Origin of the sequence: Rahnella sp. R3(2024), from assembly GCF_042920125.1 — a bacterium.
GTDB classification, from domain to species: Bacteria; Pseudomonadota; Gammaproteobacteria; order Enterobacterales; family Enterobacteriaceae; genus Rahnella; species Rahnella rivi.
In genome coordinates, this window is the sequence record NZ_JBHGBU010000001.1 from 2,593,703 (window position 1) to 2,824,388 (window position 230,686).

Below are 230,686 nucleotides of genomic sequence, written 5' to 3' on the forward strand. Positions count from 1 at the left end.
TGTCCGTATACAGCTCACCGATGTTCATTTTTATGCGTGTCGACATCCCTTTTTCCTTAATCAATGGGTGATTCATCACGCAGTTTACTGACCGGCTATGACGTTGTGAACGTGTGACATTCGACTTTGCGACCTGTGTCTCTCAGTGCTGTCTGAGAGACGCTTCCTCTTAAGCCGCTATACTTATTGCTATTCACTGCTTTAAACGGCGCACGTCAGGAGGATTTACCATGTCTGCCCAATACCAAAAACTGTCCAAACATCCTTTATTTAAGACCGGCTATTTCACCGGCGGGAAATGGCACGAGGCGAAAACGACGTTTGATGTGCGGGATCCGGCCACGGGAGAGATCGTCGCCAAAGTGGCGAAAGCCGGAAAAGCGGAAACCGAAGCAGCGATCAAGGCCGCCAGCGAGGCTTTCCCTGCGTGGAGAAAAACCACGGCCAAAGCGCGTTCTGAAATTTTGTACCGCTGGTATCAGCTGATGCTGGAGAACAAACAGTTTCTCGGCGAGCTGATGGTGGCGGAGCAGGGTAAGCCGCTGAAAGAGGCGCTGGGCGAAGTCGATTACGCCGCCAGTTATCTGCAATGGTTCAGTGAGGAAGCCAAGCGCGCCAACGGCGAAATCATCCCTCCGGCGAAATCCGGTTCACGTATTCTGGCGACCCGCGAACCGGTTGGCGTGGTGGCGGCGATCACCCCGTGGAATTTCCCGCTGGCGATGCTGACCCGCAAACTCGGCCCTGCGCTGGCAGCAGGGTGTACCGGTCTTATCAAGCCGGCCAATAACACGCCGCTCTCGGCCTTCGCCCTGCTGCAACTGGCGAAAGACGCCGGTGTACCGGACGGCGTGATCAACGGCGTGGCCGGTGATACCCATGCCATCAGCGATGCGATCATGGCCAGCGACAAAGTGCGCAAAGTCTCCTTTACCGGTTCGACGGAAGTGGGCAAAACGCTGGTGCGCAACAGCGCCGATACGATGAAAAAAGTGTCGATGGAGCTGGGCGGTAACGCGCCTTATATCGTGTTTGACGACGCCGATCTCGAGGCTGCCGTGAAAGGGGCCGTCACCTGTAAATTCCGAAACACCGGGCAGGTATGCGTTTGTATCAACCGCATCTACGTACAGGACGGCGTTTACGATGCTTTCGTGACGCGTCTGGTGGAAGAAGTCCGCAAACTGAAGGTCGGCAACGGCATGGACGACGGCGTTATCGTCGGGCCGCTTATAGACATCAAAGGGCTGGAGAAAGTGGAAGACCACGTCAAAGATACGCTGGAGAAGGGCGGGCGTCTGATGGAAGGCGGTGAGCGTCATAAACTCGGCGGTAACTTCTTCCAGCCGACGGTGATTGCTGATGCCACCGACGACATGAAAGTGGCGCAGGAAGAAACCTTCGGCCCGCTTGCCGCCTGTTTCCGTTTCAAAACGGAAGAAGAAGTGATTAAGCGCGCCAACGACACGCCTTTCGGGCTGGCGGCGTATTTCTACAGCCAGAATCTGCAACGTATTTTCCGCGTCGCGGACGCCATTGAAAGCGGCATGATTGGCGTGAATGAATGCGCGATTTCCAACGAAGCGGCACCGTTTGGCGGCGTGAAAGAATCCGGGCTGGGACGTGAAGGATCGGTGCTGGGGCTGGAAGAGTATTTGCAGGTGAAAACGTTACATTTAGGAAATCTATAAGTCGTCTTTTCAGAAAGCCGCTTTTAGTTAACAATAATCAGTAGCAAACAAAGGGCCGGAAACGGTGCTTTCCGGCAAAGCACAAAGGACGTCAATGAAGGTATTTAACGGGCTGCGTTCGCGCACGCTGATGATGACGGCGGCGGTGATCCTTGGGCTGTCGGGCATGGCCGGGCAGGCTGTCGCAAAATCGACATACAATCAGGGCACAATCGTGTCAGGCACCGACGAGAAAACGGTGGTCAGCTATGTGCGTCAACACCAGCGTCTGCCGGACAATTACATCACCAAGAAAAAAGCCCGCGAAGCCGGCTGGGATGCGCGTGCCGGGAATTTATGCGATGTGCTGCCGGGCAAAGCCATTGGCGGCGACCGTTTCTCTAACCGGGAAGGGCGTTTACCGGCAGCCAGCAAACGGGTGTGGCGTGAGGCGGATATCAACTATCGCTGCGGACGTCGTGGCGCTGACCGGTTGCTGTTTGCCAGCGACGGTCTGATTTACGTCAGCCGCGACCATTATCAACATTTTGTTCGGGTGGAGTAATGTCGATGAAAAAAGTGAGCTTCGATTTTAATCACATCCCGGATTTACCCGCATTCTATCGCGAGTTTGTCCGTCAGTTTTCCCTGACTGACAGCTTCGGCGCGAATCTGGATGCACTATGGGATGAAGTAACGGGCGGGATCGCACTGCCGGTTGAAGTGGATTTCATCAACCTGAATGCCAGCCGTAAACGGCGGTTCGGTGCACTGATTTTGCTGTTTGAAGAGGCGGAAGAAGAGCTGGAAGGTGAGCTGCGGCTGAATCAGGTCGATAAACCGGTTGCGAAAGCCAAAGTCTGAAAAGAAAAACCCGCCATCAAAGCGGGTTTTTGTTTTTTATTCCTGGCCTTCAGCCAGCTCGCGCAGATACTGGAAAATCTGGCGGTAAGATTTCGGCGGCTTGTTGGTCGCTTTCTCTTTTTGCGCATTGCGGATGAGGGCGCGCAGTTGCTGACGGTCAGCTGTCGGGTATAAATCCAGCACCGTTGGCACCGCATCATCACCTTCTTCGACCAGACGGTCACGCAGCATTTCCAGTTTATGGAACAGCGAAACCTGCTGGTTGTGGCGGTTTTTCAGTTTATCCAGCGCAGTTTCAATCGGTTCAACGTCGCGCGAACGCAGCATTTTACCGATCAGCTGAAGCTGGCGGCGACGGCCTTCTTTCTTGATTTTCTGCGCTAAATCGATAGCGGCGCGCAGATCTTCGTCCAGGGGCAGTTTATCGAGGGAGTTTTTACCCAGATCCACCATTTCTGCACCGAGATCTTTCAGCGCCTCGGCGTCACGTTTGATTTCACTTTTACTGACCCAGATGATCTCATCATCTTCGTCGTTCTCATTATTCTCGGGAACGTCATCGAGCCAGTCGTCAATTTTCTTTGTCATGGGCGCTTCCTCTTAACGAGGTAATCCTGTCAGTTTGATTGTGCTTTATTGCTTCGGCGGCATTATGCCACAGAGATGGCTATTCTGTTGCAACTTCGGTCTGATCAACGCCGCACGCAATGCGAAATTATGGCGAGTCTCTGTTAGACTCAAAAGTATAAGTTTCTCTGTCTCAGTGTAGAACAATCCCTTTTATCTCATAAGCGATGGCATGCCGATGAACGTAGTGAATCAAGTTGCGCAGCAGCGTAAAACTCTCGAACAAGCCGTATCTCAGGCTCTGGAACTGGCAAAAGCGGGTTCAGATGCTGCAGAAGTGGCGGTCAGTAAAACCACCGGTATCGGCGTCAGTACACGTTTTGGTGAAGTCGAGAACGTTGAGTTCAACAGCGACGGCGCATTGGGCATCACCGTTTATTATCAGAACCGTAAAGGCAGCGCGTCTTCTACCGATCTCAGCCCGGACGCCATTTCCCGCACCGTGCAGGCCGCGCTGGATATCGCCCGTTACACGTCGCCGGATCCGTTCGCAGGCGTGGCCGACAAAGAGATGCTGGCGTTTGATGCGCCGGATCTGGATTTATTCCACCCGGAAGAGCTGGATCCCGATCGCAGTATCGAACTGGCAGCCCGTGCAGAACAGGCTGCGCTGAAAGCCGACAAACGCATCACCAACACCGAAGGCGGCAGTTTCAACAGCCATTACGGCATCCGCGTATTCGGCAACAGCCACGGCATGTTGCAAAGTTACTGCTCGACGCGTCATTCGATTTCCGCGTCAGTAATTGCTGAACACGAAGGCGACATGGAACGCGATTACGCCTATTCCATTGCCCGCAAAATGAGTGACCTGAAAGACCCGGAATGGGTCGGTGCAGAGTGCGCTCGCCGCACGCTTTCGCGTCTGGCACCGCGTAAATTACCCACCATGCATGCGCCGGTGCTGTTCGCCTCCGAAGTGGCGACCGGTCTGTTCGGCCATCTGGTGGGCGCCATCAGCGGTGGCAGCATTTACCGTAAATCGTCCTTCCTGCTCGACAGCCTAGGTGAGCAGATCCTGCCTGAGTGGCTGACGATTGAAGAACATCCGCATCTGTTGCAGGGCCTGGCATCCACGCCGTTCGACAGTGAAGGTGTGCGCACGCAGCGTCGCGATATCGTCAAAGACGGCGTACTGCAAACCTGGCTGATGACCTGTTATTCCGCCCGCAAGCTTGGCCTGCAAACCACCGGCCACGCAGGCGGCATCCACAACTGGCGCATTGCCGGTCAGGGTGATGACTTCGCCGGTATGTTGCGTAAGCTCGACAAAGGTCTGGTCGTCACAGAGTTGATGGGCCAGGGCGTCAGCGGCGTCACCGGTGACTATTCGCGCGGTGCAGCCGGTTTCTGGGTCGAGAACGGTGAGATTCAATATCCGGTGAGCGAAATCACCATTGCCGGCAATCTGAAAGACATGTGGCGCAATATGGTCGCCATCGGCAGCGATATCGAAACCCGCAGCAATATCCAGTGTGGTTCCGTGCTGTTACCGGCAATGAAAATCGCCGGCGAATAACCCTCCCCAAAGCAGCGGTCGCCCGACCGCTGCCTCAATTCTTTACAAAAAATTCATCCCGTTTTCCTCTCTCTCAGCCTATTTTTATAAAGCCTTACAAGCAATGTCGTTTTATTAAACAAATAAATAACAATAGAGAGAAAGATCATGCGTAAACAACTGATGGCGTTAGCGGTGTTAGCCATGCTGGGAAGCAGCACGGCAGTTCTGGCAGCAGATTTAGAAACGGACATGGACACGATTGCCGATAACTACGGCAAAGTGCTGAAAACCAACGATCAGGCCGAACTGACCACGGGGCTGGCAAACATGAAAGCGGCTGCCGAAGACGCGAAAAAAGCCACGCCGCCGAAACTGAAAGGCAAAGCGCCGGACAGCCCGGAAATGCAGGATTACCACAAAGGCATGGATACGCTGATCGGCCAGATTGATAAGGCATCTGAACTGGCGAAAGCCGGTAAAGTGGATGAAGCGAAGAAAGAAGCGGAAGGGTTTAAAGCGACCCGGAACGAGAATCACAAGAAGTTTAAATAGGCAGATGGCCGCTTCTCAACGGCTTAAAGCGGTGAAAATTTCGGTTTCTCAATCGCGGTGATCACACGGCCACTTGCGCCGAAACCGACCAAAGAGGGCTAAGACGAGCCCTCTTTGGGATCTCCACGTCGTAAACTGCGCGCTCCGCTCGCTGGCTATGTTTCAGGTATCACTACGACAGGCTGGAAATCTTGCCGCTACGCGGTGCCTTCTCCCGGGTTTCGAGCCTCTGGTCTCGAACCTCCCGCTCAGCAAGATCCCTGAATCGCCCGCACGATATTAAATTCAACGGCAGATTGTTTTCATCTTTTAAATAAGCTTAATGGCGTGCTCAAAAATGGCACCGAATGAATGGTTCGAGACCTGAGGCTCGAAACCTGAAATGAGGGAATCGCGCAGCGATGACATTTTGCGCCACTCACTGTTGCTATGGAACATGTCCATCTTGCCAGCGATAGCGCGCAGTAAAAAAGCGGGGAGAGATCCAAGAGAGGGAAAGCACTTCCCTCTCTTGGTCGGTTTCGGCGCTGCGAGTTAAGCGATCACCACACGTGAGAAACCGAAACTTTCTCAGTACTCTCTGTACTCTCAGTACTCAACGAGGCCGCCATTGCAGCGCCCCCTGCCAAAAAAACCTTAACTTCTCAGTTCCCCTGCCGCTTCCGGCTGAAACAACAACTCCAGCACTTCGATGCGGCTGTTCTCGCCATTGGGCATTTCCCACGTGATGCTTCCGCCGACGCGCAGGCCGAGCAGCGCAGCGCCCAGCGGAGCCATCACCGACAACTGTTCGTTGCTGTCTTTCAGCGCCGCCGGATACACCAGCGTGCGGATGTGTTCTTCGCCGTCTTTACCTTCTGTGAAGCGCACCTTACTGTTCATCGTGACCACGTCGGCAGGGATTTGCTCGGGCGGCAAAATCTCAGCGCGATCCAACTCTTCATTCAGGGCGTCGGCGACCGGGCTGCTGGCAAACGCAGGTTGTGCCAGCAGTGTGTCCAGGCGTTCTGCGTCAAGTTCATTGATGATCAGTGTCGGTTTACTCATAACATTCTCCATGGTTCCTTTTGCATCACCCGCTTCATGCGAGTGGGGTGCCGGTCGGCAAAAAATAACACCCCCGCGGGTGAGCGCAGGGGTGTCGGTGATTTGCATGTGTTCTTTGATACTAGGCACTCTTCAGCAGAAATGAAAGCGCTGTGAGGGAATTAATCCGCATTGCGAAAATTCCGATTACCAGTGAAATACGCTGCTACACCCTGCAATATTCAGTGATATGACGACTTAACTTTTCGTTTTGCGAATTGGATCCGCTCAGGGCACCGTATTTCCACTTCGAACTGGAAAAAGACCCTCTACACAGGAAATCTGTGCGGGGTTAGGGTAAAGACAGAAGAAATAAACGGCTGAAATAGTGAGTCAGGCAAGGAGAGAGGTAAACGCGAGTGAATAACGCAAGCGCATCTGTGAAGGGAACCGGGCGGATTGAATTGAAAGATGCTGCGGCGAAAACAGAGCAAGTTTTAAAAGATATTCAGACGATGCAAAGTGCGAAGAATATCTACACTACAGATGTTCAGTTGCAGATGTTAACGTCACACGTGAAAGCCATGGTATTACGCTCAATTACCGGCGAACCGTTACCTGACGTAGAAAAAGAGTTATTTGATGAAATCTCTGCCGAGTCCATGCAAATGGCAGAAGAGGTCGTCAGCGAGTTCGGAAATTTACCGATTGAGGAAGCCTATTTGCTCTCGGTGCATTTTGAAGTCGCAAGAGACAACGAGCCGAAATAATATTTTTACTGAACATTAAGCGAATTAATTAATCCGGAGAAGTGAATTATGGGACAAGTATTAATTGTGATCGGCGACCGTTTAGGTAAAGGCCAGAAAGTGGCGGCAGGCGTGGAAGCGGCTGGCGGAAGAGCCATTGTTGTCCCAGGCATGGCAGCAGATATGAAACTCGGCGACGTGATGAAAGCAGAAGGGGCCAGCTTAGGTATTTCTTTCTGTGGCAGTGGCGGCGCAGGTGCGATTACCGCACAAAACAAATACGGATATAAAGCCAAATACGGGATGCGCTCAGTGGATGAAGGCGTCACGGCAATTAACGAAGGCTGTTTAGTATTAGGGTTCGGATTTATGGATAAAGAAGAGCTGGGTCAGCGTCTGGTTGAAGCTTATAACAAGAAGTATGGTCAGGCGTAATGAAGCAACAATTAACCACGACAGTTCGGGTTGAAGGAAAGGGCGAAAATAAGGCTGCCGCCTTTTCTTCCGCGCTGAGTCAGGTTCAGAGAACGGTTCTCAAATCTTCGGCGAATAATGTCTTGCTGCGCATTGAACCGCAGGACGTCAAGGTAATAAAAGCAGAAGAGTCCGTTAAAAGAGAAAAGTTTCTGTTCTTTTTTCTGGCCAGGGAAAGAAAGAGTTATTACGTGGCGTTAGACATTACCGTCAACCTGACTGTTATTAATACGGAACAGGTAGTTTTTGTCACGAAATAAAAACGTTAGCTATAAATGACAAGGATATACTGATGTTTTTAATTATTTTATTTAAGTCGCTTATTATCGGCGGACTGGTTGGCGTGGGCGTAGGTGCGGGTGCTGCACGTATGTTCCATGCGCCTACCGTGCAAGGGATGGGGGCTTTTCGTACGCTTGGGGAATTAAACTCCTGCGAAGGCGATCCGGCTTCGCATTTCTCATTTGGTCTGGGCTTCTTCTTTAACGCCTGGGCATCTTCCGTTGCGGCAGGTTCTTTCACACAGGACGTTGACCACCGCATCATTCCTCACTGGGCGACCGCGGCGCTGATGTTCAAAAACCGCAATGTCGCTGAAACCATGCATGACCCACGCAAGATGGCGATTGCCGGCGGCATCATCGGCATGATTGTGGTGGCCTTCCTCAACACCACCGCGTCCGCCGTTCCTCCGGCGTTGCAGGTCACGGCAATTAAAGTGCTGGTGCCTGCGGCAAACCTGCTGGTGAACACTGTCATGCCGGTGATTTTCTGGCTGGCGGCGATTGATGCAGGGCGTCGTTCCGGTTTCTGGGCCACCATTTTTGGCGGTCTGGCGCAGATGATCATGGGTAACGCCGTACCGGGTCTGGTGCTGGGTATCCTCATCGGTAAAGGTGTTGAAGAAAGCGGCTGGAACCACGTCACCAAAGTGATGATGGCGGCGATTATCGCGCTGTTCGTCCTCAGCGGTTTCTTCCGTGGTTTCGACGTCAAACTGTTGCAGTCATTCATGCTGGACGTCCCGACATGGCTGAACGGCATTCACAACTCACTCAGCGGTAAGTAAGGGAGCATGACAATGGAAGAACAAGCCAAACGTGGTTTCTGGTACGCCGAGTGGTCGTTCCCGATTTTTGTCGGACTGCTGTCCTCGGGCGTTTTCGCCGGGACACACATGTATTACCTGTACGGCATCGGCGCGTTTAACGAAGTGGCGTTTGTATCGATGTTGCGTTCCGGTATGGACACCGGCGTGTACGGCGCAGTGGCGGCCTTCGGTGCCAGCTTCCTGTTTGCCCGCATCATCGAAGGGTCACTGGTCGGTATTCTTGATATCGGCGGTGCCATCCAGACCGGTATCGGCCTGGGCGTTCCGGCGATGCTGCTGGGTGCCGGGTTTGTCTTCCCGGTGGCGAACTTCGCGGCTTCGCTGGTGACCGGTCTGATCCTCGGTTTAGCCGTCGGTTACATCATCATTCTGGCGCGTAAATTCACCATCAATCAGAGCAATTCGACCTACGGCGCTGACGTGATGATGGGCGCGGGTAATGCTTCCGGCCGCTTCCTCGGGCCGTTGATTATCCTGTCAGCCATGGCGGCCTCGATTCCAATCGGTCTGGGATCATTGCTCGGCGCACTGGGTTTCTATCTGTGGCAGAAGCCAATCACCGGTGGCGCGATCCTCGGTGCCATGATCCTGGGCGCTATCTTCCCGGTTTCATTGTAAGAACAGCAGCATAGAAGCAAATCAGCAGTAAAGCGGGCGTCGGGAACACTCCTGACGCCCGGCATTATGGAGAACGTCGTATGTATGACTTAATCATCCGCCAGGCATTACGCGCAGACGGCAGCCTGACAGATATTGCAATTCAGGACGGCAAATTCGCCGCCATTGGCACGCTGGCAGCCGATGCCACTGCCCGCCAGACGCTCGATCTTCAGGGCAAGATTTACGCCAGCGCTGGCTGGATCGATTCCCACGTTCACTGTTACCCAAAATCGCCGATTTATCATGACGACGCCGACCTGATTGGCGTCGCCTGTGGTGTCACCACCGTCGCAGATGCCGGCAGCACCGGCGCCAATGATGTCGACGATTTCTATCAGATTACCCGTGCGGCGAAAACCAACGTCTACGCATTTCTGAATATCGCCCGCACCGGCATTGTGACGCAGAACGAGCTGGCGGATATGACGCAGATCGACAAAGTCGGCGTGCGTGACGCCATCGCGCGAAATCCCGGTTTTATCATCGGGATCAAAGCGCGTATGAGCAGCAGCGTGGTCGGCCAGAACGGCATCAAACCGCTGGTGCGCGCCAAAGAAATTCAGCAGGAAAACGATGACCTGCCGCTGATGGTGCATATCGGTAATAACCCGCCGAACCTCGATGAAATCGCAGATTTACTGACGTCCGGCGACATCATCACCCACTGCTATAACGGCAAGCCGAACCGCATTCTCTCGCCGGAAGGCGTGCTGCGCGATTCGATTAAACGTGCGCTGAGCCGCGGTGTACTGCTGGATGTCGGTCACGGCACCGCGAGTTTCAGTTTTGAGGTGGCGGAGCTGGCGATTAAGCAGGGCATTTTGCCGCACACCATCAGCTCCGATATTTATTGCCGTAACCGTATTAACGGGCCGGTGCATAGCCTGGCGACGGTGATGTCGAAATTCTTTAGCGTCGGCATGACGTTGCCGCAGGTGATTGATTGCGTGACCTCTCACGCCGCTGACGCGCTGCGCCTGCCGGCCAAAGGCCGTCTGGAAATCGGTGCTGACGCCGACCTGACCCTGTTCGAGCAGCGTTTTGCGCCGCAGGTGTTTGTCGATTCCGAAGGACAGTCCGTGAAGGGCGAAAGTTTGCTGGTGCCTCTGGCCGCTGTGGTCGCGGGCGTCACCCTGTTAACCGAAGAAGGGAAATCTGCTCATGTCTTCTGAACAATCTCTGTATGAAAAGTATCAGTTAAAACAAGTCATTAACGCCTCAGGCCGCATGACGGCGCTGGGGGTTTCCACGCCGCGCGAGGAAGTTGCCGCGGTCGTGAATACCGGTCTGAATCATTATTTTGAGATGAAAGACCTGGTGAACAAAACCGGCGCATACATCGCGAAACTGCTGAACGTCGAAAACGCCGTAGTGGTTTCCTGTGCTTCTGCCGGGATCGCGCAGTCGGTGGCGGCGGTGATCGTCAAAGATAACGCCTGGTTGCTGGAAAACCTGCACGCCGCGCCGCTGGAAATCCCGCACGACATCGTGCTGCCAAAGGGCCATAACGTGAATTTCGGCGCGCCGGTGGGCACGATGATCACCCTGGGCGGCGGTAAAATTGTTGAAGCCGGTTATGCCAACGAATGTTCCGCTGCGCAGCTTGCTGCCTGCATCACCCCGCGCACGGCGGCCATCATGTACATCAAATCGCACCACTCGGTGCAGAAAAGCATTCTGTCGGTTGCGGAAGCCGCCGAAGTGGCGCGTGCGCATAATGTGCCGCTGATCGTCGATGCTGCCGCAGAAGAAGACCTGACCTGCTATTACGAGATGGGCGCGGATCTGGTGATCTACAGCGGCGCAAAAGCCATTGAAGGGCCGACCAGCGGTCTGGTGCTCGGCAAAAAACAGTATGTCGAATGGGTAAAACTGCAATCGGGCGGCATTGGCCGTGCGATGAAAGTCGGCAAAGAGGGCATTCTCGGCCTGACGCAGGCGATTGAAAGCTATATCACGCTGCCGAAAACCACCGGGCAGGAAATGGTCGACAAAATGACGCCATTTATCGCCAGCCTGAATGACATCAACGGCGTCTCGGGGCGTGTGGTCTGGGATAGCGCCGGGCGTGATATCGCCCGTACGGAAATCACCTTTGATGAAGCGGTGCTCGGCTGGAAAACCAAAGCCATTGTGGACGCCATGAAGAACGGCGATATCGCCATTTATTTCCGTGGCTATCGCGCCAACGAAGGCAAGATCGAAGTCGATGTGCGCAGCGTGACGCCGCCGCAGCTCGCCATCGTTGCAGAGCGTTTTAAACAACTTTTCAGCGGAGAAAAAGCATGAAGCTGACCCCGAATTTCTACCGTGACCGCGTATGTCTGAACGTGCTTGCCGGTTCAAAAGACAATGCCCGCGAGATTTATGAAGCGGCAGAAGGTCATGTGCTGGTCGGCGTGCTGTCCAAAAATTATGCGGATGTCGCGAGCGCGGTGGCGGACATGAAAGAGTACGCCGCACTGATTGAAAACGCCTTGTCCGTTGGCTTGGGCGCGGGCGATCCGCGTCAGTCGCTGATGGTCAGCCAGATTTCTGCGCAGGTTCAGCCGCAGCATGTGAATCAGGTTTTCACCGGCGTCGGGACCAGCCGCGGAATGCTCGGGCAAAACGACAGCGTGGTCAACGGTCTGATTTCTCCGACCGGTAAAGTCGGCTTCGTGAAGATCAATACCGGGCCGCTGAGTTCAGCCTCCGCTGACGCCATCGTGCCGGTGGAAACCGCCATTGCGCTGCTCAAAGACATGGGCGGCAGCTCGGTGAAATATTTCCCGATGGGCGGCCTGAAAACCTGTGATGAATTCGCGGCGGTGGCCCGTGCCTGTGCGGAACAGGATTTCTGGCTGGAGCCGACCGGCGGCATCGATTTAGAAAACTTCGAGCCGATTATGGACATCGCGCTGGCGGCGGGCGTGACCAAAATCATCCCGCATATCTACAGTTCCATCATCGACAGCGCGTCGGGTCATACCCGCCCTGAGGATGTGAAAACCCTGCTGGCCAGCGTCAAAAAATTGCTGGGCTGAAGGTTCTGACCTTTCCTGCGCGGTAAGCCGTCTGCGCGGTTAAACACCCTGCATCCCCCGTTCACTGCGCGGGTGCAGGGTTCTCTTGTCTGACAGTCCCAAATTCTGAGGAAATGTATGAGAAACTGGTTTCTGATTTCAGGTTTAACCTCCGCGATGCTGGCAGTGTCTGCCATGCCGCTCTATGCAGCAGAAAAAACAATGACTTCGACGACTTCGCATTTTGCTTATGTCGGCACCTACAACCCGAACGGGGAAGGTGTCTACCGCTTTACATTCGATCCGAAAACCGGTGCGCTGAGTGATAAAACCCTCGCCAGCCAGTTGCCCAATCAGGCGCAGATGGTACTCAGCCACGACGGCAAAACGTTGTTTATCGGCAGTGAAACTGACAATTACAACGGCGGTAAACACGGATCCGTGGCGGCTTACCGCATTTCACCAGAAGACGGCAGCCTGACGCTGATTAATCAGGTGGATTCACAGGGCGCGGGGCCGGTGTACTTGTCACTGACGCCTAAAGGCGAACATCTGCTGGTGGCGAACTACATCAGCGGCGTGGTGGCGGTATTCCCGGTGGAGGCCAGCGGAAAACTGAGCGAAGCCAGTAACAGCCAGCAGGATGCCGGCCCGGCGGGCGCGGGCAAACCGGCCACCGCCGCGGAAGGCAGTTTTGCCATCAGCGACCACAACGGGCCGCACGCGCATATGATCGCCACCGATCCTTCCGGTAAGTTCGCCTTCTCCACGGATCTTGGGCTGGATCGGATTTATCAGTGGAAACTCAACGGCGAGAGCGGCGCGCTGGAAGCTAACGATCCGCCGTTCATCAAAGCCTCTTCGGAAGGCGCCGGGCCGCGTCATTTTGTTTTCCATCCCAACGGCCACGTGGTTTTCCTGATCAACGAAGAAGCCTCGACGCTGACCAGTTATCGCTTTGATGCAAGCAAAGGCACGCTGACGGAACTGCACAGCCTGTCCTCGCTGCCCGCCGGTTTTAAAGGCACCAACTTTGCGGCAGGCATCGTGCTGAGCAAAGACGGCAAACATCTGTACGTGGCCAACCGCCTGCACAACAGCATTGCGCAGATCACCGTGACCGGCGAAGGCGCGATGACCTGGAGCGGGGAAACCTGGACGCGGGGCGATTACCCGAGAACGCTGACCCTGTCGCCGGATGGCAAATATATTTACGCAATGAATCAACGAAGCGATAACATCACTACATTCAAGGTATCGCCGGACAGCGGCAAACTGACGTTTGTCGACAGCTACGTGGCGGTCGGCAGTCCGTCGCTAATGGTGATTGCGCCTTAACCGGCGCAGCAGAAACAAACCCCGTCCACAGCCAGTCATTGCCGTGGACGGGGCCTCGCTGAAACGAACTGGAAAAACCATGGTGAGATTTCCCAATCAACGGCTGGCGCAATTGTTCGACGCGTTACAGACCGAAACCCTGCCTCAGGACGAGCTGGCGAAGCGTCTGGCGGTGTCAACGCGTACCGTGCGTGCCGACATCACCTCGCTCAACGAAATCATCGCCGACTACGGTGCAAGCTTTGTTCACAGCCGTGGCAGCGGGTATCAGCTGAAAATCGACGATCAGGCGCTGTTCTCGTCGTTACAGCACACGACACAACGTAAACCGAACCCGACGCCGCGCACCGCCGCCGAACGGGTGAAAACGTTGCTGATCCGCTTTTTGACCTCAGCTTTTTCACTCAAGCTGGAAGATCTGGCCGATGAATGGTTTGTCAGCCGGGGAACCCTGCAAAATGATATGGCTGAGGTGAGGGAGCATCTGGCGCGCTACCACCTGAATATTGAAACCAAGCCGCGTTATGGCATGAAGCTGTTTGGTGCAGAACTGGCGATCCGCGCCTGTCTGACCGATCTGCTGTTCCAGCTGGATGCTGAAGAACAGGCGAATCCGCTGCTGAAAGCGGAAAGTCTGGAGCCGGAAGCGCTGGTGCCGCTGACGCGCTTTATGCATCAGCTGCTGACGCAGTCCTCCATTCAGCTGACCGATGAAGGCGAGCAGTATCTGATCCTCTATTGCGCGGTTGCCATCAAGCGCATTACCGGCGGCTATCCGCTGACGGATTTTGATGCCGAAGACGGCGATCCTGCGGTGAAACAGGTTTCTGTACGGCTGGCAGCCGAGCTGAAAAATCTCGTCGGCAAGGAGATCCCGGCTTCTGAAGAAGCCTATCTGCGGGTGAATATCGCCGCCCGTCGCGTGCAGCAAATTCTGCCGACCGACATTAATGCCGACGATGACGAATCGCTGGTCGATTACATTCTTTCGTATATCAACTCGCACTATAACTATGATCTTCAGGGTGATAAGCAGCTGCGCGCCGACCTGCTGACGCACATCAAGACCATGATTACGCGGGTGAAATACCAGATTAATATCCCCAACCCGCTGCTGAACAACATCAAACAGCATTATCCGATGGCCTATGACGTCACGCTGGCGGCGGTGTCCAGCTGGGGGAAATACACGCCGTATACGCTCAGCGAAAACGAGATCGGTTTTCTGGTGCTGCACATCGGCGTCGGGCTGGAGCGGCATTACAATATCGGTTATCAGCGCCATCCGCAGGTGATGCTGGTGTGCGACACCGGCAATTCGACCATCCGCATGATCCAGGCGCAGATCAGCCGTAAGTATCCGCAGCTGGTGATGAAACAGATTGTGACGCTGCGCGATTACGAGAAACTGGAACACATCGACGAAGATTTTATTATCTCCAACGCCCGTATCAGCGAGAAGAATAAGCCGGTGGTGGTGCTGTCGCCGTTCCCGACCGAATACCAGATGGAACAGCTCGGCAAGCTGGTGCTGGTCGATCGCACACGGCCTTATATGCTGGAAAAATTCTTCGACGAAAAACACTTTATGATCGTCAACGAGCCGATGACTCAGGCGGAATTATTCCGCCATGTGTGTTCGCAGCTGGAGGCCGAGGGATATGTCGATCAGGCGTTTTATCCGTCGGTGGTGGAGCGTGAGGAAATCGTTTCGACCATGCTGGGCGAAGGCATTGCGCTGCCGCACTCGCTGGGGCTGCTGGCGAAGAAAACGGTGGTGATTACGCTGCTCTCGCCGCAGGGCATTGCCTGGGGAGAAGGGGAGACGGCGCACGTGATTTTCCTGCTGGCCATCAGCAAGGCCGATTACGAAGAAGCGATGGCGATTTACGATTTGTTCGTGACGTTTGTGCGGGAGCGTTCGATGAGCCGTTTACTGAGCAGTGAAAATTTTGAAAGCTTCAAGGCCATTGCAATAGATTGCCTTTCCCGCATTTAGCCTGCGGCCCTGACGCCGCAGCGGCGTTCGTTCACCCGAATCACTGACTGATGTCAGCTCATCGGGGCTCTCTCCCTGGCTGCCTTGCTGCAACGCCAATGACTAAGAGTGAGGAGTCTTAGTCTTCGTCAAATCCTGAATTGATCAGATTAACAACTGCCGTCAGCGCCTGCTCTTCATCGGGGCCGGTGGCTTCGATTTCGATCTGCTGACCTTTCGGGGAATCGAGCATCAGCAGTGCTATCACGCTGCTGGCTTCTGCTTCTATGCCTGTGCCATTGCGCAGCATCACTTCCGATTCAAAACTCTGCACCAGTTCAAACAACTTCATGGCCGGACGGGCGTGCATGCCTAACCGGTTTTTGATTTCTACCGTTTGTTTCACCGTCATGATTTGCGTTTTTCCAGCGTGCGATGGCGGGATTGCACATTCTTCCCGCGGGAACGGAAATAGTCGGCCAGTTGTTCTGCGATATACACCGAACGGTGTTTACCCCCGGTACAACCAATGGCGACGGTCAGATAGCTGCGGTTGTTGGTTTCCAGCATCGGCAGCCATTGTTCGAGGTAGCTGCGGGTCTGGTAGATAAAGTTGTGCACTTCGGTGTGACGATCGAGGAACGCCGCCACCGGTTTATCAAGGCCGGTCATCGGACGCAGTTTCGGATCCCAGTGCGGGTTTGGCAGGAAACGCACGTCAAACACGTAATCGGCATCAATCGGCAGGCCGTGTTTGAAGCCAAAGGATTCAAAGACCATCGTCAGTTCACGCTCACGTTTGCCCAGAAGACGGGTACGCAGCATTTCTGCCAGTTCATGAACCGACATTTCTGAGGTGTCGATGATCAGATCGGCTGCGGAGCGCAATGGCTCGAGCAGATCGGCTTCTTCATCGATGGCACTTTCAAGGGACAGGTTTTTGCTGGAAAGCGGGTGCAGACGACGGGTATCGCTGTAACGACGGATCAGGGTATTGCGGTCTGCGTCGAGAAACAGCAACTGCGGCGAAAAACTCTCAGGCAGTTGTGACATCGCATGCTCATACACTTCCGGTGTTTCTGGCATGTTGCGCACGTCAATGCTGACGGCGGCAGACGTATTGCGTTCGACAAGTGTCTGGGCGAGCTGCGGCAGTAAAACCACCGGCAGATTGTCCACACAGTAAAATCCCATGTCTTCTAATGCCCTTAGGGCAACCGACTTCCCGGAACCGGAACGGCCGCTGACAATCATCAGCACCATGGTGTCACTCCCCTGGCATTCAGTGTTCAGAATTCACTTTCCCGGCGCGTTGCCGGGAATCATCAATTTATTCGTTTTCTGTCATTATCTGGAACAGTTCTTCGTCGCTTTGCGCTCCGCGCAGACGGCGACACACTGTTTTATCAGCCAATTTTTTGGCCACTAAAGACAAGGTGTGTAAGTGGGTTTTACATTGATCTGCCGGAACCAGCAAGGCAAAAAGGAGATCCACCGGCTGATTGTCGATAGCGTCAAACGCGATCGGTTGATCGAGCTGAATAAACACGCCGACGGCGCGTAATGTGTCTTCTTCCAGCTTGCCGTGCGGGATGGCGATCCCGGCACCGATCCCGGTGCTGCCCATACGCTCACGGGTCAAAATGGCGTCGAAAATCACTTGTGGCGACAAATTCAATTGTTTGGCAGCCAGTTCGCTGATGATTTCCAGCGCGCGTTTTTTGCTGGCGCAATGAACGCCGCTTTTGGTGCATTCGGCATTCAGCACCGACGTTAATTGCATTGCAGTATCGTTGATCATGTCATCTTCACTTTTGCACTGATTCACCCTTAAAGCTATATCGGCTCGTTCCCCGAAGGTCACAAGCCGATGCCCGAAGGTGTGTAGCACAGGGTTGGCTACATGAATGTCAGTGCTGTTTCAGTTTGTCTTTATGTTTGTTCAGCTGGCGCGCCAGTTTATCAACCAGGCCGTCAATCGCTGCGTACATATCCTGATGCTCCGAGGTGGCATGCAACTCGCCTCCGTTCACATGCAGCGTCGCTTCCGCGATTTTCTGCACTTTTTCAACGCTTAACACCACATACACCTGATTTATCCTGTCGAAATACTGTTCGAGCTTCGCCAGTTTCATCGTGATGAATTCTCTCAGGGGATCGGTGATCTCAATGTGATGTCCGGTAATGTTGAGCTGCATAATGTCTTCCTTCTCTGTTGAGGTCAAACTAACTGTTTACGCTGGTTTGAGGGCGGGATGGACAAAGACTCTCGGTATTTTGCGACGGTACGGCGCGCCACCATAATTCCCTGATTGGAAAGCAGGGTAGCTAACTTACTGTCACTCAGCGGTTTTACAGGATTCTCCGCTGCAATTAATTTCTTCACCAGCGCCCGGATCGCGGTGGACGATGCCTCGCCGCCGCTGTCAGTACTGACGTGGCTGGAGAAGAAATACTTCAGTTCGAAAATGCCACGCGGGCTGTGCAGGAATTTCTGCGTTGTAACGCGTGAAATCGTCGATTCGTGCATTTCCACGGCGCTGGCGATATCGGCCAGCACCATCGGTTTCATGTATTCATCACCCATCTCAAAGAACGCCTGCTGCTGCTCAACGATGCAGCGCGTGACTTTCAGCAGCGTGTCGTTGCGGCTCTCCAGACTTTTGATCAACCACTTGGCTTCCTGCAAATTGCTGCGGATAAATTGCCCGTCGCTGTCGCTGCGGGTCGAATTGCCCATCGCAGCATAATGCTGGTTGATTTTCAGTCGCGGAATGCTGTCTGAGTTCAGTTCGACAGTCCAGACACCGGACACTTTGCGTACCAGCACATCCGGGATGACGTATTCGGATTCGCCGGTGTTGATCGACTGGCCTGGTCGCGGATCAAGAGACTGGATCAGGAGCATCGCTCCTTTCAGTGTATCTTCTTTTAGACGGGTTGATCGCATAAGTGCGCGGAAATCATGGTTCGCCAGCAAATCCAGATGTTCGCTGATGATAAGTCTGGCTTCTGTAATGAAAGGCGTTTCCGGGACGTACTGGGAAAGCTGAATCAGCAGACAGTCGCGCAGGTCGCGCGCGGCGACACCCACGGGATCAAAACGCTGAACGCGTTTGAGCACGGCTTCCACTTCGTCCATCGTGACGTCGTCATCGCCGATACTTTCGAGAATATCGTCCAGAGAAATCGTCAGATATCCGGTGTCATCCACCGCATCGACAATCGAGGTCGCGATAGCCGCATCGGTGTCGGAAAACGGCGTCAGTTCGACCTGCCACATCAGGTAATCCTGAAGCGTCTGGGTGGTTTCACCTTGATAAACGGGCAGCTCGTCGTCGCTGTAATCGTTACCGGTACCGGACGGTGTTCCGGCGGTGTAAATTTCATCCCAGGTCGCATCCAGCGGTAACTCTTCGGGCATGTCTTTTTGCTCGAGAGCCTCGCGGGTATCCAGACCTTCACTGTCAGCGGTTTCGACCGCATCGATCTCATCGTGAAGATCGGTTTGTTCCAGCAGAGGGTTGCTCTCCAGCGCGAGTTGGATCTCCTGTTGGAGCTCAAGCGTGGACAATTGCAACAGGCGGATTGCCTGCTGTAATTGAGGAGTCATTGCCAGTTGTTGGCTGAATCTGAGTTGCAAACCTTGCTTCATATCTTGGCTTTATATCCGTAGATGAGTTCGAACGGCAACACTTCGGTCAGAAACGGCCTGTTTCAGTGTAAAGCGAAACAGGCGCGCTTCAGGCGGCGCAGATCACAGACGGAATTCTTCACCAAGATAAACACGTTTCACTTGTTCATCAGCAAGAATGTCGGCTGGGGTGCCGTGGGCGATAAGCTTGCCCTGACTGACGATATAGGCGCGTTCACACACGTCGAGCGTTTCACGGACGTTGTGGTCAGTGATCAGAACGCCCAGACCGCTGTCGCGAAGATGCTCAATGATTTTTTTGATGTCGATAACGGAAATCGGGTCAACACCGGCAAAGGGTTCATCCAGCAGGATAAACTTAGGGTTGGCTGCCAGTGCGCGGGCAATTTCCACACGACGGCGTTCACCCCCGGACAGTGACTGGCCGAGGTTATCGCGCAAGTGAGAGATATGGAATTCTTCCATCAGCTCATTGGCGCGATCATTGCGCTGTTCTTTGTTCAGGTCGTCACGGATTTGCAGCACGGCCATCAGGTTGTCGAACACGCTGAGGCGGCGGAAAATAGAGGCTTCCTGAGGCAGGTAACCAATGCCGCGACGTGCGCGGGTATGCAATGGCAAAAGGCTGATGTCTTCGTCGTCAACGATGATTCGGCCAGCGTCACGCTGTACGATACCGACCACCATGTAGAAGGTGGTGGTTTTACCGGCACCGTTAGGGCCAAGTAATCCGACGATTTCGCCTGAATTGACTGCCAGGCTGACATCTTCAACGACCTTACGGCCTTTGTATGCCTTCGCCAGATTTTCTGCGATTAATTTTGCCATAAATTATCAGTTACTCTTTTTGGTCTGGCCACCGGCTGCTGCCGGGGTCTTTTCCTGCAACTGTGTCGGAACCAGCACGGTCGTGACACGGTTGCCTTTATCACTGAAGGCTTCCATCTGCTGTTTCTGCACCAGATAGGTAATACGATCGCCTTTCACATTGCTGTCCAGCTGTTCAAGGTAAGCGTTTCCGGTCAGGGTCACCAGATCGGTTTCCACTTCATAACGGACTTTCTGCGCGTGGCCTTTAATCGGTTTACCGTTGTCCTGCAACTGGTAGAAGGTCACCGGATTGCCGTAGCCTTCCACCACTTCTTTGCCGGAGACACCTTGCGGGCGGATCACCACAACTTTGTCGGCTTTAACCTGAATCGAGCCCTGATTCACCACCACATTGCCGGTAAAGGTTGCCGTGTTGGTGTTCACATCCAGCGCCTGATTGGCGGAATCAATGGTGATCGGTTTCGTTGTGTCGTCTTTCAGCGCGAATGCCGGAATGCTGATGGCCAACAACGAGCCGGTGATCAGAAGATTACGGATTTTATTTTTTGCTTTGAATTTCATAAGAGGTCGTTACCTTTTCGATCAGCTCTGCTGTTTTATCGCGCAGATTACCACGCATTTTCATGCCGTTAGATGTAAAACCTGTGCCATAAAGCGTTACTTCATCGTCTGAGGCAACGTCCTGTGTCGTCAGGTTAACCTGTGCATTATCCGTTTTGATTCTTTGCAGCTGTGATGTTTCTGGCGTCAGGCTGTCTGCCTGCACATGCCCATAAAGATAGAGCATTTTATCCTGAGTCATCTTGGCTTTATCAGAACGCAGCACCCAGGTTGGCACTTTATTCTTGTCATACATGGTCGCCACCGGGTTGGTAAACCATGTTACCTGATCGGTGGTGTAGTATTTGACCTGGTCCGACACCAGTTTGTAGGTCAGGCTTCCCAGCGGGTCATACACCATGGTTACCGTGTGGGAGCTTTGGTAGGTCGGTTCCTGATCGTTGACCGCCTGCGGCGCATCATCCGTATTGTCTGACAGTGACCAGCCAATCAGTATCAGCACGATGGCGGTCAGTACCAGAATGATCCAAAGTCTTGTTTTATTCATATCGACAGCCCTTTGGCGTCCTCCAGCTTGCCCTGCGCCAGCAGAATCAAGTCACATAATTCGCGTACTGCGCCACGGCCACCGGCAATGCGGGTCACGTAATGCGCCTTTGGCAGCAGGATAGGGTGTGCATCCTGAACCGCGACGGAAAGACCCACTTCAGCCATCACCGGCCAGTCAATCAGGTCGTCACCGATGTAAGCGACTTCCTCTGCCCGAAGCGACAGTGTATCTAACAGTTCGCGGAAGGCCAAAAGCTTATCTGATTGCCCCTGATACAAGTGGCGAATTCCAAGGGTTTTGGCGCGATCTTCCAGTAATTTCGCATTACGGCCTGTAATAATCGCGACCTCAATGTCGGACGTCAGCAGGCAACGAATTCCATAACCGTCGCGAACGTTGAAACTTTTCAGCTCTTCTCCCTGATTTCCCATGTAGATCAGGCCATCAGACATGACGCCGTCCACATCGCAAATCAGCAGGCGAACCGCTTTCGCACGTTCAAGCACATCGGTGCTGACCGGACCGTAGCAGGTATCCACCAGGGCTGCGCTATTACTCATTCAGGGCATTCCTCAATTAAACTACGCCAGCGCGCAGCATGTCGTGCATATGTAACACACCTAACAATTGGTCACCATCGGCAACCATCACACAGGTAATGTGTTTTTCCTGCATTAAATTCAGTGCGTCGACCGCCAGCAGGGAAGGGCGCACGCGCACGCCGCCGGTAGTCATCACTTCGGCAATGGACGCGTTATTGATATTGACGCCCATGTCGAAAATGCGGCGTAAGTCACCGTCGGTAAAGATCCCTTCGATTTTCATTAAATCGTCGCAGATGACGGTCATCCCCAAATTCTTGCGGGTAATTTCCAGCAGGGCATCACGCAGAGACGCATCGCGGCTGACGTGCGGGATTTCGTCACCGGAGTGCATGATATCGCTCACGCGCAGCAAGAGCTTGCGACCGAGTGCTCCGCCAGGGTGCGACAGGGCGAAATCTTCCGGTGTGAAGCCGCGCGCTTCCAGCAACGCGACGGCCAGCGCATCGCCCATCACCAGCACGGCGGTAGTGCTGCTGGTCGGTGCCAGCCCGAGCGGGCAGGCTTCTTTCGGAACACGCACGCAAAGGTGTACATCGGCGGCTTTTCCCATGGTACTTTCGGGATTGGCGGTCATGCAGATAAGCGTGATATCCAGGCGTTTTAATACCGGGATCAGCGACAGAATCTCGTGCGCTTCGCCGGAGTTGGAGATCAGGATCACGACGTCTTGTTTGGACACCATGCCCAAATCGCCGTGGCTGGCTTCGCCCGGATGTACAAAGAACGCCGGTGTGCCGGTGCTGGCGAAGGTCGCGGCCATCTTGCGGCCTATATGACCCGATTTACCCATCCCCATCACCACGACTTTGCCGGTACAGGCGAAAATCATTTTACAGGCGCGAGTGAAATCGCCATTAATGTATTGATCTAACTGCTCAAGTCCTTCACGTTCTGTTTTCAGCACTTCACGTCCGACAGCCTGGAAATCAAAGTCGGAGGCGAGGGTATCGTTAGCCATAGTCAATTCCTGACAGAGTTCAAAGGCCGATGCTGTCCGGTTGAAGGAACAGCACTGCCATATAGGCGATAAATCCACAGAGTAATAGTGCGCCCGCAACGTGACCGATACGATGTTTGCGCATCAGGCACAGCCCGGAGAGCACGATACTGACCGCCAGCATTACCCAGTAATCGCGATGAAACGCATCCGGGTTGAACGAGCCTGGCGCCACCAGCGCGGGTAATCCCAGCACCAGACAGGTATTAAAGATATTCGCGCCGATGATATTACCCAGCGCGATATCATCTTCACCTTTGATGGCACCGGCAATAAACGTTGCCAGTTCCGGCAGACTTGTCCCGATGGCGATGACCGTCAGGCCAATCACCAGCTCGCTGACACCAAAATAACGTGCAATAACCGTACTGTTGTCGACAATCATCCCGGACGCCAGCGGCATGATGATAAAGCCCAATGCCAGCCATAAAAACGCCACGGTATTACTGCTGTCGGAAGGAAGCTCAGACATCTGCTCGTAAGTCAGCGTATCCAGCCCTTCTTTTTCGGCCGCGCGGGCAATTTTTATCGCCAGCATCATAAACGCGGCGGCACTGGCCAGCAGCAAAACACCGTCAAAGCGACTAAGCTCTCCGTCACTTAACAGAAAACCACACAGTCCTGTGACCAGTAACAATAGAGGGAGTTCGCGGCGTAATATATCAGAACGAACGGAAAGTGGATGAATCAGGGCTGCACCGCCCAAAATCAGAAGAATATTAATGATATTTGAACCAATTGCGTTTCCAACCGCCAAATCCATTTGATCATTGATGGCGGCGGTAGTGGAAACGACCAGTTCCGGAAGGGATATGCCGACACCGACTACGGTAATGCCGATGATAAGCGGCGGCATGCCCATCGAGCGTGCTAATACTGCGGCTCCGTACACCAGACGATCGGCGGCATAAACAAGAAGTAAGAGGCCGACAATCATCAGTACGATAGCGAGAAGCATGCAACATCCTTTATTGGGTATAATGCGAGGTTCGTTGCCCGTTCAGGCAGGCGATTCCTTCGTCAACATAAGTTAAGGCAATATTTTGTACGAAAACGGCGCCAGCAGGTTCCTGTATGTTAGACGATGAAGGCTTTTATCATAAAATGGTAATTCGTTGATTTTGACCGTCTGTGGCGGAAAAGTAAATCGATGGCAACTTTGGTAACGAAACTGGGGTAAGTTTTTGTAAAAATACCAAAGTTATACAACACGGCTTGCGGGCCAGACGTATTCTTAGCGAAAGTAATTTAAGCGGAAGTCGTCTTTAGCGAAGGCATTCCGAAGGGATAAACGAATGAGTCAAAGCGAGTCGAATCTGGTTGAGATCAAAGGCATGAGTTTTGTGCGCGGCGATCGTCCCATTTTCGAAGAGATAAACATGACGGTCCCACGGGGTAAAATTACCGCCATTATGGGGCCTTCAGGGATCGGTAAAACGACGTTGCTGCGCCTTATCGGCGGTCAGCTGACGCCTGACAGCGGTGAAATCTGGTTCGACGGAGACAATATTCCCACTCTTTCGCGCCGTAAGCTTTATGAATCCCGCAAGAAAATGAGCATGTTGTTTCAGTCCGGTGCATTGTTTACTGACCTCAATGTGTTCGAGAATGTGGCGTTTCCGCTGCGCGAACACAGTAAATTGCCCGAAGCGTTATTGCGCAGCACCGTGACCATGAAACTGGAAGCGGTGGGTTTGCGCGGTGCCGGCGAACTGATGCCTGCTGAACTTTCCGGTGGGATGGCGAGGCGTGTTGCCCTGGCGCGTGCGATAGCACTCGACCCGGAACTGATCATGTTTGATGAACCCTTTGTGGGACAGGATCCGATCACCATGGGTGTCCTGGTCAAGCTGATTGACGAGCTGAACCATGCGCTGGGTGTCACCTGTATCGTGGTTTCCCATGATGTGCCTGAAGTTCTGAGCATCGCGGATTATGCGTATATCGTGGCTGCGCAACATGTCATTGCTGAAGGAACGCCTGAGGAGCTGCAAAACAATCCTGATCCGCGCGTTCGCCAGTTCCTTGACGGTATCGCCGATGGACCGGTGCCTTTCCGTTTCCCGGCCGGTGATTACAAAGCAGAGTTGCTCGGATAATGGAGTTTCCTATTTATGTTAACTAAGGCGCTCGCCTCAGTCGGACGTCGCGGGATACAAACCTGCGTGTCTTTTGGCCGTGCGGGCCTGATGCTCTTTCGGGCATTGGTCGGTAAGCCACAATTCGCCAAGCAGTGGCCTTTGCTGATTAAGCAACTCTACAGCGTGGGCGTGCTTTCCCTGTTGATTATCCTGGTGTCCGGTCTGTTTATCGGCATGGTGCTGGGATTACAGGGCTATTTGATTTTAACCACCTACAGCGCTGAAGCCAGCCTGGGCATGATGGTCGCGCTCTCTTTGCTGCGCGAACTGGGCCCGGTGGTCACCGCGTTACTGTTTGCCGGGCGCGCCGGGTCTGCATTAACCGCAGAGCTGGGTCTGATGAAAGCGACAGAACAAATCTCCAGTCTCGAAATGATGGCGATCGATCCGTTGCGCCGCGTTGTGGCACCGCGTTTCTGGGCCGGTCTGATTTCCATGCCTCTGCTGACAGCGATTTTTGTCGCGGTGGGGATTTGGGGCGGATCGCTGGTCGGTGTTGACTGGAAAGGGATCGACAGCGGTTTCTTCTGGTCAGCGATGCAAACCGCTGTAGACTGGCGGACTGACTTGCTTAACTGTCTGATTAAAAGCCTTGTTTTCGCTATCACCGTGACCTGGATTGCGCTGTTCAACGGCTATGATGCGATACCGACATCCGAAGGGATCAGCCGGGCAACGACACGTACTGTAGTGCATTCGTCACTGGCGGTGCTGGGATTAGATTTTGTGCTGACAGCACTGATGTTTGGAAATTAAAATCATGCAAACGAAAAAGAGTGAAATCTGGGTAGGCGCATTTTTGATTATCGCATTGATTGCGGTGGTTTTCCTGTGCCTTAAAGTGGCGGATATCCGCTCTATCGGTTCGGATCCGACCTACCGAATCTCAGCGGACTTCGACAACATCGGTGGCCTGAAAAGCGGCTCGCCGGTGAAAGTGGGTGGCGTCGTTATCGGCCGCGTCAGCAGTATTACGCTGGATAAAAACTACTCTCCGCGTGTCGAAATGGACATCGACCAGAAATACAACCAGATCCCGAGCACCAGTACGCTGGCTATCCGTACCTCCGGTTTATTAGGCGAACAATTCCTGGCACTGAACATTGGTTTTGAAGACCCGGAAATGGGAACGACTATCCTTAAAAATGGTGGCGTGATTCAGGACACCAAATCCGCGCTGGTTCTCGAAGATTTGATTGGACAGTTCCTGTACAAGAGCGGTGATGGCAAGGCGGATCCTGATGCGGGTGATACCACCGCTGCGCCAGCGTCAGAAGAGAAGACCGCGCCAGCACCTGACGCGAACACGGCTCCGCAACCGGCTGCCCATTAAGAATTGGCTCACGGATTCTCCACAAAAGAGGAAATAAGTATGTTTAAACGTTTAGTTATCGCTGCGCTGCTGGTGGTTATGGCCCCGATGGCCAATGCTGCTGTGGATAAAACCAATCCGTACAGCGTGATGAATGAAGCGGCGAGCAAGACTTTCACCCGCCTCAAAAATGAACAGCCAAAAATCAAGCAGGATCCTAACTATCTGCGTCAGGTCGTGCGAGACGAACTGCTGCCTTATGTGCAAATCAAATATGCCGGTGCACTGGTGTTAGGCCGTTATTATCAGCAGGCGACGCCTGCACAGCGTGATGCTTACTTCGCTGCGTTCAGCGACTACCTGCAACAGGCTTACGGCCAGGCGCTGGCGCTGTACAACGGCCAGAGCTATCAGGTTCAGCCAGAACAGTCCTACGCCGACAAAGACATCATCGCTATCCGCGTGACCATTACCGATCCAAACGGTCGTCCTCCGATTCGCCTGGACTTCCAGTGGCGTAAAAACAGCCGTACCGGTGAGTGGCAGGCTTATGACATGATCGCCGAAGGCGTCAGCATGATTTCCACCAAGCAAAACGAATGGGCGGATATCCTGCGTCAGAAAGGGATTGATGGTCTGACTGCGCGTCTGAAACAGGCTGCAGCACAACCGATTACTCTGGACCAAAAATGAGTGACACACTGCGCTGGGAATGCCAGCCGCCTTTGCTGACATTGCATGGCGACCTGGATCGCGAAACGCTGTTACCGGTCTGGGATGCGCGTAAAACGCTGCTCGCTGGCGTGACGCGTCTGGATGTTTCCGGTCTGGCGCGTGTGGATTCTTCCGGCCTGGCGTTGCTGGTACATCTGCGTCAGGAGGCCAGCCAGCAAGGTGCGTCCCTGACCGTGGAAGGCATCACCGATCGGCTGAGTACGCTTATCGCGCTGTACAACCTTCAGGACATTATTCCGGCCAACACCGACGCAGTGTCGGTGAGTCAATAATAGTGAATGGTTACGGCAAGTTAGCGATGCTGCCGTGAACCCCTGACGTCATGACCTCAAAGCCCCTGTGCGAAACTCTTCCTCAGGGGCTTTTTCGTGGTTTAAGATTTGCCCCGATCCCTATAAGATACCGGGCTGTTATGATCCTTCAGAAGAATTGATCCCTATGGAAACGAATGAAATTAAAGACGTGCTGATGAACGCATTGGCACTGGAAGAAGCACACATTACTGGCGATGGCAGTCATTTTCAGGCCATTGTCGTTGGTGCGATGTTTGATGGCATGAGCCGCGTGAAAAAACAGCAGACCGTTTACGCCCCGCTGATGGAATACATCGCCGACAATCGAATTCATGCACTGTCTATCAAGGCGTATACCCCTGAAGAATGGGCGCGTGACCGTAAACTGAGTGGGTTATAAGACTGTCGGGCAGCCGGCAGCTTCCTCGTCTTTGACTTGTATTTGAACCTCATAAAAGAGAGCAGTCACAATGGATAAATTCCGTGTACAGGGTGGGACTCGCTTAAGTGGCGAAGTCACCATCTCTGGTGCAAAAAATGCAGCACTTCCTATTTTGTTTGCCGCACTGCTTGCTGAAGAGCCGGTTGAACTTCAGAACGTTCCTTATCTGAAAGACATCGATACCACGATCAAACTGCTCGGTCAGTTGGGTACCAAAATTGAACGCAACGGTTCTGTGTTCGTTGATGCCAGCGGTGTGAATGAGTTTTGTGCGCCGTACGACTTAGTGAAAACCATGCGTGCCTCCATCTGGGCGCTGGGTCCGCTGGTCGCGCGTTTTGGTCGCGGTCAGGTTTCCCTGCCGGGTGGCTGTGCGATTGGCGCACGTCCGGTTGACCTGCACATCAGCGGTCTGGAACAGCTTGGCGCAACGATCGTGCTGGAAGAAGGCTATGTGAAAGCTTCTGTTGATGGTCGCCTGAAAGGCGCGCACATCGTGATGGATAAAGTCAGCGTGGGCGCGACGGTAACCATCATGAGTGCGGCGACACTGGCCGAAGGCACCACCATTATTGAAAACGCCGCGCGTGAGCCGGAAATTGTCGATACTGCCAACTTCCTCAATACGCTGGGCGCGAACATCACAGGCGCAGGCACCGATAAGATCACCATCGAAGGCGTTGCACGTCTGGGTGGCGGTGTGTACCGCGTGGTACCTGATCGCATCGAAACCGGGACTTTCCTGGTGGCGGCGGCGATTTCCGGTGGCAAAGTCACCTGCCGCGAAGCCCGCCCTGATACGCTGGATGCCGTTCTGGCAAAACTGCGTGAAGCGGGTGGCGATGTCGAAGTGGGCGAAGACTGGGTCAGCCTGGACATGCATGGTAAACGCGCCAAAGCCGTCACTTTCCGTACCGCGCCTCACCCTGGCTTCCCGACTGACATGCAGGCGCAGTTCAGCCTGCTGAACCTGGTGGCTGAAGGGACCGGTGTGATCACCGAGACAATCTTCGAAAACCGCTTCATGCACGTGCCTGAGCTTATCCGTATGGGTGCTCACGCTGAAATTGAAGGCAGCACCCTGATTTGTCATGGTGTTGAGAAACTGTCGGGTGCTCAGGTGATGGCGACCGATCTGCGTGCATCAGCCAGCCTGGTTCTGGCGGGTTGTATCGCTGAAGGCGTAACCGTGGTTGACCGTATTTATCACATCGACCGTGGTTACGAGCGTATCGAAGATAAATTGCGTCAGCTGGGCGCTAAAATCGAGCGCTTTAAAGGCGAGTAATGACTCAGGCCTGAAGCAATAAAAAAGCCGGAAGGGGAAACCTTTCCGGCTTTTTTGTTTGTGTAATATCTGCGGTCAGTGGTCGGGATATTCCTGCACCGTGACGTGCAGCGTCAACTTGTCGCCGTTACGCATAATTTCTACCGGGATCACCGTGCCAGGGCGTATTTCTGCCACCTGGTCCATCGTTTCAATGGCGGAGACGGCAGGCTTATTATTGACGTTTACAATCACGTCACTGACCTTCATACCGGCATTCGCCGCCGGACCGTTTGCCGTCACTTCGTTCACGACGATGCCCTGAATACGATCCAGCCCGCTGTTCGGCCCGTGCAGAGGAGAAACTTCCCGTCCGCTGATGCCGATATAACCGCGGATCACACGCCCGTCGCGGATCAATTTGCCCATCACTTTGGTTGCAAGAGCCGTCGGGATTGCAAAGCCAATGCCTTCCGGCGTCGCGCCGTCATTGCTCTGGTCAAAGGATAATGTATTGATGCCCACCAGTTCACCCAGTGAGTTCACCAGCGCCCCGCCGGAGTTACCCTGGTTGATTGATGCATCGGTTTGCAGGAAGTTCTGACGGCCGGATGGACTGAGGCCGATACGCCCCGTGGCGCTGATGATGCCCTGCGTCACTGTCTGGCCGAGGTTGTACGGGTTACCGATCGCCATAACAATATCGCCGACGTGCGGATTACGGTTCGGGTTGATCGGGATTACCGGCAGATTACCGGCGTTGATTTTCAGCACCGCGAGGTCAGTCAGGCTGTCGGAACCAACCAGCAATGCTTCGAAAACCCGGCCATCCTGCAATGCGACGATGATCTGATCGGCATTGTTGATCACATGTTTGTTGGTGAGGATATAACCGCTGTCATTCATGATCACGCCGGAGCCCAGCGTGCGGATCTGTAATTCGTTTTGCGAGCTGTTGCCCATGTTGCGGTTGTACACATTGACTACCGCGGGCGCAGCGTGGCGTACACCGGCGTTATAGCTGACCGGTTCTTCGCTGGTTTGATTGAAGTTACGCTCAAAAAGCGGTTCTGTGATCTTTTTACGCAGCATAGGGACCGCCGCCAGCAAAAGGCCGGCAACAATCAGTCCGATAATGGCGGATCTCAATAGCTTAACAAACATGAGTGTATGGGGTGCGAGATGAAAAGTGACTGAAGAATAGCACGACTTAATCGGACGCAGCAGCATCTGCGTCCGATTTTCAACGCTTTACGGCATCAGCAGGTACATATTTTGCCCTTTGCGCAGAATGCTCAGGGCGATCAGGTCCGGTTTGGTTTCAAGGATCTTGCGTAAGGCGGCCAGATTGTCGATGGGTTCACGGTTAACACCGATGATCACATCGTCTTTCTCCAGGCCCACCTGCTCTGCCGGTGTGCCTTTCTTCACGTCATCGACCTGAACACCTTTGCCTGTCTTAGCGTCCACATCACTGAGCGTAACGCCCTGTAAGGCCGGGTTGATTTTCTCGATGCTGACTTCCACTGCCGGGCTCTGGGCCAGTGTGACACTCACCGTCATCGGTTTGCCTTCGCGCAGTAAACCAATCTGCATCACGACGCCCGGACCGGCAGTACCGACTTTGGCGCGCAGTTCTGCGAAGCTGCTGAGCGTTTTACCCTGCAACGTAATCAGTACGTCACCGGATTTAATGCCCGCTTTGGCTGCCGCAGAATCTGGCAGCACTTCATTGACGAAGGCCCCACGCTGACTGTCCAGCTTGAAGGCCTGCGCCAGTTCGGGGGTCATTTCACTGCCACGGATGCCCAGCAGGCCGCGTTTGACCTCGCCAAACTCAATCAGCTGATGGCTCAGATTTTTCGCCATGTTCACCGGGATAGCAAACCCAATACCGACGCTGCCACCCTGAGAAGAGATGATTGCGGTATTGATCCCGATGAGCTCACCTTTCAGGTTAAGCAATGCACCACCGGAATTTCCCCGGTTAATGGAGGCATCGGTCTGGATAAAGTTCTCCAGCCCTTCGAGATTCAGCCCGCTGCGCCCGAGTGCCGAGACGATACCGGAGGTGACGGTTTGCCCAAGCCCGAACGGGTTGCCTACTGCGACGGCGAAATCGCCGACCTGCAAGGCATCAGAATCGGCCATTGCGATTTGCGTCAGGTTTTTCGCATCAATCAGTTGGATCACGGCGATATCTGACTGGTCATCTTTACCAATCAGTTTTGCCTTGTACTCGCGGCCATCGTTGAGCTGGACGGTAATTTTATCCGCATTGTTCACAACGTGATTGTTGGTCAGAACGTAACCTTTTGCGGCATCAATGATCACGCCGGAGCCCAGCCCTTCGAACGGCTGTGCACCCTGATTAGGCTCAGGATCTTGCTGACCAAAGAAGAATTTGAATTCCGGAGGAACGTCAGTGCTTGGCGGTTGCGTTCCGGAAACCTGAACGCCGACGACCGCGGGCAAGACTTTTTCAAGCATCGGCGCCAGACTTGGCAGCGGTTGCCCTTGTACAGCCATTGGCAAAGCGGCACTTGCCATCGGCGCAGAAGCGAAGGTTAATCCAAGGCTAACAGCTAACACACTGAGCAAAAATGACTTTTTCTTCATCAGGATAACTCTCTCGCTTTCTGTAATGGGCGTCTTTTACGGACAATCGAACGATGATTCACAGCACGGGAAGGGTCAGGTCTGGAGAACGGTGCATGCGCAGGGCATGCACCGTATTTGTCCCGGCGCCGGAGAACTGCGGGGCCGGGCAATCGCGTCTGTTATTTGCGAACAGGACGCTCGCCACGCAGCAGACCCGATGCACCATCGGAGTAATCGCGTGGCATCTGCACAGGTGCCTGATCGTTATCTGCTTCAGAACCGGTCAGACGGTAGTTGAACGGATTATCTTGCTGTGGCAAGTCCGGCAACAGGTTGTTGGAGCTCTTCGCCATGTGCTGATAAAGCTGACGGTAATCCGTCGCCATGTTATCGAGCAGTTCTGCGCTGCGCGCAAAGTGGCCTGTCAGTTCCTGACGGTATTCGTCGAGTTCTGCTTTGCTTTTCTCCAGCTCATTTTTCATCACTTGCTGATCGCGTAATTGACGATTGCCAAAGCGCATCGCCACCGCACCAATCGCGATACCGACCACTAATCCAATGAGTGCATACTCCCAGGTCATAATGACTCCTATTTTGACTTCGTTGTCCCGCAGGGCTTTTTCACGTAACTTTTATGACTTAACTTTTTTACACAATGGTTTTAACGTAATTGTCACACGCATTCGTCATGCAATAGCTCCACTATAACCGTTAACCTTGTCCGAGTGGAATCCTGCCGTCACAATCACCGCGGTCCGACGCTTTTTTCACGCGCAGACTGAGGGTAAAAGCGGCGAACAGACGGCAAAAAAGCGGCGAAACGACGTGAAAAACGTAAAATTTTTTTCTCAGGGACGTTAACTAACATGCAACCCAAATCACCCCTTATCCTTTATCAGAACGCCGTAGATGCCGGAGAGTTCCAGCCGGACGCCGTTCAGAAGCAGGCCGTCGCCCAGCTCGATGCCATTTATCAGGCGCTGAGTACCAACACTGCGCCCACAGCTCAACCCGCCAGCCGCGGGGGCCTGCTCGGTCGCCTGTTCGGCAAAGCCCCGGTAAAAACCGCGCAACGCCCGGTTCAGGGCTTATATATGTGGGGCGGAGTAGGGCGAGGCAAGACCTGGCTGATGGATCTGTTTTTCCACAGTTTGCCGGGCGATCGCAAACTGCGACTGCACTTCCACCGCTTTATGTTGCGCGTGCATCAGGAACTGACCCAGCTTCAGGGGCAGGAAGATCCGCTGGAAGTGATCGCCGACCGCTTTAAAGCAGAAACCGATGTGTTGTGTTTCGATGAATTCTTTGTTTCCGATATCACCGATGCCATGCTGCTGGCGACGCTACTGCAGGCGCTTTTTGCCCGTGGTATCACGCTGATCGCCACCTCCAACATTCCGCCGGATTTGCTGTACCGTAACGGCCTGCAACGTGCACGCTTCCTGCCAGCCATTGATCTGATTAAAGAATACTGCGACGTGCTTAACGTTGATGCAGGAATCGATTACCGTCTGCGCACACTGACGCAGGCGAATCTGTGGCTGTCACCGGCGGGAGCGCAAACCGCCGATACGATGCACTCCATGCTTGGAAAACTGACCGGAAACCACAGTGGTTCCGCCAATGAGCGGCCTGTGCTGGAAGTGAATCATCGCCCGATGCAGGCCATTGCGGCCGTCGATGGCGTCCTGGCGGTGGAGTTCCATACGCTGTGTGAAGAAGCCCGTAGCCAGCTCGATTACATCGCGCTGTCGAAAATCTATCACAGCGTGTTATTGCATAACGTCCCGGTGATGGGAGCCGACAGCGAGAATGCCGCCCGCCGTTTTCTGGCGCTGGTCGATGAATTCTATGAACGCCACGTGAAACTGGTGATCTCCGCTGCGGTGCCGATGTTTGAAATTTATCAGGGCGAGCGGTTGAAGTTCGAATACCAGCGCTGCCTGTCGCGCCTGCAGGAGATGCAAAGTGAGGAATATCTGAAGCGACCTCATCTGCCCTGATTGTTAGCTGATTATTTTTTGTTCTATTTGTGATATAAAAGACCCGGTACAGCCTGCATAGCGAACCTTCAGACGGCCCTGAGGGAAATCTTCCTTTTTGTCGAAAAAGGGTTCGATTTTTGCAGGAGACTTCTCTATAATCTTGCGACCCCACGTTACTACAAAGTTTTTTTCCCGAAACTTTATAAGTGCCAGCATTGGCTATTCGAAGGGGTAGGTTTGCTGGACGATGGTCGTGTGAACCTCAAATACTTATTTTATAAACAAGTAAGCGTTCGGGTGTTCGCCAACGTGTAACTTTAATTGGGTAAGCTTTTAATGAAAACTTTTACAGCTAAACCGGAAACCGTACAACGTGACTGGTTCGTAGTTGACGCTACCGGCAAGACCTTAGGTCGCCTGGCCACTGAACTGGCCCGCCGTCTGCGTGGCAAACATAAAGCGGAATACACTCCGCACGTTGATACTGGTGATTACATCATCGTTCTGAACGCAGAAAAAGTTGCTGTAACCGGCAACAAGCGTAACGACAAGATTTATTACCATCACACCGGCCACATCGGTGGTATCAAGCAAGCGACCTTTGAAGAGATGATCGCTCGCCGTCCTGAACGCGTGATCGAGCTCGCGGTTAAAGGCATGTTGCCAAAGGGCCCGTTGGGTCGTGCAATGTACCGTAAAATGAAAGTTTACGCGGGTAACGAGCACACTCATGCGGCGCAACAACCGCAAGTTCTTGACATTTAATTCGGGATTATAGGCAATGGCTGAAAATCAATACTACGGCACTGGTCGCCGCAAAAGCTCCGCCGCTCGTGTTTTCATCAAACCGGGTAGTGGTAACATCGTAATCAACCAGCGTAGCCTGGAACAGTACTTTGGTCGTGAAACTGCCCGCATGGTAGTTCGTCAACCACTGGAACTGGTCGATATGGTTACTAAATTTGACCTGTACATCACTGTTAAAGGTGGTGGTATCTCCGGTCAGGCTGGCGCTATCCGTCACGGTATCACCCGTGCACTGATGGAATATGACGAAAATCTGCGTGGCGAACTGCGTAAAGCAGGCTTCGTTACTCGCGATGCTCGTCAGGTTGAACGTAAGAAAGTCGGCCTGCGTAAAGCACGTCGTCGTCCTCAGTTCTCCAAGCGTTAATTTTCTGCTGCTCATGCAGCACAGTGCTACGGCACGAAAATCAACGTCAAAAACCCGGTGCTACACCGGGTTTTTTTATGCCCGTCATTCCGCCAGGGCGTGTGTAAAACAGGCATTAATGATTTTCAGACACACAATTCACCACGAAATCATCTCGCCGTCCCCACAGCACGCGTAAAATCTGGTAAACTATCACACACTTTTGTGCCTATTCGCCGAGCAGTTGACGTTGCCGCGCTTCCTGGTTGGGTTCGCCCTGCCAACGGTTGTCTATGAAACTACGGAACAAAAACTGCAGGCTGGCGATAAAATGATTGTTCAGGATAGCAGCCTGACAGTTGGCTATTCGCTGTATAATTCTAGATAACTTGGAGGTTTTCATGGCTGTCGCTGCCAACAAACGTTCGGTAATGACGCTGTTTTCCGGCCCGACCGACATTTTTAGCCATCAAGTACGTATCGTACTGGCCGAAAAAGGTGTCAGTGTCGAGATTGAGCAGGTTGAGATGGATCACCTGCCGCAGGATCTTATTGACCTCAACCCCTATCGCACCGTGCCAACGCTGGTCGATCGTGAGCTGACCCTGTTCGAATCCCGCATCATCATGGAATACCTTGATGAGCGCTTCCCGCATCCACCACTGATGCCGGTTTATCCGGTTGCACGTGGTGAGAGCCGTCTGATGATGCACCGCATCGAAAACGACTGGTACTCTCTGATGCGTCAGGTTGAACAAGGTACGGCTGCTGAAGCTGATGCAGCACGTAAGCAGTTGCGCGAAGAGCTGCTGGCGATTGCGCCAATCTTCTCTTACATGCCTTATTTCAAAAGCGAAGAGTTTAGCCTGGTCGATTGCTACCTGGCACCGCTGTTATGGCGTTTGCCAGAGCTGGGTATTGAGCTGTCCGGTACCGGTTCTAAAGAGCTGAAAGGCTACATGACCCGCGTATTCGAACGTGATGCATTCCTGGCTTCTCTGACCGAACCCGAGCGCGAAATGCGTTTGCATACACGAGGTTAAGGTATGGAGATGAACGACATGTCTCCGCGCCGGCCTTACCTGTTGCGGGCCTTTTATGAGTGGTTACTCGATAACCAGCTCACTCCGCACCTGGTGGTTGATGTCACGATGCCCGGCGTCATGGTTCCGATGGAGTTTGCTCGTGACGGACAAATTGTTCTGAACGTTGCACCTCGCGCCGTCGGTAATCTTGAACTGGGTAATGACGATGTACGTTTCAACGCCCGCTTCGGCGGTGTGCCGCGTAATGTGTTCGTGCCGATTGCCGCTGTACTGGCGATTTATGCCCGTGAAAACGGGGCTGGAACCATGTTCGAGCCTGAACCGGCTTACGAAGCTGAAGGTGCCTTCGCGGGTAACCTGAGCAACGATGAGACATCAGAACCGACTATGTCTGTGATTGACGGTGATTTACCGGATGTCACGGAAGAAGGCCCTGATGACGAGCCACCTGCGCCACCACGCGGTGGACGCCCGGCATTACGCGTCGTTAAGTAACACGTCGTCGAATGAACCCAGGTTTTCTGTAAAGCCTGACAAAAACCCTGCGTTAATACGCGGGGTTTTTTATTGCCTGTCTCTGCCTGTGTCTCCTTTCGCCAGTGCGTAATGGCTGTGTTATGATTCAAAATTATTCGCGCATACCTTTCATTCTTAAAGGTCTTATTCTGACGCTATGAGCACATTTGACGATCAGCCCCCGGAGACGACAGACACCATCGGCCATGCGATGCGTCGCCGACCGCTTGCGCGCAAGAAGCTGTCCGACATGGTGGAAGAAGAGCTGGAGCAAATGATCCGCAGGCGCGAATTTGCTGAAGGTGAGCAACTTCCTTCAGAACGCGAACTGATGACATTTTTCAACGTTGGCCGCCCCTCCGTGCGTGAAGCGCTGGCGGCGCTTAAACGTAAAGGGCTGGTGCAGATCAGCAACGGCGAGCGGGCGCGGGTGTCACGTCCTTCGGCTGACACCATCATCAGTGAATTATCCGGTGTGGCGACAGACTTCCTCGCGCGCCCTGAAGGGATTGCGCATTTCGAGCAGTTGCGGATGTTTTTCGAATCCAGCCTGGTGCGTTACGCCGCAGAATTTGCCACCGACGAGCAGATTGCCCGCCTGGGCAAAGCGCTGGAAATGAACAGCCAGTCGCTTGATGACAACGATCTTTTCATCCGCTCTGATATTGAATTCCACCGTGAACTGGCTGAAATCCCGGCCAACCCGATCTTCATGGTTGTGCACGTGGCTTTGCTGGACTGGCTGATTGCGGCGCGTCCTTCCGTCCCTCAGGAAGAGTTGCACGCGCATAACAACGTCAGTTATCAGCAGCATATCGACATCTTCAGGGCTATTGAGGCTCGTGATCCTGATGCCGCCGATGCCGCGCTGAAAACGCATCTCAAAAGCGTATTCGCGGCGTATTACGCGTCATCGGCGAAGCGCGGATCGAAGAAGTAATCATTTCTGAACTGGGATCTCCCCCGCACTCTCTTTGATCACCTCTGATCAGCCATCACTATTTCCTATGGTCGGGATCACATTCTGAACCTTCCGTTGTATTGTGTTTGTTTTTTGGTCTGGTATAACAGGTATAAAGGTATATCGATTTGCCTGATAACCCAATAACCAAGAGGCGTTTATGAAACAGAATCTGCGGGGCGTGATGCCGGCATTGCTCACTCCTTTTAATCAGCAACAACAAGTGGACACCGACAGCCTGCGCCGTCTGGTACGTTTCAATATTGAGCAGGGGATCGATGGCCTGTACGTTGGTGGTTCTACCGGCGAAGCTTTTCTGCAAAGCTCTCAGGAACGTGAGCAGGTGCTGGAAATCGTGGCGGAAGAAGCGAAGGGCAAGGTGACGTTAATCGCCCACGTCGGTGCCATCAGTACACGTGAAAGCCAGACGCTGGCCGCCGCCGCACACCGTTACGGCTTTGATGCCGTCTCCGCCGTGACGCCGTTCTACTATCCTTTCAGCTTCAATGAACATTGCGACCACTACCGTGCGGTCACGGATTCCGCCGAAGGCCTGCCGATGGTGGTCTATAACATTCCGGCACTCAGCGGCGTGAAACTGACGCTGGATCAGATCGACACGCTGATCAAACTGCCTGGCGTGGGCGCGCTGAAACAAACCTCCGGCGATTTGTATGAAATGGAAAAAATTCGCCGCGCGCATCCGGATTTGGTGCTCTACAACGGTTACGACGAAATCTTCGCATCCGGCCTGCTGGCGGGTGCCGATGGCGGAATAGGCAGTACCTATAACGTGATGGGCTGGCGCTATATGGCGATCAAAAAAGCCGTGCTGGAAGGGGATGTGCCGCGAGCAATGCATTTGCAAAGTGAATGCAACAAGGTCATCGACCTGCTGATAAAAACGGGCGTTTTCCGCGGCCTGAAAACGATTCTGCATTACATGGATATCGTGGCCGTGCCGCTGTGCCGCAAACCTTTTGCGCCGGTCGATGAGCAATATTTGCCGGCGCTTAAAGCGCTGGCGGCGCAACTTCAGGCAGAACGTAGCGCGTTCTGACGCCTGATGCCGGGCTTTCCGGCATCAACAATTCTTTATCAGTCCTTACCAAAGGGCGGGTTGATGCAAACCCGCCCCGGGGGTGATTTATGCGTAACAATGCCCGACAGATCTCATGGTTTCGCCATTTGACTAAACCGCAATGGAAAGCATTTTCGGCCGCCTGGATTGGCTACCTTTTGGATGGTTTTGATTTTGTTCTGATCGCCTTAGTGCTGACAGAAATTAAAAGCGAGTTCGACCTGACCGGCGTTCAGGCGGCGAGTCTGATTTCTGCGGCGTTTATCTCCCGCTGGTTTGGCGGATTACTGCTTGGCGCCATGGGCGACCGTTATGGTCGCAAACTGGCGATGATCACCAGTATCGTGTTGTTTTCTGTCGGGACGCTCGCCTGCGGTTTTGCGCCGGGCTTCACGGTGATGTTTTTCGCACGCCTGATTATCGGCATGGGCATGGCGGGAGAATACGGCTCAAGTGCCACCTATGTTATTGAAAGCTGGCCAAAGCATTTACGCAACAAAGCCAGCGGGTTTCTGATTTCCGGCTTCTCGGTGGGTGCAGTGATTGCCGCGCAGGTTTACAGCCTGGTGGTGCCGGTCTGGGGCTGGCGCGCCCTGTTTTTCATCGGCATCTTGCCGATTATTTTCGCCCTCTGGCTGCGTAAAAATATTCCGGAAGCGGAAGACTGGCAGGCGAAATTCGCCCATAAGCAACCGACCAAAACCATGGTGGATATTCTCTATCGCGGCAAACATCGGGTCGTCAACGTCGGTATGACAATTGTCGCGGCCACCGCGTTGTATTTCTGTTTCGCCGGCGATGTGGGCAGCGCCGCAGTGATTGCCATACTGGGGCTGATGTGTGCGGCTGTCTTCATCAGCTTTATGGTGCAGAGTAGCGGCAAACGCTGGCCGACCGGCGTTACGCTGATGGTCGTGGTCTTCTTTGCCTTCCTCTATTCGTGGCCGATTCAGGCGCTGTTACCGACGTATTTGAAAACCGAACTGGCCTATTCACCGACGCTGGTGGCTCACGTGCTGTTCTTCAGCGGTTTTGGCGCAGCGGTAGGGTGCTGCGTGGGCGGTTTCCTCGGCGACTGGCTGGGAACGCGTAAAGCGTACGTGTACAGCCTGCTGGCCTCGCAGCTGCTTATTATTCCGGTCTTTGCGATCGGCGGCGGAAATATCTGGGTGTTGGGATTACTGTTATTCCTGCAACAAATGTTGGGTCAGGGTATTTCCGGCATTCTGCCTAAACTGATTGGCGGTTATTTCGATACCGAACAGCGTGCGGCCGGGCTGGGCTTTACCTACAACGTCGGCGCGCTGGGTGGCGCACTGGCACCGGTTATCGGGGTGGCGATTGCCCAGCGTCTGGATCTCGGCACTGCGCTGGCGTCCTTGTCTTTCGGGCTGACGTTCGTGGTGATCCTGCTGATCGGGCTGGATATGCCGTCACGCGTTCAGCGCTGGATCCACCCTGAAGCCGTGCGGACGCACGACACCATTGATGGCAAACCTTTCAGCGGTGCGGTGAAAGTGAAGCCGGAAAACACCAAGAGCGGATTGATCAGAAACTGAATTTTGCAGGGAGTTTATATGTCATTGCTTGAAACACTGGATACACAGATTTCACAGGCTGGCGGATTGATTGTCTCCTGCCAGCCGGTTCCCGGCAGCCCGCTGGATAAGCCTGATATTGTGGCCGCCATGGCGCTGGCAGCAGAACAGGCCGGTGCGGTGGCGCTGCGCATTGAAGGTATTGAGAATCTCAGAGCCACTCATGCACGGGTGTCAGTGCCAATCATCGGCATTATCAAACGCGACCTGCCAGATTCGCCGGTGCGTATCACGCCTTTTCTGGCCGATGTGGATGCGCTGGCAGGCGCAGGAGCCAGCATCATTGCGTTTGACGGTACACAGCGTGAAAGGCCGGTGGCGGTCGCGGAACTGCTGGCACGCATTCATCAGCATCACCTGCTGGCAATGGCGGATTGTTCCAGCGTGCAGGACGGACTGGATTGTCACCGGCTGGGGGCTGACATCATCGGTACGACGCTGTCAGGTTATATCACGGCGCAAACACCGGAAGAGCCGGATCTGGCCTTAGTGAAAGCGCTGAGTCATGAAGGATGCCGCGTGATTGCCGAAGGGCGCTATAACGCGCCTGCGCTGGCGGCTCAGGCGATGCAAAATGGCGCGTGGGCGGTCACCGTCGGTTCGGCAATCACCCGCCTTGAGCATGTCTGCCAGTGGTTCCGGGATGAAATCGTGAAGGTCGCGAAATGACCACGCTGGTGATCGATATCGGGGGCACCAAACTGGCGGCGGCGCTGGCGGGCAACGATCTCACTCTCACCGGACGGCGGGAAATCCCGACGCCTGCCAGTAAAACGCCCGATGCCTTGCAGGCTGCGCTGGCGGAACTGGTCGCGCCGCTGGTTTCACAGGCGCAGCGGGTCGCGGTCGCTTCTACCGGTATTATCAGGCAGGGCATTCTCACGGCGCTGAACCCGGATAATCTCGGCGGCCTCAGCCATTTTCCGCTGGTGGAGGTGATCTCCCGGCTGACGCAACTGCCGTGCATGGCCGTCAATGACGCGCAGGCGGCTGCGTGGGCGGAATATCACGCCCTTTCGGCGGAGATCACTGACATGGTCTTTCTCACTGTCTCGACCGGTGTGGGCGGCGCAATGATCAGTGGCGGAAAATTGCTGACAGGAACGCAGGGGCTGGCGGGGCATTTCGGCCACACGCTGGCAGATCCGCAGGGGCCACGCTGTGGCTGTGGCCGGACGGGTTGCGTGGAGGCGATGGCATCAGGGCGAGGCATCGCCAGCGCAGCGCGTGATGATTTAGCCGGTTGCACTGCCAAACAGATTTTCGCTCATGCGGCGGCAGGGCATCTGCAAGCGGGCGCATTGATCCAGCGTTCAGCCAGGGTGCTGGCAAGATTAATCGCGGATATCAAAGTAGCGACGGATTGTCAGTGCGTGGTTTTGGGTGGAAGTATTGGTCTGGCAGAAGGCTATTTGGCGCAGGTGAAAACGTTTCTTAATGAAGAGCCGGAGGTTTACCGTGTCACGCTTTTGATGGCAAAACATCAGCACGATGCCGGTTTACGGGGGGCCGCCTTGCTGGCGCAGGAGATGGCGTTTTAGTTTCAGCCCGCTCAAAAACAACGGGGCTGCCATCGCTGGCAGCCCCGTTTTCATGACAGAGTGGATCAGACTTCGAGGAAGTTCATGATGCCTTCTGCCGCTTTACGGCCTTCGGCAATCGCCGTGACCACCAGATCCGATCCGCGAACCGCATCGCCACCGGCGAAGATTTTCGGGTTGCTGGTCTGGAAGGCGTTGTCGCTGCCTTCAGGTGCCAGAATGCGGCCCTGAGTATCCAGCTCAACATCGTGCGCTGCCAGCCATTCCATTTTGTGAGGGCGGAAACCAAACGCCATCACCACGGCATCGGCTTCCATCACATGTTCGGAACCCGCGACGATTTCTGCACGACGGCGGCCATGAGCATCCGGCGCGCCAAGTTCGGTACGCGCCATACGCACGCCACAGACGCGGCCTGAATCGTTCAGTTCGATGCTCAGCGGTTGCAGGTTGAATTTGAAATCCACCCCTTCTTCGCGCGCATTCTTCACTTCACGACGTGAACCCGGCATGTTCTCTTCATCACGACGGTACGCACAGGTCACATGCGTTGCGCCCTGACGAATTGACGTACGCACGCAGTCCATCGCGGTGTCACCACCGCCGAGAACCACCACGCGCTTCTTATCCATCGTCACGTAAGGCTCTTCCTGACTGTCATCGTAACCCATCAGTTGCTTGGTGTTGGCGATGAGGAACGGCAGGGCATCGTACACGCCCGGCGCATCTTCGTTCGCCAGACCACCGCGCATGGACTGATAAGTCCCGACGCCGAGGAACACAGAATCGTATTCTGCCAGCAGAGCGTCGATGGTGATGTCTTTACCGACTTCAGTATTGAGCTGGAATTCGATCCCCATCTCCGTGAAGATTTCACGACGCTTGGTCATCACCGATTTTTCCAGCTTGAAGGCAGGAATGCCGAAAGTCAGCAGGCCGCCGATTTCCGGATGGCGATCGTAAACCACTGCTTTCACACCGTTACGGGTCAGGACGTCAGCGCAAGCCAGACCTGCCGGACCTGCGCCGATAATCGCCACGCGTTTGCCGGTAGGATGCACATGAGACATATCCGGACGCCAGCCCATTTCGATGGCTTTATCGCTGATGTAGCGCTCGATGTTACCGATGGTCACCGCACCAAACTCGTCGTTCAGGGTACAGGAACCTTCGCACAGTCTGTCCTGAGGACAAACGCGTCCGCAGACTTCCGGCAGGCTGTTGGTCTGGTGCGCGAGGTCGGCGGCTTCCATGATGCGACCTTCGTTTGCCAGTTTCAGCCAGTTCGGAATGTAGTTGTGAACCGGGCATTTCCATTCGCAATAAGGGTTACCGCAGGACAGACAGCGGTCTGCCTGTGATGCAGCCTGAGTTGCTGAGAACGGCTCGTAAATTTCCACAAACTCAATTTTACGGATCTTCAGCGCTTTTTTAGGCGGATCAACACGCTGTAAGTCGACAAATTGATAAACGTTTTGACTCATCTTAACCTCTTACTGCGCTTGTACCCGCAGCTCAGCTGCGGAACGACTACGGTGACCCAACAATGCTTTGACATCACTGGACTTCGGTTTTACCAGAGCAAATTTCGCTGCCCATTCAGGCCAGTTCGCCAAAATTTCTTCACCACGGGCCGAGGCGGTCAACTGTACGTGTTCGATGATCAAACCGCGCAGATGCTCTTCATGGATAGCCAGATCGGCCACTTCCAGGACTTCAACCAGTTCCGGGTTAACGCGTTTGCGGAATTCGCCGTCTTCATCAAGAACGTAAGCGAAGCCACCGGTCATGCCTGCGCCGAAGTTGACGCCGGTACGACCGAGCACACACACAATGCCGCCGGTCATGTATTCACAACCGTTATCGCCAATGCCTTCAACCACGGTGATGGCACCGGAGTTACGCACGGCGAAACGTTCACCCGCACGGCCCGCAGCAAACATTTTGCCGCCGGTAGCGCCGTACAGACAGGTGTTACCGATGATGCTGGCTTCGTGGCTGCGGAACGCTGAACCTATTGGTGGACGGATGGCAATGCGGCCACCGGCCATGCCCTTGCCCACGTAGTCGTTCGCGTCGCCGGTCAGCATCAAATCGACGCCGCCTGCGTTCCAGACGCCGAAGCTCTGGCCCGCGGTGCCGTTGAAGTTAATGCGTACCGGATCTGCCGCCATACCCTGATCGCCATGTTTCTCAGCAATCGCACCGGACAACATAGCGCCGACGGAGCGGTCAGTGTTGCGGATATCGAAGTAGAACGCTTTGCTCTGCCTGGAATCGATGTGCGGCGCAGCCTGCTCCAGAATGTCTTTGTTCAGCTGACCCTTATCGAACGCCGGGTTGCTTTCGGTGCAGTACACCGCTTTGCCTTCATGCGGCGTGGCGGTTGCCAGCATCGCAGAAAGATCCAGACTGTTTTGTTTGGCGGTGAAGCCATCCAGCTCGGTCAGCAGATCGGTACGACCAATCAGATCGACCAGCTGGCTCACGCCCAGTTCAGCCATGATTTCACGGGTTTCCTGCGTGATGAACTTGAAGTAGTTCACTACGCGTTCTGGCAGGCCGTGATAATGGTTGCGACGCAGTTTATCGTCCTGAGTTGCCACGCCGGTTGCGCAGTTATTCAGGTGGCAAATACGCAGGTATTTACAGCCCAGTGCGACCATAGGGCCGGTACCGAAACCGAAGCTTTCTGCGCCCAGAATCGCCGCTTTGATGATGTCGAGGCCAGTTTTCAGGCCGCCATCCACCTGCAGACGGATTTTATGACGCAGGCCGTTGGCGACCAGTGCCTGCTGTGTTTCCACCAGACCCAGTTCCCACGGACAACCGGCGTATTTCACCGAAGACAGCGGGCTTGCGCCGGTGCCGCCATCGTAGCCGGCGATGGTGATGAGATCCGCATAGGCTTTCGCCACGCCGACGGCGATAGTGCCGACGCCCGGTTCAGAAACCAGCTTCACCGAAATCATCGCCTTCGGATTGACCTGTTTCAGGTCGAAAATCAGCTGTGCCAGATCCTCGATAGAATAGATATCGTGGTGCGGCGGTGGAGAAATCAGGGTCACGCCCGGCACGGAATAACGCAGTTTCGCGATGTACGGCGTCACTTTGTCACCCGGCAACTGGCCACCTTCGCCTGGTTTTGCACCTTGTGCGACTTTGATCTGAATAACGTCAGCATTCACCAGGTACGCCGGTGTTACACCGAAACGACCGGAAGCGACCTGCTTAATACGGGACACTTTATTGGTACCGTAACGTGCCGGATCTTCGCCGCCTTCGCCGGAGTTAGAACGTCCGCCGATGCTGTTCATCGCTTCGGCCAGAGATTCATGCGCTTCCGGGCTTAACGCACCGATAGACATCGCCGCGGTATCGAAGCGGGTAAACAAGCCTTCCGCCGGTTCCACCTGATCCACCGGGATTGGCTGGCCTTTTGGTGTCACTTTCAACAGGTCACGCAGTGTCGCAACCGGACGCTCGTTAACCAGTTTGGCGTATTTTTTATAATCGTCGTAATCACCGCTGTTCACTGCGGTTTGCAGGGTGGTGACCACGTCCGGGTTATAAGAGTGATATTCGCCACCGTGGACAAATTTCAGCAGGCCGCCCTGATCCAGCGTTTTGCGTTTCAGCCACGCGCGTTTGGACAGGTTCAGCAGATCTTGTTCAAAATCCGTATAACCGGCACCGCCGATACGGCTGACCACGCCGTTGAAGCAGGTGTTGCACAGATCTTTTGCCAGACCGACCGCTTCAAACAGTTTGGAGCAACGGTAAGAGGCCACGGTTGAGATGCCCATTTTGGACATGATCTTGTACAAGCCTTTGTTGATGCCGTTGCGGTAATTCAACATCACTTCACGGTATTTCTTCTCGATGACCTGAGAGTCGACCAGTTTTGCCAGGGTTTCGTAGGCCAGATACGGATAAACCGCCGTGGCACCAAAACCAATCAGCACGGCGAAATGATGCGGGTCGCGGGCGCTGGCGGTTTCAACAATGATGTTGGCATCGCAGCGCAGGCTTTTCTCAACCAGACGCAGTTGCAGCGCGCCGACGGCCATTGGCGCAGGCAGCGGCAGGCGGTTGGCCGAAATATTTCGGTCAGACAGCACCAGTAATACGGCGCCGTTGCGCACTTTCTGCTCGCCTTCGTCACAGAGTTTCTGGACGAACTGCTCCATGTTCTGTTCGCTCGGATCGTAAGTCAGGTCCAGCGTTTCCGCGCGATAGTGTTTGCTGTCCAGCGTGGTGAGCTGTTTAAAGTCAGACCACAGCAGAATAGGTGATTTGAAGCTCAGACGGTGGGCCTGACCTTCGGCTTCGCAGAACACGTTCATCTCGCGGCCAATGCTGGTCGCCAGAGACATCACGTGGGCTTCGCGCAGCGGATCGATTGGCGGGTTGGTCACCTGCGCAAACTGCTGGCGGAAGTAGTCATAAATAATGCGTGGACGACTGGAGAGCACGGCAAATGGCGTGTCATCACCCATCGAGCCGACGGCTTCCTGACCGTTTTCACCCAGTACGCGGATGATCTGATCAAGTTCTTCGCTGCTGTAGCCGAACTGTTTCTGGAAGGTTTCCAGCGTAGTGTCATCCAGCTCGCGGCTGCCAACCTGATCTTCCGGCAGATCTTCGAACGGCACCAGACGCTGAACGTTTTTCTCCATCCACTCTTTGTAAGGATGACGGCCTTTCAGGTCGTTGTCGGTTTCAGCGGAGTGATGGATCTTGCCGCTGCGGGTATCGATTACCATCAGTTCGCCAGGTCCGACGCGGCCTTTTTCGACCACTTCGTCCGGCTGATAGTCCCAGATCCCGACTTCAGATGCGCAGGTGATCAGCTTGTCTTTCGTGATGACATAACGCGCCGGGCGCAGACCGTTACGGTCGAGGTTACAGGCGGCATAACGGCCATCTGACATAACGATACCGGCCGGGCCGTCCCACGGTTCCATGTGCATGGAGTTAAAGTCGAAGAACGCACGCAGATCGTTGTCCATATCCGGGTTCTGCTGCCAGGCTGGCGGCACCAGCAAACGCATCGCGCGCAGCAGATCCATCCCGCCCGCCAGGAACAGTTCCAGCATGTTATCCAGCGAGCTGGAGTCGGAGCCGGTTTCATTGACGAAAGGCGCAGCATCTTGCAGATCGGGGATCAGCGGTGTTTTAAATTTATACGCACGGGCACGCGCCCACTGACGGTTACCGGTGATGGTGTTGATTTCGCCGTTGTGCGCCAGATAGCGGAAGGGCTGAGCCAGCTGCCAGCGCGGAACGGTGTTGGTCGAGAAGCGCTGGTGGAACAGGCAGATCGCCGATTCGAGACGCAGGTCGGCCAGGTCTAAATAGAAGCGTGGCAGATCCGCAGGCATACACAGGCCTTTATAGATCGTGACCACGTTGGAGAAACTGCACACATAGAAATCTTTATCCTGAATGCGTTTCTCAATGCGGCGGCGCGCCATATACAGGCGACGCTCCATGTCACGCGGACGCCAGCCGGCAGGCGCGTTGACAAAAATCTGTTCGATACGGGGCAGGGAGGAAAGCGCGATTTCACCGAGAACGTCCGGATTGGTCGGAACGTCACGCCAGCCCACCACGGACAGCGTTTCGTTTTGCAACTCTTCTTCAACAATGCGGCGGCTGGCAGCCGCTTCTGTTTCGTTTTTGCTGAGGAATAGCATGCCGACGGCATAGTTCTTCGCCAGACGCCAGTTGCGCTCTTCGGCGATCATCCGGAAGAACCGATCCGGTTTCTGTAAATGCAGGCCACAGCCGTCGCCGGTCTTGCCGTCAGCAAGGATCGCGCCACGGTGTTGCATACGGGCCAGCGCGTGAATGGCTGTACGCACGACCTTATGGCTAGGTTCGCCTTCTATATGAGCGATCAGGCCGAAACCACAGTTGTCCCTCTCTTGGGATTTATCGTACAACATAACGTGAACCTCCCCAGGCTCTGCGAGACTCTCACACCAACCGCGAGGGGACTTATAGACAGAGATTGCTCGCATTTTCGCGCACTCTTGCGGTGCGTTGAATGCCCGGGCATCTCCGTCAAAGGCCTCTCGTGATGGTTCTCACAAGTGGTGGTTGACTTGTTTTAATGAGGGAGTCTTCAATTACTGCATAAATATGACGAGTTGCTCACCCGTCGAGATTGCTTCCAGCGGACTCCCAACTTAGCGAGAAAGCATTGACAGGTCAAATGGCGATTTAAGTTATATTAAAAGTGATATAAAGGGATTTAATTATTTGAAATATATATAGATTATGGTGATTTTATTGGCGTAATTTCGGTGTGGTCATGCCTGTAAAGTGTGAGCTGACTCACTATGGAGAAAGCTTCAGATCTCCGCACCATGCTGGCAGGCGACTATTTACCAGTATTTTATACTGCAAAACACAGCCCCCATGCGGTTTGTCACTGTTTTTAACCGGGCCGTAATAATGTGCTAATGCAGCGGATGTAATAAGAATTATTCATACTGCCATGAATGACTTTATTTGCAGTAATAATGAATAGTTATGCCTGTGCGGGCAGCGCCTTTAGGGAAAGGATTAGGGAGTGAAAAGAGAAATACGTTAGCCAGAGGGCAGTTGGCCTGGCAACGGGCAGAAAATTGCCGGCCGATATTAATAATATCGCGGCAGAAATTAGTCAATATCTCTGCACTTATTTCCCGCATTGCACCACCGTAAGCCCCTGCACGGTGCAGGTCACAAACTTTCAGCTCAATACCGCCCCGCGCTCACCCCGGCAAGGTTTTGCGGTATGATTCAGTCGACTTCGTTTTAAGGGAACCGTTATGAAGCAAATCCGGGTTTTAGCGCAGTATTATGTCGATCTGATGGTCAAACTGGGGCTGGTGAGATTCTCACTGCTTCTGGCTTCTGCGCTGGTGGTGCTGGCGATGATTGTTCAGATGGCGGTGACCATGCTGTTGCGTGGTCAGGTGGAAAGTATCGACGTCGTCCGGTCCATTTTCTTTGGATTACTGATCACCCCCTGGGCAGTGTACTTTCTGTCGGTGGTGGTGGAGCAGCTCGAGGAGTCGCGCCAGCGTCTCACCCGTTTGGTCGATAAGCTTGAAGAGATGCGCCATCGCGATCTCGAACTGAATCAGCAGCTGAAAGACAATATTACCCAGCTGAATCAGGAAATTGCTGACCGCGTCAAAGCAGAAGAAGCGCGTCTGGCCGTGGTCGATAAGTTGAAACTCGAAATGCATCATCGTGAACAGGCGCAGATCGAACTGAGTCAGCAATCGGCGTTACTGCGCTCCTTCCTCGATGCTTCACCGGATCTGGTGTATTACCGTAACGAAGACAAAGAATTCTCCGGCTGTAACCGTGCGATGGAATTGCTCACCGGCAAAAGCGAGAAGCAACTGATCGGTCTGACGCCGAACGATGTCTATACCCCCGATATCGCCGAGAAGGTGGTGGAGACCGATGAGAAGGTGTTCCGCCACAACGTTTCCCTCACCTACGAACAATGGCTGGTCTATCCGGACGGGCGGAAAGCCTGTTTCGAGCTGCGCAAGGTGCCGTTCTACGATCGCATCGGTAAACGCCACGGCCTGATGGGCTTCGGGCGCGATATTACCGAGCGTAAGCGCTATCAGGACGCGCTGGAGAACGCCAGCCGGGAAAAGACGACGTTTATCTCGACCATCAGCCACGAGCTGCGTACGCCGCTTAACGGCATCGTCGGGCTCAGCCGCATCCTGCTGGACACAGAACTGGACAAAGAGCAGCACAGCTACCTCAAAACCATTCACGTCAGCGCCATCACCCTCGGCAATATCTTCAACGACATCATTGAAATGGACAAAATCGAGCGCCGCAAAGTGCAGCTCGATAACCAGACGGTCGATTTCACCGAGTTCCTGTCCGATCTGGAAAACCTCTCCGGCCTTCTGGCACAGCCGAAAGGGCTGAAATTCATCATGGATCCGGATTTACCCTTGCCGCGGAGCATCACCACCGACGGCACGCGCTTACGGCAGATTTTATGGAACCTGATCGGTAACGCCGTCAAATTTACCCGTGAAGGGGAAATCGTGCTGAGCGTCCATTACGAAGCGAACGACATGCTGCGCTTCGTGGTGCGCGATTCGGGAATGGGCATTCCGCAGGATGAGCAGGATAAAATCTTCGCCATGTACTATCAGGTGAAAGACCGTAACGGTGGCAAACCCGCAACCGGAACCGGGATCGGTCTGGCCGTTTCTAAGCGTCTGGCGCAGGCGATGGGCGGCGATATTACCGTCAGCAGCGTGCCGGGGCAGGGTTCCTGCTTCACGCTGACGGTGCGTGCGCCGACGCTGGATGCGCCGGTGACGCAAAGCGACGATAAAGAGGAGGAGATGCCGCTGCCGGCGCTTCATGTGTTGCTGGTGGAAGATATCGAGCTGAACGTCATTGTGGCGCGTTCGGTGCTGGAGAAACTGGGTAACAGCGTGGAAGTGGCAATGAACGGGCATGATGCGCTGGAGATGTTCGATCCCGACGAATTCGACCTGGTTCTGCTGGATATCCAGCTGCCTGACATGACGGGGCTGGATATCGCCCGCAAATTACGCACCGATTACGCCGGTAAGCATTTGCCGCCGCTGATTGCGTTGACGGCCAACGTGCTCAAAGACAAAAAAGAGTATCTCGACGCCGGAATGGACGACGTGCTGAGCAAGCCGCTGTCTGTTTCTGCCCTGACCGCGATGATCCAGCAGTTTTGGGATCATCAGCCAGAAGTATCCGTGATGGAAAAGGAGCCTGCAGTGATGAAAGACAGCGAAACTTTACTCGATACCGCCATGCTGGAGCAGTACATCGACCTGGTGGGCCCGCAACTGATTTATCAGAGTGCAGATATGTTTGAAAAAATGATGCCGGGTTATCTCGCGGTATTGGATTCCAACATGACGGCGCGTGACCAGAAAGGCATTGCTGAAGAAGGGCATAAAATCAAAGGTGCAGCGGGTTCTGTCGGTCTGAAGCATTTACAGCAACTGGCGCAACAAATTCAAACGCCAACATTGCCGGCCTGGTGGGATAACGTTCAGGAATGGATTGATGAGCTGAAGGCGGAGTGGCGAAATGATATTCAGGTGTTGCGTGAATGGACTTCAAACGCTGAAAAAAAATAACCCCAGCCGAAGCCGGGGTGCGCGAATACTGCGCCAACACCAGGGAAAATGGTAACCCACGATAGTTGTTAGGGTTTGGATTTCGCAGGTCTTGGAATTCAGGGTAAGTCTAATACATCCTGTAGCCATCAACATAACAAATATAAGCTGAACTGTTACAACATTCATTAAAAACTGTGATGTAGATTAGTCTTTGTCTATACAAAACATCAAGTCTTTATCGCAGGATTTTTGAGAGAATACAAATGAAGGTTGTTGATGACGTTATGACGGCATGCAATTTTGCTTATGTTCGTGAAAATTCAGACGGCGATTTGCTGGTTTTTTCTACAAAAACTGTGCGTAGTCCCCCTGAACACGCTGCACGGAACCCGCGGCAACTTACTGTAAACCATGGTGTATGCGTGAAAGTGGATTCGGACCGTCTGTTAAATGGCATAAGATTTCATCTGATTTGCAGTAGTGAAATAATTTCACTTAGGTAGACGTCCTGAATACCCGTCCGTTGTGTGAATTTTCGTCTGCATTGTGGTTTTTTTGAGTAACCGATTTGACTTAGTGACGCCAGAGGCTGGCGAGTATCTGATGAGTTTTCGTTCACTATCTAAAATTGAATGTATAAGTTTTGTTAATCAATAAATTTATGAATTGTTACGGAATGTAGCAAAAGAATACAGTCGATGCCGGGGAGTGAAAACCCCTGGGAACCGGTTCCCAGGATCTGGAACTCATTGATGATATGGATCAAAAGCCTTTTAATTTGGTTAATGTGCGGTTAAAAATGGGATAGGCCTGACCAGATTGTTAGCAATCTGTGTCTTGGTTTCGCTAGCCCGAATCCGGTGGTTCTTGCGGAGATTGATTAGATGGTCAGATGTGTTACGGAAAGCGCTTAATGAATAAATCTGCAAAAAAAGGTCTTTTACGTAAGCCACTGTTATGGCTCAAACGTGTGCTGATACTGTTACCCTGCTTATGGATAGCAGGAATTGTGATTTTCGCCTTTTTACCGGTGCCTTTTTCTGCCGTGATGGTGGAAAGGCAGGTATCGGCGTGGCTGACCGGTGACTTTGGTTACGTCGCACATTCCGACTGGGTGGCGATGGATGACATTTCCTCGCCGATGGCGCTGGCGGTGATGGCGGCGGAAGACCAGAAATTCCCTGAACACTGGGGATTTGATGTGGATGCCATTCAGTCGGTGCTGGACAGTGATAAAGACGGCGGAAAAATGCGCGGTGCATCGACGCTTTCGCAGCAGACGGCCAAGAATTTATTTTTGTGGGATGGTCGCAGCTGGATCCGCAAAGGGCTGGAAGCCGGGCTGACCGTTGGCATTGAAACGGTATGGACAAAGCGACGCATTCTGACGGTTTATCTGAACATCGTGGAGTTCGGCGACGGTGTCTTTGGCGTTGAACAGGCGGCACAGCATTTCTTCCATAAACCGGCCAGCAAACTGACCGCTTCTCAGGCGGCATTACTGGCTGCCGTGCTCCCCAATCCACACCTGTTTAAGGTCAACGCGCCTTCAGCCTACGTCATTCGCAGGCAACAGTGGATCCTGCGCCAGATGAGCCAGCTCGGCGGTGAGTCTTTCCTGGTGGAACATAAACTGCATTAATTTCCTGAGCAACGCACATAAAAAAAGGACAGCCAATGCGCTGTCCTTTTTCGTGATGGCCGCCGGAATTACTTCACGTAGGTGAATGCCGTGGTCACGTGTTTCACGCCGCTGACACCTGCCGCGATACCTGCCGCAGATTTACCTTCATCCTGTGTCACCAGACCCAGCAGGAAGACTTCGCCGTTTTCAGTGGTCACTTTCACGTTGGAAGATTTCACTGAATCACTGGTCAGCAACTGCGAGCGGACTTTGGTGGTGATCCAGGTATCGGTAGAGGCGGTACCCATGGTCACAGGTTTACCGGTGCGAAGCTCGTTATACACTTCCGTTGCACCCTCAACGCCAACCGCGATCTGCTTGGCGCGCGCGGCCATATCCGGTGTCGGGGTCTGGCCGGTCAGCAGGACTTTGCCCTGATACGCCGTCGCCACAATACGCGCTTCGTCCTTCAGCTGTTTGTCTTTGCTGATGGCATTAGACACCCTGGCTTCCAGCGTGCTGTCATCAACCTGTGTGCCGACGGTACGCGGGTCCGTGGTGGTTTTGGTGGCAACGCCAGCAACGCCAACCACTGCGGCGGCAACGCAACCTTGTAGCAGAAGGGCGCTAAACAGTATTGCAAAGAGAGGACTTGCCTTCATTTGATCTCCTTAATCGTCCTGGTGAGGGAACAGCGTGCTATCAATCAGATCACAGAGGCAATTCACTGTGAGCATATGCATTTCCTGAATACGGGCGCTGCGATGAGACGGGATTCGGATCTCAACATCATGAGGCCCCAGCAAACCCGCCAGCTCGCCGCCGTCATAACCTGTAAGCGCCACAATGGTCATATCACGGGTGACCGCGGCTTCAACGGCTTTGACAATATCACGGCTGTTGCCGCGCGTAGAAATAGCCAACAGGACGTCGCCCGCCTGGCCTAAGGCCCGCACCTGTTTGGCATAGATTTCATCATGCAGCCGGTCGTTAGCGATGGCGGTCAGCACAATGTTATCTGCACATAGTGAGATTGCAGGAAGGCTGGGACGTTCAGTTTCAAAACGATTAATCAGACTGGCGGAAAAATGCTGGGCATTTGCCGCAGAGGTGCCGTTACCGCAGCAGAGAATTTTATTGCCGTTAAGCAGCGATTGCACCAGCGTCATTGCGGCGCGGGAAATCGCGTCAGGCAAGGCTTCTGCCGCGGCAATCTGGGTTTGGATACTTTCGGTAAAGCAGACTTTGATTCTATCCAGCACGGGTTTTCGTCCAGTCAGTCGTCATAATATTTATTCCGCATTGAAGGCATCACGCAGCCATTCTATCTGGCTACCGGTGATGGCAAAAACATCAAAACGGCAAGATGATGTGTCAAAGCTTGCATGGCGTCCTGCAAGCCAGAAAGACGCAGCGCTTAACAAACGCTGCTGTTTTTGACGCGTTACGCTTTCCGCTGCGCCGCCAAAACGGGCGGTGCGCCGGTAGCGAACTTCAACAAACACCCAGGTTTGCTGGTCGCGCATGATCAGGTCGATCTCTCCGGTGCGGCACGCCACATTGGCAGCCACAAAGAATAATCCGGCGCTCTCAAGGTAGCGACGTGCGAAAGCTTCATACTGGTTTCCACACGATTTTGCGCCAGTGAACCGCGGCGTTGACACTTTTTCAAACATCAGTACATCCTTGTACCTGCCACTCTCGGAATACCGGTTCTGAAGAGCGGTTCCCGAGAGTGGCGATAGCCGTTCTTAAGAGGAAACCGGCAGCAGTGAGCCCTGACGGTATTGCAGCCACGGCATTTTACGGTGGATAACGCAATTGCTGTTGGCGCTCAAATCCCCGGTACTGCCGGAGACTTCAAAGCCCGGCAGGGTGCGCATTTGAGAGAAGTGATTCGCCAGACTCCAGGCATCAATCCCCATCGCGTACAGACGCACCAGTGAGTAGTCGTTACCGAATTTCGCGGAGGCCTGTTGCATCAGCGCCGGATTAGAGCCCGCCAGCAACGGAATGTCGCTGAACTGAACGCCTTCCATTTCCAGACGATAATCCGGGCCTGCACCGGCCTGATAGCTGCGGGAACTGGCGTACACGGACGGACGTGAACGGCCACTGCCGCTCATGTCGAGCATCGGCTTGATCAGCGTCAGTTCGCTTTGCGTGGCGACGACGTACACCGAATCCACGGCACCTCCTGAACTGCCCTGCACGATTTGCGCATCGGTCGGTGGCGCCGGGATGGTGATCCCGCCAATAGTCACGCCCTGTGCCTGGGCAGGAGCGGCGGTATTGCTGGTCATCACCGGGGTACCGGTCAGACGGATACCGCTGCCGATAGAAGAGCGCAATTCACCCGCTGAACCCAGCCCCTGCTTGAGGACAGTCTGACCGCCCAGTTTCTGCCATTCATTGGCAAAAGCCTGCGCGATACGGTCGCCAAAGTTGCCACGCGGAACCAGCAACAGCGGCATCCGTTTTTGCTGTGACCACATATGACGTGCGGCATCCTGCGCCTCGTCTTCCGGAGAGAGGGCAAAGTAACAGATATTCGGGCTGTTTTTCTCAGTTTCTGGCTGATTGAGCGCTAAAACATTCAGCGGTGTCTGGTCAGAAGCGAGTTCGTTGACCTGATCTTTGAGCAGAGGACCGACAACCAGCGTTGCGCCATCTTGCTGCGCCTGGGTGAGAAGCGCGGCCAGAGGCTGACCATTCGTGTCGTAAACTTTGACCTGAGCATTACTGCTGGCTACCGGAGTGGCGACAGGCGCAGGCGTTTGTGGCTGTTCAGCCTGGGTGGCTGTCGCCTCCGGCGCTGAGGTGCTGACGGCCGCATTCGGATCAACCGTCGGTTGCGCCTGAGCGTTTTGATCGGCAGCAGCACCTTGTGGCGCAGGTTGTGACACCTGACCGGTCATTGCCGCGTTAAAACCTTGCTGAATGGCGTTACCGTAAACCTGCGCCGGGCCGCTCATCGGCAGGAACAGGGCGATTTTACCGGTAGAAGCAGGCTGGAACGTCAGCACGTTATTAAGCTGCGTTGGCAGGTTTTTTGCGGCCGGATTGACCGGATAACGGCGCTGCCAGTCTTTAATACCGGCTTTCAGCAGATCGGGATCCTGCTTGTTACTCTGCCAGACGCTGAGTAAATCCAGCCATCCCTGCAATGTATTTTCATCCGCGTTGATCACGATGCTGCTCGCATCTTGCGGGGAAAGTTGCGTCAGCGACATCCAGGTACGATCGATATTGTCCTGATGCGGCTGGCCCTGCAACAGTGGCTCCTGCGCAATATACGCGCGGATCACGCCCAGGCTGACACGTCCCTGGCTGGCATCGATTTGCGCCTGATAGTAACGCGCCTTCTGATCGTTGGTCAGCGCAGTCGGATCGATGGTGCTCAGCGTGGTCGCCGCAGGGGCGAAATCTTTAATGGCCAGTTGCACTTCGGCCGTCGTCAGCTTTTGCTCCAGCTGCTGCGCGGCAGTGAGTTCTTGCGGCAGGGTCTTCAACTGATTGTAGGCTTCAGCCGCTTTGCCTTCACGCACCAGGGCACGCACTGCAAGCAATTGCCAGTCAGCCTTGTTATCATCACCGCTTTGCTGTGCCTGTTGCAGATAATAATCAGAGCTGCCAGTCGCCGCGCCCTGGACACTTTCAGTCGGTGCCTGTGGCGCCTGACCGGTACAGCTGGCGAGAAGCATCGCCACGATAATGGCAGGGAGTAAACGTCCCGAACGGGTACGAAAAGTCATTGAGGAAGGCATTCAGTTTCCAGTGATGTTTTTTCAAGATGCTCAATATTAAATCGGCAATCCGGATGAAACAATGAATCAACACGATCAAGCAGATATTTCTGCATCAACGCTGTACATCGTACCCACGCCAATCGGCAATTTAGGGGACATCACCCAACGGGCATTGGCCGTGCTGAGCAGCGTGGATTTGATTGCGGCGGAGGATACCCGTCATACCGGATTATTGCTGCATCACTTTGGTATCAGCGCAAAAATGTATCCGCTTCATGATCATAATGAACAGCAAAAAGCGGAGCATTTATTATCAAAACTTCAGGAAGGTCAAAGCATTGCGCTGGTTTCCGATGCAGGAACGCCGCTGATCAATGACCCTGGCTACCATCTGGTGCGCTGTTGCCGTGAAGCGGGTGTGCGCGTTGTACCACTGCCGGGTGCCTGTGCGGCGATTGCGGCATTGTCTGCCGCCGGTTTGCCGTCCGACCGCTTCTGTTATGAAGGCTTTCTGCCTGCCAAAACGAAATCACGAAAAGATACACTTCAGGCCCTGATCGAAGAGTCGCGCACGCTGATTTTCTACGAATCGACCCACCGGTTGCTCGACAGCCTGCAAGATATGGTTGAAGTCTGGGGGCCGGATCGCTACGTGGTGCTCGCCCGCGAGCTGACCAAAACCTGGGAAAATATTCGTGGTGACGCGGTTGGCGCATTGCTCGCCTGGGTGCTGGAAGATGAAACCCGCAAGCGTGGCGAAATGGTGCTGATCGTTGAAGGTCATAAAGCCGATACCGAGGCTTTGCCGGCGGAAGCGTTGCGCACGCTGGCGCTGCTGCAAAAAGAACTTCCGCTGAAAAAAGCCGCCGCGCTGGCTGCAGAAATTCACGGTGTGAAGAAGAATGCGTTGTATAAATACGCGCTTGATGAGCAAGAGGGTGACAAGTAGGTGATTTTCCCCTATCATCCGCCGCGGAGTTGACCAGACAGTCGCCGCTTCGTTGCCGTCCCTTTCGGGGGAGACAGATGGAGGGGAGGAAAGTCCGGGCTCCATAGGGCAGGGTGCCAGGTAACGCCTGGGAAGCGCGAGCTTACGACAAGTGCAACAGAGAGCAAACCGCCGATGGCCCACGCAAGTGGGATCAGGTAAGGGTGAAAGGGTGCGGTAAGAGCGCACCGCGCGGCTGGCAACAGTCCGTGGCAGGGTAAACTCCACCCGGAGCAAGGCCAAATAGGGGTTCACATGGTACGGCCCGTACTGAACCCGGGTAGGCTGCTTGAGCCAGTGAGCGATTGCTGGCCTAGACGAATGACTGTCCACGACAGAACCCGGCTTAACGGTCAACTCCCTCGTCAAAAAGAAAGCCCGCGCAGTGTTAACTGCGCGGGCTTTCACCTTTCTGAAATCCGAAAAACTCAGACCGGCAAATCAATCAGCAGCGCGCGCAATGGTGTGCTGGCAGACACGGTCAGGCTGTTTTCCTGATGAATAAATGCCCCATCGCCACAGGCCAGTCTTTGCGATTCGTTGCTGACAGCGCCCTGTGCATCAACCTGCCCGTGAATCGACTGCAAATAAGCACGCGGTCCGCGGATCGGTATCGAAATATGATCGCCTGCGGCTAAATCCAGATGATGGATCCACACGCTCTGGCGCAACTGCAGGCTGCCTGCTTCACCATCCGGCGAGGCCAGCAGGAAATGCTTCGCATCCGGCAGCATCATTTTCTGGGTAATTGGGTTTTCATGCTCGGGGCAGGCATCCAGCCACAGCTGCATCCGCGTCAGTGGCTGTTTCTCGCGGGTGTTCAGCTCGCTGTAGCTGACGCTGGCCTGCGTAGATAACAGCGCCGCTTCTCCGGCTTTCACCCGCACGCTATGACCTTCACTGTCGCGATACTCGGCCTCGCCCTGCAACACCAGATTGAGCACGTCAACGCGCGGATAAGTTCGCGGCTGAAAACTCGCCCCCGGTGCCAGCACTTCCTGATTCAGCACCCGCAAAGAGGCATAGCCCATCAGCTTGGGATCGAAGTAGTGACCAAAGGAAAACGTGTAGCGGGCTTGCAGCCAGCCAAAGTCAGCGGTGCCGCACTCTTTTGCCGTTCTGCTGGTAATCATGGCGGTCGCCTCAGTTAAAAATATCAATGGATAAATGGTAAGCGTCTGGACGTGTGATTGTTAGCCAGTTAATCTGGTCGCTATATTCAAATTTCCTGAAAGAGAAAAGAATGGCTAAGGATCGCGCACTCACACTGGAAGCCTTACGGGTCATGGATGCGATAGACCGCCGGGGCAGCTTTGCCGCGGCTGCCGACGAGCTGGGCCGCGTCCCTTCTGCCCTGAGCTACACCATGCAGAAGCTGGAGGAAGAGCTGGATGTGGTGTTATTCGACCGCTCAGGTCATCGGACAAAATTCACCAACGTTGGCCGTATGCTGCTTGAACGTGGCCGCGTGCTGCTGGAAGCGGCAGATAAACTGACCGTGGATGCCGAAGCGCTGGCGCGCGGCTGGGAAACCCATATAACCATCGTGTGTGAAGCGCTGTCGCCGGCAACGAAACTGTTCCCGCTGATTGAAAAGCTGGCGCTGAAAGCCAATACGCAGGTGTCGCTGATCACTGAAGTGCTGGCCGGCGCGTGGGAGCGCCTTGAGCAGGGGCGCGCAGACATCGTGATCGCCCCGGATATGCACTTTCGCTCATCAACAGAAATTAACAGCCGTAAGCTTTACAAGCTGGTCAGCGTGTACGTTGCCGCACCGGATCATCCGATCCATCTGGAAGCCGAGCCGTTGTCTGACGTCAGCCGCGTGAAGTACCGGGGCATTGCGGTGGCGGATACTGCCCGCGAGCGCCCGGTGCTGACCGTGCAGCTGCTGGATAAGCAGCAACGTCTGACGGTCAGTACGCTGGAAGAAAAACGTCAGGCATTGCTGGCAGGATTAGGTGTGGCGACGATGCCTTATCCGATGGTCGAAAAAGACATTACCGAAGGGCGTTTGCGGGTGGTGAGTGCTGAATACAATCACGAAACCGACATCATTATGGCGTGGCGTCGCGACAGCATGGGCGAAGCGAAAGCCTGGTTCCTGCGTGAAATTGTCAAACTGCTGGCTACGCGTGAAGTGAAGTAAGCGTCGGTCAGTTGCTACGCCACACCTTCCTCTGATGAAAGAGGAAGGTGCAGATGCAGATCAAAAACGCGTATCACGCCCGTGCTCAGATTCTAAATCCTGCGCGGGTCCGGTGGAGATAATGCCGTGAGGGTTGATCGTCGCGTGGCTGCGATAATAGTGGTGACGGATATGGCCAAAATCCACGGTTTCACGAATGCCCGGCATCTGGTAGATATCGCGCAGGAAGCCGTAAAGGTTCGGGTAATCGCTGATCCGGTAGCGATCGCATTTGAAATGCGTAACGTACACCGGGTCAAATCGCACCAGCGTGGTCCACAGGCGAAGATCGGCTTCGGTCAGCTGGTTCCCCGTCAGATAGCGGTGTTTACCCAGTAATTCCTCGGCACGGTCAAGCGCGGCAAACACACCGTCAACGGCCTCATCGTAAGCATCCTGAGACGTCGCAAACCCGGCTTTGTAGACGCCATTGTTAATTTGCGGATAGACCCATTCATTAATTTCATCAATCTGCGGGCGCAAGGTCTGCGGATAATAATCCCCGGCTTTTGCACCGACCGCATCAAAAGCGCTGTTGAACATGCGAATGATATCGGCAGATTCGTTACTGACGATGGTCTGCTGTTTCTTGTCCCACAGGATCGGCACAGTGACGCGCCCGGTGTAATCTTTCTGCGCGCGCAGATAGATTTCATAGGCAAAATTCAGGTGATACAAATCGTCGCCGGTGGCCGCCGGGAAATCCGTTCCGAAGGTCCAGCCGTTTTCCAGCATCAGCGGATGCACGACGGAAACGGGAATGATCTCTTCGAGGCCTTTCAGCGCGCGCATCAGTAAGGTGCGGTGCGCCCACGGGCAGGCGAGAGAAACGTACAGATGATAACGATCGCGTTCTGCCGTAAAGCCGCCCGCACCATGCTCACCCGGTGCGCCGTCTGCGGTGATCCAGTTACGAAATTGCGAAACGGAACGTTTGAAGTGCCCGCCGGTAGAGCGGGTGTCATACCAGGTGTCCTGCCAGATGCCGTCAACCAGTTGTCCCATCGTTATGTACCTTTTTATCAGATGTATTTTCAGAATAAAAAAGGGCGAGGTGATAAATCACATCGCCCTGCAGGTCTTACATATTATCTAATTATTTGAGTATAGCGTGGTATTGCCGCTGCGATGCCCGGCGTTATCCCTGGTGCGGACGATTACCAGTTTTTCTTGATCAGACGGTCGATGCTGAATGCACCAGGACCCGAAGCAAACAGGACGAAGAAACCACCGGCGATGGACAGGTTTTTCATGAACATCATCTGGTTTACGCCCTGGGCGAAATCAGTGTGGAAGATGACGGCGGTCAGGATGGTGAAGATTGCCGTGATCAACGCGGTAGTACGGGTGAAGAAGCCGAACAGGATCGCCAGACCGCCGCCAAATTCTAACAAGATAGTCAGTGGCAGGAAGAAGCTTGGCACGCCCATGGACGTCATGTAGCCCGCGGTGGCGGTGTAACCGTTGATTTTGCCCCAGCCTGCAACGATAAACAGAATGGGCATCAGGATACGTGCAACCAGCAAAGCAGTGTCTTGTAACTTAGTCATCTTCATCTCCGAAAGGTCATGCGCTCAAATTGAGCTAAAAATGTTACCGGCCCGGTCGGAAAATGTTTCCTGCCGTTACCGCATCAGTTGATGACGGAATAATAGGTCGGATGAATAAGTTTTGTTAGCAAGTAAATCTGTCTGAATGATTCAAAAAAATTGAATGGACTCTGGATTGTTATTCAAAAGAAAAGGGCCGGATGAGTATTCATCCGGCCCTCAGACGTGAAAGCATTGATACGAAAAAAGAGCGTTTATTTCTGAGCGAAAGTCTTACGGAACAGTCTGACCGTTCCCCAGATCCCGAAAGCCCGTCGTGACCAGCGCACAATCACGCTGGGGTGGCGAATACCGTAAACGGCAATCAGGCTTGAGCCCACTACCAGATATTTGCGCATATCAACGAGTTTCACCCAGCCGCGATCGATTTTCGCTGTGGCATCCAGCCAGTCATCACCGGCACGAGATAACTCCTGCCGCTGGCGCTCAATCTTGCGCATAATTCTGACTTTTTCGATAGCGCGGTTCGGGATGCTCATTCCTCGTCATCCTTTTCAAGCAGGGCACGGTCAACGTCCAGTTGCTTGCGCGTAAGGCTGAGCAGCGTCGAACGTTTGGCTTTCGCCAGCGTTAACATGCCCAGGATCACCGCGAGCAATAACAGCACGCCTGTGGTGGTGCCCATCGCCATCAGACGGTATGCCGGATCGATAGCCCAGAAAAGGACCACCAGCAGACTCATCAGGCCGAAGGCTGTAAAGATCAGGGTAATGCCGGCCATGAGCAGCAGTTGGAAAATATTGGCCTTTTCCTCTTCCAGCTCAATAACGGCCAGTCTGACGCGCGTTTCGACAATGCCGACCACCACAGTGGCGACACGTTGAATGATGTCGAAAAGCCCCTTACCCGGTCCTTGTGGTGAAGGTTTTAACGGTTCAGTCATGGTTATCGGCGAGCTAACAGAACGCCGATGACTACGCCGACCGCGGCACCAATACCGACGCCCGTCCAGGGTTTATCATGTACATAATCGTCGGCTTTACCGGCAATTTCTTTGGTCTGGTAGGCAATCTTTTCGCCCGTGTCGCTCAGGCGTTCGCGGGTATCTTTCAGCAGGGATTCTGCTTTACCACGCAGTTTATCGAGTTCAGCTTTCGGCTTATCGGTAGAGGTCTGGAGCACTTCTTCCAGGGTATCTGCCAATGACTTTAATTCAGCCCGCAGTTGTTCTGATGTATTACTCGCCATGTGTAAGTCACTCCATACGTTAACTGATTCGAACTTTTAACATAGCGGATATTCGGGTGATCGCAAATGCGAATTGTCTGTTTCAAAACGCAAGATCCCCGAATAATCCGCTGTGGCGTGGTGCAAAATCACCGCTGGCGGAACACGATTACAGGCCCTGGGCCTGTTTCAGTTCTGCCTGTGCTTCCTGCAGTTTATGCTGTTTCTTAACGATTTTTTCGTGATCGCCCTTGGCCTGAGCTTCTTTCAGCTCCTGCTCACGTTCAGCGACTTTTTCACGCTTCTCTTCAACACGTTGTTGATTTTCAGCTTTCAGACCGGCATCGGTGCAATGCGCCTTATTTTCACGCAGTGCCTTTTCCAGACCGTCTACGCGGTTCTGGTTTTTATGGGCACGGGCTTCATCGATCTGTTTCTGAATTTCGTTTTGTTTGGTCACGCAGCTTTCTGGCTGAGGCGCAGCAAAACTGGCGGAGGTGAACAACAATGCCGGGGCGAATACGAGGGCGGAGAGAGTCAGTTTCATCGTGTAGCTTCCTTTTGATGGTTAAGTGAGTGTGGCACTTAATTCCTTGAACAGGGGACTGCATGTCAAATCATGGGTCGCATGAATGACTAGCCCATAAATAATATCACCGTCGAATGGACGGTGATATCAGACATTTTCCCTAAACCTGACGAAAGGCTTAACCGAGCTTCAGCCGGTTGTGATTGAGTTTTTCCATCAACGCTCTGGAATGGGGGGGGTCACAATTCCTGATGATGAATCCCTCCGGCAGGATGTCTTGCAACGCGCTGTGCGCCATCTGGCGCTGCTCAGCGGAGTCGAGCTGCACGACTAAACCGTCATCGAGGGGCGTGATGCTTTTGATATGGATGCCGCGCTGACTCAGGCTCTGATACACATAAAAGCCGTCTGGCAATGAGATACCGGTTCTGGCCGGGCGTATTTGCAGCGCATTGCCGTTGGCTGGCATCCGTGAAATAGCCAGCCCGATCATGGCGGCCGCTGCCAGCAGCATGATAATCACCGGCCAGAGTAGGGAACGTTTGAGAAACCTGCGGTTCATTATGCGCTCTTGCCTTTATTCTGGCGGTCAGCGTGTTTTTTACGCCACAGCACAATGATCGAACCGACCAGCCCGCCAATTAATAACAGGACCGGCAATAACATCAGGCAGTTCATCACGGCGTCTTCGTATTTCAGGAACAGCGGTGTTTTGCCGAGGAAGTAGCCCAGAGACGTGAGGATGAGGATCCATAACAATCCGCTGACCCAGTTAAAGAACTGAAAGCGGCTGTTGCTCAGGCCAGATAAACCGGCGATTGTCGGCAGCAGGGTACGCACAAAGGCCAGAAAACGGCCAACTAACAGCGCCGACAGGCCATGCTTGTGGAAAAGTGCATGGGCACGTTCGTGATAATGCACCGGCAAATTCCCCAGCCAGCTTTGTACTATTCGGGTGTTTCCCAGCCACTTTCCCTGCGCATAACTCAGCCAACAACCGAGGCTGGCCGCGCTGGTCAGCAGGAAAACCGTCAGCGGGAAATTCATTGCATCTTTGGCAATCAGTACGCCGACCAGAATTAACAGGCTGTCACCGGGTAAAAACGCCGCGGGCAACAGACCGTTTTCCAGAAAAATGATCATGAATAAAATCAGGTACAGCGCCCAGACCAGCGAAGGATCGGCCAGGGTTTTATAGTCTTGTTGCCAGAGTGCATCGATGAGAGAACTGATAATTTCCATCTGGTTTCTAAAACTCCATCATGTTCAGTGAGTCAGCGAAATACATCTGCGGAGAAAGTCTCGACGCGGCATGTACAGCTGAAAAAGGTCGCCTGTTCCCTGGCGTGCTGTCTGGTTACGGGTACTGCGATTTCCCGCGCGTCGTTTTGGCGTGTTTCACCTGGCGCAAACGGGTAAAAAAAGTCGTCTAACTGTAACAAAATAACAATAAGTCAGACAGGTAAATATAGCGCGTCGGCGGCGATCATTTAAGCCTCAGGCACGATATGAAAAAGGGTTTTACATTGACTGACACTACTCGACAGTGGCTGACAGGGAAGGGCGAAATCGGGCAGAGGAAGATAAATGGCAGGTTGGACGATTGAACCTGCCGTAATGCGGATTTATTTAGAATTCATCAGCGGCGGATCGAGATGAACCACCGGATTTTCTGAATAAAGATAGCGGTCTACATTGAACTCAAAATCATCACTGGTGGCGCGGAAAAGCATCTGCTTGGTGTTTTCCAGGTGCTGCCACATCGCCAGTTTTGCGGCGTGCGGATCGCGGCGGATTAACGCTTTAAGGATCAGATCGTGTTCTTCACACCAGCTTTCGATTGAGCGCTCATCGATATGCTCATGCAATTTACGCCAGTACGGGTTATGTAATCGCTGGCTCCACATCTTTTCGACTATCGTTGCCAGTGCGCTGTTTTGGGTTGCCTGCGCCACCTGCACGTGGAATTTCAGATCCCATTCCGAATCGCGGAAACGGTCTTCCTGCCGCGCGTACTCCTGAATTTCCATCAGGCGCATGATGTCTTGTTTGGTCACCTGCGTGGCGGCAAATTCAGCGATGTTGCTTTCAATCAGCTGACGCGCCTGCAACAGTTCAAACGGGCCTGCTGTACCAAATTCACTGCCGCAATCCGGCACAACCAGATGGCGCTGCTGATTGGACATGACATGAATGCCCGAGCCTTTGCGCACTTCCACATAGCCCTCCACTTCCAGCATGATGATCGCTTCACGCACCACGGTGCGGCTGACGTTCATTTCATCGGAAATCAGACGTTCAGCGGGAAGTTTCTCGCCAACCGGATAGACTCCGGATTCAATGCGTTCCTTGAGCGTGGCAGCCAGTTGTTGATAAAGGCGTCTGGTGTCTGTGGATTCCATGTGAGTGCTCTTTAAAGTAGTGAAACCTGCCGGATGGGTGCCTGAAAGATCCCGGGACCTGTCATACAACTCCAGTATACGATTTAAGAAGAGGGGATGCACCGTGCATTGGTCAGAAAGGTTGGAGGTTAAAGTCAGGAAATAGCAAAGCCCGGTAAAGTGACTTACCGGGCTGCGTTCAGGCTATCAGGCTTTCGCGGTACTGAGCGGAACCGGCACAGGTTCTACTGCGGACCGGTTTTGCAACACTGTCCAGATGATGATGGCACCGAGCAGATCGAAGACCGCAAGGGCTGCAAACAGCGGGCTGAAGCCGATGGTATCGGCCAGCGCACCGACCACCAGTGCAAACATCGTACTTGCCATCCAGGCGGCCATCCCGGTCAGTCCGTTAGCCGTCGCCACTTCGTTACGACCGAACACGTCAGAAGAGAGCGTGATCAGCGCGCCGGACAGTGACTGGTGAGCGAAACCACCGACACACAGCAGAGCGATAGCCGCATACGGGCTGGTGAACAGGCCGATCATCCCCGGGCCGATCATCAGGACAGCACCCATCGTCACGACCATTTTACGAGATACGATCAGGTTCACTTTGAAATGCTTCTGGAAGAACGGAGGCATGTAGCCGCCGAGGATACAACCGAGGTCAGCAAACAGCATCGGCATCCAGGCAAACATCGCAATTTCTTTCAGATTGAAGCCATACACCTTGAACATGAACAGCGGGATCCAGGCGTTGAATGTGCCCCAGGCCGGTTCAGCCAGGAAGCGTGGCAGCGCGATACCCCAGAACTGACGGTTACGCAGGATCTGCATGGCAGACATTTTCTTGCCGTTGGTGGTCTGATGCTGTGCTTCCTGACCATCAAGAATATAAGCGCGTTCTTCGGTGCTCAGTTTTTTCTGATCTTTCGGGTGTTTATAGAACACTAACCAGCTGATCGCCCAGATTAGGCTGAGAGCGCCGGTGATGATGAACGCCAGTTGCCAGCTGTGCATGATGATGCACCAGACAACCAGTGGCGGGGCAATCATCCCGCCGATAGACGAACCGACGTTAAAGTAACCCACGGCAATAGAGCGTTCTTTCGCCGGGAACCATTCGCTGCTGGCTTTCAGGCCGGCAGGGATCATCGCGGCTTCCGCCATACCGACAGCACCACGTGCGATGGCCAGGCCACCCCAGCTGCTTGCCAGCGCCGTAGCCATACAGAAGATGGCCCACATGATGGCGAACATGGCGTAACCCACTTTGGTTCCCATCACATCCAGGACGTAACCGGCAACCGGCTGCATCAGGGTATAGCAGGCGGAATAGGCGGCGATAATATAAGAATATTGCTGTGTGGTGATGTTCAACTGGCTCATCAGCGTTGGCGCTGCGGCGGCAATGGCGTTACGTGTTAAATAACCCAGTACAGTGCCGCATGTGACCAATGCGATCATGTACCAGCGTAACCCTTTAATCTTACCCATTTAACTCTCTCCCAGTAAATAATCCGGCGATGACGGCCAAAGCTGTCACGGCGTATTTCGCGCCATCTGTCTCAGCATGGGCTTCTGGCTTCCTTAAAGTGTTTTTTCCGGGTACACCGCCGCCAGAGAATCTCGCTGGGGGAGCTGCCCGATGACTCACGCACTGCTTTATTGTTATCTGTGCGTAAGGATCCGATGAACTTCCTGCACACCAGAACAACTGCACTGTCTTCCGGCGAACGGCGCCCGGTAAGTGTTATCCGGACAACAGCGAAAGGACGTGGCAGGTAATCTCTGACGCTCTTGTCCGGACGCAGCAAAGATAACTTGTCATACAGATTTAAAATTTGAATGACATCACAAAACCACATTTAAACTGTGTGCTTACTTAACTTTTTTAACTTCACGGTTATTTACTTGATTTTACACAGGTAATGGTAGGTTTGTTGATCGGCTTCACACTTTGAGGGGAGGGTGTAACAAGCTGGGAATGAAAATCCCTACAAAATTGGTGTAACAACTTTACCTGATGATCACATTCAGGCGCAGGGCTGCAGAGGGGGCGGTGTCATGTGAATAAGACGAGATACAAGGCACAGAGCCATAAATAACTTGTTATACCGATTTAAAGTTTGAGTGACATCACAAAATGACACTCTGAATGTGAGGATAATAGCCTCCGGTGCTTAAAGACTCTAAAGTTTTTGTTTTACAGAGGATTAGTGTGTGTTTATGGCCGCGAATCGCCCCCTTTCGCGCAGGAGTACCCCTAAAAAGAGCTGGACGATAAACTGAATTGGTGTGATAACTTCGCACCATTGAGAGACAACTCTACAGAATTCATGATGAGGAACCTAAGATGGCGCAGTTTTTAACAGAAGACTTCCTTCTCGACACTGAATTTGCACGTCGCCTGTATCACGACTATGCGAAAGATGAGCCGATCTTTGATTACCACTGTCACCTACCGCCGGAACTGATCGCGCAAAACCATCAGTTCGAAAACATGTACGAAATCTGGCTGAAAGGCGATCACTATAAATGGCGCGCAATGCGTACCAACGGTGTGCCTGAACGTATGTGTACCGGTGATGCCAGCGACCGCGAGAAGTTTGACGCCTGGGCTGCAACGGTTCCCCACACCATCGGCAACCCGCTGTACCACTGGACGCATCTTGAGTTGCGCCGTCCGTTCGGCATTACCGGCAAACTGCTTTCTCCGTCTACAGCGGGCGAAATCTGGGAGCGTGGTAATGAACTGCTGGCACAGGATGAATTCTCCGCCCGTGGCATCATGAAACAGATGAATGTGAAAATGGTCGGCACCACCGATGACCCGATCGATTCTCTGGAACATCATAAAGCTGTCGCCCGGGACGCCAGTTTTGATGTCAAAGTTCTGCCAAGCTGGCGCCCGGATAAAGCGTTCAACATTGAAGCGGCGACGTTTGCTGATTACATGAAGAAACTGGAAGCCGCTGCTGATGTGTCGATTACCCGTTTCAGCGATCTGCGTGACGCCCTGAAAAAACGTATGGATCACTTCGCGGCGCACGGCTGCAAAGTCTCTGATCACGCGCTGGACGTGGTGGTCTACGGCGAAGCGGATGACGCCACGCTGGACAGCATTCTGTCCCGCCGTCTGAGCGGTGAAACGCTAACTGCGCAAGAAATTGCTCAGTTTAAAACCGGCGTTTTGCTGTATCTGGCTTCCGAATATCAACGTCGCGAATGGGTACAGCAGTACCACATTGGCGCGCTGCGCAATAACAACACCCGTATGTTCCAGCTGATCGGTGCAGACGTCGGTTTTGACTCCATTAACGACCAGCCGCTGGCAGAACCGCTGTCCAAACTGCTGGGCGCGCAAGGTCTGGCCGGTGGCCTGCCAAAAACCATTCTGTATTGCCTGAACCCGCGTGATAACGAAGTCATCGGCACCATGGTCGGTAACTTCCAGGGCGAAGGGATGCCGGGCAAAATGCAGTTCGGTTCCGGCTGGTGGTTTAACGACCAGAAAGACGGGATGCAACGCCAGATGACTCAGCTCGCCAACCTGGGCTTATTGAGCCGCTTCGTCGGCATGCTGACCGACAGTCGCAGCTTCCTGTCTTATACGCGTCATGAATACTTCCGTCGCATTCTGTGCCAGATGATTGGCCGCTGGGTGGAAGACGGCGAAGCACCGGCAGATATCGAGCTGCTGGGCAATATGGTGAAAAACATCTGCTTCGACAACGCCAAACAGTATTTCCAGATCGAACTGAACTAAAAAAGCACGACGGAGCGCAGGTTCCTGCGCTCCGTAAATAAATAAAGCAAAAACAACTAATTATCCCATTTAGCACGGCGGCCACAGGACACACCGACTGTCCTCAAAGACCGGCGTCTGAGCAAATTAAGGTGAATGTGAGATGCAAAGGTTAAATCGCCGTGACTTCCCAGGCCGTCAGCACCCGGACAAAATTATTCAATTCGGGGAAGGTAACTTCCTGCGGGCGTTCGTAGACTGGCAGATAGACCTGCTGAATGAACATACCGATCTGGACGCCGGGATAGTGGTTGTTCGCCCGATTGACACCGATTTTCCACCTTCACTCAGCACGCAGGATGGTCTGTACACCACCATTATCAGCGGCCTGAACGAGCAGGGCGAAACGGTGCGGGATACCCGCATCATCCGCTCGGTGAACCGCGAAATTAATATCTATCATCAGTTTGATGAGTATCTGGCGCTGGCCCGCGACCCGAATATCCGCTTCGTGTTTTCCAATACCACCGAAGCCGGTATCAGCTATGTTGAAAGCGATCGTCTGGAGGATGCGCCACCGGCCAGTTTCCCGGCCAAACTGACCCGTTTACTGTTTGAGCGCTTCACGCATTTCTCCGGCGCGGCCGATAAAGGCTGGGTTTTGCTGCCATGTGAACTGATCGACTACAACGGCGAAGCGTTGCAGGAACTGGTGCTGCGTTACGCACAACGTTGGGCGCTGCCGGCGGCATTTACTCAGTGGCTGGAAAACAGCAATACCTTCTGTTCAACGCTGGTTGACCGCATCGTGACCGGTTATCCGCGCAGCGAAGTGGAGAGCCTGCAACAGGAACTGGGCTATCAGGACAGCTTCTTTGACAGCGCCGAGCACTTCTATCTGTTTGTGATCCAGGGGCCAAAAAGTCTGGCTCAGGAACTGCGTCTGGACAAACTGCCGCTCAACATCCGCCTGGTGGATGACATCAAACCGTACAAAGAACGCAAAGTGGCGATCCTCAATGGCGCGCACACCGCGCTGGTGCCGGTGGCCTTCCTGTCAGGGCTGAATACCGTTGGCGAATCGATGAATGACGCGCAGATCAGCCGCTTTGTGGAACTGGCCATTGCCGAAGAAATCTCGCCGGTGCTGGATCTGCCACAGGATGAACTGACGTCGTTCGCGCAGGCGGTGCTGAGCCGTTTCCGCAACCCGTTTATTCAGCATCAGCTGTTGTCGATTGCCCTGAACGGGATGACCAAATACCGCACCCGCATTCTGCCGCAGCTGCTGGCGAGCCAGGAAAAGAATCAGATCCTGCCACCGCGCCTGACGTTTGCTCTTGCCGCCTTGCTGGCGTTCTACCGTGGCGAACGCGAAGGTGAAATCTACCCGTTGCAGGACGATGCGCACTGGCTGAGCCTTTTCTCTCAATTATGGAGCAGCGTGCGTAACGGCGAATTATCACTCGGCGGGCTGGTGGAAACCGTGCTGGCCGATGAAGAACACTGGGGACGGGATCTCAATACCGTGCCTGGCCTGACCGCTAAAGTGACCGGACAGTTACAGGCGATCGAAGACCGTGGCATGCGCGATGCGCTGGCGGCTTACAGTTAAGAGGGCGACTATGCAAAGTATCATTCAAATTCATCCTGCAGATAATGTCGCCGTGGCACTGCGCGACATTGAAAACGGCGAGCAGGCAGAGGCTGGCGGCTATCATGTCGTGATGCCTCAGCCGGTGGCCCGGGGTCACAAATTCGCCCTGCGCCCGATTGCGGCGGGTGAAAATATTATCAAATACGGGCTGCCGATTGGGCATGCGCTGACCGCGATCGCGCCAGGCGTGCATATCCATTCACAAAATGGCAAAACCAATTTAAGCGATCTGGACGAGTATCAATATCAGCCGGAGTTCGCCAGCCTGCCGGAGCAGATGGCAGATCGTGAGGTACAGATCTACCGCCGTAAAAACGGTCTGGTGGGGATCCGCAACGAGCTGTGGCTGATCCCGACCGTCGGCTGTGTGAATGGCATTGCCCGCCAGATCCAGACACGTTTCCTGAAAGAAACCAACGACGCGGAAGGCATCGACGGCGTTTACCTGTTTACGCACCCGTTTGGCTGTTCACAGCTGGGCGACGATCACGTCAATACCCGCACCATGCTGCAAAATATGGTACGTCACCCGAACGCCGGTGCAGTGCTGGTGATTGGCCTCGGTTGTGAAAACAATCAGGTGGACGTGTTCCGCGAGACGCTGGGCGAAGCAGATGAAGAGCGCGTGCGCTTCATGACAATGCAAAAGTTCGACGACGAAGTGGAAGCCGGTCTGGAACGTCTGCGCGAACTGTATGCCGCAATGCGCAACGATAAACGTGAAAGTGGCAAACTCAGCGAGCTGAAGTTTGGCCTCGAATGCGGTGGCTCTGACGGGCTTTCCGGCATCACGGCGAACCCGCTGCTGGGGCGTTTCTCGGACTACGTGATCGCTAACGGCGGCACTTCCGTACTGACCGAAGTGCCTGAAATGTTTGGCGCAGAGCGTATTCTGATGAGCCGCTGCCACGACGAAAGTACGTTTGAAAAAACCGTTCATATGGTCAACGATTTCAAACAATATTTCATCGAGCACAATCAGCCGATCTACGAAAATCCGTCGCCGGGCAACAAAGCCGGCGGTATCACTACGCTGGAAGAAAAATCGCTCGGCTGTACGCAAAAAGCCGGTCACAGCCCGGTGATGGACGTGCTGAAATACGGCGAACGTCTGACCAAACCGGGGCTGAACCTGCTGAGCGCGCCGGGGAACGATGCCGTCGCTACCAGCGCACTGGCCGGAGCCGGTTGTCACATGGTGCTGTTCAGCACCGGGCGCGGCACCCCTTACGGTGGTTTTGTGCCGACGGTAAAACTGGCGACCAACAGCGAACTGGCGGCGAAAAAACCGCACTGGATCGATTTCGATGCAGGACAACTGATCCACGATGTCACAATGGATCAACTGCTGAAAGAGTTTGTGGATCTGATCGTGGAGATCGCCGATGGCCGCAAAGCCAAAAACGAACTCAATGATTTCCGCGAATTAGCCATCTTTAAAAGCGGTGTCACATTGTAACCGGTCAGGTTTATCGTTAGGATGAAACGGCGTTTCAGTTATGGAACGCCGTTTGCTTTTGCAGCGCAAGTCTTCCACGGATGAGATCAGGATAAATGACGTATTACTGGTTGGCACAGTCAGTCGGTGTTGTGGCCTTTGCGGTCGGCATCACGATGTTTTTCAACCGCAGCGACCGCCGCTTCAAACAACAACTTTCCGCTTACAGCGCCATTATCGGCGTGCATTTCCTGATGATGGGCGCAGCGCCCGCCGGGATGAGCGCCTTACTCAACTCCCTGCGCACCCTGATTTCCCTGCGGACCCGCAACCAGTGGATCATGGTGGTTTTCATCGTCCTGACGCTGGTGTTAGGGCTGAGCCGCGCACACCATTGGGTGGAATTATTGCCCGTCGGTGCCACCGTCGTCAGTACCTGGGCGCTGTTTCGCACCAGCGGGCTGACCACGCGTTGCATTATGTGGTGTTCAACCTGTTGCTGGGTGGCGCACAACATCTGGCTCGGCTCGATCGGCGGCTCGCTTATCGAAGGCAGTTTCCTCGTCATGAACGGTTTTAACATCATCCGCTTCCGCCGCCTGCAACTGCGCGGCATCGACCCGTTTGAGGTCGAGAAGAAGATACTGCAGAAGAGGGATGAGCAGGGGTAATCCCTGCTTTTGAGTGCGTAATACGCCTTCTCCCTTATTTTGAATTCGCTCACAGATCCTAATAATAATTCTCCGTTTCCCCTCGTATTGATTAATTCCCCCAGTTTGACGCGTTGACAACCTCTGGGGGCAGGAGTAGTTTTCGCATTTGTGGGAGCGGTCCCACGGATAAGGGATAAATCATGGATGTTATTAATGGATTACTGAAGAATATATACGCAGGGAAGTTATCACTGGAATTTTTAGACGATCTCATTACTCGCATTGAGGTGGCTAAAAGTCAGAGAAACTATTCAGCCAAACAGGGATGGGATGAAAAAGATGTGGTATTGATCACCTACGCAGATCAGTTCACACATCAAAATAAGAAAACACTTTCTGTATTTAACGAGTTCTATCAGCAATATCTCGGCGACATATTTAATATTGTTCACCTGCTGCCATTTTATCCGTATTCATCGGATGACGGCTTCTCTGTGATTGATTATCAGCAGGTCAATCCGGTTGCCGGGGACTGGAAAGATATTCGTAAACTGGGTCAGTCAACACGCCTGATGTTTGATTATGTCTGCAACCATATTTCCGCAGGCAGCGAATGGTTTAAAGAGTATCTGGCGGGAAATCCGAAATATGAAAATTATTTCATCAGCCTTGATGAAAATACGGATTTAACCGCCGTTACCCGTCCGCGTCGTTCGCCTTTATTAACGCCGTTTCGCGGCAAGAGGGGAGATATCCGTCACGTCTGGACGACCTTCAGTGCAGACCAGATTGACCTGAATTTCGCTCACCCGAATGTGCTGTGTGACATGCTCGACGTGTTGCTGAAATATCTGGCGGAAGGCGCGGAGTATGTGCGTCTCGACGCCGTCGGTTACATGTGGAAAGAGCCCGGTACCTCGTGTATTCATCTGCCAAAAACACATTTGCTGGTGAAGTTTTTTCGCGCCGTGGTGGAGTATGTGGCGCCGGGCACCGTGCTCATTACCGAAACCAATGTGCCGCATCAGGACAACATCCGCTACTTTGGTGACGGTACGGACGAGGCGCAGATGGTATATCAGTTCCCGCTGCCGCCGCTGGTTTTGCATGCTGTTCACAGCGGAAATGCCGCGACGCTCACCCGCTGGGCCGCCGGTCTTAGCGCCTGTTCGCCTGCCACCACCTTCTTTAATTTTCTTGCCTCGCACGACGGGATCGGCCTGAACCCGTTACGCGGTTTATTGCCCGAGACAGAGATCCTCGCGCTGGTGGACGCGCTGGAGCAGGAGGGCGCGCGGGTGTCGTATAAGAATAATGCTGACGGCAGTACCAGCCCGTATGAAATCAATGTCACCTACATGGATGCGCTGAGCCGGCAGGACGATCACGACGATGTGCGTCTGCAACGTTTCATGCTGGCACATGCCATTTTGCTGGCATTCCCCGGCGTTCCTGCGGTGTATATTCAAAGTATTCTTGGCTCACGCAACGATAATCAGGGCGCAGAACGTGCCGGGTATCACCGGGCGATAAACCGGCAGAAATATGACATTTCACAAATTGAACAGGCGTTATCCGAACCTGATTCATTACGTGCAAGAGTATTCTCGGCACTTAGCACATTAATTTCCAGCAGAACCCGGCAACCAGCATTTCATCCGTCTTCGCCGATGCAGGTTATCGATTGTCATGATCGTGTATTTGCTTTCAGACGTGGCGCAGGAAGTCAGGAAATATATTGTCTGTTTAATCTTTCAGATAAACATACACAGGTTAATCTGCCCGCGGGACTTTATCGGGATATACCTAATAACACACCTCTGGAATGTGTCGGGGAAATAACCTTAGCGCCTTATCAATATATCTGGCTGTGCCATTAATTAACTGATCAGTTCCGTTATTCCCATTCAGAGCATGTGAAACTCACAGGCCAGTGATTGCGGCTGGCCCTAAAACAGTCAAGGAGATGTTCATGAATATAAAAATGACCAAAAAATATATCCTTATTATCCCGGCATTAGCGTCTGCGTTATGTTTATCCGCCTGTGATAATGCAAAAGAAAAACAGGTCACCATTGAATTTATGCATTCTTCGGTGGAGCAGGAGCGTCAGGTGGTGATTAACCAGCTCATTGCGCAATTCGAAAAAGAAAATCCGCAGATCATTATAAAACCGGTGCCGGTGGAGGAAGACGCTTATAACACCAAAGTGATCACCTTGGCGCGCACCGGCGCGCTGCCTGCGGTTATCGAAGTCAGCCACGATTACGCCAAAGTGATGGATAAAGAACAGCTTATTGACCGCGATGCTATCGGACACGTGATCGACAGTATTGGCGCTGACCAGTTTTACCCCGGCGTGCTGCGCATCGTGCGCACCGAAGAAGGTCAGCACTATACCGGCGTGCCGATCCACGGCTGGATCCAGGGCATCTGGTACAACAAACAGCAACTGGCCGATGCCGGACTGGCGGCACCGTCAAACTGGCAGGACGTCATCCACATCGCTACGGCATTCAATCAGCCTGAACAGAAGAAATATGGCATTGCCTTGCCCACCGCGGAAAGTGTCCTGACTGAACAGGCGTTTTCCCAGTTTGCGCTTTCCAACAATGCCAACGTTTTCAATGCGCAGGGGCAAATCACGGTGAACACGCCACAAATGCAACAGGCGCTGGATTACTACCGTCAGCTCGCGACCTTCTCCATGCCAGGTTCCAACGATGTGATGGAAATCAAAGACGCCTTTATGAACGGTACGGTGCCGATGGCGATTTATTCCACGTACATCCTTCCTGCGGTTTACAGCGAAGGCAAAGCCGCCGATCTCGGGTTTGCGGTACCGACAGAAAAATCCAAAGCCGTTTACGGCACCATCACCTCGCTGACCATTTCCAATGGGCTGAACGAACCGGACCGCGAGGCCGCCGAACGCTGGGTGAGTTTCCTTGAAAAAGCCGATCACGCGACGGCGTGGGTATTGATGTCGCCCGGTGCGGCGCTGCCGGTCACCAAAGGCGTCACGGGCAACCCTGTCTGGCAGAACAATCCGGTGATCAAAGCCTTTGGTACGCTGCCGCAGAGGCTGGTGAACGAGTTTGCCAACGTACAGGTGTTCGGTTCCGTCGGGGAGAAAAACTTTGCGGGCATGGGCGATGTCACCGGATCGGCGGTACTGAGCGAAATGCTCAACGGTGTGACCGTCGGCAGGAAGGATCCGCAGCAGTCGCTGGCGGAAGGGCAAAAGCGTATCGAAGCACTGATGCAAAAGCGCTAAACGCAGGCGACTGAATTCTCAGGGAAGACCATGAAATCACGTAAATTTAACCATTCCGATGGACGTTTTGCGCTGCTTCTGCTCGCGCCCAGCATTCTGTTGCTGGGCCTGCTGGTGGCGTATCCGATGCTGTCGAATATCCAGATCAGCTTTCTGCAAATCCCGCTGAATCCGCGTCTCGATAACCGGTTTGTCGGGCTGGATAACTATCTCAGCATTCTCACCGATCCGGGTTTCTATCATTCGTTGTGGGTGACGTTCTGGTACACCGCGCTGGTGGTGGCGGGCAGTACCGGGCTGGGGCTGGGCGTTGCGCTGTTTTTTAACCGGGAATTCCGTTTTCGGAAAACAGCGCGTTCACTGGTGATTTTGTCCTACGTCACGCCCTCCATTTCGCTGGTGTTTGCCTGGAAATATATGTTCAACAACGGCTACGGCATTGTGAACGTGATCGGCGCTGATGTGCTGCATGTGTTCAGCGATGCGCCGCTGTGGTTCGACAATCCGGTCAGCAGCTTCGTTCTGGTGGTGCTTTTCGCCATCTGGCGTTACTTCCCGTATGCCTTTATTTCCTTTCTGGCGATTTTGCAGACCGTGGATAAATCCCTGTACGAGGCCGCCGGTATGGACGGCGCAAACGCCTGGCAAAAATTTCGCATCGTCACGCTGCCCGCCATCATGCCGGTGCTGGTCACGGTGGTCACACTGCGCGCCATCTGGATGTTCTACATGTTTGCCGACGTCTATCTGCTGACCAACAAGGTCAACATTCTGGGTGTGTATCTCTACAAAACCGCCTTTGCCTTTAACGATTTAGGTAAAGCTGCCGCCATTTCTATGGTGCTGTTTGCGCTGATCTTTATCGTTATCCTTCTTGCCAGAAAACGGGTGAACCTCAATGGCAGCAACTAATCGCAAGATCCTGCGCAAAGCGGGCTTTTATGCCAGCCTGCTGATTTTCCTCGGCGCGATGTTATTCCCTTTTTTCATCATGCTGATGACCTCCTTTAAAAGCAGCAAAGAGGCGATTTCCCGCCATCCGACGCTGTTGCCGCAGGCATGGGATTTCCATCATTACGTGGATATTTTCAATCCGCAGATTTTTCCTTTTCTCAGTTATTTCAAAAACAGCCTGACCGTGTCGGTGCTGGCCTCGGTGATCGCCGTGTTTTTCGGCATCCTCGGCGCATATGCATTGTCGCGCCTGCGTTTCAAAGGGCGCATCACCATCAACGCCAGTTTTTACACCGTCTATATGTTTTCCGGCATTTTGCTGGTGGTGCCGCTGTTTAAAATCATTTCGGCGCTGGGGCTTTACGACACCACCACCGCGCTGGTGATCACCATGGTCGTTCAGACCTTACCGACGGCGGTGTTCATGCTGAAAAGTTACTTCGACACCATTCCTCATGACATCGAGGAGGCGGCGATGATGGACGGCCTCAACCGCGTGCAAATCATCTTTTACATCACCGTGCCGCTGGCGATATCCGGCATCATTTCGGTGTTTGTCTACTGCTTTATGGTGGCCTGGAACGACTATCTCTTCGCCTCCATTTTCCTCTCCAGTTCTGCCAACTTCACCCTGTCGGTGGGGCTGAACACGCTGTTCAGCACGCCGGATTACGTGTGGGGAAGAATGATGGCCGCCTCGCTGGTGACCGCATTACCGGTGGTGCTGATGTACGCGCTTTCGGAGCGGTTTATCAAAGGTAATCTCACCGACGGCGGCGTAAAAGGCTGACGTTAACGACTCACATTCACAGACTACAGATAAGGAATATCCGATGAAAAAACTGGTCGCAACTCAGCCACGGGTGGCTGAACTGATGGAATACACAGACCGCCCGGTGGCGGCGCATGAAGTCAAAATTCGCGTGAAATTTGGCGCGCCGAAACACGGCACCGAAGTGGTGGATTTTCGCGGCATCAGCCCGTTTACCGACGAAGAATTCTCCGCCGAATGGGGCATGTTTGTGCCGCGTCCAGCAGAAGCGCCGCGCGGCATCGTATTTGGTGAGTTCCAGCTCGGCAATATGGTGGTCGGTACGGTGTGCGGAAAGGGGAGCGAGGTGACGGATTATGAGCTGGGCGATGAGGTCTGCACCTACGGGCCGCTCAGCGAAACGGTGATCGTTAACGGAGTGAACAATTACAAATTACGCAAGATGCCCGCCGGTGTGTCCTGGAAAAACGCCGTCTGTTATGACCCGGCGCAGTTTGCCATGAGTGGCGTGCGCGACGGCAACGTGCGCGTGGGGGATTTTGTGGTGATCGTCGGGCTTGGGGCTATCGGTCAGATTGCCCTTCAGTTAGCGAAAAAGGCCGGGGCCGCCATCGTGATCGGTGTCGATCCGCTGGAAAAACGCGGCGAGATTGCGCTGAAAAACGGCGCGGATGCGGTGTTCAATCCGATCGGCACGGACATCGGGCTGGAGATTAAAAAGCTCACCGGCAAACAGGGTGCCGACGTGATTATCGAAACCAGCGGAAACGCACAAGCGTTGCAGGCGGCGCTGCGCGGCATCGCTTACGGCGGCACCATTTCTTACGTCGCCTTTGCCAAACCTTTCGCAGAGGGCTTCAACCTCGGGCGTGAGGCGCATTTCAACAATGCCAGAATCGTCTTTTCCCGCGCCTGCAGCGAACCCAATCCGGACTTTCCGCGCTGGAACCGTAAACGCATCGAAAACACCTGCTGGGCATTGCTGATGAACGGCTACCTCAATTGCGAAGACCTGATCGACCCGGTGGTCACGTTCAGCGACAGCGCGCAAAGCTACATGAAATACGTCGATCAGCACCCCGATCAGAGCATCAAACTCGGCATCACTTTCTAAAAGGACTCAGACATGAAAATCGGCACACAAAATCAGGCATTCTTTCCGGAAAATATTCTGGAGAAATTCAAATTTATCAAAGCGATGGGGTTTGACGGCTTTGAAATTGACGGCAGGTTGCTGGTGACGCATCTCGATGACGTGAAAGCTGCCATTAAGGAAACCGGCCTGCCGGTGATCACTGCCTGCGGAGGCTATGACGGCTGGATCGGCGATTTTATCGAAGAACGTCGCCTGAATGGCGTGCAGCAAATCACCGCCATTCTGGAAGCGCTGGCACAGGTCGGCGGCAAAGGGATTATCGTGCCCGCCGCCTGGGGCATGTTTACCTGTCGTCTGCCGCCGATGACCCCGCCGCGCACGCCGGCCGGCGATCGTCTGGCGATCAGCGCCTCGTTGCAGGCGCTGGACGCCGTGGCAAAACGCACCGGCACCACCCTGTATCTGGAACCGCTGAACCGCTATCAGGATCACATGATCAACACGCTGGCGCAGGCGCGCGCTTACATCGAAGAGGGCGCGCTTGAGCACGTCCAAATCATCGGCGATTTCTATCATATGAACATTGAGGAAGACTGCCTGAGTGCCGCGTTTCATCAGCAACGTGACCTGCTCGGTCACGTGCATATCGCTGATAACCATCGCTATCAGCCAGGCAGCGGAAGCCTTGATTTTGCCCCCGCGTTCCGCCAGCTCGAAGAGGACGGTTACGACGGATATATCGTCTACGAATGCCGCGTGCGGGCAGACAATCCGGCGCAGGCCTATCAGGATTCACTGACCTGCCTTCGCAATTTACTCTGACTGACAGGCCGTAAAATGGAATTTATAACGAAAACGGCAGGAACGCTGAAGGTCGCGCTGATCGGCGCAGGCCAGGTGGCGGAAAAGGTACACGTGGCCGGTTACCGTCAGGATCCCGGCCTTGAACTGGTGGCGGTGGTGGATTGTGATGCCGCACGCGCTCAGGCATTTGCGCAGCGTAACGGCATCGCGCGGGCCTATACGTCGCTGGAAGATATGTTACTCACCGAGCGCCCCGACGCGGTCAGTGTGTGTACGCCCAACCTTTTCCACCATCAGCAGGTGATCGCCGCATTGCAGCATGGCTGCCATGTGTTTTGCGAAAAACCGCCCGCCATGGATCCCGCCCAGGCGCTGGAGATGTGGCAGGCGGCGCAACAGGCTGACCGCATCCTGGCTTACGATTTTCACCACCGTTTCGCCGAAGATGCGCGCATTTTGCGCCGTAAAGTCGCAGACGGAGAACTGGGCGAGGTGTATGTCACCACCGCCCGCGCGCTGCGGCGCTGCGGGGTTCCCGGCTGGGGCAATTTTACTGATATCACTCAGTCCGGTGGCGGACCGCTGATCGACATCGGCATTCACATGCTGGATGCCGCGATGTACGTGCTCGGTTTTCCGGCGGTGCGCAAGGTGACGGCGCAGATGTTTCAGAAAATAGGTACCCGCAAAAGTGAAGGACAGTTCGGCAGCTGGGATCCGAAGAAATACAGCGTGGAAGATTCCGTTTTTGCCGCCATCGAGTTTTGCGATGGCGGGTTGCTGCGGGTGGAAACGGCATTTGCGCTGAACATTCAGCCGCAGTCGGTGATGAACGTCGAGTTTTGCGGTGACAAGGCCGGTGCCACGCTGTTTCCGGCACAGGTGTATACCGATGAAAAGGGCCAGCTGGTGACGTTATTTAGCCGCGAGGTGGCCGACGACCAGCGCCATGCGCGCAGCCTTCAGGCTTTCGTGGCGGCGGTTCGCGGGGAAACAGTCAGCCTGGCTGATGCCGGGCAGGGGTACCGCATTCAGCAACTGGTGGCAGCGATTTATGCCTCGGCAACCTCAGGGGAGAGCGTGTATCTATGATCCAGACTCAGATCCTGCAGGAAGCGCCATTTTCGCCTCATCGCCTGAATAAATACGCCAGCCTGCATACCTGCGGCAATGGGCGGACCGGCATTCGTGGCTGTCACGAAGAAGCCTATACCGATCAGCAGCGGGGAATGTTCGTTGCCGGTTTTTATCACCGGGCGAATGCCACGGAAGTGACTGAACTGGTGAATCTGCCGGACATCACCGGGATGCGCATTGAACTGGACGGCGAAAGCTTCTCGTTGCTTTCCGGCACGCTGATGTCGTATCAGCGCGAACTGCGCACCATGAACGGCGAGCTTTACCGTGAACTGGTCTGGCAGTCACCCGCCGGTCAGCAGTTTAAAATTGAAACCCGGCGGTTTGTGGCGCTGGCTCCGCTGGCGCTGGTGGCCTGCCGTTTAACCGTCACCGCTCTCGGGAGTGATGCGCATCTTTGCGTGAGCACCGGCATTGATGCCACGCAGACCAACAGCGGCAGACAGCATCTGAATGAATGTTCGGTGCGGGTTTTCGATCACAACGTTTTACAGGGTTGCTATCAGACCACCGACGGGCAGCAGCAGGCGATTATCACCAGCCGCTGTGTGATCCCGTCCGGTGCCAGCAGCAGTTTTTCTGCCAAAAACCGCCAGCTGTTGCAGCATATCAGCCTGCCGTTGCAGGCCGGTGAAGCGGTGACGCTGGAGAAATTCAGCTGGATTGCCACGTCGCTTGATGCGGATGCCGGGCCGGATAATACCTGGGCGCAACGTTGCCTGGAGGCGCTTTCTGCCGTTGCGCAGCAAAGCTACGGCCACTTGCTGATGGAACATACCGGCCACTGGCAGCATTACTGGCGCGCGTCGCGCGTTGGCGTGGAATCTGATGATCCGCAAGATCAGCGTGCGCTGGATTTTGCGCTGTATCACCTGAAGCTGATGATCCCGGCGCATGATGCCCGCGCCAGTGTGGCGGCGAAAGGGCTGACCGGTGAGGGTTACAAGGGGCATGTGTTCTGGGATACCGAAATTTTTATCCTGCCTTTTGCCCTGCTCAATGCGCCGGAGCAGGCGCGACAACTGCTGGAGTACCGTTTTCGCCATCTTTCACCGGCGCAGGATAAAGCCCGGCGCAATGGCTATGAGGGCGCGCTGTTCCCGTGGGAAAGCGCTTTCAGCGGCGAAGAGGAAACCCCGGAGTTTGCGGCCATCAACATCCGTACCGGCCAGCGGCAGCGGGTGGCGTCTGCACTGGCCGAACATCATCTGGTGGCCGATGTCGCCTATGCCACCGCGGGCTATTTTCAGGCGACACAAGATGGCGAGTTTATGCAGCAAACGGGGCTGGCGTTGCTGAAAGAAACGGCGCTGTTCTGGATGAGCCGCGCCGTTCGTCGCCACCATCGTCTGGAAATCCTCAATGTTATCGGGCCGGATGAATACACCGAACACATTGATAATAATGCGTTTACCAATTATATGGCGCATTACAACGTGCAGACAGCCTGCGAATACCTGCGCCAGTCCGGTCATCAGGATGAGGCGTTCTTCCGCCGGGCGGAGGATTTTCTCACGCAGCTGTATCTGCCGCAGCCGGATCAACAGGGCGTGATCGCGCAGGATGATACCTTTCTCAGCAAACCGCAATGTGACCTGACCGCCTATAAAACGCAGCAGGGCACGCAGGCCATTTTGCTGGATTATTCCCGCGCTGAAATCAACGAGATGCAGGTACTGAAACAGGCCGACGTGGTGATGCTGATGCACCTGCTGCCCGCGCAATTTACCCCGCACTGTCAGGCCGCCAACCTGCGTTTTTATGAGCCACGCACCATCCATGATTCCTCACTGAGTAAATCCGTCCATGCCATTGTTGCCGCCCGCACCGGGCAGGCTGCGCAGGCATTGCAGTTTTACCGTGAGGCGTGCCGCATAGATTTAGGCGATGAACCGCACTCCAGCGACGACGGCATTCATGCGGCGGCAACCTCGGCGGTCTGGATGGGGGCGCTGATGGGGTTTACGGGGCTGGATTATCAGTCGGGCGAACTGCATTTCCGGCCTGCGCTGCCGCAGGGCTGGCGGCAGTTACAGTTTCCTCTGTGCTGGCGCGGGTCACGCCTGAAAGTGACGATCGAAGCGCAGCAATTCACGCTGCGCAAAACGGATGCCCGCCCGCTGACAGTCCGGGTTAACGGCCTCTCTCACACGTTTACGGAAAGCCTCATTCTGAAAGGATCGCATGATGAAATCTGACATTTCGCCGCGCGCCGTCATTTTTGATCTCGACGGCGTGGTGGTTGATACCGCACACCTGCATTTTGTCGCCTGGCAACGGCTGGCGCAGCGCATCGGCATCTCAATTGATGCGGCATTTAATGAGCAACTCAAAGGCGTCAGCCGGCAGGGATCGCTGCTGCGGATCCTGGCCGCAGGCGGTAAAGCACAGGATTTTACCCCGGCGCAGTGTTCAGCGATGGCGGCAGAAAAAAATGCCGATTACGTCAGTTTACTCGCCGGGCTTACCACCGCAGACATCCTGCCGGGGATTAGCGAACTGCTGCACCGGCTGCGTGATCAGGGCGTTCTCACCGGACTGGCCTCTGTGTCACAAAATGCCCCGCAGGTACTGGCCGCGCTGGGATTAGAGCAGGCATTTGATTATGTGGCAGATACCCGCCAGATCGTGCATTCCAAACCTCATCCGGAGATTTTTCTCCACGTCTGTGAGGCGCTCAATATCGCGCCGCAACAGGCCGTGGGGATTGAAGATGCGCAGGCGGGCATTGATGCGTTGCGTGCCGGAGGCATTTTTGCGATAGGCATTGGTGCCACGCTGGAAGGGGCAGATTATCGTCTTGATTCGACCGACGGGCTGTCATGGGCGGTGATCAGGCAACAGTGGTTACGCCATCAGGCTGACATTTAAGGAAAAATTATGGCTCAGATTTCACTGCAACATATTCAGAAAATTTACGACAAGCAGGTTCAGGTGGTGAAGGATTTCAGTCTGGAAATCGCAGACAAAGAGTTCATCGTGTTTGTCGGGCCGTCGGGCTGCGGAAAATCCACGACGTTGCGCATGATTGCAGGGCTGGAGGCGATTTCTGACGGCGACCTGCTGATCGACGGCGTGCGCATGAATGATGTGGCGCCCAAAGATCGCGAGATTGCGATGGTGTTCCAGAACTATGCGCTTTATCCACATATGTCGGTTTACGACAACATGGCGTTCGGACTGAAGCTGAGAAAAATTGCGCCGGAGGAAATCCACCAGCGTGTGGAATATGCTGCGCAAATCCTCGGTTTGAAAGAGTATCTCCAGCGCCGTCCCGGCGCGTTATCCGGCGGGCAGCGACAGCGTGTGGCCCTCGGGCGCGCCATTGTGCGCGATGCCAAAGTCTTTCTGATGGATGAACCGCTGTCGAACCTGGACGCCAAACTGCGTGTGCAGATGCGCGCGGAAATCAGCAAGCTGCACCACAAACTCAACACCACCATGATTTACGTCACCCACGATCAGACCGAAGCCATGACCATGGCGACGCGGATTGTGGTGATGAAAGACGGAGTGATCCAGCAGGTCGGTGCGCCGAAGGCGGTGTATAACCACCCGCAAAATATGTTCGTTGCCGGTTTTATCGGGTCCCCGGCGATGAACTTTATCCGTGGCGCGCTCGATGGAGAATACTTTGTCACCGAAAGCCTGCGCATTCCGGTGCCGCAGGAAAAACTGGCGATCCTGAATGCACGCGATTATCAGCGTAAGCCGCTGGTGCTGGGCATCCGCCCGGAGGATATCGCCAGTGCGGCTTCGCAAAATGCGCATTTTGAAGCGCGCATTACCGTAGCCGAACTGACGGGCGCAGAATTTATGTTGTATTGCTCTATTGGCGGACATGAGTTTGTCTGTCGCTCCGGCGCGAATACGGATTATCAGGCAGGTGAATTATTATCCCTGCGTTTTGATATGAATAAATGCCATTTCTTTGATTGCGATTCTGAAGTCGTTATTACAGATATTTAAAAAAGAGGTTACCCGTTGTCTTAATATTTCGCTGTCCCTACTGTAAAAAGGAATTTATATAATGAAAATAAATCTCATTGCCGCCTTATTCTGCGGCGCAGTCTGCTCGTCTGCGTTTTCTGCTGAAGGCGAAAGCGTGAATAAGAATGAAGATCATAATTCACCGGAAATGCTGACGCCGGTGCCCATCGGCCTGGCGGCCCTGCCCTCTGAACCCTGGAAAATCCAGGTCGGTGTGATGCAGGAAACTGAAAACACGGAAGGTCAGGGCGATAAAGACGGTGCCTATGAACCGACGGTATTTATTAACTTCAGCAAAGGACAGTGGAATCTGTACGGAGCGTTTTATCAGGAAGATCATAACGTTGATTATTCTCAGGATACGCGCAGCGACTGGTTCAATCAGTACGAATTCGATGCGCATTATCAGTTTGCCGATAACGATGATTACGCCCTTGGGCTGATGCTGGGGTTCAGAAATTATCAGTGGAAGTATAATGAAGATAAGAAGAAAGACAGCGGATCCTACAATACCCAGCGTTACACTGTTCAGCCCGACTGGTCGGTTTCACTCAGCCCGAATCTGAAATATAACGGCTGGATGGCGTTATACAATTATTATAATAATATGGACAATAACGGTTATCTGAATAAAGAATTTGAAGGCGAAACGGGTCTTAAATACAGTTTCTCCGGGGATGTTGCCATTCAGGTGAATTATTATTTAGATCGCGGATGGAATACCGGAGACAGTCAGCGCGGCGAATTCGCCAAACAGGAAGCCCGCGTGTATATACCGGTGAGTGTGGATCTCTTTTCCAGCGGAAAAACGGTGCTGACGCCGTACGTTCGCAGAACGCTCGACACCTATTATTACAATGACGACCGCGCAGAGCGGGAAGGGGAAACCGATACCCGTTTCGGACTGTTAATTAATCAGCCATTACCGGCCGGTTTTGCGATATCACTGGAATATGCCTACGAATTGCAACTGCACGATAATATCGATGCCAGCGCCAATGCGAAAACCAAATTCCATTATACCGGTGTCGGCCTGACGTACACTTTCTGATGCACTGAATCATCCAACAGGGGGCGCCGCTTCCTGTTGGACTGACTTATTTCGCGGCCTTAAGACAACGGGCGGAATGATTGACGACTAACTGCGTGGGCACAAGCGTTCGTGCGTGCGCACACGGGCGGTCGAAAATTTTATCAAACAACACACTGCAACCCTGCCAGCCTAATTCCCGGATCGGAATTTCAATGCCGGTAAGACCTGGAGAAAGGAGGGGCGAAACATTGTCGCTGCTGTAGCCGGTAACGGAAAGCTCGTCAGGAATGCTTTTTTTCTGATCATGGGCGGCGCGGTAAATACTCATGACTTTTAAGGCATCGGTGGCGAAAACGGCAGTCGGTGGCCGATCGCTTTTGAGCAGCGCCGTTGCCGCCAGACAGGCGCTTTCCGCCGTGTAGCCGCCGTCAATCATCAGGCCTGGTTGCACCGGCAGCCCGGCGTCCTGCATGGCGTGCTGATACCCGGACAAACGATCAATCGAAACGTGGTAATCCAGCGGAGCGTGCAGGCAGGCAATATCCCGATGACCGAGCGAAATAAGATGTTGTGTCAGCCGGTAGCTGTCCTGGAAATTATCGGTATCGACGGAGAAAACATGTTTATAAGCGCCTTCGATATTACCAATAACAACAACGGGAACCTGATAATGGTCGAGTTGCGCCAGAATGTGTTCATCAGCCGGTGAACTCAGCATAATCACGCCCTTCACCATTTTTTCCGTTATTTTTGCCACGCACTTTTGCAAATCTTCTTCACTATTTTTGGAGGTCTGCAAAATAACATCAAACCCCTCTTTTTCCGCGCGCAATGCAATGGATTGCAGTATTTCGGAAAAGAACGGATTACCGGCGGTGGTTTTGGTGGAGCGGGTGGAAATGACCAAAATGGCATCAAAACCTTTGGATGTCAGCGCCCGTGCCACTTTACTCGGCTGGTAATTCAGGGTGCGGATTGCCTCCAGAACACGCTCGCGCGCATCAGGCGAAATATTGGTTTGATGAGTGATAACTCGCGATACGGTAGATTTGGAGACTTTTGCCAGACGGGCAATATCATAAATAGTGACTGCCACGATATTTCACCTCAAATATCCGTATTAAGGACGGGATATTGATAATACGGGGCAGGTCTGAGGTTGTCCATGTTCCCCAGACCTGATGTGGCGGAGGTTTACTCGTCTAATTTCAGCGGCGGCAGTTGGGCAAAAATACTCAGCAAGCCTTCGCCCCAGCCTTTGCGGATCATGTCGAAATACGGGTGTGTTTCGGTGATCCGGTACTGCTGCGCCGTGCTGTAGCTGTCGACCGGGTAGGTCAGCACATCCAGCGGCAGACCGACGGAAAGATTACTGCGCAGCGTCGAATCCATCGAAATCAGCGCGCACTGCATCGCCTGATCCAGCGGTGTATCGAAGTTCAGCACGCGATCGATAATCGGCTTGCCGTACTTGCTTTCCCCCACCTGAAAATAGGGAGTGTCATGGGTGGCTTCGATGAAATTACCCTGGGGATAAATATGGAACAGCCGCAACCCTTCCCCCTTGATCTGGCCGCCGAGCAGCAGGTTACAGCTGAAATCCGTGGTGCCGCCCTGATTGGCGCCGCTGTCACGGGCAATCACTTCGCGCACCGTTTCCCCGAGCAGGCTGGCGGCGTCGTACATCGATTCCACGTTAAGCAGATTTTCACGCTGATCATCGAGGCAACGCCGGTGCAGCAGGCTGATAATGCTCTGTGTGGTCGCCAGATTTCCGGCACTTTGGAGCACCAGCACCCGTTCATCGCTGTGATGAAAAACATGCAGTTTGCGGAAGGTGGAAATGTGATCCACCCCGGCATTGGTGCGCGAGTCTGAAACAAACACCAGGCCAGAGGACAAGCGCATGGCCACACAGTAAGTCATAGGATTCGTTCCTGTATCGATTATTGCGGTATGTCGAACATTTCAACTGCCGCGACAGTGCGCATGTCTTCGCATCCTCCACCTAACCGGATACCGCGGACCGGGCAAGCATCAAGATAATCTATGCCGATAGCCAGTTTCAAATGCTGATTGGGCTGGCAGGTGTTATTGGTGACGTCAAAGCTCTGCCAGCGGTCATCCAGCCAGGCTTCCGCCCAGGCATGCATCGCCACATGGGCGGAATCTTCAGTATAAAGGTAGCCGCTGACATAGCGCGCCGGAATGCCCAGACTGCGGCAGCAGGCGAGAAAGACGTGAGTGTGATCCTGACATACGCCTTGCTGCGCGGAAAACGCCTGCGACGCGCTGTCTTTCACCGTGGTGGTGCCGGGGCTGTAGGGCATTTTCAGCAGCAGCTCACCCATCAGGCTGCACAGGCTTTCGTGCTGTGCCTGTGGCCGGTAATAACGATGCGCAAAATCGCGGATCGCGCCGTCGGCCTGCGTCAGCGGGCTGGTACGCAAGAACACCAGCGGCGAGAGATGGCCGCAGCTGTCGTCTTCGGTGTTGTCTTCGATCTCCACCATGCCGTTGGCCTCAATGGTGATCGCCTGATGCGGCTGGTCGAGGGTCAGCACGTGCAAAACGTTGCCGTAGGCATCAAAGGTGCGGGTGGCATATTCCGGCAGGGTTAAATCCCATGACAGGATTTTCTGATGGCTGGAGTTTTGCGGGGTAAGGCGCAGGTATTGCGTGCTGTGTTTGACCTGCTGCGCATAGGTGTAATGCGTCTGATGACTGACATTCAGTTTCATTATTGTGCCTCCAGATAGGTCTGATGGATGCTCTCGGCGATAGCGCCGGTCTGGTCGAGGAACTGCATCAACCAGGGGCTGAGGCCCATTTCGACAATCTCTTCCATTTCGGTGAAACGAAGCTGCGCGTGCAGGGTATGAACGCGGCGGCGTGGCAGGTTGCCTGCGGTGCCGCCGATTTCTTCCAGCTGTTCGGCCATGATTTCCACGCAAGACAGCAGTGAGCGCGGTAATTCACGGCGCAGGATCAGCAATTCAGCGATGCGCTTCTGGCTAAGTTGCTGCTTATAGAGCGTGTGGAACGCTTCGCGGGCGCTGACCGCGCGCAGCAGGGTGTCCATCCGGTAATATTCGCGTACCGGATCTTCATCGGCGTTGAGAAGCTGATTTTTGGCATCCAGCAGGCGGGCTGTACTGTCTGCGCGCTCCAGCATGGTGCCGAGCCGGATGAAGTTCTGGGCGTCGCTGCGCAGCAAAGTGCCGAACATGGCGCCACGAAACAGATGTGAGCGCTCCTTAACCCAGTCGAAAAATGAATCGGCGCCCGCCGATCCGACGCCCTGCCGGCGGATCAGTTTCATCTCGATCCAGGTGGCATTGATGCTTTCCCAGACTTCAGAAGACAGGCTGCCGCGCACGGCGTGAGCATTATTCCACGCCATTTGCAGACAGCTGAAAATGCTGCCGTGGTTGATGTTGTCTAACGCGAAAAAGTTGAGCAGATTGCTCATCGTCAGCTGCGGATAATGCGCATCGAACAGCGTGCGCGTGCCGGTCATGGTCAGCGGCACCAGCAGATCGTTATTTTCGTCGCGTGCTGTCACGTCGCGGATCGACATCATCGACAGCTTGTTAGTGACGTCCAGCAGACGGGCGATGTTTTCGGCGCGTTCCAGATAACGCGCCATCCAGTACAGCTCACTGGCGGTTCTGCTTAGCATGCGTCGTCCTCCGTCGAATCTTCTTCCAGCACCCAGGTATCTTTGGTGCCACCGCCCTGCGATGAATTGACCACCAGCGAGCCTTCGGCAAGCGCAACACGGGTGAGCCCGCCGGGCACCAGGCGAATTTCCGCACCGGTCAGGGCGAAAGGCCGTAAATCGATGTGGCGCGGCGCCAGGCCGTTTTCGACAAACGTCGGACATGTTGAGAGCGCGAGTGTCTCCTGCGCGATGTAATTTTCAGGGCGGGTTTTTAGCAGATCGCGAAAACGGGCCAGCTCTTCCTGACTGGCCATCGGGCCAATCAGCATGCCGTAACCGCCAGCGCCATGAACCTCCTTCACCACCATTTTGTCCAGATTCGCCAGCACGAAAGAGAGATCGCTTTCTTTGCGGCATTGCCAGGTCGGCACGTTATTGAGGATCGGATCTTCGGCCAGATAGTAGCGGATCATCTCCGGTACATACGGGTAGATCGATTTGTCATCCGCCACGCCGGTACCGATCGCATTCGCCAGCACCACGCCGCCCGCGCGATAGACGGAAAGCAGGCCGGGCACGCCGAGCATGGAATCAGCACGAAACGCCAGCGGATCCAGGAACGCATCGTCGATGCGACGGTAAATCACGTCAATTTTGCACGGCCCGGCGGTGGTACGCATCAGTACGGCACCGTCTTTCACGAACAGATCGGCGCTTTCCACCAGCTCAACGCCCATTTGCTGCGCCAGGAAACTGTGCTCAAAATAGGCGCTGTTAAAGCGGCCCGGCGTCAGCACCACAACGGTCGGATCGTTCACCGGTGTGCTTTCGCGCAGGGTTTGCAGCAGGTGAGAAGGGTAGCGCGAAACTGGCGCGATCCGCTGCTGGGCGAAGAGTTCCGGGTATAACCGCATCATCATTTTGCGGTTTTCCATCATGTAGGAGACGCCGGAGGGCGTGCGCAGGTTGTCTTCCAGCACGTAATATTCACCGTCGCCACCGCGCACCATGTCGGTGCCGGCGATGTGGGCGTAAGTATCACGGTGAAGATCGATGCCCTGCATGCAAGGCTGATATTGATCGTTTGCCAGCACCTGTTCGGCAGGCACGATCCCGGCTTTGAGGATCTTCTGGTCGTGGTAAATATCATGCAGAAACGCATTCAGCGCCTGTACCCGCTGACGGATACCGCGATCGAGCATTTGCCATTCCCCGGCAGGAATAATGCGCGGCACGCTGTCGAACGGGATCAGCCGCTCCGCGCCATCATCTTCGCCGTAAACATTAAAGGTAATCCCCACCCGGTGGAACAGCAGCGCAGCTTCCTCTTTTTTGCGCTGGACGGCCTGTTGATCGGCCTGCTGCAACCACTGCCAGTAAGCCTGATAATGGCTGCGGTGTTTCCCTTCAGCCATTAACATCTCATCAAAAAAGGGTGAATCGGAAAGGTCAATCTTGATCATCATCACCTCACAAACTGGACAGGCTGCAATTGAATCGTTCAATAACAATGAAGATCAGGCATAAAGTGTGCCAGCGTGCAAAATGGGCTGGAAATCAGGAGAAAAGAGGCAGGGCTGCTTAATTATAGGGCGGAAAGCGGGTTCTTTGCCTGATAATGGGGCAAAAAAAACCAGCCCGCAGGCTGGTCTGGTGCATCGGTGGTGCGAATTAACGGCGTACAGCGATGGCTTCGATTTCGATTTTCACGTCTTTTGGCAGACGTGCGACTTCAACGCAAGAACGGGCCGGGAATGGCGCGTTGTGCTCGGTGAAGAAGGCTTCATACGTGGCGTTAACGGTGGCGAAGTCGTTCAGATCTTTCACGAAAACGGTGGTTTTCACGATGTCTGAAACTTTCAGGCCAGCGGCTTCCACGATCGCCTGCACGTTTTCCAGTGACTGGCGTGCCTGAGCGGCGATATCGTCGGCCACGGCGCCGGTTTTAGGATCCACCGGGATCTGACCGGACGTGATGATCATGCTGCCCAGATCGACGCCCTGAACATAAGGACCGATGGCTGCCGGAGCGTTTTCAGTGCTGATTTCGCGGGACATAATGTCTCCTGATTTGAGTTAAGGTGAATGAAAAATTATCCCTCAGTATAAAGGGTTAATCGTTGTTCAGCACCACCTGGTGCTCAAACTCTTTCTCGCAATACTTACATTTCAGGTGCACGCCGTCAGCACGCTGTTTCACCGCAAAACTGGAATCCACCGGCTCAAAGCGGCTGATGCAGTTGCCGTTCGGACAGCGTAAAACGCCCACAATCCGGTCCGGCAGCGTCGGCATCAGTTTCTTCACCACTTCATAATCATCAATGCGATTTACCGTCGCGCGCGGGGCGTACACCGCCAGCTGATTGACCTGCTCGTCGGTCAGAAACGTATTCTCGATTTTGATGATGTCTTTGCGGCCAAGTTCGCCGGACGGCAGGTTCAGGCCGACGGTGACGCGTTGTTCCGTCTGGGTAAATTTGAACAGAGACAGCAGCTTAAACCCGACCTGCGCGGGAATATGGTCGATCACCGTACCGCATTTGATCGCTTCAACCTGAAGTTTATTGTCGTGAGTCATGATCGTTTCTCCTCAAGTTTATTGGGCAGTGTCTGCGTTCAGCACCAGTGCCAGCAACGCCTGGCGCGCAAAAATGCCGTTTCCGGCCTGCTGGAAATACCAGGCGTAAGGCGTTTTATCGACATCCGGCGTGATCTCGTCAATACGCGGCAGCGGATGCAGCACTTTCAGATGCGGCTGAGCATGGGTCAGATCGGCGGCGCGTAACACAAACTGCGCCTTCACATTGGCGTACTCTGAGGGATCAAGACGCTCTTTCTGCACGCGGGTCATGTACAGAATATCGATGTCCGGCACGACCTCCTCGATGCTGCTATGCAGGCTGTATTCAATCCCTTTCTCTTCCAGCAGCGCCAGAATGTAGCCCGGCATCGCCAGTGCGTCCGGGGCGATAAAGTAGAAACGGTTGCCGTTAAATTTCGCCAGCGCCTGCGCCAGGGAATGCACCGTGCGGCCATATTTCAGGTCGCCGACCATGGCGATGTTGATGTTATCCAGGCGGCCCTGTGTTTCCTGAATAGTGAACAAGTCCAGCAGGGTTTGGGTCGGATGCTGATTCGCACCGTCACCGGCGTTCAGTACCGGAATGTTGCCGGAGAATTCAGTGGCCAGACGCGCCGCGCCTTCCTGCGGATGGCGCATCACAATGGCATCGACGTAGGTGCTGATCACCGAAATAGTGTCGGCCAGCGTCTCGCCTTTTTTGCCAAGCGACGTGTTGCTGCTGTCTGAGAACCCGACCACCGACGCACCGAGGCGGTGAACGGAGGCTTCAAACGACAGGCGCGTGCGGGTGGAAGCTTCAAAGAAACAGCTGGCGATGACTTTATGTTTCAACAATTCAGGCTGCGGACTGGCTTTCAGGCTGGCGGCGGTCTCGAGCACCAGCTCGAGCTCCTCGCGGCTGAGATCGTTAATTGAAATGATGTCTTTTAGATACAGCGGATTCGCCATCGTCATTCTCCTGTTTCTTTGTGCTTAAAAGATGTGCTTGCAGTGGTTGCACACTCAAATTTCGGACAAAAAAAAGCCCCTGCAATGAGGGGCCTTTCTTTTTGATCAACTGAACGCTGACCAGCAATACAACGGAAGAACAACGGCAGCGGGCTGCCTGATGGCACGGTGTCTGGTCGATCGTCTGAGCGCAAAACGTGGCAAATGTTCATGGGTTCTCCCGGCAAATTGTGGCGCATTATACGCGCGTAACCGGCGACATCAAGCGGAAAATCGCCCGCAGGCAAACGTTTGGCTGTGGCCGGATCCGCAGGCAAAAAGTGTTAACTGGATCAAGGGGCGCAGGGCAAGAGTGCATTATCATGTTCCCACATTGAAACATCATTTCATTTTTACTACAGCAAAGGGAAAATCATGATTACCGGTAATATTCATCAGTTACATCTAGTCCCCTATCTGCCTGCCGCGCTGCGAGAAGCGATCGAATTCGTCAAACAGAACATCAATGCCGATACCCCGCTGGGTAAACACGATATCTGTGGCGATGACGTTTTCGTGCTGATTTCCAACGATTCAACGGCACCTCAGGCAGAACGCCGCGCCGAGTTTCATGCGCGTTATCTGGATATTCAGATTATCCTCAATGGGACTGAAGGCATGACTTTCAGCAACTTACCGGCAGGGTACGTTGACACCGACTGGCTGGCCGACAAGGACATCGCGTTTCTGGCTGCCGGTGAACAGGAAAAAACCATGATCATGCAGACCGGCGATTTCGTGGTGTTTTATCCGGGCGAAGTGCATAAACCGCTGTGCGCCGTTGGCGAACCGGCCAACGTGCGCAAAGCCGTGGTGAAAATGGACGCCAGCGTGTTACCCGCTTAACGCTCTGCTGGCTGACGTTTAGTACGTTTAAACAATTTCATCCGCCAGCGACGCAGTCTTCCGAGGCGTTCTGGCGCTTTCAGTTTGTGTTTGATCCACACCACCTGCCACGGCTGGAGTCGCGTCTGCCCGTTAAACACGTCCCCGCCAATCAGATCCTTGCCTTCTACCGCCAGTTTCAGCACCTGTGAACGGCTGCTGATGTTAAACACGCAGGTTATGCGGTCTTCTGTTTTCGGATCATAGCGTTCCATGGCAAACAGCGATTTCCCCAGGTCAAACACCCGCTGACCAGCCTGTGGCGAGAACGCCGGATGGGCGCGCCGGTGCCTTATCAGTGCCTGTAAGCCCTCGAACACCCGCGCGGGCAAACTGTCTTTCTTTTCCAGTTCGGCCTCAATTTTACTCAGATCCAGCTTTTTACGGTTGATGCGCCGGTTGATCCCGGACTGATGCATGCCGTCGAGATCGTTTTCGCTGCCCAGCAGGCTGTGGATATAAATCGCCGGAACGCCGATGAACGACAACAACAGCGCCTGCGCCGCCAGGAACTTGCGCGCTTTCATTTCGACGCTATCTTCCGGTTCGGTCAGTGCGCTCAGGTAATTGATATTCAGCTCATAAGGGGAATGGGTGCCGTCGCCGTTGTCTTTGTAGGAGACGCGCCCCTCTTTGCGCAGCGTTTCCTGCGCCATGTATTTGCGTTCTTCATCGCTGAGAAAGGTTTCTGTCGGGCGCAGGCCGATCCCGTCGTGGCTGGCGAGGAAGTTGAAATACGTGGTGTCAGGGTAGCGTGCTTCGGCATTCAGGCTTTGTGCCCAGCGGGTGAGTGTGGTGGTGTCTTCGCGTAAAAATGCATGCAGCGTCAGCGGCGGCAGCGGGAACTGATACACCATGTGCGCCTCATCGCCTTCACCGAAATAACTGATGTTTTCGTGATGCGGAACGTTGGTTTCGGTAATCAGCCGCGTGCCGGGGATCACTTCATCCAGAATCGTGCGCCACACTTTGATGATGTTGTGCGCCTGTGGCAGGTGAATACAGGAGGTTCCGGCTTCCTTCCAGATATACCCGATGGCATCGAGGCGAATAGACTGCCCGCCGCTGGCCGCGTATTGCAGCAGCACGTCGATGCTTTCCAGCAGGACCTGCGGATTTTTGAAATTAATGTCCACCTGATCTTCGCTGAAGGTTGTCCACAGGTACAGCTCGGTGCCGTCGGCTTTGATAAAGGGAGAGAGCAGCGGCGAGGCGCGCGGGCGCACAACCCGGCTGTAATCGAGTTCAGGGTTGGCGTCGATGAAATACCCTTTGTAATAGGGATCGTCGTGCAGATAGCCTTTCATCCAGTCGCTTGAACGCGAGATGTGATTAATCACGCAGTCGAACATCAGATTAAAGTTCTCTGACAGGTGGTGAATGTCAGACCATCCTCCGAGATTTTCGTCGATTCGCCGGTAGTCGATCACGCTGAAGCCGTCATCCGAGCTGTACGGGTACATCGGCAAAATATGGATGTCGCTGATAATGTCGCGCAAATAGGTGTTAGCAAAATGATTCAGCGTCGCCAGCGGCGGTTGCTCGCCCTGACGGATATTGTCGCCATAAGTAATCAGATAAATATTCGTACCGTCCACCCAGCCGGTGGTGCGGTGTTTGCCGTAATCCCATTTGTTGGCGAGATGCAGAATCTTTTTCAGCAGATCGGCGATGTGTTCCCTGGGGTAAATCCTGCTTAACAGGCTTTCCAGCCGCAGGACATACTCAAGATTTACTGAGCTCATATCGGTTCCTTCTCACTGCATTTCTGTTTTTCTGACAAAGGCGATAAAACGAAAGCGCTTTAAAAAGGTTAGTTGAAAATGACCGGCTGTGGCGACAAAAGGGGGGATAACGGAGAATTCTGGAGGAAAAAGGCGGCATCATCCGCAAAAAAGTCGGGATGATGCCGTGGAATTTATTCTGTACCGAGTGTGGCAACCATGACGGCTTTGATGGTGTGCAGACGGTTTTCCGCCTGATCGAACACGACGCTGTGGCGGGACTCAAAGACGTCGTCAGTGACTTCCATACCGCCCTGCAAACCGTATTCTTCGGCCATTTGTTTGCCGAGTGTGGTCTGATCATCGTGGAAAGCAGGCAGACAGTGCAGGAATTTCACGTCAGGATTGCCGGTCAGCGCCAGCATCGCGCTGTTCACCTGATAAGGGCGCAGCAGGTTGATGCGCTCCTTCCAGGCCTCTTTCGGTTCACCCATCGACACCCAGACGTCGGTATAGAGAAAATCCGCGTCTTTTACGCCGGTGGCAATGTCTTCGGTGAGCGTGATCGTGCCGCCATTTTCATTTGCGAGATGTTGACAGGTCGCGACCAGTTCGGCATCGGGCCAGCATACTGACGGTGCCACAAGGCGTAGATCCAGCCCGCACAGCGCGGCAGCTTCCAGCAACGAGTTGCCCATATTGTTACGTGTGTCGCCCAGATACGCCAGGCGCATCCCTTTGAGCGGCTGATTTGGCAGATGCTCCTGCATGGTCAGCAGGTCGGCCAGCAGCTGTGTCGGGTGAAATTCATTGGTTAAGCCATTCCATACCGGCACGCCGGAATATTCCGCCAGCGTTTCCACTTTATCCTGACCATAGCCACGATACTGAATACCGTCGTACATGCGGCCCAGTACGCGGGCGGTGTCTTTCATCGATTCTTTATGGCCGATCTGGCTGCCACTGGGGCCGAGATAAGTGACTTTTGCCCCCTGGTCATATGCGGCAACTTCGAAAGAGCATCGTGTGCGGGTTGAGTCTTTTTCGAAGATGAGCGCGATGTTTTTGCCTTGCAGGCGGGCTTTCTCAGTGCCATTTTTCTTTGCCGCTTTCAGTTCAGCGGAGAGTGTCAGCAGGGACGAAATCTCTGACGGGGTAAAATCCAGTAACCTGAGAAAATGACGTTTACTCAACAAACTCATGATGTCGCTCCATAGCGCGTAAGCATTTCGGATTGAATTAAAATTCAATTTATATGTATGAATATGCAATTACAACCCCGCAGAGAAAACTTTCTCTTTAATAGTGGAGGCGCGCTCTATGGTGTGTGAAAATAGCGTACAAACGTCAAATTGATTGAGGACTGAGAAATGGCAAACCGTGAATTGCTGGAAGAACAACGTGAAGAAACTCGCTTAATCATCGAAGAGCTGCTGGACGATGGCAGCGATCCTGACGCGCTTTACACCATTGAACACCACTTATCTTCAGAAAAGTTCGAAGTTCTGGAGAAAGCGGTCGTAGAAGCTTTCAAACTGGGTTATGAAGTTTCCGACCCGGAAGAGCTGGAAGCTGAAGACGGTACTGTCATGATGTGCTGTGACGTGATTAGCGAAGTGGCGCTGAATGCCGAGCTTATCGACACACAGGTTGAGCAACTGATGAATCTGGCCGAAACCAACGGCGTTAACTACGACGGTTGGGGCACTTACTTCGAAGGCGACGACGACGAAGAAGGTGAAGAAGGCGAAGACGAAGATTTTATCGACGAAGATGATGACGGCAAACGTCATTGATTGAGTCGGGCTTCTGAATTCCGATTCATGAAGAAAGAAAAGGCTGCCGGAGACGGTGGCCTTTTTTGTTTGTGCATGACAGCCCCCTTTGTGACTCCCTTCGCATTAAGCAAATTTCATAAACCCTAAGTGAAATATGGTTAAATTCAACGCACCTGCCAAAAGTTAACATACCAATTCTGAAAGATATTCTACCTCATGGTGTGGAGTCAGATTATGGCAGCCGTAAAGAAATTGTCTGTTATAGAAAAACTTGGTTTTGGTATGGGAGACGCCGCTTGCGGGATCGTTTATTCCTCCGTCACGATGTTTCTGACCTACTTTTATACCGATATCTACGGGCTTTCCGCGGCAGCGGTCGGGGTGATGTTTCTGGTCACACGCATTCTGGATGCCGTCAGCGATCCGCTCACCGGTATTGTTGCGGACCGCGTGAAAACCCGCTGGGGGCATTTTCGCCCGTGGTTGATTTGGTTCGCCATTCCTTATGCCGTGCTGGCGGTGATGACGTTCACCACGCCTGATTTTGGTCATTCCGGAAAACTGCTTTATGCCTACATTACTTATTCGCTGCTGATGCTGTGTTACACCTTTATCAATATTCCTTACTGCGCGCTGGGTGGGGTGATTACCACGGATGATAAAGACCGGCTTTCTGCACAATCCTACCGGTTCACGATTTCCTCACTGGCGGGTTTACTGGTTTCTGTCGGTACTTTGTGGCTGGTGGATTATTTTGGTAAAGAGAATCTGCAGGCCGGATATCAGGCGACGATGGCGGTGATGGGCGCGATTGCGGTGTGTATGCTGGTGTTCTGTTTTTGTTTCACCAAAGAACGCATCACGGCGGAGGATACCCGTCAGGTATCGGTGATGAGTGATTTGAAAAATCTACTGTCGAACGATCAGTGGCGTATTGTCGCGATTATCACCTTTTTCTCCAGTATGGCCGGAGTGATGCGCAGCTCCGCCACGTTGTATTACGCGACGTATCTGATGCTGGATAAGGGGCAGAGTCTGGTCAGCGGTACGGCGATGAAAAGTACATTTATTACCACCAGCGTGGTCGGCACGATATTCGGGGCGATGGCGGCGGGGTATTTTGCCAAACGGTTCAGCACGCTGGCGATGTTTAAAAATATCAACCTGCTGCTGGTTCTGACGGGCGTTGTGATGTTTTTCGTACCGCCGAAATTCCTGCCGGTGATTTTCCCGTTGTATTTCATCATTGGTTTTTTACACCAGATGTACCAGCCGTTTAAATGGAACATGATGGCCAATGCGGCGGATTATGGTGAGTGGAAAACAGGGCGGCGGATCACCGGCCTCTCTTTCTCAGGGAATCTGTTCGCGTTAAAACTGGGGATGGCCTTTGCCGGGGCGTTCGTCGGGTTCTCACTCGGCTGGTTCGGTTATCACGCTGGTGCAGAAACCCAAACCGCGCTGGCAACGACCGGCATCATCGGTCTGCTGACCATCGGACCTTCAGTGTCCTATCTGATCCTCTATTTCCTTGCCCGCTTCTACAAACTCGATGATGCCACGATGAAGAATATTCAGACGGATCTGGCGAAACGCAGCGGTGATATTGCCCGCGAGCAGGAAAACGCAGCCGGTAATCTGGCGCCTGTGATGGCGGTTAAATAAGGGGGAGATGAATATGGAGAAGATTAACCACGCTGGCTGGTGCGCAGATTTGGGTGACGGGCGTTATCAGAACCCTGTTTTGCATGCGGATTATTCGGACCCGGATATTGTTTGTGTGGGCGACGATATTTATATGGTGGCCTCGAGTTTTAACCATATTCCGGGCCTGCCCGTTCTTCATTCAACCGATCTGGTGAACTGGAAAATCATTAATCACGTCGTACAGCGGATTAACTCGCCGGCATACGACAGCATGCAGCCTGGTAAAGGGATCTGGGCGCCGAGTATTCGTTATCACAACGGGCTTTTTTGGGTGTTTTACAGCATGCCCGATGAAGGCATTTTTATGTCTTATGCCGAAGACCCGGCCAAAGAATGGAGCGAGCCGCAGTGTATTAAAGCGGTGAAAGGCTGGATCGACCCTTGTCCGTTCTGGGATGAGGACGGGCGGGCGTGGCTGGTTCATGCATTCGCCTACAGTCGTTCCGGAATCAAGCATCAGCTACAGCTTTGCGAAATGTCCCCGGACGCCACGTCCCTGCTCGATGAGGGTAAAATCATTTTCGATGGCGCGGTTTCCCATCCGACTATCGAAGGGCCCAAAGTCTACCGGCGTCATGGCTGGTATTATATTTTTGCCCCTGCCGGCGGCGTTGAAAGTGGCTGGCAGACCGTATTACGCTCCCGCCAGTTGAGCGGCCCGTTTGAGGCGCGCGATGTTTTACATCAGGGCACCACGACCGTGAATGGCCCTCACCAGGGCGGCTGGGTGGAACTTAAAAACGGCGAATGCTGGTTTGTTCATTTTCAGGATGCCGCACACAATGGCCGGATAGTGCACCTGCAACCTATGCGCTGGAACGGCGATGACTGGCCGGAGATCGGCGAAAAAATCAATGCCGAAGGGCTGGGGCAGCCGGTACCGGTGTACACAAAACCTGCTGCATACGCTCAGGGGATGCGATACGTTCCGCAAACGTCGGACAGTTTTGCCGACGGGCGCTTTGGCCTGCAATGGCAGTGGCAGGCGAACCCGCAGCCAGACTGGATAATCCCGTCGACGACTGGCCTGAAACTGGCCTGCCAGCCTTATGGCGAACGGGCTTTGTATGACACGCCGCAACTGCTTTTGCAGAAATTCTCCGCCCCTGAATTCACGGTGACCACCCGTCTGAGACCGCATTTTAACCATGACGGTGAGCAAAGCGGTTTGATTGTGTATGGCGAGAGATACGGAGCGGTTTCGGTGTGTCAGCAGGATGGCGGGTGGGTGCTGGTGTTCGATTTCGGGTGGATGAGCGATAAAGGCGTTCTGAGCCAGAAAAGAACCGTGCTGGCAACGCTCACTGGTCATGACGCGGTGTTCATCAGGGCGGATGTATTGTCACGTGGCGTTTGTCATTTTTCCTTCAGGCAGGTCGAAACGGAAGAGTGGAAAGCTGTTGAATCTCAATTTTCAATTTCAGCAGGGAAATGGGTGGGGGCGAAAATTGGCCTTTATTCGGCGGCCTCTGCTGTCAATGCTGATGCGGGCTACGGCGAGTTTGCCTATTTTTCGATGAGCGCCCGATAGCCATAAAAAAGCCAGCTCGCGGGAGCTGGCTGTTCTCTTCTTAAAGCACTTCACCGTTACTGCCAATCACTTTCTGATACCAGCCGAAGCTCTCTTTTTTAGAGCGCGCCATCGTGCCGGTGCCGTCGTCGTTTTTATCGACGTGAATGAAGCCGTAACGTTTGCTGTACTGGCCAGTGGTGAACGACACGCAGTCGATGCAGCCCCACGGCGTGTAGCCCATCAGATCCACGCCATCTTCCAGCACGGCTTTTTTCATCTGCTCGATGTGCGCCTTCAGATAGGCGATGCGGTAATCGTCGTGAATGACGCCGTCTTCACCGGCTTTGTCGATTGCGCCAAAGCCATTTTCGACGATAAACAGCGGCTTCTGATAACGTTCGTACAAGATATTCAGGGTGTAACGCAGACCGACAGGATCAATCTGCCAGCCCCAGTCGGATGCCTTCACATGTGGATTCGGCACGCTGCCCGCAAAGCCGGACAGGCCGTTATCGTCGCTCGGGTTGTGCGCCGAAATTGCGTTGCTCATGTAATAACTCAGCCCGATGTAATCGGCACAGCCGTCGCGCAGCGCCTGAAGATCGCCGTCTTCCATTTTGATATTGAAACCGCGGCGTTCCCACTCTTTCAGCGCATATGCCGGGTAATAACCGCGCATATGCACGTCGCTGAACAGGAAGCGTTCGTGCATCGCTTCGACGGAATACATCACGTCGTCCGGATGGCAGGAGAACGGATAAAGCGGCACCATGGCGATCATGCAGCCGATTTTGAAATCAGGATTAATGGCATGGCCGAGTTTGACCACTTTGGCACTGGCAACGAACTGATGATGCAGCACCTGATACATAGTTTCTTCCGGATTTTCCTGCTCGGTAAACACCACGCCGGAGCAGCAATAACCGAACAACGGGTACTTCCAGTTGCGCTGGTTGTTGATCTCGTTGAAGGTCATCCAGTATTTGACCTTGCCTTTGTAACGCTCCATGACCACCTGGCTGAAACGCACAAAGAAATCCACCACCTGACGGTTTTTCCAGCCGCCATATTCTTTCACCAGATGCCACGGCATCTCAAAGTGAGAAAGGGTAATGACCGGCTCGATATTGTGTTTGAGTAGTTCATCAAACATATCATCGTAGAATTGCAGACCGGCTTCGTTAGGCTGCAATTCGTCACCGTTCGGGAAGATGCGCGTCCACGCAATCGAGGTGCGGAAGCATTTGAAGCCCATCTCAGCGAACAGCGCAATATCTTCTTTGTAGTGCGAGTAGAAATCGACGGCTTCGTGGTTTGGATAACTGTAGCCCTCCAGCACGCCGTCGGTCATCACGCGGTCAACGCCGTGTGCGCCGCCGGAAAGCACGTCGCAGATGCTGATGCCTTTGCCGCCTTTGTTCCAGCCGCCTTCAACCTGATGCGCCGCTACCGCGCCGCCCCACAAGAAATCTTTCGGTAACTGATGACTCATTTGATTCTCCCTGGATACTTGATGAGGGCAGATTGCTTCTGCCCTGTAGATCGTAATGTCAGATTTAATTCATTTCCGCCTGCGCGGCACGACGGGATTCAGCCTGTACCTTTTTGGTGGCTACCACATCGGGCTCGTCTTTGAAGCCGACCAGCCAGGTGAAGAGCGCACCGAGAACAAAGGCCACGCTTATCGACAGCAGGAAGCCAAGGAACTGCGGCATGTGGCCTTCTTTAAAGAACACCGGCAGCACGGCGATACCCGGCAGGCAGTAGCTCCATGACACCGCATTAAAGGAACCGGCTATCGCGCCGCCGATACCGCCCGCAACGCAGCTGCACAGGAAAGGTTTTTTCAGGCGCAGCGCCACACCGTAAATGGCCGGTTCAGTGATGCCAAACAGACCAGTTACGCCCGCGGAGAGCGAGATGCCTTTCATTTCACGGCTGCGGGTTTTCAGGTACACGCCGAACATGCTGCCGGTCATCGCGAAGACGGCGGAAGCCTGCAGGCCGGTAAAGGTGTCATAACCCAAGGTCGCGTAGTTGCCGACGGTCACCGGCGTAATGCCCCAGTGAACGCCAAGCGTGACCAGCGGTTGCCAGAAGGCGCCGACCACGAAACCGGCAATGATCGGGCTGAGGTGATAGAGATAATTATAAACGCCGCCGATCGCGCCGCCGATCATGTTACCGACCGGGCCGAACACCAGCAGGGTCATCGGCACCATAATGGCGATACAGAACATGGGGGTGAACAGGTTACGGATAACCACCGGCAGCACTTTATTAAAGAAGTGCTCGATGTACGACATCGCCCAGACCATCAGAATGATCGGGATAACGGAGGCGGTGTAACTCAGGTATTTCACCGGAATGCCGAGGAAATCCAGCGTCGGTGCAGAAACCGGAATGCCGACCACGTTTTGCAGAATGTTGGCGATATCAGGATTGCTCACCGCTTCGCGCATCAGTTGCTGCATGGCCGGGTCAGCGGAGTTGATTGAGGTGATCTTGAACGCCGTCAGCATGTTCATGTAATCAGGGCTGATCAGCGCACACGCCGTAATCACGGCGGTGAAAGGGTTCACGTTGAATTTTTTGGCGGCAGTGAAGGCAATCATCACCGGCAGGAAAGTAAACGCCGTCCACGACACAAAGTTGAGAATACGGTAGGTGCCGCTGTTCGCATCCATAATCCCGACAGCGGCAAGGAAGGAGATGATCCCCTGTAAAATACCGCAGGCGGCGAGCTGATAAAGGAACGGGGTAAAAATGCTGGAGATGACGTCCATAACCCGGCTGACGATACCGACGTTTGGCGCTGAAACAGGTGCGTTTTCATCGATGTCGATCAGTTGTAATACCTGTTTATAGGCATCACTGACGTGGTTGCCGATCACCACCTGCATCTGGCCACCGGCCTCAATCACTGTGATCACGCCTTTTACACGTTTTAATTCTTCTTTATCGACGGCTTTATTATCTTTCAGAACAAAACGTAAACGAGTCGCGCAATGTGTGATGCTAATCACATTAGCATTGCCGCCGATATATTTAACAATATCCTGGGCTGTTTGTGCGTAATCAATGGCCATTATTTATTATTCTCCTGCCGGGGTGTACAGAGGTGAATTTTATTTTTTTTAATCGCTGGCAGGAGTGTAGCAAAAGAAAGGATGAAGTCACGATATAACAAAAAACAAGATTAGGAATATGTCACAACGTAAAAACACCCTGTTTTTTCATTGCGCTGGGTCACGTTTTATTAACGGAAGTTTCTTGCCGATAGTTTCAATAATATAAAGTACCGGGATCTGCGTAGTAATATTATATTGGCCTTCAAGCACGATTTGCGGCATGTGGTATGAGATGTTGAGGTCTGCCATGCGCGCCAGCGTGGAGTTCTCGCTGTTGGTCAGGCTGATGATCTTGCAATTGTGCTGGCTGAACTGTGTGGCAAAGCGCAGCACTTCTTCCGTTTCACCGGAGACAGAAAGAATAATGGCGATGGCATCTTTATACATATCGCTGTTGATCGGGAAATAAGGGTCGTCAATAAAGGTGCTGAATTTTCCAACATTAGAGAAAAAACGTGCGCTGTATTTCCCGAGTGAACCTGACGTTCCCACGCCCACAAATATAATGCGCTGGGCATCAGATATTTGTTTTGCGGCCTGATCTAATAATTCATCAAACTCGCTGTTATTAATACTTTTGAAATAGCTGATAATTTCACTGATTCCAAAAGAAACAGGCGGCTTTTCTTCATGTTCTAAAAACAGCTTAAAACGGATACGAAATTCTGAGTAACCGTCGCAATCCATCTTTTTACAGAAGCGCAAAACAGTGGTGGTAGACACGCCTGCTGCATCCGCCAGTTCGCGGATAGTCATGTACATCACTTTGTCGCCATTTTTGACGATGTAGTTATAGACCGTCAGTTCCAGTTCATTTAACGCGGAAATGGCTTTGTGTGTGAACATGAGGCGCCTGTTTGCAAAGATCGATTAAAGAACGAAAGTGGTGTCAGAGGTATTTTAACATCGTCACTTCGCAATCGACGTGACCTGTATTCCCCATTGCGCCATCAATGTGCTGGAAGCCGAGGCGTTCATACAGGGCAATGGCCTGAGTCAGGCTGGCGGTGGTTTCCAGATAGCAGCGGGCAAACCCTTGCTGACGCGCATGATCAATGGCCTGTAATGCCAGACGTTTAGCCAGACCCTGGCCGCGCAAAGAAGGCATGAAGTACATCTTCTGCAACTCGCACAAATCGTCTTCTGCACCTGACAGCGGTGCCATACCGCCACCACCGGCCACCACGCCATCCAGTTCCACCACCCAATAAGCACAGCGCGGCTGGCTGTAGCTTTCATACAGATGATCTAAATTCGGATCAGCGACGGTATAGCCTTTGTCAGCCGTCAGGCCAAATTCGGCAGAAACGTGGCGGATCACGTTAGCGATAGCGGCATTATCTTCAGGGCGGATCGGGCGCACCAGCACGCTGACAGGAAAGGTGGTCGTCATGTTACTCACTCAGTTTCAATAATCGGCAATCATACAGACCGTTTTAATACCATTTAAGGGCGGGTGGGCGCAACGCTGCCGTCCCCTCTGCGGCATATTCCTTAACGCAAATGAGAGTCTTTTTCATCTGAATTGTAAAGAATTCGTTGCCTCCTTGTACCGGAGCGTGATTAAATCTTCATCGTTATGTAAAGCACTACGCCTCTTTCTTAATTACAGGAGAGACGGTTTCTCATTCCTTTCAGGACGAAAGATAAAAAATGTCTGATAATAATCAACACAACGACAACCTGCATCAGGTCCGTTTTCATGGTAAGGGCGGAGAATATTTCGCAATCTGGCTGGTTAATGCATTACTGACCATTGTCACATTAGGGATTTATTCTGCATGGGCGACAGTACGCCGTCGTCGTTATTTTCTGGGTAATACTGAAATAAACGGTGATCGTTTTGATTATCACGCAAAGCCAATTCAAATATTGAAAGGCCGTTTGCTGGTGATTGCAGTGATCATTGTCTTTTATATTCTGGCGGCAATAATGCCGCATCTGGCGTTATTGTTCGTGCTGGCCTTTTTCGCCCTGCTGCCGTGGGTGATTATTCGCAGCTGGCGCTACAATGCGATCATGACCAGCTACCGTGGTGTGCGTTTTAATTATCACTGCAAAACAGGGCGCGCTTACTGGACCCTGTACCTGTGTCCGATCCTGCTGATGCTGGCGTTGTATATTCCGATTGTGGCCATCGTTCTGATTGCAGTTCAGACAGCCAGTATCAGTGCAATATTACTGAGCGTGGTGCTGGTGGCTGTCGCCTTAGTCCCTGGTATTGCTGCCGTTCAGGGGATTATCAGCGCCATGACCCACGACCTGTACGTCAATAATATGTTCTTTGGAAAGACGGCATTCAGTGCCGAATTAAAGAAAGCCGCATTTATTAAATACAGCCTGCTGGGCATTTTATTATTCCTGCCATTCCTTATCTTCGCCTTCTGGCTGATGGGATCGTTTATCACCACCCTGTATCAGATGGCTTTGATGGGCGGTATGTCTGATGACATGGCCAGTGCGATGCTGATGGGCAATCTGTTTGGTTTCTTCCTTGCCATCGTCATTCTGCTGGTGGGTTCCCTCGTGGTTGCCAGTTATCAGGTCGTGGCTATCCGTAATTACGTCTTTAACCAGACACGGATTGGCAGCGGGGTTAAGCTGCATTCCTCGATGAAAACCCTCTCCTACCTGGGGCTTCTGTTCACTAATGCGCTGATTGTGGTGTTCTCACTGGGTCTGGCGACGCCGGTGGCGCATGTGCGTATGGCGCGTTACATCGCCGCATCGACCGCTGTTTCTGGCGATTTATCACTGCTGGATGTGCAGGCACACAGCGATTCTGTTAACACGGCCGTTGCCGAAGAAGTTGCACAGGCGTTTGATCTTGGCGTCGGTATGTAATGCATGATCATTGAAGGCTTTTATCAGCCTCCGGGACGGGCAGCGCGTGAGGCTGCCCGCCTCTTTTTAGAAGAAGGACAGCAACTGACGCTGGACACGCCGGAATCGCAGACTCGATTTTCGCTGCGTGATATTGATGTTTCTGACGCGCTCGGCACTATCCCTTTATTCCTCACATTTCCCGACGGCAGCCGTTTTGTGCCTTCCGGTGACGCGGCGTTTCGTCACTGGCTGTCGCAGCATCGAAAGCCGGGCTGGGTTTATCGTATGGAAAGCCACAAGCGCGGTGTCATCCTTGCGCTGCTGTCGACCTGCCTGCTGATTATCTTTTATGTCTACGGTTTATTACCCTGGGCCAGTCATGCCATTGCGCTGCGAATTCCGACCACCATTGAGCAGAACCTCGGTCGTCATACGATGACGCTTCTGAAAGCCAGTGATTTTCAGGCATCGGCGCTGCCCGATGTCCGGCAGAGCGCTCTTCAGGCGCTGTTCCGGCAGGTGACTCCGCCGTCATTGCGCGATGACCGAACGCCGGTCAGCCTGAAACTGATGAATATTCCTGATACCGCTAATGCGTTTATGCTGGCGGATGGCACGCTGATCCTCAGCGATAAGCTGGTGGAACTCAGCCCCGGGGATGATGCGCTGGCGGCAGTCATGCTGCATGAAATGGCTCATCATGCTTATCGTCATCCGATGCGCATGCTGGTGCGCTCTTCGCTGGTGTCACTCACGCTCCTGTGGATGACCGGAGATGTCAGCGGTATCGGTGATACGCTTCTCCAGACGGCGTCACTTGCCAATGAATTGCAGTTTTCGCGTAGCATGGAGCGCGAGGCGGATGACTGGGCGATCGCAGAGATGAAGCGGGAAGGGCGGTCGCTGGCGCAAATGGCGCAAATTTATATGTTGCTCTCAGCGCAGTCGCAGAATGAAAAAATCCACGACAGCACGTTGCCGGACTGGCTGAGTACGCACCCGGCGATGCAATCACGGATTGAACATATCAGGGAAGCGGATAAACACGAGTTTCCCCGCCCATAAAAAAAGGCCGCTTGCGCGGCCTTTATCATTTTGCTTTAGCGAGTTTACAGCGCGGCAATCGTGGCTTTCTGCTCTGCAATCTTGAGTTTCGCTTCACCGCAGGCTGCCAGACGTTCGCGTTCTTTTGCGACAACGGCTTCTGGCGCACGCGCGACAAAACCTTCGTTAGACAATTTGCCTTCTATGGAAGCAATCTCGCCGTCGAGTTTTGCGATCTCTTTGTCGAGACGTGCCAGCTCAGCATCTTTGTCGATCAGACCCGCCATCGGGATCAGCAGTTCCGCGCCTTCGACCAGCTTGGTGACAGACACCGGGCCTTTGTCGCCGGCAGGCAGAATGGTGATGGATTCCAGACGCGCCAGAGATTTAATGAAGCTCAGGTTCTGTTCCACACGACGCTGTGCATCCGCACCTGCACCGCGCAGCAGCAGTTCCAGCGGCTTGGCCGGAGACAGGTTCATCTCGGCACGCACGTTACGGATTGCGATGATCGCCTGCTTGATCCACTCGAGATCGGCCAGCGCCAGTTCATCCGCTTTCGCCGCATCAAACTCAGGGAAAGGTTGCAGCATGATGGTTTCAGCTGTGATGCCTTTCAGCGTTTTCACGCGCTGCCAGATGGTTTCAGTGATGAACGGAATGATCGGATGCGCAAGACGCAGCAGACCTTCCAGCACTTCCACCAGCGTATGACGGGTACCGCGCAGTTGTGCTTCGCTGCCCCCGTTCATGACCGGCTTGGTCAGCTCCAGATACCAGTCGCAGAACTGGTTCCAGGTGAATTCATACAGAATGCTGGCAGCCAGATCGAAGCGATAGCTGTCCATCGCGTCACGGTAGGCTTTCACCGTGCGGTTATATTCTGCGAGGATCCAGCGGTCAGCCAGTGACAGCTCAAGTTCGCCGCCGTTCAGGCCACAATCCTGATTTTCGGTGTTCATCAGTACGAAGCGGCTGGCGTTCCACAGCTTGTTACAGAAGTTGCGGTAGCCTTCAAGACGCTTCATGTCCCAGTTGATATCACGGCCAGTAGAAGCCAGCGCCGCCAGCGTGAAGCGCAGGGCGTCGGTGCCGTGCGGTTCGATACCGTTCGGGAATTGCTTCTCGGTACGCTTGCGGATTTTTTCCGCCAGCTGAGGCTGCATCATGTTGCCGGTACGTTTTTCCAGCAGGTCTTCCAGTGAGATACCGTCAATCATATCCAGCGGATCGATAACGTTACCTTTGGACTTGGACATTTTCTGCCCTTCGTCGTCGCGGATAAGACCGGTCATGTAAACGGTATTAAACGGAACCTGTGGCTTGCCGTTTTCGTCTTTCACGAAGTGCATGGTCATCATGATCATGCGCGCGATCCAGAAGAAGATGATGTCGAAGCCGCTCACGACCACGCTTGAAGGGTGGAAGGCTTTGAGATCAGGCGTCTGTTCTGGCCAGCCCAGCGTGGAGAAAGTCCACAGGCCGGAAGAGAACCAGGTGTCGAGCACGTCTTCGTCCTGAGTCAGCACGACGTCTGCGCCCAGATTGTTTTCGCTGCGTACTTCCGCTTCGTCGCGGCCAACGAAAACGTTGCCTTCGGCGTCATACCACGCAGGAATGCGGTGTCCCCACCACAGCTGACGGGAAATACACCAGTCCTGAATGTCACGCATCCAGCTGAAGTACATGTTTTCGTACTGTTTAGGCACGAACTGGATCTCACCTTGCTCAACGGCTTCTACTGCCACTTTCGCCAGCGGCGCGGTACGGACGTACCACTGGTCGGTCAGCATTGGCTCGATCACCACGCCGCCACGGTCGCCGTAAGGTACGGTCAGATCGTGAGGTTTAACTTCTTCCAGCAGGCCCGCTTCATCAAAGGCTGCGACCACGGCTTTACGCGCAGCAAAACGCTCAAGGCCACGGAACTGCTCAGGGATATCATTGGCACATGCATCACTTTCTTCGCCGTTAGTATCGAATACTTCAGCGGTCTGGCGGATATCGCCATCGAAAGTCAGGATGTTGATCATCGGCAGGCCGTGACGTTTACCGACTTCATAGTCGTTAAAGTCATGCGCAGGCGTGATCTTCACGCAGCCGGTGCCTTTTTCCATATCCGCGTGTTCATCGCCCAAAATAGGAATGCGACGGCCCACCAGCGGCAGAATGATCTCTTTGCCGATCAGATCTTTGTAACGCGGATCTTCCGGGTTAACGGCCACGCCGGTATCACCGAGCACGGTTTCCGGACGAGTGGTGGCGACCACCAGATAATCTTTGCCTTCAGCAGTTTTCGCGCCGTCAGCCAGCGGATAACGCAGGTGCCACATGGAACCTTTGGATTCGCGGTTTTCTACTTCGAGGTCGGAGATGGCGGTGCGCAGTTTCGGATCCCAGTTCACCAGGCGTTTGCCACGGTAAATCAGGTCTTCTTTGTACAGGCGAACAAACACTTCGCGCACGGCGTTGGACAGGCCTTCATCCATGGTGAAGCGCTCGCGCTCCCAGTCCACGGAGTCGCCGAGGCGGCGCATCTGGCGGGTAATGGTGCCGCCGGATTCTGCTTTCCAGTCCCAGATTTTGTTGATAAACGCTTCACGGCCATAGTCGTGACGGGTTTTGCCTTCTTCGGCCGCGATTTTACGCTCAACCACCATTTGCGTTGCGATACCCGCATGGTCGGTGCCCGCCTGCCACAGGGTGTTTTTGCCCTGCATGCGCTGATAGCGGATCATGGCGTCCATGATGGTTTGCTGGAAAGCATGACCCATGTGCAAGCTGCCGGTAACGTTCGGCGGCGGGATCATGATGGCAAAGCTTTCTTTACTGGTATCACCATGTGGCTTGAAATAGCCCTGTTGTTCCCAGTGCTCGTAAAGCGGCTGCTCGATGTCTTGCGGGTTATATGTCTTATCCATTTCGCTTCGTATTTTCGTCGGTCGATGTGGTGACGGAGGGCGGCGTGGCCGTCGTCAAAGAGAAACCCACGCTGCGATAGGCTTTGTAGCGTTCGCGCGCAAGTTGTTTAAGGGAATCTTCGTAAGGAACGAAGTCTACCACTTCATGGAAAGCAGTAGCAAAATCTGCAAACTCAGGCAGCAGGCTTATCAGCAGGTCGCGTGGCGCATTGCCGCGCTTACCTGGCCAGCAGAGCTCCACCGGCGCACCAAAACGCGGGCCTTCGCCCGCCAGATTGTGCGGCACAAAGTGGCTCGGATCGCGCTTCCAGAGTGCTTCATCCAGACGCTCGGCCTGTTGTTGATCTTCACAAGCCAGCAGGACACGTTTGCCCATCCGGTAACGTTCAGCGGCGACCTGACAGGCCAGCGCTTCGTGTGAGCTGAGCTCGCCACTTGCATCCGGCGCATCGAGAAGAAAAAAGGTTGCCTGTTTCATGATGAGTTCACTGTGCTGCTGAGAAAAAACAGGGGCGCAACTGGGTGCGCCCGCCTGTGAAGGGTCTGGCGAGCCAAACCCTGAGGGTGAAATTATACCTTATTTGACGGGTGAATCAGATCATTCATCACCGTCAAGACCGGCACGGTTGAGCAGGAACTGTGACAGCAGCGCGACCGGGCGACCTGTTGCCCCTTTGTTTTTCCCTGAACGCCATGCAGTACCGGCGATGTCCAGATGCGCCCAGCTGTATTTACGGGTGAAGCGCGACAGGAAGCAACCGGCGGTGATAGCACCCCCTGCACGGCCACCAATGTTTGCCATATCAGCAAAGTTGGAGTCCAGCTGTTCCTGATATTCGTCAGCCAGCGGCAGACGCCATGCGCGGTCACCTGCCTGCTCGGAGGCGCCAATCAGCTCATGGGCCAGCGGATTGTGGTTAGACAGCAACCCGGTGATGTGATGACCAAGGGCAATCACGCAGGCACCGGTCAGCGTGGCGACGTCAATCACCAGCTCAGGATCGAAACGTTCGACGTAGGTCAGCGCGTCACACAGCACCAGACGGCCTTCCGCGTCGGTGTTCAGCACTTCGACAGTCTGGCCGGACATTGTCGTCAAAATGTCACCCGGACGGAACGCCTGGCCGCCTGGCATGTTTTCACAGCCAGCGAGGACGCCAATCACGTTGAGCGGCAAATTCAGTTCAGCCACGACGCGCATTGCGCCATACACCGCGGCTGCACCACACATGTCGTACTTCATTTCATCCATATCCGCGGCGGGCTTGATGGAAATACCGCCGGAATCGAAGGTCAGGCCTTTGCCGACGAGCACGATAGGCTTAGCGTCCGGATTAGGATTGCCCTTATATTCCATCACCGACATCAGCGATTCGTTTTTCGAACCCTGACCGACGGCCAGATAAGCGTTCATCCCCAGCTCTTTCATCTGCTGTTCGCCGATAACGCGGGTGGTGATGTTCGTGCTGAACGCGTCGGCGAGCTGACGCGCCTGTGACGCCAGATAAGCGGCGTTACAGATGTTTGGTGGCATATTGCCCAGATCTTTCGCGGCTTTGATGCCAGCGGAGACGGCTAAACCGTGCTGGATGGCGCGCTCACCGCTGGTCAGTTCACGGCGGGTTGGCACGTTGAAGACCATTTTACGCAGCGGACGGCGAGGTTCGACTTTATTGCTTTTCAGCTGGTCGAAGGTATAAAGCGATTCTTTAGAGGTTTCGACCGCCTGGCGCACTTTCCAGTAAGTATTGCGCCCTTTTACGTGCAGCTCGGTGAGGAAGCAAACGGCTTCCATAGAACCGGTGTCGTTCAGGGTATTGATCGTTTTCTGGATAACCTGTTTGTACTGGCGCTCATCCAGTTCGCGTTCTTTGCCACAACCAATCAGCAAAATGCGTTCTGAAAGAATATTCGGTACATGATGCAGCAACAGGGTCTGGCCCACTTTGCCTTCAAGTTCGCCACGGCGGAGCAGGGCACTGATATAGCCATCACTGATTTTATCGAGCTGTTCGGCAATCGGTGACAGACGGCGAGGTTCGAAAACGCCGACTACAATACAGGCACTGCGTTGTTTTTCCGGGCTACCGCTTTTTACGCTGAACTCCATGCACTCTCCTGAATCTTAAAGACAAGGGCGGGAGGTACGGCTAGAATGGTTGCCGGAGACACTCTCCCGTCATTGTGTTAACGACCTGTGTTAACCTTAAACGGCGTTAGTTTTTATTTTGGCGGCTATAAGCATGTTCCTATAGGACACCCCAATTCTCGGTGTTGTAATACTATTTTAGCTGTGAAGGTTGCCATATGATGAGAATAAATGACGGATTAGCGATGAAACTAGCGATTTTCCTTCAAAAAGACAAGTTTTCACAGGCGTATTAAGCGTGATCATCATTAGATATCTGGTTAGGGAAACCTTCAAGAGCCAATTTGCCATTCTGTTCATTCTGCTTCTCATCTTCTTTTGTCAGAAGCTGGTCAGGGTGCTTGGAGCGGCAGTCGATGGCGATATCCCAACAAATTTAGTTCTGTCACTTCTGGGTTTAGGTATTCCGGAAATGGCGCAGCTTATCCTTCCTCTCAGCCTTTTCCTCGGCTTGCTGATGACGCTCGGTAAATTGTATACCGACAGTGAAATCACGGTCATGCATGCCTGTGGTCTTGGAAAACGGTCGCTGGTCATCGCGGCGATGGTATTGGCGTTATTTACCTCAGTTTTCGCCGGCTTTAACGCGATATGGTTAAGCCCGTGGTCATCGAAACATCAGGATGCGGTTCTGGCGGAAGCCAAAGCCAATCCCAGTATGGCGGCGATGGTTGAAGGCCAGTTCCAGCAGGCACAAAACGGCAATGCAGTACTGTTCGTGGGTAACGTGAAAGGTAAGGAATTCCATAACGTCTTCCTGGCGCAACTGCGCCCGAGTGGCAACCAGCGTCCTTCGGTGGTGGTGGCAGATAAAGGCCACATGTTGCAACGTCCGGACGGTTCTCAGGTCGTGACTCTGGATCAGGGCACGCGCTATGAGGGCACGGCCTTGCTGCGCGATTTCCGCGTCACTGACTTTACCGATTATCTTGCCGTTATTGGTCATCAGACCGTTCAGCTGGATCCGAACGAGTCCGATCAGATGAGCATGTCGCAACTCTGGCATTCCGATGAGCCGGAAGCGCGTGCAGAGCTTAACTGGCGTATCACATTAATTGTGTCTGTCTTTATCATGGCGCTGTTAGTGGTTCCGCTTAGCGTGGTGAACCCGCGTCAGGGCCGCGTGCTGAGCATGTTGCCGGCTATCCTGCTTTATCTGATTTTCTTCCTGCTGCAAACCTCCCTGCGTTCCAATGGCGCGAAAGGTAAACTGGATCCGATGGTCTGGATGTGGGGCACTAACCTGCTCTACCTCGCACTGGCATTGGTTCTGAATGCATGGGATACCTTGCCGGTTCGTAAGGTCCGCGCGCGTCTGAGAGGAGTTGCCTGATGTTTGGCGTATTAGACCGGTACATCGGTCGCACGATCTTCAACACCATCATGATGACGTTGTTCATGCTGGTGTCACTCTCCGGCATCATCAAGTTTGTTGACCAGTTGCGTAAGGTCGGGCAGGGCGGATATTCAGCGGCGGGCGCAGGGCTTTACACCTTGCTGAGCGTTCCGAAAGATATCGAGATCTTCTTCCCAATGGCCGCACTACTCGGTGCATTGCTGGGGCTTGGCACACTGGCAACACGCAGTGAGCTGGTGGTCATGCAGGCCTCTGGTTTCACCCGTATGCAGATCGCTGCATCGGTGATGAAAACGGCAATTCCGCTGGTGCTGCTGACCATGGCGATTGGTGAGTGGGTCGCGCCGCAGGGCGAGCAGATGGCGCGTAACTATCGTGCGCAGCAGATGTACGGCGGTTCGCTGCTCTCCACTCAAAACGGGCTGTGGGCAAAAGACGGGCATGACTTTATCTACATTGAGCGTGTTGCGGGTGAGAAAGAACTCACTGGCGTGAACATCTACCATTTCGATGATCAGAACAAGCTGCAATCGGTGCGTTATGCCTCTTCAGCGACCTTTGATAATGGCGAGTGGAAACTCTCTCAGGTGGATGAATCAGACCTGACTGATAAGCTGCAAATCACCGGTTCCCAGACCCTTTCCGGCGTGTGGAAAACCAACCTGACACCGGACAAACTCGGTGTCGTGGCGCTGGATCCGGATGCGTTGTCGATAAGCGGGCTCTACAACTACGTAAAATACCTCAAGCAGAGCGGCCAGGAGTCCAAGCGTTACCAGCTGAACATGTGGAGTAAAATCTTCTCTCCGCTGTCTGTTGCCGTAATGATGCTGATGGCGCTTTCGTTCATCTTCGGGCCGCTGCGCAGCGTGCCGATGGGCGTGCGGGTGGTGACGGGGATCTGCTTTGGTTTCCTGTTCTACGTGCTTGATCAGATTTTCGGCCCGCTGAGCCTGGTTTACAGCATTCCGCCGATTCTGGGCGCATTGCTGCCAAGCGGACTGTTCCTCGTCATCAGCATGTATTTGCTGTTGAAGAAAAAGTAAAACCGCAGATTCAGATAAACAAAAAGCAGGCTCTTTACAGAGGCCTGCTTTTTTTACGTCTGAATGCGGAGGTCTGAACAATCAGATCTCGTTATTGCGCACCAGATCAGCCACCAGATCGTTCACGCCATCGCTCATGTTTTTAAACTTGGTCAGCTCGCTGCGGGTCACCACCACGAACACACCGACACCGCGTTGCGGTACCATCGCAACATAAGTGATAAAACCACCGCCGCCACCGGTTTTCTGAATGATGCGCGGTAACAGTGGGGTTGGCGCCATGGTCACCCATCCCATGCCCAGCGAGTCCGCCATGCCCGGTACGTCCATCCCCTTAAGCGACACTAAATCAGAACGTTTGTAATACATTTTCTGCGCCATCTCGGCGGTAGAGGTGCGTTGCCCGAGGAACTGACGCATCCAGCGGCCCATATCAGCCGGCGTCGAGTACAGCCCGCCACTGCCTGCTGCTGCGGTGGTGTTGATGCATGGCGTCGGTCGCAGGCCCACCATCAGCCTTGCACACTGGCTGGCATTTGGCGTGAGCGTGGTGTCGATCATGCCGAGCGGCTGGGTGATCTGCTCGCGCAGAAGTTGGGTGTAAGGTTTATTCGCGGCTTTTGATAACGCATCCGACAACAGATCAAATGCCAGATTAGAGTAAGACGCGCGGGCGCCCGGCGGCACGGTCATTTTGGCGACGCTCAGCCAGTTCCAGCGATCGCTTTTCGTCGGCCAGGTAAATACATCACGATGCGCAACGCCACCCGGTTGCTCACGCGGCAGCCCACTGGTGTGCGTCGCCAGATTCAGCAACGTGATGGGATTGGTGCCGTTGTAACTGGGTACGCGGGCACCGGCAGGTGCATATTTACGCAGCGGGTCATTAATACTGACTTTGCCCTGTTGCGCCATTTTGACCAGCACTTCGCTGGTAATCAGCTTAGTCAGCGACGCAACGCGCACGAGGGAGTCTTCACGTGGACGCACATCGGAACCGGGGCGGGTTTCACCAAAACTGCGGAACACCTGCTGATTGTTATCCACCACCACCAGCGCCATTCCCATTGCGCCACTGCCGTAAAAAATGTGTTCTGCATGGTCATCCACGACCTGCGACGCGAGACGCGCGTTTTGTTGCGCATAGCTCCATAAAGGCGTACTGGCAAAGGCCAGCGCAAGGAGCGAAAGAGAGATTTTTTTCAACAAGCGGGTATCCATCAACAGGGCATCAACTATTCGTGATTTGTATACTAATGCGAAGTTTGAGAAACGGCATGAGAAAAACGCGCCCAAATCGAAGATTTTTGTCAACAAAACCCCCACTTACCGCCGCTGATGTTTGTTTTTTCAACACTTAAACCGAACAGGGTGGGATAACTATTGCGTGACCTGCTGGGCTGGGTATAATGCCCACGTTTTCCGCATACTACTTTCTGTGCCGAAGTGGCGAAATCGGTAGACGCAGTTGACTCAAAATCAACCGCCGCAAGGCGTGCCGGTTCGATTCCGGCCTTCGGCACCATTAGTATGTAAATCAAGTCACCCACGGGTGGCTTTTTTTATGCCTAAAATCCAGTTCCCGCAAGGCTTTTCCCCGCTTATTAGTCAACCGACGTCAATCTAAGTTACCTCACATCAACATGTCTGGGAGTATAGAACCGGGTATATGCTGGTTCGATAATGCTTTTATACTCACGGCAGCATTTGGAAGGAATACCATCAAGGCCCTGACTGATACCAAGGTGCGTTCGGCAAAACCAGAAGCAAAGGAATACTCGCTAGTACAAGGCGATGGCATGTTTTTGTTGATACACCCTAACGGCTCTAAATACTGGCGTTTCCGCTTTCGCTTTGGTGGCAAGCAACACCTGATGGCCTTTGGCGTTTACCCAGAGACATCTCTTGCTGATGCCAGGAATAAAAGAGAAGCTGCCAGAAAATTGGTGGCGGCAGGCATCGATCCTCGTGAACAAAAGCGAGCAGTAAAAGAAGAGTTGGCTAAAGAAGTCTTCACTTTCGAAGTGGTTGCCAGAGAATGGCATGCGACTAATAAGAAGTGGTCAAAAGATCACAGCAATCGTGTTTTGAAAACCCTCGAGGACAACCTCTTCCCCTTCATCGGTAAATGCAATATTGGCGAACTTAAAACCCGTGATTTGCTGGCACCCATCAAAGCGGTAGAGAAATCAGGGCGTCTTGAGGTGGCTTCGCGCCTACAGCAGCGCACGACAGCAATCATGCGCTATGCTGTACAAAGCTGTTTGACGGATTACAATCCTGCGCAGGAAATGGCTGGAGCCGTCGCTACAGCAAAACGGCAACATCGCCCCGCCTTAGAACTTAGCCGTACTCCTGAACTACTTCACCGTATCGATACCTACACCGGCAGACCGCTTACTCGTTTAGCTATAGAAATGACGCTGCTGGTCTTTATCCGCTCCAGTGAACTGCGTTTCGCCCGTTGGTCAGAGATCGACTTCGATACATCAATGTGGACGATACCGGCAGATCGTGAACCATTAGAAGGTGTTAAACATTCTCACCGTGGATCTAAGATGCGAATGCCTCACCTGGTACCGTTATCTCGTCAGGCCCTTGCCGTCCTTGAGAAAATAAAACGGCTAAATGGTAATCGCGATTTAATTTTCGTTGGCGATCATGACCCACGTAAACCTATGAGTGAAAACACGGTTAACAATGCACTGCGTGTGATGGGCTATGACACTAAGGCGGAAGTCTGTGGTCACGGTTTTAGAACCATGGCATGCAGTTCGTTGATTGAGTCAGGGATGTGGTCTAAGGATGCAGTAGAGCGGCAGATGAGCCATCAGGAGCGGAACTCTGTACGTGCGTCTTACATTCATAAGGCAGAGCACTTGGATGAACGCAGGCTAATGCTGCAGTGGTGGGCTGATTATCTGGATGCAAACAGACAGAAAACTACCTCACCTTTTGATTATGCAAAAGTAAATAATCCATTCAAGTAACCATCACAAGTCTGTTGTAATATTACGTCTCATTCAAGGATTTTTTATTTCACTTAAAGCCTCTGTCAAACGACAGGGGCTTTTTGCGTTTTAATCAACCTAAAGTAAATTATGGTGGATAATAACATTTGTTGTCTGTAGACGCATATCTGAAACACGGATTTAGCCAGAACGACGCCAATGACTTTTATCGAGTTCATAAGGTAATATCTTTGGAAGAAGAACACTCAGCATAAGTGTGTCAGGACTTACGCTGAGGGAAGCACGTCCATTACATCACTTCACCAACAACATCACTATCACTTAAGAAATCATCCGTTTGTGCAAAAATAAACTGCTTTAAAAATTGATCAATGCGTATATTCAACTTAAATGGAGGTATGGTTACGCCGTCTTGTTTTTCAAAATAGATCTTAGCTTTTGCCATATCTACCGAATCTTTTAATGCGTCGAAGCGACCAAACTCGTTGAGATTCTTATCATTAACACTATCAGCCATTAATGCGATGAGTAGTCCTTTATCTAAACCAAGAGCATTAACAACTGTGTTTAATTGGGCATTTTCAGCGTTATCTTTGTAGGTGTTGATGTAGTCTCTAAAAGTATAGCCTTCAAGTAGTTGCGCATCGCCGCGCTGCAAGTCGTGCAAGAAGAGTTTGGCGTACTTTTGCTCAATTTGGGTGAGCGTTGCAAACGACTTGTGCAGCTCATTTAATGTGGATTCAATACTCTCTGGGTCTTGATGTTTGTTCAACTCTTTTAAAAATTTATCAAAGCGGCTGTTCATATAGTCGGCATCGATTTTGCCGGTATCTATTTCAGTTAAATAACCACTGATATCAAAAGGCACATCGTCGCCACCTTCGCCACCGCCATCACTTTTGCCTACCAACTCTTTGTAACGTAGGACCAGGCTCAGGTAAGTTTGTTCGTCTATGGTCAGTGTTACCTCATGTTCTACATCATTTTCAGTAAAGGAATAGACTGACTGTTCCCAATGCAAACCTTGTACTTTAGCCGCTTCCAGATGCTGGCTAAAGGTGTTAAATAATTTGGCGAATTGGGCACAGGTTTCTATATCGTCTGGCAGTTTTTCAAAATTCTCAATACCGGCGCTAACAAATAGCTCGGTAATGTCAGCCACAGATTCATTCATGGCTTTTAAATTGCTTTCTAACTTATCAACAAACAAGCCGATAGGCTTATCGCCGGAGTAAAGTTTTACCGCAGCGTTAATGTGCTGCTCCATGGTATGTGGATAGCGATAATAACGAATGATGCCGTGGGGTTTGTCGGGGCCAAATAAGCGATTGGTGCGAGAGAAGGCTTGAATAATATTCTGATACTTAATTACCTTATCTAAATACAAGGTATTAAGCCATTTCGAGTCAAAACCAGTGAGCATTTGATCTACAACAATCAGTAAATCTAATTGCTTCGAAGGCTCGGTATGAATACGCTCGTAAGGCTTTTTATGGGCAAGCCGCTTGGCTACATCTTTTTTAAAACCTGCATGGTGCGCAAAATCATAATCCTGACCGTAACGCTCGTTGTAGTCGGCCATAATTTCGTCTAAGCCATCCCCTTTAAAAGTTGGGCCACGGTCACCACTGTCGTCGTTATCAATATTAGGATCAAATAAGGCTGTGATTTTCAGCTCAGGTTTAGCCGCTTTTAAACGCCGGTAATAGTCAATTGCTTCAGCGATACTATTCGTGGCTAAAATGGCGTGAAACTTATTGCCTTGGCTGAGAACATCCCATTTATCTAAGATGTCACTGACGACGTTTTCCTGGTGGGTGACAGTTGAATATTGACTTTTAGGTACATAGTCTTCAATACCTTTGTGATATTTTCCTGTGGCATCTTTATAACCAGCCATAGGTACATCGTTTATGTAGTGATTAAACTTTTTCTTTTTAGCTGGATCCGCCATCGCATCAGCAACCGACCCAGCCTTGGCTTGTTCTAATGCAACTTCTTTCCTTAAATCACTATCTTTAAAGGTAGGCACTTTATAAGGATCAAAGCCCAAAACGTTACCATCACGTATACCATCCGCTATGCTATAGCGATGCAACTCGTTACCAAAAACGTCAGCGGTAGTATTGCTATTGATTTTATTTTCATCATGAATCGGCGTGCCGGTAAACCCAAAAAATAGTGCCTTAGGGAATGTTTTTTTAATGCTTATTAACATGCCTAGTTTATTTTCTTTACCACCACTCATCGTGGAACGGTGTGCTTCATCAATTATAAATACCAAGCGCTTAGCTCGGATTTTTTCAATGTCTGCAGAATTTGTTGCTGCCCCCTCATCATCAACTTCTTCAAAAATATTACTCATTTTTTGAATGGAGCTAACAATTAAAGTATCGGCGGGGGCGGTGCTTTTTAATGTCGTAATCAGTACATGAGTATTTTCGGTGGCTTGAACGTCTTCGCCATCGCTAGCAAAATTGCGATATTCAGTCAGCGACTGGGTACCCAGCTCAATCCTGTCCATTAAAAAAATCACTTTATCGGCATCTTTGGATTGTGCAATCAACTGCGCCGATTTAAAGCTGGTCATGGTTTTACCCGAACCCGTGGTATGCCACACATAACCCCCGAGGCGATCGGGATTATTGGCCGCGCTACTCAGTTGCTGCCAGTTGGTTTTGGCCACTTTGTCAGATATCGCATTGGCGGCGTAATACTGATAACTGCGCATTACTTTAAGCACGCCGTCGGTATCGTCAGCGACGGTATAAAAGCCAATCAACTGGTGCGCCATAGGGATGGAAAGCAAGGTAGAGGCGATGTCTTTCCAGTGGTTCATGGGTTCGTTATTAAAATCGGCCCAGTTGAATTGATAGTCTGGGTTAAACTTGCCGTCGAGCCCAGGGTTGGCAAAGTATTTTGTCTCATTTGGTTCCATTGCCACATAGACCTGGATAAGCGAAAGCAAGCCGCTAAATACACCCTCTTTGCTGTATTTTTCAATTTGGTTCACTGCCTGGCTAACCGGAATACCACTGCGCTTTAGCTCTACATGGATTACCGGCATCCCGTTAATCAGTAATAGCACATCACCACGTCGGTCGTTACGCAAAGGGCTGCCGCGTTCAAATTTAGGCTGTTGCACAATTTGGTAACGGCTTTGGCCTGCGGCGATTTCCTGACGATCGTATATTTTTAAGCTGACTTCTTTGCCCATATGCAAGGTATCGGCTGGGTTATCGCGCTTAATGGCCACGGTTTTACCGTTAATTAAACCATTTAGCTTGAGCGGGGTTTTAAGTTCTTTGATTTGCTCAATAATTTGCTGCATTTCCGTATCGGTTAACGGCACGTCGTTTAAGCGGTCACGCTGGCGATTATTTTCAAATAAAATGGTCGCCCAGTTATGCAGTAAATCCGCTTCGGTTTTGTTTTTGAGTATCTCTGTTTCCCAGCCTTTATGGGTCAGTACTTCAATAAAGGCCTGCTCAAATTGCGCTTCGGTTTTAAAGGTGATCATGATGGCGCTCCCTGTTAGACAAACATTTTACTTAAGCAGGCCTGCTTGATGTTATTGAGTTTGGTGATTTGTTGTTGGTGTTGGTTGATTAGGGCATCGAGCTTTTGAAAATAGTTGCCGATTTGGGTTTGCTCTTCGTGGGAACACGTATTTATCGGTGTTACTTTCGCTTGTTCAATTGTGTAGTGCGCAATCGTTCCTGTATGAGAAATACTTTTAATGTGTTGTTTGAAAAATGCGCTAAAGAAAAATGTATATAGGAAATACCCATTGAATTTTTTATTGTTCTTTAGCCAAAGTAAGTCAGCATCCTTGAAATATAAAGGATTATCGTTCGGGACTAGGTAGGGGATACCAATGGAGCCACCTCCAGTTATAAGAAGATCATCTTTTGTTACCTTACCAATCTTCTCAGATAGGCCGTGGTAAACATCGTGAGATATATATGCTTTGGTGTTTTCCTGCCGTTTGTAAATAGATACAACATCGCTTGTTCTAAAAAATGGCACACCTGCTTCAGTCCATTGCTCTTTATGAACTCGGGCGGCAGATCTAATATCTATTAGTTCACCTAGGTTATTTTCAACCCACTCCCCCCTAAATCCCTTAAAGCGGATTTCTGGGATGGTTTCGCCTTGTTTGGGGAACATTTTTTTCAGCATAGCTTTTTTAATGCTGCTGAGCTTGTCATGCTTTTGTTGGTGTTGGTTGATTAGCGTGTCGAGTTTTTGGAAGTAGTTGCCGATGGCGATTTGTTCTTGTCTTTCAGGTGTACTAATCTCGGTGTCTAAGATGTTTTTGTTGTACAGTCGTTGGATAGTGCTGCCTTCTAGCCCACTCCATTTAACCATAGAATAAAAAACCTTTAAGAAAGAATTGTTTATCTTTCCATCATGTTTTAGCCAAACAATATTTGAGTCCTGAAAGTAGTGCTCTTCCCCTTTGTATTCAACAACGCGACCAATACTTCCAGAAGCTGACAGTAGAAGGTCTCCCGCAACTGGATATGGGTATTTTGCTTTATATTCATTAAACAGAGCTTTACTAATAAAAGCATCAGGTTGCTTTCCAAAAGTGCCTATTTTAAAGAATGGAACATCACCGGCTATGGTCGTTTGATGCTTAAAAATTCTTTTATTCATGGCGACAGAACCAAGATCACCCAAAGTTAGGTTTTCCCACTCCCTAACAAACCTTTTAAAACGAATCTCTGGTACTTTCTTCTCCACACTCATCTTATTCACCCTTCAATAAGTTGGTGAGTTCAGCCAAGCCTTGCATATCAAACTCATTACCCGTGAGTTCACCCATCATTTCCGCCAATTTTTGCTCGGTGTTTTTTATCTCATTGGCAACTTGTGAGTAAGTAACGGCATATTTATCGGCAAGGGCTTGCACTTGGCTAGTCAGTTGGCTAATCACGGTGTTTGGCATAGCGGCAAGTTCGGTGCTTAATGGCGCAATCCATTTAAGGTGCAGCAGGTTGTTCACTTGTTCATCGGTTAAGGCTTCGATAGTTGTTTTCGTTTTTAAGTGCAGGGCAGTGGCGGCATCTTTGACCGTTTTTTTTAGGTTTTTTTCTTCATCAATTAATTTGTTCGCACGAATGATTTTGGCTTCATAGCTGTCTTCGGCAAATTTAGTTTTGGCATCTTTTTGCTCTTTCAAGAAGGCTTTGGCTGCCTTACCGACTTCGGCATTGGCAAAGCCGTCTTTGCTTTCTTTTACCGTATCTTGTTCTTTTTCTTCTTCGGTTAGGGATTCTAAAATTTCTTCCAGCAGGCTGGCGATTTCTGCCAGCCTGGCTTCTTGAGCTGCCAGGGCCTGTAAGTCATCATTTAAATAAGTTTGTTGCACTAAATCAAAGGGCAGTATGTGGCCTTTCCAACCGTCTTGTACTTCGGTGTCTTTGCCGTCTTTCTTCTTGATGACGATATTAGGGTCAACTTGTTTGGTGGCGGCAAAGCCTTCGGTTTGCATCATCTCTAAATCGGCGCTGATGAGCTGCCATTGGTTGTTTAGAAATTGGTAAGCCTGGTATTTGTCGATTAAGGCAATCGGGGCTAAACGAGCAAATAGCTCGGCACTTAATGCCGCCTCTTGTTGGTTACGCGTTACGCTTTCCCAGTTTTGTATTAACTGGGCGTTTAGCTGGTCATCAAAGCCATTGAAGGCTTGGTTGTAGGTGCTGATAAACGCCAACACTTGCGGGTGCCCACTAATGCTGGCGTTGACGCCTTGTTTGGCAATGGCCAGCTCACTGTAGGCGGCGGATTTTGGCTTAAACAGGGCACCGTGCAATTGCGGGAAGGCTTGCCAAAAATGATGCAGCTCGGCAATTTCGCTGTTGGGGATGCCGCCGAGCATGGTGGCGTGTAAATCCCAGCTTTGCGCCGCCGCAGAGGAATCTACATAGCGCGGTATATTGAGGTTGTAGCCGTTGTCGACCAGGGTTTGTTTGCTCACCAGTTGCGAGAACTTGTCGATACTTTCACGGTTAATCACCGCATCAGTAATGCGCTTGATATCACTGGCTTGCAGTTTGTTGCTTTTGCCTTCTTTAATAAAGTGTCTGGAGGCATCGACCACCAATACATCGGTGTTTTGGCGTTTTTGTTTGAGTACTAAAATTACCGTTGGAATGCTGGTGCCAAAAAAGATATTTGCCGGTAAACCAATAACAGTATCAATATGATTCTGCTCAATGAGTTGCTTACGAATTTGACCTTCTTCACCGCCGCGGAACAAGACACCATGGGGCAGTACGATAGCCATAATGCCATCGGGTTTTAGGTGGTAGAGGTCGTGCAGCAAAAAAGCAAAATCGGCTTTGGTTTTAGGTGCCAGGCCAAAACGTGAATAGCGTGGATCGCTGTCTTTAAAGCTGGGGTCCCAGTTTTGTGAGTAAGGCGGGTTGGACACCACTGCATCGACATGCAAGGCGTAGTACGAGCCTTGCGGATCGCTTTCATCAAAATACGGCCAATCGTCTTCTAAGGTATCGCCATTACGGGTTTTAATGTTGCTGGCTTTGATACCACGCATGATGAGGTTCATACGGGTTAGGTTGTAGGTGTTGGCTTTTAACTCTTGCGCGAAATAGGTGATGCTGTCTTTGTTTTTAGCGTATTTCTCGACCGCTTCACCGATATTGATCAGCAACGAACCAGAGCCAGAAGTAGGGTCGTAAATTTTGATGGTATCTTTGTGTTTTAACTCATGGGCGATGATGTTCGACATGAGCACCGAGACTTCATGAGGCGTGTAAAACTCACCGGCTTTTTTACCAGCATTGGCGGCAAATTTTTCAATCAGGTATTCGTAAATGTAGCCCAGTACGTCATACCCTTGATTACTATTCATGGGGATGCTTTTGATCAGGTGTAGTAAGTCGCTGATGGCTTTGGTACGTTTGCCAGCACTTTCGCCCAGTTTGCTTAAGCCAGTTTCTAAGGTGGTAAAAATGCCTTCAAACAGTTTTTTGTAAGTAGGCGAAATCAAACGACTAAAGGCCGAGAGTGCATCACGCACGTTAGATTCAGCAAATTCGGATTTTGGATCAACCCATGTAGAAAACAGATTATCGTAGGCTATAAAGTAGCCCAGGTTGTCTTGCACGTATTTAACGGTGTCGGCGTCTTCTTCATTGAGGGCTTTGATGTCTTCGGGCGTCATACCCTGTCTGGTGACAAACTGCACCAGCTGGTCGCTTAGGTATTTGTAGAAGATGAAACCGAGTATGTAATCTTTGTATTCGTTGGCTTCAATTTTAGATCGCATCTGGTTGGCGGATTCCCAGATTTTTGCTGCAAGCTGCTGTTTATTCACTGTAAGTCCTGTTAAAAGCAATTCTTTTTTGGAAAGGGCTATTTTAGGGTTTTGATTGTACGTTTGATAAGAGCTCCTTGCTAGCGGCAGGGCTTTCGAATCTGCAGTATCGATTCCTACCAAGCCTGCCAACTTTATCTGAGACAGCTTCGATGTTTTGGACTGACCCATTCCAACGGGCTTAGTAACTATATATTGGACACATCACTCGCCCACATCATCCTCTCCCCGCGCTTTGCTGTTATCTGGTATGGCACAACCCATAATTTTAAGGTGTCTGAAAAAGCAAAGTGCTGCTGTATTGGTTGGTTAAAGTCATCATGTGCAGGATAGATCAGGTACATTTCGCCAGTCCCATTAAGATACTTTTGGCCGTAGGCAAACATTTGATAGAAGTCGGATTGTGCCAGTCCATACAATGATTTTTTTTGCTGGCTGCTATTCACCAGCTTCCATTTTGTATCCATCACCATTTTGGTTTGAACCGGTTGGTGCGATTGAATCAACATATCTGGGCGAAGTTTAAAGCAGTCGTTAAGCCCATGCTTCACCAAGGAATAAATGGCAGCCTGTGGCTTAACTTTAAGGTGAGGAGGGAGTTCGTCGGGAAGGGTTTGTGCAACAAAGGATTCAAATACCGCTTCCATAGGGAACAAAAGTGATATCGCTTTGGTGTTTCCCTGCAAGGCACTTGGGCTCATCCCTCTGAGGATCAACTGTGCCCAGGCCATTGGCTCGCTGTAATGAGCCATACCACGCTCAATGCGTAGGCTGTTTATATCGCTTTCAATATCCCGACTCAGTGGAATACCGTCAAAAGCAAAGCGCAGTTCGTAAAGCCAGCGTTGATTCTCAGATGAAAGCTTCAGGCTAAGTAGCTTATCCAGCGCTGAATGTAAGAGCCGATGGGCTGAACAATCCGGCATGTAGTCATCATAATCGACACAAAACTTATGACGATTCACCACGTTATGCCGCAACTGCGCGGAAAGCATCAGCTTGCCCTTCATAAAAGACAGATTACCTTGCTCGCTCACATAGTCGGATCGTAAACCTTGTTTAAGCAATTGGCTGACGCTTTGCAAAAACTGGCTGATAAAAATCTCGAGCAAAGGCATGCGCTGTGCCTGAAGAGTGGCCTGCTGGGTTTGAATATGTCGAAACCCAGGCAAGTGACTTAGCATCGTGATGAATGTTTCTCGCGCACTCGCAGTAGTGAGGTTTTTACCAACCTTAGGCAATATCTCAAGTTGTAGACCGTGAGGCGTAGAAAGGATCCCCGCGTAGTTTTGCACCTGAAGCAATTTAAAACCTGAGCGTGAGGTGAGTTTGAGAAACTGGCTTCCTTGAATGCTTGTTAGGCTAAGTTCCTCCAAGTAGGCAAAGACTTCTGGACTTAAGTGCTTTGCTCCAACTGGGGCTGAATCTTCACTTCCTAACAAGTCATATTCAAAAACAGAGATCACTTTACCCATAGTTTACAGCCTGCTCATCAAGAGTGGCCTGTTGGGGTTGGTAAATAGCACGGTAAGCCTGTGGCCTGTTCCAGATCTCTTGATCGAATGCTTCGAGCTCGTAAGCTGTCCATTGCTGATCATGGCGTCGTAAAGCATGATTGTTACCAAAAAGCGTATCCAGATCGTCGGTTTTCTCAATCACGAATTGCAAGCTGTCGTCTTGCTTTTGGTTGTCTGCCAGCACCAGCCTGATCTTGTTCCAGTCATCGAAAAAGTATTCCTGCAACAGCGGAATGATCTTTTTCTGGAATGCGATCTTCAATTGTTTAAACGCAGCTTCTTCATCACCTGCATCGAGTGCATTTTTTACCGGCATAAAGAACGCATGCCCTAGCGTATGTTCTCGATCGTAAAGCGCTTCGATACGGCTGTTGAGTTTCTCTAACAACGATTCGAGTTCTATGCCTTTCACCTTACTTCCACTCAGAAAAGAGAGATCAGGCATCATCTCGACAAAGTCAAAGCGACGGCGCAAAGCTGTGTCCATCAGAGCTAAAGAACGATCCGCAGTGTTCATGGCTCCGATGATGTCGACATTGCCAGGTACACTGAAGTGATCACCGCTATAAGACAGTTGCAGGCTCATTGCATTGGACATACCCGCACGCTTGTCTACTTCAATGAGCGAAATCAGCTCGCCAAAGATCTTGGAGATGTTGCCGCGATTGATCTCATCAATGAAAATGGCGTAACGATGTGCTGGATCGACATTGGCACGCTGACACAGGCGCATAAAGATACCCGGCTCAATAGGGTAAGAGATATTGCCACTTTCGTCTGAGCGAGCGCGGATACCTTCAATAAATTCTTCATAGCCGTAAGATTGGTGGAAAGTAACCACCGCAAATCGCTGGATGGATTCGGCAGATTTAGGGCCGCTTTTAAGTTCGGCGTAGAGTTCTACCAAATCCTCCACTTGCTCGAGCTGTGAATCAACTAGCAACCATTCGCTATTATCTGTTTTGTTAAATACGGCAGGTTCACGACGATTCTTATAATCAACGGTTAACGACTCGGGAACGGTATAGGATTGCAAAGCAGCCCAGGCAGTATTCGATAAATTGCCATTACGACCATTTAATAATGCCTTACGTTGAAACCAAGTATGCTCAATAATTTGGCGAACTTTTGCTAGTTTACCAAGATCGAGCAGTACCAGGGTTATGACTTGCATCCAGTTCAACGATTCAAGGCGAGAATCCAGCCAGGCATCATGATCGGCTGGTACAGCATGAGAGGTGTATTCGTTCATCTTTTGCTGCAATGTGAAGGTCTTGCCAGTGCCTGGTGGACCAAAGTAGATCACGTTAGTTGGGGAATGCGCATGGGGTTTAATATCCGTCAACTGGGTGTTGGATGTGGATATTTTGCTCGAGGCTTTCTCCTGTCTCTGTTCATTATCGCGTTCGCGTAATAATTCATAGAGATGCCAAATAGCCATATTCACGTAATAAGGATCTGCATTGGGAGATTGGGCGTGTATGGCATGCTTCAATTCATTGTTTTTCCGCAACCAATTACCGTTCAGTGCCAAACCGAGGTGGAATTTCTTATTCAGAAAATCTGCCGCTTTAGTAAACGCATTCTCATCCACTGTACTGGTGCAGGTTTCTGGCGAAAACGCGGCAAAGACACGATTTCTCAAACTCCAATACATACGTTTCAGAAGTCCGGTCTCTTTGGCCTGCTTTAGAGCATCGCCAACATATTGGTAGGTTGTTTCATTCGGCTGCTGACGAATACGCTCGGTTAATTCTCTGAGCAGTGGCAGGCTTTGCTGATATTCCGCTAAAGACGGAACACCCTGGCGAATACTGGCAATACCGTTGCCACGTTCATACCAAAGCCGTTTGACCAAATCATCCGTTTCAGGCTCAGTAAAAGTTGAGGTTTGCTGTAGCAAGGTCGTAAATTCGCGGTATCGCTGATCCCACTTTGAAGCTGCGTAATTTTTATCTTTCGCCAGGGTATCAATCAATTCACTGATCGTCAGCTTGCCTGCTTCGACACTATCCACAAGATCCATCGTGAGTTTTCCTCTGCTGTGACATTGCTTATTCTTTGACTAAGATGATGCATTCTAACTGCATTTAGTTAATCCATGAGGGCGGGTAGATAAATATCTGCAGCTTGCATACCTCCCTAAGACTCTTTCTCGATAGGGTATCTGGATTCGTAGTATACCTTTCACTGTGGGAAGGTTGATATTTTTTGCCTCTCGGATCCCTTACTGCGTCCCATGACCACCAAGCGTCGCCAAACCTCTGCTGATACCATTCTTCTTTCACAACCCTTGCTGTAAATAATCTTCATTATCACGCCCCCATACTTTGAGCGGAACGAAGTATGCACCATTGACATCTGTGAGTATGAAATCGGAAAGGTACTGATCTTCCGCTGAATAATAAATCAATGGCTTGATAAACTGGCGTCGTTCCTTAGCCAGCTTTTCTTAAATGATCCCTTCGAAAGATCAATCAAGGGGGATCCATCGTTCACTCCCAATCATTAAAACCACCTGACGAACACACGCGGTAAAATATTCCCTGCCAGAAATTTCAGATGTTTTCTTTACTGGCACGTCGGTGACAGCAACAGCAATAATTTTACCACTTACCTGCTCCCCGTTAATGAGTACACCCCGATGTGAGTAATGTCTTCATAAGCCACATGAGGACATCCCCCTGAAGAAGTGTTTTCCGGCCAACAGCTCATCATATTCTCCGCGAAGCTGAAGCGGGAGTCTCCACCCGTGAACTCTGCCGAAAACACGCCATTTCCGATGCCACGTTTTACACATGGTGTAAGAAGTATGGCGTTATGAAGGTGCCTGAGGTTAAGTGCCTGAAGTCGGTTGAGGAAGAGAACGCCAGATTCAAGAAGCTGCTTGCCGAAGCCATGCTGGATAAGGAGGCGCTTCAGGTGGCTCTTGGGCGGAAGCACTGCCAGGAATTCCGTCTGTTATTATATCGGTTTTGCGCGCAGTATTGTGGCTTGGGTAAAGCTGAAATTGCCGCCAACCTCTCAGTGATTGTGCTAATTGTTGCTCTGGTTTTTTGTTATTTCATCGTCACCTTCCCCGGCATTTCATCCAGATTATCTTCCCGCGGCCCCGGTAGTACTTTTTAGCCCGCCATCAGTATGGGATCACCCAGGCGTGGCAGCGGTGCGAGCTTCATAGGGGTAGTCAGAGGCTGGGAACCAGCCTTTGTCTGACCCAGCGGACATCTTAACGGCTCCCGTGCCAGGAAACCCAACCCGCACAGCCGCTAAAATTTAATAGACGCACAGTGGCTCGCCGGCTTTAAACATTATCTGATTACCGGTAACAGAAAAATCCTACTAATTAGAGCGCTTCAGGAATTAAATACTCCCGGCAATAATAATCCTAATGGCGTAATCATGTTTTTTCGGGATGCAGCCTTAGCCATGCCCGGTCTTAACATGCAACTGTAGTATTATGCGCATAGCTTTTAAGTGTTATTTTTAATCATTAAAAAACAGAGGCTTATAATCAAACCTGCATGCAGGTATACTCCTGGTTACTATCTTGTTTTGAATCAAAAATAAAGTATCATTACGCATTGGTAATAATAACCTTACGAAAGATTACATTTCCACTTGAGTTGCTAATAGAAAAGCGTATTTTACCTTCGTAAATTTCTCATGGACTGACTGTCATGGCTGACGCAATGGATAAGCACATCTGCACGCAAAAGAATAAATCACTCCGCCCTTATGGTGTCATCAAAAATAATAAATATCTGAGTGTATTAAATTCAGTGAAATCTTCGGCTGTAGTGCAAGGCTGTAAATTATTATCCCACCTCCGTCACTCGGTGCTTTTACTTCCTCTCTGGGGAGTCATGCCGGTTCATTCCAGCGCCGCGTTGATAAGTCCGGCCGATCGCGATGCCGTTCAACAACAGCAGCAGGAATTGCTACAACAAAACAGTCAGCAGCGCCAATCCCTGCAGCGCAGCATAACGCCTGCTTTGCCTGCTGCCCGTCCTCCTGCGGAGCAGCCGGGTGGCCCATGTTTTCTCATCTCTTCCATTGCGCTTTCCGGTGCTGAACATCTGCCGGCGCAGGCTGAGCGTGAGCTGACTGCATCTTATCTTCAACGCTGCCTCTCTCTTGGCCAGATACAAACGCTGGTGAAGCAGGTGTCAGACTGGTACATCAGCCGGGGATATATCACCAGCCGCGCCTTTCTCACTGAGCAAGATCTCTCTCACGGCCAGTTACGTCTGCAGGTGCTTGAAGGAAAGCTGGAGGACATCGAAATTGAGAAGCAGGATGCACGAATGCTGCGTACCGCTTTTCCGGGGCTGAAGGATAAAATTCTTAACCTGCGTGATATCGAACAGGGAATGGAGAGTATCAACCGGTTGCGTAAAGTACCGGTTCAAATTGAAATTTTGCCCGGCACGCGGCCAGGTTATTCGATCGTTAATCTGACGGCCACGCCTGAGTTTCCAGTGACGGCAGGCTTCGGCTTTGATAACAGTGGACAAAAGAGTACCGGTACCGGGCAGATCAACGGGTCACTGACGGCCAATAACCTGCTCGGGCTGGCGGATCAGTGGTTTGTATCCGGCGCGCGCAGCAGCGATTTTGCCAGCGATCACAATGCCCGTAGCGTGCAGGCCGGTTTCAGCGTGCCTTACGGCTACTGGCTTTTAGATTACAACTACTCTTACAGCGATTATCTGACCACCATTACTGATCGCGGCTTTGACTGGCGCTCTGACGGTGACAGCCAAATCCACCGCCTGACCCTGTCCCGCGTCCTTTTTCGCAACGGTGACATGAAAACTGGCGCATTCCTCGGCCTGTCTCATCGCATTGGCCGTAATTATCTCAATGATACCCGCCTTGAAAGCAGCAGCCGCAAACTGACCAGCGTGACGGTGGGGGTAAATCACAGCCAGAAGGTGTGGGGGGGATATGCCACCCTGAACCCTTCCTTCAGCCGTGGCGTGCCCTGGCTTGGCGCCGAGAGCGATGCTGATAAATCTGGTGATGCACCCCGCGCCGAGTTCAACAAAGGGTCCTTATCAGGCAGCTACTATCTGCCACTGGCGCAGGACTGGAACTATCTCACCAGCTTTTACGGGCAGTGGACGCCAGACCGCCTCTACGGCAGCGAGCGTATGACACTCGGTGGAGAAAGCTCGGTCCGGGGGTTCAAAGAACAATACCTTTCCGGTGATAACGGCGGTTACTGGCGTAATGAAGTGAATCACGACCTGCTTACGCTGCCTTTGATTGGCACCCTCAACGCAGTGGCGGCCGTCGATGGCGGCTATCTCCGGCACGACAATCAGGACAGCTTTGCATCCGGCACGCTGTGGGGCGGTGCCGTGGGCGTGGGCAGTCGTAACCGCTATTACAGCAGTCAGTTCACCGTTGGCTGGCCGCTTGCCTATCCGGACTGGCTCAAGCCCGACCGTGTCTCAGTGTATTACCGCGTGAACGTCGTACTTTAATGATCAGGGAAAGGTATCAGGGATGAACAAGAACAAACCCGTCAAACTGTCGCAGCGTGGCCTGACCTATCTGCTCTGCAGCCTGCTTGCCTGGCAACCGTTGCTTCCCGCACTGGCTGCGGGCGTCAGCGTTGCACAAGGGAATACGTCGCTGGATAAAGCAGGTAACGGCGTCCCGGTCGTCAATATTGCCACGCCCAACCAGGCCGGTATTTCCCATAATAAATACAACGAATTCAACGTCGGCAATGAAGGGCTGATTCTCAATAATGCCACCGGCCAGCTGACGCAAAGCCAGCTTGGCGGGTTGATACAGAACAACCCGAATCTGAAAGCCGGGCAGGAAGCGAAGGGCATTATCAACGAGGTAGTGGCACCTAACCGCTCCCAGCTTCAGGGGTACATGGAAGTGGCGGGTAAAGCGGCCAACGTCATGGTGGCTAACCCGTACGGAATTACCTGTAGCGGCTGCGGTTTTATCAATACGCCGAATGCGACGCTGACCACCGGCAAGCCGGTGATGGGGCCTGACGGGCAGCTTCAGTCGCTGGAAGTGACGCAGGGCGCGATCAGCATTCAGGGACAAGGCCTGGATGCCAGCCAGAGTGACAAGTTCGCGCTGATTGCCCGCGCAACGGACATTAACGCCCAGCTTTATGCCAAAGAGGCTGAGATCACGCTCGGTGCCAACCGCGTCGATGCTGCGGGGAACATTACCCCGATAGCAGGTACCGGCGATGCGCCTAAGGTCGCCATTGATACCGGGGCCCTCGGCGGGATGTATGCCAATCGCATCCGCCTGGTCTCCAGTGAAAAAGGGGTGGGCGTTAACCTCGGCAATCTCAATGCCTCAGTGGGCGATATGCAGATTGATGCCAGCGGGAAACTGACGCTGCGCAATGCCACGGCGGCGGGTAAGGTCACGGCAAACGCGCAGGATATTGCGCTTCAGGGCACCCAGCAATCCGGTGGCGACATGGCGTTGAGCGCCAACGGCACGCTCGCGGTTGAGGGCAGTCGCGTCACCAGCGGAGGCAACATGGCGCTGGCAGCCGGTCAGCTTACCTCTGACAGCCCGGCGCAGGTATCTGCCGCAGGGAATATTCACGCCAGCGCCCGCAACGGCGGGCAGTGGCAGGGCAGCCTGACGGCAGGGAAAGATCTCCACGTCGAGGCTGCGGATCTTACCAACGGCGGACTGATGGCGGCGGACGGGAATGCCCGCTTCACCACAGGCAAGCTGACCAACACCGGTACGTTGCAGGCGCAGGGTGAACAAACCCTTCAGGCAACGGGGCTGGATAATCAGGGTAAAATTCAGACCAAAGGTGTGCAGAGCATTCAGGCCGACAGCCTGAATAACAGTGGCACACTGGCCACTGACAGCGCGTTAACGCTCGCCGTCAACGGCGATATGTCAAACAGCGGCACGGTGGCTGCGGGTGGCGACAGCCGGGTGACGTCGAAAAAGGCGACCAACAGTGGGCTGATACAGGCGCAGGGCGCACAAACCCTGAACGCCTCAGCGCTGAGTAACAGCGGCAAAGTGCAGTCGGGCGGGGCCGCGCAGATTACTGCTGACAGGCTGGACAATCAGGGGCTTATCGGCTCGCAGCAATCGCTGGCGTTACACACCGCCGATCGGCTAACGCTGAGTGACACGGGCTCAATATTTGCCGGTGACCGGTTGACGATGGATGGCGGTCAGATGACCGTTGACGGCGTGCTGACCGGAAAAAACGGCCTGATGCTTAATGCGGCATCACTCTTCGCCGGACAAAACTCGCTGATCACCAGCCTCGGTGATATTGGCTTCAATGCAGCGCAGCAGTCGTTGTACGGTGAGCTTTCGACACCGGGAAATATCAGCCTGAACGGCAATGATCTGTTGGCAGGCGTGGGTGCCCGTATTCACAGCGATGCGGGGCTTACGATTTTCGCCACAAATCAGGCCTCGGTGGCGGGTGCAATTGACGCGCAAAGTCTGGATGTCAGCGGCGGTTTGCTGACGCTGGCGGACACCGGTTCTCTGACGTCTCTGGGCGATATGCGCCTGTTATCCACCCGACAACAACTTGACGGTGTGGCCGGTGCTGGCAGAAATCTGTCGATTGACGCCCGTGAGCTCAATGCTGCACACAGCGGTAAGACCTCAGCGCAAAACGATATTCACGCCAACATCACCGACGGCGGCCAGTGGTCAGGCAGCCTTATTGCCGGTCAGGATCTGACGTTTACCGCCGGTGATTTTAGCAACGGCGGTACGCTTGCCGCTAACCGTAACGGACAATTCAGTTTCAACACGTTAAACAACGACGGGCTGCTTCAGTCGATGGGAAGCCAGTGGCTGAGTGGTGAGACGTTCAATAACAACGGCACGTCGCAATCCGGTGGCGTTCAGACATTAACGCTGAGCCAGCTCAATCATCAGGGACTGATCGGCTCGCAGGGAAATCTTGACGTCAATGTGCGTGACGGGATGACGTCCGGCGATAACAGCACGCTGCTGTCGGGCGGGTATCTGACACTTCGCGCGGCACAGGCAGAACTGGGCGGGACGTTAACCGCAGCGTTGGGCGCAGATCTCCACGGCACGTCTCTGACCAGCCGCGTCGGTTCGGTGCAAACCAGCCAGGGCGATGTCAGCCTGAACGCGGAGTCGGCCACGCTCAACGGGTTCCTGTCCGCTGACGGGGCGATGACGCTGACAACCGCAAACCTGACCACGGGCAGCGGCTCGCAAACGCAGGGCAAAAATGCGCTGAGCCTTACGGCAACGCAGCAGGCCGATTTAGATGGGAAAATTGTTACGCCGGGTGCATTAACGCTCGTTGCCGGCATACTCAACAACGCAGCCACGATTGGCGCGAACGCGGTGGCCATGCAGGCCAGTGTGATAAGCAATGAAGGCAGTATCACCGCAGACGACAGCCTGCAGATAGAGGCTGATACCCTTCACCAGAACGGCCAGCTTGCGGCTAAAAACCAGATGACCCTTAAAGGCGGCAAACTCGCTAATCAGGGCAGTATTACCGCGGGCAATCTGACTGTTAACGCCACTGATACGCTGACCAATCAACAGGCTGGCATCATCACGGCCATAGACGGCGCAAGCGTGACCGCGGGCTCTGTGTTAAATGACGGTGCGCTGGCCGCGAGAACGGCAGTCATCAACGCTGACACTATGACCAACAACGGTTTGCTGCAGGGGAGTCATGACCTTCAGCTCGTTGCAGGCAGCCTGACCAATGGTGACCAGGGGCGCGTACTTTCCGGTGGAGTGCTCGATTTACACCTGGATGAACTTCACAATCAGGGACGTCTGCAAGGGGGCACGCTCGCCGTTGCCGGCAACAACCTTATCAACAGCGGGACGGTGTTGGGCAGCAACGGACTTTCCCTGAGTTTACAGGACGCCGTAAACAACTCGGGCAGCCTGCTGACGCAGGGTAGCGCGACGCTCGATGCGGCTACGTTCGAAAACAGCGGTCAGTTGCTCAGTGGAAAAGACGCCACGATCGCCGTCTCGCATCTGAGCAATCAGGGGCAAATTCAGGGCGACACGCTGACGCTCACCGCTGGCGATGCCGATAACAGCGGCAACCTGATTGGCCTGAAAGCGCTGACCGCACAGCTGGCGCAGGATCTCAGCAACGCGACGTCCGGTAAACTGCTGACGCAGGGGGCGCTAAAGGTCACCGCCGGTCACGTCATCAACGACGGTAACTGGCAGGCTGATAATGCCGAACTGCACGCCAGCCAGCTTGATCTCAATGGCGCGATCCAAACTGTTTCGCGCGCGGCGCTGATGCTCAAGGGTGAACTCAACACCGGCGCACAGGGCAAAATTATCTCTTCCGGGCTGGCCATTCTGCAGGCGGCCAGCCTGAATAATCAGGGAGAATGGTCCGCCGACAACCTCACGCTTGAGGGCGAAAATCTCATTAACGGCGGTGCGGTCACCGGCGTCAGCCAGCTTGCTGCCACGCTCGGTGACACATTGCAGGTGCAGCAAAGCGGCGCACTGCTCAGCGGCGGCACCAGCAGTCTGCATGCGGCCAGTATTGCCAACAGTGGCAATATTCAGGCAAACGATCTGATACTGAACGCGAATAGCCTGTCGAATGCCGGCCAGCTTCAGGGGCAGAACAGTCTGCGGGCAACCGTTGGGCGCGACGTCAGTAATTTGCAGGGCGGGACTCTGCGCAGCCAGGGCACCTTCGATCTCAGCGCGCAGTCGCTGCGTAATCAGGGGCACATACAGGGCGACGGCGTCAGCCAGGTTATTCTGACCGATAATCTCGATAATCAGGGCAGCCTGCTGACCGGCGATAAACTGACGCTCTCTGCGCCGACCCTCAGCAACAGCGGCGTACTGCAGGCTAACGGGCTTACCCTCACCGGTAATACACTCAATAACAGTGGCACGCTGACCGGTCAGGCCGACGGCGTGCTGAACGTGGACACGGTGAATAATCAGGGGCAGCTACAGGGAGACAGGCTGCAGCTTACCGGTAACACCCTGCACAACAGCGGAACGCTGTTCGGCAGCCAGGCGCTTAATCTTAAGCTGCAAAATATTGAAAACGAGTCGGGCGGTAATCTCTTCAGCGCAGGCTCGCTGACGTTGGTCACACCGACACTGACCCAGTCGGGCAGCGTGCTGGCACTCGGCGATATGACGCTGCAGCTTGGCTCGGGATTCACTCAGAGCGGAACGCTGGCGGCCGGTCAGGCACTCACCCTGACCACTGAGGGCGACCTTAATGTGCTGGGCACACTGCAGGGGAATGACATCCATCTCAGTGCGACCGGGGACGTTGTAAACCAGGGCCAGCTTCGCGCGGGTGGCGGTAGCGTGGGCATAGATGCACGTAACATCACCCTCAACGACAGCGGCAGCGTGCAGTCCGGCGGCGATATTATCCTGAACAGCCGTGGTTTTATCCGCAACAGCGGGTTCATCGGCGGGGCAGGTAATCTGGTGATGACTGCGGCCACTCAGCTTGTGAACAGCGCGCTGATTTACGCCGGCAACAACATGCAGCTGCTGGCGGACAGCCTGCAAAACAACCGCGGTGATATTCTTGCGGGCAACAGCCTGTGGATGCAAAAGGATGCGGCGGGCAATGCCAGCACTGAAGTCGTCAACACCTCCGGTAATATCGAAACTACGCGCGGTGATATCACGGTTAACACCGGCCATCTGCTGAATCAGCGCGACGGGCTGACGGTCGTCAACTCTTCGCTCACGCCGGTTGACGGGCCTTCGTGGCTCGGGCAAAGCTCGGTTGATCTGAGGTTGGGAGATTTAGACGAAAATGAGTTAGGTTTCTACACCAAGCGGGTAAGAACGGGCGGCAGTATGGGGCAGGGTAACGGCTCCGTTGACGATCACTATTATCTCGCCCCAAACAGCACCGCTGCTGAAAAACGCTATTTAGTGGCATCCTCAACTGTTGCGGCTCAGGCTAACGGTGGTGCCGGGCGTATTGCGGCGAACGGAAATCTGACGGTTGCGGCGGATACTCTCGATAATATCGCCAGTAATATTCTCGCGGGCGGTAATATTTCCCTGTCCGGACGTTCGCTGAATAATCAGTCCTATGAAAATGGTGTCCAGAATAAGTATCTGACGTATCAATATACCGGCACCCTGGCGAATAAGGAGTTTGATAGCAGACACGATCTCGCCTTCTTTGCCCCTGACTCAGAGCGGTGCTGCTTTAGGTCAAATACCACCAACACCATCGTTACCTACAATCTTGTCGGCGGTCCGGTCTATGAGACGGTGAATACCGGCGAAGGTTATCGCTCAGTCATTCAGGCGGGCGGTGCCGTTAATGCCAGCTTTAGCAATAACATCAGTAACACCACCACGACCGCCAATGCGGGCGGGTTGTCGCATGTCATCAGTGCGCCCGCACTTTCGGGTACGGCGAACCTGCAACCGGTCAGCGGCACGCAAAGCCAGCAACTGGCGTCAGGAAAAGATCTGGTGGTCGGATCCGTTCAGTGGAATGAATCCGTCAGCAGCGCCCTTCAGCAAATCGGTAACAGCGGCGCGGCGCTGACGGATTATCCGTTACCTTCGGGTAATAACGGTTTATTCGTGGCAAGTCAGGATCCTTCCAGCCCGTATCTGATCACCACCAATCCGCAGTTGGGAAGTGTGGGTAAAACCGATCCTTCGTTATTTAACGCATTGAATGATTACCTTGCACGGCCGGCAGGTTCTGCGCTGAGCCTTGATGCATTACCGGGCGGCATCCCAGCCGCCGGGCAGGTCCTGAACCCTGCAGTAACGCCGGGCACGCCCACCACGCCGCGTATTGAGACGGCTGCGCTGTACACCGATCAAAGCCAATTTATCGGGTCCTCATACTTTCTGGACAGGCTTAATCTCAGACCCGATTACGACTATAAATTCCTTGGCGATGCTGCCTTTGATACCCGCTATATCAGTAATGCGGTACTCAGCCAGACAGGGCAGCGGTACGTTGCAGGAACCGGTTCTGATCTGGAACAGATGCAGTATCTGATCGACAACGCCGCCGCCCAGCAAAGTGCACTTGGTTTGCAGCTTGGCGTTAGCCTGTCACCTGCTCAGGTCGCGGCGCTGACCAAAAGTATCGTCTGGTGGGAGAAAACCACGGTTAATGGTCAGACCGTTCTTGCACCAAAACTTTATCTCTCCGCCAATGACGTCAAAGTGTTAAGCGGCAGTGTGATCTCAGGCAGCACCGTCAATCTTGAGTCCGGGCATATCGTCAATGCAGGCAGCACGTTGCAGGCCGGAACCCAACTGACAGCAAAAAGCAGCGGCGCGTTGGATAATCTTAGCGCAGGGCTTATTGCCTCCAACGGAAGCCTGCAACTCGCTGCACTGGGAGATATCAATAACATTGGCTCGTCGATTTCCGGGCAGACCGTTGCGCTGCAATCCGTCACCGGGGACATCAATAACGTCACCCAGGCGCAGCAGTGGAATGCTGCACCGGGCAGCAGTAAAAATAAAACAGCGCTGCTGACGTTCAGTGAGACACAAACCGGGGACGCCGCGAGTATTACCGCTGGCAAAGGGCTTTCGCTCAGTGCGGGTAACAACATCAATAACACTGGCGCCAAACTGACTGCGGGGAGTGATTTGCAACTGGTGGCGCTGAACGATATCAACATCACCGGCAATGCGCTCAGCACCAGCAAAACCACGGCAAAAGGTAGCGCGCAGAGCACCGACAGCCAGGCCAGCACGGTCAGCGCGGGCGGTAATTTATCGGCCAGCGCGGGGCACGACCTGACCGTGGCGGGCAGCGCCGTCACCGCCAAAGACGACGCTAAGCTTGCGGCAGTCAATGACATCAATCTCGACGCGATGGACAAAAGCAGCCATCAGACCAGCGGTAAAAATCAGGCTGATGATAACAACGCTACCCGGACGGTCGTGAGTAGCGGCGGCGACCTGACGCTCAGCGCGGGCCGTGACCTGAACTCGAAGGCAGCACAACTCACCGCCGACCTGAATGCCTCACTCAGCGCCGGTCGCGACGTCAATCTGAACGCGCAGCAGACCAGCACCTACAGCGAAACCCATGGCAGCAAAAGCGTGAGTATTCGTGAAAATGTCGGGCAGGAAGGGACGGAGGTTGTCAGCGGCGGGAGCACCACGATTGCCGCCGGGCGTGACATTACGACACAGGCCGCGCAAGTACAGGCCACCGGCGACCTGGCCCTGAACGCCGGGCGGGATGTGAATATCACCACCGCGCAGGAAAGCCAGTACAGCTACGACGAGAAGACGAAAACTAAGAAACACCTGTTCTCTAAAACGACCACACACACTGTGGCAGAAGACTATGCCACCACGGAAAAAGCCTCACAACTCAGTGGTGATAACGTCTCCGTTGTCGCCGGTCAAGACCTGACGGTCAAAGGTTCGTCGGTGGTCGGCGATGGCGATGTGACGCTGAAGGCGGGGAAAGACCTCAACATTGCGGCGGCGACGGAAGAGCAGTCGAGCTATCGCCTCAGTGAAAAGAAAACCAGCGGGATGTTCAGCGGCGGCGGTCTGGGCGTGACGTTCGGCAGTAAATCCTCACGTCAGCAAATTAATCAGGACGGCACCACGCAAAGCCAGAGCAGCAGCGCCGTCGGCAGCACCGGTGGCAATGTGAACCTGATTGCCGGTGAAAAGGCCCATATTGGCGGCTCTGACGTCATCGCTAAAAATGACGTCAACATCGTTGGCGGCTCGGTCACGGTGGACCCCGGCAACGACATGCTGACCCGTAAACAGGTCTACGAGCAGAAGCAGAGCGGTCTGACGGTGTCGCTGTCGAGTCCGGTAACGGATGCGTTATTGTCGCTGAACAGCATTGCCAAACAGGCCTCACAGACCGGCGACAGCCGAATGAAAGCACTTTACGGCGTGCAGGCGGCGGAGCAGGGCTGGATGGCCTCGATGGACGGAACCGCAACGCAGGCGGCTCAACTGATGAATGGCAAAGTGGATGGCAACCTGGTCCAGTTGCAGGTCAACATCGGTGCGAGCAAAAGTAAATCCAGTTCCGAACTGGAACAAAATCAGGTCACCGGTAGCACCATTACCGGCGGCCGTAATGTCGCGATTGTCTCGACCGGGAATAACGGTCAGAGCGGCGATATCACTCTTATTGGCAGTGGCGTGACAGGGAATAATGTCACGCTGGCCGCGCAGAATGACCTGATCCTGCAGGCCGCGACCAATAACAGTAAACAGACGAGTCAGGACAGTTCGAACGGCTGGAGTGTAGGGGGGCATATCTCGCTGGGTGAGGAAACGGGCATTGGTGTTCAGGGCAGCGGTTATGCGTCGAAAGGCAACGCGGACGGCGAGACGACGGAATACGTCAACACCCGTGTGAATGCCCACGACAATCTGTCGTTGAGCAGCGGGCGTGACACCGTGCTCTCTGGTGCTCAGGCGCTGGGCGATAAAATCACAGCAAACGTCGGGCGCGATTTAACGCTGACGAGTCTGCAGGATACGGACGATTACCAAAGCAAGCAGCAGAGCATCAGCGGCGGGTTTAGCTTAACCTTTGGTTCAATGACCGGTTCAGCCTCATTAAGTATGAACAAGGCTAAAACCAAGAGCGAGTACGCCAGTGTAGGCGATCAAAGCGGTTTGTTTGCCGGCAATCAGGGCTATGACATCTACGTGGGTGACCATACGCAACTGAATGGCGCGGTCATTGCATCGACGGCGGATGCGGCAAATAACAGCCTTAATACCGGCGCGCTGGGCTGGGATGATATCCAGAACAAGGCGAATTACAGCGCCAGCAGCGTGGGTGTGAGCGCCGGTTTCTCATCAACCCAGGAAAAGGGCAAGGAGAGGCACAACGCCGGCGGCGTGCTGCCGGTAATGGCCAGCGATAGCGGAAGTGCGTCAGGCACCACCCGTTCAGCGGTTGCGGACGGCAGCGTGACGGTACGTAATACCGGGGAGCAAATTCAGGATGTGAGTACGCTGAGCCGTGATACCGATAACGCCAACGGCCATATCGACAAAATCTTTGATAAGGAAAAGATAGAGGAAAATCAGGCGCTGGCGCAGGCCATCAGCCAGGTGGGCGTGCAGACCATGCAGCACGCGGCAATGCAGGCGCAGGTGAATGCCAGAAATGAAGCGCTCGCAAGATTATCAGGCACGGCGGAGTACAACAATGCCTCGCCTGCCGACCAGCAGAAGATGCTGGAGAACTCGCCGGAAAACGTTGCTGCTGAGCAGAAATACGGCATCGGCAGCCCGTTCTGGACGGCGGGCACGGCGATATCAGGCGCGCTGGCAGGCTTGACCGGTGGCGACATGAGCCAGGCACTGGCGGGCGGGCTGGCACCTTATTTGTCTCTGGCGGTGAAGGCGGCGACCACAGACGCCAAAGGCAACGTTAATCAGGCTGAGAATATTACGGGGCACGCCCTTGCCGGCGCGGTAGTTGCCTATCTGCAGGGCGGCTCCGTGACCGGCGGCGCAGCGGGTGCGGCGACCGGCGAACTGGCGGCGCAGCTGATTGCGAAAGAGCTGTATCCGGGGGTAAAACCGGAAAACCTGACGAATGAGCAAAAGGCGAATGTGAGTGCCTTGAGCACGCTGGCCGCAGGACTGGCGGGCGGCGTGGCGGGGAATTCATCTGTTGCAGCAGGTACTGGGGCTGTGGCTGGGAAGATTGCTGTTGAGAATAATGCGCTATCATCAAAAGACGAGCAGCAACGTCAGGACGCGAAGTGGTCCCTGCCGTATCTGGAAGGTGAAAAGAAAGCCCAGGCTGAAAAACTGGTCACTGACCTTGATGCGAAGGATAAAGCGTTCGATGCAGCCATAGACGCAGCATGTAAGAATCTGTCATCAGAACAATGTTCAGGCATGCGGCAAGAACTGGCCGCGATGGGCAAAAGTTACGATGCTCAGATGGATGGTCAGTACATCGGCACAATGGCCAGTGTTTATCAGGAAGGTGCAGGTAAAGTTGATAGCCTGCTGTGGCAGTACGCTACAGCAGATGCTCAGGCCCAGAAAGCTAGAGATATTCAGACTATAGCGAAGAACTGGGGCGTCAGCGTAGAGACGGCTTCGGCACTGTATACTGGAATGGCGATAACACACACCACGGCGGCGATTGGTGGTGCAGTGTATGGGATGAAGGGAAGCAGTTCAGCTCAGACTGGTAAAGTTCCTGCTTATGCAGAAGAACCCCCTTTCAATCCTTCAGGTACAGGTGGAGCTGCACAACCGTGGTCGACTAAAGGTCGTACCAAGTATGTTCAGCTACCGAACGAAGGTAAAATTCGTTATGTACCACCAGAGGGATATTCTGCATCTCAACCTCTGCCCAGAGGTCCAAATAATGGTTACATCGACAAATTCGGGAATGAGTGGGTTAAAGGTCCATCCCGTACCGCAGGCCAGGCGTTTGAGTGGGATGTCCAGCTATCACGAACAGGCAAGGCTCAGTTAGGTTGGGCAACGCGAGATGGTTCCCACCTCAATATATCCCTTGATGGAAAAATTACGCATAAGTGATCGCTATGAAGATAGATTTTTACCAAGAAGTAGAAGTCCGAGAAAACGCCAAAAATAGTAAGTATGCAAAATGCAAGGGAGTTGTTCTTGGGATTAGCGAGGAAGATGATGTTGTCTACGGTTACTCAGTGGTAATACATGGGAAGGATAATGTGGTGTACTTCGAGAAGGACGATATTTCCCCTACTGGGGTAGCCTTCAGGCGAGAAGACTTTTACTGATGAAGGGCCCTGCTACATGGCCGGGCTTTTTTTATGAAAGGATATCTACGTAATATAATCAAAAAATGATTACATTCTTCTTGGTTTTATAGAGAGGTTGAAAATAATTTCTTGGGTAATACATCTTCCGCAAAACTGGATGAAGTCAGGGAGAAGTTATTAGATGGAGATAGATCGAAAGAAGCCGCTTTGAATCTGTTGACTCTGGAAAACGCAGACAAGCGCAGTGATGTTCTGTTAGATCGATTTGTGCGTGACCCTTCCTTGTTATCATCGGCTGACAAGCAAGAGCTACAAACGTATCTACAGGTGTATGCCTATGAGATGAGCCGGCAATACGACGATCCTAATAGGCACAAGAACTTGTCAGGGGTCTGCTGTCAGGCAATGATTATCTGAAGCGCAGCTAGGATAATGAATTACAGCGTAAGGCTCAGAGTATTCTGGCAGGGTGGTCGATACAGGAATCACAGGCGGCAGTGGGAACGCCTGCGCTGTTAGCCCTTTCTGGTCCGGTAGGGTCGACAGTGCGTGCAGCCACTGCGGCTGGCGGGGCTTATCAGTTTGGTACCGGTGTTGGTCAGTTGATAGAGGGAGATGATTCTTGGGCTGCGGCCGGTAATATGGCATCTGGTGCGCTGGCGATGTCTACGGTAGTATTTAAGCCGGGCGGCACAGGAAACGCGACAAAAGGGACTATAACAAATAGCAATCTCGTTTCAGATGCTACTAAGCAGTTGGATCTTTACGTCGAATCGTTGGCAGGAAGTAAATATAAACCTGCTACCTCTATAGGCGCTGTAGATCCTCTCACTGGTAAAATAGTGACTACATCAAATGGAGCAATTCCAACTACAATAGCTCCTGAATTGCAATCCTATGCAGATAAGCTTGGTGGTTTGGGAGTAAAAACTGCGTGCGGTAATTCCAGAACAGCAAAGATCCGGCAGAGCGTGAGCAGGCCCAGCAGAAAGTTAATGAACTGCGTGAAAAGGATATCGCCAGCGACAAGGAAGTGATCGATGCCTGTAGTAACGGAAATGCCGGGAGTTCGGCTTGCGCGGGTGCGAGACTGAAGGCTATCGAGGCGAAAGAAGGGTATGAGGGCCTTGGTAACTACAACTCGAAAGCGAGCCAGCAATACTCGGGCGCTTACGGCCAGATAGTAAACCTTCTGAATATCACCAGTGTTGATGCGCAGAATCAGCAGCAGATCCAAGACGCAATGATCAACTTCTTTATGACAACAAAAGGAGTTGATTATGCAACAGCCAAAGATTACACCGAGTTGAAACAGGGAGCCGATATTATTATTGCTTCGGTTACCCCGATACTTGGTGCGGTAGCAGCGAAACAACTTGGCAAGATTGTAGATGCGAATGTGAAGGTCGTTGCGAAAGGAAATGTTGATGGCAATAAATTCAGTGATACTAACCAGGGAGCAAGGCCTTCACAGTTAGCTGATTTTAATAAACCGACTCTCATCAATGATGTTGTTCAAGCTAAGATTGCCAAAGATCCTAGTAAAAGCCCGCCTAATGGAAACATGGAACCGCTCATGCAGAAATAAGTGTTATCCAGCAAGCCTATGAGAAAGGGATGACTAACGGCAAAGATATGCTCATGTCCGTGAAGGGGGAACCAGTTTGTTCTTATTGCCTTAGTGACGTAAAAGCTATGGCTGCGAAATCAGGGCTTAAGTCGCTAACAATTTTTGAAGAAGATACTGGTAGGACTTTATATTGGGAAGCTGGTACGAAAAAATTCCCTATAAAAGGAGCTAAAGATGAGTAAGTTGCAGCTCTCATGGTCTATCTTGCAAAAAGGTGGGGCTAAGGAATTTCATTGTTGGGATGAAGTGAGTAGCGTACTAAATAATCTTCGATCATTTAGTGGTTGTGTAACATTGGATAAATTAGATGACGAAGATTACTTAATCTCTGAAATTCAAGTGAGAATGGAAAAAGGCTTCTATTTGGTTACTTTTTTGAATGAAGATGATGAAGTTATGACACTTTCCGATTTAACACAGCCGGATGAAAATATTTTAATCCTAGGAGATTATTGGTCAACAAGACAGGTAACAAAGGACTTTGATCTTGTTGTCAGGATCTTTAAAGAGTTCTTTGATACTGGCAATGTATCGACGGAACTTCTGAACTAAAACAGTAACCCCGGCCTTGGTCGGGGTTACTACGGTTACGCCCGAAATCCTTCCACTTCCTCCCGCCGTTGCAACCGGATCACTCCGGGTACGGCGGTGATCTCCAGTTGTGCCAGGTTGATGATCCCGGACTCGGCGATCCAGTCGCCACCGATAATCACCTCGCCGTTCTCTATCACCCAATCCGCCCGCAAATCTTGCCGCTGTTGGCTATCGCCGTTAACCTGCTTTCTAACGTCGGCAACCTCTCACTTGCGGAGGCGGGCAATAACGGACACGCCAGCGGCACTGTAAGTCTCCCGCTTAACCGAACCATTCACTTTTAGAGATCTTCCAACATACTTATTATGTCCCTGAGGAGATCACCATGCATAGAGCCCGATTTACTGAGCACCAGATCATCACCGTTCTAAAGTCTGTTGAAGCCGGACGTACTGTCAAAGATGTCTGCCGCGAAGCGGGAATATCTGAGGCTTCATACTATAACTGGAAAGCGAAGTATGGTGGCATGGAAGCCTCTGATATCAAAAAGATGAAGGATCTTGAGGACGAAAACCGCCGTCTCAAACAGATGTTTGCCGACCTGAGTCTGGAAAATCGCGCGTTAAAAGACGTCATCGAAAAAAGCTTTAAAACCAGCGATAAAACGTGAGCTCGTCGACTATCTGACCACCCAGTTTACGATGAGCATACGCCATGCATGCAGGACGTTATCGCCGAGTAGGACGGTGTTTCGCTATCAACCGGATACGCGACGTGATGAACCGGTGATCCATAGGCTGACTGAGGCGGCTGAACGCTATCCCTGCTACGGTTTAAGAAGCTTTTTCAGGTGCTTCGCAGGCAGGGGCACGTCTGGAATCACAAGCGGGTACACCGGATTTACTGTCTGTTAAAACTGAATTTTCGTCGTAAGGGTAAACAACGCCTGCCGGTGCGCGATCCGGCTCCGCTGGCAACGCCGGAAGCACTCAACCAAATCTGGTCGATTGATTTTATGCACGACGCCCTGACATGTGGCCGACGTGTTCGGCCCTTCAACGTCGTGGATGATTTTAACCGAGAGGCTCTGGCCATTGAAATTGACCTGAATATCCCGGCGCAGCAGCTTGAATGGGTGTTGAACAGAATAGTGGCAAACCGTGTATTTCCGCTGAAGAGGCGAACGGATACGGGCCGAAACTGATATCGCTGGCTCTGGCACAAAGGGCTGAGGCCCATGACGTAATGCTGGAATTTATCAAGCCAGGTAAACCGACGCAAAACGCATTTATCGAACGGTTTAACTGAACGTTGCGGACCGAATATTGGATTTGTATCTGTTCAGAACACTGAATGAAGCACGGAAAATAACTGAACGCTGGCTGAATGAATTAAACAGTGAGCGGCCCCATGAATCCCTGAATAACCTGAAGCCGGAAGAATACCGGCTGATGGCTGAGAAGACGGAAAACTCAAAAAGTGTGTGGAACGAAAACGGGTGTGCTTACACATACTTTCAGCTCATTATTAATGTCTGCAAAATTTCCCAGTCAGCTTTAGAAAGAAAAACACGTCACTGGTGCTGCTTATTCCACGAAATAAAGTCATCAGTGATATCTGGGTTCGGAAAGAGTTCTTTACTCCTGATTTATCGCCCACGTTATTCCTGTATAGCCCCAAAAAATGCCGCGCCTCCACGAGCGCATGCCTGAATAAAAATACCTTTATTCTTTTATTCTGCTCCAGTTTTGCCAACCGGATGATTTCCGCAATCACTTCAATATAACTTTGCGCCCTGACATCAAAGTAATCGCTTCGATGTGTAATAGAATCTGCATTCACCTTATAGGTGTAATCCTTGCAATCAGACAGATAAAAACGCCCGTTGCTGGTTGCGAGATGAATTGTCCAGAGGATATCTTTGTGGCTTTTACCGGACTGAAAGGAGAGGGAATGCTGCCGGATATAAGACGACCTGATAATTTGCAGCCAAAGGTAGTGCGGCCATTCGCGGTGCGTCACGCAGTGGCGTATCCAGTCATGCCCGGATAAGGTGCGTCCGCAGGGCTGTTTAACATGCACAGCCGTTTGGGATGAAGCGGAACCCGTGCGCCAGGCATTGAAGATAGCGACATCAGCCTGATTTTTTATCGCGTCCTGCCAGCGTTTATAAATGAATCCGTCTTCAACGTCATCGTCGGCATCGAGGAAGATCACCCAGTCGCCACGATGGATATCCAAAGCGGCATTACGGGCAGCGTAAACACCCTCATTTTCCTGCTCAATGAGGATGATTCGATCATCACGGATGGTCCGTATAAGTTTGCCGGTATCATCTGTGGAACCGTCGTTGACGATGATAAGTTCGACAACAACGCGGGTTTCGCTCAGGATTTTGGTGATGAGGCTGCCGATGGTTCCGGCGGCATTAAATACAGGAATGATGATGCTGACATCAATCCGCTCAGATTGTATTTGTGGAATGAGCGCCATTAGTCATCATGCCTTTTAACAGGGATTTCTCTTCTTTCCCGAATTTCCATTTGAATGTCGTAAAAGCATTCCTCGCAAACCTCTTTATCCAGCGAGAATAACCGTTCGACGAAGTTTCTTTTTTTATTACATCGGGTACATCTTTTCATTTTCATCTCGTATTGACGTTATTCACCGCCCGGCATTTTTGCGGCGCAACAAATCCCGACTGCATAATGAGCCGTAGGTAATACATATGTTTTAATCCGCGTTCAGGAATACCAAGGATAACCAGAGCTGGCTTACAAAAGATAATCGTTTTGATAGATCAATAAGTAAGTACTGATCGTTAAAACCGATCGACTCATCGCGGGAAAATATCGTAGCCTGTCATTAACTTAGTCACGTTTAAACACCCAATATCAGGAAGAAATCATCATGGCACTGGAGCCCGTAATCGCTCAGCTGGTTAACGACTTCATCGCTGCAGGGCGCCCTTCGTCCCGCAGTCAGACTTTCGCTGAGCGCCGCGCCGGATATATTGCCAGCACAGTATTAGCGGGTGAGACTGAGCAGCGGGTAAATGTTGAGGATGTGGTCATCGAGGGTATGTTTTTACGCGTTTACTCGCCGCTGAAAGCGCATGGCGCATTACCTGCCGTTATCTATTATCACGGTGGCTGTTTTGTCAGCGGTGGTTTTGAGACGCATGACAACCAGCTGCGGCAACTGGCTTTTTGCAGCGGGAGTCGGGTGATTGCGGTTCAGTATCGTCTGGCGCCTGAACATATTTATCCCGCTGCACATGACGATGCCGAACAGGCTGCAAACCTTATCTGGCAAAACGATGAAAGGCTTGGCATACAACGTGATCAGATTACGTTGATGGGTGACAGTGCAGGCGGACATCTTGCACTGATCACCGCTCTGCGTTTGCGAAACTCCGGGCAATGGCTGCCGCGCCAGTTGGTTCTGATATATCCAATGCTGGATGCGACCGCTGTATCTGACAGCCATAAGCGTAATGGTGAAGATTACGTTCTGACCAGCGATACCTTGCTCAGTGGCTTCGAAGCCTGTTTCCCGCAAACTGACTTTATGCACCCTGAAGTCAGCCCGTTATGGCGTGATGATTTCTCCGGGCTGCCGCAGGTTCACATCATCACGGCAGAATACGATCCCTTGTGCGATGAGGGGGAAATGCTGTTAACCGCCTGACAGAGCAGGGCGTGGCTTGCACCGCGCAGCGTTATCTCGGCGTTATCCATGGTTTTTTCCAGCTTGGCGGCATCAGCCCGACGGCGCGAAACCTGATGCGGGATCTCGCCTGGCGCGTTAGTTCATCGGATAAGCCGTAATCTGGCGTGTTTTAGTCATACTGTTGTTGGCTTTTTCGCACAACTCGAACAGCGCAGGGATAAGGTGGGCCGATGCTTTCAGGTAACCACTGACCTGCGCAATCCCTTCAGGGGGGAGTGTCTCGCAATTCTCCAGACCTTCGCTCAGGCACAGTAAACCCTGGCACAACCCTTCGGCTGATTCGGACGCCAGCGCGCTGAGATCGTAGAGTTGTGCCTCGGCAAAGTGTCCTACGTCCAGCTCGGAAATCAGTGAACGAAATACGGTGATGGAATTAGCGGTGAATGCGGTGTTGTCGGTATCAGTCATGATGATCATTCCATTGTCAGTGAGTAGAAATCCCTTTTCCGGCCGGGAATTTGCCGCTGCGAAGCCACTCTATCTTTGTTGAAGATTCAAAGAAATAACCTGTATGCATTTACAGTATTTTGTTGCGAGAGTTGGAAGGCAACTCGCAATTTTTGTCGAATGGAAGGACATATTCCCCATGTGAGCTGCAGCATGAGGCTCTCTCACTTATTTACCACTTGAACCATCAGGCCAGCGCATGCGCGCTGGCTTTTTTACCTCTGCAAACCTGCTAGTGCGCCATCGCTTCCGTCACTTCAACGTTTACAACATCATCATCGGTAAAGGGCATTTCCAGAGTTTGATAAAGCACTTCAAGCCGTTCACAAAGGATATAGGTCAACAGGTTTTTCGCCTGCGAATTATCCAGCGACACAATGGCATAAGACAACGCACGGCAGTGATCGACGATCTCTTCCAGTTCCAGCGGGGTATTATCGTAAAGATTAGGCATTGTGAGCCTCCGGTGCGGAGGTATTTGAAAAAGAAGTATTATAAAATTTCATTTTAGTACTCCAGCTGATAGTTGATTAACTACCTCCAGAGACGCTAATCCCGTGGTGGTAGCTCAAACAGCGTTAGCGTTCCGGCCAGTCTGGAGTCCGGTGCTTCGTAAGAAGCCACTGTCTGAGCCACCATAATTTGGATGAGTGCAGACCGTACCATATTTATCCTATTTTCATAGAGTTGATGGCACCAAACTGGGACAGAACGCTAATTCTGACTGCGGATTTTGCCGCGGCGAGGAAACTTTATCTCTCTGCAAAATCGATGAAAATAGGCTGGATGAATTTACAGGGAGTTACTTTTAGATTTGGAAGGAAGATCGCTTTGTATACATGACAATAGCCGTGAAACGAAGATTGAGCTAAAGTCCCTACAATTCGAAATTTGTAAAAGTTACAGATAGAGTACAAGAGGATTAACTTGAAAACTTTAGATGAGTTCATAAGTGAAAAGGCAAACCCAGAATGGGTAATCTATATGAAACGCTTATCTGCTAATGATACAGGTGCTACAGGAGGTCACCAGGTTGGGATTTACATCCCAAAAATTACCAGAGATATACTTTTCCCCTCTATAAATAGATTTGATTGCGAGAACCCAAGTATACAATTGTCTGCAAAAATAGTTTCGCATGATATCGAAAAACAAAGTGTTAAAGCAATTTATTATAATAGTAAATTGGCAAGAAAAAAGAAAAACGGCAGGAATGAATCAAGGATAACCTCATGGGGAGGGAAAGGAAGTCCTATCCAGGACGCGGAAAATACCGGTTCATTACTCGTTCTGGCATTTAGAAAGCAAACCGAGCTTGCAGATTGCGTGTATCTGGAAGCATGGATTTGTCGTTCCTTAGAAGAAGAAGATTTAATAGAGACGATAACCGGTGAGGTTCTTCCGGGGACATCAATTTTTAGTCCTGGGGATAGTGTATTTGGTGGTGTAACTTCCATTCAGGAAAATAAAACAAATAAAAATTTCAAAATTCCTGAAGGTTGGGCCACGACATTTCCTTCTGGTAGTGAGATTATTTCTTACCTGCCTAATTTGTTTAAATTTAAATCAACGACGTCAGACTCTCTTATTCTGGAGAGAAGAAAGGCAGAGTTCTCTCTTTTCCTTCATATTGAAGAGTTTCATGTTTTACATAAAATAAAAGATGGGTTTAATAGTGTTAATGAATTCATCGCACTTGCTAATTCTGTTAGTAATCGCAGAAAATCCCGAGCGGGTAAGTCACTTGAGCTTCACCTTGAAGTTATCTTCAAAGACAATGAGTTGCTGAATTTTTCAACACAGTGTGTGACGGAAGGCAACAAAAAACCTGACTTCATATTCCCCTCAGGACAGGCGTATCATGATCCTGACTATCCCGAAGAAAAACTACGAATGCTTGCTGTGAAAACAACCTGTAAAGATCGATGGCGGCAGGCTATTAATGAGGCTGATAAAATAAAAATGGTACATTTATTTACTTTGCAAGAGGGCGTCTCAGTTAATCAGTTTAATGAAATGAAAGCGGCAGGGATTATCTTGGTTGTTCCAAAACCTCTTCATGAGAAATATCCTAAAGACATTAGAATGGAACTGGTTACTCTGGAAGACTTTATCGATGAAATTAAAATTATTTATTGAGTATAATTGCTTGTTCACATTGCCAACTATGACAGTGTGAACATTCCATTTGTATCTATGTAAGATGTTTTCGCGGAGGTACACAACCATTCTTCAATTCTTTCAAGGATATTGTTGTGTGATAATTTTTTTCGCCCTTTTAAACTACATTCCCATATAATTAAAATCCGCCAGCCATTTTCTAAAATATTTTGAATAACCCGCTCATCATTTTTGACATTATTTTGAATTTTGTTAATCCAAAAATCAGTTCTGGTCGCAGGAACTTTGAAAAGATAGCAATTATGATGATGCCAAAAACAGCCGTGTACAAAAATAACAGCTTTATAGTCATCAACAACAAAATCTGGTTTCCCTGGCAAATCCTGGACTTGCTCCCTAAAAGTGAAACCAGATTCTGATAGCAAACCTGCAACTTTTTTCTCAATAACTGTGCCACGATTCTTAATTGCTCGCATATTTTTGCTTCGCGTTTTTGAATCGTGGACATCAGCCATCGTATCTAAGCCGCCTTATCAGATTTCAGTTCAACAGCCTTCGCAATATACGGAGCGAGTAATTGTGCTACTGCTGCAAAGACTGGGACAACAACTGAGTTACCAAACTGTCGATATGCCTGCGTATCAGAGACTGGAATACGGAAAGATTCTTTTCCAGGCTGCTCGAAGCCCATAAGGCGTGCACATTCTCTCGGCGTCAGGCGACGGGGTCTGTTGATTTGATTCTCAGGATTATCAAATTCAGTTTCCCCCAATTCTTTGTCCCAGCCCCGGTCAATTAAGATTTCTGAGCCATCTTTGTGATAACGGGCAGAGAGCGTTCTTGCAACTACGGCCGGATTTTCTGGGTCAACTAATCCAAAACCAAAACCGTTCCCTTTGGCCTGATGCTTCTTGGCATAATTGTATAAATACTTCCAAAGAAGTGGGGTGAGAACGTACTTTTTATCGTATTCGGTCTGAAGGATATGCTTAAAGGTAATGCGCTCCTGAGGGAAAAATTGACTGATGTTTTTAAGAGTAAAATCTTTACTGATGTTCAGTGAACGGCGAAAACCTACCAGAACAATTCGTTCGCGATGTTGGGGAAGAAAATGTTTTCCATCAATGATTTTTGGATCGCCTGACCCCGTGATATCGGCATCGGCAACGTCATACCCAAGCTCATCAAGTGTTTCCATAATGACTTTAAACGTTTTTCCTTTGTCATGACTTTTAAGGTTTTTAACGTTCTCTAATACAAAAATAGAAGGTTGTTTGGCTACGATGATTCGGGCTACGTCAAAGAACAAAGTCCCTTGCGCTTCGCATTCGAAACCATGGGCTTTGCCCAGAGAGTTCTTTTTTGATACTCCAGCAAGTGAGAATGGCTGGCATGGAAAACCTGCCAAAAGAACATCGTGATCAGGAATTTCTTTGTCGATGTTTTGGTAGGCTTCTTCAACATCGATTTCCTGATTATCGCTCAGCGTAATTTCTCTGATATCTGAGTTAAAAACGTGTTCATCAGGATCGCTGTACCAGTTTGCTTTATACGTGCGAACGGCATCTTTGTTCCATTCACTGGTGAATACACATTTACCACCAATGTCTTCGAACCCTTTGCGGATCCCGCCGATTCCTGCAAATAAATCGATAAAGCGGAATTTGTAGTCCGGATGGGATTTTGGTGGTTTTGGGAGCATGCTTTTTAGCGTAATGATTTCGCATTCGGTGAGTGAGCGCTGAGTTGCTTTTCCATTTAACCAACGGTTAAGGGATTCGCGCGACCAGTCGTTATTGTATTCGCGCAATGTTTCCGCAATGGCTTTCTGGTCATAGATTTCCAGCAAACGACGAACCAAAGCCTTATCGTTTTCTAGCTGGAGCCGCATGTCTTCTGCTGCTTTTTTGATTTGTTCTACAGTTGAAGCTTCAGATTCGGTCATTTAGATTGTGCCAATTTATGGGACGAATGAGTGACACTTTATCACTCGTTTGACCCAGAGGCAAAAAACAAATCTGTATATTTGTACAGTAATTTTCCGGGCTGCCTTAATTTAGCAACCCGGAATGGACCTGTCTCTCGACAAGATGTAATTACTTTCCAGGATGTCTCGCAATTTTGGTATGTAAAATATGAAATTTGCGTCTTCCCCCCTCCTAAAAAATCCTCCCCATCTCCAACTGCCCCATCAGTAACGCGTTATCACTGTAATCCACCGGCACGGCGACGACGGCGGGGCCTTGTACGTCCATGGCGGCGCGCAGCGTGCTTTCCAGCGTTTCGGCGGAGGTGACGGCAAAACCTTTGGCGCCGAAGGCGTCGGCGTAGGCTTTGAAATCTATCGGGCCGAACTGGATGCCGGAGGTGCGCTGGTATTTTTTCTCTTCCTGGATGGCCACCATGTTGTACGCCTCATCAACCCAAATGATGTGCAGCAGGTTGACGCCCAGACGGACGGCGGTTTCCAGTTCCATGCTTGATTGCATAAAGCCACCGTCGCCGGAAACGGACACCACTTTGCGGCCCGGATCGACCAGCGCGGCACCGATAGCCCACGGCAATGCGACGCCCATGGTTTGCTGGCCGTTGGAAATCAGCACCTGACGGGCGCGGAAACTGTAGAGGTAGCGGGCGATCCAGATGTGGAAACTGCCCATATCGACGCACAGGGTGACGTCGCTGTTGACGATGTCCTGCATCGCGCGCACCAGGCGCAGCGGGTGGATTGCAAACTGATTCAGGCTGCGGCCTTTCTGAGCCAGCAGCTCACGTTGCTGGCGGCGATCTTCGAGGATCTCGACAGATGACGCGCTCAGATCGATGCGCTGATGGATCTGTTCGGTCAGCAGATCCAGCGTGTCGGCGATGTCGCCCACCAGCTCGACGTCCGGCAGATAATCGCTGTCCGTTTCGGCGGGCATGACGTCGATATGCACCAGTTCGGCGTTGTCGTTACTCCACTGCGCCGGTTCGTACTCGACCGGGCTATAACCGATGGTGATCACCAGATCGGCATTACGCAGCAGGCGGTCACCGGCCTGATTGTTGAACAAACCGACGCGCCCGGCGAAGCGGTGGAAGGACGCCTGATCAATAACGCCCGCCGCCTGATAAGTGCTGGTTACCGGCAGATCGCTTTTATGCAGCAGACGGCGGATCGCTTCGGCGTTACGCGGCTGGCTGGCCATCAGGCCGAGCAGCAGCACCGGATTTTTGGCCTGTCGCAGCAGGCGCGCCACTTGCATGATCGCATCGTGCGGCGCACTGCCGAGCACCGGTGCCTGCGAGGTCAGCAGTTTGCCGCTGGCCGGTTCGTTGACGATATCCATCGGCAGGCTGATAAATGCCGCGCCGGGGCGGCCAAACTCGGCGGCGCGAAAGCCGTTCGCCAGCACTTCGGCCAGCGCGGAAGGGGAGGTGACTTCGGCGGAATACTTCGTCACCGGGCGAAACATCGCGACGGTGTCCATGGTCTGGTGCACCTGTTTGACGTGGTCGGCGCGTTTTACCGCACCGCCCAGCGCAACCAGCGGATCGCCTTCGGAGGTGGCGGTGGCGACGCCGGTGATAAGGTTCGAGCAGCCGGGACCGGAGGTGACCAGCGCGACGCCCGCTTTACCGGTCAGGCGGCCAACCGCGCCGGCCATAAAGGCGGCGTTGGCTTCGTGACGGACCGGGATCAGCGTAATGCTGGAATCGAGCAGAGAGTCAAAGACGCGATCGATTTTTGCGCCGGGAATGCCGAATACGTGTTTTACGCCCAGGGCTTCAAGCTGCGCGACCACCAGATCCGCACCGCATTTCCACTCGGTTTTACTGTCTGAATTTTTCATGGTGTCACTCCTTCGATGTGGCGGTGATTAACTTTCAACGGACTGGATGGCGTCGTTCAAATCATCCGGGCATAAATTGGCGTGCAGGAAATCGCTGTCCTGCGGGAAGTCGATCAGCAATTTTTCAACGGTGCCGAAGGTCAGCGTGCCGCTCTCCACCTGATAATCCAGCACGTGGCCGCCGCTGCTGCGTTCCTGATTAATAAAGTGTTCGTGGTATCCGGCGACGTTGATGCCCTGCATATAAGCAGGGGTCAGAAACCCAATCAGCACGCCCTGGCTGTGTTCGATATGGTAAGTCGGCTGGGCTTCGATGGCTTCGAGCATCGGTTTATAAGGCCGGTGCTGTTCCGGCACGGTGCGCGTCTCGACCCGGCTGAATCTCCCGTCAATGCGCAGCGCGCAGAAGGTGTTCTGGCTGGCGACAACCTCGTCGATCACGTGATGGATCTGCTCGCGGCTGTGCGGACGTTCGATGTGGTATTCATGGGTGGGATTAAAGAATGTCATGACGGCGAACGGCGTTTTTTGTTCCGGGCTGGCGCGTCGTGCGCTGCCGTCGCCGCGCAGCTGGAAGATGTTGCTGTTAAAGGCGATCAGCTCACCGTCGAGATGGTTGAAGGTGCCGAGGCCAAAATCGCCATGCCGGAGCAGGTCGGCCATCGTCGTCTCGCCCTCATAAACGCCGCTGAGCAGGGCGCTCATCAGTGATGACTGATACAACACGCGGTCAGGATGTTGTTGCTTAAACGCCGTGGCCGTGCGGGCGATATCGGCGACGCAGGAACAGGAATCGGAATGGTTTTTCATGCAGAGCTCCGGATGGAATGATTAACTTAGCTAACTAAAGGTTGACGCCATTCCGCCCTGAGTTCCAATATGAGGAGGTGTTCACTTTGAGACGTTTTTGATATGGAACTGCGTCATCTGCGCTATTTTGTGGCGGTGGCAGAAACGGGGCACTTCACCCGTGCTGCTGAACAACTGGGCATCTCCCAGCCTCCTCTGAGCCAGCAAATCCAGCGGCTCGAACATGAAATCGGTACCCCTTTACTGAAACGCCTGACCCGTGGCGTTGAGCTGACCGAAGCCGGAAAAGTGCTGTACGACGAGGCGCTGAATATCATCAAACTGACCGATGCCGCCCTTGAGCGCACGCGCTCGGTGGCCCGTGGCATGAACGGCACGCTGCGCATCGGTTTTGCGACTTCGACCGCGTTTAATCCGCAGGTTTTTTCGCTCTTACATCGCTTTCGGGATAAATATCCGGGCATGGTGATGGAGCCGCAGGAAAAAGACATGGCAGGGCTGATGACCGCGCTGGGCGAGGGCGCGCTCGATGTGGCTTTTATTCGTCTGCCCTGCGAACGCAGCAAAGCGTTCAGTTTTAAGGTTCTGGATATTGAAGAGATGATGGTGGCGCTGCCGAAAACGCATCCGCTCAGCCAGGGGAAGGACGTCCGGCTGGCGGCGCTGCGTCACGACGCGCTGATCACTTTTCCACGGGATTTATCGCCGGGGTTGTACGATGCGGTGACGACGGCCTGCGAAGAAGCGGGTTTTTCGCCGCGCTACGGTCAGCAGTGTCCGCAAATCACGTCATCGCTGAGTATGGTGGCGACAGGATTTGGTTACGCGCTGGTGCCGGCGTCGCTCGGTAAAATTGATGAGAATAATGTGCGCTGTCTGCCCATTGCCGGGCAGACATTGACGACGCAGATAGCGCTGGCGTGGCGCAGAACGGATAACTGCAAGGCCGCGCTGCATCTGGTGGGGTTGTTATAGCTACACCACAATAATCACAGACACCCGACGGTTCTGCGCGCGTCCTTCCTGCGTTTTATTGCTGGCGACCGGCTGGCTCTGGCCTAATCCGCGCGTGTGAATATTGGCGCGTGGCATGCCGGCCTGAGCAAAGGCCGCGGCGACGGTGTTGGCGCGGCGCAGTGACAGATCGTTGTTGTAGCCGACATCACCGTAGTTGTCGGTATGGCCGTCGAGATTCACTTTCATCAGGCCAACATGCAGCAAATCGCTGGCAAGTTTTTCGACCGTTTTTTCACTTTCCGGCGAAAGCGTCGCCTGATTGTTACCAAACAGCACCTTCGCATCCAGACCCAGTTCCCAGCCTGCGGCAGTCTGCGTGAAGCCATTTTTTTGCAAAACAGCGATCTGTTCCGCAGTGAGTCCGGCGGGTTTGGTCTGGCAGGCGGCCAGCAGCAAAATGCACAGTCCCATCGCGGCGAACTGATACCAGGTTTTCAATGTGTGATACGCATGCATGGTGGTGTTAACTCCTTTTAGTCTTTCGTCACGACGGTCAGCGGCATGCCTGTTGAAACATGCCAGCAGCTGCCTGATATTTTTTTCGAGCGGTACATCGCTTCATCGGCTTTTTCCAGTAACTCTTTAGCGCTGTGTGCCTGTGAAGGTGACAGCGCGATACCAATACTCAGCGAAACATCCAGCGTCTTGTTGTTGAGCAATATCACCGGCGTTTTCATGGTATCGACAATGCGTTCGGCAAAGGCCACCGATTCGGCGGTAGAGTTCATCGGGTCAAGCAGAATGGCAAACTCATCGCCACCCAGGCGCGCCAGCACATCGCCTTCGCGCAGGGTCTTCGACAGACGTTCGCCAATCACCATCAGCACCCGATCCCCTGCCGCGTGGCCGAGTGAATCGTTGATCTCTTTGAAGTTATCGACATCAATAAACAGCAGTGCCAGAGACAGCGGCGGGCGCATCGGATTGAAGCACTGATTGAGGGTATCAATAAAGAACGCGCGATTATGCAGACCGGTCAGGCCGTCGTGCAACGCTTTTTTGGTCAGGGATACGTTCTCGTTTTTCATGTGATTTTCCCAGGCTTCCAGTTCCGTCAGCAGGCTGTTGAAGTCCTGGCTCAGCGTATGCAGTTCGGCAACCGGCGCGGAAGGGACGCGCAGATTAAAGGAGCGGTTAGCGCTCACTTCATGGGTAACCCGCGTGATATGGCCGAGTGCGTCCACGATGCCTTTTTGCATCCGCCGCGAGAAATAGAGCGCAACCAGCGCCGTCAGAACCAGGCAGCCAATCAGGCTGAGCACTGTTTCCAGCAGGAAGCCGAGCAGGCTGGTGCCGTTGCCGGTAAGCCAGACGGTGCCGATCACCGAGCCGGAATGAATCACCGGCAGCGTCACCGGATCCGGGAAAGCAAGATGTCCGATGAACTGCCCCAGTTTGTCCCAGTTCCCTTCCGTCGGGCGTTGCCATTCGGCGAAGGTATTGCCCGCCGGGGTCAGGATTTTCGCCTTTGAGAAATCTCCCCGGTCGGCAATGAAAATCAGCGAATCATGGGCGGCAGAGGCATCGTTAAACACCAGCGCGGCTTCTGTGGTGTAGCTGATGGCACGCGCGGTCAGCTGCAGATTACTTTCCGCATGGGAGCGCAGGGCAATCAGCGCCAGTAAAGTCAGTAAAAAGCCCGCCAGGCCGATCGCCGTCAAAATCACAATAACGTGGATGCGGTTGAGCGCAGCGCCCAGGGTTTTACGCGGGCGCGGCTGTTCAACCTCAGGAACAGGAATAGTTTTATTCTTCATCGTTACTCCTTTTCCCTGGCAAGTTGTAATACGGCGGGATTTACCCGCACGCCGCTGCGTGACAGCGTATCCAGGTTCAATTTAAACCCGGTATGTTGAGGGGTGATCACCAGACAAAAGGCATTGAGTAATGCACAGCCGTCATCCTGCTCACTGATGGTCAGTACCGCGTGGCCTGTGAGTCGCTGGTTTAAATCTGCCTGCTGTTCCGGCGAGGTGTAGCCGGAGTAAATGGCGTCACATTGCGTCGCCAGCATCGGGCTGTCGAAAGGGTAAGTCATCACGTTGAGCGGTCTGCCGGAGAAAGCACTACCATCGGGCGTTAACTGCGCCGCAAATTTTACCGGGGGAATGATGCAAAGCCGCAACGCAGTTGAAGAAGCCTCCCCGGCGGGCCAGCGCGAATAGCTGAGGATCCCGTTAACGGTCTGGGCGACGCTCGCATCCTGCGCCACGTCATCATGTGTTTCTGCCACGCTTTGCGTCAGCGGGGCGATAGTGAGAAAAATGAGCATGGCAAAGCCGTACATCGCCTTGAATAACCGGCGGTTACGCGTCTTCACTGACAGGCAAAAAGAATGTCGGGCTTTGTCCATGGGCTCGCTCTGCGATTCATCCGGTTAAAATTGTTTCACCGGCGTAAGAATAACTTTATCGGCAATACTTCTGAAAGCGTCAGTAAAAAATTTATCTGCCCGTAAACCGGCACAATTGTGCTGATTTGTTGACATGGAGGCAGACACAACAGGGAATACTGAAGAAGTCTTAATGTAATTCGTTTTCGCATTGTTTATTTATTGAACATATATTTTGTCTGGCTGAGCCGTTAAATAATTCAACTTGTTTGTATTTCAACCGTTAATTAAATAATAGTCACGGCGATAACAAATAATTCGTTAAGAATAATGTTATCAGCCTCTCCTTTTGATGAAATTAAATTGGAGAAAATGTTAATGGTTTGGAATTTAAAGGAATATTAGGCGGCTATTTTAGGATATTCGTGACCATGATCTCAAAGCTACGCGGTTACCCAGATTTTTATGCTACGGATAGGTATCATGCCCGCATTAATGGTATGTTTTATCCGTCAGGATGGTTTTTTTGATGACGGGTGCAGTGAAAAAAACATCAACCATTCTGGGGAAAACGAATTACTTTATAAATAAGCATTGAGGGATTATGGATAACACAACTATTGGAACGCTGTCTAAAGAGTCAGTCAGTTCCTGGCGTAAAACCGATACCATGTGGATGTTGGGTCTGTACGGAACAGCAATTGGGGCAGGTGTTCTTTTCTTACCGATTAATGCCGGTATTGGCGGATTAATACCGTTAATTATTATGGCTATCCTGGCATTTCCAATGACGTTTTTCGCTCACCGCGGATTAACCCGATTTGTTTTATCAGGGAAAAATGCCGGTGAAGATATTACCGAAGTGGTAGAAGAGCATTTTGGTATTTCTGCCGGTAAGTTAATTACGCTGCTTTATTTCTTCGCGATTTACCCGATCCTGTTGGTTTATAGCGTTGCTATCACCAATACCGTTGAGAGCTTTATTACTCATCAGATGCATCTGACAGCACCTCCGCGCGCATTATTGTCGCTGGTATTGTTGTTAGGCTTAATGACGCTGGTGCATTTCGGTCAGGATCTGATCGTCAAAGCGATGAGCATTTTAGTCTTCCCGTTCGTTGCGGTATTAATGGCGCTGGCGCTGTACCTGATCCCAAACTGGAACACCACAGTCTTTGAGAATGTCTCCCTGTCCGGTAACGGCGTAGGGCACGGCATGCTGATGACCCTGTGGCTGGTTATTCCGGTGATGGTGTTCTCCTTCAACCACTCGCCAATTATCTCTTCTTTTGCGGTCGCAAAACGTAAAGAGTACGGCGACGACGCTGAGAAAAAATGCTCACGCATTCTGGCATTTAGCCACATCATGATGGTGCTGACGGTGATGTTCTTCGTCTTCAGCTGCGTCCTGAGCCTCTCTCCGGCAGACCTGATGGAAGCCAAAGCTCAGAACGTTTCTATTCTGTCGTATTTAGCCAACCATTTCTCTAACCCGGTGATTGAATATATCGCTCCATTTATTGCCTTTATCGCAATTACCAAATCTTTCCTCGGTCATTATCTCGGTGCACGTGAAGGTTTTAACGGCATGGTGATTAAATCACTGCGCAGCAAAGGGAAAACAATTCCATTACCTAAGCTCAACCGTTATACCGGCATCTTCATGTTAGTCACGGCCTGGGCGGTTGCCACGCTGAACCCAAGTATTCTGGGTATGATTGAAACCCTCGGCGGCCCGATTATTGCGATGTTATTATTCCTGATGCCTATGTATGCCATTCGTAAAGTCCCGGCAATGAGAAAATACAGCGGCCACATCAGTAATGTTTTCGTGGTAATTATGGGTCTGATTGCCATGTCAGCCATTGTATTTAGCCTGATTGGTTAATCATTAAAACCGAAGTAAAGTGAGCGGGAATATTCCCGCTCACTGTTTCCTGCACCTCTTTTCCTGTTATTTCCCGTAATCCTATTCAGACATGGAGTCCACCGTGATCAGCGTCTTCGATATTTTCAAAATTGGTATTGGTCCTTCCAGTTCGCATACTGTTGGCCCGATGAAAGCCGGGAAAATATTCACTGATGAACTTATTTCTTTAGGTCATCTCGCACAGACCACCCGCGTGGTGGTAGATGTTTACGGGTCTTTATCTTTGACCGGTAAAGGTCACCACACCGATCTGGCCATCATTATGGGGCTGGCCGGAAATATGCCGGATGACGTTGATATTGATGCGATTCCTGGGTTTATTCGTCAGGTTGAAACCACCGGACGTCTGATGCTCGGCAAGGGCGCCAAAGAGGTCGATTTCCCGGCGGATTCAGGCATGAATTTCCACACCGGTAATCTGCCGCTGCATGAAAACGGCATGTCCATCAGCGCCTTTAACGGCGATGATCTGCTGTACACACAAACGTATTACTCCATTGGCGGCGGCTTTATCGTCGAAGCCAGCAAATTCGGGCTACAGGATGAAAACCCTGTCGTGCGTCCGTATCCGTTCCGCTCGGCCAGTGATTTGCAAAAACACTGCACCGACACCGGCCTGTCGCTCTCCGCGCTGATGCTGCAAAACGAACTGGCGGGCCATTCGCGCGTGGAAATCAGCGAACATTTTGCGGCGATCTGGAATGTCATGAGCGAAGGCATTACCCGCGGAATTCATACCGAAGGGCTGCTGCCGGGGCCGATGAAAATCAACCGCCGCGCCGCCGCGCTGCGCCGCATACTGGTGACGCAGGACAAAAATAATGTCGATCCGATGGGCGTGGTGGACTGGATCAATATGTACGCGATGGCGGTGAACGAAGAAAATGCCGCCGGTGGCCGCGTGGTCACTGCACCCACTAACGGCGCGTGCGGCATTATTCCTGCGGTGCTGACTTATTACGATCAGTTTATCCGCCCGATCAGCCCTGATTCGTACAGCCGTTTCTTCCTCGCATCAGGCGCGGTCGGCATTCTGTTTAAGATGAATGCGTCGATTTCCGGTGCAGAAGTCGGTTGTCAGGGCGAGGTCGGCGTGGCCTGTTCCATGGCGGCAGCGGGTCTGACCGAGTTGCTGGGCGGCAGCACCGCGCAGGTATTTATGGCGGCAGAAATCGCGATGGAGCACCACCTCGGGCTGACCTGCGATCCGCTGGCCGGACAGGTTCAGGTACCGTGCATCGAACGTAATGCCATCTCTGCGGTGAAAGCGGTCAACGCATCGCGTATGGCGTTGCGCCGCACCAGCGAGCCGCGCGTGTGTCTCGATAAAGTCATCGAAACCATGTACGAAACCGGTAAGGACATGAACTCAAAATACCGTGAAACGTCTACCGGTGGTCTGGCGATAAAAGTCCTGGCTTGTAACTGATCTCTTTCCTTCATATTTCCTAAAAGGCGGGAAACCGCCTTTCTCGTCTCCTTCCCGATTTTCCTCCTGTGCTATGTTTTGGTTATCAAAAAATTTATGTAGTCCCTCAAAACACCTGGAAAACAGTTAAAAGGAAACGTCCGGCATGTCTAAATTTTTCATGAATGACCGCAAGACTCTGATTAACGATGTTATCGAAGGGGTGATCCTGACCTCTCCCTACAAAAATCTGGCAAAACTGGACATCGATCCGGCCATTCGTGTCGTTGTGCGGCGCGACTGGGATAAGAAAAAAGTTGCGCTGATCTCCGGCGGTGGCTCGGGCCACGAACCGGCGCACGTCGGGTTTATCGGCAAAGGGATGCTGACCGCGGCGGTATGCGGCGAAGTGTTCGCCTCGCCGAGCGTCGATGCGGTGCTGAACGCGATCGTGGCGGTCACCGGCAAAGCGGGCTGTCTGTTGATCGTCAAAAACTACACCGGCGACCGTCTGAATTTCGGTCTGGCCGCCGAGAAAGCCAAAGGCATGGGCTATAACGTCGAGCTGGTGATGGTGTCTGACGACATTTCCCTGCCGGACAACAAGCAGCCGCGCGGCATCGCCGGTACAGCGCTGGTGCACAAAATTGCCGGTTACGCGGCAGAGCAGGGAAAATCTCTGAAAGATGTCACTAAAATCGCCCAGCAGGCGATTGATGCCACCGCCAGTATCGGCGTGGCGGCGGCCGGTTGCAGCCTGCCGGGTGGCGGAGAAGATGAAGAAGAACAACGTATCGAGTCAGGCCACGTTGAGCTGGGTTTAGGCATTCACGGCGAGCCGGGTGTGTCGAAGATGAAGACCCAGAACAGCAAAAAAATCGTCGATACGCTGGTCGAAAAGCTCCAGCCGCATGTGAAGAAAAGCGACAAGCTGGCGGTACTGATCAACAACCTCGGCGGCGTTTCTCCGCTGGAGATGAGTCAGATCACCAAAGAAGTGGTGCATTCCGCGCTCGGCGGGTCGATCCGTTATCTGATTGGCCCGGCTTCGCTGGTCAGTGCGCTGGATATGAAAGGGTTCTCGCTCTCGGTGATTGCGCTCAAAGGCGGCATTGAAGAAGCCCTGCTGGCAGAAGTGGAAGCGTCCGGCTGGCAGCCGCTGGTGAAGCTGGAAAAACTGGCGACCAAAAAAGGCAAGAAAATCAGCGATAAGAAAACGGTAAAAGCGTCTTCTAATGCGCAGGTCAGTAAGATCGTGGAAACCATTACCCAGACGCTTTCCGATCTCGAAGATGAGCTGAACAAACTTGACGCCAAAGTTGGTGACGGCGATACCGGTTCGACGTTTGCCACCGGTGCCCGCGATATCCAGAAACAGAACAAAGCGAAAAAACTGCCGCTGAACAATGTGGCGGATCTGCTCGGTGTAGTGGGCGATCGTCTGGCCGTCGTGATGGGCGGATCCAGCGGCGTGCTGATGTCGATCTTCTTTACCGCTGCCGGTAAAAAAGTGGAAGAGGGCGAAAAATTGCCGAAAGCCTTACTGTTCGGGCTGGAGCGTATGAAGCATTACGGCGGTGCCGATCTCGGCGATCGCACCATGATCGACGCCCTGCAACCGGCGCTGGAAGCGCTGGGCAAGAAAGATGCCCTGAAAGGCGCGGCCAAAGCGGCGGCCAAAGGCGCGAAAGATACCGCCAGCATGAAGAAGGCCAACGCCGGCCGTTCTTCTTATCTGAGCAGTGACAGCCTGAAAGGGGTGAAAGATCCGGGCGCGGTGGCTGTCGAGAAAGTGTTTGAGGCGCTGGCGAAGAAATAAGTTTGCCTGCGTAAATGAAAAAGGCCTGCGGGAAACCGACAGGCCTTTTGTTTTTCAGCGCTCAGAAATCAGTGCCCGACCGGCCAGCGATCCAGCGTGATATTGCGATCCGGCGCTTTTGCCCCGAAATCTGACAGCACCGCTTTCACATCCGGATCGATATACCCGACATTCTCCCGTTCGACCCGCACCACGCTGTCATCGGGGATCTCCGCCAGCAAGCTTTGCAGACGCGGGTTATGAAGGAACGTCAGGTTCTGATGAAAACGCATTACATAATGGTTTTCGTTGCGCGTTAGCTGCATCGCATTGTGATGACTTTTGTATGTGCTCGACAGCAACTGCGCAAGCAGGCCGATGCCGATCCCGGCCAGCATCCCGAAGACCAGAATACCGGCCAGCGTGGCGATAAATGGCAGAAACTGCGGCAGACCAAGCCGCCACTGGGTCATGAACAAAGCCGGTGAGGCCAGTTTGTAGCCGGTATACAGCAGCACCGCCGCGAGACAGGCCAGCGGAATGGTGTTGAGCATGTCACTAAAAAACATGCCGCACAGCAGCAACAGCACGCCGTGAAGCAGAATCGACACCTTGCTGCGCGCGCCGGTATTCACGTTCACCGAGCTGCGCACGATCACGGCTGTGATCGGCATGCCGCCGAGAAATCCACTGATCAGATTCCCGATCCCCTGCGCGCGCATTTCTTTGTTGGGCGAAGGCGCGGGAGTTTGCTCTTTCAGCTTTTTCAGCGCTTCCTGACTGAGCAGCGTTTCCAGGCTGGCGACCAGCGCCAGCGTGGCGGCAATCACGTAAATCTGCGGATTATTCCACGCGCTCCAGTTCGGTTTTTCCAGCTGTGAGGTGACCTCATCCACACTGTCAAATTTCGGCAGCGCAATGCGCGGCAAGGCCTGCATCGCATCCGGCACTATGCGGTCACCGAAAATCATCGCCAGACTTCCCCATAACACCGCCACCAGCGGGCCGGGCACATAGGTCATCAGTTTGATGCGCTTAAACGGCGGTGTGGTCCACAGCCACAAAATCAGCAGGGCGACAGCCGAGACAATCAGAACCGCGGGCGAGAGACTTAACGCCGGATCGCTAAAAATGCCGCGTAATCCGTCTTCACCCTGATAGCCAAGCGCGACCGGGATCTGCTGCATGATCAGCAAAATACCGATCGCCGCCAGCATGCCCTGGATCACTGAACCTGGGATCAGCGAAACAAAGCGTCCGGCTTTTATGATCCCAAAGACGATTTGCAGAACGCCCGCCAGCATCAGCGCCAGCAGCAGGGAGGAGAAGGATCCGAGCGTTTCCATGGCACCGACCACAATCGTCACCAGCCCGGCAGCCGGTCCGCTGACCGCAAAACGCGACGGGCTGAGCAGGGTGACGATGATGCCGCCGATAACGCCGGTCAGCAGGCCGACAAAAGGGGGTAATCCGCTGGCTTGGGCTATGCCAAGGCTCAGCGGCAACGCCACCAGAAACACGACAATCCCGGCCGGGATGTCGTAACGCAGGAAACTCATGTTGAGACTTTCAGAGGATTTTATCGTCATGAAGTGCTCTCCACTGCGTATGAAAAGGTGAGGATAGGGCGTGGAATGGATGCGGTCACAATGGGCTTCTCTCTGTCAGGGGGCGGCGAAAAATTCGCGATGGCCCGGTGGCGGTCAACGTCTAAAGTTAGAAATTCTTTAGTTACGATTTGAAGCTTTCTGATGCACTTTCTAACATGGTAGTCGGCAATTCCGCATAAGGAAAATCTTAGAGTGGTGAGGTGGCGATCACGGAAAACCGGGTTTGCGGCCTGAAAACCTTGATCTCACGCATGCCAAAGCCATTCCCCGCAGCAGACTATTTTTTGCCCACGTATAATCTCCGCCCTTGAATTTCTGGCTGCTAAATCACGATGTATAAGCCGTGCTTAAGCAACGTCCCCCTTTATTTCAGCGAAAACTCTTTATGCCAATCAGCCTGATCCAACCCGATCGCACCCTGTTTTCTTATCCGCGTTACTGGGCCGAATGCTACGGCACTGCGCCGTTTTTCCCGATGACCCGTGAGGAAATGGATCAGCTCGGCTGGGACAGTTGTGATGTGATCGTGGTGACGGGCGATGCGTATGTCGATCATCCGAGTTTCGGTATGGCGATCGTCGGCCGTATGCTGGAGGCGCAGGGGTTCCGCGTGGGGATCATCGCGCAGCCGGACTGGAGTAACAAAGACGATTTCATGCGCCTTGGCAAACCGAATCTGTTTTATGGGGTGACCGCCGGCAACATGGATTCGATGATCAACCGCTACACCGCTGATCGAAAACTGCGTCATGACGATGCCTATACGCCTGATAACGTCGGCGGCAAGCGGCCTGATCGCGCCACGCTGGTCTACTCTCAGCGCTGCAAAGAAGCTTACAGCGATGTGCCGGTTTTGCTTGGCGGTATCGAAGCCAGCCTGCGGCGCATTGCGCATTACGATTACTGGTCCGATACCGTACGCCGCTCGGTGCTGGTGGATTCCAAGGCTGACATGCTGATTTATGGCAACGGCGAACGGCCCCTGGTGGAAGTGGCGCACCGTCTGGCGGCGGGCGAGGCGATCACTGATATTCATGACGTGCGCAATACCGCCGTGATGCGTAAAACCGCACTGATTGGCTGGAGCGGGGTGGATTCCACCCGCCTCGATAAACCGGGTCGTATTGAGCCGATCATGAACCCGTACGGCGAAGATTTGCCCTGTTCAGAAGGCGAACTGCCCGCACCCGACGCGGCGCAGCCGGTCACCGTTCGCGCGCCAAAACCGAAGCCGTGGGAGAAAACCTACGTGCTGCTGCCGTCATTTGAAAAAGTGAAGGGCGATAAAGTGCTGTACGCGCACACCTCGCGCATTTTGCATCACGAAACTAACCCTGGCTGCGCGCGTGCGCTGATGCAAAAACATGGCGATCGCTATGTGTGGATCAATCCACCGGCGATCCCGCTGTCCACTGAGGAAATGGATGCAGTGTTTGCGCTGCCGTTCCAGCGCGTGCCGCATCCGTCTTACGGAAAGGCCACCATTCCGGCGTACGACATGATCCGTTTCTCGATCAATATTATGCGTGGCTGCTACGGTGGCTGTTCGTTCTGTTCGATCACCGAACATGAAGGGCGGATCATTCAGAGCCGTTCGGAAGAGTCGATCGTCCGCGAAATCGAAGAGATCCGCGACAATGTGCCCGGTTTTACCGGTGTGATCTCCGATCTCGGTGGCCCGACGGCCAACATGTATATGCTGCGCTGCCAGTCGCCAAAAGCCGAACAAAGCTGCCGACGCGCCTCCTGCGTGTATCCTGAAATTTGTATGCACATGGACACCAACCATGAGCCTACCATCAACCTTTACCGCCGCACCCGCAGCCTGAAAGGCATCAAGAAAATCCTGATCGCCTCTGGCGTACGTTACGATCTGGCGGTGGAAGATCCGCGTTATATCAAAGAGCTGGCTGAACACCATGTTGGCGGGTATCTGAAGATCGCGCCGGAGCATACCGAAACCGGGCCGCTGTCGAAAATGATGAAACCGGGTATGGGCAGTTATTACCGGTTCAAAGAGCTGTTCGACAGCTATTCGAAACAGGCCGGGAAAGAGCAGTACCTGATCCCTTATTTCATCTCGGCGCATCCGGGCACGCGCACTGAAGATATGATCAATCTGGCGCTGTGGCTGAAGAAAAACCGCTTCCGGTTGGATCAGGTGCAAAACTTTTATCCGTCGCCGCTCGCCAGCGCCACCACCATGTATTACAGCGGCAAGAATCCGCTCAATAAAGTCGATTACAAAAGTGAAGATGTAGTGGTGCCGAAGGGCGATCGTCAGCGCCGGTTGCATAAAGCGTTGCTGCGCTATCACGATCCGGTGAACTGGCCGGTGATCCGCGAAGCGCTGACCGCAATGGGCATGCGCCGTCTGATTGGCGTGCGCCCGGATTGTCTGGTGCCGCCGGACGGGTTTGATCCTCGTTTCGCTCCGCCTCGCTCGGGGATCGCACGGCCTGCGGCGACCCGCTTTACCGCATCGAAGGCACAGGATCCGGCAAGCGGATCAGGGAAAGCACGCGCGGGGAAAAAACCGGTCGCCGCAGGGCCGGCAACAGGAAAAGCCGGAAAACCGGCAGCACAGGGGAAAGGTGAAAACCGGGGAGTCAGTCGAGGTAAAAGACCGGTTTAAGATCGTCACTTATCGGGCTGTTATCGGCATTGGCAGGCATCACGTCTGCCATATGCTTCCACCACTGCTGGCAGATGTCCGTTTTCGCCACCGCGTTCCATCTCTCTTCTGATTCAATTTCCACATAGCCAAACAGCAGATTGCGTTTTTCATCCAGAAAAATGCTGTAGTGATGCGCGCCGTGGGCTTTCAGCGTTTCTGCCAGTTCCGGCCAGATTGGCGAATGACGACGCTGATATTCGTCGTGCGCATTGGCGTTAACCTGCATCACGAAAGATTTACGGATCATGTTTTCTCCTGCCTGGTTTGCCCCCTCCCTCTTCGCGGAGGGAGGAGTAAAGAAATCGCCCCTGCTTTTTCACTCTTCGCAGAGAAAGGAGCTAAAAACTACATCGCCTTCAGATACAACTCGCGCACTTCTTCGCGTGTCGGCGCCCTCGGATTGCATGGCGCGCAAGGGTCTGCCAGCGCTTTGTCCAGCCAGCCTTCAATGTCGGCCTCCTGAATCCCCAGTGCTTTGAAACCGGACGGGATCCCCACTCGTGCCGACAATTGACGGATCGCATCAATGGCCGCGATGCTCGCCTGTGTTTCACTGATGCTTTGCGTATGTACGCCCATCGCGCGGGCGATATCAGCAAAGCGGTGCGGGGCAGAAGCGCGGTTAAATTCTTCGACGATCGGCAACAAAATCGCATTACAGACGCCGTGCGGCAAATTGTGCGTCGCGCCCGGCTGATGCGCCATAGCATGAACCAGGCCCAGACCGGCGCTGTTAAACGCCATGCCTGCCAGATATTGCCCCTGCGCCATTTTCTCACGCGCTTCCAGATTATCGCCGTGATCCACCGCTTTTGGCAGCCATTGGGTAATGGTTGAAATCGCGGCCAGCGCGGTCGGGTCCGTCAGCGGATGCGCGCCGAGTGACACATAGGCTTCAATGGCGTGGGTCAGCGCGTCCATGCCGGTGGCTGCGGTCACATCCGCCGGGATCTTCAGCATTACCGAAGGATCGTCTACGGCGATATCCGGGATCAGGTTGGCATCGATGATCACTTCTTTCACCTGACGCTGGCTGTCGATGATCACCGCATTGCTGGTGAGTTCTGCCGCTGTGCCCGCCGTGGTGTTGATGGCCACCAGAAAAACGCCCGGTTTAGTGACCTTGCCCACACCGGCATACATCGTGGCGGGCCCCGGATTGGCGGTCAGAATTTTAATGCCTTTGGCGGTATCAATCGGGCTGCCACCGCCGAAAGCGATGAGGTAATCGCAATGATTGTCCTGAAACAGACGCAAGCCTTGATCAACATGGGCGGAGGTGGGATTGGGCACGACGCCACCGTACAGGGCGTAGGGCAATTCCGCTTGTTTGAGTGCGTGGAATAAACTATCAAGCAGGCCGAGTTCGACTAACTGGCCGTCGGTAACGATCAGCGCTTTGCCCGGTTGTCGGGTTGCCAGCATCGCCACCATATCTTCGATTGCGCCCTGGCCGTGAAGGCTGATTTTAGGAAGTGCCAACATAAAACTCATAAAAAATCCCTCTAAGAGTAAATAGAACTGATGTTCTGTGTGGCGATGCTCCCGGGTCTTTGCCCGTTCTTGCTACGGGGAACATCCTCTGTTCCCCGTGCAGGATTTATCGTGTCCGGAGCAGCAACCGCCGGATCAGGCTTTCAGTGCCGCCTCGAAAGGCGTGACCTCAAAACGTTTGCCGAGGGCAATCAGTTCGTCGGTCTGAATGGTCTGTTTCATGCCCCCCATGGAAATCACTTTGACCAGAATTTCTGCCGATTTTTCGGCGGTGTCGATCAGGCCAAAGGCGTCATCCAGCGTCGGACCGCAGCCGAAGATACCGTGGAACGCCCACAGCACCAGGCTGTGATGTTGCATCTGATCGGAAGTGGCGGCGCCAATGCCGTCGGTGCCCGGCACCATCCAAGGCACAATGCCCACGCCGTCGGGGAACACCACCAGACATTCGGTGCTGCATTCCCACAGCTTGCGGGTGATTTTGGCGCTGTCGAGTTCCAGCACGTAGGTCAGTGCGATCAGGTTGGTGGCGTGGCAATGCATGATCACCCGATCCTGCCCGTTCGTGACACGTTTACGTACGGCGTGAGATTGCAGGTGTGACGCCAGTTCTGAGGTCGGCAGGCCGCCTGCGGTCAGGCCCCACAGAATTTTGTAGCTGGCGCCTTTGTCATCGAGCTGAATCACGGTCAGCGCTTCCGAAGGGGCGAGCTGTACGTTACGGAAGAACTTCCCGGAACCGGTGACGATGAAGTATTCATTCGCCAGATCCGGCGCATGTTGAGTCAGTTCCACCGTGCGGGGCTGGGCGTAAAAATCATTTTTGTAGGGGGCAATATCTTCCGGTAACAAACGCATGCTGACGTTGCCGCCGTTACGCTCATCCCAGCCTTTCAGCCACATATCTGTGGTTGCTTTAACCATGCCCTGTACAAACCACGCGCTAAATAATGTTTTCATCAGTTCTTTCCTGCGAATAAGGTGAATGCGTTCTGTTGTGATAAGCGATTGTTAACGTTTTGCCAGCACGCTGGTTTCGTAGTGGCGGACGGCATCCAGCCACTGGCCGCCCACCGGCACGTCGTGACGCTGGCAATACATGTCCCAGACCGCCTGCCACGGCAGCGATTTCTGTTCTTCCAGCAGGGCCAGGCGCGCAGTGTAATCGCCTTCGGTTTCCAGCTTTTTCAGTAATTCGGTCGGCTCCAGCAGGGCTTTCAGCAGTGCTTTTTTCATGTTGCGCGTGCCGATAACCCAGGCGGCGATGCGGTTGATGGAAGCATCGAAGAAATCCAGCCCGATATGCACGCGGTTGAACAGATTGTGACGAACGATTTCGCTGGCGATGGCCTGTGTTTCGTCGTCGAGCAGCACCACGTGGTCGCTGTCCCAGCGCACAGGACGGCTGACGTGCAGTAGCAGGCGCGGCACATACAGCATGGCGGCGGAAATTTTGTCGGAAATCACTTCGGTCGGGTGGAAGTGCCCGGCATCGAGGCACAGCGCAGTGCCGCGGCTGGCGGCGTACCCGAGATAGAATTCGTTGGAGCCGACGGTGTAGCTTTCAGAACCGATGCCGAACAATTTGCTTTCAACCGCGTCGATGTGTTCGGTGAGCGCAAACTTCTCAGAAATCACTTCATCAAGCGCACTCATCAGGCGCTGGCGCGGTGCCAGACGATCGACGGTGACGTCTTTCATGCCGTCCGGCACCCAGATATTCATCACTGACGGCGTGCCGAGCGCGCGGCCAAACGAGGCGGATACGCGGCGGCTGGCCTGACAATGTTCGATCCAGAACTGACGGACTTCAGGGTTGGCGCTGGAGAGGGTAAACCCGTCGGCGCTCATCGGGTGTGAAAAACATGACGGGTTGAAATCCAGACCCAGTTTGTTTTTCTTCGCCCAGTCTACCCAGCCGGTAAAATGCTTCGGCTCGATTTCGTTACGCGGCACCGGCGTGTCGGATTCCAGATAAATAGCGTGCAGGTTCAGACGATTAGGGCCGGGGATCATGGAGATCGCCAGTTCTAAATCTGCCCGCAGTTGCTGCGCATTTCGCGCTTTGCCGGGATAGTTGCCGGTCGCCTGGATCCCCCCGGTCAGGCCGCCTTCCGGGTTCTCAAAGCCCGCGACGTCATCCCCCTGCCAGCAATGGATGGAAACCGGCAGAGTATCGAGTTGGGTGATTGCGGCTTCGGCATCAATGCCCAGCTGCGCAAAGCGTTCTTTAGCAAGCGTCCATGCGTGATCGATAGATGAAGTCATACTGCGAGCTCCTCATTGACGTGACAGAGCGCCTCAAAACGGCGCCAGTGAATAGCGAAATCCGCGTGAACACGGGGAATGTAATGGTGCTGTTCGAAGTTCGAAGCCACGATACGACGAAATTCAGCGGTGTCTTTAACGGCGTTGAGCGCCATCAGCTGGCAGCCGATATTGCCGAGCGTAGAGGCTTCAACCGGCCCGGCGCTGACGTTGACCTGACAGACGTCTGCACACAGCTGGTTGAGGAACTGGTTCTGGCTGCCGCCGCCAACAATATGGATATCTTCCAGCGGCGCGCCCTGTAAATCAGCCAGTTGCAGCGCGATTTTGCGATACAGCATGGCCAGACTGTCGAAAATACAACGCGCCAGTTCGGCCGGTGATTCCGGCACCGGTTCGCCAGCCTGCTGGCAGGCTTCGCGGATGGCATTGACCATCGACGGCGGATTGATAAAGCGGTCTTCGTTCGGATTGATCAGGTAAGTGAACGGGGGAATGTTTTTTGCCAGCGTGATCAGCGAAGGCAAATCCTGAATCCCCAGTTCCCGGCAAACCCGCTGGAACAGCCACAGCCCCATAATGTTGCGCAGCACCCGATAACTGTCGTTGATGCCGCCTTCATTAGTGATGTTGTCGTGCAGCGCCTTCGTCTGATTGAACGCTTTCGGACTTTCGATGCCCATCAGCGACCAGGTGCCGGAGCTGAGATAGGCGCTGTGCGGGCCGGTCAGCGGTGCGGCGACCACGGCGCTGGCGGTATCATGCGAAGCGACGCTGATAACCGGCACGCTGCGCCCGCGCGGGCTGTGCCAGACTCCCTTTGAGTTTCCCGGTTGCGTCGGTTTTTGCAGCCAGCGGCGTGGAACACCCGCCAGTTTCAGCAGATCCTCGTCCCAGTCACCGGTGGCGATATTCAGCATTTGCGTGGTGCTGGCGTTGGTATATTCCCAGTTCAGCGCGCCCGTCAGGCGGTAATGGAAATAGTCGGGGATCATCAGCAGATGTGCGGCTGTGTTCACGACCTCGGGCTGTTGTTCGGTCAGCGCCCGCAGCTGATAAAGCGTGTTGAACGGCATAAACTGGATGCCGGTTTTCTGATAAATGGTGTGGCGGCCTGCCTGCTTTTCCATCCGCGCCATCACGCCGTCGGTGCGGCTGTCGCGATAGGCCACGGCTAAACCCACCCGCTGGCCCTGTTCGTCGAGCAGCACGTAATCCACCCCCCAGGTATCGATGCCAATACCATCGAGCGGGACGCCGGAAGAATCCAGACGGTTCAGTCCTTCCAGAATGTGCTTCTCAAGGTCATCCAGATCCCAGGTATCGTGGCCGTCAACGTGCTTCAGAGTATTAGGAAAACGGTGAATTTCTGTCAGCGTCAGCGTTGCGGCTGAATCGGGATCCTGGCGGGTAAACGTGGCCAGCATTACACGGCCGCTGGAGGCACCGAGGTCAATAGCGGCAAGATGGTGAGTTCTCATAGCGGCCATTCCTTGTTGAATATGCTGGCCAGTGTAGGGGAGGTGGGGCGGGGGCACCTTCCGGTGATTGCCACGGGTTTTAACCGGATGGCAGCATTAAAAAGGTAGATGCGAGGCAGATCACAGTTCAGCCCAAAGACCTGCGGACGGCGGTGATGAAAATGGCAGGTAACGCGAACACAGCGATTGTGATCCTCGCCGCAGATCTGCATCACCACTGGGGGAATCTTGAAAAAATGACCGTTTATGCCGTTTTTAGCGCCGCGGTTTGAAGGTAAGACGGCGTGGCACAGGGTAGGGTGGGTTCCCCGAAGCACATGAATGTCTAAACCGGAGGCGATCAATGACGTTACTGAAGGGTGATGATTATTTTGCGGCACCTGAGCTGACGGTGACCGTTGAGCGACGTCTTCCGCAAAGCGTATTCCCGGAGCACTATCACGATTTCCACGAGATTATGCTGGTGGAAAGCGGCTCCGGCGTGCACATCTTTAATGACAATCCCTATACGCTGACGGCCGGCACGGTGTGTTTTGTGCGCGCAAGCGATCACCATTTGTTTGAAAACGTGGAGAATCTGCGGCTCACCAACGTCCTTTTTCGTTCGCCAAAAGCATTCCGTTTTATTCAGGACGTCGGCCATTTTCTGCCACAGGAGCATCATTATCAGGCGCAGATCCACTGGCAACTCAGCCCGCACGTGGTCGTGCAGGTGCTGGAGTGTATAGCGCAGCTGGAAGCGCTGCCGGACAGCATTGAAATGGAGCATATCGCCACGCGTGAAAGCCTGTTCCTGCAGTTGCTGATCCTGCTTTATCAGGATTGTTTCCAGCCACAATTGCGAGACACCTCTGAAAACAAAGTCAATCAACTGTTGCAATGGCTCCAGTCACATTACAGTGAAGAAGTTAACTGGACTGAAGCCGCAGACCATTTTTCTCTGGCGCTGCGCACCCTGCACCGGCAGATGAAGCATTACACCGGCCTGACGCCACAACGGTATCTCAACCGTCTGCGTTTGCTGGAGGCGCGCCGTCGTTTACATCACAGCGATCAGAGCATTACGGATATCGCCTATGCCTGCGGGTTCAGTGACAGTAACCATTTTTCGACGCAGTTCCGTCGGGAATTTTCGGTGTCGCCAAAACTCATGCGTGACCAGTTGCGTTAAGCGGCACCTCTCGCGGCCTCAGGAATTATCTGCCTGAGCCGCCTCGTTTATTTTGTGGTCAAACGGGTTGAGATTGCTGCTATGTCGCTGAAACTGAATAGAAATGATTTCTTTCTGACCGGAATGAATTCCGTCGTGGTGGCAGAGCGCCATCCTCAGGCGGATTTTCCCAGTCACGACCACGATTTTGACGAGCTGGTGATTGTCTGGCGCGGCAATGGTGTCCACATCTGGAACGATATCCCTTATCCCATCACCTGCGGCGATCTGTTTTATATCAACGCCAAAGACCGGCACAGCTATGAATCCGTCAATATGCTGGCTCTGGATAACGTGTTGTATTGCCGCGAGCGTTTCGGGCTGGCGGCCGACTGGGCGCACCTGTTGCCCGGCGAAAGTGTCAGTCAGGAACAGCGTTACTGGCGGCTGAGTACGCTGGGCATGTCGGTGCTGCGCGATAAAGTCGATGAGCTGGCGAAAGAGTGCATGAAATCTGAGGCGCTGTCGGTGCAACTCAGTGAGGCTTTGCTTATGCAGCTGGCGCTGTTGCTGCTGCGCTTTCGTCATCAGCCCGACAGCGGCGTTCTGCCTGATGCCCATCAGCTGGATTTATTGCTGATGGCGCTGCGGGCAGGTATTTCAGCCCCTTTCCATCTGGAAACGTTTTGCCGTCAGCATCAGCTCAATCCCCGCGCTCTGCGCGCTTTGTTCAAGCAGCATACCGGCATGAGTGTGACCCATTACCTGCGCCAGTTGCGGATTTGCCGGGCGATGAGTTTGCTGCGTTATGGCAACATGGCGATAAGCGATGTGGCTGCGGAATGCGGCTTTGATGACAGTAATTACTTTTCGGTGGTGTTTAACCGCGCCTGTGGCGTTTCGCCGCGTGATTACCGGCAACGCTTTACCGGCCATGCAGTCAAATCGCCGGAAGGGGAATACGCCGTGGTAAACCGCCTCTGAAGGCCGATGATAAGCATGTTAAAACAATAAATTAGGATGGCGTGCCGGTGAGGCGTTCACGGTTTAATGGCGGGATCATCAGCAGAGGTTTGGCAGGTGTATCGTGCTATAGGATTATCTTTATGTTTCATTTTTTTCCGAAACTCGGAAAAGCATTCTGAGTCATTGAACAATACGAACTGAAATGAAAATCACCTCTCTCCAGACATTAATTAAAATAAAGCGATGATTTACTTTTCAATGATCCTCTTTTATCTGATGCGGATATGAATGGTTATGCATTAAAGATGAATGCCTGCCCAAAGCTGATAAATTTGAGTGGGCAGGAAAGTCAAAGGGATAACATTAATAACAATAAGCGTATTGTTATTAATGTTACTTTCAGGCCATTTTCTCTTCACTCAACGTCTGCTGTTGTTCAGTCACTTCCCAGGCATAAAGTATTTTATTGCGGCCACTGTTTTTAGCGTTATACAGCGAGACATCAGCCTGACTGAGAGCATTATTAAAATCTCCCTCTTCCAGCGCGGCCAGCCCTGCGCTCACCGTGACATGCGTGGACACCTCGGCGTTAAACAGATGCGGAATATTCAGACCCAGCACTTTATTTTGGATCCGCTCGGCCATGCGGATGGCGTGTTCCTGTTTAACGTTAGACATCAGCACCAGAAACTCTTCCCCGCCGTAGCGGACGACCACATCGCGCGAACGCACGGCGTCGCGAATGGCTGCGGAGACCCTGACCAGCGCCTGATCGCCCATGCTGTGGCCGTAATTGTCGTTGTAAGCTTTAAAGTGATCGATATCGAGCAGCATCACGTAATGACCCGAGGCCTGACTCAGCAGGCCTTCCAGCTTATTCTGTAACCCGCGCCGGTTGTACAGGCCGGTGAGTGGATCAAGCATACTGAGATCGCTGAATTTTTCCCTTTCGCTGTACAGGTTTGACAGCATCCGGCGGGTAAATTCATCGCTGCGCCGCAGCATCAGATGGTGCAGCCATAACCCAATCAGCGGCAGGGAGACGGAAAACATGATGCGGCCGATGTGCTGAAAATCATCTAAAAAGACCACGCACAGAGTGGAAGGTACCGCGTGAAGGCAAAAAGCGAGAAAATTATCAGACAGCGCAATGGCGCTGATAAAGAAAATACTGAGTAAACTCACCAGAAGGTAGTTTTTATCTAAATGCCCGACTTCTTCAAACCGCAAAGCAATTAACCACGCCCACAGTAATCCGATAATGACAGAGCACATATTCAAATGGGCAGAGTAATTTTTCTTTGTGAAAAAAGAAAATACTAAACCTGCACAGCAGAGTACAAAGATCAGAACCAGCGGGAAAGGAGTGGAAACCGCATTATCCGGCGGATCAACCATAGAAAATAGCGCAGTAGCACTATTTAAAAAAAAGAATAGCAACATAACCAGTCGATGTTTGCTTTTTAGCAACTCATCATAGGAATGAGATATCATCAAATTCACTCTATTTATTGTGTTTGTTGTCTGAATAGATAAAGAATCTTATCGCCCAATGCCGTTAATTAAATCCTTACAGGCAGGCCAATGGTTTTAATGCGTAATTATTAGATTTCTATGAATGTATTTTTCATGCGTATTTTTTAAGGCGTTAAAACTAGCACTTTTGTACGCAGGTGTCACCTCGCCAGGGGCGTGCGCAGCAAATAGATGGTAAATGAGAAAAAATCCTATATGATATTGGTTCTCATTATCATTGTTTGGAGCAGGGTTATGATAGCGGCGATTGTCATGGCATGTGGGATCTGGGCGGTTGTGTGGGTGCTGGGTAAGCGTCTGACCAGCGGCTGGGGCGTTTTATTGCCTTGTGCACTGATGCCGTTGCTGGCGATGGCACATATGACGCTCGATCAGCTCCGCGTACTGGTCGTGGTCGCAATGCTGGTTACGCTGGTGATGCTTTTTCACCGGACATTGCGCCATTACATGTTGTTACCATCATTTATGGCACTGGCGGGTGGTCTGGCCGCGGTCACGCTTAATTTTAGTCTATAGTCATAAGTGATTGTTATAAAAAAGGAACGAAAAGAGATGAAAAGCAGGAAACACAGTAAAGCCGCAGGGATTTTTTATTTTTTAAAAGCGAGAGAGTTAATGCAGGAAGGAAAAACCGGAGAACAGAATCATGTGGTGCGAAGAGAGGGACTTGAACCCTCACGTCCGTAAGAACACTAACACCTGAAGCTAGCGCGTCTACCAATTCCGCCACCTTCGCACAGATGAATTCTGCTTACTGCTTGATTTATATCACCGGTTTGGTGCGAAGGGAGGGACTCGAACCCTCACATCCGAAGGACACTAACACCTGAAGCTAGCGCGTCTACCAATTCCGCCACCATCGCGTACCGTGCCGTGCAATATAAATCTTGTGATTGTATTGGTGCGAAGGGAGGGACTCGAACCCTCACATCCAAAGGACACTAACACCTGAAGCTAGCGCGTCTACCAATTCCGCCACCATCGCGTTCCAATTGATTACTGTGGTGACGCATTCATCAGAATGTCATCAGCAAGTAACACAACCACGGGGGCGAATTCTAGAGATTTTCCCACAGCCGTCAACAGTTATTTCCCCCATTGTGGACGTTTGATGTAAAAAACAGCATATCCGTAGTGAATAGATGAAGAGGTAACATTATCGTCAGGTTAATTGATGTTTTATTCAACAATACCTGAGGATAACGGCCTGTGAACTGAATGGCTGCCAGGCTATGAAAACAGTGAGATAAGCCAGTCCAGCAGCGCGCGGATCCTCGGTGCCAGAAAGCGTCCGGGCGGGTACATTATGTACAGCGGCATCGGCGGTGGCGGGTACTCCGGCAGCACCTCAATCAGCGTTCCCTGCGCCAGTTCCTGTGCAATGGCCAGTTTCGAAGCCTGAATCAGTCCAAACCCTGCTTTTGCCGCCGCCACGTAGGCATCGGCACCGCTGACGGTCAGGGTGGCGGGGAGCATAATTTTTTCCGTATTGCCGCCAACCCTGAACTCGAGATGCGTTTCGGCCCGCTGATGGGCAAAAAAATAGCCAACCGCCTGATGTGATTGCAGATCGGCCAGCGTCTGAGGTGTGCCGCGTAACGCGAGATAGGCCGGTGAAGCGCAGGTCAGTTGCACCAGATCGGTGAGATGACGCGATTGCAGATTGTCATCTTCCGACGGCCAGGCGCGCAGAACGCAGTCCACACCCTGATCCAGCAGGTTGATGGCATTATCGTTAGCGCTGAGGATCAGGTTGATCTGTGGATACCGTTGATAAAATTCACTCAGCGCCGGGATCACCCGTTCGCGTGCCAGCGAGTGCGGCATATCGATGCGTACAATGCCTGAGGGCTGATTTTTGTGATGGGCGAATAACGTATCGGTTTCTTCCAGAGCGGCCAGTAAATGCAGGCAGCGCTGATAATAAATTTTCCCTTCGTCGGTAATTTTCACCTGACGGGTGGTGCGTAAAAACAGCCGAACGCCGAGCCGCTGCTCCAGCCGTTTGAGCGTGGTGCTGACGGTGGCGCGTGGGATGTCGAGGTCTTCCGCCGCGCGGCTGAAACTTTCCAGCTCTGCAATACGGATGAAAATTTTCATAGCCTGAATCTGATCCATATCACTCCCGGCGATGGCTGGTGGCTTTCTATTGTTCGTGAATTCTGAACAGTGTTGCACGTTTACGCTGATTTATCTTTTCCGGCACAACAACCACACTTCATTTCGTCACTCCCCCATTCATGTCAGAAGGAAAGTCAGATGAAACAACGTCAGCTTGGAAAAAATGGCCCGCTGGTCTCCGCGCTCGGTTTAGGTTGCATGGGTATGAGCGATTTTTACACCACCGGTCAGGACGAAAAAGCGTCGCTGGCAACGCTTGAACGGGCGCTCGAACTTGGCGTGACCCTGTTAGATACCGCTGATATGTACGGGCCGCATACCAACGAGGAGTTGCTCGGCCGCTTTCTGAAAGGCCGTCGCGAGAACGTCTTTCTGGCCACCAAATTCGGCATCGTACGTGATGCTTCCAATCCGCAGGCGCGCGGTACAAACGGCCATCCCGACTACGTGCGTCAATGCGTGGAAGGCAGCCTGAAACGTCTGGGAACCGACGTTATCGATCTCTATTATCAGCACCGCCCCGATCCTGCCGTGCCGGTAGAAGAGACGATCGGCGCGCTGGCGGATCTGGTGCGTGAGGGCAAGATCCGTTATATCGGCCTGAGCGAAGTGTCGGTGAGCATTCTGGAACGGGCGCACAGCGTTCATCCGATCACGGCGCTGCAAACAGAATATTCGCTGTGGTCGCGGGATGTGGAGGCAGATATTTTACCGGCGTGTGAACGGCTGGGTATTGGATTTGTGCCGTACAGCCCGCTGGGGCGAGGTTTTCTGACCGGTCAAATCCGTTCGATTGACGATCTGGATGCCGACGATTACCGTCGCGACAGCCCGCGTTTTCAGGGGGAGAACTTCGCGAAGAATCTGCAACTGGCGGAGAGAATTGCTGAGCTGGCGCAGGAAAAAGGGATAAAACCGTCGCAGCTGGCGCTGGCCTGGGTATTGTCGCGTGGCGACAACATGGTGCCGATCCCTGGCACCAAACATCGTCATTATCTTGAGGAAAACATCGCCGCGCTTGATGTCTCCCTGAGTGAAGCCGAAATCGCGGCGATCGAAGCAGTATTTCCTTTCCGCGCCGCAGCAGGCGAACGCTACAACGTAGAAATGATGCGCATCCTCAGTGTCTGACTGATTAACGTCTTTTCTTTTTCGAATCGCGCGGCGCACGGCCACGAACGGCTTTATACACTTTGAAGCGGCCGTTTTGGGCCAGCACTTCATGGCTGCCGAAAGCATCATCAAGCAGCGCGGCATAAGGCAGGAAGGCGTTAGCCACAATGCGCAGTTCGCCGCCGATATTCAGATGGCTGATTGCGCCACGGATCAGCTGCTCAGACGCATGCAGGCTGGTTTGCAGCCCTTCATGGAACGGCGGATTGGAAATGATCATATCGAAACGGCCATCAATGTCTGAATAGACGTTGCTGGCAATCACTTCGCCGTCCAGTCCGTTGGCGGCAAGCGTGGCGCGGCTGGCTTCGATAGCGGCTGCGCTCACATCGCTGAGCGTGATTTTCATCTTCGGCGAGTAAGTCGCCAGAACAGAGGCCAGAACGCCTGAACCGCAGGCGATATCCAGAACTTTGCCTTTCACCGGCTCTTCAAACGTGTTGATCAACAACAGGCTTCCGCTGTCCAGACCTTCACGGCTGAATACGCCCGGCAGGGTTTTGATGGTCACTTCTTCGACCATGTATTCATCCCACCAACCGTCAGCATCAAATTCAGGCTGTTTTTCCAGACGGCCATGATACAAACCACAGCGGCGGGCGCTGTCGATTTTGCTCAGTTCACACAGTCCTTCCAGCGTGGTTTCCGCGCTGCGTACGCCGCTGCGGTTTTCGCCGATGACAAACACGTCGATGCCAACCGGCATCTGCGACAGCAGATTAAACAGCTGGAATTTGGCTTCGAGTTTGCTCTTAGGCCAGTAATAAATCAGCACATCGCAAGGGGCGATAAGATCTGCGTCGGCGAGTAAACCGAACTGTACGTTGTCGCCCAGCGCTTTGCTGAGCATCTGCCCGTGGTGATACATATTGGTGTGGACGCGGACTTCTTCGGCGTCAATTTCAGCAGGCAGGCTGTCTTGTAAGTCGCCGGCGAACAGGACGCGGCGGCCTTCAAATTCTTCGCTATGGCGCAGTATGACTTCACTGGCCGGAGTTAATGCAGACATCAGGATAAGGCTCCTCAGGGTTTGGCCCGCGATTATATACTCTTCGTCCCTGATTGAGTAATCGAGCTTTATTGGCGCATGTTCCGTGTGTTTGCTAGCATAGCCGGGCTTTTCGCACTTCAACGGGCAGGGATCAGGCATGGCATCCAGAAGAGATACGTTGTTACAACAACTGGGGATCACCCAGTGGACGCTGCGTCGGCCTGCGGTTTTACAGGGCGAAGTCGCCGTCAGCCTGCCTGCAGACACCCAATTACTGATTGTCGCAGACGTTCCGCCGGCTGAAGATGATCCGCTGGTGTGCGATGTTCTGCGCAGCCTGGCGCTGACCGGACAGCAGGTTTACCGCCTGACGCCGGAACAGGTGACGATGTTACCTGAAGATACCCGCTGCAACGTCTGGCGACTGGGGGTAAACGAACCTCTGCCGCTCTCCGGTACGCAGTTATCCAGCCCGGCTCTGGCCGAGCTTTATCAAGATGCCGGCGCCAAACGCGCGCTGTGGCAGCAGATTTGTGAAAATGAACCCGATTTCTATCCTGACGCCCGCTGATCTTCCCCGCGCATTCCAGATTGAACAGGCCAGCCATGCTTTTCCGTGGACTGAAAATACGCTTGCCAGCAATCAGGGCGAGCGCTATCTGAACCTGAAAATCATGCAGGGTGAAGTGATGGCTGGTTTCGCCATCACTCAAATCGTCCTCGACGAAGCGACGCTGTTCAACATCGCCATCGATCCGGCCTTCCAGCGCCAGAGCTTAGGCCGCACGTTGCTGGAAGAGGTCATACAACAGCTTGAGCAGAAAGACGTTTTCACCCTCTGGCTGGAAGTGCGTGCTTCTAACGCCAAAGCCATTGCGTTGTACGAAAGCCTCGGCTTTAACGAACTCTCTGTTCGCCGCAACTACTATCCTGCCGCCCAGGGGCGTGAAGATGCCATTATGATGGCGCTGCCGCTGGGATAGAGCACAAAAAAACCATTGATTGCCCATCCCGGCTAAATCAGTGAAAATAGCCGGCTATAACTTTTATTACCGCTTTGCCTGACGTCTCCTTCTGACGTGATGTGAAATCCTATGCAGGGCGGACCAACCGCAGAAACGTGAAAAACATGTCTCCAAGTGAATACGCCCTTGAAGTGGCTAAGCGCCGCACATTTGCCATCATCTCTCACCCCGATGCCGGTAAAACCACCATTACTGAAAAAGTTCTGTTATTCGGAAACGCGATTCAGACAGCAGGTACGGTAAAAGGCCGTGGCTCGAACAATCACGCCAAATCCGACTGGATGGAAATGGAAAAACAACGTGGTATCTCCATCACCACGTCCGTGATGCAGTTTCCGTATAAAGAGTGCCTGGTTAACCTGCTCGACACCCCGGGGCACGAAGACTTCTCCGAAGATACTTACCGTACCCTGACCGCCGTCGACTGCTGTCTGATGGTGATCGACGCCGCAAAAGGCGTCGAGGATCGTACCCGTAAGCTGATGGAAGTTACCCGTCTGCGTGATACGCCGATCCTGACCTTCATGAACAAACTTGACCGTGATATCCGTGATCCGATGGAAGTCATGGACGAAGTGGAACGTGAGCTGAAAATCGCCTGTTCACCGATTACCTGGCCGATTGGCTGCGGTAAATTGTTCAAGGGCGTTTACCACCTCTACAAAGATGAAGTCTATCTGTACCAGACCGGTAAAGGTCACACCATTCAGGAAGTCCGCACGGTCAAAGGGTTGAATAACCCTGAGCTGGACGCCGCCGTCGGTGAAGAACTGGCGAAGCAATTGCGTGAAGAGCTGGAGCTGGTGCAGGGCGCATCGCATGAATTCGATCACGAAGCGTTTCTGACCGGTGAACTGACGCCGGTATTCTTCGGTACCGCGCTGGGTAACTTCGGCGTTGACCACATGCTTGACGGTCTGGTGGACTGGGCGCCTGCGCCAATGCCACGTAATACCGACGTGCGTGAAGTGAAAGCCGACGATGAAAAATTCACCGGTTTCGTGTTTAAAATTCAGGCCAATATGGATCCTAAACACCGCGACCGCGTGGCGTTTATGCGTGTGGTTTCCGGGCGGTACGAAAAAGGCATGAAACTGCGTCAGGTGCGTACTGGCAAAGACGTGGTGATCTCCGATGCGCTGACCTTCATGGCCGGTGACCGTTCGCATGTGGAAGAGGCCTACCCGGGTGACATCATCGGTCTGCACAACCACGGCACCATTCAGATAGGCGACACCTTTACTCAAGGTGAGAACATGAAGTTCACCGGCATCCCTAACTTTGCCCCTGAAATGTTCCGCCGTATCCGCCTGCGTGATCCGCTGAAACAGAAACAGTTGCTTAAAGGGCTGGTTCAGCTGTCAGAAGAAGGCGCTGTTCAGGTGTTCCGCCCTATTGCCAATAACGATTTGATCGTCGGTGCGGTAGGTGTTCTGCAGTTTGAAGTGGTCGTGGCGCGCCTGAAAAGCGAATACAACGTGGAAGCGATTTATGAATCGGTCAACGTGAGCACCGCCCGCTGGGTCGAATGTGACGACGTGAAGAAATTCGAAGAATTCAAGCGTAAGAACGAAACCAACCTGGCGCTCGATGGCGGTGATAACTTAGCTTATATTGCGCCTACTATGGTCAACCTGAATCTGGCTTCTGAGCGATATCCTGAAGTGAAATTCCGCAAAACCCGCGAGCATTAATTCCTGATTGCGTGGTTTACAACCTGAAGACGGCCATTGCGCCGTCTTTTTTTTGCCCTTTTTTGGCTGAGCGTCACATTTCCTTTCATTCCCGTTTGTGTATTTTTTCATCTTCCCACCCTGAATTCGCCCATAATTTCTTCGAAATCTTAAGACTTGTCTGCATTCGGCCCCGTAATTGGCGATCGCTCTACTCTTTTGGACATTCTTGACTATATTAAATGTGTGTTCACGAAACAGTGGCGTAAAGCACTGCTTAAAAGTGACGAAGCAGAGTGTTATATCGAAAGGCGATGAAAAGCCCGAATAAAACGACGTACTCTGCTACAAAGGAAGTAAATACAGCAGCAATACAATTTGTTAGAAGGCGTCACCAAAAATGTGGCGTACCGGGTCCAGGCTTAGGGCTCATAAACTGAAAGGAATAAATCGATGAAAAATTCTAAATTTGCCTATTCAATGATGGCCGTTGTTCTGGGTACCGCACTGATGAGCGGTAGCGCACTGGCTGCAAGCACCACTGATAGCGCAGGTGCAAAAATCGATAGCTCCATGAAAAAAGTTGATAACTACATGGGCGATAGCGCCATCACAGCAAAAGTGAAAAGTGCACTGGTGGATGATAAAGCCATCAAAAGCACCGACATCTCTGTTACCACCAATTCTGGTGTGGTTACGCTGAGCGGCTTTGTGGCTTCCCAGTCAGAAGCTGAACAAGCTGTTGCCGCCGCCACCAAAGTTGAAGGCGTGAAATCTGTCAGCGACAAATTGCACACTAAAGACAAAAGCGAACAAAGCGTGAAAGGTTACGCCGGTGACTCTGCTACCACGGCTTCTGTAAAAGCCAAACTGCTGGCAGACGACATCGTTCCTTCACGTAACGTCAAAGTAGAAACCACCGAAGGCGTTGTTCAGCTTTCCGGTTCAGTAAAAGACCAGGCACAGTCTGACCGTGCTGAAAGCGTTGCGAAAACCGTTGATGGCGTGAAAAGCGTTAAAAACGACCTGAAAGTTGCACCATAATTTTCGCGAAACGTGTGTCGTATGAAGCAGTAAACGGCGTCCGCTCACGGGCAGGGCGCCGGATTTGAATAACATATAATGATATACCGTACCTCCTGCCCATTGTCCGGCACTGAAGGCTTACGCAATAGCGATGTGAACATTTATTTGAAAAATAAGCGTTAGTTTTTGCTAACACTTCCATTTTTCCGACTATCTTTATTAGGTAAGTGATGATTTTTATCTCCGGTATTTGCCGGCTAATAAAGTGTCACCAAGACAAATGTTACACCGAGACTTCAGACCGGAAGTAGGAGTGTCACCTTTTTAAACTGGCAAAGTGAATATATAGGGTAAGGAGAAGCTTATGTTTCGTTGGGGCATTATTTTTCTGATCATCGCGTTGATCGCAGCAGCACTGGGTTTTGGTGGTTTGGCTGGTACAGCTGCCTGGGCTGCAAAAATCGTATTCGTAGTGGGTATCATTCTGTTCCTGGTCAGCTTGTTTACCGGTCGTAAACGACTCTGACAATATAACGTTATGAAATCATAACGTTAACAGAAGTACCTCGTAAGACACCGCATCGCCCTCTTATCTGAACACATTGCCTGACCGCAGTGTTTTCAGAAAAGAGGGCGATGTTTTTTATGTTATGACCCTTCTCATTTATGTGATCCGTTAACAGTAAGTAACGATTTTATCCTCACATCCTGGTAAGAAACTCACCGAAACTGATAAGACGAGGTATGCTCAGAAATGAAGCCTGCCCGTAAAGGCTAATTGTGTGAGGATAATGCGTTGGGATACAGAATACCTGTCACGCTGGGGAATATAGAACCGCTGGCATATAAACCCTACCGGCCGGGCAAGATTGCCCTGGTGTGCGAGGGGGGAGGGCAGAGAGGCATTTTTACCGCCGGTGTGCTGGATGAATTTCAGCGGGCGAATTTCAATCCCTTCGATTTGTACCTCGGAACCTCTGCCGGCGCGCAAAACCTTTCCGCCTTCGTGTGCGGACAACCGGGTTACGCCAGAAGAGTCATTACCCGCTACACCACCAGCCCTGACTTCTTCAATCCGCTGCGCTTTGTGCGCGGCGGGCATCTTATCGATCTCGACTGGCTGGTCGATGAAACCGCAAAAAACATGCCGCTGGCGATGGAAAGTGCGGAAAAGCTGCTGATCGATGGCCGCGAATTTCTGATGTGCGCCTGCCGCAGCGACGATTACACGGCCAGTTATTTTTCACCGACGCGTGAGAACTGGTTGCCGGTTATCAAAGCCTCCAGCGCCATACCCGGTTTTTATCGTATGGGCGTGGATCTGGACGGCATCAGCTATCAGGACGGCGGCATCAGCGACGCTATTCCGGTGGAAGAAGCTTACCGTCGTGGGGCAGATACCATCGTGGTGATCCGCACGGTGCCTTCGGCGATGTTCTACACGCCGCAATGGATGAAGCGTATGGAGCAATGGCTGAGCGAAAGCAGCCTGCAACAACTGGTGCGCATGATGCAGCATCACGAAAACAGCTATCACCGTATTCAGCAGTTCATTGAAAACCCACCGGGCGACGTGCGGATTTTCGAAATCTTCCCGCCGAAACCGCTGGCCAGCCACGCGCTCGGCAGCCGTTTACCTGCTCTCAATCAGGATTATCATCTCGGGCGCCGCTGTGGCCGGTATTTCCTGTCGGCAGCCGCACACTGGCTGTTGCCGCGTGAAAATGAGCGGCCTTATCCGCAGATTATCCCGCGGGCGACACGGCCTCAGCGCGTGGTGGTGCCGGAGAATGAGCCAGAAAACGTGACACCGCTGGCGGCGGCCGTCAGCACGGTCGAACAAATCGTGCTCGATCCCGCTGTGCTCACCGATATGGTGGCCGATGGCGGCGTCGTGCGTCCGGCGGCTTTTCAGGACAGTACGCCGGCAGAAATCCGCCCGCAAAGCGTCCCGTCTGAGATGCGGTCAGCGGACATTTATCCTGCCAGTGAAGGCGACAAGCTGTGAATGTTCACTTCATTGATACGCACTGCCATTTCGATTTCCCGCCGTTCACCGGTGCTGAGGCTGAAAGCCTGCATCTGGCACAACAGAGTGGCGTGCGGGACATCATCGTGCCCGCCGTTACCGCCGATCGTTTCCACGGTATTCTCTCGCTGGCAAAAAAATTCCCTCAGCTTTATGCCGCGCTCGGTCTGCATCCTCTGTATATCGCGCAGCATACAGACGACGATCTGGCGTTGCTGGATACCCTGCTCAGCCAGCGCGATCCGCGTGCGGTGGCCGTTGGGGAAATCGGGTTGGATCTGTTTATGGAAACGCCGATGTTTGAGCAACAACAGCGTTTGCTGAAGGCGCAGTTCGCCCTGGCAAAGCGTGAGACGCTGCCGGTGATCCTGCATTCACGGCGCAGTCACGATCAGCTGGCGGCGATGTTGCGGCAGGCAAAACTTCCTGCGACCGGTGTGGTACATGGTTTTGCAGGCAGTCTTTCTCAGGCGCAGGCGTTTATCAGACTGGGTTTCGCCATTGGCGTTGGCGGCACCATCAGCTATGCGCGTGCGCAGAAAACCCGTCAGGTGATGGCGCAGTTACCACTTTCCTCATTGTTGCTGGAAACGGATGCGCCGGATATGCCGTTGCAGGGTTTTCAGGGCCAGCCAAATCGCCCGGAACGCGCCGCCGCAGTGTTTGATGTGCTGTGTGAGTTACGCCCGGAACGCCCCGAAGATATCGCCGCCGCGCTGCTTGCGAATACCCGTCGGGTGTTTAATCTTCCTTCTGATTGATGTTCATATTCATCGTTTTGTGATTTAAATAACATTAATTTCTCGTCAAATTCCCCATTAACATGCCGATCGTGATGTTTTGTAAGTTTTGTTTCCTCTTTAAATGTTATTATTATAACATCACCGGCAAGATTACCGGTCGGTGATCCCCGCGTGTCTGCCCGAACTCCGCTTGTCATGAATCGGGTATACACTCTTATATGGGCCGAATACTGAGCATAACGCCGGGTAAATGTGATTCAGATCTCATTTCACCAAGCAACGTTGCAAACGGTTTTCATTTTGTGTGAAATACTGCACACAGGAACCTGATGTGACGTGTTCAAATAGTCACAACGAATTGGCGTCTGCCAATCCAAGCGCGGTGAGAAGGATCTCAGTTGCCACGTAAGCCAGATACAGCGCTTACGCACGCTATCTTCAAGGAACCAAGTCCGCTCGCCAACCGTGCAGAATTCTTCTGCGGCGTTACCCGCCGAAAGGAATTCATGACTGTATGCTCAGTTCTGGCTGGTCGCTGGAATTGAAAATTGTTGGAGAGTTATATGACCGATTTAACCGCCGCAGCACAACGTGCGCTGAACCTGATGGATTTAACCACCCTGAACGAAGACGACACCGATGCAAAAGTGATCGCGCTTTGTCATCAGGCAAAAAGCCCGGCAGGTAACACCGCTGCTGTGTGCATTTATCCTCGTTTTATCCCGATTGCCCGTAAAACCCTGCGCGAGCAAGGTACGCCGGACATCCGTATCGCAACCGTAACCAACTTCCCGCACGGGAACGACGATCTTGAGATTGCGCTGGCTGAAACCCGTGCCGCTATCGCTTACGGCGCAGATGAAGTTGACGTGGTCTTCCCGTACCGCGCGCTGATGGCCGGCAATGAGCAGGTTGGTTTTGAAATGGTGAAACAGTGCAAAGAAGCCTGTGCCGCTGCCAATGTCCTGCTGAAAGTGATCATCGAAACCGGTGAACTGAAACAAGACGTGCTGATCCGTAAAGCATCTGAAATCGCTATCAAAGCGGGTGCTGATTTCATCAAAACCTCTACCGGTAAAGTGCCGGAAAACGCCACACTGCACAGCGCAGAGCTGATGATGACTGTGATCGCTGAAATGGGCGTCGGCAAAGACGTCGGTTTCAAACCTGCCGGTGGCGTTAAAACCGCTGAAGATGCCGCACAGTATCTGGCGCTGGCCGATCGCCTGCTGGGACGCGAATGGGCTGACTCACGTCATTTCCGTTTCGGTGCATCCAGCCTGCTGGCAAGCCTGCTGACCACTCTGGGTCACGCCGGTCAGAAAGCCACCAGCAGCTATTGATCACCGGGGCACCGCCCAGGCGGTGCGCATCTGTCGGGGCGTTGCCATGCAGCGCCCGCACAATCAGCGTCCAGATTCTGGCGTTCAGCTCAGGCAGGGGGATACCTTGTTTCTCGCACAAGAAATTATTCGTAAAAAACGTGATGGCCATCCTTTAAGTGACGAAGAAATTCGTTTCTTTGTGAACGGTATTCGCGACAGTCAGGTTTCAGAAGGTCAGATCGCCGCACTGGCAATGACTATTTATTTCAACGACATGACCATGAATGAGCGCGTGTCGCTGACCATGGCGATGCGTGATTCCGGTACCGTACTTAACTGGAAAAGCCTGAACCTGAACGGCCCGATCGTGGATAAACATTCCACCGGTGGCGTGGGTGACGTGACTTCCCTGATGCTCGGCCCGATGGTGGCGGCGTGCGGAGGTTATGTTCCGATGATTTCAGGCCGTGGCCTCGGTCATACCGGCGGTACGCTCGATAAACTCGAAGCCATTCCGGGTTTTGATATTTTCCCGGACGATAGCCGTTTTCGCAGCATTATTCAGGACGTTGGCGTAGCCATCATCGGCCAGACCAGCTCGCTGGCACCGGCGGATAAACGCTTCTATGCCACCCGCGATATCACCGCGACCGTTGATTCCATACCGCTTATCACCGCGTCAATCCTCGCCAAAAAACTGGCTGAAGGTCTGGACGCGCTGGTCATGGACGTCAAAGTGGGTTCCGGCGCATTTATGCCGACCTATCAGCTGTCCGAAGACTTGGCTCAGTCGATTGCCGATGTGGCGAACGGCGCAGGCTGCAAAACCACCGCGTTGCTGACGGACATGAACCAGGTGCTGGCCTCCAGCGCCGGTAACGCCGTTGAAGTGCGCGAAGCCGTGCGCTTCCTGACCGGCGAATACCGCAATCCGCGTCTGCTTGAAGTGACTATGGCGCTGTGCGTGGAAATGTTGCTGTCCGGCGGTCTGGCAAAAGATGACGCCGATGCCCGCAGCAAACTGCAGGCCGTGCTGGATAACGGCAAAGCGGCAGAGATTTTTGGTCGCATGATTGCGGCGCAAAAAGGACCGGCTGACTTTATTGAAAATTACGATCGCTATCTGCCGCAGGCAACGCTGAGCAAACCGGTTTACGCCGAGGGCAACGGGATTGTCAGCGCGATGGATACCCGTGCGCTGGGCATGGCCGTGGTGTCACTGGGTGGCGGTCGTCGCCGTGCCAGCGATCCTATCGATTACAGCGTAGGCCTGACGAACATGGCGCAGCTCGGCCAGCAGGTGGATACCCGCCAGCCACTGGCGATGATCCACGCCAACAGCGAAGCTGCCTGGCAGCAGGCTGCCGCAGAAGTGCGTGCCGCCATTGTTCTGAGCGACAGCGCGCCGGAAATTACGCCGGTGGTGTATCGCCGGATCGGCGGCAACGCTTGATTTCAGGCCACATCGCCCCCATTTAAGACTGATCAGGTACGCGGCAGTTCCGCGTGACCCAATGCGTAACCATTCGCAGGAGAGCAAAATGAAACGTACATTTATCATGGTGTTAGACTCATTCGGTATCGGTGCCAGTGAAGATGCCGAACGCTTTGGCGATACAGGCTCTGACACGCTGGGCCATATCGCGGCTGCCTGTGCGCGTGGTGAAGCGGACAAGGGTCGCAAAGGGCCGCTGCATCTGCCAAACCTGACCCGTCTGGGGCTGGCGAAAGCGGCTGAAGAATCTACCGGTAAAATTCCTGACGGCATGGACGGTGATTCCGAAATCACCGGTGCGTATGCCTACGCCAGCGAACTGTCTTCCGGTAAAGACACCCCGTCAGGCCACTGGGAAATCGCCGGTGTGCCTGTGTTGTTTGAATGGGGCTATTTCAGCGACACCACCAACAGCTTCCCGCAGGAACTGCTGGATAAACTGGTTGAGCGTGGCAATCTGCCGGGCTATCTCGGTAACTGCCATTCCTCTGGCACCGTTGTGCTGGATGATTTAGGTGAAGAGCACATGAAAACCGGCAAGCCGATTTTCTACACCTCCGCCGACTCTGTATTCCAGATCGCCTGCCACGAAGAAACTTTCGGGCTGGATCGTCTGTACGAACTGTGCGAAATCGCCCGTGAAGAGCTGACGGAAGGCGGCTACAACATTGGCCGCGTGATCGCCCGTCCGTTCATTGGCGACAAAGCCGGTAACTTTGAGCGTACCGGTAACCGTCACGATCTGGCGGTTGAGCCACCGGCACCGACCATTCTGAAAAAACTGGTTGATGAGAAAGACGGCCATGTGGTGTCTGTCGGTAAAATCGCCGATATCTATGCGCAGGTCGGCATCACCAAAAAAGTGAAAGCCACCGGTCTGGACGCTCTGTTTGACGCCACCATCAAAGAGATGAAAGAAGCGGGCGACAAAACTATCGTCTTCACTAACTTCGTGGATTTCGACTCCTCTTACGGCCACCGTCGTGATGTGCCGGGCTACGCCGCCGCACTGGAACTGTTCGACCGCCGTATGCCGGAACTGCTTGAGCTGGTGAAAGAAGATGACATCATCATCTTCACCGCTGACCACGGTTGTGACCCAACCTGGCGCGGTACGGATCATACCCGTGAGCACATTCCGGTGTTAATCTACGGCCCGAAAGTGAAACCGGGCTCATTAGGCCACCGTGAAACCTTCGCGGATATCGGTCAGACGGTCGCGAAATACTTCGATCTGTCACCGATGGACTACGGCAAATCCATGCTGTAAGACTTTGCAGACGCGGCCGGCACTGATGCCGGCCGCGTTTTTATGATGAATATGACACCTCGCTGAAAAGGAATAAGAAGATGGCAACTCCACACATTAATGCTGAAATGGGCGACTTCGCTGACGTAGTGCTGATGCCTGGGGATCCGCTGCGCGCCAAGCACATCGCGGAAACTTTCCTTCAGGACGTTAAGCAGGTGAACGACGTGCGTGGCATGTTGGGTTTCACCGGCACTTACAAAGGCCGCAAAATCTCCGTGATGGGCCACGGCATGGGCATTCCTTCCTGCTCTATTTATGCCAAAGAGCTGATCACGGAATTCGGCGTGAAGAAAATCATTCGCGTGGGTTCTTGTGGCGCAGTGCGTGCCGACATCAAACTGCGTGACATCGTTATCGGCATGGGTGCCTGTACCGATTCCAAAGTGAACCGTATGCGTTTTAAAGACCATGACTACGCGGCTATCGCCGATTACGACATGGTGCGCAATGCTGCTGATGCTGCGAAAGCCAAAGGCATCAACGCACGCGTCGGTAACATCTTCTCCGCAGACCTGTTCTACACGCCAGACCCGCAAATGTTCGACGTGATGGAAAAATACGGCATTCTGGGCGTGGAAATGGAAGCCGCCGGTATCTACGGCGTGGCAGCAGAATTTGGTGCAAAAGCGCTGACCATCTGTACCGTTTCCGACCATATCCGTACGCACGAACAGACCACTGCCGCTGAACGTCAGACGACCTTCAACGACATGATCGAAATCGCGCTGGAATCCGTTCTGCTGGGCGATAAAGAATAAATACTGACCCCCTCTGCAGAAACAAAAACGGGCACCGAAAGGTGCCCGTTTTGCTATGCGTTTTAGGGTGATTTTTTGCGTCTCTGACTTTATATCATCAGGATATATCGATTTATTTTCATTTTATATCTATGCTATTAGCTATGCATTTTTCTATTCATTACTGAGCTGCTCATGTCTGAACTTGTGGATTTACTGCGTCAGGGCAGTCTGACGGCGAAAGAGATCACAGAACGCCTGCACATCAATCAGTCAACGCTTTCCAGACGGCTGACTAAAACACCTGAAATTGTCAAAATCGGGCAAAGCCGCTCGACCCGCTACATTCTGCCGCGTCCGCTGGATAACCAGTGGCGCTTCCCGTTGTACCAGAGTAATGAGGCCGGGAATGCCGTGAATGCCGGCACCTTGTATTCAATCTGGCCGGGTGAAAGTTACGCGGTGGAGACGGTCAGCGGTCAGTCGCTCACTTTTGATGGCCTGCCGTGGTTTATCACCGATATGCGGCCCCAGGGTTTTTTAGGCCGGGCGTGGGGGCGTGATATTAACGCCGCACTGCATTTTCCTGATGACATTAAAAAGTGGACCGAATCCCAGACGCTGGTGGCGCTGGCAAGAGCGGGCGATGAAACGGTCGGGAACTTTGTCATCGGAGAAACTGCTTATCAGAGATGGTTTCATAAGCAGGACGATATTCCCGTTTCTTGTGAAGACAAAATTCAGGCCTATGAAAATCTGGCGCAGAGAAGTCTGGCCGGAGAGGAGGTCGGCTCATCTGCGGGTGGCGAGCAGCCTAAATTCAGCTGCTACGCAGAACATACCGATCGGGAAGCCTCCCGGGTTTTAGTAAAATTCTCCTCTGCACCAGCCAATGAAAATGCCCGCCGCTGGGGGGATTTGCTGCGTGCGGAAGCCCACGCATTACAGGTACTGCAAAACGTGGGGATCCCGGCTGCGACGGCCGAAATCTTTACCGGAAGACACGGCGAGGTCTTCCTTGAGGTTGAGCGGTTTGACCGCAAAGGTGCGCGCGGGCGCTGTGGGATGGTATCGCTTGAAGCCGTTTCGGCAGAATTTGGCGGCGGCAACAGCAACTGGTTTGCGACCGCACAGCAGTTACGCAGGAACAAGATTATTACCGCCCCGACGCTGGAGAAAATTGAGCAAATTTATGCCTTCGGCAAGCTGATTGCCAACAGCGATATGCATCAGGGAAATCTGTCATTTATCGATCCTGCCATTGACCCTTTAAAACAATCTCTTACGATGTCGCCGGTGTATGACATGTTACCGATGGCTTTTGCGCCGACAAATGCCGGTGTTATGCGTCGTGAAGCCGCGCCATTAACGCTCGACCCTCTGGTGTCGAAAGCGAAGTGGTTGAATGCGCAGGCATGGGCACAGGAATTCTGGCGGAAAGTGCAAAGCGATGCCGCCATCAGTCTTGAGTTTCGTCAACTGGCCAGCGAAATGCTGGCGCAGGTGGAAGGGTTAACAGGGCCTGTTCAGCGGCTGGCCTGAATCACTTCGGTTTGCTGCGTTTCAGACTGCGGTAAGCGGCCTGTGCGGCTTCTTTGGTTTGCGCTTCGGTCGCGGGTCTGGCCGGGGCCACCTCGGCGTCGGGTTCGGTGAGGTTCAGCGTCGGCGGCGGGCCGAACTCTTCGGGGGTTTCTTCTTCCGGTTCATCATCTTCTTTCACCGGTTTACTGGCCGTCAGCAGGAACGGAGACTGTTGCCAGCGCGAACGGCGGCCCTGCAACAGCGTGCGGGCGAGAATGATGCCGACACCCAGCGCGGCGAGCATCATCAGACGCAGCAGATTGGTGGTGTTATCCACCTGTTTGGACTCCGTCGCCAGCACGTGCGTATCCAGCGTGATGCGTAAAAAGCCGCTCGGCCCGTTCTTATCTTCTATCGGCACCACAATCTGATGATTGAAGTAGCTGCCCGCGCGTTTGCCATCCAGTGACAAGCGGTCGCGAACCGGTACCTGTTCACCGGCATGCGCCACCAGAGTGCCGTCGGATTCGTAAACGCTGGCGTCGAGAATGCGACTTTCATCGGTAAGCTGACTCAAAATAGTGGAAATCTGCGCGATATCCGCGCCATCATTGTCGCTGTCCATCAGCGGCGCGAGGGAAAACGCCACCTGTTTGGCCAGTGTTTGCGCCAGTTGCTCGACCTGCGTGGATCGGGCGAGCTGATGCCCGAGGCTGAAATAGGACGCGCCTTGCATAAGAATGACTAACAACGCCAGGCTAATCAATACGATAGCAGCGCGGTGCAGGCGAAATTTGAGTTTGGCCTTTGCCATTCCGTTTCCTTGCGTTTTTCGATGAGTTTAATGTTGCCAGAAGCGCTGGCGATAAGGTAGCTTGATGCGTCGTTTTATCGGCGGCATCTCTGCCTTTTTCTACCGTTTTAGTCACTTATTTTTTAATAATCTACCGGAGTAATCATGCCAAACAGTCTGACCTATTGCGATCTTCCTGCGGAGATCCACCAATGGCCGGGACTTCCCCTTTCATTGAGCGGTGATGAAGTGATGCCGCTGGATTACCGGGCGGGACATACCGGGTGGCTCCTCTACGGTAGAAAACTCGATAAAATCAGCATTACGCAGTTCCAGCGTCAGTTAGGCCGCGCCTTAGTGATTGTCAGCGCGTGGGCGGTGGAAGGTTATCAGGTGGTGCGCCTGGCCGGTTCACTTACCGCTGACGTGCAGAAACTGGCGGAATCCTTCGAATTCGATGTGACTCAGCTGGGCAAAGTGCCTTACCTGCGCGTGCCGGGGCTGCTGGTCATGGACATGGATTCTACCGCGATAGAGATTGAATGCATCGACGAAATTGCCAAACTGGCGGGCGTCGGTGAGCAGGTGTCTGAAGTGACTGAACGCGCCATGCGCGGCGAGCTGGATTTCTCAGCCAGCCTGCGTCAGCGCGTCGCCACGCTCAGGGATGCTGATGCCAGCATTCTGCAACAGGTGCGTGACACGTTGCCGCTGATGCCGGGCCTGACGGTCATGGTGCAGCGTTTGCAGGAAGCGGGCTGGCACGTAGCCATCGCGTCCGGCGGTTTTACCTATTACGCGGAATACCTGCGTGACCGCCTGAACCTGGTGGATGTGGCGGCGAACGAGCTGGAAATTCGTGACGGTAAGCTGACAGGCCGCGTGATTGGCCCGATTGTCGATGCGCAATATAAAGCCGACACTCTGCTGAAACTGGCCGAGAAACTGGAAATTCCTCACGAACAAACCATTGCCATTGGCGACGGTGCAAACGATCTGAAAATGATGGCCGTCGCGGGCATGGGTATTGCCTATCACGCGAAACCGAAAGTCTACGAACAGGCGGCAGTGTGCATCCGTCATGCGGATTTGCTTGGCGTGCTGTGTATTCTCAGCGGCAGTCAATCCTGAATACCCGTCATATTTCAGGATGCATGCGATCACTCACCCGAATCTTACTCAGGTAAGCGAATCGGGATGAGTATTCATTATTTAATTGAAGAGGTTAGTTGTGGCAAAAGCAGCAAAACGTGCATTTGTGTGTAATGAATGTGGCGCAGATTATCCGCGCTGGCAAGGGCAGTGTAGTGCCTGTCAGGCCTGGAACAGCATTACTGAAATCCGTTTGGCGGCTTCTCCGACCGTGGCGCGCAACGAGCGCCTGACCGGCTACGCAGGCGATGCGGGCGTCAGCCGCGTGCAGAAACTTTCCGACATCAGCCTCGACGAACTTCCGCGTTTCAGCACCGGTTTTAAAGAGTTCGACCGCGTACTGGGCGGCGGTGTAGTGCCGGGCAGTGCGATTCTGATTGGCGGTAACCCCGGCGCCGGTAAAAGTACGCTGTTGCTGCAAATTTTGTGTCACCTCAGCGAAAACATGAAAACCCTGTACGTTACCGGTGAGGAATCCCTGCAACAGGTGGCGATGCGCGCGCACCGCCTGGGTTTACCGACGGCGAATATGAACATGCTGTCGGAAACCAGCATCGAGCAAATTTGTGAAATTGCGGATGTCGAAAAGCCGAAGCTGATGGTGATCGACTCCATTCAGGTGATGCACATGGCGGATATCCAGTCTTCGCCCGGCACCGTGGCGCAGGTGCGTGAAACGGCGGCGTATCTGACCCGCTTTGCTAAAACGCGTGGGGTGGCGATCGTGATGGTGGGGCACGTAACCAAAGACGGCTCACTGGCTGGCCCGAAAGTGCTTGAGCACTGTATCGACTGTTCCGTGCTGCTCGACGGCGATGCGGATTCGCGTTTCCGAACCTTGCGCAGCCACAAAAACCGCTTCGGTGCGGTGAATGAGCTCGGGGTTTTTGCCATGACCGAACAGGGCCTGCGCGAAGTCAGTAACCCTTCGGCGATCTTCCTCAGCCGTGGCGATGAAATTACCTCCGGCAGCTCCGTTATGGTGCTGTGGGAAGGCACCCGGCCGCTGCTGGTGGAAGTGCAGGCGCTGGTCGATCATTCGATGATGGGCAATCCGCGTCGCGTGGCGGTAGGGCTGGAGCAGAATCGTCTGGCCATTTTGCTGGCCGTCCTGCACCGTCACGGCGGTTTGCAGATGGCCGATCAGGACGTTTTCGTGAACGTGGTCGGCGGGGTGAAAGTGACTGAAACCAGTGCCGATCTGGCGCTGCTGCTTTCGCTGGTGTCGAGCCTGCGCGATCGTCCTTTGCCGCATGATTTGGTGGTGTTTGGCGAAGTCGGCCTGGCGGGAGAAATTCGTCCGGTGCCGAGCGGCCAGGAACGCATTACCGAGGCGGCAAAGCACGGGTTCAAACGCGCTATTGTGCCGCACGCGAATGTGCCGAAAAAAGTGCCAGCCGGGATGCAGGTGTTTGGGGTCAAAAAACTGGCCGACGCGCTGGCAATCCTCGACGATTTGTAACGGTTTTTGAGTGTGAATCCTGTCCGGCTTTGTGCTATTTTTTGTTTAGTAAAACAAACATAAGGACAGGGTATGTCTCAGTTCGATTATCTTAAAACCGCCATCAAGCAACAGGGACGCACCTTACAGCAGGTGGCCGAAGCGAGCGGGATGACCAAGGGTTATCTCAGCCAGCTATTGAATGCAAAGATAAAAAGCCCCAGCGCGCAAAAGCTGGAGGCGCTGCACCGCTTCCTTGACCTTGAGTTTCCCCGTCGCGAAAAGAATATCGGCGTGGTGTTCGGCAAGTTTTATCCGCTGCACACCGGCCATATTTATCTGATCCAGCGAGCCTGTAGTCAGGTCGACGAACTGCACATCATCATGGGCTTTGATGAGCCGCGCGATCGCGAGCTGTTTGAGAACAGTTCGATGTCTCAGCAACCGACGGTCAGCGATCGGCTGCGCTGGTTGCTTCAGACCTTCAAATATCAAAAAAACATTCATATTCATGCCTTTAATGAAGAGGGGATGGAGCCGTATCCGCACGGCTGGGATGTCTGGGGGCGCGGTATCAAGGAGTTCATGAGCCAGAAAGGCATTGAACCCAATACCATTTATTCCAGCGAAGAAGGGGATGCGCCGCAGTACCGTGAGCACCTCGGTATTGAAACGGTGCTGATCGACCCGAAACGTTCATTTATGAATATCAGTGGCCGCCAGATCCGTCAGGATCCGTTCCGCTACTGGGATTATATTCCGACGGAAGTGAAGCCATTCTTCGTGCGCACCGTGGCGGTGCTGGGCGGTGAATCCAGTGGAAAATCTACGCTGGTCAATAAGTTAGCCAATATCTTCAATACCACCAGCGCCTGGGAATATGGCCGCGACTATGTTTTCTCCCACCTTGGTGGTGACGAGATGGCGCTGCAATATTCTGATTACGACAAAATCGCGCTCGGCCAGGCGCAGTACATCGATTTCGCGGTGAAATATGCCAACAAGGTCGCGTTTATTGATACCGATTTTCTGACCACGCAGGCGTTTTGTGTAAAGTACGAAGGCCGCGAACACCCGTTTGTGCAGGCGCTGATGGACGAATACAAATTCGATCTGGTGATCCTGCTGGAAAATAATACGCCGTGGGTCGCCGATGGCCTGCGCAGTCTGGGCAGCACGACAGACCGTATGTCTTTTCAAAATCTGCTTATCGATATGCTGAAACAAAACAATGTGGATTACGTTCACGTTGAATCGTCAGATTATGATCAGCGTTTTCTGGAATGTATTGAACTGGTACAGAACATGCTGGCGGCGGATACCAGCCGGTTAAATCAGCCTGCCGGTTCCTGAATCCTTCATCAGCCCTTGTCCTGAAAAATGAAAATGCCTGTTCTGCCGGACAGGCATTTTTTATGGCGCTTATTCCTATAAACATTCTTTTCATGAATGCTTTGGTTAATTTATATATTTTATAATTATCAATAAAGTCATTTAATTACAGCGGGTTATTTTTTTAATCATTCAATTTGTAACAGGGGTAAAGTAAATCCTGAGTTAATTCAAATGATTGAACGCAAATCATTTTTGCCCTCATTGAATACGCATTTTATGCGTAAGTCCCCTCCATGAATAAAAATACAGTGACGGCCGTTGAGTTTTATTTGTCCGATTATACTCATTCATTGTGCCTCTCATTCCGGCAGAGGCTTTTTAAGGTGATCCGAATGAATTTATCATTCAAGCCCTGGGGTATCGCAGTATTGTGCAGCGCAGGCGCATTTGCGCTTGCCAGCGTGATGTTTATGCAAGGCTGGCTTCCGGTCAGCAGTCAGGCCGATACCACGGTTCCTGCGCCGTCTGCTCCTGTCGCACAACCCGCAACTGCTGCTGTTCCGGCCCCCGCTCCTGCGGCCTTTACTCAGGCCCAGCTTGACCAGTGGGTCGCCCCCGTGGCGCTTTATCCTGACAGCCTGCTTTCACAGGTTTTGATGGCCTCCACCTATCCCACCAACGTCATTCAGGCGGTGCAATGGTCACGCGACCATCCGCAAAGTCAGGGCGACGCCGCCGTCACTCAGGTGGCGAATGAACCCTGGGATCCGAGTGTGAAATCGCTGGTGGCGTTTCCGCAATTGCTGGCGCTGATGGGTGAAGATCCCGCGTGGGTGCAAAACCTCGGTGACGCATTTCTGGCGCAACCGGCCGACGTGATGGACACCGTGCAGAAATTCCGTCAGGTGGCGCAAAAGAGCGGGGCGCTGAAAAGCACGCCGCAGCAGAAAGTCACGGTAAAACCTGCCGCATCAGCCAGCGGCACTACCGTGGTGAAAAGCGCACCGGCTCAGCAAACCATCATTATCGAATCTGCTGATCCGCAGGTGGTTTACGTGCCGAGCTACAACCCGAATGTGGTGTATGGCGCATGGCCGACACCGGCTTATCCGCCGGTCTATCTGCCGCCACCGCCGGGGCAGCAGTTCGTGAACGGTGTGGTTTCCGGGGTCGGATTCGGAGTGGGTGTGGCCGCGACCTATGCCATTTTTGGCAGCATCGACTGGGATGACGATCATCACGACGACCACCATGATGATCACCACGACGACGGCCACCATGGCGGTTCGCCGAATAATTACGTCAACGTTAACGTTAATAATTACAACCGCATATCCGGCAATAACAACAATGCGGTGAATCATCCGGGTTCACCAGCCACAGCGGGCTGGCAGCACAATGCCGCTTTCAACAATGGTGTGCCACCTCGCACGGCAAACCTGAGCGGGGCCACGCAGAACCGTGCGCTAAATAATGCCGCACAACGTAATAATTACCGTGGTTTTGACGGCAATGCGGTGGGGCGTAACAACGGCGGCGTGCAAAATCAGCCGCTGGATCAACGTCGTCAGCAGGCGGCTTCGGTAATGAACAGCCGTCCGGGGTTTACGTCCGGGCAAACGCACGCATCACCCCGTTCGGTGCCGCCAGCAAGACAAGGTGTCACCTCCGACAGCCATCACATTTCCGGCCGCCAGTTGCCGCAGCATAACTCGCCCTCTCATCCGTCGTTTTCCGGGCAACAGAAGCTTTCTCAGCGCAGCGGGAATCTGCGTCAGGGGGGCGACATGACGCGCAGTTCAGCCTTCAGCGGGAATTCCAGCCGCGGGCCGTCGTGGCAACAACAACAGGCGCGCGGTGACAGAAGCCGTCACCAGATGCGTGACTCCCTGCCTGAGCGGTCTGCCGGTGCGGAAGCCCATCATTTTCAGCGGCGCTAACTTTTGAGGAAAGGTAATGAAAATATGTAGCCGTCTTCTGATTTCTGCCGGTGCTCTGATGCTCCCTCTTTGCGTCTTCGCTCAGCAATCTTTTCCGCAGCCGGAGCAGGCTGCTGAGGCACTGGTTGATGCTGTGAGCAGACACGATGATGCCGCTCTGAAGCAACTTCTGGGTGATGACTGGCAGCGCTATCTGCCGCAAAAAGATGTCGATCCTGAAGAAGTCGCCCGATTCCTGCGCGACTGGAAAGTCAGCCATACGATGGTGAAACAGGGCGATGTGGCCCATCTGAACGTCGGCACGGAAAGCTGGCAGTTGCCGATACCGATAAAGCAAACGGCTCAGGGCTGGTCCTTCGATATGGTGGCCGGTGCGGCTGAAATTGCAACGCGGACCATCGGGCGCAACGAGCTTTCCACCCTTCAGGCCGTCGCGGCTTATGCCGATGCGCAGCACGCGTTCCAGCAGAGCGCCGGGCAGTATGCCCAACGGTTTATCAGCACGGACGGGCAGCACGATGGTTTGTACTGGCCGGTAAAAGAGGGCGAAGCACCCAGCCCGCTCGGCCCTGCCTTTGGCGGCGAACAGCCGGGGTCTGACTACCATGGTTATTATTTCCGTATTCTTACCGCGCAGGGTGCCAGCGCCAGCGGCGGGGCTTATAGTTATATCGATAATGGCAAGATGACGAAAGGTTTCGCGCTGATCGCCTGGCCGGTGAGTTACGGGCATACCGGTATCACCAGTTTTATAATTAATCAGCAGGGCGAAGTGTATCAGCAGGATTTAGGGGCAGACACTGATGCTGCGGCGCGGGCGATAGTCGCGTTTGATCCCGATGCCCGATGGCAGAAGGTCGACGACGGAGAATAGCCGCCAGCGTTTCGGGAATATGCGCCCAAATAAGAAAGCCGTCACAGAGGTGACGGCTTTTGGTATTTCAGAAGGGCCGGTTTAAAACGCGACGACCACTTTCCCCTGCATGTGTCCATCCAGCACTTTCGCATGCGCCGCTTCGATACTCTCAACGCTCAGCCCGTGAAGCGTATCGCTCAATGTGGTCTGCACTTTCCCTTCATCAACCAGTGCGGCGACCTGCTTCAGGATTTCGCCCTGTTGCGCGATATCCGGTGTGTTGAACATGCTGCGGGTGTACATCAGTTCCCAGTGCAGGGCGGCGCTTTTCAGCTTCAGCGTGTTCATGTCCAGCGGGTGTTCATTTTCGACGATGGTACAGATGTGACCCATCGGCGCGATCAGATCGGAAATCGCCGCCCAGTGTCCGTCGGTATCGTTCAGGCAAAGAATGAAATCCACCTGTTTGATACCGTGTTTCGCCAGTTCACCTTTCAGATCTTTGTAATTCACGGTCAGATCCGCACCGCGATCCAGACACCATTTGGCCGATTCGGCACGCGAGGCGGTGGCAATGACTTTCACTTTGCTGCGCAGCGACGCGAACGGGATCGCCAGCGATCCGACACCGCCAGCACCACCGATGATCAGCAGCGTTTTGTCTTCGGAGGCATTCTGAATGTTCAGATGTTCGAACAGCGCTTCCCACGCGGTCAGCGCGGTCAGAGGCATGGCGGCAGCTTCGGCCCAGTTCAGGCTTTTCGGTTTGACGGAAACAATACGTGAGTCGATCAGCTGTTCAGTCGCGTTGCTGCCGGAGCGGGTGATGTCCCCGGCGTACCAGACTTCATCACCGACGTTGATGTTTTTCACCGCGCTGCCGACGGCTTTCACAATGCCGCTGGCATCCCAGCCCAGCACTTTTGGCGCGTCCAGACCGCTTTTTTGCACGCCCTTATGCACTTTGGTATCGACCGGATTGATCGACACGGCTTTCACTTCCACCAGCAGGTCGTGATCTTTTGCGACGGGTTGGGGTAATTCGACGGCGATGAAACGGGCCGGATCCTGCGGGTTCACTGCGATTGCTTTTACGGACATCAGAATTTCTCCATTTATTGCTTCGGGTATACAGACAGTCTAGCCCTGATGCGGCAAGCTGATAAGATGGACAATAACTAACAACGTGTTCGTCTCAGGTGAACAATCATGTTTAAACAATTGCAGGATATGGCGCTGTTCGCGCTGGTGGCGGAATGCGGCAGTTTCACTCAGGCAGCCAAACGTGCCGGTTTGCCGAAATCCAGCGTCAGCCAGCGCATCAGCCAGCTGGAGAAATCCGTCGGCCTGCGGTTGCTCAACCGCACCACGCGCCAGCTGAATCTGACCTTCGCCGGGGAACGCTATCTGATCCACTGTCAGGAAATGATGCAGGCCAGCGAAAGGGCGGAACTGGCGATCCGCCGTTTGCGTGATAACCCGAGCGGGCGATTGCGCATCACCAGCCCGGCGGGTCTTGGCGCGACGTTGCTGGCGCGCATGAACGTCGAATTCCAGAAACGTTATCCGGATGTGTCGCTGGAAGTGTCGGTATCCGATGCCATGGTCGATCTGGTGCAGGAAGGGTTCGACATTGCGCTGCGCACCGGCAAACCGCAGGATTCCTCGCTGATTGGCCGTGAACTGGGACATTGTCCGCGTTATCTGCTGGCGTCTCCGGCGTACCTTGCCCGGCATCCTGCGCTGGAGTCGCCGCAGCAGCTGGCAGCGCATCATTGCATCGCCCACCGCGCCTGGTCGGAATGGGTGCTGCATCGCGGCGATACCTATCACCGCTGGTTACTGCCCTCCGCACATACCACTGACAATTTGCTGTATGCGCGGGAGTGTGCGCTGGCTGGCGCAGGCATCACCCTGTTGCCGGCGTTTTTATGTCACAGCGAAGTGGCGGAAGGCACGCTGGTGCGCGTGCTGCCGGCGTGGGAAGCCGAAGGAAATGATTTGTATCTGGTCTATCCGGGGCGAAAACTGAATTCACCGGCGCTGGCCTGTTTTATTGAGTTCATGCTGGAAGAATACGGTTTTGCAAAGAGTTACAGTGAGGCGCTGGCAGGATAGGGGGCAGAGGATTAATGCCATAAAAAAGGCCCGTTTCCGGGCCTCAGAGACATCAGTAAAAAGATTACTTGATGATTTTCTTGTATTTGATGCGCTTCGGCTCTAACGCTTCAGCACCCAACGTACGTTTTTTATATTCTTCGTATTCGGTGAAGTTACCTTCGAAGAATTCGACTTTACCTTCATCCTGATAATCGAGGATGTGGGTCGCGATACGGTCAAGGAACCAGCGGTCATGGGAAATGACCATGGCGCAGCCCGGGAACTCCAGCAAGGCGTTTTCCAGTGCGCGCAGGGTTTCAATGTCGAGATCGTTGGTCGGTTCATCGAGCAGCAACATGTTACCGCCAACCTGCAGCAGTTTCGCCAGATGCAGACGACCACGCTCACCGCCGGACAGTTCGCCGACGCGTTTGCCCTGATCAACACCTTTGAAGTTGAAGCGGCCCACGTAGGCACGGCTTGGCATTTCGGTGGTGCCGATACGCATGATGTCCTGACCACCGGAGACTTCTTCCCACACGGTTTTGCTGTTGTCCATGGAATCACGGAACTGATCCACGGAGGCCAGTTTCACGGTATCGCCCAGCTCAATCGTGCCGCCGTTCGGTTGTTCCTGACCCGACATCATGCGGAACAGCGTGGATTTACCCGCGCCGTTCGGACCGATGATCCCGACGATCGCGCCTTTCGGCACGGTGAAGGACAAATCGTCGATCAGAACGCGATCGCCGTACGATTTGCTCAGGTTTTTCACTTCAACGACTTTATCGCCCAGGCGCGGACCCGGTGGAATAAACAGTTCGTTGGTTTCGTTACGTTTCTGGTATTCGGTGCTGTTCAGCTCTTCAAAGCGTGCCAGACGGGCCTTGCCCTTAGACTGACGGCCTTTCGCGCCCTGACGTACCCATTCCAGCTCTTTCTCGATAGATTTACGACGAGCGGCTTCAGAAGAGGCTTCCTGCGCCAGACGTTCATCTTTCTGTTCCAGCCAGCTGGAGTAGTTACCTTCCCACGGAATACCTTCACCGCGGTCAAGCTCCAGGATCCATCCGGCCACGTTATCGAGGAAGTAACGGTCATGCGTGATCGCCACAACGGTGCCTTCGAAGTCGTGCAGGAAGCGTTCCAGCCAGGCCACGGATTCTGCATCCAGGTGGTTGGTCGGTTCGTCGAGCAGCAGCATGTCTGGTTTTTCCAGAAGCAGGCGGCACAATGCTACACGGCGACGTTCACCCCCGGACAGGGTAGCGACTTTCGCATCCCAGTCGGCCAGACGCAGCGCATCGGCGGCGCGTTCCAGCTGGCTGTTCAGGTTGTGGCCGTCATGCGCCTGAATGATCTCTTCCAGACGACCCTGTTCGGCGGCCAGTTTATCGAAATCAGCCTCCGGATCGGCGTACAGCGTGTACACCTCATCAAGGCGTTTTAACGCGCCAACGACTTCAGAAACGGCTTCTTCCACGGACTCACGCACGGTGTGTTCCATGTTCAGCTGCGGTTCCTGCGGCAGATAGCCGATTTTCAGGTCGGGTTGCGGGCGTGCTTCACCTTCGATGTCGGTATCGATACCGGCCATGATGCGCAGCAGCGTGGATTTACCTGAACCGTTCAGACCCAAAACACCGATTTTGGCGCCAGGGAAGAAACTCAGGGAGATGTTCTTAAGAATATGACGCTTCGGCGGAACAACTTTGCCGAGGCGATGCATGGAATATACGTATTGAGCCACGTTGTTTTGAGCCTCTTTCTCTGCGGGCCGTGCGTGTGTGCCGGATCAGAACAGGTTGATCCAACGGGCGCTGCGGCGAATTAAGCCAGCCCCGCCTGACTGCGGCATGACTGGTAAGGGTTCCGACCGGCAAGTTTAGCGTGTTTCAGTCGTGTTCCCAACCATCAGCTTCACAGTAAGACGAGAATGTTGCTGGCGCAGTGTCAGGCAGTCAGTATTTAACCGGCAGTCAGGGCGATTTCTCCGGATTCACTGGCGGGGCGCAGAGGGTGAGGGCGGCCAACAAACATACCGGAAGTCAGAATATCCGTGAGTTTAACCACATGATAAATCGCCTGTTTGTTGTGTGTTTTGACCTTGCGCTTAATATTGCCTTTGTGCGATGCGACGGTTTTTTGTTTGATATTCAGATGCTGTGAAATGTTCAGCGTATCCAGCCCTGACATCCACATTTTCAGAATGCTGAACTCGGTGCGGCTCAGGCTGACCGGAGTGAGATCTAACGGAACCCCGATTTCTATCGCCCGTGAGATTTGCAGGTTATGAGCGATAAGCTGATAGATAGTGGTCGTGCGGATGGATTTCGACACAATGATGACGTTGTGGCGGATCGGGACATAGTTCTGATAATTCAGGTTATCTTTGGAAATAAACACAAAAAACAGCGTGCCGGGATGGGCGTTGATCACGGCTTTTAACGCCAGGCCCGCCTGCACATCCGACATAAAGCAGTCTTCATTTACAAAGATGATTTCAGGTGTCAGAGACTTGCAGGCAGTTTGCAGCTCAGTAATGTCCTTTAGCGAAAGAATGTCTCTCTGATGTTGTCCGTTGAGTTGCAAAAGTGACTGCAATGCCAGCTGTGTGTAAAAGCACTTATCTACAATGAGCGATGACATCGTGAGTTACCTATTTTTGGCTCCATGTGGTTCTGCTTGCGCAGAAAGAGCTCGTTTTTATGAAACTGCTGAGGATCTATCGGGTAGTGTCCTGAAAATCGCCGGTGAGCGGGGAAGCTGAAATGGCTGTGCGCCGGGAATACCCTTGGGCAGAGTAATAAGTCGGGGGCGGGTTGATGTAAATCAGTTGTACGGGCTTTGGGATGTTTTGTGTGAAATTTGAGACGAAATGAGCGCCGGTGAGGCTGAATTATTTGAATATGTTACTTTTATGACAAAAAAACCGGGCTACAGAATATAGCCCGGCAGGTTGCATTAAGGTCAGACTTTTTTGCGGATGTAGCGGTTAACCAGCCATTTTTCGATTTCGACGATAATGAAGATCATCGCACCGACCACCAGCGTAATTCCCCAGAATTTCAGTGGCATTGGCACGGTGCCGAACAGGTTGTTCATCACCGGCAGGTAAATCAGCGCCAGCTGCAACACCAGTAATACGCCGGAGACAATCCACAGACCTTTGTTGACGAACACTTCGCGGGTCAGCGGGAAACGGTCCATGACGCGGCAGTTAAACATGTACACCCACTGCGCGGTGACCAGCGTTTGCAACAGCACGGTGCGGATAAGATCGCTGCTGTAGCCACGCGGCTGCATCCAGGCTTCGAGGATAAAGGCGCTGCAGGCGATCAGAATCCCCACGAACGCGATACGCCAGACAGAGTACAGGTCGAGAACGTGCTGACCCGGTGCGCGCGGTGCGCGACGCATCATGCCTTTCTCCGCGGGCTCGAAGGCCAGACCGAAAGAGAGCGTGGTCGAGGTGGCCATGTTCATCCATAAGATCTGCACCGGGGTGAGCGGAATGACCGCGCCAGCCAGAATCGCCAGGATGATCAGCAGCCCCTGCGCGAGGTTAGTCGGTAAAATAAACAGAATGGTTTTCTTGAGGTTGTCGTATACCCGACGTCCTTCTTTCACCGCACTGGCAATCGTCGCAAAGTTGTCATCGGTAAGCACCATGTCTGCCGCTTCTTTGGTGACTTCTGTCCCTTTGATGCCCATCGCGATGCCGACGTCGGCTTGTTTCAGCGCGGGCGCATCGTTCACGCCATCGCCGGTCATGCCCACCACTTCACCGGTATCCTGTAACGCTTTTACCAGACGCAGCTTATGCTCAGGGCTGGTTCGGGCGAAAATATCGTACTGACTGGCGGCAATCGCCAGTTCGGTGTCATCCATGTGCTCCAGCTGGTAGCCGGTGATGGAGTCGCCGCTGTTACCGATGCCTAACATTTTACCGATAGCCATCGCCGTTTCCTGGTGGTCACCGGTGATCATTTTCACGCGGATCCCGGCCTGCTGGCACTGAGCAATGGCGTCAATCGCTTCGGGACGCGGTGGATCCATCATCCCGGCAATACCGGCGAAGATCAGACCGTCCTGCAAATCATCATGATCCAAATCGCCGTTGATCTCTGGCTCATCTTTAAACGCCGCTGCGACCATGCGCAGACCCTGACGGGCATAGCGCGCCATTTCTTCTTCCCAGTATGCGCGGCGGAAAGGCGTAATGCCGTTTTCAGTCAGCTCAAATTTAGCCAGCGAGAACAGAACATCCGGTGCGCCGGTCAGGAACAGCTGCGTTTTGCCGTCAATGCGTTGCAGGGTAGACATGTATTTGTGCTTGGAATCGAACGGAATTTTATCCAGTGGCTCGACCTTGCCGGTGTTCAGATTCGATTTGGCTGCCAGCACTTTCAGGGCGCCGGACGTGGGTCCGCCGGTGATGCCCCAGTGGCCTTTTTCGTCCTGCATCAGCTGGCTGTCGTTACACAGATCCACGGCGGTGATGAAGGTATTGAGCACCGGCGTGTTGATCACATCGACCTGTTTGTGCGTTTGCGCGTCAACGATGCGGCCTTTCGGCTGGTAGCTTTCGCCTTCGACGTTATAGACCCGGTCTGCCAGGATCACGGCCTTGACGGTCATTTCATTCATGGTCAGCGTGCCGGTTTTATCCGAGCAGATCACGGTCATGGAACCCAGGGTTTCGACAGTCGGCAGCTTACGGATAATGGCGTGATTACGCGCCATCGACTGAACGCCCAGGGAGAGAATAATCGAGATAATGGCCGGTAAACCTTCCGGCACCGAGGCGACAGCCAGGCTAATCAGCGACAACAGCAGCTCGCCGAGTGGCATATCACGCAGGATGAAAGCGAAGACGAACAGGAACGCCATCATCAGTAAAATCAGGGCGAAAATGCCTTTGCCCAGTTTGTCGATTTGCTGCAACAGCGGCGTACGCTGCGGCTTAATCGCCGACATCATCTGATTGATGTGGCCGAGTTCGGTGTCTTTACCGGTGGCATAAACCACACCGGACGCAGTACCGCCGCTGATCATCGTGCCGGAGAACAGCAGATTGTGGCGATCGCCAATCATCACTTCGCCATCGATCACATGGGCATTTTTGGTCACAACGGTGGATTCACCGGTGAGGATCGCTTCTTCGACCTGCAGGTTATGGGCGCTGATAATGCGCAGGTCAGCCGGAATTTTGTCGCCGGGACGCAGTTGCACGATATCACCGGGCACAAGCTGGTCGGCATTGATGGTTTGCACCTGTCCGTCGCGCAGCACGACGGCCTGGCTTGAGAGCATATTCTGAATACTTTTCAGTGACTTCTCTGCGCTGTTTTCCTGCAAAAAGCCAATCATCGCGTTGACTACTGCCACGCCGAGGATCACAAAGGTATCGACCCAGTGGCCCATTGCGCCGGTCACCACCGCAGCTGCCAGCAGGATATAAATCAGAACATCATTGAAGTGCGCCAGAAAACGCATCAGCGCGCTTTTGGTTTGTTTTTCAGGTAATGCATTTGGCCCGTATTCTTTCAGACGTTCGGTCGCATCCGGCTGGCTCAGACCATTTTCGCCGGTACCCAGACGTAACATGGCTTCTTTACCGCTCAGCTGATACCAGGTTTTGTTATCTGGCGGTGCTGAAGAAGAAGGGCTGGCATTCGTTTTTACTGCACTAGATGAATGGTTCATAATGTTTTCCGTAAGCGAGTAAAGGAGTGTCGCTGATTAATTAATTCACCGATGTAATGGCGGAGAATATTAAGACCGCTTTTACAATATGAGTGAGATGATAATTTAATCGTATTGAAGGTTTTTGATCTGAGTTAAGAAATACTTTGTTACGTTCGCTTTTAATAGTTTTTTTCATTAAAAACAAGGAAATATAAATTTTAAGATTATCCGTATTAATGCATTTTCATTTAGTAATCGTTTAGGAATCAAATATCAATGTAAATTAGCGTAAATATATATCAGCTTTGTTATGGGCTTATTATTTATGTGATAGTAAGGAAGCTATCTATTATGGTGAATAATCCTAAGAATATTGTTATTCACTCAATAATAATGCGGGTATTACCTCGCATAAAGTAAAGGCGTGAAGTAAAAACGTCCGGCCACGTCTGGTAACCGCGCACTGCTTGCACCACACTGTGTAAAGTTTGTGATGTCGCGGCGGCATTACTTCAATTTTAAAAATGAATCGATTAGCGTAGTCGAGGTCTGAATAACGCATAACGGTTCCGGCAAGAATTTCAGAGCGTCTGCAGGGCAATTCCTGTGCAGTCTGCGCAGCAAGAAACACAACCCGCGAGGATAAAGGTAAGTATGGTCAAGGTGGACAGATGGCACTCGCTGGCAATGAGCATGTTGCTGGTGACGGTTTCGGGCGTGGCGAAAGCAGATTCCCTCGACGCACAGCGTCAGCATTACATGCAGATTAAACAGGCATGGGACAGCAACCAGATGGATGTCGTCAGTCAACTGATGCCAACGCTGGAAGATTATCCGCTTTATCCCTACCTCGAATACCGTCAGCTGACGCAGGATCTTGGCGAGGCGACGCCTGCCCAGATCAACGCTTTTGTGAAAGCGAACCCGACATTACCGCCTGCGCGCTCGTTGCCTTCTCGTTTCGTCAACGAGCTGGCGCGCCGTCAGGACTGGAACAGTCTGCTTTCTTTCAGCCCGCAGCCACCAAAGCCCGTCGCTGCCCGCTGTAACTACTATTATGCAAAATGGGCGACCGGCGATCAGAAAACGGCTTTCGACGGCGCCAAAGACATCTGGCTGACCGGCACTTCATTGCCGAATACCTGCGATAAACTGTTCAACGTGTGGCAGGGCGCCGGGAATCAAACCGCGCTGACCACATTGCAGCGTATCGGTCTGGCGATGAAAGCCGGGAATACCAACCTGGTTAACTTCCTGGCGAAACAGTTGCCACCGGATTATCAGACCATGCGCGATGCGCTGCTGGCGCTGCAAAACAATCCCAACACCATTGAAAGCTTTGCACGCAGCGTAGGGCCGACCGATTTCACCCGTAACGCGACCAGCATTACGTTCGCCCGCATTGCGCGCGATGATTCAGAAAATGCGCGCTCGATGATCCCGGTGCTGGCACGGTTGCAGAAGATGAGCGACAGCGATCGTCTTGAACTGGAAGAGGCTGTCGCCTGGCGCTACATGGGCAGCGATGTCACCTCTGAACAGGCGGCATGGCGCGATAACGTGATTCTGCGCAGCCATTCCACCACGCTGGTGGAACGTCGCATCCGTATGGCGCTGGCCGCCGGTGACCGTCAGGGTTTAAGCCAGTGGCTGGAACGTTTGCCGCAGGACGCGCTGCAAGAAGACGAATGGCAGTACTGGCGTGCTTCAGTGATGATCGACAAAGGGCAGAAAACGCAGGGCGAGGCGATGCTGCGCACCTTGATGAAAGGGCGTGGTTTCTATCCGATGGCCGCGGCTCAGAAGCTGAATGTCGCGTATCCGATGCAGATTTCCGTTGCCGCCAGACCGGATGCCAGCATTGGCAAATTGCCGGAAGTGGCGCGCGTTCGCGAGCTGATGTACTGGCAGATGGATAATCTGGCGCGCACCGAGTGGAGCTATCTGGTGAGCAGCCGCAGTGAATCTCAGCAGTCGGCGCTGGCACGTTATGCTTTCGAACAAAAATGGCCGGATCTGAGCGTGCAGGCGACCATCACCGGCAAGCTGTGGGATTATCTGGAAGAACGTTTCCCGCTTGCCTGGCCGGATGAATTCCGCCGTGCGACCAATGATAAAGGCATCACGCAAAGTTATGCGATGGCGATTGCCCGTCAGGAAAGTGCGTGGAATCCTAAAGCCCGTTCGCCGGTTGGCGCGGCGGGTCTGATGCAGGTCATGCCTGCCACCGCGCAGCACACGGTGGATATGTTCAGTTTGCAGGGTTACAGCAATCCGGCGCAGTTGCTGGATCCGCAGATGAATATCACTATCGGTACCAGCTATCTGGAATACGTCTATCAGATGTTTGGCCGCAACCGTATTCTTGCCAGCGCCGCTTACAACGCCGGGCCTTCGCGTGTGAATACCTGGCTTGGCAACAGTGCGGGCAGGGTCGATTCTGTCGCCTTTGTCGAAAGCATCCCGTTCTCTGAAACACGCCGATATGTTAAAAATGTGTTGGCATATGATGCGTTTTATCGCTATTTTTTACATCAACCCGCCAAAATATTGACGGATGCCGAATGGCAGAGGCGTTACTGATCGCCGGTTGTCTATGTTAAACTGCTGTACTAGTTCAATAGTATGGCAGCCAAACATGACTCAACGACCGCTCAATGACCCTGCTCTTTCCCAACAAGGCAATGAGGACTGGCAGTGCTTTCTGGCACTGCTACAGCAATCTTTTGCTGAAAATCTGCATCAGGATCTCTTGCAACTGCTGCTGACGCCCGACGAACGTGCGGCGCTCGGCACGCGGGTGCGGATTATTCAGGAGCTGATGCGCGGGGAGATGAGCCAGCGGGAGCTGAAGAGTCAGTTAGGTGCGGGGATCGCCACGATTACGCGCGGTTCCAACGGCCTGAAGAACGCGCCGGCACCGCTGAAGGCATGGCTGGGAGAGCAACTGTTGACGGAGGGATCTTCGGCAGACAAAACGGACGACTGATGCGTCCGTTTTGATCATAAATTTAATGTGTCAGCGATCTTATCTGATAAACCGCATTATGGAAGGGCGCTAAGGCCAGTACCAGCGCCTGATGGTAAACACTGGTGCGGGTCAGTTTCCCTGCTGTAAACACGCCAATGGCACCGCCTTTGCGTTTCACTTCTGCGATACCCGTCAGTTTTTCCATCTCATCCCCCAGTTCACTGCCCTGGTTGATTCCCTGTAAAATGATTTCAGGTAACATCAGGCTGGCTGAGCGGGATTCACCGCGCTGGTGCATGTTCTCAATCACCATCCAGGCGAACGTCATATTGTCTTCGATACCGGCTTCCACGCCGACCCAGAAGTCAGCTTCCGGGCGAACCTGACGTGCGCCGATCACGCGATGACGCGCTCCGGTGCGGGTTTCATTGCTGCCGATGGGCTGATTGGGCACACCACTGTCGACGTCAACACCTTCGATGCGGAATGCCTCAGCGCCGAAAATATCTTCAAAAGCCATGGCGATAGCTTTGATCTTTGCCGGGTTAGTGGTTGCAGCGACAACATGGTACATAGAGTTTTAGCATCCTTTAGCAAATTTCACGCAGTATAACGGAAAACACTCATGTTACAGGTATATCTCGTCCGTCATGGCGAAACAGAATGGAACGCAGCGCGCCGTATTCAGGGGCAGTCAGACAGCCCGCTGACGGAAAAAGGTCTTTTTCAGGCCCGTCAGGTGGCGGAGCGTGTGCGCAATGAAGGCATCACTCACGTTATCACCAGTGATTTGGGGCGTACCCGTCACACCGCACAGATTATCGCTGATGCCTGTGGCTGTGAAGTGATCAACGAACCGCGCCTGCGGGAGTTACACATGGGCGTACTCGAAGAGCGTATTCTCGATGGTCTGACGGAACAGGAAGAAATCTGGCGTAAGCAGATGGTGGACGGTTCGCCGGAAGGGCGTATTCCGCAAGGCGAAACCATGACCGAACTGGCAACCCGGATGCGCGCCGCGCTCGACAGCTGTCTGGATCTGCCTGCGGGCAGCAAGCCTCTGCTGGTCAGCCACGGAATTGCGCTGGGCAGTCTGATCAGTACGATCCTGGGGTTGCCTGCTTATGCTGAGCGTCGTCTGCGGTTGCGTAACTGCTCGCTGTCGCGAGTCGATCATCAGGAAAGCGCCTGGCTGGCGAGTGGCTGGATAGTGGAAACAGCGGGCGATATCTCACATCTGGATCAGCCCGCTTTGGACGAATTACAACGCTAACGCCAGAGGCGTTAGCGGCGGATTGGGATCAGGTAATCACATTCTATTTCGGTCGGCGTCGTACCCGGCGCCCGGCCGTTGGTGTAGAAGCGTTCGATGTCCTGTCCCTTTCTGCGCGTCAGTTTCAGGGTCGGCAGACAGGTGCTGTACAAGGTCAGAATGAATTCCTGCAAATGCTCAGGCGTGCCACTGTAGTGGAACATGGCATATTCCCCTTCCTGTAACACAATCGGCTGACCTTCAACGTTTTCCGGCAAATGATTCGGTTCCAGCGCCGTGGTGTACATGACTTCCTGCTCATCATCCTTTTCCTGACTTGGACGCGAATGGTGCAGACCGTAGAGGACTGGCGGCAGGGTTTTCGCTTCACCGATGTACTGGCGCCAGAAGTGACGGCGCATCTCGTTACGGTACGTGGTAATTTGCTCCAGCGTACAGGCGTAACTCTGCGTCATCCCAATCAGGTGTTGTTCCGGCAGTGAGATATACTCAGGCTGCGGCAGAATGAAAGCACCGAGACGGATCGGCGGACAAATGCCGAACGAATGCCAGTCTTCAGCACGGCGATACAGCGCAGGCGTCTGGGCAAACTGTTTTTTAAAGGCCCGGGTAAACGTTTGTTGAGAGTCAAAACGGTATTGCAGGGCGATATCTAAAATCGGGCGGCTGGTGAGACGAAGTGCGACGGCCGCTTTAGAGAGACGACGTGCGCGTATGTATGCGCCAATAGCGTTATTGGTGACATCTTTAAACATGCGCTGCAGGTGCCACTTGGAATAGCCAGCCTTGGCTGCGACATTGTCGAGTGACAAAGGCTGGTCTAAATGGGTTTCTAACCAGCTAAGAAGGTCACGAATGATTCCTGCTTGATCCATAGATCGTCCTCGTTGAGCTAAGATAAATGCACAGAATGATGGTCGGCATAATAGCAACTTTTTCGAGATAAGACTTCTTAAGAATTTTTTGGCTATCTGTGCTATTTGCGGGTGTTACAGAGTATTTCACTCTGAAAGTGTGAATAAACGCTTTCTGAATGGGGTTTCTATAGAAAACAACGTCATGCTTATGACGTGGAGTAACTTAATGAAAAAGTGTTGGATTTTTGTTTTTGGGATGTTTGTTTTTTGTTCTGGTGCTGCGCATGCAGAGCAGGTGGGGTCGGTGGATACGGTCTTTAAACTGTTCGGTCCGGATCACAAGATCGTGGTCGAGGCCTTTGATGATCCTGATATTAAAAATGTAACCTGTTATATCAGCCGTGCAAAAACCGGCGGTATTAAGGGCGGGCTGGGTCTGGCGGAAGATACTTCTGATGCTGCGATTTCCTGTCAGCAGGTCGGGCCGATTGAACTGAGTGACAAAATTAAACAAGCGAAAGACAAGGGGGAAGTTGTTTTTCAGAAACGCACATCACTGGTGTTTAAAAAGCTTCAGGTGGTTCGGTTCTACGATGAGAAACGCAACGCCCTTATTTATCTGAGCTACTCCGATAAAGTCGTTGATGGTTCGCCGAAAAATGCGCTGAGCGCCGTGCCGATCATTCCCTGGGGGCATCCGGCACCGTAAATCTGGGTGTCATCCTGCTATAGAAAAGGCCAGCTTTCGCTGGCCTTTTACGTTTGATACCTGTGGCAACAGAACGGTTGGCAACCTTCTGTATGCGGGCCGGGGATCAGTCTTCCAGATCACCGCAGAAACGGTAGCCTTCGCCGTGAATGGTGGCGATGATTTCTGGTGTGTCAGGCGTCGCTTCGAAATGCTTACGGATGCGACGGATAGTCACGTCTACCGTACGGTCATGAGGTTTCAGCTCACGGCCAGTCATTTTCTTCAGCAAATCGCCACGGGTTTGGATCTTGCCCGGGTTTTCACAGAAGTGCAGCATGGCGCGGAATTCACTGCGCGGTAACTTGTACTGCTCACCCTGAGGGCTGATCAGTGAACGGCTGTTGATGTCTAATTCCCAGCCGTTAAATTTGTAGCTTTCTACCAGACGACGTTCTTCACCGGCAGTACCCAGGTTCATCGTGCGGGAAAGCAGGTTGCGAGCGCGGATGGTCAGCTCACGTGGGTTGAACGGCTTGGTGATGTAATCATCAGCGCCGATTTCAAGACCCAGAATTTTATCAACTTCATTGTCGCGGCCGGTCAGGAACATCAGTGCAACGCTGGCTTGTTCACGCAGTTCGCGTGCCAGCAGCAGGCCATTTTTGCCCGGCAAGTTGATGTCCATGATAACCAGATTGATGTCATTTTCGGACAGGATGTGGTGCATTTCTGCGCCATCATTGGCTTCATGTACCATGTAGCCTTCTGCTTCAAAAATGCTCTTTAACGTATTACGTGTCACTAACTCGTCTTCGACGATCAGAATATGTGGGGTCTGCATGATTGCTACCTAAGATTGCCAACAAATAGAAAATAGGAGTACAGAAGTCCTTGTTATCCCGATGAATTTCGACGGCTTACTGGCCATCTCACTCGTTACATGACTAAAGTACGTAAACGCGTTCTCGATGCAATTTCCATCAACGGCAACAACATCGCAAGCTCGGTCAGGGATTCCACTTTCTGCAGTTCCACGTGGTCCTAAAGCGGCGCATATCCTAACCCTATTAACAGCAATATAACAGCGAGTGCCGAAATTACCACCCAACAAAACTACGGTTTGTTGACATATATCAAGTTCAATTGTAGCACGGTAACAGAAACGTGAAAAACACTTATAAGAATGCACGCTTGAGTCACATTTCGTCCTTTATTGTACACGATTCAGCAATTCATTAAGTTGACCGAGATAAATGCAAAAAATGGATGAGTGAGTATTATATATCCTTATGAAAAATAATGATTTAAATTTTAATAAAGTTTGCTTAACCGCGCCAGCACCTTTTTTTACTGTCAGCTTCGGTTTTCCGATAAAATGGATGAATATATTCCGTCGGCTGTTAAGTTCTTGTGAATAATATAAGCATTGAATAAGGTCTGGCGCAGGGCAAAAATTCATCGCTGAACCACACCCGACATTATCTCTCCCACTCTTTGCGAAGGTACGACATGCAACTTCATATTATTTTGGTTTCACCTGCGCGCCCTGAAAATGTCGGGGCGGCGGCACGAGCCATGAAAACCATGGGCTTCGCATCCTTGCGTATTGTCGACAGCGAAGCGCATCTGAAACCGGAAGCGGGCTGGGTGGCGCATGGTTCGCAGGAGATCCTGCAAAATGCCCTGCATTTCACCACGCTGGCGGAAGCACTGGCCGATATCGATTTTACGGTGGCGACCACTGCCCGCAGCCGTGCGCGCTTCCACTATTACTGCACGCCGCCGGAGTTGCTGACGCAGCTGGAAGAAAAAAGTCAGTGGGTGAACCATGCGGCGCTGGTGTTTGGGCGTGAAGATTCAGGCCTGACGAATGAAGAGCTTGAGCTCGCCGACATCCTCACCGGCGTACCGATGGTGGCTGATTATCCGTCTCTGAATCTCGGGCAGGCGGTGATGGTTTTCTGTTACCAGCTGTCGTCACTCAACCAGGTTGCCGCTGCACGTGCGGAAAATGCCGAGGCAGGGCAGTTGTCTGCCTTGCGTTCGCGGGTGGGCCGATTACTGGAAAACGTCGGGGCTGAAGATGATCAAAAACTGGCCGACTGGGTGCATCAGCGCCTCGGACTTTTGCAGCAGCGGGATGCTGCAATGCTGCACACTTTGCTGCATGACATCGAAAAAAAGCTGAACCAATGATGTGAGGGGTTTATTCTTTACGGTAGTGCAATATTCCGGATAAACTGAATAACCCTGCTATTTGAACTGGAATTTACTTTACGTGCAGCGGATTGTTCATTTTGTTACAGCCGTGACCGTCAGCGTAAAACCAGAAAAAATTTGACTTGTTGTGCCTTATGCTTTAGCTAATAGAGGCAGACAGCGTAAAAACTCTAAGACAGACAGAAGATAAAAATGCGAATCATCAGCCTGAACACAACAATTATTACCACCACCGATACCACAGGTAACGGGGCGGGCTGACGCGTACAGGAAAAAAGAAAAAAGCCCGCACCTAACCAGTGCGGGCTTTTTTTTTAACACTTTAAAACGACGAGCTTCAGGAGAGAATCAGAAATGCGAGTGTTGAAATTTGGCGGGACCTCGGTAGCAAACGCAGAACGCTTCTTGCGGGTTGCGGACATTATGGAAAGCAATGCGCGTCAGGGACAGGTCGCAACGGTATTATCTGCACCTGCCAAAATTACCAACTATCTGGTCGCCATGATTGAGCGAACTGTCGCAGGACAGGACATTCATACCATCATGAGTGATGCAGAAAGCATTTTCGGACAGCTGATCTCGGGTCTGGCGGACGCACAACCGGGCTTTGATCTGGCAAAAGTGAAAGCCTATGTGGATCAGGAATTCGCTCAGCTCAAACAGTTGCTGCACGGCATCACCCTGCTGGGCCAGTGCCCGGACAGCGTCAACGCATCAATCATCTGTCGTGGCGAAAAACTCTCTATCGCCATCATGGAAGCCGTATTTATTGCCAAAGGCTTTGGCGTCACCGTGATCAATCCGGTTGAGAAGTTGCTCGCGCAAGGCCATTACCTTGAATCCACCGTAGATATCAATGAATCCACCCGTCGCATTGCGGCAAGTGCCATTCCCGCTGACCACATTGTGCTGATGGCCGGTTTCACCGCCGGTAACGACAAAGGCGAACTGGTGGTGCTGGGGCGCAACGGTTCTGACTATTCCGCCGCCGTGCTGGCAGCGTGTTTACGCGCTGACTGCTGCGAAATCTGGACCGATGTTGACGGCGTCTATACCTGTGACCCGCGCATTGTGCCCGATGCCCGCCTGCTGAAATCGATGTCGTATCAGGAAGCGATGGAGCTGTCGTACTTTGGTGCGAAAGTGCTTCATCCGCGTACCATCCTGCCTATTGCTCAGTTCCAGATCCCTTGTCTCATCAAAAACACCACTAACCCGCAGGCGCCGGGTACCCTGATTGGCAGTGAAAGCCTTGGCGATAACACGCCGGTGAAAGGCATTACCAACCTGAACAACATGGCGATGATCAACGTGTCCGGGCCGGGTATGAAAGGGATGATCGGCATGGCGGCGCGCGTTTTTGCGGTGATGTCCCGTTCGGGTATTTCCGTTGTGCTGATCACTCAGTCTTCGTCTGAATACAGCATCAGTTTCTGTGTGCCGCAAAATGAGCTGGAACGCGCGCGTAAGGCGCTGGAAGACGAATTCTATCTTGAACTGAAAGACGGCCTGCTTGAGCCGCTCGACGTGATGGAAAAACTGGCGGTGATTTCCGTGGTCGGCGACGGCATGCGGACGCTGCGCGGGATCTCGGCGAAATTCTTCTCTGCGCTGGCGCGTGCCAACATCAATATTGTGGCGATTGCCCAGGGTTCTTCTGAGCGTTCAATTTCTGTTGTCGTAAATAACGATGATGCGACTACCGGCGTGCGTGTCAGCCACCAGATGCTGTTTAACACCGATCAGGTGATCGAAGTGTTCCTGATCGGCGTCGGCGGTGTAGGCGGCGCGTTGATCGAACAGATCCGCCGTCAGCAGGCATGGCTGAAAACCAAACATATCGATCTGCGCGTTTGCGGTATCGCCAATTCCCGCGCATTGCTGACCAACGTTCACGGCATCGCGCTCGACAGCTGGCAGCAGGAGCTGGCCGCGGCGAAAGAGCCGCTGAATCTGGGGCGCCTGATCCGTCTGGTCAAAGAATATCATCTGCTCAATCCGGTGATCGTCGACTGCACGTCCAGCCAGGAAGTGGCCGATCAGTATGCCGATTTCCTGACAGACGGTTTCCACGTTGTTACGCCGAACAAAAAAGCCAACACCTCATCGATGAATTATTACCACCAGTTGCGCAAAGCAGCGGATGGTTCGCGCCGTAAATTCCTGTACGACACCAACGTCGGTGCGGGTTTGCCGGTGATCGAAAACCTGCAAAACCTGCTGAACGCCGGTGACGAACTGCTGCGATTCTCCGGCATCCTTTCCGGTTCGTTATCGTTCATCTTCGGTAAACTGGATGAAGGCATGTCGCTGTCTGCGGCGACCTTGCAGGCGAAGGAAATGGGCTATACCGAGCCGGATCCGCGTGATGATCTTTCCGGTATGGACGTTGCCCGTAAGCTGCTGATTCTGGCGCGTGAAGCCGGATACAATCTGGAGCTGACGGATATCGAGGTGGAATCTGTTTTACCGTCGTCCTTCAATGCAGAAGGCAACGTGAATGAATTTGTGGCGCGTCTGCCGGAACTGGATGCACAATTCGCCAAGCGCGTGGCCGAGGCTACCGCAGAGGGTAAGGTACTGCGTTATGTCGGTGCTATCGAAGAGGGGCGTTGCAAAGTGAAAATCGATGCCGTCGATGGTAATGACCCGCTTTATAAAGTAAAAAATGGTGAGAATGCGCTGGCGTTTTATAGTCGCTATTATCAGCCGTTGCCGCTGGTTCTGCGTGGTTACGGTGCCGGTAATGATGTGACGGCAGCAGGTGTGTTTGCCGATCTTTTGCGAACGCTGTCATGGAAGTTAGGAGTTTAATATGGTTAAGGTGTATGCCCCGGCTTCAATTGGGAACGTCAGCGTCGGTTTCGACGTGCTGGGCGCGGCAGTTTCTCCGGTGGACGGTACGCTGCTCGGCGACTGTGTGTCGGTTGAAGCTGCCACAGAATTTAGCCTGAAAAGTGAAGGCAAGTTTGTCTCCAAACTGCCAGACCGCATGGAAGACAACATTGTCTATCAGTGCTGGCAGCGTTTCTGTCAGGAAATCGGCAAGGAAGTGCCGGTGGCGATGACGCTGGAAAAAAACATGCCGATCGGATCCGGTCTGGGTTCCAGTGCATGCTCGGTGGTTGCCGGTCTGATGGCGATGAATGAATTCTGCGGCAAGCCGTTGAGTGAAAACCAGATGCTGTCGCTAATGGGAGAGCTGGAAGGGCGTATTTCCGGCAGCGTACATTTTGACAACGTCGCGCCGTGCTATCTGGGCGGCATTCAGCTGATGCTGGAAGAGCTGGATATCATCAGCCAGAACGTGCCGAGTTTTGACGACTGGCTGTGGGTGATGGCGTATCCGGGGATTAAAGTTTCAACGGCGGAAGCGCGGGCAATCTTACCGGCACAGTATCGCCGCCAGGATTGCATCAGCCATGGCCGTTATCTGGCGGGCTTTATTCACGCCTGCCATACCCAGCAACCCGCGCTGGCGGCGAAGCTGATGAAAGACGTGATTGCTGAACCGTATCGCACTCGTCTGCTGCCGGGCTTTGCGGAAGCTCGCACCGCCGCGGAAGAAATCGGTGCGCTGGCCTGCGGGATTTCCGGTTCCGGCCCGACGCTGTTTGCAGTGTGTAACGACAGCGCCACGGCGAAACGTATGGCTGACTGGTTGCAGGCGCACTATCTGCAAAATGACGAAGGTTTTGTTCATATTTGTCGTCTTGATACCGCGGGCGCGCGGGTATTGGGATAACTCGAAAATTTACTGGGATAACAAATGAAACTGTACAACCTGAAGGATCACAACGAGCAGGTCAGCTTTGCTCAGGCCGTCAAACAAGGTTTAGGAAAACAGCAGGGTTTATTCTTCCCGCTGGATCTGCCTGAATTTGAACTGACCGAAATTGACCGCTTGCTGGAGCTGGATTTCGTCACCCGCAGCAGCCATATTCTTTCTGCTTTCATCGGCGATGAAATCCCTGAAGAAGCGTTACATCAGCGTGTGAAAAACGCGTTTGCCTTCCCGGCGCCGCTCGCCAAAGTGGAAGAAGACATCGCCTGCCTGGAGCTGTTCCACGGCCCGACGCTGGCGTTTAAAGATTTCGGCGGCCGCTTCATGGCGCAGATCCTGACTCAGGTGTCTGGCGACCAGCCGGTGACCATTCTGACCGCAACCTCCGGGGATACCGGTGCGGCAGTGGCGCATGCTTTCCACGGCATGAAAAATGTGCGCGTTGTTATTCTGTATCCGCGCGGCAAAATCAGCCCGCTGCAGGAAAAACTGTTCTGTACGCTCGGTGGTAATATTCATACCGTGGCGATTGATGGCGATTTCGATGCCTGTCAGGCGCTGGTCAAGCAGGCCTTTGATGATGAAGAGCTGAAACACGCGCTGAAGCTGAACTCGGCGAACTCCATCAACATCAGCCGTCTGCTGGCGCAGATTTGCTATTACTTCGAGGCCGTTGCCCAATTGCCGCAGGAAGCGCGCAATCAGCTGGTTGTGTCGGTACCAAGCGGTAACTTCGGCGATCTGACCGCCGGTTTGCTGGCGAAATCTCTGGGCCTGCCAATCAAACGCTTTATTGCGGCAACTAACGCCAACGACACGGTGCCACGTTTCCTGTCTAACGGGGAATGGGAACCGAAGAAAACCGTCGCGACGCTGTCGAATGCGATGGACGTCAGCCAGCCTAACAACTGGCCGCGCGTGGAAGAGTTGTACCGCCGCAAGATCTGGCAGCTGAAAGATCTCGGTTTTGGTGCCGTCAGCGATGACACCACCGAAGACGCGATGCGCGAGCTGGCGGACCTTGGTTATATCTCTGAGCCGCACGCCGCAATTGCTTACCGCGTGCTGCGCGATCAACTGCAACCGGGCGAGTTCGGCCTGTTTATCGGTACCGCGCACCCGGCGAAATTCAAAGAAAGCGTGGAATCGATTTTGGGTCAGGATATCGGCTTGCCGAAAGAACTGGCTGAACGCGCGGATTTACCGCTGCTGTCGCATAACCTGCCGGCTGATTTCAGCGAAATGCGTGCATTCCTGATGGCACTGCCTGAATAAAGACGGTGCGTCAGAAAGGCAAAAGCCCTCTACAGGAGGGCTTTTTTATGTCTGTCATTCAGGGAAATCAGCGTTCAGGGCGGGTGAATACCAGCTCATTGCCCTGTGAACGTGATTCATCAAATGTGTAACCTTCCAGATTGAAATCCTGAAGCTGTTTCGGCTTATCCAGACGCTCTTTGATGATAAACCGGCTCATCAGACCGCGGGCTTTTTTGGCGTAGAAGCTGATGACTTTGTATTTGCCATTTTTTTCATCGAGGAAGACGGGCTTGATGATCTCGCCATCCAGAAGTTTAGGTTTCACCGCTTTGAAATATTCGTCGGAGGCCAGGTTCACCAGCACTTTGCTTTTCTGTTCGCTGAGCAACAGGTTCAGTTTCTCAGTCAGTAAATCGCCCCAGAAAGCGTAAAGATTCGTGCCCTGCGGATTTTCCAGGCGGATACCCATTTCCAGACGGTAGGGCATCATCAGATCCAGTGGACGCAGCAGGCCATACAAACCGGACAACATGCGCAGATGTTTCTGGGCAAAATCGAAGTCTTTCTCGCTGAAATCTTCTGCCTGTAAGCCGGTATACACGTCCCCTTTGAAGGCAAGCAACGCCTGACGCGCATTCTTCGGCGTGAAATCTGGCTGCCAGTCGTTGAACCTTTCCGCGTTCAGATGGGCCAGTTTGTCGCTGATCCCCATCAGGGAAGATATCTGCGCAGGGGACATTTTACGCGCCACGGTGATCAGCTCACTGGATTTATCCAGCAGTTCAGGCTGGGTGTAGCGCGTTGTCGCAAGCGGGCTTTCGTAATCGAGCGTTTTAGCAGGAGAAATAATGGTCAGCATAGTGCGTCCGTTTGGTCAGTGACGGTTCAGATTCAGGAATTTTTCGTTGCACTACTGTAGCAAAAAAGTCAGTGAAATAGCGCGCTGGTGAAAATAACAGCGATAGGGAAAATCAGTTTTGATGCGGATTTTTATCCCAGATACCGGGCTCCAGCTGGCCGCGCAGTTCAGGAAAATGGTTCGGATTAAACACGGGGATTTTCCCCATGCGCTGCTGACGTTCATAGTCTTTCACGACCTTGACGGCAATGCCTGACAGCAACAGCAGGGCGGTCAGATTGAGAAGGGCCATCAGAGCCATGAAGATATCCGCCAGTTTCCACAAGACCTGTAATTCCATCAGGCAGCCGCCGAATACCATCGCAATCACCAGTAAACGAAAAGCCAGTAATTTCCCGCCCCTTTCGCTGCGCACAAAGCCGAGATTATTTTCCGCATAGGCGTAATTTCCGCAGATGGAGGTGAAAGCAAACGTAAACACCAGTGCCGCCAGCACGACATTGCTCCAGCCCGGTATCGCAGGAGAAATGGCCTGATGGAGCAGGGCAATTCCGGACGGTGCGCCGGGATTTGCGAGCGCGCCGGAGGTCAGAATGATCAACGCCGTCGCGGTACAAATCACTACCGTATCGATAAATACGGCCAGCATCTGATTAAAACCCAGCGCCGCCGGATGACTTACCGAAGCCATTGCGGCGGCGTTAGGCGAGGATCCGACACCCGCTTCGCTGGCGAACACACCGCGCTGCATGCCCTGCGTGATGGCCTGCGTCATACCATACGCCAGCGCGCCGGAAGCCGCTTCCTGCAAACCAAAGGCGCTTTTGAACACCAGCGCCAGAACCTGCGGCAGTTTTTCCACATGATGTCCAATGACCCAGACAGCCAGCAGCAAATAGCCGAGGGCGATGAAGGGCATGAGTTTGTTCGCCAGCCGCGTTATCGCGCTTATGCCGCCAAAAATCAGTATCGCCGTCAGAGCGGCCAGTATGAAGGAGGTGGTCAGCGCGGGCGTGTCTAAAAACCGGGAGGAGGCCTGTGCGATAGCATTGGCCTGCAAGGCGATAAAAATGAATCCGCAGGAAATGACGATCAAAATGGAAAACAGGATGCCCATCCAGCGCATACCCAGACCTTTCTCCATGTAATCCGCGGGGCCGCCACGGAAACGACCTTTGTTGCCGGGGCTTTTATAAATTTGCGCCAGCGTATTTTCTATCATCCCGGTGGCCATACTGAATACCGCAATCACCCACATCCAGAATATGGCCCCGGGCCCGCCCAGGGTTAGCGCAATCGCCACACCGGTCAGATTCCCCGTCCCCATTCTTGAGGACATGCTCAGGCAAAATACGCTCCATACGGACAAGCCGCGGGCATCGGGATGACGTTTGAACGGTGCGCGGGAAAAGAGATGGCTAAAGCGGCGGAACTGAATAAAGCCGAGGCGGAAGCTGAGATAAATACCGGTGCCTAACAACAGATAAATCAGGATCGAACTCCAGAGAACTGTATCGAAAAATTCCAGTAACTCATTCATGACTTATCCTTGTTTGATTTACCTTTCATCATTTTTATCCACTCCGTGCGTACGCCTCGCTGCGGGAGGGCTAACATACCTTTTTTACGTGACGGGGAATATATTCATTTTGGCTGATTTTGTGTGTTTTGGAAGGTGGGAAAATCCATGATGTTCGTAGCCGAGCATGCCGCGATAAGCGCCTTGCGCCTGGCTTTTTGCATGTTATCATCAGCCAAAGGCAAGGCATGAAAATGCCTATACGAAAACGTCCAAACGATGAGATATGCCAAAATGACCGATAAACTGACTTCCCTACGCCAAATGACTCAGGTTGTTGCTGACACCGGAGATATCGCGGCAATGAAGTTGTACCAGCCGCAGGATGCGACCACCAACCCGTCACTGATCCTCAGCGCTGCGCAAATTCCTGAATACCGTAAACTGATCGACGAAGCAATCGCCTGGGCACGTGACCAGAGCAGCGATCACGATCAGCAGATTACTGATGCCGCTGACAAACTGGCAGTAAACATCGGTCTGGAAATTCTGAAACTGGTCCCTGGCCGCATTTCAACTGAAGTTGATGCTCGTCTGTCTTACGACACCGACGCGAGCGTGGCTAAAGCTAAACGTCTGATCAAACTGTACAACGACGCGGGTATCACTAACGACCGTATCCTGATCAAACTGGCGTCTACCTGGCAGGGCATCCGCGCTGCAGAGAAACTGGAAAAAGAAGGCATCAACTGTAACCTGACGCTGCTGTTCTCCTTCGCTCAGGCTCGTGCTTGTGCAGAAGCGGGCGTCTTCCTGATTTCTCCATTCGTTGGCCGTATCCTCGACTGGTACAAAGCCAATGGCGACAAAAAAGAGTTCGCACCGAATGAAGATCCGGGCGTTGTGTCTGTGACCGAAATCTACGAATACTACAAACAGCACGGCTACGAGACTGTCGTGATGGGCGCAAGCTTCCGTAACATCGGCGAAATCATCGAACTGGCTGGCTGTGACCGTCTGACCATCGCACCTGCACTGCTGAAAGAGCTGGCAGAGAGCGAAGGCCCGCTGGAGCGCAAACTGTCCTTCTCCGGTGAAACCAAACCACGTCCTGCGCCACTGACTGAAGCTCAGTTCTACTGGGACCACAACCAGGATCCAATGGCGATCGACAAACTGGCTGACGGCATCCGTAAGTTTGCAATCGACCAGGGTAAACTGGAAAAAATGATTTCTGACCTGCTGTAATCAGCACTCAGTTTCAGCAAAAAGCGGCTCATCAGCCGCTTTTTTTATGCCTGCGATAAAACCCTCGGCCGGTTACCGATATACTGAAGCCTGTGACAATGAAGAAAAATGCTGTGGAGAAATAGCATGGATAAATTACGAATTGGTCTGGTGTCGGTATCAGATCGTGCGTCGGGCGGTATTTATCAGGATAAAGGTATTCCGGCACTGGAAGCGTGGCTGGAAAAAGCGCTGATCACGACCTATACGCTGGAAAAAAGATTAATCCCCGATGAGCAGCCGTTGATTGAACAGGCGATCAGTGAGCTGGTGGATGAATGCGGTTGTCATCTGGTGCTGACCACCGGCGGAACCGGCCCGGCGCGTCGCGACGTTACGCCAGACGCTACGCTGGCCGTGGCAGACCGTGAGATGCCGGGCTTTGGTGAGCAGATGCGTCAGATCAGTCTGCACTTTGTGCCGACGGCGATTTTATCGCGCCAGGTGGGCGTGATCCGCAAACAGGCGCTGATCCTCAATTTACCCGGCCAGCCAAAATCGATTCAGGAAACGCTGGAAGGGCTGAAAGATGCAGAAGGGAAGGTGATTGTGTCCGGCATTTTTGCCAGCGTGCCTTACTGCATCCAGTTGCTTGATGGCCCTTATGTGGAAACACACGAGGCGGTTGTAGCAGCTTTTCGCCCGAAAAGTGCCCGTCGCGATACAAAAAACTGAATACCATCACTTTATGAAAATATGCTGACGTAAGATTCAGGCTCACTGGTGTGAAAATTATTTGCCGCTATAGTAATGATTACTTTACATGAGGCGGCAAAACCTTTTTTCTATTCTCACTCTGGTGTCACACGGACTCTTATGCAACACGCACAATCGCGCCGGCTGAACCGGCAGGATTTCAAAACGCTGTCCCTGGCTGCGCTGGGCGGCGCCCTCGAATTCTACGACTTCATCATTTTCGTTTTTTTCGCTGCGGTAATCGGCGATCTTTTCTTCCCTGCAGATATGCCCGACTGGCTGCGTCAGGTTCAGACCTTTGGCATTTTCGCCGCCGGTTATCTGGCACGTCCGCTGGGCGGCATTATCATGGCGCACTTCGGCGATTTAGTTGGCCGCAAGCGCATGTTCAGCCTGAGTATTTTACTGATGGCGCTGCCAACGCTGGCCATGGGGATGCTGCCAACCTATGCCTCAATCGGCATCGCTGCACCGTTATTGCTGTTGTTGATGCGCGTTCTGCAGGGCGCGGCGATTGGCGGGGAAGTACCGGGTGCTTGGGTCTTTGTGGCAGAACACGTTCCGCGTAACCGTATTGGTTTTGCCTGCGGGACGCTGACCGCCGGGCTGACGGCGGGGATCCTGTTAGGTTCTCTGGTGGCAACCCTGCTTAACAGCGCAATGACGCCTGCGGCGATCAGCGACTTTGGCTGGCGAATTCCGTTCTTCCTCGGCGGTATTTTCGGCCTGTTTGCTATGTATCTGCGTCGCTGGTTGCAGGAGACGCCGATCTTCCTTGAGATGAAGGCGCAGAAAACACTGGCAGAAGATCTGCCGCTGAAATCCGTGGTAGTGAATCATAAAAAAGAGATCGTGGTATCGATGCTGATGACCTGGCTTTTGTCGGCGGGCATTGTGGTGATCATTCTGATGACGCCAACCTGGCTGCAAAAGCAATACGGCATTCCGGCTGCGCAGGCGTTACAGGCGAACAGTCTGGCGACCATCGCTTTGACGTTTGGGTGTATCGCGGCGGGCTGGATTGTTGACCGCTTTGGTGCCAGCAAAACCTTTATCGTGGGCAGCCTGTTCCTTGGCATCTGCAGCTGGTCCTTCTACCATTCTGTGGCCGCAGACCCGTCGATGCTCATGGGCATGTACGCGCTGGTAGGGTTCAGCGTCGGGATCGTTGGCGCGGTGCCTTATGTGCTGGTTCGCGCATTCCCGGCTGAAGTCCGTTTTACCGGTATTTCATTCTCGTACAATGTGGCTTACGCCATTTTTGGCGGGCTTACACCGATATTTGTCACGTTGATTATGCGCGTGACGCCTATGGCACCGGCGTATTACGTTCTGGCGTTATCGGCGATCGGTTTGCTGACAGGCATCTATTTAACCCGTGATCTCAACAGTGAGGACAAGACGCCGGCCAGTTATGATCAGCGGGTGACATCCGGGCGTTAAAGGCAACCGGGTCTTTCACAGTAAAAACATCGGTACTATACCGGTACTACACCGGTACTATAAAAGCCAAAGGCCCCGCACAAGCGAGGCCTTTTTAGATCGTGCAGAGGGGAATTATGCCCCGGCGGTTACCGCATTCAGTGCGTGACCTTGAGGTTCGCCAATCGGCAAAATGGTACGACCGTATTGTTCGTTGAGTACTTCAGCCATGGCCAGATAGATTGCGCTGGCGCCGCAGAAAATGCCTTCGAAACCGGCAAAGTGCAGTACGGCGGTGTTGCCCGTCATGTTGCCGAAACACAACAATGCGAACAAAATCGTCAGGCTTGCGAAAACAACCTGCAAACCACGGTTGGCTTTCAGGGTGCCGAAAAACATGAATAAGGTGAAAACGCCCCACAGGCCAAGATATGCGCCGAGGAAACTTTCACTGCTGGCATCAGCCATGCCCATACGTGGCAGCATCAGAATGCCCACCAGGCTCAGCCAGAATGCGCCGTAAGAGGTGAACGCCGTGGTGCCAAAGGTGTTTCCCTTTTTGAATTCCATCATGCCGGCCAGAATCTGAATCAGACCGCCATAGAAAATACCCATGCTCACGATCACCGCCGTCAGCGGGAAGAAGCCTGCATTGTGTAAATTCAACAAGATAGTGGTCATACCGAAGCCCATTAACCCGAGCGGGCCTGGATTTGCCAACGTTTTGCTCTGCATAGATCCTCTGAATAAGAAATATTACGAATAGATAACTGGGGGATATCCGCTTGCGAAATGGGTAAAAACCCCACATATCTTCAGAAGCGCGCGGCATCATAAAGAGGTGGCGGCGGGCAAACATTGATCTGGCGTAACAGCAATCGAAGATTTTTTTTCACTTGTCCCCTTGATGCTGCGCTGCATGGCCCCATCTTATTCCCAACCGCAGTTGTTACCGTCGGGAAAGCCGCGATATCGGGCAGTTGAAATCGAACTATTGAAATCGAAAATATTGCCCGCATATACAGTAACAACATGATCGAATATGAATTTTAAGTGGAGACGTTTAAATGGGTAAAATTATTGGGATCGACCTGGGTACTACCAACTCTTGTGTAGCTATTATGGATGGCACTACTGCACGTGTGCTGGAGAATGCTGAAGGCGACCGCACCACTCCTTCCATCATCGCTTATGCGGCAGATGGCGAGACTCTGGTAGGTTCTCCGGCTAAACGTCAGGCTGTGACTAACCCACAGAACACCCTGTTTGCGATTAAGCGCCTGATTGGCCGTCGCTTCCAGGATGAAGAAG

196 protein-coding genes, 4 tRNA genes, 1 other RNA gene, 3 pseudogenes and 1 other annotated feature (2 of these 205 cut by a window edge) are annotated in these 230,686 nt (G+C 53.0%); of the genes and pseudogenes, 114 read left to right on the forward strand and 90 right to left on the reverse strand.

What is annotated here, in order from left to right:
- Nucleotides 1-46, reverse strand: partial view of a maltose acetyltransferase domain-containing protein gene (locus ABSH60_RS11740; protein WP_390974066.1) — the 5' portion only. The gene continues 548 nt to the left of window position 1, outside the view; 46 of the gene's 594 nt are visible here — the first part of the coding sequence; its start codon is at nt 44-46; its stop codon lies beyond the left edge, outside the window.
- 184 nt (nt 47-230) lie between these two features.
- Between ABSH60_RS11740 and ABSH60_RS11745 the strand changes: the two genes are divergently transcribed.
- The 3 genes from ABSH60_RS11745 (at nt 231) to ABSH60_RS11755 (ending at nt 2,534) form a co-directional block, all read left to right on the forward strand.
- Nucleotides 231-1,691 carry a succinate-semialdehyde dehydrogenase gene (locus tag ABSH60_RS11745; RefSeq protein WP_390974068.1) on the forward strand — a complete coding sequence of 487 codons (1,461 nt, stop codon included), beginning with the start codon at nt 231-233 and terminating at the stop codon, nt 1,689-1,691.
- Between the two features lie 94 nt (nt 1,692-1,785).
- Entirely contained in the window at nt 1,786-2,235 is a 450-nt protein-coding gene (locus ABSH60_RS11750; RefSeq protein WP_390974070.1) for a ribonuclease domain-containing protein, read from the forward strand.
- Between the two features lie 5 nt (nt 2,236-2,240).
- A complete protein-coding gene (locus ABSH60_RS11755) occupies nt 2,241-2,534 on the forward strand; it encodes a barstar family protein (RefSeq protein WP_056776209.1) in 294 nt (97 codons plus the stop codon).
- Between the two features lie 36 nt (nt 2,535-2,570).
- On the opposite strand, the gene yjgA is transcribed toward ABSH60_RS11755, so the two are convergent.
- Nucleotides 2,571-3,122, reverse strand: a complete 552-nt coding sequence (gene yjgA / locus ABSH60_RS11760) for a ribosome biogenesis factor YjgA (RefSeq protein ID WP_056776213.1) — start codon at nt 3,120-3,122, stop codon at nt 2,571-2,573.
- A 217-nt stretch (nt 3,123-3,339) separates the two neighbouring features.
- Here yjgA and pmbA point away from each other — a divergent pair, with 217 nt between their 5' ends.
- Both pmbA and cybC read left to right on the forward strand, forming a co-directional pair.
- On the forward strand, nt 3,340-4,680 hold the full coding sequence (pmbA, locus tag ABSH60_RS11765; RefSeq protein ID WP_122094468.1) for a metalloprotease PmbA: 1,341 nt from the start codon (nt 3,340-3,342) through the stop codon (nt 4,678-4,680).
- A 147-nt stretch (nt 4,681-4,827) separates the two neighbouring features.
- Nucleotides 4,828-5,214 (forward strand): cytochrome b562, encoded by a 387-nt coding sequence (cybC, locus tag ABSH60_RS11770; RefSeq protein ID WP_390974073.1) that lies wholly within the window; start codon nt 4,828-4,830, stop codon nt 5,212-5,214.
- A gap of 636 nt (nt 5,215-5,850) precedes the next feature.
- On the opposite strand, the gene rnk is transcribed toward cybC, so the two are convergent.
- Complete coding sequence (gene rnk, locus ABSH60_RS11775; protein WP_056776220.1) at nt 5,851-6,261, reverse strand: nucleoside diphosphate kinase regulator; 411 nt, start codon at nt 6,259-6,261, stop codon at nt 5,851-5,853.
- Nucleotides 6,262-6,659: 398 nt separating this feature from the next.
- Here rnk and ABSH60_RS11780 point away from each other — a divergent pair, with 398 nt between their 5' ends.
- From ABSH60_RS11780 to ABSH60_RS11825, 10 genes are all read left to right on the forward strand, one after another.
- On the forward strand, nt 6,660-7,010 hold the full coding sequence (locus tag ABSH60_RS11780) for a PRD domain-containing protein (RefSeq protein WP_056776222.1): 351 nt from the start codon (nt 6,660-6,662) through the stop codon (nt 7,008-7,010).
- Nucleotides 7,011-7,058: 48 nt separating this feature from the next.
- Entirely contained in the window at nt 7,059-7,424 is a 366-nt protein-coding gene (locus ABSH60_RS11785) for an SFCGS family glycine-rich protein (RefSeq protein WP_056776224.1), read from the forward strand.
- Nucleotides 7,424-7,723, forward strand: coding sequence for a DUF4312 family protein (locus ABSH60_RS11790; protein ID WP_047605601.1), 300 nt, complete (start codon nt 7,424-7,426; stop codon nt 7,721-7,723). Before ABSH60_RS11785 ends, ABSH60_RS11790 begins: the two co-directional genes overlap by 1 nt.
- Nucleotides 7,724-7,755: 32 nt before the next feature.
- Nucleotides 7,756-8,532: a DUF4311 domain-containing protein gene (locus ABSH60_RS11795; RefSeq protein WP_056776226.1), complete on the forward strand. Its 777-nt coding sequence runs from the start codon at nt 7,756-7,758 to the stop codon at nt 8,530-8,532.
- A gap of 12 nt (nt 8,533-8,544) precedes the next feature.
- The gene (locus tag ABSH60_RS11800) at nt 8,545-9,192 is read left to right on the forward strand and encodes a DUF4310 family protein (RefSeq protein ID WP_056776229.1); all 648 of its coding nucleotides are present in this window, start codon (nt 8,545-8,547) and stop codon (nt 9,190-9,192) included.
- 80 nt (nt 9,193-9,272) lie between these two features.
- Entirely contained in the window at nt 9,273-10,406 is a 1,134-nt protein-coding gene (locus ABSH60_RS11805; protein ID WP_390974077.1) for an amidohydrolase/deacetylase family metallohydrolase, read from the forward strand.
- Entirely contained in the window at nt 10,396-11,523 is a 1,128-nt protein-coding gene (locus ABSH60_RS11810) for a DgaE family pyridoxal phosphate-dependent ammonia lyase (RefSeq protein ID WP_217204474.1), read from the forward strand. The genes ABSH60_RS11805 and ABSH60_RS11810 overlap by 11 nt, the downstream gene beginning before the upstream one ends.
- Nucleotides 11,520-12,260: a KDGP aldolase gene (locus ABSH60_RS11815; RefSeq protein ID WP_390974079.1), complete on the forward strand. Its 741-nt coding sequence runs from the start codon at nt 11,520-11,522 to the stop codon at nt 12,258-12,260. Before ABSH60_RS11810 ends, ABSH60_RS11815 begins: the two co-directional genes overlap by 4 nt.
- Before the next feature lie 117 nt (nt 12,261-12,377).
- The gene (locus ABSH60_RS11820) at nt 12,378-13,577 is read left to right on the forward strand and encodes a beta-propeller fold lactonase family protein (protein ID WP_390974081.1); all 1,200 of its coding nucleotides are present in this window, start codon (nt 12,378-12,380) and stop codon (nt 13,575-13,577) included.
- Between the two features lie 79 nt (nt 13,578-13,656).
- Nucleotides 13,657-15,576, forward strand: coding sequence for a transcription antiterminator (locus ABSH60_RS11825; protein WP_056776240.1), 1,920 nt, complete (start codon nt 13,657-13,659; stop codon nt 15,574-15,576).
- Between the two features lie 118 nt (nt 15,577-15,694).
- On the opposite strand, the gene npr is transcribed toward ABSH60_RS11825, so the two are convergent.
- From npr to ABSH60_RS11880, 11 genes are all read right to left on the reverse strand, one after another.
- The gene (gene npr, locus ABSH60_RS11830) at nt 15,695-15,967 is read right to left on the reverse strand and encodes a PTS phosphocarrier protein NPr (RefSeq protein ID WP_056776243.1); all 273 of its coding nucleotides are present in this window, start codon (nt 15,965-15,967) and stop codon (nt 15,695-15,697) included.
- Nucleotides 15,964-16,818: an RNase adapter RapZ gene (gene rapZ / locus ABSH60_RS11835; protein WP_056776246.1), complete on the reverse strand. Its 855-nt coding sequence runs from the start codon at nt 16,816-16,818 to the stop codon at nt 15,964-15,966. Before rapZ ends, npr begins: the two co-directional genes overlap by 4 nt.
- A gap of 67 nt (nt 16,819-16,885) precedes the next feature.
- Entirely contained in the window at nt 16,886-17,356 is a 471-nt protein-coding gene (gene ptsN, locus ABSH60_RS11840) for a PTS IIA-like nitrogen regulatory protein PtsN (RefSeq protein WP_056776248.1), read from the reverse strand.
- 109 nt (nt 17,357-17,465) lie between these two features.
- Nucleotides 17,466-17,753, reverse strand: a complete 288-nt coding sequence (hpf, locus tag ABSH60_RS11845; RefSeq protein WP_056776250.1) for a ribosome hibernation promoting factor — start codon at nt 17,751-17,753, stop codon at nt 17,466-17,468.
- 23 nt (nt 17,754-17,776) lie between these two features.
- Nucleotides 17,777-19,210 carry an RNA polymerase factor sigma-54 gene (rpoN, locus tag ABSH60_RS11850; protein WP_056776252.1) on the reverse strand — a complete coding sequence of 478 codons (1,434 nt, stop codon included), beginning with the start codon at nt 19,208-19,210 and terminating at the stop codon, nt 17,777-17,779.
- A gap of 102 nt (nt 19,211-19,312) precedes the next feature.
- Complete coding sequence (gene lptB / locus ABSH60_RS11855; protein ID WP_056776254.1) at nt 19,313-20,038, reverse strand: LPS export ABC transporter ATP-binding protein; 726 nt, start codon at nt 20,036-20,038, stop codon at nt 19,313-19,315.
- 6 nt (nt 20,039-20,044) lie between these two features.
- Entirely contained in the window at nt 20,045-20,602 is a 558-nt protein-coding gene (gene lptA, locus ABSH60_RS11860; protein WP_056776257.1) for a lipopolysaccharide ABC transporter substrate-binding protein LptA, read from the reverse strand.
- Nucleotides 20,580-21,149 carry an LPS export ABC transporter periplasmic protein LptC gene (gene lptC / locus ABSH60_RS11865; RefSeq protein WP_056776259.1) on the reverse strand — a complete coding sequence of 190 codons (570 nt, stop codon included), beginning with the start codon at nt 21,147-21,149 and terminating at the stop codon, nt 20,580-20,582. Before lptC ends, lptA begins: the two co-directional genes overlap by 23 nt.
- Entirely contained in the window at nt 21,146-21,712 is a 567-nt protein-coding gene (gene kdsC / locus ABSH60_RS11870) for a 3-deoxy-manno-octulosonate-8-phosphatase KdsC (RefSeq protein WP_056776262.1), read from the reverse strand. The genes lptC and kdsC overlap by 4 nt, the downstream gene beginning before the upstream one ends.
- A gap of 16 nt (nt 21,713-21,728) precedes the next feature.
- The gene (gene kdsD, locus ABSH60_RS11875; RefSeq protein WP_056776264.1) at nt 21,729-22,715 is read right to left on the reverse strand and encodes an arabinose-5-phosphate isomerase KdsD; all 987 of its coding nucleotides are present in this window, start codon (nt 22,713-22,715) and stop codon (nt 21,729-21,731) included.
- A gap of 19 nt (nt 22,716-22,734) precedes the next feature.
- The gene (locus ABSH60_RS11880; RefSeq protein WP_056776267.1) at nt 22,735-23,712 is read right to left on the reverse strand and encodes a calcium/sodium antiporter; all 978 of its coding nucleotides are present in this window, start codon (nt 23,710-23,712) and stop codon (nt 22,735-22,737) included.
- Nucleotides 23,713-24,049: 337 nt separating this feature from the next.
- Between ABSH60_RS11880 and mlaF the strand changes: the two genes are divergently transcribed.
- The 7 genes from mlaF (at nt 24,050) to murA (ending at nt 28,965) form a co-directional block, all read left to right on the forward strand.
- Nucleotides 24,050-24,853, forward strand: coding sequence for a phospholipid ABC transporter ATP-binding protein MlaF (gene mlaF / locus ABSH60_RS11885; protein WP_056776271.1), 804 nt, complete (start codon nt 24,050-24,052; stop codon nt 24,851-24,853).
- 15 nt (nt 24,854-24,868) lie between these two features.
- Entirely contained in the window at nt 24,869-25,651 is a 783-nt protein-coding gene (gene mlaE, locus ABSH60_RS11890) for a lipid asymmetry maintenance ABC transporter permease subunit MlaE (RefSeq protein ID WP_112169205.1), read from the forward strand.
- A gap of 4 nt (nt 25,652-25,655) precedes the next feature.
- A complete protein-coding gene (gene mlaD / locus ABSH60_RS11895; protein WP_056777186.1) occupies nt 25,656-26,228 on the forward strand; it encodes an outer membrane lipid asymmetry maintenance protein MlaD in 573 nt (190 codons plus the stop codon).
- Nucleotides 26,229-26,267: 39 nt separating this feature from the next.
- A complete protein-coding gene (gene mlaC, locus ABSH60_RS11900; RefSeq protein WP_056776278.1) occupies nt 26,268-26,900 on the forward strand; it encodes a phospholipid-binding protein MlaC in 633 nt (210 codons plus the stop codon).
- Nucleotides 26,897-27,214, forward strand: coding sequence for a lipid asymmetry maintenance protein MlaB (mlaB, locus tag ABSH60_RS11905; protein ID WP_390974087.1), 318 nt, complete (start codon nt 26,897-26,899; stop codon nt 27,212-27,214). The genes mlaC and mlaB overlap by 4 nt, the downstream gene beginning before the upstream one ends.
- Before the next feature lie 166 nt (nt 27,215-27,380).
- On the forward strand, nt 27,381-27,635 hold the full coding sequence (ibaG, locus tag ABSH60_RS11910; protein ID WP_056776285.1) for a BolA family iron metabolism protein IbaG: 255 nt from the start codon (nt 27,381-27,383) through the stop codon (nt 27,633-27,635).
- Nucleotides 27,636-27,705: 70 nt separating this feature from the next.
- Complete coding sequence (gene murA, locus ABSH60_RS11915) at nt 27,706-28,965, forward strand: UDP-N-acetylglucosamine 1-carboxyvinyltransferase (protein ID WP_122094450.1); 1,260 nt, start codon at nt 27,706-27,708, stop codon at nt 28,963-28,965.
- Between the two features lie 75 nt (nt 28,966-29,040).
- Here murA and degS read toward each other — a convergent pair whose 3' ends face one another.
- From degS to zapG, 3 genes are all read right to left on the reverse strand, one after another.
- Nucleotides 29,041-30,108 (reverse strand): outer membrane-stress sensor serine endopeptidase DegS, encoded by a 1,068-nt coding sequence (gene degS, locus ABSH60_RS11920; RefSeq protein ID WP_056776293.1) that lies wholly within the window; start codon nt 30,106-30,108, stop codon nt 29,041-29,043.
- Nucleotides 30,109-30,195: 87 nt separating this feature from the next.
- Complete coding sequence (gene degQ / locus ABSH60_RS11925; RefSeq protein WP_056776298.1) at nt 30,196-31,563, reverse strand: serine endoprotease DegQ; 1,368 nt, start codon at nt 31,561-31,563, stop codon at nt 30,196-30,198.
- Between the two features lie 161 nt (nt 31,564-31,724).
- Nucleotides 31,725-32,126, reverse strand: coding sequence for a Z-ring associated protein ZapG (gene zapG / locus ABSH60_RS11930; protein ID WP_056776302.1), 402 nt, complete (start codon nt 32,124-32,126; stop codon nt 31,725-31,727).
- Between the two features lie 285 nt (nt 32,127-32,411).
- On the opposite strand from zapG, the gene zapE reads away from it, so the two are divergent.
- The 10 genes from zapE (at nt 32,412) to ABSH60_RS11980 (ending at nt 41,426) form a co-directional block, all read left to right on the forward strand.
- Nucleotides 32,412-33,548 (forward strand): cell division protein ZapE, encoded by a 1,137-nt coding sequence (zapE, locus tag ABSH60_RS11935; protein ID WP_390974090.1) that lies wholly within the window; start codon nt 32,412-32,414, stop codon nt 33,546-33,548.
- 318 nt (nt 33,549-33,866) lie between these two features.
- A complete protein-coding gene (gene rplM, locus ABSH60_RS11940) occupies nt 33,867-34,295 on the forward strand; it encodes a 50S ribosomal protein L13 (protein ID WP_013577239.1) in 429 nt (142 codons plus the stop codon).
- 16 nt (nt 34,296-34,311) lie between these two features.
- Nucleotides 34,312-34,704 (forward strand): 30S ribosomal protein S9, encoded by a 393-nt coding sequence (rpsI, locus tag ABSH60_RS11945; protein WP_056776311.1) that lies wholly within the window; start codon nt 34,312-34,314, stop codon nt 34,702-34,704.
- 380 nt (nt 34,705-35,084) lie between these two features.
- Nucleotides 35,085-35,726 carry a stringent starvation protein SspA gene (sspA, locus tag ABSH60_RS11950; RefSeq protein ID WP_056776315.1) on the forward strand — a complete coding sequence of 214 codons (642 nt, stop codon included), beginning with the start codon at nt 35,085-35,087 and terminating at the stop codon, nt 35,724-35,726.
- Nucleotides 35,727-35,729: 3 nt separating this feature from the next.
- Complete coding sequence (sspB, locus tag ABSH60_RS11955; RefSeq protein ID WP_056776320.1) at nt 35,730-36,224, forward strand: ClpXP protease specificity-enhancing factor; 495 nt, start codon at nt 35,730-35,732, stop codon at nt 36,222-36,224.
- 178 nt (nt 36,225-36,402) lie between these two features.
- A complete protein-coding gene (locus ABSH60_RS11960; RefSeq protein ID WP_056776325.1) occupies nt 36,403-37,185 on the forward strand; it encodes a transcriptional regulator NanR in 783 nt (260 codons plus the stop codon).
- A 181-nt stretch (nt 37,186-37,366) separates the two neighbouring features.
- Entirely contained in the window at nt 37,367-38,266 is a 900-nt protein-coding gene (gene nanA, locus ABSH60_RS11965) for an N-acetylneuraminate lyase (RefSeq protein WP_122094442.1), read from the forward strand.
- 89 nt (nt 38,267-38,355) lie between these two features.
- Nucleotides 38,356-39,846 (forward strand): MFS transporter, encoded by a 1,491-nt coding sequence (locus tag ABSH60_RS11970; RefSeq protein WP_122094440.1) that lies wholly within the window; start codon nt 38,356-38,358, stop codon nt 39,844-39,846.
- 18 nt (nt 39,847-39,864) lie between these two features.
- The gene (locus tag ABSH60_RS11975) at nt 39,865-40,554 is read left to right on the forward strand and encodes an N-acetylmannosamine-6-phosphate 2-epimerase (protein WP_056776336.1); all 690 of its coding nucleotides are present in this window, start codon (nt 39,865-39,867) and stop codon (nt 40,552-40,554) included.
- Nucleotides 40,551-41,426: an N-acetylmannosamine kinase gene (locus ABSH60_RS11980; protein ID WP_390974094.1), complete on the forward strand. Its 876-nt coding sequence runs from the start codon at nt 40,551-40,553 to the stop codon at nt 41,424-41,426. Before ABSH60_RS11975 ends, ABSH60_RS11980 begins: the two co-directional genes overlap by 4 nt.
- 65 nt (nt 41,427-41,491) lie before the next feature.
- Here ABSH60_RS11980 and ABSH60_RS11985 read toward each other — a convergent pair whose 3' ends face one another.
- The gene (locus ABSH60_RS11985; protein WP_056776343.1) at nt 41,492-42,910 is read right to left on the reverse strand and encodes a glutamate synthase small subunit; all 1,419 of its coding nucleotides are present in this window, start codon (nt 42,908-42,910) and stop codon (nt 41,492-41,494) included.
- A gap of 9 nt (nt 42,911-42,919) precedes the next feature.
- Complete coding sequence (gene gltB, locus ABSH60_RS11990; protein WP_390974097.1) at nt 42,920-47,377, reverse strand: glutamate synthase large subunit; 4,458 nt, start codon at nt 47,375-47,377, stop codon at nt 42,920-42,922.
- 870 nt (nt 47,378-48,247) lie between these two features.
- Here gltB and arcB point away from each other — a divergent pair.
- Nucleotides 48,248-50,590: an aerobic respiration two-component sensor histidine kinase ArcB gene (arcB, locus tag ABSH60_RS11995; protein WP_390974099.1), complete on the forward strand. Its 2,343-nt coding sequence runs from the start codon at nt 48,248-48,250 to the stop codon at nt 50,588-50,590.
- Between the two features lie 895 nt (nt 50,591-51,485).
- Complete coding sequence (gene mtgA, locus ABSH60_RS12000) at nt 51,486-52,214, forward strand: monofunctional biosynthetic peptidoglycan transglycosylase (protein ID WP_056776356.1); 729 nt, start codon at nt 51,486-51,488, stop codon at nt 52,212-52,214.
- A gap of 68 nt (nt 52,215-52,282) precedes the next feature.
- Here mtgA and dolP read toward each other — a convergent pair whose 3' ends face one another.
- The 4 genes from dolP to ABSH60_RS12020 form a co-directional block, all read right to left on the reverse strand.
- A complete protein-coding gene (gene dolP, locus ABSH60_RS12005) occupies nt 52,283-52,858 on the reverse strand; it encodes a division/outer membrane stress-associated lipid-binding lipoprotein (RefSeq protein WP_056776359.1) in 576 nt (191 codons plus the stop codon).
- Nucleotides 52,859-52,867: 9 nt separating this feature from the next.
- Entirely contained in the window at nt 52,868-53,458 is a 591-nt protein-coding gene (gene diaA / locus ABSH60_RS12010) for a DnaA initiator-associating protein DiaA (protein ID WP_056776362.1), read from the reverse strand.
- A gap of 30 nt (nt 53,459-53,488) precedes the next feature.
- On the reverse strand, nt 53,489-53,872 hold the full coding sequence (locus ABSH60_RS12015) for a YraN family protein (RefSeq protein ID WP_390974102.1): 384 nt from the start codon (nt 53,870-53,872) through the stop codon (nt 53,489-53,491).
- 75 nt (nt 53,873-53,947) lie between these two features.
- The gene (locus ABSH60_RS12020; RefSeq protein WP_390974104.1) at nt 53,948-55,963 is read right to left on the reverse strand and encodes a penicillin-binding protein activator; all 2,016 of its coding nucleotides are present in this window, start codon (nt 55,961-55,963) and stop codon (nt 53,948-53,950) included.
- Between the two features lie 61 nt (nt 55,964-56,024).
- On the opposite strand from ABSH60_RS12020, the gene rsmI reads away from it, so the two are divergent.
- The gene (gene rsmI / locus ABSH60_RS12025; protein ID WP_390974106.1) at nt 56,025-56,894 is read left to right on the forward strand and encodes a 16S rRNA (cytidine(1402)-2'-O)-methyltransferase; all 870 of its coding nucleotides are present in this window, start codon (nt 56,025-56,027) and stop codon (nt 56,892-56,894) included.
- A 25-nt stretch (nt 56,895-56,919) separates the two neighbouring features.
- An RNA gene (gene rnpB, locus ABSH60_RS12030) (RNase P RNA component class A) lies at nt 56,920-57,298 on the forward strand.
- A 63-nt stretch (nt 57,299-57,361) separates the two neighbouring features.
- On the opposite strand, the gene ABSH60_RS12035 is transcribed toward rnpB, so the two are convergent.
- A complete protein-coding gene (locus ABSH60_RS12035) occupies nt 57,362-58,066 on the reverse strand; it encodes a pirin family protein (protein WP_056776378.1) in 705 nt (234 codons plus the stop codon).
- A 110-nt stretch (nt 58,067-58,176) separates the two neighbouring features.
- On the opposite strand from ABSH60_RS12035, the gene ABSH60_RS12040 reads away from it, so the two are divergent.
- Nucleotides 58,177-59,082 carry a LysR family transcriptional regulator gene (locus tag ABSH60_RS12040; RefSeq protein ID WP_056776382.1) on the forward strand — a complete coding sequence of 302 codons (906 nt, stop codon included), beginning with the start codon at nt 58,177-58,179 and terminating at the stop codon, nt 59,080-59,082.
- Between the two features lie 60 nt (nt 59,083-59,142).
- On the opposite strand, the gene ABSH60_RS12045 is transcribed toward ABSH60_RS12040, so the two are convergent.
- The 10 genes from ABSH60_RS12045 to ABSH60_RS12090 all read right to left on the reverse strand — a co-directional run bounded on the left by ABSH60_RS12045 (nt 59,143) and on the right by ABSH60_RS12090 (nt 66,308).
- A complete protein-coding gene (locus ABSH60_RS12045; protein WP_390974108.1) occupies nt 59,143-60,126 on the reverse strand; it encodes a glutathione S-transferase C-terminal domain-containing protein in 984 nt (327 codons plus the stop codon).
- A gap of 152 nt (nt 60,127-60,278) precedes the next feature.
- Nucleotides 60,279-60,671, reverse strand: coding sequence for a DoxX family protein (locus ABSH60_RS12050; RefSeq protein WP_056776388.1), 393 nt, complete (start codon nt 60,669-60,671; stop codon nt 60,279-60,281).
- Nucleotides 60,672-60,925: 254 nt separating this feature from the next.
- Entirely contained in the window at nt 60,926-61,210 is a 285-nt protein-coding gene (locus tag ABSH60_RS12055) for a YqjK-like family protein (protein ID WP_056776392.1), read from the reverse strand.
- Nucleotides 61,207-61,614 carry a phage holin family protein gene (locus tag ABSH60_RS12060; protein ID WP_122094431.1) on the reverse strand — a complete coding sequence of 136 codons (408 nt, stop codon included), beginning with the start codon at nt 61,612-61,614 and terminating at the stop codon, nt 61,207-61,209. Before ABSH60_RS12060 ends, ABSH60_RS12055 begins: the two co-directional genes overlap by 4 nt.
- Nucleotides 61,615-61,616: 2 nt before the next feature.
- Entirely contained in the window at nt 61,617-61,919 is a 303-nt protein-coding gene (locus ABSH60_RS12065) for a YqjD family protein (protein ID WP_056776398.1), read from the reverse strand.
- A 148-nt stretch (nt 61,920-62,067) separates the two neighbouring features.
- Complete coding sequence (locus ABSH60_RS12070) at nt 62,068-62,445, reverse strand: DUF1090 domain-containing protein (protein ID WP_056776402.1); 378 nt, start codon at nt 62,443-62,445, stop codon at nt 62,068-62,070.
- 160 nt (nt 62,446-62,605) lie between these two features.
- On the reverse strand, nt 62,606-62,989 hold the full coding sequence (gene mzrA / locus ABSH60_RS12075; protein WP_390974112.1) for an EnvZ/OmpR regulon moderator MzrA: 384 nt from the start codon (nt 62,987-62,989) through the stop codon (nt 62,606-62,608).
- Nucleotides 62,989-63,669 carry a DedA family protein gene (locus tag ABSH60_RS12080; protein ID WP_056776407.1) on the reverse strand — a complete coding sequence of 227 codons (681 nt, stop codon included), beginning with the start codon at nt 63,667-63,669 and terminating at the stop codon, nt 62,989-62,991. Before ABSH60_RS12080 ends, mzrA begins: the two co-directional genes overlap by 1 nt.
- 383 nt (nt 63,670-64,052) lie before the next feature.
- Nucleotides 64,053-64,829, reverse strand: coding sequence for a transcriptional regulator ExuR (exuR, locus tag ABSH60_RS12085; protein ID WP_056776410.1), 777 nt, complete (start codon nt 64,827-64,829; stop codon nt 64,053-64,055).
- Nucleotides 64,830-65,015: 186 nt separating this feature from the next.
- Nucleotides 65,016-66,308 (reverse strand): MFS transporter, encoded by a 1,293-nt coding sequence (locus ABSH60_RS12090; protein ID WP_136376573.1) that lies wholly within the window; start codon nt 66,306-66,308, stop codon nt 65,016-65,018.
- Nucleotides 66,309-67,167: 859 nt separating this feature from the next.
- Between ABSH60_RS12090 and uxaC the strand changes: the two genes are divergently transcribed.
- From uxaC to ABSH60_RS12165, 15 genes are all read left to right on the forward strand, one after another.
- Nucleotides 67,168-68,580, forward strand: a complete 1,413-nt coding sequence (gene uxaC / locus ABSH60_RS12095) for a glucuronate isomerase (RefSeq protein ID WP_390974115.1) — start codon at nt 67,168-67,170, stop codon at nt 68,578-68,580.
- 142 nt (nt 68,581-68,722) lie between these two features.
- Nucleotides 68,723-70,174 carry a tagaturonate reductase gene (locus ABSH60_RS12100; protein ID WP_122094423.1) on the forward strand — a complete coding sequence of 484 codons (1,452 nt, stop codon included), beginning with the start codon at nt 68,723-68,725 and terminating at the stop codon, nt 70,172-70,174.
- Nucleotides 70,175-70,184: 10 nt separating this feature from the next.
- The gene (locus ABSH60_RS12105; RefSeq protein ID WP_122094421.1) at nt 70,185-71,675 is read left to right on the forward strand and encodes a UxaA family hydrolase; all 1,491 of its coding nucleotides are present in this window, start codon (nt 70,185-70,187) and stop codon (nt 71,673-71,675) included.
- A gap of 95 nt (nt 71,676-71,770) precedes the next feature.
- A complete protein-coding gene (locus ABSH60_RS12110; protein ID WP_056776425.1) occupies nt 71,771-72,325 on the forward strand; it encodes a YgjV family protein in 555 nt (184 codons plus the stop codon).
- A gap of 182 nt (nt 72,326-72,507) precedes the next feature.
- Nucleotides 72,508-74,187, forward strand: a complete 1,680-nt coding sequence (locus ABSH60_RS12115; protein WP_390974118.1) for an alpha-amylase family glycosyl hydrolase — start codon at nt 72,508-72,510, stop codon at nt 74,185-74,187.
- Between the two features lie 104 nt (nt 74,188-74,291).
- Nucleotides 74,292-75,584, forward strand: coding sequence for an extracellular solute-binding protein (locus tag ABSH60_RS12120; protein WP_390975747.1), 1,293 nt, complete (start codon nt 74,292-74,294; stop codon nt 75,582-75,584).
- A 30-nt stretch (nt 75,585-75,614) separates the two neighbouring features.
- Complete coding sequence (locus ABSH60_RS12125; RefSeq protein WP_390974120.1) at nt 75,615-76,496, forward strand: ABC transporter permease subunit; 882 nt, start codon at nt 75,615-75,617, stop codon at nt 76,494-76,496.
- On the forward strand, nt 76,483-77,328 hold the full coding sequence (locus ABSH60_RS12130) for an ABC transporter permease subunit (RefSeq protein WP_390974122.1): 846 nt from the start codon (nt 76,483-76,485) through the stop codon (nt 77,326-77,328). Before ABSH60_RS12125 ends, ABSH60_RS12130 begins: the two co-directional genes overlap by 14 nt.
- Before the next feature lie 43 nt (nt 77,329-77,371).
- A complete protein-coding gene (locus ABSH60_RS12135; RefSeq protein ID WP_390974124.1) occupies nt 77,372-78,424 on the forward strand; it encodes a zinc-binding dehydrogenase in 1,053 nt (350 codons plus the stop codon).
- Between the two features lie 12 nt (nt 78,425-78,436).
- Nucleotides 78,437-79,228, forward strand: coding sequence for a sugar phosphate isomerase/epimerase (locus ABSH60_RS12140; RefSeq protein WP_056776443.1), 792 nt, complete (start codon nt 78,437-78,439; stop codon nt 79,226-79,228).
- 15 nt (nt 79,229-79,243) lie between these two features.
- The gene (locus ABSH60_RS12145) at nt 79,244-80,302 is read left to right on the forward strand and encodes a Gfo/Idh/MocA family oxidoreductase (protein ID WP_390974126.1); all 1,059 of its coding nucleotides are present in this window, start codon (nt 79,244-79,246) and stop codon (nt 80,300-80,302) included.
- Nucleotides 80,299-82,545 carry a glycosyl hydrolase family 65 protein gene (locus ABSH60_RS12150; protein ID WP_390974128.1) on the forward strand — a complete coding sequence of 749 codons (2,247 nt, stop codon included), beginning with the start codon at nt 80,299-80,301 and terminating at the stop codon, nt 82,543-82,545. Before ABSH60_RS12145 ends, ABSH60_RS12150 begins: the two co-directional genes overlap by 4 nt.
- Nucleotides 82,535-83,218, forward strand: coding sequence for a beta-phosphoglucomutase (pgmB, locus tag ABSH60_RS12155; RefSeq protein ID WP_390974130.1), 684 nt, complete (start codon nt 82,535-82,537; stop codon nt 83,216-83,218). Before ABSH60_RS12150 ends, pgmB begins: the two co-directional genes overlap by 11 nt.
- Before the next feature lie 9 nt (nt 83,219-83,227).
- Nucleotides 83,228-84,316, forward strand: coding sequence for a sn-glycerol-3-phosphate ABC transporter ATP-binding protein UgpC (locus tag ABSH60_RS12160; protein WP_390974132.1), 1,089 nt, complete (start codon nt 83,228-83,230; stop codon nt 84,314-84,316).
- A 61-nt stretch (nt 84,317-84,377) separates the two neighbouring features.
- A complete protein-coding gene (locus tag ABSH60_RS12165; RefSeq protein ID WP_390974134.1) occupies nt 84,378-85,388 on the forward strand; it encodes an OmpG family monomeric porin in 1,011 nt (336 codons plus the stop codon).
- A gap of 46 nt (nt 85,389-85,434) precedes the next feature.
- On the opposite strand, the gene ABSH60_RS12170 is transcribed toward ABSH60_RS12165, so the two are convergent.
- The 8 genes from ABSH60_RS12170 to pyrB form a co-directional block, all read right to left on the reverse strand.
- On the reverse strand, nt 85,435-86,466 hold the full coding sequence (locus ABSH60_RS12170; RefSeq protein ID WP_056776470.1) for a LacI family DNA-binding transcriptional regulator: 1,032 nt from the start codon (nt 86,464-86,466) through the stop codon (nt 85,435-85,437).
- A gap of 98 nt (nt 86,467-86,564) precedes the next feature.
- Entirely contained in the window at nt 86,565-87,296 is a 732-nt protein-coding gene (locus tag ABSH60_RS12175; RefSeq protein ID WP_136376593.1) for a proteasome-type protease, read from the reverse strand.
- Between the two features lie 20 nt (nt 87,297-87,316).
- A complete protein-coding gene (locus tag ABSH60_RS12180) occupies nt 87,317-88,111 on the reverse strand; it encodes a transglutaminase family protein (protein WP_056776478.1) in 795 nt (264 codons plus the stop codon).
- Complete coding sequence (locus ABSH60_RS12185; RefSeq protein WP_056776481.1) at nt 88,111-89,052, reverse strand: alpha-E domain-containing protein; 942 nt, start codon at nt 89,050-89,052, stop codon at nt 88,111-88,113. Before ABSH60_RS12185 ends, ABSH60_RS12180 begins: the two co-directional genes overlap by 1 nt.
- Complete coding sequence (locus ABSH60_RS12190) at nt 89,046-90,497, reverse strand: circularly permuted type 2 ATP-grasp protein (protein WP_056776484.1); 1,452 nt, start codon at nt 90,495-90,497, stop codon at nt 89,046-89,048. Before ABSH60_RS12190 ends, ABSH60_RS12185 begins: the two co-directional genes overlap by 7 nt.
- 208 nt (nt 90,498-90,705) lie before the next feature.
- Nucleotides 90,706-91,092, reverse strand: coding sequence for a 2-iminobutanoate/2-iminopropanoate deaminase (gene ridA / locus ABSH60_RS12195; RefSeq protein WP_056776488.1), 387 nt, complete (start codon nt 91,090-91,092; stop codon nt 90,706-90,708).
- Between the two features lie 55 nt (nt 91,093-91,147).
- Complete coding sequence (gene pyrI, locus ABSH60_RS12200) at nt 91,148-91,612, reverse strand: aspartate carbamoyltransferase regulatory subunit (protein WP_056776493.1); 465 nt, start codon at nt 91,610-91,612, stop codon at nt 91,148-91,150.
- 18 nt (nt 91,613-91,630) lie between these two features.
- Nucleotides 91,631-92,566 carry an aspartate carbamoyltransferase gene (gene pyrB, locus ABSH60_RS12205; protein ID WP_056776496.1) on the reverse strand — a complete coding sequence of 312 codons (936 nt, stop codon included), beginning with the start codon at nt 92,564-92,566 and terminating at the stop codon, nt 91,631-91,633.
- Nucleotides 92,567-92,980: 414 nt separating this feature from the next.
- On the opposite strand from pyrB, the gene ABSH60_RS12210 reads away from it, so the two are divergent.
- Complete coding sequence (locus ABSH60_RS12210) at nt 92,981-93,451, forward strand: YhcH/YjgK/YiaL family protein (protein ID WP_122094391.1); 471 nt, start codon at nt 92,981-92,983, stop codon at nt 93,449-93,451.
- On the opposite strand, the gene ABSH60_RS12215 is transcribed toward ABSH60_RS12210, so the two are convergent.
- Together ABSH60_RS12215 and argF are read right to left on the reverse strand one after the other, a co-directional pair.
- On the reverse strand, nt 93,448-95,235 hold the full coding sequence (locus ABSH60_RS12215; protein ID WP_183848422.1) for a sugar phosphorylase: 1,788 nt from the start codon (nt 95,233-95,235) through the stop codon (nt 93,448-93,450). The genes ABSH60_RS12210 and ABSH60_RS12215 overlap by 4 nt on opposite strands.
- Nucleotides 95,236-95,408: 173 nt before the next feature.
- Nucleotides 95,409-96,416 (reverse strand): ornithine carbamoyltransferase, encoded by a 1,008-nt coding sequence (gene argF / locus ABSH60_RS12220; protein ID WP_056776508.1) that lies wholly within the window; start codon nt 96,414-96,416, stop codon nt 95,409-95,411.
- Between the two features lie 168 nt (nt 96,417-96,584).
- Here argF and rraB point away from each other — a divergent pair, with 168 nt between their 5' ends.
- From rraB to ABSH60_RS12235, 3 genes are all read left to right on the forward strand, one after another.
- On the forward strand, nt 96,585-97,010 hold the full coding sequence (rraB, locus tag ABSH60_RS12225; protein WP_112169305.1) for a ribonuclease E inhibitor RraB: 426 nt from the start codon (nt 96,585-96,587) through the stop codon (nt 97,008-97,010).
- Between the two features lie 216 nt (nt 97,011-97,226).
- Nucleotides 97,227-98,657, forward strand: coding sequence for a glycoside-pentoside-hexuronide (GPH):cation symporter (locus tag ABSH60_RS12230; protein WP_390974140.1), 1,431 nt, complete (start codon nt 97,227-97,229; stop codon nt 98,655-98,657).
- 13 nt (nt 98,658-98,670) lie between these two features.
- Nucleotides 98,671-100,230, forward strand: coding sequence for a family 43 glycosylhydrolase (locus ABSH60_RS12235; protein ID WP_390974142.1), 1,560 nt, complete (start codon nt 98,671-98,673; stop codon nt 100,228-100,230).
- 40 nt (nt 100,231-100,270) lie between these two features.
- On the opposite strand, the gene ABSH60_RS12240 is transcribed toward ABSH60_RS12235, so the two are convergent.
- From ABSH60_RS12240 to ABSH60_RS12255, 4 genes are all read right to left on the reverse strand, one after another.
- The gene (locus ABSH60_RS12240) at nt 100,271-101,704 is read right to left on the reverse strand and encodes a 6-phospho-beta-glucosidase (RefSeq protein ID WP_390974144.1); all 1,434 of its coding nucleotides are present in this window, start codon (nt 101,702-101,704) and stop codon (nt 100,271-100,273) included.
- Between the two features lie 64 nt (nt 101,705-101,768).
- Nucleotides 101,769-103,301, reverse strand: a complete 1,533-nt coding sequence (locus ABSH60_RS12245; RefSeq protein WP_056776524.1) for a PTS transporter subunit EIIC — start codon at nt 103,299-103,301, stop codon at nt 101,769-101,771.
- A gap of 147 nt (nt 103,302-103,448) precedes the next feature.
- Nucleotides 103,449-104,189, reverse strand: a complete 741-nt coding sequence (locus tag ABSH60_RS12250) for a MurR/RpiR family transcriptional regulator (protein ID WP_183848432.1) — start codon at nt 104,187-104,189, stop codon at nt 103,449-103,451.
- 43 nt (nt 104,190-104,232) lie between these two features.
- Nucleotides 104,233-104,736, reverse strand: a complete 504-nt coding sequence (locus tag ABSH60_RS12255; RefSeq protein WP_122094377.1) for a GNAT family N-acetyltransferase — start codon at nt 104,734-104,736, stop codon at nt 104,233-104,235.
- A 260-nt stretch (nt 104,737-104,996) separates the two neighbouring features.
- On the opposite strand from ABSH60_RS12255, the gene ABSH60_RS12260 reads away from it, so the two are divergent.
- Nucleotides 104,997-106,187: a DUF898 family protein gene (locus ABSH60_RS12260; RefSeq protein WP_390974147.1), complete on the forward strand. Its 1,191-nt coding sequence runs from the start codon at nt 104,997-104,999 to the stop codon at nt 106,185-106,187.
- Between the two features lie 3 nt (nt 106,188-106,190).
- Entirely contained in the window at nt 106,191-107,234 is a 1,044-nt protein-coding gene (locus ABSH60_RS12265; protein ID WP_390974149.1) for a M48 family metalloprotease, read from the forward strand.
- A gap of 44 nt (nt 107,235-107,278) precedes the next feature.
- Here the strand turns inward: ABSH60_RS12265 and ABSH60_RS12270 are convergent, their stop codons facing one another.
- The 3 genes from ABSH60_RS12270 to pepA all read right to left on the reverse strand — a co-directional run bounded on the left by ABSH60_RS12270 (nt 107,279) and on the right by pepA (nt 112,244).
- Nucleotides 107,279-110,134: a valine--tRNA ligase gene (locus tag ABSH60_RS12270; protein ID WP_390974151.1), complete on the reverse strand. Its 2,856-nt coding sequence runs from the start codon at nt 110,132-110,134 to the stop codon at nt 107,279-107,281.
- The gene (locus ABSH60_RS12275; RefSeq protein ID WP_122094369.1) at nt 110,127-110,612 is read right to left on the reverse strand and encodes a DNA polymerase III subunit chi; all 486 of its coding nucleotides are present in this window, start codon (nt 110,610-110,612) and stop codon (nt 110,127-110,129) included. The genes ABSH60_RS12270 and ABSH60_RS12275 overlap by 8 nt, the downstream gene beginning before the upstream one ends.
- Nucleotides 110,613-110,732: 120 nt before the next feature.
- Nucleotides 110,733-112,244 (reverse strand): leucyl aminopeptidase, encoded by a 1,512-nt coding sequence (gene pepA / locus ABSH60_RS12280; protein ID WP_056776547.1) that lies wholly within the window; start codon nt 112,242-112,244, stop codon nt 110,733-110,735.
- 277 nt (nt 112,245-112,521) lie between these two features.
- Here pepA and lptF point away from each other — a divergent pair, with 277 nt between their 5' ends.
- Nucleotides 112,522-113,616, forward strand: coding sequence for an LPS export ABC transporter permease LptF (lptF, locus tag ABSH60_RS12285; protein ID WP_056776550.1), 1,095 nt, complete (start codon nt 112,522-112,524; stop codon nt 113,614-113,616).
- Complete coding sequence (gene lptG / locus ABSH60_RS12290; protein WP_056776552.1) at nt 113,616-114,686, forward strand: LPS export ABC transporter permease LptG; 1,071 nt, start codon at nt 113,616-113,618, stop codon at nt 114,684-114,686. Before lptF ends, lptG begins: the two co-directional genes overlap by 1 nt.
- An 81-nt stretch (nt 114,687-114,767) precedes the next feature.
- Here lptG and ampH read toward each other — a convergent pair whose 3' ends face one another.
- On the reverse strand, nt 114,768-115,907 hold the full coding sequence (ampH, locus tag ABSH60_RS12295) for a D-alanyl-D-alanine-carboxypeptidase/endopeptidase AmpH (protein ID WP_217204456.1): 1,140 nt from the start codon (nt 115,905-115,907) through the stop codon (nt 114,768-114,770).
- Between the two features lie 219 nt (nt 115,908-116,126).
- Between ampH and ABSH60_RS12300 the strand changes: the two genes are divergently transcribed.
- Together ABSH60_RS12300 and ABSH60_RS12305 are read left to right on the forward strand one after the other, a co-directional pair.
- Nucleotides 116,127-116,211, forward strand: a tRNA-Leu gene (locus tag ABSH60_RS12300).
- Nucleotides 116,212-116,407: 196 nt separating this feature from the next.
- The gene (locus ABSH60_RS12305; protein WP_390975749.1) at nt 116,408-117,676 is read left to right on the forward strand and encodes an integrase arm-type DNA-binding domain-containing protein; all 1,269 of its coding nucleotides are present in this window, start codon (nt 116,408-116,410) and stop codon (nt 117,674-117,676) included.
- Between the two features lie 271 nt (nt 117,677-117,947).
- On the opposite strand, the gene ABSH60_RS12310 is transcribed toward ABSH60_RS12305, so the two are convergent.
- From ABSH60_RS12310 to ABSH60_RS12330, 5 genes are all read right to left on the reverse strand, one after another.
- On the reverse strand, nt 117,948-121,178 hold the full coding sequence (locus ABSH60_RS12310; protein WP_390974154.1) for an HsdR family type I site-specific deoxyribonuclease: 3,231 nt from the start codon (nt 121,176-121,178) through the stop codon (nt 117,948-117,950).
- A gap of 14 nt (nt 121,179-121,192) precedes the next feature.
- Complete coding sequence (locus ABSH60_RS12315; RefSeq protein WP_390974156.1) at nt 121,193-122,413, reverse strand: restriction endonuclease subunit S; 1,221 nt, start codon at nt 122,411-122,413, stop codon at nt 121,193-121,195.
- A 1-nt stretch (nt 122,414) separates the two neighbouring features.
- Entirely contained in the window at nt 122,415-125,006 is a 2,592-nt protein-coding gene (locus ABSH60_RS12320; protein WP_390975751.1) for a type I restriction-modification system subunit M, read from the reverse strand.
- A 188-nt stretch (nt 125,007-125,194) separates the two neighbouring features.
- Nucleotides 125,195-126,481, reverse strand: coding sequence for an McrC family protein (locus ABSH60_RS12325; RefSeq protein WP_390974158.1), 1,287 nt, complete (start codon nt 126,479-126,481; stop codon nt 125,195-125,197).
- Nucleotides 126,474-128,549: an AAA family ATPase gene (locus tag ABSH60_RS12330; protein ID WP_390974160.1), complete on the reverse strand. Its 2,076-nt coding sequence runs from the start codon at nt 128,547-128,549 to the stop codon at nt 126,474-126,476. The genes ABSH60_RS12325 and ABSH60_RS12330 overlap by 8 nt, the downstream gene beginning before the upstream one ends.
- A 666-nt stretch (nt 128,550-129,215) precedes the next feature.
- Here ABSH60_RS12330 and ABSH60_RS12335 point away from each other — a divergent pair.
- The 9 genes and pseudogenes from ABSH60_RS12335 to ABSH60_RS12375 form a co-directional block, all read left to right on the forward strand.
- Nucleotides 129,216-129,463 (forward strand): annotated as a pseudogene (locus ABSH60_RS12335) (transposase); the annotation flags it as partial.
- Between the two features lie 926 nt (nt 129,464-130,389).
- Nucleotides 130,390-132,015, forward strand: a complete 1,626-nt coding sequence (locus tag ABSH60_RS12340) for a ShlB/FhaC/HecB family hemolysin secretion/activation protein (RefSeq protein ID WP_390974162.1) — start codon at nt 130,390-130,392, stop codon at nt 132,013-132,015.
- 22 nt (nt 132,016-132,037) lie between these two features.
- The gene (locus tag ABSH60_RS12345; RefSeq protein ID WP_390974164.1) at nt 132,038-143,080 is read left to right on the forward strand and encodes a hemagglutinin repeat-containing protein; all 11,043 of its coding nucleotides are present in this window, start codon (nt 132,038-132,040) and stop codon (nt 143,078-143,080) included.
- A 748-nt stretch (nt 143,081-143,828) separates the two neighbouring features.
- Complete coding sequence (locus ABSH60_RS12350; protein WP_390974166.1) at nt 143,829-144,320, forward strand: hypothetical protein; 492 nt, start codon at nt 143,829-143,831, stop codon at nt 144,318-144,320.
- Complete coding sequence (locus ABSH60_RS12355) at nt 144,299-144,871, forward strand: DUF6862 domain-containing protein (protein WP_390975753.1); 573 nt, start codon at nt 144,299-144,301, stop codon at nt 144,869-144,871. The genes ABSH60_RS12350 and ABSH60_RS12355 overlap by 22 nt, the downstream gene beginning before the upstream one ends.
- Nucleotides 144,872-144,900: 29 nt before the next feature.
- Nucleotides 144,901-145,095 carry a hypothetical protein gene (locus ABSH60_RS12360; RefSeq protein ID WP_390974168.1) on the forward strand — a complete coding sequence of 65 codons (195 nt, stop codon included), beginning with the start codon at nt 144,901-144,903 and terminating at the stop codon, nt 145,093-145,095.
- Entirely contained in the window at nt 145,088-145,465 is a 378-nt protein-coding gene (locus ABSH60_RS12365; RefSeq protein ID WP_122094359.1) for a DUF6911 family protein, read from the forward strand. Before ABSH60_RS12360 ends, ABSH60_RS12365 begins: the two co-directional genes overlap by 8 nt.
- Nucleotides 145,466-145,572: 107 nt before the next feature.
- On the forward strand, nt 145,573-145,791 hold the full coding sequence (locus ABSH60_RS12370; protein WP_390974170.1) for a hypothetical protein: 219 nt from the start codon (nt 145,573-145,575) through the stop codon (nt 145,789-145,791).
- 41 nt (nt 145,792-145,832) lie between these two features.
- Nucleotides 145,833-146,937 (forward strand): annotated as a pseudogene (locus ABSH60_RS12375) (IS3 family transposase); the annotation flags it as partial.
- A 37-nt stretch (nt 146,938-146,974) separates the two neighbouring features.
- Here ABSH60_RS12375 and ABSH60_RS12380 read toward each other — a convergent pair.
- On the reverse strand, nt 146,975-147,940 hold the full coding sequence (locus ABSH60_RS12380; protein WP_390974172.1) for a glycosyltransferase: 966 nt from the start codon (nt 147,938-147,940) through the stop codon (nt 146,975-146,977).
- Nucleotides 147,941-148,357: 417 nt separating this feature from the next.
- Here ABSH60_RS12380 and ABSH60_RS12385 point away from each other — a divergent pair.
- Nucleotides 148,358-149,277: pseudogene (locus ABSH60_RS12385) on the forward strand (alpha/beta hydrolase).
- On the opposite strand, the gene ABSH60_RS12390 reads toward ABSH60_RS12385, so the two are convergent.
- Both ABSH60_RS12390 and ABSH60_RS12395 read right to left on the reverse strand, forming a co-directional pair.
- On the reverse strand, nt 149,255-149,587 hold the full coding sequence (locus tag ABSH60_RS12390; RefSeq protein ID WP_056777196.1) for a hypothetical protein: 333 nt from the start codon (nt 149,585-149,587) through the stop codon (nt 149,255-149,257). The pseudogene ABSH60_RS12385 and the gene ABSH60_RS12390 sit on opposite strands and share 23 nt — an antisense overlap.
- Nucleotides 149,588-149,858: 271 nt before the next feature.
- Nucleotides 149,859-150,080: a hypothetical protein gene (locus tag ABSH60_RS12395; RefSeq protein WP_390974174.1), complete on the reverse strand. Its 222-nt coding sequence runs from the start codon at nt 150,078-150,080 to the stop codon at nt 149,859-149,861.
- A 473-nt stretch (nt 150,081-150,553) separates the two neighbouring features.
- Here ABSH60_RS12395 and ABSH60_RS12400 point away from each other — a divergent pair, with 473 nt between their 5' ends.
- Nucleotides 150,554-151,765: a type II restriction endonuclease gene (locus ABSH60_RS12400; protein WP_390974176.1), complete on the forward strand. Its 1,212-nt coding sequence runs from the start codon at nt 150,554-150,556 to the stop codon at nt 151,763-151,765.
- A gap of 26 nt (nt 151,766-151,791) precedes the next feature.
- On the opposite strand, the gene ABSH60_RS12405 is transcribed toward ABSH60_RS12400, so the two are convergent.
- The 4 genes from ABSH60_RS12405 to budA all read right to left on the reverse strand — a co-directional run bounded on the left by ABSH60_RS12405 (nt 151,792) and on the right by budA (nt 156,393).
- Nucleotides 151,792-152,262 (reverse strand): DNA mismatch endonuclease Vsr, encoded by a 471-nt coding sequence (locus tag ABSH60_RS12405; RefSeq protein WP_390974178.1) that lies wholly within the window; start codon nt 152,260-152,262, stop codon nt 151,792-151,794.
- Between the two features lie 5 nt (nt 152,263-152,267).
- Nucleotides 152,268-153,692 carry a DNA (cytosine-5-)-methyltransferase gene (locus tag ABSH60_RS12410; protein WP_390974180.1) on the reverse strand — a complete coding sequence of 475 codons (1,425 nt, stop codon included), beginning with the start codon at nt 153,690-153,692 and terminating at the stop codon, nt 152,268-152,270.
- Between the two features lie 214 nt (nt 153,693-153,906).
- Entirely contained in the window at nt 153,907-155,583 is a 1,677-nt protein-coding gene (gene alsS, locus ABSH60_RS12415; protein WP_390974182.1) for an acetolactate synthase AlsS, read from the reverse strand.
- A gap of 27 nt (nt 155,584-155,610) precedes the next feature.
- Nucleotides 155,611-156,393, reverse strand: a complete 783-nt coding sequence (budA, locus tag ABSH60_RS12420) for an acetolactate decarboxylase (protein WP_136374779.1) — start codon at nt 156,391-156,393, stop codon at nt 155,611-155,613.
- A 102-nt stretch (nt 156,394-156,495) separates the two neighbouring features.
- On the opposite strand from budA, the gene ABSH60_RS12425 reads away from it, so the two are divergent.
- On the forward strand, nt 156,496-157,368 hold the full coding sequence (locus ABSH60_RS12425; protein WP_056776591.1) for a LysR family transcriptional regulator: 873 nt from the start codon (nt 156,496-156,498) through the stop codon (nt 157,366-157,368).
- Here the strand turns inward: ABSH60_RS12425 and ABSH60_RS12430 are convergent, their stop codons facing one another.
- From ABSH60_RS12430 to ABSH60_RS12440, 3 genes are read right to left on the reverse strand one after another with little or no spacing between them, the layout of a single operon-like run.
- Nucleotides 157,369-157,866, reverse strand: a complete 498-nt coding sequence (locus ABSH60_RS12430; protein ID WP_056776593.1) for an OmpA family protein — start codon at nt 157,864-157,866, stop codon at nt 157,369-157,371.
- A gap of 17 nt (nt 157,867-157,883) precedes the next feature.
- Nucleotides 157,884-159,167, reverse strand: coding sequence for a diguanylate cyclase domain-containing protein (locus ABSH60_RS12435; protein ID WP_390974185.1), 1,284 nt, complete (start codon nt 159,165-159,167; stop codon nt 157,884-157,886).
- A 2-nt stretch (nt 159,168-159,169) separates the two neighbouring features.
- Nucleotides 159,170-159,763: a YfiR/HmsC family protein gene (locus ABSH60_RS12440; RefSeq protein WP_390974187.1), complete on the reverse strand. Its 594-nt coding sequence runs from the start codon at nt 159,761-159,763 to the stop codon at nt 159,170-159,172.
- Between the two features lie 583 nt (nt 159,764-160,346).
- Here ABSH60_RS12440 and ABSH60_RS12445 point away from each other — a divergent pair.
- The 3 genes from ABSH60_RS12445 to ABSH60_RS12455 all read left to right on the forward strand — a co-directional run bounded on the left by ABSH60_RS12445 (nt 160,347) and on the right by ABSH60_RS12455 (nt 164,899).
- Nucleotides 160,347-161,630, forward strand: a complete 1,284-nt coding sequence (locus ABSH60_RS12445) for an HAAAP family serine/threonine permease (RefSeq protein ID WP_056776603.1) — start codon at nt 160,347-160,349, stop codon at nt 161,628-161,630.
- Nucleotides 161,631-161,733: 103 nt separating this feature from the next.
- Complete coding sequence (locus ABSH60_RS12450; RefSeq protein ID WP_056776606.1) at nt 161,734-163,101, forward strand: L-serine ammonia-lyase; 1,368 nt, start codon at nt 161,734-161,736, stop codon at nt 163,099-163,101.
- A 145-nt stretch (nt 163,102-163,246) separates the two neighbouring features.
- Nucleotides 163,247-164,899: a dihydroxyacetone kinase subunit DhaK gene (locus tag ABSH60_RS12455; RefSeq protein ID WP_122094282.1), complete on the forward strand. Its 1,653-nt coding sequence runs from the start codon at nt 163,247-163,249 to the stop codon at nt 164,897-164,899.
- A gap of 68 nt (nt 164,900-164,967) precedes the next feature.
- Here ABSH60_RS12455 and ABSH60_RS12460 read toward each other — a convergent pair whose 3' ends face one another.
- Nucleotides 164,968-166,467: a solute carrier family 23 protein gene (locus ABSH60_RS12460; RefSeq protein ID WP_390974190.1), complete on the reverse strand. Its 1,500-nt coding sequence runs from the start codon at nt 166,465-166,467 to the stop codon at nt 164,968-164,970.
- A gap of 406 nt (nt 166,468-166,873) precedes the next feature.
- Between ABSH60_RS12460 and ABSH60_RS12465 the strand changes: the two genes are divergently transcribed.
- A complete protein-coding gene (locus tag ABSH60_RS12465; protein WP_390974192.1) occupies nt 166,874-169,123 on the forward strand; it encodes a YgiQ family radical SAM protein in 2,250 nt (749 codons plus the stop codon).
- Here the strand turns inward: ABSH60_RS12465 and rhaM are convergent.
- From rhaM to rhaB, 5 genes are all read right to left on the reverse strand, one after another.
- Nucleotides 169,098-169,412 (reverse strand): L-rhamnose mutarotase, encoded by a 315-nt coding sequence (gene rhaM / locus ABSH60_RS12470; protein ID WP_056776618.1) that lies wholly within the window; start codon nt 169,410-169,412, stop codon nt 169,098-169,100. The genes ABSH60_RS12465 and rhaM overlap by 26 nt on opposite strands.
- A gap of 98 nt (nt 169,413-169,510) precedes the next feature.
- On the reverse strand, nt 169,511-170,659 hold the full coding sequence (gene fucO / locus ABSH60_RS12475; RefSeq protein ID WP_390974194.1) for a lactaldehyde reductase: 1,149 nt from the start codon (nt 170,657-170,659) through the stop codon (nt 169,511-169,513).
- A 135-nt stretch (nt 170,660-170,794) separates the two neighbouring features.
- Nucleotides 170,795-171,619, reverse strand: coding sequence for a rhamnulose-1-phosphate aldolase (gene rhaD / locus ABSH60_RS12480; RefSeq protein ID WP_056776624.1), 825 nt, complete (start codon nt 171,617-171,619; stop codon nt 170,795-170,797).
- Between the two features lie 51 nt (nt 171,620-171,670).
- Nucleotides 171,671-172,927, reverse strand: coding sequence for an L-rhamnose isomerase (locus ABSH60_RS12485; RefSeq protein ID WP_122094272.1), 1,257 nt, complete (start codon nt 172,925-172,927; stop codon nt 171,671-171,673).
- The gene (rhaB, locus tag ABSH60_RS12490; RefSeq protein WP_122094270.1) at nt 172,924-174,408 is read right to left on the reverse strand and encodes a rhamnulokinase; all 1,485 of its coding nucleotides are present in this window, start codon (nt 174,406-174,408) and stop codon (nt 172,924-172,926) included. The genes ABSH60_RS12485 and rhaB overlap by 4 nt, the downstream gene beginning before the upstream one ends.
- A 343-nt stretch (nt 174,409-174,751) precedes the next feature.
- Between rhaB and rhaS the strand changes: the two genes are divergently transcribed.
- Together rhaS and rhaR are read left to right on the forward strand one after the other, a co-directional pair.
- Entirely contained in the window at nt 174,752-175,579 is an 828-nt protein-coding gene (rhaS, locus tag ABSH60_RS12495; protein ID WP_390974196.1) for an HTH-type transcriptional activator RhaS, read from the forward strand.
- An 81-nt stretch (nt 175,580-175,660) separates the two neighbouring features.
- Entirely contained in the window at nt 175,661-176,542 is an 882-nt protein-coding gene (rhaR, locus tag ABSH60_RS12500; RefSeq protein ID WP_390974198.1) for an HTH-type transcriptional activator RhaR, read from the forward strand.
- 381 nt (nt 176,543-176,923) lie between these two features.
- On the opposite strand, the gene ABSH60_RS12505 is transcribed toward rhaR, so the two are convergent.
- Nucleotides 176,924-178,018, reverse strand: a complete 1,095-nt coding sequence (locus ABSH60_RS12505) for a diguanylate cyclase (protein ID WP_183848499.1) — start codon at nt 178,016-178,018, stop codon at nt 176,924-176,926.
- Between the two features lie 276 nt (nt 178,019-178,294).
- On the opposite strand from ABSH60_RS12505, the gene ABSH60_RS12510 reads away from it, so the two are divergent.
- Together ABSH60_RS12510 and ABSH60_RS12515 are read left to right on the forward strand one after the other, a co-directional pair.
- A complete protein-coding gene (locus ABSH60_RS12510) occupies nt 178,295-178,576 on the forward strand; it encodes a DUF1435 domain-containing protein (RefSeq protein WP_056777204.1) in 282 nt (93 codons plus the stop codon).
- Nucleotides 178,577-178,612: 36 nt separating this feature from the next.
- Nucleotides 178,613-178,747 (forward strand): hypothetical protein, encoded by a 135-nt coding sequence (locus ABSH60_RS12515; protein WP_256370236.1) that lies wholly within the window; start codon nt 178,613-178,615, stop codon nt 178,745-178,747.
- Here ABSH60_RS12515 and ABSH60_RS12520 read toward each other — a convergent pair.
- The 4 genes from ABSH60_RS12520 to ABSH60_RS12535 all read right to left on the reverse strand — a co-directional run bounded on the left by ABSH60_RS12520 (nt 178,710) and on the right by ABSH60_RS12535 (nt 180,178).
- Nucleotides 178,710-178,796: transfer RNA gene (locus ABSH60_RS12520), tRNA-Leu, on the reverse strand. The two genes, ABSH60_RS12515 and ABSH60_RS12520, sit on opposite strands and share 38 nt — an antisense overlap.
- A gap of 41 nt (nt 178,797-178,837) precedes the next feature.
- Nucleotides 178,838-178,923 (reverse strand) — tRNA-Leu (locus tag ABSH60_RS12525).
- Nucleotides 178,924-178,959: 36 nt separating this feature from the next.
- Nucleotides 178,960-179,045: transfer RNA gene (locus ABSH60_RS12530), tRNA-Leu, on the reverse strand.
- A 245-nt stretch (nt 179,046-179,290) separates the two neighbouring features.
- On the reverse strand, nt 179,291-180,178 hold the full coding sequence (locus tag ABSH60_RS12535; protein ID WP_122094266.1) for a LysR family transcriptional regulator: 888 nt from the start codon (nt 180,176-180,178) through the stop codon (nt 179,291-179,293).
- Between the two features lie 141 nt (nt 180,179-180,319).
- On the opposite strand from ABSH60_RS12535, the gene ABSH60_RS12540 reads away from it, so the two are divergent.
- Entirely contained in the window at nt 180,320-181,312 is a 993-nt protein-coding gene (locus ABSH60_RS12540) for an aldo/keto reductase (RefSeq protein WP_390974201.1), read from the forward strand.
- Nucleotides 181,313-181,316: 4 nt separating this feature from the next.
- Here ABSH60_RS12540 and rsmC read toward each other — a convergent pair whose 3' ends face one another.
- Nucleotides 181,317-182,363, reverse strand: coding sequence for a 16S rRNA (guanine(1207)-N(2))-methyltransferase RsmC (gene rsmC, locus ABSH60_RS12545; protein WP_056776643.1), 1,047 nt, complete (start codon nt 182,361-182,363; stop codon nt 181,317-181,319).
- 139 nt (nt 182,364-182,502) lie between these two features.
- On the opposite strand from rsmC, the gene ABSH60_RS12550 reads away from it, so the two are divergent.
- The 12 genes from ABSH60_RS12550 to yjjJ all read left to right on the forward strand — a co-directional run bounded on the left by ABSH60_RS12550 (nt 182,503) and on the right by yjjJ (nt 195,252).
- The gene (locus ABSH60_RS12550; RefSeq protein WP_122094262.1) at nt 182,503-182,916 is read left to right on the forward strand and encodes a DNA polymerase III subunit psi; all 414 of its coding nucleotides are present in this window, start codon (nt 182,503-182,505) and stop codon (nt 182,914-182,916) included.
- Nucleotides 182,885-183,328 (forward strand): ribosomal protein S18-alanine N-acetyltransferase, encoded by a 444-nt coding sequence (gene rimI / locus ABSH60_RS12555; RefSeq protein ID WP_390974204.1) that lies wholly within the window; start codon nt 182,885-182,887, stop codon nt 183,326-183,328. Before ABSH60_RS12550 ends, rimI begins: the two co-directional genes overlap by 32 nt.
- A 146-nt stretch (nt 183,329-183,474) precedes the next feature.
- Nucleotides 183,475-185,064: a peptide chain release factor 3 gene (gene prfC / locus ABSH60_RS12560; protein WP_056776651.1), complete on the forward strand. Its 1,590-nt coding sequence runs from the start codon at nt 183,475-183,477 to the stop codon at nt 185,062-185,064.
- A gap of 432 nt (nt 185,065-185,496) precedes the next feature.
- Nucleotides 185,497-186,087 (forward strand): molecular chaperone OsmY, encoded by a 591-nt coding sequence (osmY, locus tag ABSH60_RS12565; RefSeq protein WP_056776654.1) that lies wholly within the window; start codon nt 185,497-185,499, stop codon nt 186,085-186,087.
- Between the two features lie 346 nt (nt 186,088-186,433).
- On the forward strand, nt 186,434-186,595 hold the full coding sequence (locus tag ABSH60_RS12570) for a DUF1328 domain-containing protein (RefSeq protein ID WP_013577105.1): 162 nt from the start codon (nt 186,434-186,436) through the stop codon (nt 186,593-186,595).
- Nucleotides 186,596-186,865: 270 nt separating this feature from the next.
- On the forward strand, nt 186,866-188,077 hold the full coding sequence (locus ABSH60_RS12575) for a patatin family protein (protein ID WP_238485212.1): 1,212 nt from the start codon (nt 186,866-186,868) through the stop codon (nt 188,075-188,077).
- Nucleotides 188,074-188,859, forward strand: a complete 786-nt coding sequence (locus tag ABSH60_RS12580; protein WP_390974207.1) for a TatD family hydrolase — start codon at nt 188,074-188,076, stop codon at nt 188,857-188,859. The genes ABSH60_RS12575 and ABSH60_RS12580 overlap by 4 nt, the downstream gene beginning before the upstream one ends.
- 545 nt (nt 188,860-189,404) lie before the next feature.
- Entirely contained in the window at nt 189,405-190,184 is a 780-nt protein-coding gene (gene deoC, locus ABSH60_RS12585; protein WP_390974209.1) for a deoxyribose-phosphate aldolase, read from the forward strand.
- A gap of 46 nt (nt 190,185-190,230) precedes the next feature.
- Nucleotides 190,231-191,619, forward strand: a complete 1,389-nt coding sequence (gene deoA, locus ABSH60_RS12590; protein WP_205965057.1) for a thymidine phosphorylase — start codon at nt 190,231-190,233, stop codon at nt 191,617-191,619.
- An 88-nt stretch (nt 191,620-191,707) separates the two neighbouring features.
- Nucleotides 191,708-192,931, forward strand: coding sequence for a phosphopentomutase (deoB, locus tag ABSH60_RS12595; protein ID WP_056776667.1), 1,224 nt, complete (start codon nt 191,708-191,710; stop codon nt 192,929-192,931).
- Nucleotides 192,932-193,011: 80 nt separating this feature from the next.
- Nucleotides 193,012-193,731: a purine-nucleoside phosphorylase gene (gene deoD / locus ABSH60_RS12600; protein WP_013577098.1), complete on the forward strand. Its 720-nt coding sequence runs from the start codon at nt 193,012-193,014 to the stop codon at nt 193,729-193,731.
- A 174-nt stretch (nt 193,732-193,905) separates the two neighbouring features.
- Nucleotides 193,906-195,252 (forward strand): type II toxin-antitoxin system HipA family toxin YjjJ, encoded by a 1,347-nt coding sequence (yjjJ, locus tag ABSH60_RS12605; protein WP_390974212.1) that lies wholly within the window; start codon nt 193,906-193,908, stop codon nt 195,250-195,252.
- A 1-nt stretch (nt 195,253) separates the two neighbouring features.
- Here yjjJ and ABSH60_RS12610 read toward each other — a convergent pair whose 3' ends face one another.
- Nucleotides 195,254-196,045: a YtjB family periplasmic protein gene (locus ABSH60_RS12610; RefSeq protein WP_056776675.1), complete on the reverse strand. Its 792-nt coding sequence runs from the start codon at nt 196,043-196,045 to the stop codon at nt 195,254-195,256.
- Nucleotides 196,046-196,189: 144 nt separating this feature from the next.
- On the opposite strand from ABSH60_RS12610, the gene serB reads away from it, so the two are divergent.
- From serB to ABSH60_RS12635, 5 genes are all read left to right on the forward strand, one after another.
- Complete coding sequence (gene serB, locus ABSH60_RS12615; protein ID WP_056776678.1) at nt 196,190-197,155, forward strand: phosphoserine phosphatase; 966 nt, start codon at nt 196,190-196,192, stop codon at nt 197,153-197,155.
- 100 nt (nt 197,156-197,255) lie between these two features.
- Entirely contained in the window at nt 197,256-198,638 is a 1,383-nt protein-coding gene (radA, locus tag ABSH60_RS12620; protein WP_056776681.1) for a DNA repair protein RadA, read from the forward strand.
- A gap of 72 nt (nt 198,639-198,710) precedes the next feature.
- On the forward strand, nt 198,711-199,970 hold the full coding sequence (gene nadR / locus ABSH60_RS12625) for a multifunctional transcriptional regulator/nicotinamide-nucleotide adenylyltransferase/ribosylnicotinamide kinase NadR (RefSeq protein ID WP_056776684.1): 1,260 nt from the start codon (nt 198,711-198,713) through the stop codon (nt 199,968-199,970).
- A gap of 374 nt (nt 199,971-200,344) precedes the next feature.
- Complete coding sequence (locus tag ABSH60_RS12630; protein ID WP_390974215.1) at nt 200,345-201,892, forward strand: DUF3300 domain-containing protein; 1,548 nt, start codon at nt 200,345-200,347, stop codon at nt 201,890-201,892.
- A 16-nt stretch (nt 201,893-201,908) separates the two neighbouring features.
- Nucleotides 201,909-202,766 carry a DUF2950 domain-containing protein gene (locus ABSH60_RS12635; protein WP_122094244.1) on the forward strand — a complete coding sequence of 286 codons (858 nt, stop codon included), beginning with the start codon at nt 201,909-201,911 and terminating at the stop codon, nt 202,764-202,766.
- An 81-nt stretch (nt 202,767-202,847) separates the two neighbouring features.
- Here ABSH60_RS12635 and ABSH60_RS12640 read toward each other — a convergent pair whose 3' ends face one another.
- The gene (locus ABSH60_RS12640; RefSeq protein ID WP_056776696.1) at nt 202,848-203,849 is read right to left on the reverse strand and encodes a zinc-binding alcohol dehydrogenase family protein; all 1,002 of its coding nucleotides are present in this window, start codon (nt 203,847-203,849) and stop codon (nt 202,848-202,850) included.
- Nucleotides 203,850-203,957: 108 nt separating this feature from the next.
- Here ABSH60_RS12640 and ABSH60_RS12645 point away from each other — a divergent pair, with 108 nt between their 5' ends.
- Nucleotides 203,958-204,866, forward strand: a complete 909-nt coding sequence (locus tag ABSH60_RS12645) for a LysR family transcriptional regulator (protein ID WP_056776699.1) — start codon at nt 203,958-203,960, stop codon at nt 204,864-204,866.
- A 64-nt stretch (nt 204,867-204,930) separates the two neighbouring features.
- Here the strand turns inward: ABSH60_RS12645 and ettA are convergent, their stop codons facing one another.
- The 3 genes from ettA to ABSH60_RS12660 all read right to left on the reverse strand — a co-directional run bounded on the left by ettA (nt 204,931) and on the right by ABSH60_RS12660 (nt 210,557).
- Complete coding sequence (ettA, locus tag ABSH60_RS12650; RefSeq protein ID WP_072158104.1) at nt 204,931-206,598, reverse strand: energy-dependent translational throttle protein EttA; 1,668 nt, start codon at nt 206,596-206,598, stop codon at nt 204,931-204,933.
- 218 nt (nt 206,599-206,816) lie between these two features.
- Complete coding sequence (rcsA, locus tag ABSH60_RS12655) at nt 206,817-207,497, reverse strand: transcriptional regulator RcsA (protein ID WP_390974218.1); 681 nt, start codon at nt 207,495-207,497, stop codon at nt 206,817-206,819.
- Between the two features lie 321 nt (nt 207,498-207,818).
- The gene (locus tag ABSH60_RS12660) at nt 207,819-210,557 is read right to left on the reverse strand and encodes an HAD-IC family P-type ATPase (protein WP_390974220.1); all 2,739 of its coding nucleotides are present in this window, start codon (nt 210,555-210,557) and stop codon (nt 207,819-207,821) included.
- A 636-nt stretch (nt 210,558-211,193) separates the two neighbouring features.
- Between ABSH60_RS12660 and sltY the strand changes: the two genes are divergently transcribed.
- Together sltY and trpR are read left to right on the forward strand one after the other, a co-directional pair.
- A complete protein-coding gene (sltY, locus tag ABSH60_RS12665) occupies nt 211,194-213,122 on the forward strand; it encodes a murein transglycosylase (protein ID WP_056776714.1) in 1,929 nt (642 codons plus the stop codon).
- A 55-nt stretch (nt 213,123-213,177) separates the two neighbouring features.
- Complete coding sequence (trpR, locus tag ABSH60_RS12670) at nt 213,178-213,528, forward strand: trp operon repressor (protein WP_056776717.1); 351 nt, start codon at nt 213,178-213,180, stop codon at nt 213,526-213,528.
- 22 nt (nt 213,529-213,550) lie between these two features.
- On the opposite strand, the gene yjjX is transcribed toward trpR, so the two are convergent.
- Nucleotides 213,551-214,084 (reverse strand): inosine/xanthosine triphosphatase, encoded by a 534-nt coding sequence (yjjX, locus tag ABSH60_RS12675; RefSeq protein ID WP_056776720.1) that lies wholly within the window; start codon nt 214,082-214,084, stop codon nt 213,551-213,553.
- A 51-nt stretch (nt 214,085-214,135) separates the two neighbouring features.
- On the opposite strand from yjjX, the gene gpmB reads away from it, so the two are divergent.
- Nucleotides 214,136-214,783, forward strand: coding sequence for a 2,3-diphosphoglycerate-dependent phosphoglycerate mutase GpmB (gene gpmB, locus ABSH60_RS12680; RefSeq protein WP_056776725.1), 648 nt, complete (start codon nt 214,136-214,138; stop codon nt 214,781-214,783).
- A gap of 11 nt (nt 214,784-214,794) precedes the next feature.
- Here the strand turns inward: gpmB and robA are convergent, their stop codons facing one another.
- A complete protein-coding gene (gene robA, locus ABSH60_RS12685) occupies nt 214,795-215,658 on the reverse strand; it encodes an MDR efflux pump AcrAB transcriptional activator RobA (RefSeq protein WP_056776728.1) in 864 nt (287 codons plus the stop codon).
- A gap of 208 nt (nt 215,659-215,866) precedes the next feature.
- On the opposite strand from robA, the gene creA reads away from it, so the two are divergent.
- Nucleotides 215,867-216,349: a protein CreA gene (creA, locus tag ABSH60_RS12690; protein ID WP_056776733.1), complete on the forward strand. Its 483-nt coding sequence runs from the start codon at nt 215,867-215,869 to the stop codon at nt 216,347-216,349.
- A 106-nt stretch (nt 216,350-216,455) separates the two neighbouring features.
- On the opposite strand, the gene arcA is transcribed toward creA, so the two are convergent.
- Nucleotides 216,456-217,172 (reverse strand): two-component system response regulator ArcA, encoded by a 717-nt coding sequence (gene arcA / locus ABSH60_RS12695; protein WP_056776736.1) that lies wholly within the window; start codon nt 217,170-217,172, stop codon nt 216,456-216,458.
- Between the two features lie 668 nt (nt 217,173-217,840).
- On the opposite strand from arcA, the gene ABSH60_RS12700 reads away from it, so the two are divergent.
- From ABSH60_RS12700 to thrC, 5 genes are all read left to right on the forward strand, one after another.
- Nucleotides 217,841-218,527 carry a tRNA/rRNA methyltransferase gene (locus ABSH60_RS12700; RefSeq protein WP_056776742.1) on the forward strand — a complete coding sequence of 229 codons (687 nt, stop codon included), beginning with the start codon at nt 217,841-217,843 and terminating at the stop codon, nt 218,525-218,527.
- Between the two features lie 216 nt (nt 218,528-218,743).
- Nucleotides 218,744-218,812: a thr operon leader peptide gene (thrL, locus tag ABSH60_RS12705; protein WP_071823645.1), complete on the forward strand. Its 69-nt coding sequence runs from the start codon at nt 218,744-218,746 to the stop codon at nt 218,810-218,812.
- Nucleotides 218,751-218,867, forward strand: a sequence feature (Thr leader region). It overlaps the preceding gene by 62 nt.
- Nucleotides 218,868-218,905: 38 nt before the next feature.
- Nucleotides 218,906-221,365, forward strand: a complete 2,460-nt coding sequence (gene thrA, locus ABSH60_RS12710) for a bifunctional aspartate kinase/homoserine dehydrogenase I (protein ID WP_390974224.1) — start codon at nt 218,906-218,908, stop codon at nt 221,363-221,365.
- 1 nt (nt 221,366) lies between these two features.
- Nucleotides 221,367-222,296, forward strand: a complete 930-nt coding sequence (gene thrB, locus ABSH60_RS12715; RefSeq protein ID WP_056776750.1) for a homoserine kinase — start codon at nt 221,367-221,369, stop codon at nt 222,294-222,296.
- A 24-nt stretch (nt 222,297-222,320) separates the two neighbouring features.
- Nucleotides 222,321-223,610: a threonine synthase gene (thrC, locus tag ABSH60_RS12720; RefSeq protein ID WP_122094230.1), complete on the forward strand. Its 1,290-nt coding sequence runs from the start codon at nt 222,321-222,323 to the stop codon at nt 223,608-223,610.
- A gap of 67 nt (nt 223,611-223,677) precedes the next feature.
- Here the strand turns inward: thrC and yaaA are convergent, their stop codons facing one another.
- The gene (yaaA, locus tag ABSH60_RS12725; protein ID WP_136375901.1) at nt 223,678-224,451 is read right to left on the reverse strand and encodes a peroxide stress protein YaaA; all 774 of its coding nucleotides are present in this window, start codon (nt 224,449-224,451) and stop codon (nt 223,678-223,680) included.
- A gap of 112 nt (nt 224,452-224,563) precedes the next feature.
- Nucleotides 224,564-225,991, reverse strand: coding sequence for an amino acid carrier protein (locus ABSH60_RS12730; RefSeq protein WP_390974227.1), 1,428 nt, complete (start codon nt 225,989-225,991; stop codon nt 224,564-224,566).
- 273 nt (nt 225,992-226,264) lie between these two features.
- Between ABSH60_RS12730 and tal the strand changes: the two genes are divergently transcribed.
- The 3 genes from tal (at nt 226,265) to ABSH60_RS12745 (ending at nt 229,396) form a co-directional block, all read left to right on the forward strand.
- Nucleotides 226,265-227,218, forward strand: a complete 954-nt coding sequence (gene tal / locus ABSH60_RS12735) for a transaldolase (protein ID WP_056777212.1) — start codon at nt 226,265-226,267, stop codon at nt 227,216-227,218.
- Nucleotides 227,219-227,344: 126 nt separating this feature from the next.
- Entirely contained in the window at nt 227,345-227,932 is a 588-nt protein-coding gene (gene mog / locus ABSH60_RS12740) for a molybdopterin adenylyltransferase (RefSeq protein WP_056776763.1), read from the forward strand.
- A 141-nt stretch (nt 227,933-228,073) separates the two neighbouring features.
- The gene (locus tag ABSH60_RS12745) at nt 228,074-229,396 is read left to right on the forward strand and encodes an MFS transporter (RefSeq protein WP_122094226.1); all 1,323 of its coding nucleotides are present in this window, start codon (nt 228,074-228,076) and stop codon (nt 229,394-229,396) included.
- A 114-nt stretch (nt 229,397-229,510) separates the two neighbouring features.
- On the opposite strand, the gene satP is transcribed toward ABSH60_RS12745, so the two are convergent.
- Nucleotides 229,511-230,110: an acetate uptake transporter gene (satP, locus tag ABSH60_RS12750; RefSeq protein ID WP_183848534.1), complete on the reverse strand. Its 600-nt coding sequence runs from the start codon at nt 230,108-230,110 to the stop codon at nt 229,511-229,513.
- Nucleotides 230,111-230,442: 332 nt separating this feature from the next.
- Here satP and dnaK point away from each other — a divergent pair, with 332 nt between their 5' ends.
- Nucleotides 230,443-230,686, forward strand: partial view of a molecular chaperone DnaK gene (gene dnaK / locus ABSH60_RS12755; protein WP_056776772.1) — the beginning only. It continues 1,658 nt past the right edge of the window; the window shows 244 of its 1,902 coding nt (coding positions 1-244); its start codon is at nt 230,443-230,445; its stop codon lies off the right edge, out of view.

Excerpts from the sequence above, each read along its gene's own strand:
- ABSH60_RS11745 (WP_390974068.1), top strand. The coding sequence starts at position 231 with ATGTCTGCCCAATACCAAAAACTGTCCAAACATCCTTTATTTAAGACC.
- ABSH60_RS11750 (WP_390974070.1), top strand. The coding sequence starts at position 1,786 with ATGAAGGTATTTAACGGGCTGCGTTCGCGCACGCTGATGATGACGGCG.
- ABSH60_RS11755 (WP_056776209.1), top strand. The coding sequence starts at position 2,241 with ATGAAAAAAGTGAGCTTCGATTTTAATCACATCCCGGATTTACCCGCA.
- yjgA (WP_056776213.1), bottom strand. The coding sequence starts at position 3,122 with ATGACAAAGAAAATTGACGACTGGCTCGATGACGTTCCCGAGAATAAT.
- pmbA (WP_122094468.1), top strand. The coding sequence starts at position 3,340 with ATGAACGTAGTGAATCAAGTTGCGCAGCAGCGTAAAACTCTCGAACAA.
- cybC (WP_390974073.1), top strand. The coding sequence starts at position 4,828 with ATGCGTAAACAACTGATGGCGTTAGCGGTGTTAGCCATGCTGGGAAGC.
- rnk (WP_056776220.1), bottom strand. The coding sequence starts at position 6,261 with ATGAGTAAACCGACACTGATCATCAATGAACTTGACGCAGAACGCCTG.
- ABSH60_RS11785 (WP_056776224.1), top strand. The coding sequence starts at position 7,059 with ATGGGACAAGTATTAATTGTGATCGGCGACCGTTTAGGTAAAGGCCAG.
- ABSH60_RS11790 (WP_047605601.1), top strand. The coding sequence starts at position 7,424 with ATGAAGCAACAATTAACCACGACAGTTCGGGTTGAAGGAAAGGGCGAA.
- ABSH60_RS11795 (WP_056776226.1), top strand. The coding sequence starts at position 7,756 with ATGTTTTTAATTATTTTATTTAAGTCGCTTATTATCGGCGGACTGGTT.
- ABSH60_RS11800 (WP_056776229.1), top strand. The coding sequence starts at position 8,545 with ATGGAAGAACAAGCCAAACGTGGTTTCTGGTACGCCGAGTGGTCGTTC.
- ABSH60_RS11805 (WP_390974077.1), top strand. The coding sequence starts at position 9,273 with ATGTATGACTTAATCATCCGCCAGGCATTACGCGCAGACGGCAGCCTG.
- ABSH60_RS11810 (WP_217204474.1), top strand. The coding sequence starts at position 10,396 with ATGTCTTCTGAACAATCTCTGTATGAAAAGTATCAGTTAAAACAAGTC.
- ABSH60_RS11815 (WP_390974079.1), top strand. The coding sequence starts at position 11,520 with ATGAAGCTGACCCCGAATTTCTACCGTGACCGCGTATGTCTGAACGTG.
- ABSH60_RS11820 (WP_390974081.1), top strand. The coding sequence starts at position 12,378 with ATGAGAAACTGGTTTCTGATTTCAGGTTTAACCTCCGCGATGCTGGCA.
- ABSH60_RS11825 (WP_056776240.1), top strand. The coding sequence starts at position 13,657 with ATGGTGAGATTTCCCAATCAACGGCTGGCGCAATTGTTCGACGCGTTA.
- npr (WP_056776243.1), bottom strand. The coding sequence starts at position 15,967 with ATGACGGTGAAACAAACGGTAGAAATCAAAAACCGGTTAGGCATGCAC.
- rapZ (WP_056776246.1), bottom strand. The coding sequence starts at position 16,818 with ATGGTGCTGATGATTGTCAGCGGCCGTTCCGGTTCCGGGAAGTCGGTT.
- ptsN (WP_056776248.1), bottom strand. The coding sequence starts at position 17,356 with ATGATCAACGATACTGCAATGCAATTAACGTCGGTGCTGAATGCCGAA.
- hpf (WP_056776250.1), bottom strand. The coding sequence starts at position 17,753 with ATGCAGCTCAACATTACCGGACATCACATTGAGATCACCGATCCCCTG.
- rpoN (WP_056776252.1), bottom strand. The coding sequence starts at position 19,210 with ATGAAGCAAGGTTTGCAACTCAGATTCAGCCAACAACTGGCAATGACT.
- lptB (WP_056776254.1), bottom strand. The coding sequence starts at position 20,038 with ATGGCAAAATTAATCGCAGAAAATCTGGCGAAGGCATACAAAGGCCGT.
- lptA (WP_056776257.1), bottom strand. The coding sequence starts at position 20,602 with ATGAAATTCAAAGCAAAAAATAAAATCCGTAATCTTCTGATCACCGGC.
- lptC (WP_056776259.1), bottom strand. The coding sequence starts at position 21,149 with ATGAATAAAACAAGACTTTGGATCATTCTGGTACTGACCGCCATCGTG.
- kdsC (WP_056776262.1), bottom strand. The coding sequence starts at position 21,712 with ATGAGTAATAGCGCAGCCCTGGTGGATACCTGCTACGGTCCGGTCAGC.
- kdsD (WP_056776264.1), bottom strand. The coding sequence starts at position 22,715 with ATGGCTAACGATACCCTCGCCTCCGACTTTGATTTCCAGGCTGTCGGA.
- ABSH60_RS11880 (WP_056776267.1), bottom strand. The coding sequence starts at position 23,712 with ATGCTTCTCGCTATCGTACTGATGATTGTCGGCCTCTTACTTCTTGTT.
- mlaF (WP_056776271.1), top strand. The coding sequence starts at position 24,050 with ATGAGTCAAAGCGAGTCGAATCTGGTTGAGATCAAAGGCATGAGTTTT.
- mlaE (WP_112169205.1), top strand. The coding sequence starts at position 24,869 with ATGTTAACTAAGGCGCTCGCCTCAGTCGGACGTCGCGGGATACAAACC.
- mlaD (WP_056777186.1), top strand. The coding sequence starts at position 25,656 with ATGCAAACGAAAAAGAGTGAAATCTGGGTAGGCGCATTTTTGATTATC.
- mlaC (WP_056776278.1), top strand. The coding sequence starts at position 26,268 with ATGTTTAAACGTTTAGTTATCGCTGCGCTGCTGGTGGTTATGGCCCCG.
- mlaB (WP_390974087.1), top strand. The coding sequence starts at position 26,897 with ATGAGTGACACACTGCGCTGGGAATGCCAGCCGCCTTTGCTGACATTG.
- ibaG (WP_056776285.1), top strand. The coding sequence starts at position 27,381 with ATGGAAACGAATGAAATTAAAGACGTGCTGATGAACGCATTGGCACTG.
- murA (WP_122094450.1), top strand. The coding sequence starts at position 27,706 with ATGGATAAATTCCGTGTACAGGGTGGGACTCGCTTAAGTGGCGAAGTC.
- degS (WP_056776293.1), bottom strand. The coding sequence starts at position 30,108 with ATGTTTGTTAAGCTATTGAGATCCGCCATTATCGGACTGATTGTTGCC.
- degQ (WP_056776298.1), bottom strand. The coding sequence starts at position 31,563 with ATGAAGAAAAAGTCATTTTTGCTCAGTGTGTTAGCTGTTAGCCTTGGA.
- zapG (WP_056776302.1), bottom strand. The coding sequence starts at position 32,126 with ATGACCTGGGAGTATGCACTCATTGGATTAGTGGTCGGTATCGCGATT.
- zapE (WP_390974090.1), top strand. The coding sequence starts at position 32,412 with ATGCAACCCAAATCACCCCTTATCCTTTATCAGAACGCCGTAGATGCC.
- rplM (WP_013577239.1), top strand. The coding sequence starts at position 33,867 with ATGAAAACTTTTACAGCTAAACCGGAAACCGTACAACGTGACTGGTTC.
- rpsI (WP_056776311.1), top strand. The coding sequence starts at position 34,312 with ATGGCTGAAAATCAATACTACGGCACTGGTCGCCGCAAAAGCTCCGCC.
- sspA (WP_056776315.1), top strand. The coding sequence starts at position 35,085 with ATGGCTGTCGCTGCCAACAAACGTTCGGTAATGACGCTGTTTTCCGGC.
- sspB (WP_056776320.1), top strand. The coding sequence starts at position 35,730 with ATGGAGATGAACGACATGTCTCCGCGCCGGCCTTACCTGTTGCGGGCC.
- ABSH60_RS11960 (WP_056776325.1), top strand. The coding sequence starts at position 36,403 with ATGAGCACATTTGACGATCAGCCCCCGGAGACGACAGACACCATCGGC.
- nanA (WP_122094442.1), top strand. The coding sequence starts at position 37,367 with ATGAAACAGAATCTGCGGGGCGTGATGCCGGCATTGCTCACTCCTTTT.
- ABSH60_RS11970 (WP_122094440.1), top strand. The coding sequence starts at position 38,356 with ATGCGTAACAATGCCCGACAGATCTCATGGTTTCGCCATTTGACTAAA.
- ABSH60_RS11975 (WP_056776336.1), top strand. The coding sequence starts at position 39,865 with ATGTCATTGCTTGAAACACTGGATACACAGATTTCACAGGCTGGCGGA.
- ABSH60_RS11980 (WP_390974094.1), top strand. The coding sequence starts at position 40,551 with ATGACCACGCTGGTGATCGATATCGGGGGCACCAAACTGGCGGCGGCG.
- ABSH60_RS11985 (WP_056776343.1), bottom strand. The coding sequence starts at position 42,910 with ATGAGTCAAAACGTTTATCAATTTGTCGACTTACAGCGTGTTGATCCG.
- gltB (WP_390974097.1), bottom strand. The coding sequence starts at position 47,377 with ATGTTGTACGATAAATCCCAAGAGAGGGACAACTGTGGTTTCGGCCTG.
- arcB (WP_390974099.1), top strand. The coding sequence starts at position 48,248 with ATGAAGCAAATCCGGGTTTTAGCGCAGTATTATGTCGATCTGATGGTC.
- mtgA (WP_056776356.1), top strand. The coding sequence starts at position 51,486 with ATGAATAAATCTGCAAAAAAAGGTCTTTTACGTAAGCCACTGTTATGG.
- dolP (WP_056776359.1), bottom strand. The coding sequence starts at position 52,858 with ATGAAGGCAAGTCCTCTCTTTGCAATACTGTTTAGCGCCCTTCTGCTA.
- ABSH60_RS12015 (WP_390974102.1), bottom strand. The coding sequence starts at position 53,872 with ATGTTTGAAAAAGTGTCAACGCCGCGGTTCACTGGCGCAAAATCGTGT.
- ABSH60_RS12020 (WP_390974104.1), bottom strand. The coding sequence starts at position 55,963 with ATGCCTTCCTCAATGACTTTTCGTACCCGTTCGGGACGTTTACTCCCT.
- rsmI (WP_390974106.1), top strand. The coding sequence starts at position 56,025 with ATGAATCAACACGATCAAGCAGATATTTCTGCATCAACGCTGTACATC.
- ABSH60_RS12035 (WP_056776378.1), bottom strand. The coding sequence starts at position 58,066 with ATGATTACCAGCAGAACGGCAAAAGAGTGCGGCACCGCTGACTTTGGC.
- ABSH60_RS12040 (WP_056776382.1), top strand. The coding sequence starts at position 58,177 with ATGGCTAAGGATCGCGCACTCACACTGGAAGCCTTACGGGTCATGGAT.
- ABSH60_RS12045 (WP_390974108.1), bottom strand. The coding sequence starts at position 60,126 with ATGGGACAACTGGTTGACGGCATCTGGCAGGACACCTGGTATGACACC.
- ABSH60_RS12050 (WP_056776388.1), bottom strand. The coding sequence starts at position 60,671 with ATGACTAAGTTACAAGACACTGCTTTGCTGGTTGCACGTATCCTGATG.
- ABSH60_RS12055 (WP_056776392.1), bottom strand. The coding sequence starts at position 61,210 with ATGAGCATCCCGAACCGCGCTATCGAAAAAGTCAGAATTATGCGCAAG.
- ABSH60_RS12060 (WP_122094431.1), bottom strand. The coding sequence starts at position 61,614 with ATGACTGAACCGTTAAAACCTTCACCACAAGGACCGGGTAAGGGGCTT.
- ABSH60_RS12065 (WP_056776398.1), bottom strand. The coding sequence starts at position 61,919 with ATGGCGAGTAATACATCAGAACAACTGCGGGCTGAATTAAAGTCATTG.
- ABSH60_RS12070 (WP_056776402.1), bottom strand. The coding sequence starts at position 62,445 with ATGAAACTGACTCTCTCCGCCCTCGTATTCGCCCCGGCATTGTTGTTC.
- mzrA (WP_390974112.1), bottom strand. The coding sequence starts at position 62,989 with ATGAACCGCAGGTTTCTCAAACGTTCCCTACTCTGGCCGGTGATTATC.
- ABSH60_RS12080 (WP_056776407.1), bottom strand. The coding sequence starts at position 63,669 with ATGGAAATTATCAGTTCTCTCATCGATGCACTCTGGCAACAAGACTAT.
- exuR (WP_056776410.1), bottom strand. The coding sequence starts at position 64,829 with ATGGAATCCACAGACACCAGACGCCTTTATCAACAACTGGCTGCCACG.
- ABSH60_RS12090 (WP_136376573.1), bottom strand. The coding sequence starts at position 66,308 with ATGGGTAAGATTAAAGGGTTACGCTGGTACATGATCGCATTGGTCACA.
- uxaC (WP_390974115.1), top strand. The coding sequence starts at position 67,168 with ATGGCGCAGTTTTTAACAGAAGACTTCCTTCTCGACACTGAATTTGCA.
- ABSH60_RS12100 (WP_122094423.1), top strand. The coding sequence starts at position 68,723 with ATGCAAAGGTTAAATCGCCGTGACTTCCCAGGCCGTCAGCACCCGGAC.
- ABSH60_RS12105 (WP_122094421.1), top strand. The coding sequence starts at position 70,185 with ATGCAAAGTATCATTCAAATTCATCCTGCAGATAATGTCGCCGTGGCA.
- ABSH60_RS12110 (WP_056776425.1), top strand. The coding sequence starts at position 71,771 with ATGACGTATTACTGGTTGGCACAGTCAGTCGGTGTTGTGGCCTTTGCG.
- ABSH60_RS12115 (WP_390974118.1), top strand. The coding sequence starts at position 72,508 with ATGGATGTTATTAATGGATTACTGAAGAATATATACGCAGGGAAGTTA.
- ABSH60_RS12120 (WP_390975747.1), top strand. The coding sequence starts at position 74,292 with ATGACCAAAAAATATATCCTTATTATCCCGGCATTAGCGTCTGCGTTA.
- ABSH60_RS12125 (WP_390974120.1), top strand. The coding sequence starts at position 75,615 with ATGAAATCACGTAAATTTAACCATTCCGATGGACGTTTTGCGCTGCTT.
- ABSH60_RS12130 (WP_390974122.1), top strand. The coding sequence starts at position 76,483 with ATGGCAGCAACTAATCGCAAGATCCTGCGCAAAGCGGGCTTTTATGCC.
- ABSH60_RS12135 (WP_390974124.1), top strand. The coding sequence starts at position 77,372 with ATGAAAAAACTGGTCGCAACTCAGCCACGGGTGGCTGAACTGATGGAA.
- ABSH60_RS12140 (WP_056776443.1), top strand. The coding sequence starts at position 78,437 with ATGAAAATCGGCACACAAAATCAGGCATTCTTTCCGGAAAATATTCTG.
- ABSH60_RS12145 (WP_390974126.1), top strand. The coding sequence starts at position 79,244 with ATGGAATTTATAACGAAAACGGCAGGAACGCTGAAGGTCGCGCTGATC.
- ABSH60_RS12150 (WP_390974128.1), top strand. The coding sequence starts at position 80,299 with ATGATCCAGACTCAGATCCTGCAGGAAGCGCCATTTTCGCCTCATCGC.
- pgmB (WP_390974130.1), top strand. The coding sequence starts at position 82,535 with ATGAAATCTGACATTTCGCCGCGCGCCGTCATTTTTGATCTCGACGGC.
- ABSH60_RS12160 (WP_390974132.1), top strand. The coding sequence starts at position 83,228 with ATGGCTCAGATTTCACTGCAACATATTCAGAAAATTTACGACAAGCAG.
- ABSH60_RS12165 (WP_390974134.1), top strand. The coding sequence starts at position 84,378 with ATGAAAATAAATCTCATTGCCGCCTTATTCTGCGGCGCAGTCTGCTCG.
- ABSH60_RS12175 (WP_136376593.1), bottom strand. The coding sequence starts at position 87,296 with ATGACTTACTGTGTGGCCATGCGCTTGTCCTCTGGCCTGGTGTTTGTT.
- ABSH60_RS12180 (WP_056776478.1), bottom strand. The coding sequence starts at position 88,111 with ATGAAACTGAATGTCAGTCATCAGACGCATTACACCTATGCGCAGCAG.
- ABSH60_RS12185 (WP_056776481.1), bottom strand. The coding sequence starts at position 89,052 with ATGCTAAGCAGAACCGCCAGTGAGCTGTACTGGATGGCGCGTTATCTG.
- ABSH60_RS12190 (WP_056776484.1), bottom strand. The coding sequence starts at position 90,497 with ATGATCAAGATTGACCTTTCCGATTCACCCTTTTTTGATGAGATGTTA.
- ridA (WP_056776488.1), bottom strand. The coding sequence starts at position 91,092 with ATGTCCCGCGAAATCAGCACTGAAAACGCTCCGGCAGCCATCGGTCCT.
- pyrI (WP_056776493.1), bottom strand. The coding sequence starts at position 91,612 with ATGACTCACGACAATAAACTTCAGGTTGAAGCGATCAAATGCGGTACG.
- pyrB (WP_056776496.1), bottom strand. The coding sequence starts at position 92,566 with ATGGCGAATCCGCTGTATCTAAAAGACATCATTTCAATTAACGATCTC.
- ABSH60_RS12210 (WP_122094391.1), top strand. The coding sequence starts at position 92,981 with ATGATTACCGGTAATATTCATCAGTTACATCTAGTCCCCTATCTGCCT.
- ABSH60_RS12215 (WP_183848422.1), bottom strand. The coding sequence starts at position 95,235 with ATGAGCTCAGTAAATCTTGAGTATGTCCTGCGGCTGGAAAGCCTGTTA.
- argF (WP_056776508.1), bottom strand. The coding sequence starts at position 96,416 with ATGAGTTTGTTGAGTAAACGTCATTTTCTCAGGTTACTGGATTTTACC.
- rraB (WP_112169305.1), top strand. The coding sequence starts at position 96,585 with ATGGCAAACCGTGAATTGCTGGAAGAACAACGTGAAGAAACTCGCTTA.
- ABSH60_RS12230 (WP_390974140.1), top strand. The coding sequence starts at position 97,227 with ATGGCAGCCGTAAAGAAATTGTCTGTTATAGAAAAACTTGGTTTTGGT.
- ABSH60_RS12235 (WP_390974142.1), top strand. The coding sequence starts at position 98,671 with ATGGAGAAGATTAACCACGCTGGCTGGTGCGCAGATTTGGGTGACGGG.
- ABSH60_RS12240 (WP_390974144.1), bottom strand. The coding sequence starts at position 101,704 with ATGAGTCATCAGTTACCGAAAGATTTCTTGTGGGGCGGCGCGGTAGCG.
- ABSH60_RS12245 (WP_056776524.1), bottom strand. The coding sequence starts at position 103,301 with ATGGCCATTGATTACGCACAAACAGCCCAGGATATTGTTAAATATATC.
- ABSH60_RS12250 (WP_183848432.1), bottom strand. The coding sequence starts at position 104,189 with ATGTTCACACACAAAGCCATTTCCGCGTTAAATGAACTGGAACTGACG.
- ABSH60_RS12255 (WP_122094377.1), bottom strand. The coding sequence starts at position 104,736 with ATGACGACCACCTTTCCTGTCAGCGTGCTGGTGCGCCCGATCCGCCCT.
- ABSH60_RS12260 (WP_390974147.1), top strand. The coding sequence starts at position 104,997 with ATGTCTGATAATAATCAACACAACGACAACCTGCATCAGGTCCGTTTT.
- ABSH60_RS12265 (WP_390974149.1), top strand. The coding sequence starts at position 106,191 with ATGATCATTGAAGGCTTTTATCAGCCTCCGGGACGGGCAGCGCGTGAG.
- ABSH60_RS12270 (WP_390974151.1), bottom strand. The coding sequence starts at position 110,134 with ATGGATAAGACATATAACCCGCAAGACATCGAGCAGCCGCTTTACGAG.
- ABSH60_RS12275 (WP_122094369.1), bottom strand. The coding sequence starts at position 110,612 with ATGAAACAGGCAACCTTTTTTCTTCTCGATGCGCCGGATGCAAGTGGC.
- pepA (WP_056776547.1), bottom strand. The coding sequence starts at position 112,244 with ATGGAGTTCAGCGTAAAAAGCGGTAGCCCGGAAAAACAACGCAGTGCC.
- lptG (WP_056776552.1), top strand. The coding sequence starts at position 113,616 with ATGTTTGGCGTATTAGACCGGTACATCGGTCGCACGATCTTCAACACC.
- ampH (WP_217204456.1), bottom strand. The coding sequence starts at position 115,907 with ATGGATACCCGCTTGTTGAAAAAAATCTCTCTTTCGCTCCTTGCGCTG.
- ABSH60_RS12310 (WP_390974154.1), bottom strand. The coding sequence starts at position 121,178 with ATGATCACCTTTAAAACCGAAGCGCAATTTGAGCAGGCCTTTATTGAA.
- ABSH60_RS12315 (WP_390974156.1), bottom strand. The coding sequence starts at position 122,413 with ATGAGTGTGGAGAAGAAAGTACCAGAGATTCGTTTTAAAAGGTTTGTT.
- ABSH60_RS12325 (WP_390974158.1), bottom strand. The coding sequence starts at position 126,481 with ATGGGTAAAGTGATCTCTGTTTTTGAATATGACTTGTTAGGAAGTGAA.
- ABSH60_RS12330 (WP_390974160.1), bottom strand. The coding sequence starts at position 128,549 with ATGGATCTTGTGGATAGTGTCGAAGCAGGCAAGCTGACGATCAGTGAA.
- ABSH60_RS12340 (WP_390974162.1), top strand. The coding sequence starts at position 130,390 with ATGCCGGTTCATTCCAGCGCCGCGTTGATAAGTCCGGCCGATCGCGAT.
- ABSH60_RS12345 (WP_390974164.1), top strand. The coding sequence starts at position 132,038 with ATGAACAAGAACAAACCCGTCAAACTGTCGCAGCGTGGCCTGACCTAT.
- ABSH60_RS12360 (WP_390974168.1), top strand. The coding sequence starts at position 144,901 with ATGACTAACGGCAAAGATATGCTCATGTCCGTGAAGGGGGAACCAGTT.
- ABSH60_RS12365 (WP_122094359.1), top strand. The coding sequence starts at position 145,088 with ATGAGTAAGTTGCAGCTCTCATGGTCTATCTTGCAAAAAGGTGGGGCT.
- ABSH60_RS12380 (WP_390974172.1), bottom strand. The coding sequence starts at position 147,940 with ATGGCGCTCATTCCACAAATACAATCTGAGCGGATTGATGTCAGCATC.
- ABSH60_RS12390 (WP_056777196.1), bottom strand. The coding sequence starts at position 149,587 with ATGACTGATACCGACAACACCGCATTCACCGCTAATTCCATCACCGTA.
- ABSH60_RS12395 (WP_390974174.1), bottom strand. The coding sequence starts at position 150,080 with ATGCCTAATCTTTACGATAATACCCCGCTGGAACTGGAAGAGATCGTC.
- ABSH60_RS12405 (WP_390974178.1), bottom strand. The coding sequence starts at position 152,262 with ATGGCTGATGTCCACGATTCAAAAACGCGAAGCAAAAATATGCGAGCA.
- ABSH60_RS12410 (WP_390974180.1), bottom strand. The coding sequence starts at position 153,692 with ATGACCGAATCTGAAGCTTCAACTGTAGAACAAATCAAAAAAGCAGCA.
- alsS (WP_390974182.1), bottom strand. The coding sequence starts at position 155,583 with ATGAAAAATTCAGACAGTAAAACCGAGTGGAAATGCGGTGCGGATCTG.
- budA (WP_136374779.1), bottom strand. The coding sequence starts at position 156,393 with ATGAAAAACCATTCCGATTCCTGTTCCTGCGTCGCCGATATCGCCCGC.
- ABSH60_RS12425 (WP_056776591.1), top strand. The coding sequence starts at position 156,496 with ATGGAACTGCGTCATCTGCGCTATTTTGTGGCGGTGGCAGAAACGGGG.
- ABSH60_RS12430 (WP_056776593.1), bottom strand. The coding sequence starts at position 157,866 with ATGCATGCGTATCACACATTGAAAACCTGGTATCAGTTCGCCGCGATG.
- ABSH60_RS12435 (WP_390974185.1), bottom strand. The coding sequence starts at position 159,167 with ATGAAGAATAAAACTATTCCTGTTCCTGAGGTTGAACAGCCGCGCCCG.
- ABSH60_RS12440 (WP_390974187.1), bottom strand. The coding sequence starts at position 159,763 with ATGGACAAAGCCCGACATTCTTTTTGCCTGTCAGTGAAGACGCGTAAC.
- ABSH60_RS12445 (WP_056776603.1), top strand. The coding sequence starts at position 160,347 with ATGGATAACACAACTATTGGAACGCTGTCTAAAGAGTCAGTCAGTTCC.
- ABSH60_RS12455 (WP_122094282.1), top strand. The coding sequence starts at position 163,247 with ATGTCTAAATTTTTCATGAATGACCGCAAGACTCTGATTAACGATGTT.
- ABSH60_RS12460 (WP_390974190.1), bottom strand. The coding sequence starts at position 166,467 with ATGACGATAAAATCCTCTGAAAGTCTCAACATGAGTTTCCTGCGTTAC.
- ABSH60_RS12465 (WP_390974192.1), top strand. The coding sequence starts at position 166,874 with ATGCCAATCAGCCTGATCCAACCCGATCGCACCCTGTTTTCTTATCCG.
- rhaM (WP_056776618.1), bottom strand. The coding sequence starts at position 169,412 with ATGATCCGTAAATCTTTCGTGATGCAGGTTAACGCCAATGCGCACGAC.
- fucO (WP_390974194.1), bottom strand. The coding sequence starts at position 170,659 with ATGAGTTTTATGTTGGCACTTCCTAAAATCAGCCTTCACGGCCAGGGC.
- rhaD (WP_056776624.1), bottom strand. The coding sequence starts at position 171,619 with ATGAAAACATTATTTAGCGCGTGGTTTGTACAGGGCATGGTTAAAGCA.
- ABSH60_RS12485 (WP_122094272.1), bottom strand. The coding sequence starts at position 172,927 with ATGACTTCATCTATCGATCACGCATGGACGCTTGCTAAAGAACGCTTT.
- rhaB (WP_122094270.1), bottom strand. The coding sequence starts at position 174,408 with ATGAGAACTCACCATCTTGCCGCTATTGACCTCGGTGCCTCCAGCGGC.
- rhaS (WP_390974196.1), top strand. The coding sequence starts at position 174,752 with ATGACGTTACTGAAGGGTGATGATTATTTTGCGGCACCTGAGCTGACG.
- rhaR (WP_390974198.1), top strand. The coding sequence starts at position 175,661 with ATGTCGCTGAAACTGAATAGAAATGATTTCTTTCTGACCGGAATGAAT.
- ABSH60_RS12505 (WP_183848499.1), bottom strand. The coding sequence starts at position 178,018 with ATGATATCTCATTCCTATGATGAGTTGCTAAAAAGCAAACATCGACTG.
- ABSH60_RS12510 (WP_056777204.1), top strand. The coding sequence starts at position 178,295 with ATGATAGCGGCGATTGTCATGGCATGTGGGATCTGGGCGGTTGTGTGG.
- ABSH60_RS12515 (WP_256370236.1), top strand. The coding sequence starts at position 178,613 with ATGAAAAGCAGGAAACACAGTAAAGCCGCAGGGATTTTTTATTTTTTA.
- ABSH60_RS12535 (WP_122094266.1), bottom strand. The coding sequence starts at position 180,178 with ATGGATCAGATTCAGGCTATGAAAATTTTCATCCGTATTGCAGAGCTG.
- ABSH60_RS12540 (WP_390974201.1), top strand. The coding sequence starts at position 180,320 with ATGAAACAACGTCAGCTTGGAAAAAATGGCCCGCTGGTCTCCGCGCTC.
- rsmC (WP_056776643.1), bottom strand. The coding sequence starts at position 182,363 with ATGTCTGCATTAACTCCGGCCAGTGAAGTCATACTGCGCCATAGCGAA.
- ABSH60_RS12550 (WP_122094262.1), top strand. The coding sequence starts at position 182,503 with ATGGCATCCAGAAGAGATACGTTGTTACAACAACTGGGGATCACCCAG.
- rimI (WP_390974204.1), top strand. The coding sequence starts at position 182,885 with ATGAACCCGATTTCTATCCTGACGCCCGCTGATCTTCCCCGCGCATTC.
- prfC (WP_056776651.1), top strand. The coding sequence starts at position 183,475 with ATGTCTCCAAGTGAATACGCCCTTGAAGTGGCTAAGCGCCGCACATTT.
- osmY (WP_056776654.1), top strand. The coding sequence starts at position 185,497 with ATGAAAAATTCTAAATTTGCCTATTCAATGATGGCCGTTGTTCTGGGT.
- ABSH60_RS12570 (WP_013577105.1), top strand. The coding sequence starts at position 186,434 with ATGTTTCGTTGGGGCATTATTTTTCTGATCATCGCGTTGATCGCAGCA.
- deoC (WP_390974209.1), top strand. The coding sequence starts at position 189,405 with ATGACCGATTTAACCGCCGCAGCACAACGTGCGCTGAACCTGATGGAT.
- deoA (WP_205965057.1), top strand. The coding sequence starts at position 190,231 with ATGCAGCGCCCGCACAATCAGCGTCCAGATTCTGGCGTTCAGCTCAGG.
- deoB (WP_056776667.1), top strand. The coding sequence starts at position 191,708 with ATGAAACGTACATTTATCATGGTGTTAGACTCATTCGGTATCGGTGCC.
- deoD (WP_013577098.1), top strand. The coding sequence starts at position 193,012 with ATGGCAACTCCACACATTAATGCTGAAATGGGCGACTTCGCTGACGTA.
- yjjJ (WP_390974212.1), top strand. The coding sequence starts at position 193,906 with ATGTCTGAACTTGTGGATTTACTGCGTCAGGGCAGTCTGACGGCGAAA.
- ABSH60_RS12610 (WP_056776675.1), bottom strand. The coding sequence starts at position 196,045 with ATGGCAAAGGCCAAACTCAAATTTCGCCTGCACCGCGCTGCTATCGTA.
- serB (WP_056776678.1), top strand. The coding sequence starts at position 196,190 with ATGCCAAACAGTCTGACCTATTGCGATCTTCCTGCGGAGATCCACCAA.
- nadR (WP_056776684.1), top strand. The coding sequence starts at position 198,711 with ATGTCTCAGTTCGATTATCTTAAAACCGCCATCAAGCAACAGGGACGC.
- ABSH60_RS12630 (WP_390974215.1), top strand. The coding sequence starts at position 200,345 with ATGAATTTATCATTCAAGCCCTGGGGTATCGCAGTATTGTGCAGCGCA.
- ABSH60_RS12635 (WP_122094244.1), top strand. The coding sequence starts at position 201,909 with ATGAAAATATGTAGCCGTCTTCTGATTTCTGCCGGTGCTCTGATGCTC.
- ABSH60_RS12640 (WP_056776696.1), bottom strand. The coding sequence starts at position 203,849 with ATGTCCGTAAAAGCAATCGCAGTGAACCCGCAGGATCCGGCCCGTTTC.
- ABSH60_RS12645 (WP_056776699.1), top strand. The coding sequence starts at position 203,958 with ATGTTTAAACAATTGCAGGATATGGCGCTGTTCGCGCTGGTGGCGGAA.
- rcsA (WP_390974218.1), bottom strand. The coding sequence starts at position 207,497 with ATGTCATCGCTCATTGTAGATAAGTGCTTTTACACACAGCTGGCATTG.
- ABSH60_RS12660 (WP_390974220.1), bottom strand. The coding sequence starts at position 210,557 with ATGAACCATTCATCTAGTGCAGTAAAAACGAATGCCAGCCCTTCTTCT.
- sltY (WP_056776714.1), top strand. The coding sequence starts at position 211,194 with ATGGTCAAGGTGGACAGATGGCACTCGCTGGCAATGAGCATGTTGCTG.
- trpR (WP_056776717.1), top strand. The coding sequence starts at position 213,178 with ATGACTCAACGACCGCTCAATGACCCTGCTCTTTCCCAACAAGGCAAT.
- yjjX (WP_056776720.1), bottom strand. The coding sequence starts at position 214,084 with ATGTACCATGTTGTCGCTGCAACCACTAACCCGGCAAAGATCAAAGCT.
- gpmB (WP_056776725.1), top strand. The coding sequence starts at position 214,136 with ATGTTACAGGTATATCTCGTCCGTCATGGCGAAACAGAATGGAACGCA.
- robA (WP_056776728.1), bottom strand. The coding sequence starts at position 215,658 with ATGGATCAAGCAGGAATCATTCGTGACCTTCTTAGCTGGTTAGAAACC.
- creA (WP_056776733.1), top strand. The coding sequence starts at position 215,867 with ATGAAAAAGTGTTGGATTTTTGTTTTTGGGATGTTTGTTTTTTGTTCT.
- arcA (WP_056776736.1), bottom strand. The coding sequence starts at position 217,172 with ATGCAGACCCCACATATTCTGATCGTCGAAGACGAGTTAGTGACACGT.
- ABSH60_RS12700 (WP_056776742.1), top strand. The coding sequence starts at position 217,841 with ATGCAACTTCATATTATTTTGGTTTCACCTGCGCGCCCTGAAAATGTC.
- thrA (WP_390974224.1), top strand. The coding sequence starts at position 218,906 with ATGCGAGTGTTGAAATTTGGCGGGACCTCGGTAGCAAACGCAGAACGC.
- thrB (WP_056776750.1), top strand. The coding sequence starts at position 221,367 with ATGGTTAAGGTGTATGCCCCGGCTTCAATTGGGAACGTCAGCGTCGGT.
- thrC (WP_122094230.1), top strand. The coding sequence starts at position 222,321 with ATGAAACTGTACAACCTGAAGGATCACAACGAGCAGGTCAGCTTTGCT.
- yaaA (WP_136375901.1), bottom strand. The coding sequence starts at position 224,451 with ATGCTGACCATTATTTCTCCTGCTAAAACGCTCGATTACGAAAGCCCG.
- ABSH60_RS12730 (WP_390974227.1), bottom strand. The coding sequence starts at position 225,991 with ATGAATGAGTTACTGGAATTTTTCGATACAGTTCTCTGGAGTTCGATC.
- tal (WP_056777212.1), top strand. The coding sequence starts at position 226,265 with ATGACCGATAAACTGACTTCCCTACGCCAAATGACTCAGGTTGTTGCT.
- mog (WP_056776763.1), top strand. The coding sequence starts at position 227,345 with ATGGATAAATTACGAATTGGTCTGGTGTCGGTATCAGATCGTGCGTCG.
- ABSH60_RS12745 (WP_122094226.1), top strand. The coding sequence starts at position 228,074 with ATGCAACACGCACAATCGCGCCGGCTGAACCGGCAGGATTTCAAAACG.
- satP (WP_183848534.1), bottom strand. The coding sequence starts at position 230,110 with ATGCAGAGCAAAACGTTGGCAAATCCAGGCCCGCTCGGGTTAATGGGC.